Source organism: Natrinema sp. CRL1, assembly GCF_059162405.1.
This window is the reverse complement of the sequence record NZ_JBLVOY010000004.1, coordinates 1-222,771: the sequence shown is the minus strand read 5'-3', so window position 1 is coordinate 222,771 and position 222,771 is coordinate 1. Positions and strand designations below refer to the sequence as shown.

The window sequence follows — 222,771 nt, the reverse complement described above, 5'->3', positions numbered from 1 at the left end:
ACCGGTAGCCGAGAAATTCGTCACCAACCCGCGTTGGATCGTAGTTGTCGACGACCGCGACCCCGCCGTCGTCGGTGACGCGAGCGAACTCGTCGAGCAGGTCGCGGATACCGGCCAGCGACCGGCCGAGTCCCAGCTGGGTGCCGACGGCGTGGACGGCTCCAAACGCGCCCGTTTCGACTGGAAGCGCGAACATGTCGCCGACGAGAACGTCCTCGAGTCCGCGCTCCGCGGCTTTGCCGTCTTCTCGCGGGCTGGGGGACGGCGAAGTCGTCCCGTTCGAGGCGACTTCACCGCCTCGCAGCCCATTCGAACGGGACGTGGAGCGTTGCTCCACGCAACTTCGCCTCGAAGTCCTGCGGCCCTCACACCGCTCCCGGGCCGTCAGGACGGCGTTCGGGCTCACGTCGACGCCGATGGCTTCGACCCCGCGCTCGGCCCACCACAAGAGGTGCTTCCCCGCACCGCAGCCCACGTCGAGGATCGGGTCATGATCGCACAGGCGCTCGAGCCGGTCGACCGTCTCCGGCTCCCACGACTCGGGGCTCGAGAAGTAGAACTCGGCGACGGTGCCGTCCTGTGTCTCTGCCCCGTCACGATAGGTCAACCGTCCCGGATCGTCGCGCCAGTGTGCGAGCATCGCCCGTCCCAGCGGGTCCGCTCGAGTAGCCTGTCGGCTCGATTCTCCGGACGACTCGGTCCGATCCCGCGCCATGTTCGTGTCGAGACCGTCTCCGATAATAATTTTGTGCTGACAAATGATCCCGACTAACACGCCACACGCCCGACGACCGCTAACGATTTACCGCGATCGACCGAATCTCCGACCATGAAAGTCGAATTCGACGAGGACACCTGTATCGGGATGTTCCAGTGTGTCGCGGAGTGGGATGCCTTCGAGAAGGACAAGTCGAACGGAAAAGCGATCCTCGCCGACAGCGAGGAACTCGAGGAGGGGATGTTCGTCCGCGAAGTCCCCGACGACGCGGAACTCGACGCCAAGTTCGCCGCGCGATCCTGCCCCGTCGACGCGATTGCCATCTACGACGACGACGGCGAGCAACTGATTCCCTAGAGCGACTCGAGTAGCACGAAGACGGGCGAAAAACGCCCGCTGTCTCGGTTTCGGAACGCCGTCGCCTACGAAATTTTGTCGTACTGCTCGGAAAGCTTCTCGGCGGCCTCGCCGAGTTGGTTGCGCTCGAACTCGGTGAGGTCCCACTCCACGATCTCCTCGATGCCGTCGGAACCGAGCTTGACCGGCACGCCGAAGGCGGTGTCCTCGTGGCCGAACTCGCCCTCGAGTTTCACGCTGCCGGGGAGCACTTCGCCGGTGTCCCGGAGGATGGCCTCGACCATGTGACCGACGCCGGTCGCCGGGCCCCACTGGGTCGCGCCCTTCTTCTCGATGACGTTCATCGCCGAGGTCTGGAGCTCGGAGAGCAGTTCCTCGCGTTCGTCTTCGTCGAACTCGGGGTCTCGGCCGTTGACGCGGACCTTCGAGAAGACCGGAACCTGCGCGTCGCCGTGCTCGCCGAGGATCGTCGCGTCGACGTTCTGGACCGGCGCGTCGAAGCGCTTGGAGATCACGTAGCGAAAGCGGGCGGAGTCGAGCCGGCCGCCGAAGCCGATCACCTTCTCGCGGGCGCGGTCGCCCGTCTCGTAGAGGTGGCGGTTCAGCAGATCGACGGGGTTCGACGTGGTGACAGTGATGAAGTCGTCGTTGTGCTCGGCGATAGAGGAGCCGATGTCCTCCATGATCGGGGCGTTGTCGCCCGCCAGATCGATTCGGGTCTGGCCCGGCTGGCGCGGAATGCCGGCGGTGATGACGACGACGTCCGAGCCCTCGGTGGCCTCGTAGCCGCCCTGTCGGATCGTCGTGTTCGAGTCGTAGGCCGCGCCGTGGTTAGCGTCGGCGGCCTGCCCGATCGTGTCGTCTTCCTTGTCCGGAATGTCCACGAAGACGAGTTCGTCCGCGATGTCCCGAAGCGCGATGTTGTAGCCCGCGGCGGCCCCGACTGTTCCGGCCGCGCCGACCACGCTCACTTTCGTCATATCGCGTAATGCTTCCCCATCCCACACGTTAAATCCGTCGGAACCCGTCGCTTTGCCCGGCAGTGACGAGGACTTCTCGACGATTGTCGTACCGCCCGCCCGGTCCCTTTCTCGTCGCTCCGCGAGGTACGATCGGCTCGAGATCGAACCGAGGTGTCCGGCCCGCGCCTGCGGACCGAACCGATCATGTCCGCCGCCACCGAGGACTCGGACATGCGCGTCAGCGTCATCGGCGGCGGAACGATCACGGACGAACAGGCGGCCCGCGCGGAAACGGTGGGACGCGAACTCGCCGCTCGCGGCCACGCAGTCGTCTGTGGCGGCCGCGGCGGGACGATGACAGCGGTCTGTCGCGGCGCGAACGCCGAAGGCGGGACGACGATCGGGATTCTCCCCGGCGAGGATCGGGACGCGGCCAACGAGTACGTCGATGTCACCATTGCGACCGGGCTTGGCCACGCCCGGAACGCGCTCGTCCCGCTGAACGGCGACGCAGTGATCGCGCTCGCCGGCGGCGTCGGCACCCTCTCGGAGATCGGCTTCGCCGGCATCTACGACCGGCCCGTCGTCGGCCTCGAGACGCATACCGTCTCCGACCTCGACATCGACCTCGAGACGGTCGAAACGCCGGTTGAGGCCGTCGACGCCGTCGAAGCCGCGCTCGAGCCGTGACCGCACCCCCGATTCGGGGACCGTCGGGTGTCGCAGCTTTTTCGACGCTTCGAAACGTCTCGACGGACATGAGCGACTTCGACAAGGAAGCCGAGCGCGAGAAACTTCGCGAGAAATACGAGCAGGACAAGGCAGAGCGCGAGGCGACCCAGCGAATGAGCGACCTGCTGCTCAAGGGCGCGACGATGACCAACGCCCACTGTGGTACTTGCGGTGACCCGCTCTTTCAGGAGAACGGCACTACCTTCTGTCCCAGCTGTCACGGCAACCCCGACGCCGTTCAGGGCACCGACCTCGAGGCCCAGCCGGCCGAGGGCGAACAAGCGGGAGCGGCCGAGGAAGGTACTGACGCCGCCGCGACGGCCGCCGAGCAGGAGACACCGACCGATTCCGCGGTTGAGGTCGATACCGACTCCGGACCCCAGCCGGGCACTGCCGGCCGCACCGGTTCCAAACCCGACGCCGAGTCGGCGACCGACCCCACGTCGGCGACCCAGCCAACCGACGAGCGAACGCAGTCGACGCGAGCCGACACGGACGCCTCGAGAGCCGTGACTGACGACCGACAATCGCGCTCGACGGCCCGATCGAGCGCCTCGAATTCGGCCGATCCCGGGTCCACACGGACGGCCGGCCGCGCCCCCGCCGCGGCTCCGTCGTCGGTCGACGGCGACCTCGAGGCCGCTCGTGACGCGCTCGTCCAGTCTCTCGAGCAGTTCGCCGAAGCGGCCGCCGCGACGGACGACCCCCGCTACGCGCGGGAATGCCTCGAGGCGGCCCGCGAGGCCGGCGAGGCGCTATCGACGCTGCGCTGACTGGCAGTCGACGGGAGCCACCCGCTCGCTTTGTTCGTCGGGGACACAGTTGTCCGTTCCCCGTGTTCGCTCTCCGGTCTCCCAATCGTCGGAGCCGCCTTTCGAGATGAGCCGGGGTCGACTCGAGTGGAGAGACGGACCAATAGATATACATTAAATTAACCTACACGTATCGATAACGGACCATGCGGTGACGAGCCATCAAATAACGGGTACCGAATGAAACGACGCCGGTCCCGACGACGGCCGGGCCACTCGTCCAGTTCGTCTCGGAACGGCGCATCGCCCTCCTGCGATAGTCGGTGCCAGCAGCGTGCACGCCGTGGCTCGCGACCGCTTGCTACCTCACTCATGGAGGACGTATACTGATGGCACTGGGTTATGTCACGTTCATCACGGCGGCGATCGTCTGTATCGGCATCGGAGTCACCTGTACCGTCTGTGTGTCCCCCTCGGCGTTCCGACAAACGGCCGCGGATCTCGTGGGGCGTCTCCGCACTATCGCGCCCTACGTCGGAGTGACGATGCTGGTGTTGTTGCTCAAACGGTTCACGCACTATCAACGTCTGGAACTATCGTACGCACTCGACTGGGACATCACCGAGGAGATTTACGCCGTCGAAGGGCTGTTCGTCGCCCATCTACAGACGATCGTCCCCGACGCCCTGATCGGGTTTTTCTCCGCGATGTACATGTTCGGGTTCCCGTACCTGCTGGTGACCGCACTCGTTCTCTACTTCCTGTTGCCGACCCAACGGCGCTTCAAGGAACTCCTGATCGCGTACGCGCTCAACGCCGCGGTCGGCTCGCTCTTCTATACGCTGTTTATCGCCTACGGCCCGCGAAATCACCTGTCGGCCGTCAGCGGGTTGATGTACGAGTTCTACCCCCAAACCCAGGAACTCACGGCGGAGGTCTCGGCGAATACGAACGTGTTCCCGTCGCTGCACACCTCGCTCGTAGTCATCGTCGCGCTGTTCGCGTGGCGGTCGCGTCGGGTCTACCCGCGGTGGTTTTCGATCTCATCGGTCGTGGCGAGCCTCGTTGTTGTCTCCACGATGTATCTCGGCATCCACTGGTTGGTGGATGTCCTTGCGGGCGTCGTCCTCGGGATCTGGTGTGTCCTCGCCGCCGAACGGCTCGTCGCCCGCGCGGAAGGCGATATCGACCGCGTTCCCACCGGCGAGGAAAGCGAGGAGGGTATCGCGTCCGAAATCAGCGATTGACTGAGCCGACTCGAGCCGATCGCGATCGCCGACTACCCCGTATACTCGCTCCCGACGACCTCTCGAATCCGCTCGGCGGTCACCGCTCCGACGCCGTCGGCCGCTTGCAACTCGTCTTCGGTCGCGATCATCATCTCCTCGACGGTGCCGAACTCCTCGAGTAGCGAGCGCGCGGTGACGGGCCCGATCTCGGCGATCGAGGCGACGACGTACTCCTGTTGTTCGCTTAAGGTCTTGGTGCCTTTCTCGCCGTGGACCGACACCTCGCGATCAGCGGTCTCCTGTTCGCGCCCGCCGATTACCGCCAGCAGGTCGGTCGTATCGTCCTCGCTTTCGGTCCGCAGGACGCTCGCGCCGAAGTCGACGGCGAGACTCGAGAGCGCGCCCCGGACCGCGTTCGGGTGGATGTCCCGCTGTTCGTACAGCCCCTCGCCCTCGACGATCACGATCGGGCGCGAGTAGTGGCGGGCCATCGCGCCCACCTGCTCGAAGACCGACCGCTCACCTCCGACCAGCGAGTCGACGAAGTCCGCGACGGACTTGCGCTCGACGACGACGCGATCCGAGAGGACGTAGTCGCCCACGTCGAGCGTCTCGAGGCTCACCTCGATCTCCTCGCGCCTCGAGAGGTCCCGAGCGATGTTGGCGTCCATCTCGCGCTGGTCGGCGACGATTTCGACCGTGTCGCCCTCGGCGTGGGGTTCGTGGGTTTCGACCTCGTCGGTTCCATCGGCGTCCTCGGCGGTTGTCTCGTCGCTCGAGTCGTCGGGTCCGAACTCCTGTAGTCTGGGCCGATCTTCGACCCCCTCGCTTCCGCTGGAAGAATCGCCGACTGCGTCGCCTTCGCCGCCGTTCCCGTCCACTTTCACTCCGCTTTCCCCGTCGCCGAAATCGGTCAGCGACTGCTGGGAGTCGTCGAGTTCCTCGGCGAGCTCATCGGCCATCCCTTTCAGTTCTCGCAGTTCGTTTTCCATCTCCTTCTCGCGGCGGCGCGAGATCCAGAAGTAGGCCTCGTCGCGGGTGTCTTCGGCCATCAGGACGACCACGCGGCCCTCGGACTGGCGGCCGGTCCGGCCCTTCCGCTGGATCGACCGGATCGCGGTCGGCACCGGCTCGTAGAAGAGCACGAGATCGACCTCCGGCACGTCCAGTCCCTCCTCGGCGACCGAGGTGGAGACGAGCACCTCGAACTCGCCCGCGCGGAACTCGTCTAAGACCGCCTGTTGCTGTTTCTGGGTCATGCCATCCGACCCCTCGCGGTCGCCCTGCCCGACGAACCGCTTCGCGTCGAAGCTCTCCGAGAGGAAGTCAGTCAGCGCCTCGGCCGTGTCGCGGGACTCGGTGAAGACGATCACCCGATCGCCGCCCTCGAGTCCCAGCGTCTCGGCGAGCAGCATCCGGGCTTTGCTGTACTTCGGGTGGATCTCGTCGAAGCTCTCGGCTTTCCGCATGGCCTCGCGCACCCGCGGATCCGAGACCATCCGCTGACTCGCCTTCGACGCGCCCGACGATCGAGCCTGATTGCGCTGGCGCTCGAAGTAGCGACGCAGCGCCTCGACGCTCTGGGTTTCGACCAGGGTGACGGCTTGGCGCAGCTTCATCACTTCCGCGTGAATGGACATCCCCTCGAACCCTTCGGACTGGTCGTTGTTGATCAACTCCTGTAACTCGGCCCGCATCCGATTCAGGTCCTTCTGGGACTGATCGGGCTGGGTCGAACTCGCGACGCCCAGTTCCTTGAGTTTCTCGAGGCGCTCTTTGATGACCTCGTTTAACGCGTCTCGGATCTCGAGGACCTCCTCGGGGAGGTCGATCCGCTCCCACTCGACGTCGGTGTCGTGAGTGAACTCGTCGACGTCGGCGTCCTCCTCGGTCATCACTTCGACTTCGTCCAGGCCAAGGTTCTCACAGACCTCGAGAATGGCCTCCTCGTCGCCGCCGGGCGAGGCGCTCATCCCGGTGACGAGTGGCTGTTTGGCGTCGGCGTGGTAGCGTTCGGCGATGTAGTTGTAGGCGTAGTCGCCGGTCGCGCGGTGGCACTCGTCGAAGGTGATGTGGGTCACGTCGGCAAGCGAGATCCGACTGCCGACGAGGTCGTTCTCGATCACCTGCGGCGTCGCCATCACGACCGTTGCCGACTCCCACATCGCGGCGCGGTCGTCCGGACTCACGTCGCCCGTGAAGACGACGATCTCCTCGTCGGGGATCTGCAGGGCTTCGCGATAGAAATCCGCGTGCTGCTGGACGAGGGGCTTGGTGGGGGCGAGCATCAGGGACTTGCCGCCGACCTCCTCGAGTCGCCGCGCCGTGACGAGCAGGCTCACGGTCGTCTTCCCGAGCCCGGTGGGGAGACAGACGAGCGTGTGGTGGTTCGCCGCCGTGCCGGCGAGTTTCAGCTGGTAGAGTCGCCGCTCGAGAAAGTCGGGCTCGAGGAGGGGGTGCTCGATAGACGCGATTTCCTCGTCCGTCGTAGCCATTACCAGCCGTTCACTGCCGTCGCGAATAAGGGTTCCCGTACCGCGGTGAAAGTGGTCTCGCGCGCAGACGGGGTCGGCCGCGTCGGGAGGGGACTATACGTCCGTCGCCGACGTAGGTGACGTATGGAAACCCGATCGATCATCCATCGTCTCCCGGACCCCGGCTCGCTCCTCACTGCGGCCGGCTTCGTCCTGCTGGTCAACCTCGTCGGCGCAGCGCCGAGTGCCGTCTCCTCGCCCGACACGCCGTGGTTTCGCGCCCTCGAGAAGCCGTGGTTCTACCCGCCGACGATCGCGTTTCCGGTCGTCTGGACGCTGTTGTTCACCCTGCTGGGCGTCGCCCTCTGGCTCGTCTGGCGCAGCGACGCCGACGGCCGTCGCCTCGCGCTGGGGCTGTTCGTCGTGCAGATGGCGTTCAACGTCGCGTGGACGCCCGCCTTTTTCTCGCTCGAGACACCGCTTCTCGCGCTCGGGGTCATCGTCGCGCTCTGGGGGCTCGTCGTCGGCACGATCGCCGCGTTTCGACGGGTCGACACGCGCGCTGCAGCGTTGCTGGTCCCCTATCTCGCATGGATAACTTTCGCGGCAGTCCTCAATTTCGAACTCTGGCGGCTGAACGCCTGACCCTGTCGAAATAGTTCGACCCGACACCCGCCGTGGTTACTGCTCCGAGAGCGGCGGGAGCCACCACGTCAACGCCACCGCGACGGCGACGAATCCGGCCAGCACGAGGTACGCCTCGTCGAAGTAGCCCCGATCGGCGAGCGCGCCGAACAACACCGGGCTCATCGCTCCGACGGTCATGTAGACGGTCCGCAGGAAGCCGAGTCCGGTCCCCTGCATGTCCGCCGGGAACGCCGCGGTCATGTACGGCAGCGTGATCGTCCCGTAGCCGAGGATACTCGAGAGGAAGGCGGTCCCGACGACGAGGGGCCAAAAGCCCTCGAGGTAGGGAAGCGCGATCAGCGAGACGGCGGCGACGCCCAGTACGGGCGGTAGCGATTTCCGGATTCCGAACCGGTCGTATAGTCGCCCCGTCAGCGGCTGGACGAGGATGCCGGTCGCGAAGAAGGCGCTGAAGAGTCCGGTCGCGACCCCCTCCGAGAACCCCTTACTCTCGATCAGATAGGTCGGGTAGAAGCCCGTAAACGACTGCCAGACGCAGTAGGTCAGGATCTGGATCGCGGCGACGGTGACGATTTCGGGCCGGCGTAGCTGCGCGCCGACGTAGCGGACCGTCTCGAGGGAGACGCTGTCGACGGCGCTCTCCGCGCTCGAGGTGCGCCCGGGGACGGCGACTCGGAGTCCGATCGCCACGAGCGCGAAGGCCGGGACCGCGAGGCCGAAGCCGTACTGCCACGCGAACGCCGAGGCGATGCCGCCGGCGGCAAGCGGCAAGAGCGTGTTGCCGGCCTGTCCGGCCGCCATGGTCACGCCGATCGCGGTGCCGTCGTTGTCGGGGTAGACGTCCGAGAGCGTCGTGAATCGGGCGACGCCGTACAGCGCCGTTCCGAACCCGAACGCGCCCGTCGCGACGTACACCACGGGCGCGGAACCGGCGACGGCGACCAGCCCGAGCGTCACCGCGGAGACCGCCGTGCTCGCGACGAGGACGTTCCCCTCGCCGAACCGGTCGGCGAGCAGCCCGCCCGGAAGCTGTCCCAGCGCGTAGCAGAGCCAGAGGGCGGTCAGCAGGAAGCCGGCCGTCGTCAGGTCGAGCCCGTACGCCGTCCGAAGGTACGGCAACAAGACGGGATAGGCGAGTCGGACGCCGATCGAGAGAAACCAGCCGGCGGCGACGGCGACCAGAATGCCGCTGCGGCCGTCGGTCAGGACCGCTCGCACGGTCGCCAACCGGTTCCGCGTTCTCAGTAGAGACACGAGTGGATTCGCCTATTTGCCGGCGACGGCCTTGAGCCGCCCAGAACGGTACGGCCTTGCCGATATCGGAACCAGTCGGCTCCGCGGCAGCCACAGCTCGGTCCGTCTGCGCTTAGACCGGCGCGAACTCGAGGGCGAGAAACGCCAGACAGGCGGCGTAGATCGGGATCGTCAGGTTGTCGTCGATGATGTAGGTCCGGATCTCGAGGGTGACGCCGTCGGCCAGCGTCGCGCCGAGGGCGGCGACCAGCGCCGCGGCGATCGGCAGGAACGGGATCGCGATCACCGTCGAGACGAGGAACATCGTACCGAGTACCTTCGGCGGTTTGACTCGCTTGAGCGTGTTGTCCGAGACAGTGCCGCTGATCGGGTCACCCAGTGCGAGCATCAACATCGCGGGGAGAGCGATATCCGGCTCGAACACCACCACGACGGCGGCCATGCTGATCAGGTACAGCGCGTAGGCGGCGGGGTTGTCCTGCTCGTACTCGCGGGTGAGCACGTCGTAAAGCCGCCAGTCGAGCCCGACCCGGAGCCGCAGAAACTCGAGGACGAGCGCGCCGGTCGCAAGCGCGACCATGAGAACCTGAAACCGGGCCCACGTGAGCCCGAGTTCGAGATAGTTAGCGAGCAGATAGAGGGCGACCAGCCCCGAGCCGCTGGCGTGGACGAGTCGCCGCTTCAGTTCGTCGGCCATCATATCGTGCCTCGAGAGAGGTGACCTTCAGTCCGTCGATCAATTCCAACCTTTTACCCTGCGCTCCCTTCGGTCGCTCGGTAACAGGTTGATCAAAAGCCTCCTCCCTCCGTTTCGGGACGCTTCGCGTCCCTCCACATCGGTCGTCGGCCCGCTCGCTCACCCTTCGGGTTCGCTCGCGGGTGCAACGAGAAACGCGCCAGTCTCGACGACTCCCTACAACTCCTCGAACTCGAGGTCGCCGGCTCGGATCGCCGACAGCGTCTCGGGGAGGTCGTCGATCGACAGTCGTTTCTGGGCGGTCGAGTCGCGCTCGCGGACCGTGACGCCGCCCTCGTCCTGTTCGATGCTCTCGAAGTCGACTGTCACGCAAAACGGCGTCCCGACTTCGTCCTGTCGGCGGTAGCGCCGCCCGATGTTGCCCGAGTCGTCGTAGGTGACCGACAGCCCGGCTTCTCGCAGTTCCGTCGCGATTTCCCGCGCTTCGGCCTCGAGTTCGTCGTCGGTCTGGAGCGGGAAGACGCCGACGAAGGTGGGCGCGACCTCGGGCTCGAGCTCGAGGAAGGTTCGGTCTTCCCCGGCGACCTCGTCCTCGCGGTAGGCGTGATGGAGGACGGTGTAGACGAGTCGATCCACGCCGAAGGAGGGTTCGATGACGTGGGGCGTAACGTGCTCGCCGGCCTCGGTCTGTTCCTCGACCGCGAAGCCGGTCTTTTCGACGGGGATCTCGTGGCTCTCGCCTGCGAGGTCGATCTCGACGGTGTCGCCCTCGAAGGCCTCGCGGTCGCGCCCGGCGAGGGCCTCGAGTTCGTCGACCACGGCCTGGGCGTCGCCGCCGAACTCGGGGCCGAGATAGCTCATGTCGGGGTCGACGGTGGCGCGCTCGACGGTCTTGGGTTCGTCGTACTGCCGGAAGACGGTAAAGCGGTCGCCGGAGTGTTCGGCGTGTTTCGAGAGGTCGTAATCGCTCCGGTAGGCGAAGCCGGCCATCTCGATCCAGTTGCCGTCGATCTCGCTCTCGGCGTCCCAACAGTCCGCGGCGTAGTGGGCGCGCTCGCCCGAGAGGTGCTGGCGGAACCGGAACCGATCCATGTCCACGCCGACCGCCTCGTACCACGGCTTGGCGACGCCGAGGAAGTAGGCGACCCACGGGCTGGTGATGATCCCCGCTTCGACGGCCTCGCCGATCGTCGTCTTGATTTCCTCGCCGTCGTCAGCGTTCTGTTCGCTCGCGGGATAGAGCGTCACCTCGACGTCCGCGACCGACTCGAGGTCGGGGTCGTCTTCCTCGGGGTCGATGAAGTACTCGAGTTCGGCCTGCGTGAACTCTCGCGTGCGGATGATCGAGCGCCGGGGGCTGATCTCGTTGCGGTAAGCGCGGCCGACCTGGGTCACGCCGAAGGGGAGTTGGTTGCGCGCGTACTCCTTGAGCCGCGGGAACTCGACGAAGATGCCCTGTGCGGTCTCGGGGCGCATGTAGCCGGGGTCGGAGTCCCCGGGGCCGATGTTCGTCGCGAACATGAGGTTGAAGGTCTCGACGGCCTGGCCCGCAAGTCCCGCGCCGCAGTTCGGACAGACGAGTTCGTACTCGGCGATGACCTCCTCGACTTCGGGGATGGGGAGGCTCTCGGCGTCCTCGTACTCCGTGTTGTCCTCGACCACGTGATCCGCGCGGTGGCTCTCGCCGCAGTCGGGGCACTCGACGAGCATGTCGTCGAACCCGTCGAGGTGGCCCGAGGCTTCGAAGACGGGTTCGGGCATGATCGTCGGCGCGTCGATCTCCATGTTGCCCTCCGCGACCGCGAAGCGATCCCGCCACGCGTCCTCGACGTTGCCCTTCAGGGCCGCGCCCTGCGGGCCGAAGGTGTAGAAGCCGCCGACGCCGCCGTAGGCGCCGCTGGACTGGAAGAAGTAACCGCGGCGTTTGGCCAGTTCGACCAGTTTCTCGCTCGTCGGGTCCGCCTCGCTCGCGTCTGCTGCTTGGTCGTCACTCATACAGCGCCTCCAGCAGGTCCACGTCACAGACGATGCCGACCAGTTCCTCGCCCGTAATGAGCGGGATCTGTTCGATGTCGTTGCTGATCATGCGCTGTGCGGCCTCCTGGACCGTCGTGTCCGCCGCGACCGTCACCACGTCGTCGCTCATGAACTCCCGGACGGGCCCCGCCGGAATCTCGATGTCCCGCGTCGGGAGATAGCGGCTGCCGACGGCCTTGATCCCCTCCCACGACCACTCGTCGTCCTGATCGCCGAAGTTGTCGCCCGTCTCCTCTTCGCCCTCGACGATGCGGGCGACCTCGAGAACGTCGACCTCGGTGAGGACGCCGCTCATCCGGCCGTCGTCGTCCAGCGCGACGGTGTAGGGGACGTTGGCGTAGGAGAGTTCCCGCTCGGCGACGGGCAGCGGCGCGCCCTCGTAGGTCGTGTTGACGTTCTCGCTCGCGTAGGCGTCGACGGTGCCCTCGGTTTCCTGATCGCCGGCCGCGATTGCGTGGATCACGTCGGTCACCGTGATGATGCCCTCGAACTCCCCGTCGACGACCGGCACGCGGCGCGCCCCTTCCTCGACCATCGTCCGCGCGACGTCCTCGAGGGCGGTCCCGGCGGTCGTCGTCGGAACGTCCTCGTCCATCAGCATGACGAGCTGGTCCTCGTCGGGCTGGTCGATGAGCGTTTCCCGGGAGATCAGTCCCCGGTACTCAAGGCCGTCGTCGGTCGGTTTGACGACCGGAACGGACGAAAACGACTGTTCTTGGATGTACTCGAGGACGTCCGAGCGGGTCCCCGGCAGGTCGGCGGTCACCACGTCTTCGCGGGGCGTCATCGCGTCGGCTACGTTCATATCCCCACGGTACGGCGAAAATAAGTATAAACCCAGTGTTTCACACCCGGTATCGGTTCGATTTCCGATCGGTATCGCGGGCGGACAGTCAGATTCGATGCGTTTATATGTACGTGAGTGTCACTCTCTCACATGGCGACGAACTCCCACGCCATGACGTCCGACGACACGATCGTCGGTTCGATCGATTCGACGGCCGCGAGCGACGAGTACGTTATCGCGGATATCTCCGCGGACGGTGCGTGGATGTCTATGCAGGCAGACGACGCACCGACGCTTCCGGCCTGGCGATAACTGGGAGTGTGGGAAACGGGACTGTAGCAGCCACTGAAACGAGCTACATATTGATCGCCAGACGGCGTGGCGATCAGGTGCGCACTGACTGTCAGTGGCCACTATATTCTGCACTACGTCCGGTCGCGGCCGGCAACGGGACGCCGGCCGTCGCTGCTGCCGTCCCGTGCTATAGTAGCCACTGAAACGATTTACACACTGACCTCGACGTAGTCATGCGGTCAGGTGTGCAATGACTCTCAGTGGCTACTATATCCGCTACTCGGTCGTTCCGCGTCGACGAGACTCCGATCGAGAACGTACTGTCGTCCGTAAGTTCCGTTCGCCGACTCGAGTTTTACCCGGTGAGAAAGCCACCCGGCGGAATGCGTGTTGCGGGGCGGCCGTCCTCGTTCGTCGTCTGGTCGTCGCGCATCGACGGGGAGTGGGCGATCGTTCGTCGCGCCTTTGCGATTCGCTGCGTGCTTGCCATGACGGTGGCGAGAGTATTACTCATATACGAGTAAAGAGGAGCGACACGTACAAAAGTATTTCCGAGATGAATGATCGTGCTAGTTCGCACTGTCTCTCGTAGCCACTGTGAACTCCCCGCTCGCACTCGAGCAAGCGTGCACTGACTGACAGCGGCTACGAGAAACTCGCCGATGTCCACGAGAGAAATTTCCGTGTCAATCAGAACGCATTATATTCTGTGGAAGCGACACTTCCGTGGGACAATGTCGAGACATTGCTGTCAGAATAGCTAGCAGACTATCTTGGTCATATAACACAATAGCAACCGATACAAAGCTCCTTCCCGATGTTGAGATTTTTAGACGATATCGTGCCGATTCTACCGCTTTCGTTTCTGCAAAGAATAACCGAAAATACGATCCCTCCGAGGCCGTGTTTCTCGTCGATTGCGCCGAATATAGTAGCCACCGAAACGAGTTACATACTAATCCCGACGCAGTCGTGTGATCAGGTGTGTACTGACTTTCGGTGGCTACTATAGTTGACTGCTATCTCTCGAGTAGGGGTATACGGTCTCTTCGACTACGTCGATCGAAATGCCGTCGAGAAGTGATTTCACACCCTCAAAATGCGAGTCGATCGCGTTCGCAATTCGTGGGTTGACAGTCGTGTAAACGCCAGCAGATAATTGGATAGTATGTACACTACTATACACACAGAAATCGTATCGATCACTCAATGAACAGGTGTTAGTGATGGTGCTAACCCGGACTATGTCTATTTCAATACTATCTTTTGAATACATCCTAAAAAATTTATATATAGTGTCGAATACTCGTGCAACGCAGTTCACGAATGAGTATCGAAAGCCGATCTACGGCCAGCCGCTGATGCGAGTCCGGATCGCGTTGCACTCGAGGCGACCGTGAGCCGAACCAACGGTCACCAGTTTGGCTGTCTGCCACTGGGGAACTCGAGACGAACGAAACCTTTCCTGTGGGCCTCTTTGCGACACTTTAGCGGAATTCTCACATGAGTTCCCCGATAGTTTTCGCGAGTAACACGACAATCGAGCCCGCTGTGTATCTTGTAGACCACACCTACCAGCTGACGGTTGCATACAGCGAACTAGATTGTGGTCCCACCTATGCATCACGGAAATTGGAAATCTGTGTATGTCTACAGTACGATATATTCTCGGAATTGTTCAATTAGGAATATATTGGTCCTGCTGACTCGGCAACCGCCGAACCGGGTGACAACCGTTCGCCAGCTGATGGGCTCATAACGACCACTAAAATAAGTACATTCGTCGTGCGATTTGGCCGAATACATTTTGATTATATTTATAAACTGGTATAGATGCCACGAACTTGTGATCTCACAACTGATTATGTTCGTACTTGTATATTGGTATTACTGCACACACCCTGTTCGCTGCTATGAAACACACTCTCCTCGAGCGATGTTCCGTCTCGAGGACGGAACCGAACACCTCAACCGGTCTTAGAGGGCAAATTACCGCGTCTGAACACCTCAATCGAATTAATACGTCTCCCTGGTCAATCGACGTTTACATACATATGAATGTAAGTGATATAGAACTGTGACAGTCCCGTTCGTGCGGCGGGCGTCGATTTCACCGACCCTATACTTCGTTTCTTATCAGAGAACGATCGCGCTTTTTCACCGGCGGCCGTCTGATCACTATTGCGAATGTATTATATATGTGGGTTGATTCAAGGATACATATGCAAAGAGACGAAACAGATGGACGTTCAATCAAATCTGATGAGACACTGTTCGCCATCATCGAATCACTTGACGAGACCGGCGGCGCTGGCGTGACGGAACTCGCGAATCGACTCGACTTGGCCAAGAGCACCGTTCATAAGCACCTCGTCAGCCTCGAGCGAAGCCGGTACGTCGTCGCGGAAGACGGGCAGTATCGGCTCGGGCTCCAGTTTTTCAACCTCGCCGTCTCCGTTCGGAACGGGTACGACGTCTATCACGCGGCGAAGGATCGAATCGACCGGCTGGCCCAGGAGACCGACGAGGCCGTCTGGCTCATCGTCCACGAGAACGGGCTGGGGATGTTCATCTACGGCGTGCCCCGAAACGAGTCGTTTTCCTTCGATTCGACTATCGGCACGTGGGTCCCGCTACACGCGAACTCGGCCGGGAAGGCGATCCTGGCTCACCTCCCGGAGAGCGAGGTGGCGGCCATCCTCGACCGCCACGGGCTGCCGGCGCGGACGGAGAACACGATTACCGACCGGGAGACGCTGTTCGCGGAACTCGAGGGCGTACGCGAGCGCGGCTACGCGATGAACTTCCAGGAGGATCTGCGCGGGCTCCACGCGATCGCGACACCCGTTATCGGAGACGGGCGGCCCGTCGCTGCCGTGACGATTGCCGGTGCCGCGAACCGCGTCACGAGAGAACGGATCGAGAGCGAGCTGCACGAACCGCTGCTCGAGGCGGTCGACGATATCGAACTCCGCTTGGTGTACGGATAGCTTGCGGCTCGAACGCGGGTCGCGGTCGGATCAGAAGACCAGCCCGGGGCAGATCGCGAGGAACAGTGCGGCGGCAAAGAGGAACGTCGATCCGATACACAGGGTGGCGGTGCGGTCGGCTGTGACTCCACCGCCGACGCAGACGACCGCGGTACCGAGGGGGAAGACGCCGGCGAACGCGGCGCGAGGGGGGAGGAGTTCCAGTGCGCTCGAGAGGCCCAGCAGACAGACGGCCGCGAGGACAAAGGCCCAAGCGACGGGGCGGGCAGCGTCGGGACCGACGATGACGGGGATCGTCTGTTTCGGAACGCGCCGGTCGTGCTCGTAGTCGAGCAGGTCGAGTAAGACGTTGATTCCAGCGAGCAACACCAGGAAGACGGCGGCGATCGCGAGGATCGATGCCGACACCGAGCCGGTCTGGGCCGCGTAGCCGCCGGCCGTCGCGAGGGCAATTCCGAGCGGGTAGTCGAGGGTCCCGACGGCGGGGGCGGCGTCGAGGTGGGGCGCGTGCAACAGGCTGAGGGCGACGAGCGGCGCGGTGAGCGCGGCCGGGACGAGACCGACGGTCACCCAGAGGGACGCGACGCAGCCGACGAAGGCAGCGCTCGCGGCGACGATTGCGCCCCGGATTTCGGTTGGCGCGAGGGGGTTGTCGGCGTCCTCTCCCCTGACGTAGTAGTCGACGTAGCCGTCCTTGAGATGGGCGACGTAGACGGCCAGCCCGACCGCGAGCGAGTGGACGGCCGCCGTCGAGACTATCACGTCGCCGGCGAGGAGAGTGCCGAAGAACGACATTGCGACTCCCGGGAGGAGGAACACCGGCTGGATGTGGGCGGCAAGCCCTCGAGTCGTCCGGCGAAGCCGCGTTTGACGCGAGCCTTCGTGCACGCTCTCTCGGAGGGTATCGAGGGTTATAATCGGTCCCGTTCAGCGGTGCCTGGGCCCGGCTTCGACACTGGGAAACCGCCGGAGGTGCTACCCGTCAAACGACGGTTCATCATAATAATTAATACCCTCGGTAGCTGGTATCACACATAGGCGACCAGACCGATGAAGTACATTGATACGTTCGAGCGAACCGTCCGGTGTTACTCGTCGAAGACGGCGCTCGTGACCGACGACGGGCGGTCGATGACCTACGGCGAACTAGACGACCGAACGACTCGACTCGCGAACGCGCTGAACGAGCGCGTCCCGGATCGACGCATCGCGACGCTTACTCTCACGGGATCGACGGCGATCGAGGCGATGTTCGCGAGCCAGAAGCGGGGGCTCGCGAACGTGCAACTCCCGTTCCGCGACAGCCCTGGCACCCTCGCGGCGATGCTCGAGCCGACGGAGGCGGCAATCCTACTCTTTGACGACGCAAACGCCGAGAAGGCCCTCGAGGTGCTCGACCGGACGCCGATCGAGGCGGGGATCCACGCGGGAGACGAGACGATCGATCGCGAAGACGTCGAGGCCTACGAGGCCGTCCTCGCGGACGCGTCGACGGAGCCGGTCGAGCCGGATCCGGCGTACGAACACGGTATCTTCTATACGAGCGGAACCACGGGCACGCCGAAGGGGGTGCTGTTCGACCAGGAGCAGATGTGGTACGGCGCCGCGCAGGTCGTCATGGAGATGTCTATCGTAGAGACCGACACCGCGCTCGTCACGACGCCCTGGTACCACATGGTGACGACCGACGCGTGGATCCTCCCGCACGTCATGGCCGGCGCGACGATGGTCGTACAGTCCGACTTCGAACCGGACGAGGCGCTCCGCCTCGTTCAGGACCACGACGTGACGGGAATGCTCGCCGTCCCGACCCAGTTGCACGTACTGGCCGACGCGCAGGCCGAAACGGGGTACGACGTCGATACACTCTCCTATATCCGCACGGGCGGGTCGATCGTAACCGAGCGGCTCGTCGAGAAAGCCTCGGAACACCTCACCGAGAACGTGTACAACACCTACGGGCTGACCGAAGGCGGTCCGAACCTCGCCTTCGCTCATCCGTCGCTGCAGGACGAGCACACCGGGACGATCGGTACGGAGTCGTTCACGTGGGAGCTGCGGGTCGTGGCGGCCGCCGATCCCGACGAGGACCCCGATCCGACCGCGACTGTCGAACCGGGCGAGGTCGGCGAAATCCTCGCGCGCGGCCCGGGCATGAGCACCGGCTACCTGAACCACCCCGAGGAGAGTGAGCGAACCTACGTCGACGGCTGGCTCCGGACGGGCGACTGCGCAGAGGTCGACGAGGACGGCTATCTCTACGTCGTCGGTCGGGTCGACAACATGATCGTCAGCGGCGGCGAGAACGTCTACCCCGAGGAAGTCGAGGACATTCTCGAGTCCCACGGGGCGGTCGAGGAGGCGGTCGTGGTCGGCCTCGAGGACGAGCAGTGGGGTCACCGCGTCGCGTGTGTCGTCTGCACAAACGGATCCGACGACGTCGATGTCGAGGCGCTCGATCGGTTCTGCGAGGACCACGACGAACTGGCGAACTTCAAGCGACCGCGCGAGTACGCGATGACGGACAGCCCGCTCCCACGGACCGATACGGGAACGATCGAACGGGCGACGATCGGCGAGGAGTTCTTCGACGCGTAAGGGATCGAGGAGACGCTGGCTGCAAGCGCCCGTTCGTTGCTGTGGCCGTTTGCCGTCGCGAGGGCCGGATCGGTGGGAAAACGTTTTGAGCCGCTGATTCGACTGCACTGTATGGCCGTGACGAGCCTATTCGACCCGAGCGGAATCGCCGTGGTAGGGGCCTCAGCAACGCCCGGAAAGATCGGTTACGAAGCAATGCGCAACGCCGTCGAGTTCGACGGGCCGGTGTATCCGGTCAACCCGTCGGCGGAGGGCACCGTATTCGACCGGCAGTTCGTCTCTTCCGTAACCGACATCGACGACGCCGTCGACCTCGCGCTGCTGTGCGTACCGGCCCCGGTCGTCCCGGACGTCGTCGAGGAATGTGGTGAGGCGGGGATCGGCGGTGCGGTCATCTTCGCCGGCGGCTTCGCCGAGGCGGGCACGGAAGGCAAGCGGCTACAGCGGCGACTGATCGAGGCCGCGACCGACGGGGATGTCCACCTGCTCGGACCGAACACGAGCGGCTTCCTGCGCCCGTCCGAGAACCTATACGCGACCTTCGCGACCGATGTCGAGACGATCCCTGCGGGGAACATCGCCATCATCGCCCAGAGTGGCGGTCTCGCCTACGCCCTCGCCTTCCGCGCGGAAAACGAGGGGCTCGGCGTCTCCGCGATGGTCGGCCTCGGCAACCGCGCCAACGTCGGCTTCCAGGAAGCGATCGACCACTTCGACGCGGACGATCACACCGGCGCGATCCTCCTGCACGTCGAGGGGACGGACGACGCCCGCGGCCTCCTCGAGACCTGCCGCGCGGCCGAGACGCCGGTCGTCGCCTACAACGTCGGCGAGCAGGACGTGGGCGACTTCGCCGAATCCCACACCGGCGCGCTGACCGGGCGCTACGAGCTGTACGAGGCCGGCTTCGCCCAGTTCGGCGTCCCGACGGTCCGCTCGAGTCAGGAACTGCTCGACGCGGGGAAGGCGCTGTCGACCTGTCCGCGCCCCGACGGCCCGAGTGTCGGCGTCGTCACCGCGCAGGCGGGGCCCGGAATCGCCATCACCGACCGCCTGAAAGCCGCCGGAGCGGAGTTCCCGTCGCTCACAGACGAGACGCGGGAGACCGTCGAGGGGATCCTCCCCGGGATGACCTACTCCGCGAACCCCGTCGACACCGGGCGACCGATGCCCGAGTTCGGTGATGTCGTCGCGGCCGTCGCACGCGACGAGAACGTCGATATCGTCATGGTCTACGAACTGTTCGAGCGGTCGCTCGGGTACCCCACCGCGGCCCTCGAGGGGCTCGTAGACGAGGTCGGTAAACCGATCGTTTTCGCCACCGGGGGCCCCGACGCGGTGTTGGCCGACGAACTGCCCGGCCTCGAGGCGCTGGGTATCCCGGCCTACCGAACGCCCGAACGAGGTGCTGATGCGGTGGCGGCGCTAGTGCGCTACGCGAAACGAAACGCCGATCCGTCGACCGCCGCGATGGAGGAGGTGAGCCGATGACCGGAGCCGACGACCCGATCGAGGCGGCGCTCGCCGACGGCCGCTCCTCGCTGACCGAGTCCGAGGCCAAGCGGCTGGTCGCCGACCGCGGACTTGTGGCACCCGAAGGCGAGACGGTCGACTCGCCCGATGACGCCGTCGAAGCCGCCGAGCGGATCGGCTACCCGGTCGTCGCGAAGGTCGCCTCGCCGGCCGTCCAGCACAAGAGCGAGTGGGCCGACGGCACCGGCGTAGCCGTCGGCCTCGAGGACGCCGCGGCCGTTCGAACGGCCGCGAGTCGGATCCTCGACGCGGCCCACGAGCGCGATCTAGCGTCATCGGTCCTCGTCGAGGAGGGGGTCGACCTCGAGGCGGGACTCGAGGTGATCGTCGGCGGCACGTGTGACCCGTCGTTCGGGCCGACCGTCCTCGTCGGTCTGGGAGGGATCGCCGTCGAGGTGCTACAGGACGTCAGCCACCGGATAGCGCCAGTCTCGACCGCCGAGGCCGTCGAGATGACCCGGGAACTCGAGGCGTCGCCGCTGTTCGACGGCTACCGCAGCGCCCCGGCGGTCGACCGGACCGCGGTGGCAGAGGCGGTCGTCGCCGTCGGGGACCTGCTGGTCGAGCGCGAGGAGGTCCGCGAGGTTGAAGTCAATCCGCTGTTGGCACGGTCTCACGACGCGGTCGCGCTCGACGCGCTCGTCACGCTCGAGGCGGACGAGGAAGGGGCGGACGCGGAGAACTGACGGGACCGAAGCCGCTCCGAACCGGCTGCCGGCTATCTGTCGATCGTTCCGAGCTGCAGACCAAAAACGGCGGTCGTTAGTGTGTCGGTGCGACCGGATTCGGTCAGTCGCCCTGCTGGCTCTTCTCGACGGTGATGTCCTCGAACGCGAGGTCGCGATCGTCCACCTCGACCGTCATCGAGCCGACGTTCTCGATTTCGGCGTCGATCGTGTCGCCGCCGGTAATCGCACTAACGCCCTCGGGCGTTCCGGTCGTAATTACGTCGCCTGCTTCGATGGTCATCCCGATCGAAGCGTACTCGACGACGTCGGCGCAGCTGTAGATCATCCCGCCGGTGTTCTCCTGCTGGCGGGTCTCGCCGTTGAGCTGCAGTTCCATCTCGAGGTCGTGTGGGTCGCCGACTTCGTCGGGCGTCGCGACGCACGGGCCGATGATGGTGAACGTGTCGTAGGACTTGCGATTCGAACGATCCTGGTCGCCCCGAACGGAGACATCGAGCAGGATCGTGTAGCCCAGAATCGCGTCCCAGACATCGTCGCTGTCGATGTCCTTGACCGTCTCGCCCATGACGAAGCCGAGTTCGATCTCGTGGTCGACCCGCCGGTCGTTAAAGGGGAGTTCGATGCCGTCCTCCGGCCCGGCGACGCTCGAGGGTGCCTTGAGGAAGTAGCCCTTGTCCTCGATCGTGAACCACTCCTCGGTGACAATATCTTTGTCGGCGATTGCTTCCTCGACGTGGTTCTCGTAGTTCAGCGGTGCGGCGATCACCTTGCCGGGGCGGCGGACGGGCGACTCGATGCGTACGTCCGCGAGGTCGTGGTCTGCCGCCTCGTCCGCGTACTTGCCGGCGTCGAGATCCTCCGTCGCGTACTCCTTGAGCGGGTCGTTCGTCTCGAGGCCGAGCCGGTCGGTGATGTCGACGACGCCGTCGTCGTCCGTGAGCAAGCCCAGTCGGTCGTCGTTGAACCTGACGAATCGCATGGTAGACCCACTGTCATACGACCACATAAATAATCCCTTCTCGATCGGCGACGCGTTCGCACTCGGCGGGCACCAGTCGATTCGAACTGGAGACCGAACCGGTTCGCTCGTGGGCTCCAACACACTTATGGTATCGTTTGACAAAATTGCGAACATGGCACAGCAGGATCCAGAGGACCTCCTAGAACTGAGTTCCGATACGCGGAGCCTCCTCGAGCAGAACGATCTCCGCCCGCTCTGGGAAGTGGAAAACGACATGGGGGACCTCCTCGATGACCTCGAAGCGAACATCTGGAAGTGGGAGGACATCAAAGCCGCCATCGACGGCATCGAAGCGGACGTCCCGATCGCCGACCTCCCGCCGGGCTTCCAGCGGCGGGTCGCAGTCCCGATCAACGCGACGCACGCCATTTCGAACACGATCTACGTCGGCGTCCAGACGGTCTCGCCCGGTGAGACGGCGCCCGCCCACCGTCACGCGGCCAGCGCCCTCCGATTCACCATCGACGGGCATGAAGACATGAAGACGGTCGTCGCGGGCGAGGAGTTTCCGATGCGGGACAACGACCTCGTCACGACGCCCCAGTGGGAGTGGCACGACCACGTCAACGATTCCGACGAGACCGCCGCCTGGCTCGACGTGCTCGACCTCCCGTTGTTCCTCGATACGCTGAACAACTCCCACGTCTTCGAGAACCACGAACTCGAGCGCCAGCCGGTCACGAAGACCCAGGGCTACTGGGCCTCCCAGTACGGCCGAGGTCGCCCCGCACACGAGAAGACGGACGGCTCCATCCCCGGCCCGTTCCAGGGAACCAAGGAGCCGACGCCGCCGTACCGCTTTGGCTGGGACGAGATGCTCGAGTCGCTTCGCCAACGTGCCGACAACGACGACCCGGACCCGTACGACGGGTACAGCCTCGAGTATGCCAACCCGGCCACGGCGAAAGCGCCGCTGTTCCCGACCATGTCGTTTCGGGCGCAACTGCTCAACGAGGGTCCGACTGATGCCCACTTCCACAACTCCACGGAGGTCTACTTCGTCATCGACGGCGAGGGCGCGACCCACGTCGACGGCGAGGCCCTCGAGTGGGGCAAGTGGGACATCTTCGTCGTGCCGCCGGACAGCCGGCACCACCACGAACCCGACGACGAGGCAATCTTGCTCGGCATGACCGATCGACCGATCCTCGAGTCGATGAACTTCTACGCCGAGGCCGCGGTTTCGGAGTGAGTCGATCGGCCCCGCTCGAGTGGTACTGGCCGACTGGGCAACGCTCTTATAGATCGTCGCCATACCGTTCTCGTATGGCCGAGTTCGAAAACCCGTACGTCGATGAGGACCCGTTCGTCCGGGCGCACTTCGATTGTCTGAACTGTGGCGGGAAACTCTGGGAGTACGCGATCCAGCGACAGATGGTCTGCGAGGATTGTCGTGGTATCTTCCCATCGGAGGCGGTGTTCGAAGCCAGCGTCGAATCGACCGCCGACTGAACCGTCGGTCGTAGCGCGATTGTCCACTATCGGACTCGAGGCAGTCGAAAACGAAAATCGGGTCGATTGCCCGCTCAGAACGGGTAGTCGCGCGGTTCGCGCTGGATCGAGATCCACTTCGTCTCGGTCACCTCGCGGAGGAACTCATCGGTGTTGTAGCCGCCCATACCGGAGGCATCGGTGCCGCTGAACGGGACGTGGGCCTCGTCGTTGATTGGCTGGTCGCCGATGTGGACCATGCCCGTTTCCATGCGGTCGGCGATCGACCGCGCGGTCTCGAGGTCGCCCGCGTGCACCGACCCGGAGAGGCCGAATTCGGTATCGTTGGCGATCTCGATCGCCTCGTCGACGTCGGAGAAGGGGATGACCGGCGCGATGGGGCCGAAGTGCTCGTTGCACGCCGCGGCCATGTCGTTCGTCACGTCGGAGAGCACCGTCGGCTCGACGACGAGCGAGTCCTCGACGCCGTCGAGATCGACGATCCCGCCGCCGGTCTCGAGCGTCGCGCCCGCCTCGACGGTCTCCTCGACGTACTGGAGCATCTCGTCTCGCTGGGATTCGTCGATGACGGGGCCGAGGTGGACCTCGTCGTGGGCGCTGCCCGCGACGAGCGACTCCGCTCGGTCGACGAGGTGGGCGACGTAGTCGTCGTAGGCGTCCTCGTGGACGACGTGGCGGTTGATCGAGATACACACCTGTCCCTGGTGAATGAAGGATCCGAACACTGCGCCGTCGACGGCGCGCTCGAGGTCGGCGTCCGCGGTGACGACGTGGGCGTTGTTGCCGCCCAGTTCCATCGCGGGCGTCGCGAGGTTCTCGGCTGCCGTGGCGGCCACTCTACGACCGACCTCCGTCGAGCCGGTGAACGCCACCACGTTGCTCTCGGGGTGGCCGGCCACGCGGTCGCCGATGTCGGAGCCGCGGCCGGTAACCACGTTGAGGACGCCGTCGGGGAGGTCGGTCTCCTCGAACAGCTTCGCGAACAGCAGGCCGCCGGTGATCGGCGTGTTCGTCGCCGGTTTGAGCACGACGGCGTTGCCGGCGGCGATGGCGGGCACCACCGCCCGCGCCGAAAGGTTCAGCGGGAAGTTCCACGGCGAGATGACCGTGACGACACCCTTGGGCTCGCGCTTTACGAGGTGTTCCTTCCCGGGGATGTTCGACGGAGCGTGTTCGCCCTTCATCCGACGCGGGAGCGTCGCCGCCTCGGCCGCCTGGTCGGCTGTGAGGTGGTGAGACGTGTGGCCGTAGCCGGCCGTCCCGCCGGCCTCGTGGGTGAGCAGTTCGAGGATCTCCTCTTCGTATCCGTGCAGCGCCTCGATGAACTGCTGGATAACCTCTTGGCGGGCCGCCGGCGGTTGGTCCTTCCACTCGGCCTGTGCGGCGGCAGCCGCCTCGTAGGCCTCGTCGACGTCGGACTCGGCGGCCGCGGGAACCTCGGCGAACACCTCCCGCGTCGACGGGTTCTCGACGGGGATGGTGTCGCCGTCCTCGTCGACCCACTCGCCTCCGATGTACAGTGCGTTCCAATCCGCCGTCGGCGATATCGCATCTGGCATGGTCGCCTAATTGTTCGCGTTCCGCGTACAAAATCGTGTGGTAACGTGTGTGTCACTACCCGTCGGTCGACTCCATGCGATGGCCGCCCCGTCGATCGTCGCTGTGCTTCCAGTCGGAACTCGAGGCCGCGTTTGACCAGCCAGTCATCGATGAGACGTCCGTTTCGAGATCCGCTCCCCGACGCCGAGTGCATGATCCCGAACGCGTCTCCCGCGCCGACGCGGCGATCGGCGGCACGCGGATGAGATGGATTTACATGGTATCGACGACGAATGGGGACATGGCACTGGAAACCGACCTCGAAGCGGCCGCAGCGAAGCGTGAGGAGCTCCCGGACGCGACGGATGTCTACGACACGAACGAGGACATTCCGATCGCCGACGTGTTCGATGACGTCTTCGTGCGCGAACGCACCGAGTTCGCATCGTTCGACGAGATGGTCGCGGCGAGTCCCAGCAACGCCGACGCCGCCGCCGACCTCGAGACGGTTCCCCACGGCGAGTGGGACGCGTTCGTCGCCGAGACGACTGACTTCGCCGACGAGGAGGCGTTCGTGATGGCGGGCCGAGACCACTGGGTCGCGAAGCGCCTGGGCCTGCACTGACCGCGGAGCGTCGCTCTTCTCGCGTTTCGAGCCCCTCTCGACCGCCGACCGAGAGGGGTCCGTTTCGTCGGATATCGACGCCGGGGCCGTGGGCCATCGATCGCCGAACCGATCGGTCACCGGTCGACGAATCGAAGACGAACCGAAGCGGAACGAATCAAAAAGGTGCGCGCTCGCCCGATAGTTCAGTAGTTCCCAGTCGAGACGATCGGCGGGGCGCCGTGGGGGCCGTACGGCGCGTCGTCGAGCCACTCGCCCGCCGTCTCGAAGGAGTCGGCCATCTCGGCGGCGACCTCCTTTCGGAGAACCGTCACCGGATCTTCTCCCTGGAGGTACTCGAGGGCCTGCCCGGCCGCGCCGAGGTTGTACTCGGCGGCTTTCTCGCGGCGGGCCGCGTAGAGTTCTACCTCGTCGCGCGCGACCGCGTCCGTGCGGGCGCCGAGCGCCACGGCGATAGCCGAAGCGGCCTCGTCGGCGTCGGCGATACCGGAGTTCATCCCGCGGGCGCCGAAAGGCGCCAGCAGGTGGGCCGCCTCGCCGGCCAGCAGCACGCGTCGGTGGTCGTCGACGAACGTGTCCGCCATCACCTGGAGGAAGTAGTACGAGGAGACCCACTTCAGGCTGTCCTCGTACTCCTCGCCCATGACGTCGCGGACGAACTCCCGCATCCGCTCGTCGCTGCTGAGTTCCTCGGGGTCGTCGCCCTCGATACACTGGATGTCGAGGCGCCAGCCGCCCGTGAAGGGGACGAGCAACACGTTCCGCCCGTCGGCCTCTGGCGCGTCGTAGTGGAACAGCCGCTCGAGGTCTTCGTGGCCGTCCTCGATTTCCTCGTCCTCCACGTCGGCGATGATGAAGGCGTTCTCGGACTGATCTCCTTCGAAGTTCGCCCCGATCTCGTTGCGGACGGTCGAGCCGCCGCCGTCCGCGCCGACAAGGTACTCTGCCTCCCACTCGCGACCGTCGCCGGTCTCGACGCGGACACCGTCGGTCGAGGAGTCGACGGTGACTACCTCCGAGTTCCAGTGGATGTCGATCCCGAGCTCCTCGAGCGCGTCGAGCATGTACTGCTCGGTGACGACCTGGGGAACGCTCGTAAAGTGCGGAATGTCGCCGGACCCGCCGGGCGAGTCGTACGTTCGGTTGAACACCTCTTTCCCCTTGTACAGGGTCCGTCGGGTCGGCCAGACGAGTCCCTCCTCGACGAGGTCGGTTCCCAGACCCGGGTGAATCCGCTCGAGCGTGCGCAGCGTCGAGCCGTGGACGTAGATGGCGCGACTTCCCGAGCGGTCCCGGTCCTCGGGTTCGGCCTCGAGGATGGTGGTCTCCACTCCGCGGGCGTTCAGTGCTAGTGCTGCCGTCATGCCGACCGGGCCAGCGCCGGCTATCAGTACCGGTGCCTCCGTCGTTTCACCGCTCATAGGTATGACAATGCAGTACGTTCTCATAGTAGTTGTGATCCGCTGGAGGCCGATTTCGGCCCGGACATGTTCGCTTACCGGTCGTCGTCGCTCGGTCGGTCCGGCGGAGACCCTCGGGTCGAGGGTCGGCGTCGACGCTCTGGGACCCCGACGTCGCAGGCCGGGGGCACCTTTTTATCCCTGTACTGAGAGACTCACGGCACACAATGACACTGCTCGAAGTCGACTCGATAGACGTCGCGTACGGCAACGTTCAGGTGATCTGGGACGTGAGCTTCGACGTGGCGGAGGGGGAAACGGTCGCGCTGCTCGGTGCGAACGGCGCGGGAAAGACCACGATACTAAAGACGATCTGCGGCCCGCTGACGCCCCAGCAGGGCGAGGTACGCTACGATGGCGAGTCGATCGGCGATCTGGATCTGGAGGAGGTCGTCCCGAAGGGGGTCGTCCACGTTCCCGAGGGTCGCGAGATATTCACGGAGAGCACCGTCGAGGAGAACCTGCGCCTGGGCGCGTTTACAAATCTCGAGGGGAAAGACGAGCGCTTCTCGTTCGTCTACGACGTCTTCCCTCGACTCGAGGAACGAAAGGATCAGCCGGCGGGGACCCTCTCGGGCGGCGAGCAACAGATGCTAGCGATCGGTCGCGGTCTGATGAGCGATCCGGACCTGATCTTGCTCGACGAGGCGAGTCTCGGCCTCGCACCGGTGCTCGTCGACGACGTGTTCGAGGCGATCGAGACGATCACGGACCGTGGGACGACTGTCCTCATCGTCGAGCAGGACGTCAACAACGCGCTCCGAGTCGCCGACAGGGGGTACGTCCTCGAGTCGGGTCGAATCTCGATGTCGGGTGACAGCGACGAACTCGCGTCGAACGACGAGGTTACGGCGACGTACCTCGGCGGGTAATCGCCAGCGTCGGCACTGTTATCCTCGCATCGATCGCGCGTCGCTCCGGAAGCGTTTCGCTCCTCGTGTGGGACATCTCTCGAGGCGGATCGATCGGAAAAATGAGTCCCGGTTCGACGGGGCGAGCGTCAGTCGGTCGCCGACTCGTCGGGAGTCGAGACGGCCTCGCTTGGCGGCTCTTCCTCCGATGTATCGCTGGTTCGACTAGTGATGAGTCCGTAGATCCCCTGGGGCATGTAGATCATGAAGAGGATGATGAGGAGGCCTTCGATCGCCGTCGAATAGCCACTCGCTACCTCGCTGAGGATCCAGTCGAGTCCGACGAACAGCCCGGCACCCAGGATCGGTCCGGTGATCGTCCCCATTCCGCCGAGGACGACGACCACGAGCGCTTCGACCATCCAGTGGAGGCCGAGTACGTCCGCGGGATTGAGATATCCCGTGTACTGGGCGTAGAGTCCGCCCGCCATCCCGGCCATGCCCGATCCGATGCCGAACGCGATCAGTTTGTACTTGAGCGGATTGATCCCGAGACTGCTGGCCGCCGTCTCGTCGTCGTGGATCGCTCGCATCGCCAGGCCCCACCGGCTCGTGACGACGTAGTAGGAGACGATCACTGTAACGACTGTCATGGCCAGGGTCAGGATGAACAGCTGTTGGTACTCGGCGGAACCCGAATCGACGAAGTAGCCGCTCGATCCCCCGGAGACGCTGCGCTCGTTCGACAGGATCAGCTCGATGATCGCGGCGAGTGCGAGCGTCCCGATCGCGAAGTAGTGGCCTGACAGTCGGAAGATGATCGGTCCGATAACGAGCGCGAGGAGGCCCGCGACGAGGCCGCCGCCGAGAACGGCGACGATCACCGGTGACTGGATCGACTCGGGGAAGCCCGCTCGCGTTGGCGTCGTCAGCCAAGCGGAGACGTACGCGCCGAACCCGAAGAAGGCGACGTGACCCAGGGAGATCTGGCCGGCATAGCCGCCGATGATGTCCCAGGAGACGCCGAGGATCACGAAGACGAGCACGGTGAAGAAGACCTGGGTGAGCCACCGTTCGGTGACGAACGGTATTATCGCGAACGCCAGCACGGTGACGACCGCGATCGCCACTCGCCGGCGGTTACCGAGCATCCGCCGGATGAAGCTCTCGCGTTCGGTACCCACCATCACTCCCCACCTCCAGAGCTGCCGAACAGCCCCTGTGGTCGCACCAGGAGGACGAGGAGGAAGATGCTGAAGCTGATCAGGTCCCGGTAGCCGCCGCCGATGAAGAGCACGCCGACGTTCTCCGAGACGCCGAGGAGTAACCCGCCGACGAGCGTCCCGATGACGCTCCCCACGCCGCCAAGGACCACCACGGCGAACGCCTTCAGCAGGTACGACCAGCCCGCGTACGGCGTGAACGGAAAGAGAACCGACAGCAACGCGCCGGCCGCGCCCGCCAGTGCCGTCCCGAGGCCGAGCGTGATGATGTAGATCTTCCCGGTGTCGATGCCCATGTACCGGGCCGCGTCGGTGTTCTGTGCAGTCGCCCGGATCGCAAGGCCCGTCGTCGTATATTTGAGGAACGCCCAGACCGCGATGATCAGGGCGACCGAGACGATGAACGTGACGACCCGCGAGAACGACAGGACCGCGGGGCCGACGGGTATGCTCGAGCCCGGAATGCCGATGCTGGCTCGCTGTGGCTCGCTGCCGAGGACGATCCGGCCGACGCTCTCGAGGACGAGCGCGAGCCCGAAGAGGACGATGATTGGCTGTTCCATTCCCTTGTCGACGACGCGCTCTAACAGTACGCGCTGGAGGAACACCCCGAACCCGAACAGCAGGACGGCCGCGAGCAGCATGCCCACGAGCGGAGTGATCCCGGTGGCGGCAAACAGGAGGATGCCGACGTACGCGCCGACCATGAGCATGTGCCCGTGGGCGAGGTTGACGACGTCCATAATGCCGAACACGAGCGAGAGGCCGAGCGCGGCGACGGCGTAGATGCCTCCGATGAGGAGTCCGTTTAAGAGCGATTCGAACGCGAGTTCTGGTGAAACCATGTATAGTGGTGAACGTGAGTTGGAGGCCGCGTGTTATCGCTCGCTCCAGGACGGAATCGGGTACTGGAGGTCGGAGGCTCGATCGTCGTCGGTCTCCGGGTAGACGGTGTGCTGGTTGCCCTCCAGCCACTGGCCGGTCGGAGCCGTCAACTCACCTTCGGTAGGCAGACCGTTCTCCTCGAAGCTGAACGAGCCGATGACCGTCTCGAAGGTCTCCGACTGGAGCGCTCCCTGGACATCCGACGGGTCGGTCGAGCCCGCGGCGTCGATCGCCTGGGCGGTCACCTGCGCGACGTTGTACCCGCCGCCGACCGCCGTGCGGATGAACTGACCCTCCTCGAGTCCATACTCGTCGACGTACTCGTTCCACATCTCTTCGTTCCCGTTGCCCGTCATGCCGGGCACCCAGCCCGGACACATGCAGACGTACTCGCCGCTGTCGCCGAGCGCGTTCCACCAGTCTTGGGGGTCGGCGGCGCGGACGAACTTGGTAAGGGTCGGCGAGAAGTTGCGTTCCTCCATCTGCTCGATCATCGTGATTCCGTCCGGCGGCGTCGGCACCGAGAGGAGGATCTCGACGTTCTGGTTATCAGACTGGGAGATCATCGTCGAGAAGTCGCTCGCACCGTACTCGTATTGCTCCCTGAGGACGATATCGTAGCCCGCATTGCCGAGGGTCTCTTCCCAGGAGTCCGACTGCTCTTCGCCCCAGTCGGAGTTGGGCTCCCAGATGCCGACGTTGGTCGGCCGATCGCCCTCGGGGATGGTCTCCAAGAGGCCCTGCGTCGATCGTGCGACATCTCTCGACTTCGGGAACGCTGCGTAGGTCCACTCGTAGTTCTCGTTTCGGTGTGGTGCCTCCTGTGCGAAGTACGCGGCGACGAACGGGATCCCTTCGTCCTCCGCAACGCTGCTGCCCGCGGTTACGAGTTCGCTCGAGAAGCTCCCCCAGATCACGTCGGCGTCACTGGCCATCCTCCGGAGGTTCTCGATGACGACACTCGGCTCGCTCTCGTCGTTTTCGACCAGCAGCTCCACTTCCTGGTCGAGCGTCTCTTCGAGGTGCGCGACGCCGAGCTCGTATCCCTGCTCTATCTCCGTGGCCATCGAGGAGAACGCGCCCTCCTGCGGGATCGTCGTCGCGATCGTGAGGCCATCGCTGCTCTCGTCGCTACCCAACAGTGTACAGCCGGCCAACGTGGCCGCCCCTGCAATCGCACCGGTTGTTTTTAAATACGAACGCCTAGTCTGGCTGCTGTTAAGATTCCCCATGGCGTGGTTTGTCAAATGAAACACGATCATATTAAATGGTATGGTTTATATCTGACACCTGTCGACGGAGTGTCGGGTTCGCCGGACCGAGATCGGGCGGGAATCGTACCGACTCGGCGCGGAACTCGACGACTCGTCGGAAACGCTTTGTATTGTTAACCCTCGTTATAATAGCCACTGAAACGATTTACACACACTGATCGCACGACGAGCGCGGGTCGGAGAACCCATGCAAGAGCCGCGGGCTGTGCGATCGGTGTCTCAGTTATAGTATAGTAGCCACTGAAACGATGTACACACTGATCGCGACGCAGTCGTGCGATCAGGTGTGCACTGACTTTCAAGAGCTACTATAGATCTGATGTTCGTGTACTCGTGTCGACATGCGAGGGGGTAAGTTTATGCGAGTGGATAGTCAACCACTCGCAAGATGACGCTGCTCGAAGGAGCGAATCTGACGAAGAGTTTCGGGGGAGTCCTCGCCGTCGACGATGTCTCGTTCTCGATTGATCGGGGGGAGTCGGTCGGCCTCATCGGTCCGAACGGGGCCGGCAAGTCCACGCTGTTTCGCCTGATTACCGGCGTCCACGAACCAACGGAGGGCCACGTCTTCCTCGATGGCGACGAGATCACGGGCACGGATTCCCACGAGATCTGTCACCGGGGGCTCGTCAAGACCCACCAGATCGTTCGTCCGTTCGAACACATGACCCTGCTCGAGAACGCGACCGTCGGCGCCGAGTTCGGCGGTCGTGACGTTGACAATCCGCGAGAGATGGCCTACGAGTCCCTCGAGTTCGTCGGCCTCGACCACTTGGCGCACACGAAACCCGACGAACTGAGCGTCGGTGCGCTCAAGCGACTCGAAATCGCACGCGTGCTCGCGACGGATCCGGACGTGATGCTGTTCGACGAGGTCGCGGGCGGGCTAGACACCGACGAGACGGAAGCGATCGTCGACCTCATCGGCGACATCAAGGAGAGTGGCAAGACGATCTTCCTCATCGACCACGTGATGCGAGCACTGATGTCCGTCAGCGAGCGGGTGTTCGTACTCGACAACGGGCAACTCATCGCGCGGGGGACGCCGGAGGAGATCCAGAACGACCAGCGCGTCATCGAGGCCTACCTCGGGACGTCAGCCGGTCGGGACCACGACACGTCCGGCCCCGTCGCGGGCGACTGATCGACTCGCGCCCACGTCACCGGCCCGGTTCGCCGCGCGCCGCGACGTTTCTCACCCGTCGGTGCTCTCGAGGGCCGTTCTGAGGTCGTCGGGAACAGGAACGCTGCTGTCGCCGTCGACGGGGACACAGACTCGATACTCCGTCCCCTCGAAGACGACCTCCCCGTCGTGGGTCGCGACGTAGTCGAACTGAACACTCGACTCCCCGACCGCTGGTATCAGTTCGATCGCGACCTCGTCGCCGCCGCGGACCTGTCCAGTGAAGTCGAAGTCCATCGAAACGAGCGGTAGACCCAGACCGTGTTCCTCGGTCAACTCCCAGTAGGGAACGCCGATGTCTTCCATGAACACGTCCGAGGTCTCGTGGATCGCGTCGATCATACGGGGGTAGTGTGCGATACCGAACGGGTCGGTGTCGGAAAAGCGGACGGTCCACACGTGCGTGAAACTCATGTCTCGTCCCGTAGAAATCCGTCCAAGGATTATAAAAATCCCGGCGAACGACCGGGACGATTCCCTACGGGGACGCTCGGATACGAGGCCGAGCGAATCGAGACGGCGGGGAAGCGGTACTCGAGTACAGAGGGGTGTCCCTGTGACCCCACCGGGGTCGATCGACGCATTCGACCCCGAGAAACCCGCGGAATTTATGGTACAACGCGCGTGGTATCATGGTATGAGCCTATACGATCTCTTCGATCCGGACGGGATCGCCGTCATCGGCGCATCGGCGACGCCGGGAAAACTCGGGAACGACGCGATGTCCAACGTCGAGGCCTACGACGGCGAGATCTACCCTGTCAACCCCTCGAGTTCGGGGACCGTCCACGGCTACGAGTTCGTCGACTCGGTCGCCGAGACCGACGCCGATCTGGCGCTGTGTTGTGTCCCCCGCCACCTACAGCCGACGGTTCTCGAGGAATGTGGCGAGGCAGGCGTCGGCGCTGCGGTGATCTTCGCCGGCGGCTTCGCCGAGATGGGCGGCGAGGGTCGGGAACTTCAGGATGATATCGAACGAATCGCCGACGAATACGATATCGCCGTTCTCGGCCCGAACACGGCCGGGTACGCGATTCCCCACTCGGGCCTGTACGGGTCGTTCGTCCCTCGACTCCGCGAGGTCGGGACCGGGAACGTCGGCATCGTCGCTCAGAGCGCCGGCGTCGCGATCACCCTCTCGTTCCACCTGACGCGGGAGGGGTACGGCGTCTCGTCGATGTTCGGCCTCGGCAACCGGGTGAACACGGAGTTCGCGGACGTGATCCCCGTCCTCGACGAGGATCCACGTACCGAGTCCATCGTCCTCCACGTCGAGGGCACGGCGGACGTCGACAGACTTCTCGAGGTCTGTGCGGAGGCCGACACCCCGATCGTCGCGTACAAGGTGGGCGAACGGGCCGATCCGGACTTCGCGCAGGCCCACACCGCGGCCCCATCGCAAGACGACGCGATGTACCTGGAGGCGTTCGATCGGCCGGGCCTGACGACGGTCTCCTCGACGACCGAACTGCTCGACGCCGGCCGGGTGCTCGCGAACGCGCCGACGCCCGACGGCCCGAACGTCGGCGTCGTCACCGCACAGGCGGGACCGGGGATCATCGTCAACGACTACCTCGAGAGCGCGGGTGCCACGTTTCCGGACCTCACCGAGGAGACGCGAGAGCGGGTCGATAGCCTTCTCGAGGGGATCACGTACGCGGAGAACCCCGTGGACACGGGTCGACCGATGCCCGAGTTCGGGCAGGTCGTCGACGCCGTCGCGCGCGACGAGAACGTCGACATCGTGTTGGTCTACGAGATCTACGAGGATTCGCTTGGCTACCCGGTCGACGAACTCGAGGCGCTCTCCGAGGAGGTCGACAAGCCGATCCTCTTTACGGTGGCTGGGCCACACGAGGCTCTGCGGGGGGAGCGCGAGCAGATCGAGGCCCTCGGCGTTCCGACGTTCGAAACGCCCGAGCGGGGGGCGCAGGCCGTGGCGGCGCTGATCGAGTCGATCTCCGGGGCGGAGTAGCCGTCCGGGCTCGACACCCGTAGTAGTTTTACCGTTGTACTGAGAGGGATCTGTCAATGACCCGTTCGGACGCGATCGAGACGCTCAGATCGCCGCCGTTGGCGTTCTCCGCGGCGGCGATCGTCGGCCTTGCGACGTGGGTGCTCGGCACGGAGTCGACCGCGGCGTCGGTGGCGAACGCGCCCGCGACGGCCACCATCCTTGCGATCACGCTCTTCTGTATCGTCCTCTGGATTCTGACGCCGGTTCCACCCTCGTACACTGGGCTGATCGGCATCGGGCTGATCGCCGTTACGACCTCGACGGAGCTGGCGCTCTCGGGCTTCCAAAAGCCGGCGACGTGGCTCATCGGCTTCGGGTTGCTGATGGGAGAGGCGACCCGGCGCAGCGGGCTCGCGACGGCGGCGGGTCGATCGATCGCGGCCAGGAGCGTCTCGAAGGCGGTCCGCTCCGATACCGTTCGAACGTACCGCCGGTTGCTCATCGCCCTGTCGCTGAGCGCCCACGCCCTCGCGCTGTTCGTCCCCTCCGCACTCGTACGCATCCTCGTGGTGGCACCGATCCTCCGGGAGACCGGCTCGCTCTTCGAGTCACGGGAGGCCCGCGTCGGGATCTACCTCGGGCCGCTCTTCGCCACCTTCTACGGTTCAGCCGGCATCCTGACCGCCGACCTCCCGAACATCATCATCACCGGGTTCGGCCAGTCGCTGGCCGGGCACACCATCTCGTGGTCCGATTGGTGGCTCCACATGTACCCGATCATGGGAATCACTCGCGTCCTGCTCGTCGTCGCCGTCGTCTATTTCCTCTTTCGGCCGTCGCCCGACTCGAGCGTCGAACTGCCCGAGACGGAGGGTCTCGAGATCGGGAGCGTCGAGCGACGAATGCTGGCCTTTCTCGTCATCGGGGCGTTGATCTGGGCGACCGATTTCGTCCACGGCTTCCACCCGGTGATCGGTGCCGTCGCCGTGGTCGTCCTCGCGTTCCTGCCTGGAATCGGCGTCGTCGATTTCGACGAGATCGGAGACGAGGTCGATTTTTCCATCCTCTTTTTCATCGCAGCCGTGTTCGCGATCGGTGACGGGCTCACCGAGACCGGGTTCACGGACGAGGCGGCCACCTATCTTCTCGATTTCATCCCGACTGACGCGCCGCTCGCAGTGATCCTCGCGTGTGTCTTCTTCGTCACGTTCGCGCTGGCGTTCCTGATGGAGGGACTGGCCGTCGCGAGCGTCCTCACACCGATCCTGATTCCCTATGTAGAGGCGGCTGGCCTTCCGTTCACGCCGGTTTTGATGGCCGAGGCGATGGCCCTGAGTTCGTACTTCTTCCCCTACCAGTCGGCGGTACTCATCGTCATTCTCGCGGAGGGGGAAGTCGAGACCCGGGAGGTGATCCGGACGACGATCGCCTGCTCCGTCGCCACGATCGTCCTGTTGCTCCCCTTCCAGTTCGGCCTGTTCGATCTCCTCTACTGACCGCCGAGGAGCCGTCCTCGCACCTCGAGTGTACCGCGATCGCGCCTCGAGTCCCGATCCGACGCTTCTCCAAAGATATATAATATTCAATCACGCACAGGATCTTGATGGCAAATGACACTGTAGAGCGCGTAGCAGTGCTGGGTACTGGTAGCATGGGGCATGGTATTGCGGAACTTGCTGCGCTCGGCGGATACGACGTGACCATCCGGGACCTCGACGAGGAGATCGTAACCGAGGGCTACGAGAACATCGAGTGGAGTCTCGAGAAACTCGGGGAGAAGGGACGCATCGACGAGTCGAGTGACGCCGTGCTCTCACGTATCGACACGACGACCGACCTCGCCGAGGCCGTCGGTGATGCTGACCTCGTGATCGAGGCAGTTCCCGAGCGGATGGACGTCAAGCACGACACGTTCTCGTCGGTCGACGAGCACGCGCCGGAGCACGCGATTCTGGCGTCGAACACGTCGAGTCTCTCCATTTCGGAGATCGCCGAGGCGACGGATCGTCCCGATCGGGTCGTCGGCCTCCACTTCTTTAACCCGCCGGTGAAGATGGACCTCGTCGAAGTCACCTACGGCAACGAGACGAGCGACGAGACCGCCGAGAGCGCATACGAGTGGGTCGAATCGATCGACAAGACACCGATCTACGTCCGCAAGGACGTCCACGGCTTCGTGGTGAACACCGTCCTCGTTCCATATATGGAAGAGGCGGCGTGGATGCTGTCGAACGACGAGACGACGATCCAAGCGGCCGATGCCACGATGGTCTACGAGCGTGGCTTCCCGATGGGGCCGTTCGAACTCAACGACTTCGGCGGCATCGACATCGGCTATCACTTCCGCGCCGAGTCCGATCAACCGGTCCCGCCGGTGGTCGAGAAACTGGTCGACGAGGGTAACCTCGGCCAGAAGAGCGGCGCGGGGTTCTACGACTACGAAGACGGCGACGGCGTCGACTACGAACCGACGGACGCTGGCGGCTACGACGCCCTCCGAACGGAGGCCGTCATGATCAACAAGGCAGCGTGGCTCGTCGGCAACGACGTGGCGACGCCCGAGGAGATCGACATCGGCTGTCGCCTCGGCGGGAACTTCCCCGAAGGAATGTGCCGCCGCGGCGACCGCATCGGTCTGGACGTCGTCCTCGAGAAGCTCGAGGAACTCGCCGATGACTCCGACGCCGAGCGATACCAGCCCGCCGACTACCTCGTCGAACTCGTCGAAGACGGCTGGACCGGCGAAGACGCCGGGAAAGGGTTCTATGACTACCGGGTCGACCCGCCGTACTTCTACATCGATTGGGACCTCGACGACGACGGCGTCCTCGAGGTTACCCTGGATCGCCAAGAGCGCCTGAACTCGATGTCCGAGGACATGTTCATGGAGATCGATCGCCTCCTTACCGACATCGATGAGGACGAGGTTTCCTGTGTCGTCTTCACCGGTGCCGGCGACCGGGCGTTCAGCTCCGGCGCGGACATCACCGGCTTTACAGCCGGTGAACCGACCGACATCATGGACCCGGACGCCGTGTTCCAGACCGTTTCCGAGTTCGAGCGACCGACGGTCGCGAAGATCGACGGCTTCTGTCTCGGCGCGGGCATCGAACTCGCGCTGGCCTGTGACATCCGCGTCGCAACGGCGGACTCGACGATCGGCACGCCCGAGACGACCCTCGGCGTGATTCCCGGCGGCGGCGCGACCCAGCGCCTCGTCCGCCTGATCGGCGAGGCCAAAACCAAAGAGATGGTGTTTCGCGGCATGCAGATCGACGCCGCCCAAGCCGAGGAGTGGGGGATCCTCAACCACGCCGTTGCCGCGGACGAACTCGACGAGACCGTCGACGACATCGTCTCCGATCTCGTCTCTGGCCCGCCGATCGCGCTTAAAGCCGCCAAGGAAGTCATCAGCGACGGTCAGGAGGCGAGCCTCGAGACGGCACTCAAGATGGAAAAGCACGCGTTCGCGCTGCTGTCGACGACCGACGACATGCTCGAGGGCGTGACGGCGTTCAGGCAGAACCGAACGCCGCAGTTCGAGGGTGAGTGACCGTGAGTACGACCCGAAACGTAGCCGTCGTCGGCGGCGGACACGCGGAGTGGGGCGAGCGCGACGCCACTTGGAAGGACCTCGCTCAGGAGGGCGGGAAGGCGACGTTCGACGCCGTTCCTGACGTCGGCCCCGGAGATATCGAGGGGCTGTTCGTTGGCACGGTCCAGCCCGAGCGCTTGGCCTACCAGACTCACGTCGCGCCGATGGTAGCCGAACTGCTCGGTATCGACGTCGATGCGATGATCGCCCGAACCGAGTTAGCCTGCGCGAGCGGGCAAGCCGCGTTGCGGTACGCGTGGCTCGCCATCGCCGCCGGCCAACTCGATTGTGCGCTGGTACTCGGTGTCGAGAAGATGAACCTCGGACGCGAGCACATGCCCGAGATGCAGGGGTCGATGTCGAACGTCCTCGACCGCGAGTTCGACGGCGTCAACGGGCTCACGGCACCGCCCTTCTTCGCGTGGTACGCCCAGCGACACATGCACGAACACGGAACGACCCGTGAGCAACTCTCGCTCGTGGCGGCGAAGAACAAGAGCCACGCCGCGAAGACGGACTTCGCCCACTACAGGACGGAGATCGACCCCGCGGACGTCGAGGAGTCGCCCGAGATCGCTCCGCCGCTGCATCTCTACGACTGCAGCGGGATCACCGACGGCGCCGCCGGCGTGATCCTCATGAGCGAGGAGAAAGCGCGCGAGGTGACCGACACTCCGGCCTGGATCGTCGGCAGCGGCCAGTCCACGATGGCGGGCAACTCGATCAACAACCTCCCGTCGTTCAGCGGCTGGCCCCAGGCCCGGAAGGCCTCGCAGACCGCGTACGATCAGGCGGGCATCGAGGACCCGCTCGCGGAGATCGACGTCGCCGAGGTCCACGACTGTTTCTCGATCAGCGAGATCATCGAGTACGAGGAACTCGGCTTCGCCGAGCGCGGCGAGGGCGGCCAGTTCATCGAAGACGGCCGGAGCCACCTCGACGGCGACGTCGCCGTGAATCCGCGAGGGGGTCTGCTCGGCTGCGGGCACCCTCTCGGCGCGACGGGGGTCTCACAGGCCCTCGAGATCACCAACCAGTTCCAGGGAACCGTCGAACGCGACAGGCTCGTCGAGGGAGCCGAAACCGGCCTCATCCACAATCTGAGCGGAAGCGGTTCGGTCCACAGCGTAATGGTCTTCGACCGTGATCCGAAATGACTGATACGAACGACATCCACGAACCGAAGCGAGAGCGGGTCTCGGTCCCGACGGAGATCGAGCTCCCCCGACTGCTCGACTTCTACGAGCGACAGACCGACGACCACACCAAGATCCACGAGTTCTACGACAACCTGTGGGAGGGGCGACTAACGACGACCCGCTGTCACGACTGCGAGGAGGTACACTACCCGCCCCGGATCGTCTGTCCGGAGTGTACTGGCGACGACCTCGAGTACGTCGACCTCCCACACGAGGGCGAACTGTTCGCCTTCTCGGAGGTGCGTGGCGGCCTGCCGATCGGCCTGCGGGACCACGATGTCCCGTACGTCGTGGCCGTCGTCGACCTCGGGCCGGTGCGGCTGTCCGCCCGGGTCGACGGCGTAGCCTACGACGACCTCGAGATCGGTGATTCGGTCGAGCTGAAGATCGTCGAGATCGACGGCCCGACCGACGAGGAACGCGCGTTCTACCGGTTCGAACCGGTCAACGGAGGGGGTTCGGAATGAAAGAGTATCAACTCACGCTACAGGTACTGATCGAGCGGGCCACCGACCTGTTTGGTCACAAGGAGATCGTCTCGGAGTTGCCCGACGGAACCACTCACCGGTACACGTACGCCGACGCCTACGAGCGGATGGGGCGACTGGCGAACGCGCTCGACGACCTTGGGATCGACCCCGGGGCGCGTCTGTCGGTACTGGCGATCAACCACTACCGCCACTACGAACTGTACTTTGCGCTCCCGTGTAGCGGCCGAAGCATCCACATGACGAACCACATGCTTCCCGACGAGCACCTCGTCGAGATCGTCAACGAGGCCGAGGACGAGGTCGTGTTCGTCGACCCCGAGTTCGTCGAGACCGTCGAGAACGTCGCGGACCAGTTCGAGACCGTCGAACACTACGTGATCCTCGACGACGAGGTGCCTGAGACCGACCTCGAGCCGGTGTACGCCTACGAGGACCTGCTCGAGGGGCAGGATTCGGAGTACGACTGGCCGGAGATAGACGAGGACGACGAGGCGGGCATCTGCTACACCTCCGGAACGACGGGACTTCCCAAGGGTGCGGCCTACACCCACCGAAGCCTCTATCTCCACACGGTGACCCACAGCCACGTCGACGTCTTCGCGATCAGCGAGAACGACGCCGTAATGCCCGTCGTCCCGATGTACCACGTCAACGGGTGGGGACTGCCCTACACGGCGACGATGTGCGGTTCCAAGCTCGTTCTGCCGGGTCCGAAGACCGGTGCCGAGGAGATAACCGAACTCATCGAACGGGAGGACGTGACCGTCACTGCCGCGGTGACGACCGTGTGGCTCGAGGTTGCCTCGCTCTATGATGGGCGCGACGACATCGAACTCGAGAGTCTCGATCGCGTCCTCATCGGCGGCACGTCGCCGCCCGAGTGGCTCATGGAGAAATTCGACAAAGAGATCGGCGCGCCGATCCACCAGGGCTACGGGATGACCGAGGCGGCTCCGCACCTCGTCAATACGATGACGACCACCGAGGTCCAGGACCTGCCGGAGAGCGAGCGGTACCAGCAACAGATGAAACCCGGCATTCCGGCCCCCGGGGTCCGGATTCGGCTGCGAGACCCCGACGGGAACCCGGTCCCCCACGACGGGGAGTCGACCGGCGAGATTCAGGCCCGATCGCCGTGGCTCATCGACGAGTACTACGCTCGCCCCGAGGAGACCGAGGCTTCGTTCACGGAAGACGGCTGGTTCAAGTCCGGCGACGTCGGCGTGATCGACGAGTACGGCTACCTCGAGGTCGTCGACCGCCTCGACGACGTGATCAAGAGCGGCGGGGAGTGGATCTCCTCGCTCGAACTCGAGAACGAACTCATGGCCCACGACGCCGTCGAGGAGGCGACGGTGATCAGCGTCAACCATCCGAGTTGGGAGGAACGCCCGGTCGCCTACGTCGTGACCTCGGCTGCCGACGTCTCCGCGGATGATCTCCGCGAACACCTCCTCGAGCGATTCCCCAAGTGGTGGCTTCCCGACGAGATTTTCTTCTGCCAGTCGATCCCGAAGACCTCGACCGGAAAGTTCGACAAAAAGGTCCTACGCGACGAGTTCGTCGACGAGTACGGCTCGCTGCCACTCGAAGAGTAACTCCGAACCCACGATTTCGACCGCTGCTCTCGTTTTGCCGTGTTGTTCCCGATTCGCGCACGTCCTCGAGGGCGACCTCGAAGGCTTTCGTTCCCGTCTCGTCCACTATCTATGGACGAACCGATTCATTCCAGTCTCAGACAGGTCGAAGCAACTGGCGACTGTCGATCGAATCGAACTGGTTTACGGCCGTAATGGTGTAATTACCCGCTGGAAAGTGCCGGTATTCCGCTAATTTCGTCCATCACTAGTGGACGAAAATGGACGAGATCTCTACCACGTGCCCGTTCCGGATCGCGTTTCGGGTCGAGTAGGGCGCCGACGAGCGAATAACGTCCAACATAACCGAACGATTTATCGACGACCGGGCGGACGGATACATATGACTGAGGGAACGTCCACGATGTCGTCGGTGCTCAAGGCATTCACCGTCCTCGAGACCTTGTGGGAGGTCAACGGTGCGGGACCGTCCGAGGTCGCCACTCGGCTAGCCATCCCGAAGAGCACCGCACACGCGTACCTTCGCACGCTCGCGGAGACGGGGTACGTCATCAACGACGGCGGCGAGTATCGGCTCAGCTACCGGTTTCTCACGACCGGCTCCCGAATCAAGCACCGAAACGGCCTCTTCCAAGTGGCCGAGGGGTTCCTGAAGGACCTCGCCGACCAAACCGGCGAACTCGTGTCGCTGGTGGTCGAGCAATCGGGACAGGCGGTGATCCTGCACAAGACGTTCGGCGAACGCTCGCTCGAGTTAGGCATTTACTCCGGGATGACGATACCGCTGCACACGAACGCGACGGGGAAGGTAATTCTCGCGCACCTCCCGGACGAGCGAACCGACGAAATCATCGAAACGCGGGGGTTGGCACGGGTGACCGACGAAACGATCACCGACGAGGGCACGTTACGGGCAGAGTTAGACGGGATTCGAGAGCAAGGATACGCCGTGGACTGGGACCAACAGGTTACCGGAATGGGACTCGTCGCCGCACCCATCCTCGTCGACGGCCGATTGGACGGGGCCGTCGGCATCGTCAGCCCCACGGGACGGATCAAGGACGACCGCTACCAGCGGACGCTCCTCCAGAAGTTACAGGAGACGACCGATTCGATCACGATCAAGTATCGGTACGGAACGTGAGCGGCCGAACTCGACTGATTCGGGTCCCTCGCAAATTCCTTCAATCGTGTCTGATTCGGCTTCACGAGCGTTTTCGAGTTAGCTTGCCGTTTTTTCACTGTCGCTTCGATCTCTTCGGACGATTCACGACCGGTTTTATGTCTTTCCTCGAGAGTAGCAGCTCTGAGCTACGCTCATCGAGTATTTCAACTATCTGTTAGATTTATAATCTTCACCCTCAATTTACAGAAGGAACAGGCCGAGTCCCTTGGGTCGTACGGAAGGCTTTGGCTTCCGTAATTCCAAGCCGCTTTCGGCGTCTCGAACCACTTGGCCTCGAGAAGGTTCACAACAGATCGCATATAGTATTGTGGTAGTTGTGATATACTGGTGTGTGGGAGCCACTGACGGTCAATATACACCCTATCGCACAACGGGTACGGGCCGGAGAGCACCGTACGCGAGACCCGCGGACCGTCCGATCGGTGTGTCGCTCGATTCAGTTGACACTATCGTCGAACTGGTTCGAGAAGCGAACCGGTCAGAGAGACAGTCTGTCGATACTGCTCTTCGGTTCGCTTCGCGTGTGCTACGAGGGAGACTCTGACGGCTCGTCGGAGCGAAAGCGGGAGCACGGCGATCGTGTCAGTGTGTTCGTCGTTCACTCTAGGGGAACGATGTGCTCGTCTGATACAGCAGACTGCTTCGCGGTCGCCCAATAGCGAAGTCATCGTGGATCGCGTGAATCGCCTCGGGGTATTCGCCTTGTCCGCTGATAAATACAATCACTGCCACGACCGAGGGTAGATAGTATTGTACAAAAAACACAATATATAGTGGCTCAAAGCGTGACCGCTTTCCACTGTGACTGCTCGACTCGTAACTCCTTTCTCGAGTCGAAATCGAGTTCTCTCGAGCCCGGTACAGTCGAACTCTGCAAAAACTACCAGTATAGTACTATACTTTTCTAACTGTCATTTCTTTGCGTCGCTACGGGAGGAGAACTGACTGTCGTCCGGACCAGCCTTCTCTGACGGCTCACTATCCGACTTGGAAAATCCATAGAATTATGGCGCTAATTACGGTGCTTCTCTTCCTCTTTTGGGATTGAGAATCGAGACGCGAGTCGCTGCTATACTCGATTCACCGGTGCAGGTGACAGGCCGCGAAATGTTCTCTATTACCGTATTCCGTCTCGAGTTCGTAGGCCGGTCGCTCGCGCGCACAGACGCTTTGCTCGGCGAAGGACTCGAGTAGCAGGTCGGTCACCGCTTCCCAGCGCTCGGCTTCGTCGTCGGCCTCGTGACCGCCCCCGCCGTCGCTGGCGACGAGGTCGATCGCATCTTCGACGATCGATCCCGCTTCGCCCCCCGGCGGACGGCCGTCGAAGAACTCTCGTCGTAGCTCCGCAGCCGGCATCGGTTCGAACGACCGCCGTTTGACCGCTCGCATGAACGCCCGCGTCTGAGCCCACTCCCCGTCGCCCCAGTCGTACTCATCGGGTGCGATCAGGCGCGGACACCGCGTTCGGAACCGACAGCCCGACGGCGGCTCGACCGGGCTCGGTACCTCGCCCTCGAGTACGCCGCGCGCGCCGTTTTCCCGCGGGTCGGGGACGGGAATCGACTCGAGCAGGGCGCGGGTGTAAGGGTGTTGTGGGTTCTCGAATAACTCCTCTTTTGCGGCGAGTTCGACGATGTGGCCGAGATACATCACCGCGACGCGGTCGGAGATGTGGCGGATCACGGAGAGGTCGTGGGCGATGAAGAGGTAGGTCAGCCCGAACTCGTCTTGGAGTTCGTCCATCGTGTTCAGCACCTGCGCCTGAATGGAGACGTCCAGCGCGGAGACGGGCTCGTCGCAGACGACGAAATCGGGGTCGACCGACAGCGCTCGCGCGAGGTTGATCCGCTGGCGCTGCCCGCCGGAGAAGGAGTGGGGGTGGCGGTTGTAGTGGCGCGGATCGAGGCCGACCTTCTCGAGGAGAGTCTTTGCCCGCGCCTCCCGGCCCTCGTCGTCTAACATGTCGTGGGCCCGCATCGGCTCCTCGATGATCCGGCCGACCTTCATCCGCGGATCGAGCGAGGACTGGGGGTCTTGAAAGATCATCTGCATGTCCGAGCGGGTCCGCCGGAGTTCCTCGCCGCCGAGGTCGGCCAGATTCTCCCCCTTGAAGTAGATGTCCCCCTCGGTGGGCTCGAGCAGGCGCAGGATCGTCCGCCCGAGCGTGCTCTTGCCACAACCGGACTCGCCGACCAGCCCGAGCGTCTCCCCGGGCCGGATTTCGAGTGAGACGTCGTCGACCGCCTCGACGTGCTCTCGATCGACGCTGATCGGCGGGAACGCGTCCGGATCGAACTGCAGGCCCGCGAGCAGACCCGACTCCTGCGAGAAGTACTTCGTGACGCCCTCGAGTTCGAGCAGTGGCCCCTCCCGGTCGTAACTGCGCTCTTCGTCTAACCGAATGCTGCTACTCACGGCTCCCACCCCCGCTGTCGTCGGCGGTCGGATTGGCTGCGAGTTCCGACTCCGCGCCGGATTGGGACTCCGAGCCGCCGATCCCCTCGCCTCGCAGGGTCGACTCGCCGCCGGCGGCCCCCTCGAGCGGCGGGCTCTCGTCGTAGCCCGCGTCGAAGGCGTCGTGTTGGACGCAGGCCGCGCGGTGGGGCTCCCCGCCGGCGTCGTCGACCACCTTCGCTTCGGGATGGACTCGCTTGCAGACCTCCCGCGCGTCGGGACAGCGCGGGTGGAACCGACAGCCCGACGGCGGATTGATCGCCTCGGGCATGACTCCCTCGATGGCCTCGAGTTCCGTGACGGTTCGATCGGGGCGGGGAATCGAGTCCAGCAGGGCGTTCGTGTAGGGGTGTTTGGTGTCGTAGAACAGCTCGTCGACGGGCGCTTGCTCGACGATCTCGCCGAGGTACATCACGTTCACCCGGTCGCAGATCTCGGCGACGACGCCCAGATCGTGGGTGACCCAGACGAAGCTCGTCCCGTACTTCGCCTGGAGGTCGTCGACCAGTTCGAGGATCTGGCCCTCGACGGTGACATCGAGGGCCGTCGTCGGCTCGTCGGCGATGATGAGGCTGGGTTCGCAGGCCAGTGCCATCGCGATGAGTACGCGCTGGCGCATCCCGCCGGAGAACTGGTGGGGGTACTCCTCGTAGCGCTCCTCGGGATCGGGGATGCCGACTTCCCGGAGCATGTCGATCGCCTCTGCACGGGCCTCGTCTTCGGCCAGCCCGCGGTTGAGTTCGATGAACTCCCGCAGTTGGCCGCCGACGGTGAAGACAGGGTTGAGCGACTCCATCGGGTCCTGGAAGATCACCGCGATCTCGTTGCCCCGGATTCGGGTCCGGATCTCCTCGTCGGAGAGGGCGTCGTCTCGCTTTCGTAATTCGCCGTCGGGGCCCTCCTCGAGGCCGAAGATCGTCTCGCCTTTGTAGGTAATCTCGCCGGCGACGATCTCGCCGGGGGCCTCGACCAGCCCCATGATGCTCATCGAGGCGACCGACTTGCCGGCCCCGCTCTCGCCGACGAGACCGACGATTTCGCCCTCGCGGACGGTAAAGGAGATGCCGTCGACTGCGCGTACTGTACCGGCTTCGGTGAAGAACTGCGTCTTGAGGTTCTTGACGCGGAGTAGTGGTTCGGAACTCATTGTTAGTCGTCGATTCGGGGGTCGAGGGCATCCTGCAGGCCGTCGCCGAACAGGTTGAAGCCCATGATGGTGATCATGATCGCGATACCCGGCCAGATCGAGAGCCAGACGTTCGAGTGCATGTAGCCGTGTGAGACGTTGAGCATCTGACCCCAGTCCGGCGTCGGCGGCTGTGCGCCGTAGCCGAGGAAGGAGAGCCCGGCGACGATGAGGATCGTCACGCCGATCTGGAGCGTCGCGTACACCAGCACCGGCGCGAAGCTGTTCGGCACGACGTGTCGCATGATGATGTGGCGGTCTTTCACGCCGGCCGCCCGCGCCGCCTCGATGTAGTCCATCTCGCGGATGCTCAGGACCCGGCTCCGGATGATGCGGGCGAAGACCGGAATGAACGTAATCCCGACGCCGAGGACGGCATACCAGATGTTCGCCCCGCCGACGAAGACGGTGAAGACGATGATGAGGATCAGCGGTGGGATCGAGTAGACCGTCTCGACGGCCCGCATCAGGATATCGTCGGCCCGGCCGCCGTAGTAGCCGGCGACGGCACCGATGATCGTCCCGCCGGCGAGCCCGATGAACGTCGAGACGAGTCCGACGAACACCGACACCTGCGTGCCGTAGACGATCCGCGTGAAGTAGTCCCGCCCGGTGTGGTCCGTGCCGAGGGGATGCTCTATCGTGCCGCCCGCTGGCAGCGGGTTCCACGCCTGCTCGGCGAGCGGGAAGTACGGCGGCATGTGTTGAGTCCCCTCGCCCGGCGGCGGGATGTGGGTCGGGTGATCGAAGATCGGCAGCAGTCGCGCGAACGTGAAATCCGACAGGAGCCCGAACGTGAGCAGGGAGAGGTTGCTGTCGACCACGGCGTAGATCGCGACGAACAGCACGACCGTCACGACGTACAGCCCCCAGCGGGCCGTCGTATCCTGCTTGATCCGCGCGAGCGTGTAGCGCCAGCCGACGCGAGCTTCGACTTCCTCCTCGTCTTCGGACGCCGGTTCTCGGCCGCTCTCGAACTGTGATTCACTGACTGCCATGGTTACTCACGCTCACCGTAGGTGACTCGCGGGTCGACGTACGCGTAGGAGATGTCGGTGATGATGACACCGATCACGAACAGGAACCCGAGCAACATCGTGATCCCCATCACGAGTTGGTAGTCGTTCGTCGAGATCGCGTTGACGAACAGCCGTCCCATCCCGTTGATGTTGAACACCGTCTCGACCAGCACCGCGCCGCCGATCGCCGTCGACAGGTTCAGTCCGACGATGGTGATGATCGGCAGCTGGGCGACGTTGAACGCGTGCTTTCGCAGAATCGTCCGCTCGGGCACGCCGTACGCGCGAGCCAACTTCACGTACTCGCCCTGTAGCGACTCGATCATCTGGGTGCGCTCGACGCGCATGATCGTCGCCATCTGTAAGGTCCCCAGCGCGATCATCGGCAACAGGAGGTGTCTGGCCGACTGGTAGTACAGCTCGAGGTGACCGTCGATCCCCCGGTAGGCACTCGGCGGCCGCCAGGGGTAGATGAGCCCGCTCGAGGGGAGCCAGCCGAGTGTGACTGCGAAGAGCAGGATCAGGACGATACCGATCCAGAACGAGGGGGTGCTGACGCCGACGAGTGCGGCGATCCGCGAGACGTGATCGGTCGGCTCGTTTCGCCGGTTGGCGGCGATGATCCCGAGCGGAATCGCCGTCACCAGCGCGAACGCGTACGCCGACAGGACCAACAGGAGCGTCGGTCCGATTCGATTCACCATCAGCTCGGCGACCGGTCGCTGGTGGTGGATGCTCTGTCCCAGATCGCCCCGTAGCAGGCCGCCCATGTAGGTCAGGTACCGCTCGTGGAGCGGCCTGTCGAGTCCGTACCGCCGCTCGATCGTCCGGACCAGTTCCTCGCTGTGTTCCTGTCCCTGCAACATCAGACTGACCGGGTCGCCCGGCCCCAAGTTCGCGAGCAGGAACGTGATGACGGAGATCCCGATCAGGACGGGGATCGCCTGCAGGAGCCTGTATATCGTGTACTTGAGTAGTTTCATCGGTTCGCGAGTCGGGTTGTCGTCTCGTCGCTGTGCTCGGACCGCTCCGGACCGGCTGTCGGATCGAGCCGCCGACCGCCGCAGCCGACCCGACGACCGGTGTGTTCACTCCATCGACACGTTCGCGTGATCCGCGATGAGGTCCGGATTTCGCGTGACCTCCGAGTGCGCTTGCAGGTCTTGGACGTACTCTCTCGAGGCCATCGTGTTGTCCTGCGTGAACGCGGGAAGCGCCGGCAGTTCCTCGACGATTTCCCGGATGACGGGCTCGTAGAGGTCGTACCGCTCGTCCTGATCGGCCGAATTACGCGCCTGCGCGATGGTATCGTGGAAGCCGTCGCTGCCCTCGTAGAAGTGACCCTGATTGATCTCTTCCTGGCTCTCGTGGAAGAGCGAGTAGAGGTAGAAATCGGGGTCAGGGCCGCCGGTCCAGCCCAGCAGGTACATCTGGTAGTCGTCCGCGCTGCCGGTCGTGTAGGTGTCGACCAGCGTCGCAAAGTCGAGCACTTGGACGTCCGCCCCGTAGCCGATCTCGTCCAGCCGGGTGGCGATCCGCTCGGCGAGTTGCGCCCGGATCCCCTCCGGCGTGATGATCGTCGGCTCGAAGCCGTCGGGCGCGTGTTCGTCGAGCAGCGACTGGGCCTCGTCGGGATCGTACTCGGGGAGGAGGTCCTGATACTCGTCTTCGGGGAACCCCCAGACCTCGTTGACGACCGGCGGGATCGGGCTGTACATCGGCGAGGTCACGTTCGCGCCGTTGGACTCGATGAAGTCCTCCATCGAGAACGAGTGGGCGATCCCCCGCCGCACGTCGGCGTTTGCCGTCGGCCCCTCGTTGCAGTTAAACGCCATGTACATGAACGTCGGGCTCTCCGCGGAGTGGAGGTTCACACCGTCTTCGCCCTCGAGAACGTCCCAGTCGTCGTTTGGAATGCCCGCGATGGCATCGGTGTTCTCCGAGCGGATGTCGGAGACGCGACCAGCCTCGTCGTCGTGAGCCTCGAAGCGAACCCGCTCGAGGTTCGGGTCCAGGTCGCCCCAGTAGTCGTCCCAGCGCTCGATCTCGACGTACTCGTTTTCCTGCAGTTCGGCGAACGTGAACGGACCCGACCCCACGGGGTCCGTGTTGAACGCGTCGCGGTCGTCGGTCCGGACGGATTCGGGAACCACGGTCACGCCCATCGTCTGGAGTTCGAACGGGCCGTAGGGCTCCTCGCCGAGGTCGACTTGCAGCTGATAGTCGTCGACGACCTCGGTGCTTTCGATCATGTCGTACTCGGCGGCGTTTTCGGTCTCCTCCTCGACGGGCGCGGTAAACGAGTGGGCCACGTCGGCGGCGGTCACGTCGTCGCCGTTGTGGAACTCCGCGGCCTCCTCGATTTCGAAGATGTATCGGGTCCCGTCGCGCTCGACTGTCGGCTCGCCCGTCGCGAGCTTCGGCTGGAGCTCGAGACCCTCGTCGAACTCGTAGAGTCCGTCGAAGACGAGCTGTATTACCTGAAAGCTGTAGGCATCGTTCGAGATGACGGGGTCGAACTGCTCCTCACGGGACTGCTCTTGCGTGAAGTGGAAGGCGTCGCCGTCGCCGCTGCCACCCCCACCGATACACCCTGCGACCACTGCCGCGGAGACGGCGGCCCCTGAGGTGAGGAGTCGTCGTCGCGTCGTTGACTGATTTGGCACCATCCTGCTGTGTGGTAGCAACCCTCCTATTTTGGTATCAACAGGGTAACACGTGAAAATCGCTTTTTACTGCTCGATAATGGACTCGTACTCTCTCGTGTGAGTTCGATTTTTGTACATTACTGCGACACACTGTACATATCAGTCGGTTTTTCTCGCGGTTAGTCGACCATCGGCCGGTTACATACTCGAATAATTACTGTATCAGTGGGTATTAGTTGCAAGAGGGAGCTATCTCCCCGGGCAGCTGCTCCGAACTCGCGTCGCGCGCGGTCGGTCGCAAACGATGGGCGATCCGACAACGCCGCGGTCGCTCGCGCTGTACCCCGCCGCGGCGCGACCGGTGGGCTTTTTCTGCCGGCCGTCACAGTAAGTGCGTATGAACTACCGAGCCGTCGAAACCACGGACGAATACGTCGCCAGCCTCGAGCACGGTGCCGACTGGCGGGCCGAGATCGAGTCGCTCGCGGACGACGTCGAGGCCGACGCCGCATGGTTTACTGCGCTCGGCGCGGTCAAAGACGCCGAATGCTGGTTCTACGACCAAGACGAGTGTGAATACTACCCGATCGAGTTCGACGAGCCGCTGGAAGTCGCCAGTTGCGTCGGCAACGTCTCGTGGCTCGATAACGAGCGCTTCGCCCACACGCACGCCGTCCTCTCGGACGACGAGGGGACGACCTATTCCGGGCACCTGAACGCAGCCACGGTCTGGGCCGGCGAGGTCTACATGCGCGTCTTCGAAGAGCCCCTCGAGCGCGAGTACGACGAGACCACCGAACTCGACCTCTGGCTCTGACATGCGGCCGGAAGACGAACGGTACTTCGAGGGGCTCGAGGCGGAACTCGACGAGGCCCTCGACCTCGCCGAGCGGGCCAAGAAACGGGGCGGCGATCCAAAACCCGAGGTCGAGATTCCGGTCGCAAAGGACATGGCCGACCGCGTCGAGAACATTCTCGGAATCGAGGGCGTCGCCGAGCGGGTCCGCGAACTCGAGGGCCAGATGAGCCGCGAAGAGGCGGCGCTGGAACTCGCCGAGGACTTCGCCGAGGGCCGCGTCGGCGACTACGAGACGAAAGCCGGCAAGATCGAGGGAGCGGTCCGCACCGCGGTCGCGCTTCTGACCGAGGGCGTCGTCGCCGCGCCCATCGAGGGGATCGACCGGGTCGAGATCCTCGAGAACGACGACGGCACCGAGTTCGTCAACGTCTACTACGCCGGCCCGATCCGCTCGGCCGGCGGGACCGCACAAGCACTCTCGGTGCTCGTGGCCGACTACACGCGCGCATTAGTGGGCATCGAACAGTACAACATCCGCCAGGAGGAGGTCGAACGCTACGCCGAGGAGATCGCCCTCTACGACAAGGAGACGGGACTCCAGTACTGCCCGAAGGCCAAGGAGGCCAAATTCATCGCCAAACACCTCCCGATCATGCTCGACGGGGAGGCCACCGGCGACGAGGAGGTTTCGGGCTTCCGCGATCTCGAGCGGGTCGACACCAACAGCGCCCGCGGCGGGATGTGTCTCGTCCTCGGCGAGGGGATCGCGCTGAAAGCGCCGAAGATCCAGCGCTACACCCGCAATCTCGACGAGGTTGACTGGCCGTGGCTGCAGGACCTCATCGACGGCAACTACTCCGACGACGAGGACGAAGCTGCCGACGATTCCGACGACGCCGACGGTGACGGCGACGAGACGGACGAGGAGGCTGCGGAGAGCGACGAGGGCGAAGCCGTGGACGACGAATCCGACGATGGCGACGCGGACGAACCCGACGGACCGCCCCGCGTCGAGACATCCGAGAAGTTCCTCCGGGACTTGATCGCCGGCCGCCCGGTCTTCTCTCACCCCTGTGCGAGGGGCGGTTTCCGGCTCCGCTACGGCCGAGCGCGAAACCACGGCTTCGCGACCGCCGGCGTCCACCCCGCCGCGATGCATCTGGTCGACGACTTCCTCGCGACCGGCACGCAGATCAAAACCGAACGCCCCGGCAAAGCGGCGGGGGTCGTCCCCGTCGATTCGCTCGAAGGGCCGACGGTCAAACTGGCAAACGGCGACGTGCGACGGATCGACGACCCCGAGGACGCCCTCGAGATCAGAAACGGCGTCGAGGCCATCCTCGACCTCGGCGAGTATCTCGTCAACTACGGCGAGTTCGTCGAGAACAACCACCCGCTCGCGCCCGCCTCCTACACCTACGAGTGGTGGGCACAGGACCTCGAGGCCGCGGGCGCGGACGTCCAAGCGCTCGAGGACGACCCCCGTCTCGACCTCGAGTTCCCCGAGCCCGCGGAAGCCGTGGAGTGGGCCACCGAGTACGACACGCCGCTCCACCCCGAGTATACCTACCTCTGGCACGATATCTCCGTCGACGCGTTCCGCGCTCTCGCCGCGGCCGTCGCGGACGGTCGGATCGAGGGCGACTTCGACGGCGACTCGACGCTCGTACTCGACTATACGGAATCCGTCCGCGATGCCCTCGAGCGGATCGTCCTCGAGCATCGCCAGCGCCCGGACGAGGACCGCATCGAAATCGACGACTGGCGGCCCTTTGTCCGCACGGTCGGCTGCGAACCGCGACGCACCGCGGCCGACGGCGCGGCCCTCGAGCCTGAGGCCCAAGAGCCCGCCGTCGAACTCGAGCGCACGTGGGCAGACGCCGACCTCTCCGAGCGCGCCCGAACGTGGGGGACCGAGGCCGAGGGCGACAACGCCATCGAGGCGGCCAACGAGGTCGCGCCGTTTCGGGTCCGCGAACGCGCCCCGACCCGCGTCGGCAACCGGATGGGCCGGCCGGAGAAGTCCGAGAGCCGCGATCTGAGCCCGGCGGTCCACACGCTGTTCCCGATCGGCGAAGCCGGCGGCACGCAGCGCAACGTCGCCGACGCCGCCAAACACGCCGAGACGATGTCGGATACTCCCGGCGTCGTCGAACTGCAGATCGGTCGCCAGCGCTGTGAGTCCTGTGGCACCGAGACGTTCAAGAACCGCTGTCCGGACTGCAACACTCGGACGACGCCGGACTACCGCTGTCCCGACTGCGACCAGCGCCTCGAGCCCGACGAGGCCGGCCGCGTCGAGTGCGACCACTGCGAGCGCGAGGGCACCTGCGTCGAACCCCGCGAGATCGACGTCCACGAGGAGTACCGCGACGCCCTCGAGTCAGTCGGCGAGCGCGAGAACGCCTTCGAGATTCTGAAAGGGGTCAAGGGACTTACGTCGTCGACCAAGATCCCCGAACCCATCGAGAAGGGGATTCTCCGCGCGAAACACGACGTGTCCTCGTTCAAGGATGGCACCGTCCGCTACGACATGACCGACCTGCCGGTCACCTCCGTCCGCGCGAGCGAACTCGATATCGACGTCGGCCAACTCCAGGCGCTCGGCTACGAGGAGGACATCCACGGCGAACCGCTCACCCACGAGGACCAGCTCGTGGAGCTCAAGGTCCAAGACATCGTCCTCTCGGACGGCGCAGCCGAACACATGCTGCAGACGGCCGCCTTTATCGACGACCTCCTCGAGCAGTATTACGGCCTCGAGCCCTACTACGAGTTCGAGGACCGGCAGGATCTGGTCGGCGAACTCGTCTTCGGGATGGCACCGCACACGTCAGCGGCAACTGTCGGGAGAGTGATCGGCTTCACGAGCGCAGCGGTCGGATACGCGCACCCGTACTTTCACGCCGCAAAGCGCCGGAATTGCGATGGGGACGAAGATTGTGTGATGCTACTTCTCGACGGACTTCTCAACTTCAGTAAGTCTTTCCTGCCCGACCAGCGCGGGGGGAAGATGGACGCCCCCCTCGTCATGTCCTCCCGGATCGACCCCTCCGAGATCGACGACGAGGCCCACAACATGGACGTCGTCTCGCAGTACCCTCGCGAGTTCTACCTCGCGACCCGCGAGCAGGCCGACCCGGAGGACGTCGACGTCGAAATCGCCGAGGAGAACCTCGGCACCGACCTCGAGTACACCGGCTTCGAGCACACCCACGACACCACCGACATCGCGATGGGGCCCGACCTCTCGGCGTACAAGACGCTCGGCTCGATGATGGACAAGATGGACGCCCAACTCGAGCTCTCGCGCAAGCTCGCGGCCGTCGACGAAACGGACGTGGCCGAGCGGGTCATCGAGTACCACTTCCTGCCGGACCTGATCGGCAACTTGCGGGCCTTCTCCCGGCAGGAAACCCGCTGTCTCGACTGCGGCGAGAAGTTCCGGCGGATGCCCCTGACCGGCGACTGCCGCGAATGCGGCGGCCGGGTCAACCTCACCGTCCACAAGGGCTCTGTGAACAAGTACATGCAAACCGCGATTCAGGTCGCCGACGAGTACGACTGTCGCGACTACACGAAACAGCGGCTAGAAGTGCTCGAGCGCTCGCTCGAGAGCATCTTCGAGAATGACAAGAACAAGCAGAGCGGTATTGAAGACTTCATGTAAACCTAAATTTTACTCTGCGGTCCGCCTATGGCGGCCCTCGGCAAAATTTAGTATAAAAGCACTCCTCCTTCCGTTCGCTCGCGCTGCTCGCCCACATCAGTCGTCGGCCCGCTCGCTCCCTGCGGTCGCTCGCGGCGGACTTCGGTGAACTGCCTGCCCTTCCCCGGGTCACGCGGTTCGCCGCGAGTGCGGCGAACGCGCGTTCCCGGCCACGGACAACTCGATTAATCGCCGCTGGCTCGAGTCACGCCGGGCATTCCGTCTTTGGTGTACTGCGGCGTCGGCGACTCCTGGGGGTCGGGCAGCCAGTTTCGGAGATTCTCGTTGAACCGCTCGGGTTGCTCTCGAGGCGTCCAGTGGCCGCAGTCGTCGATCAGGTTCAGTTCGCCGTTCGGAATCTCCTCGGCTGCGCGGATCGACCACTCGACGGGGACCAGCGGGTCCTGTTTTCCGTGGACGAGCAGCGTCGGTACGGTGAGTGACTCGAGGTCGTCGACGAAGTTCGTCCTAACGCGGCCGCTGAAGGAGAGTTCGTTGTCCTGAAATGCCTTGAACGCCTGTATCGAGCCCGGTTCCATCAGCTTCCGTCTGGCGTCGTCGACGAAGCGGTCGGGCAATGCGTCGGCGTCGGCGACGAGCGAATCGAGGACCATGCGAACGCTTCGTGACGTAGTACTGGCGGCGATCTTCCCGAATTCAGTCATCCCGGGAACTCGCGCCAGGGCCTTCCACGCGAGGGCGCTGGGTAGCCGCCCCCCGAGCCCGTAGCTGTCGACGAGCGCGAGCCGTTCGACGCGGTCGGGGTGCTCGAGTGCGTAGCCGAGCGCGACGCCGCCGCCCATCGAGATGCCAGCGAGCGAGACGCGCTCGAAGGGCAGCGTCTCGAGGAACCCCTCGAGGACGTCGACGTAGGTCTCGACGGTGTGTGTGACGTCTCCCGTGCTGTTGCCGTACTCCGGCCAGTCGAGGGCGTAGACTCGATAGTCGTCGGCGAGGGCGTCGATAGTGTGTCGCCACGAGACGGTCGCGTCGTCGATACCGGCCCCGTGACAGAGGACGACGGGCGGACCGCTCGTCCCCGCGCGCCGATACGCAATCCGACAGTCGCCGACGGGTGCGATCCCGGTCCCGCTCATGATCGAATCACGTCGTCGTTTGCATGGGCCCCAGCCGTATGAGCACACGGATTGCGTCTGAGGGGTGCGATCGCCGAATCCCCCGACGGGATCACGGCTTCCGATCTCGATCGTCCCGAACTCCCGACGCCCGGTCTTCCGTTCCCGACCGCCGCCACCGTTCGATACGACTCGAGGGAGGACGCGCCGATCGACCGACGCTCGTCGAGCGCGCTGATATTGAGACGAACTATCATACCACGTGTCTCTCCGAGGGATGTATATTGTTTTCTATTACCGTGGGATGTATTGTCGCCCCACTGTGTTCTCGAACTGAGGCTGTACGTCACACGTACCGCTCACGACTGTTCCAACCGTAGTCTACTGACGCGAACCCCCTATCACACTCCTTGAGTCCTCGAGCAGCCGTTCGCACAATGCGCGCTGTGTCTTTATCGGCGTTGCCGGCGTGGACGTTTCCATGGTCGAGACTGGCGAGACACCGGCGAAAGAGGGCGACGAGGAGGCCATCGAGGCGATAGAACACCTCAATTTCGGACAGACGGTCTACGACGAGGACGGGAACGAGATCGGGCGCATTCGCGGGTTCGAGCAGAGCGGGTTCTTCGCCACCACCCGCGAGGGTGCCGAAGCGATGAGCGTCGAGCACGCCCGCTCGGGGCAGTCGTTCGGCGAGGCGGAACTCATGTGGCGCTGCATGGAGTGTGGCGAGATGGGCAATATCGAGGGAGGGCTCCCCGACGAGTGTCCGAACTGCGGCACCGAACGTGAGGATCTGATGTACTGGACCGAAGACTGACTCGCGCCAGCGTCGATCGATACCAGTGTACCGCTCCCCAATTCTGTATACCGTAATAGGATTTATCACTCACCATTGCGTAGGTTCGTGCGGGTTACTCACATGGGCCAAGAGCAGCGACAATTGGGATTCGGGACGACACTGTACACCGAAGACGGGACGGTGGTCGGCCGCGTTCGGGGGATCGACGAGAACGGACTCTATATCACGCTTCGAGACGGAATCGAAGGAATGAGCGTCGAACACGTCCGTTCGGGACAGCAATTCGGGGAGGCGGAACTCATGTGGCGCTGCTGGGAATGCGGCGAGTTAGGCCGGCTGGATCGGGACGTGCCCGACGAGTGTCCGTCCTGCGGTGCCGACCGCGAGGATTTGTACTACTGGACCGAGGACTAAGCGCCGCCCGGTTCAGACGACAACCGTTTTTACCCGCTCGTGCCACCTCGAGCCATGGACATCGTCGTGTTCGGTGCGGGGAGTCTCGGTAGTCTCGTCGGCGGACTGCTCGCTCGCGAACACGCGGTCACCCTCGTCGCTCGAGGGGCCCACGCCGACGCCGTTCGCGAGTCGGGACTGCGCCTCGAGGGGGTCGGAGACAGCCATCCCGATCGTGTGTTTCCGGGGGCGACGACCGACGGAACGGGTCTCGAGGCGGACCTCGCGATCGTCGCGGTCAAATCGTTCGATACCGCCGCGGCGGCGGACGCGCTCGCGACGGGCTCGTTCGACGCCGTCTGCTCGCTCCAGAACGGGATGGGAAACGAAGCAACGCTCGCAGCGCGGCTCGAGGCCCCAGTTCTCGCCGGCACGGCGACCTACGGTGCGGTCCTGCGGGAACCGGGCGTCGTCGACTGTACCGGCGTCGGTGAGGTCGTGCTGGGCGCTCGCGACGGCGGCCCCTCGACTATCGCGGATCGGATCGGTGAGGGATTTGTCGTCGCCGGCCTCGAGACGGTCGTCGCCGACGACATGCCCCGCCGCCTGTGGGAGAAACTCGCGGTCAACGCGGGGATCAACCCGGTGACGGCCCTGACTGCGACGGAAAACGGAGCCGTACTCGCGGAGTCGGCCGCCGACCTCGCGCGCAGCGCCGCTCGCGAGGCGGCACGCGTCGCCCGCGCCTGCGACATCTCCCTCTCCGATCGCGACGCGCTGGCCGCGCTGAAGGAAGTCGCCGAGGCGACGGCCACCAACACGTCCTCGATGCGCCAAGACGTACTGGCCGATCGTCGCACCGAAATCGACGCGATCAACGGGTACGTGGTCGATCGTGCGGTCGCTCACGGTCTCGAGGTGCCGACGAATCGGACGCTTACGGCGCTGGTTCGGACGTGGGAACGCGGTCGCAACGTGCGGTGAGCAGTCGCTGTCTCCTGTTGGTTCAATCGTATCGACCAGCTACTCTCTAATAGTAGCGGCGCTACGCTGGTGAAATAGCAAAAACGTCGGTTCGGAACCGCGCGGACGAGGCGTTAGAACGGTGCTTCCGGACCTTCGTCGGCTTCGCCGCCGTCGTCGTCGACGGTCTCGCCGGGGAAGGAGGGACTCATGCCGCCCATCTCCTCTTCGCCGCCGTCCATACCGGTGGAGGCGTTGACCTTCTCGACTTCGGGAATCTCTTTGACCATGCGGCTCTTGATCGCCTGAATCGTCATCGGCGAGATACCGCAACCGCTGCACGCGCCACCGAGGGCGATGCTGACTTCACCGGTCTCGCGATCGATGTCCTGAATCGCCGCGCTGCCGCCGTGCATCTGAATCTGCGGGAAGTTCCGTCGCAGGAAGTTCGTCACGCGGTCCTCGAGGTCGTCCCCGTCGTTCTGGGTCTCGGTGCTCATAGAAATCCATTGGGTATCAGCCCCCCTAAACCTTCCGTCCTCCATGTTCGGCTGCCGGCGGCCGCGATGCGCGGACGGCCGGAGTCCGGATTACTGAAACCCGAAGACACGCTGCAGTTCGGTCTCGATCTCTTCGATGTAGGTCTCGAGTACCGTTTCGAACCGGTCTTCCTCGACGAGGACGCCGTCGAGGCGGCCGTAGGGATCGTCGGGGAGCTCGATGCGGAACTCGCCGTCGTGTTCTCGCGGGCTCTGCCCGCTCGAATCGTCCGCGGAGCTTTGCTCCGCGCTCCCCTCGTAGAACGGTTCGCTCTCGTTGAGGACTTGTTGGTCGATCGCGTGGACGAGTTCGGAGTCGTAGCGGTCGTTCATGCGGTTGAACGCGTTCTTGTACGCCTGCTGCAGTTCGGGGAAGTAGTTGGCGTACTTGTCCTCGAACTGTTCGGGATCGAAGTCGGCCATACGTAGTCCAACGGCAGCGACACTAAAAGTCGGACGATTGCCCCCGCACGGCGGGGATTCGTTCGGACCGGCAAACTGCTGTTAGGATCGTATTGCGGTCGAAACCGATTCGAAGCGCGGAAACATGACACGCCGCTGATGCTGTAGGGGATGCCTATATAGGAGCGTGCGTTTGCAAGCGGAACGGACACTCACGCTCTGGGCGAAACCGACGCCATGGCTGCTGATCAGGACCCCATTCCGCGCGAGGCGTTACCGCCGAGATGGGGACTCGCCGAACTCCGAACCGATCGGTTCACCTACCGTCACAGCCGCCCGCCGATCGAACTGATCGCGGAGACGACCATCGCCGACCGCTCTCATCCGGGACTGGGTATCTGCCGGTGCTGGGAGCTTCGCTACCGGTACTTCCTTGCGGACCGAACGATCACTGAATCGATCGGCCGCGTCTCGACCCAGCGGGCCGCCGTCGACGGCTTGCTCGAGTGTATGCACCGCATTCACGATACCGTCTCCGGTGCCGACGACGCGATCGAGGTCAGCGAAGTGCTCGATACTGTCTCCCTCTCCGATTTCGTTCCAAACAGCCTGTCCCGGCCGAAATAGCTACCCCGTCTCGATTCTCGATATCCCGTTCACACCGAATCGCGTCACACGCGCCGTGCCAGGTGCGCTCGAACCGTTTCCTGACAGTCTCCACAGATCCCATACAGCCGCGTCGCACTCGAGAGGATCGGATAGCGGACCGAACACGCCGAGTAAAGCGATGCTACCACCGTCCGATACCGGGCTCCGCCCGGCCCGTAGCGATTCGTCGACCCGGTAAACTGTGCTTGCCGCGCTTCGGTCCGTGCCTCGAGTCGGTCCCGATAGGTTGCGAGCCGCTCGTGTTTCGCCCGCAGCGTCTCGAAGTCACACTGTAAGAGTGACTCGTCGGCCGTCGACTGCAGCCACGCGACGATCTCGTCGATTTCGTCGATCGCCGCCTCGAGCGTGTCCCGTTCGTTCTGCAGGGTGTCTTCGAGCGCCGTCACCTCTCGTTGTCTGTCCTCGATCTCCGCGAGAACGGCCCGCTTGAGCGGCGGCGTCCACCCGGTTTCGGTCGCGAGCGCGACGGCGATGTCTTCGGTCAACTCCGCTGCGATCGTCTCGGCGAGCGATTCCTCGTCCTCGAGGTCGGCGGTGCTGTGTGGCCGGACCGTTTCGGCGAACGCCTCTCGGACGGTGACACAGCGGTCGCCGGACACTTCAGGGGTCGATCCCTGTACGCTCGCCGTCGCCACCGGTGTCGCCGCGGTCGCCCGTTGGATCCCCGCCGACGCGGGGGTCTTCGCCGGCACCGCACGCACGCGCTCCGCGAAGGCCTCGAAGGCTTTTCCGCGCTCTGCAACGGCGTCTTCCTCCACCTCGAGGTGCTCGAGCGCCCGGTGGGCCGCCGTCGACCCGGTCATTGCTCTGCCTCCCGCGTACAGACGAGTCCGCCGGTTGCCTCCGCGTCGCTCGTCAGGACGAACTGCCAGTCGCCGTCGCCGAGCGCGGTGACATCGGTCACGCCGAGCGCCGCGGCCGACGCCGCCGACCGGCGGAGGATATCGATCCCGATTGGGAGCGTCGGAAACCGCCGTTCGCCACACTCGATGGCGTACCCCCGAAGGGAGACGGTCCAGACGTCATCGGTCGCGTCGACCGAATCGTGCGTGACACCGTACTCTCGAACTAACGACAGCGAATCGAGAAACGCGAGGCTCTCGTCGACCGGATCGTCCGCCGGCTCGACCGGCGAGAGGTTCGCCGCTGCCGCTTGCAGTACCTCGGTCCGCTCGGTCGCACTCAAATGAGCCTCGAGTTCCGACGCCATCGCCTCGAGGAGGACCAGACAGAGCGTATTCCGGTCGGTCGTCGCTTCGGCCGCGGCCATATACGTCTCCATGATCGCCCGCTCGGCGTCCTCGTGTTCCCGTGCCGAGAGCGACTCGAAGACGGCCCCCGAGACGTCGTGGCAGAAACTGATCATCGGGTCCTCTCTGCCCTGGTGCATTCCGTCGTTCGACGACTGCGCTTGGGGTTTCGGTCCTGCTCGAGCGCCAGTGTGGCGGCCGTCGTCTCTTTTCTCCTCTGCAGTTTCGGCTGCGCCAACTGGGCGCTCCTGACAGGCGACCGGATCGTAGTAGGGCAACTGCGGATCGTACCGTCTGAGCGCGGCGCGGTACTGTTCGGTGGCCTGTGCGGCGTCGGCCGCGTCGGTGCGGGTCGAAAATCGCTTGCCGGCGACCGGGACGGGCCGTTCGCCGGAGCGAGCGCAGACGACGTAATACGACCCGTCGTCGCTGGCCAGCCGTTCGATGTGATGGCGAATCTCTCTGAGTGTGGTTCCGACCATGGGTTCCTCCAGTCCGTTCCTCCGTCGCAGGTCCGCGCGGTCTGCCCTCGATGGGATGGCGTAGGACTCCCCTCGAGCGGTTCGTTCCGCGTACTCGCCGACGGAGCGGTTATTATTTAGGCCAACCTAAAGCATGATAAGTCCATCGAACTTTAGGCTGCCCTAACAATTCGCCATGGCAGCCTATAATTCTCCGTGAATAGGGGTTTGGTATATCGATATATGATTCATCTCCTGGTGTGCGTCGATTCGGCCGCAACTACCTCGTCCCCCAGATTCGGGTCGTAAACTGCGATCAGACTCCGATTTCTGGTTTTCACTTGAGCAAAGACTGGCATAATTCGGTGTCGTAACCGCTTGCGAACGTACTGGTCCTGCCCGAAGGCGACCATGTCGTCTCGCGGTTGGTACAACTGTGACTTAGCTGTCGAATTCTTGCCGACCCGCTCGAGCGAGGTCATCGTGTCACTGGAATCTCGCGGAACCGCGAGCCGGTCCTCGAACGCCGGGTAGTCGACGCGGTCGTCGGGAAACGAGTTTCTGGTGCGGTGCCGATACTATTCCAGCCACGAGCCGTCGAACTGACGACGACACTCATCGAGATCAGCGGGGTTTCGACCTGCTTCGCTCACTGCGCTCGCCCCTCTGTCCGCTGCTCGAGCCGTCCGTTTTTCCTGTGGTCATCGAAGCCGGGACGCACAGGGAGTATCAGCCTGCCAGGGGCAACCCCGTCTCTGGGGCAGAATTTGATTTCGATGGCGGTTTGGACCGCGTTCACTTCCGGACTCGAGAGCGGAGACACCGTTACCAACTCACGATCGACTACTGGTCGCCGGCCGCGACCACGTCAGCAGTGCTCCCGCGTCGTTCCGACGGCGGATCGATCGAGCGTTTCTTCGTTCCGGTGTCTCGCCGTGTGGCGCGTTCTGCTTCGGGTTCTCACGAGCGGCCGAGACAGGCATGAACCATATAATGATATATTGAACTTCGGGCCGCACGTTATTGCCGGTCAGCAGCACAGCGTTTATGCGCGACAACAAGCTATTGGTGGTAGCGACTTCCGCCGCACCTGATACCTGGCATCCCCATGACCACTCAGATTCCGTTCGCGATCGACTTTCACGTCCACTCCGACGACTCCTACGACGGACACGAACCGATCGAACTCATCCTCGAGCACGCCGCCGACATCGGACTCGACGGCGTCATTATCACCGACCACGACGAGATCGACGAATCGCTCCGCGCTGCCGACCTCGCGCCGGAATACGGGTTGATCGGCATCCCCGGTGTCGAGGTGTCGACCCAACAGGGGCACCTGCTGGCGATCGGGGTCGAAACGCGCCCCGAACCCGGCCGGCCGTTCATGGACACCGTCGAAACCGTCCGCGAACTCGGCGGCATCGCGATCGTTCCCCACCCTTTCCAACGAAGCCGCCACGGCGTCCGGAAACGCCATATCGACGACGCCGACGCCATCGAGACCTACAATTCCATGGTCTTTACCGGCTATCGAAACCGGCGCGCTCGCACGTTCGCGGCGCGTCGCGATTATCCCCAGATCGGGGCCAGCGACGCCCACTATCTGCCGAACGTGGGCCAAGCCTTCACCGAGGTTCTCGTCACTCCCGATACGGCGAACCCGACCAAGGCCGATATCGACGGCGACGACCTCGTCGATGCGATCCTCGAGGGTCGGACCCAGATCCACGGCAAGCGCACGCCGATCCGCAAGAGCGCGGTTCAGTACAGCAAAGGCGCGGTCCGGAAGACGGCGTACATGTTCACCTCGCGCGCGCCGCTGCTGCCGACGGTGCCGGCCTCGATGGATCGGTCAACGTAACCAGTTCTCGAGCCGACGACTCATCGAGTTCCGTTATGACGAGAGTTGCTCGCCGACGATTTCGTCGGCGCGCTCGACGAACGCTTCTTCCTCGCCGTTCGGAACTGTTGCCCCGGCTGCGACGTCGTGGCCGCCGCCGTCGCCGCCGACGGCCCGGGAGGCTTTCCCCATCACGGCCGAGAGGTCGAGTCCCTGCCGGACGAGCGAGTGGGTGCCCCGCGAAGAGACCTTGGTCTCCTCGTCGTTCTTTTTCGCAAAGGCGATGATCGGCTTCGAGCGGCTGATTCCCTGATTGCCCATCGCCATCCCCGCGACGATGCCGACGATGGTCTCGCGGATCTCGTCGCCCGCGTGGAACCACTGGACGTGGTCTTCTTGGGTCGTCCCCTCGCGGGTGACGAGGTCGATCCCGTTCGAGAGGTTCCGCCGGTGTTCGCACAGGAGTTGTCGCGCCCGCTCGAGCGCGCCGTCTCGGTCGCCGAGACAGACACCAAGCCCCACGTCGGCCCGCTCGTACCGTGCCGTCGCGTTCAGCAGCGTCGAGAACTCGCTTGCGTCCCGGAGTTCGGTGCCGACGGGTTCTTCGCTCAACACGTAGGCCGTACTCACGAGTTGGTCGATCTTCGTCGCGGGGACGCCGCTCGAGACGGCCCGGCGGACGAGCGCGCTGGCGACGGTCTGTTTCTCGCCGTTCGTCAGTCCGGCCCAGCGCCGCCACTCCCCGTCGCGTTTCAACTCGAGATCGAGCCCGTCGAGGAATCGCAGTGCGCCGTTCTCGTCGTTCGAGATCCCCGGGATGTGGACGTCGGTCGCGTACTCGAGCAGTTTCGGGAGCGGCCGGGTCTGTTTGCCGTAGAGTGCGAGGTCCTTGCCCGTCTCGAGGACGCCGGCGTCGACGCCCTCCTCGACGATGCCCGCGTTCGCGCCGTGGAGTTCGCCGCCGGACGCCTGCATGTCGCCGACCGCGCCGACGACTGCGAGGGCGGCGAGGTCGCGGTTGTCAGCGCGAGCGTTCGCGGCTCCCGACGCGGTGACAGTTCCACCGTCAGAGCGAAGCTCCGACGTGGTTCGCCTCGTTTGACTCGGCTCACCACCGTCCGCTGCGACTGAGGAATCCGGATCGGACACTTCCGCAAGCGCCCGCGCGAGGACGTAACTCGCCCCGGCTCCGGAAAGCTCCGAGGCCCCGTTGATCCCGAACAGCAGCGGGTTGAGGTGGAATTCCGTCTCACGGTCGGCGGGCTGGTGGTGGTCCGCGATGACGGGCGTGAAATCGCCCGCGTCCTCGTGGTCGCCGATGATACCGAGCTGGCCGCTCCCGAAGTCGGTAAAGAGCACAGTGTCGTAGTCGGTCGCCGCGATCGCGGCCACCGCGTCCTCGTCGAGTTGCTTCTCGAAGACCGTCTCGAACGGAATTCCTGCCCGCTCGAGGGCCTGCGCGGCGATCGCGGCGCTGGTGAGTCCGTCGGCGTCGATGTGCGAAGCGAGCAACACGCGATCGGCTGCACACAGCCGCTTTGCACACGCTACCGCGCGATCTTCGAGTTCGGGAACCGGCCCTGCCATCGGGGAACAGTGGGGCGGCTTCGCTCATAAACCCGCGGATCGGTCGCTGCGTCGCTCGAGCGACGGGCAAAGCGACGCGAAAACGCGGTCGTTACTCCTCCGGAACCGGCGTCGCCGCCATCGTCTCTCGTGCGAGCGCCTCGAAGGTCGCTTCCTCGGGCACTACGTCGATGTCGATCCCCTGTTCCGCCGCCGTTTCGGCCGTCGGCTCGCCGATGACGCCGACGGTCGCGTCCGCGAGTCCCGCGAGGGCGTCGTCGCGAATCCCTCGCTCGGCGGCGGCCTCGAGGAAGTGCTCGACGGTCAGCGACGAGGTGAAACAGGCCGCGTCGAGGTCGCCGGCGGCGGCCAGTTGCGCCGACTCGCCGCTTCCTTTCGGGCGGACCAACCGGTAGAGGATCGTCTCGTGGACGTACGCGCCGGCGTCCTCGAGTCCCTCGAGCAAGACCGGACTGCCGTGGTCGCTGCGGGCGACTTCGACGCGCCCGCCCTCTACTTCTCCTCGGAGCGCCGCGACGAGACCGCTCGAGGTGAACTCCTCGGGAACGAGATCGACCGCGTACCCCTCCTCGCGGAGCGCGTCGGCCGTCGCGGGGCCGATCGCACAGACGGTCTCGCCGTGCGGTTCCCAGCCCGCCGCGGAGACGAGTTCGGCCCCGGTCTTGCTCGTGAAGACGACGTAGTCGGCGTCGGTCCGGGGCGTCGCGTCGGTCGCCTCGACCGCGAGCATCGGATCCGGCACCGGCTCGGCACCAAGGTCTGCGAGCAACTCGCGGGCTCGCTCGAGGCGGTCGTCGTCGGGGCGGAAGACGGCGACGGTGGGCGTGGTACTCATGGTTACTCCTCGTCCTCGGCCGCGCCGTAGTCGTTTTGCAGAAAGTCGACCACTGACTCGCGGGTCCCCGCCACGTCGCCGATCACGGTCACTGCGGGCGGGGAGATCCCCGCCTCGTCGCGGGCGTCGACGATAGTCTCGAGGGTGCCCGTCGCGACTTGCTGGCCGGGCCAGGTGCCACGCTCGACGAGCGCGACCGGCGTTTCGGGAGCCATGCCGGCTTCACGCAGTGCGGTCGTATAATCCGGCAGGCGGCCGACGCCCATCAGGACGACGATGGTGCCGCCGGTCGCGGCCAGCGCGTCCCAGTCGACTGCGGACTCTTCTTTGGTGGGATCCTCGTGGCCCGTGACGAAGGAGACTGAGGAGGCGTGATCGCGGTGTGTCACCGGGATGCCGGCCACCGCTGGCGCGGCGATCGCCGAGGTGACGGCGGGGACGACCTCGAAGGGGACCTCGCGGGCCGCCAGATACTCCGCTTCCTCGCCGCCGCGGCCGAAGACGAAGGAGTCGCCGCCCTTGAGCCGGACGACGGACTTGCCCTCGCGGGCGAGTTCGACCAGTCGCGCGTTGATCTCGGACTGGGGCGTGCGCTCGCCGCCGGCACGCTTGCCGACATCTTCGCGGCGGTCCTCGGGGAGGGTCTCGATGATCTCCGGACCGGGAAGTTTGTCGTGGAGGACGACGTCTGCGGCCTCGAGTAGGCGCTTTGCCTTCACGGTCAGCAGATCGGGGTCGCCGGGGCCGCTGCCGACGAGGTAGACGGTTCCGGGCTCCGCGTCGATAGTGTCTCCTGACATTCGGTACTCGCTAGCTACTTCCCCTCGGGCTTATTTTCCTCGGAGACGCCCTCGTCGCCGTCGCCATCGGCGTCCTCCCGTGCCGCCGCGATCAGGTCCGCCGCGCCGCGGTCCGCGAGATCGCTCGCGAACTCGCGGGCGGCCTCCGCGTGGGTCTCGACGGGCAGGTCCCGGCTGCCGGTCACCGACTCCTCGCCGTCGCGGTCGAAGACGCTGACGGTCGTGTGGACATGCTCTCCCTGCAAGATCGCGTAGATGCCGACCGGAGCGATACAGCCGCCGCCGAGTTCCGCCAGCACCGTCCGTTCGACGGTGGTCTCGACGCGACTTCGCGGGTGGTCGATGGCGGTCTGGATGTCGCGGGCCGTCTCGCCGTCTCGGGCGGTCACCGCGAGCGCCCCCTGTCCCGGCGCGGGGACGAACGTCTCCGTCGGGAGTTCCTGATACTCGACGTAGTGGGCGAGCCCGCTGCGCTCGAGGCCCGCCTGTGCGAGGACGATGGCGTCGTACTCCGTTTCGACCTCGCGGCCGAGCGCGTTCTTCTCGAGTTCCGAGCGGTCGTCGAACCACTCGTCGGTGGTCTGGTCGTACTCGGGTTCGAAGTCCTCGTTTCCAGTATTTCCTTTCCGCTCTTTATCGGCTTCCGTCCGCTTCTGGTGCTCTGCCTGTAGCGCGGGTGCGAGCAGTTTTTCGATGCGCGTATCGACGTTCCCGCGCAGCGGCTCGACTGCGAGATCATCCCGTTCGGAAAGCAGTTGGGCGCGTCGCCGCAGACTCGAGGTGCCGACGGTCGCGCCGTCGGGCAGCTCCGAGAGCGTCGCCCCATCGGGCGTGATGAGGACGTCCCCCGGCCGTCCTCGCTCTGGCACCCCGGCAGTCACGAGTTCCTCGGGCTGTTCGGTTGGCATGTCCTTCATCGAGTGAATCGCGCCGTCGAGGTCGCCCTCGAGGACGCGCTCGTCGAGTTCGCGGACGAACGCACCTGTTTTCCCGAGCCGGTGAATCAGTTCGTCCCGGATCTGGTCCCCTGTCGTCTCCACGGTGACGAGTTCGACCTCGTACCGCCGTTCCTCCAAGGCCTCCTGTACCAGGGCGGCCTGTCGCCGGGCGAGTGCGGACCCCCTCGTCGCCAATCGCAGCGTCCCGCGCGTTCTCATAGACAGCAGTCGGAGCCTCGAGTATGAAAAGCGCACGCTTGTCCGACGGCGAGTGGGAGCTGCCCTCGTGGCACGCGAGTCGCCCGACTCGGGCGCGTCGTCTGCGCGACGGATAAACGGCCGGTCGTAGCCGAATCGGTTCGTCCCGATCTTTATCCGTCTCAGTTTAGTACACACGCCCGATGAGCGGAACCCTCTACGAACGACTCGGTGGCGAAGATGCGATCGCGGCCGTCGTCGACGAGTTCTACGACCGCGTCATGGCGGACGAACAGGTCGCAGGCTACTTCGACGACGTCGACATGCAAAAACAGCGCGCCCATCAGGCACAATTCATCAGTTCGGTCACCGGCGGCCCGGTCGAGTACTCCGGCGAGGAGATGGAGACCGTCCACGCTGACATGGGCATCACTCCCTCGGATTTCCAGGCGATCGCGACCCACCTCGACGAGGCGCTCGTAGCGTTCGATGTCGGCGAGGACGACCGCGAGGCCGTCCTCGAGGAGATCGCGAGCTATCAGGGCGATATCGTCACCGCGGCCGACTGAATCGCCCGATCGCGCCGGCCGATCGAATGGGACACGACAGTGCTTGGTACCGAGCGAGACAGCAGTTTTCCGGTCGAGACCGTACTGACGAGACGACTACGAACGTCCTGCCCCTAACTGCTGTCCCGAACTGGTTCGCACTTTTTTCCAGACTGTAGGAATTCACGGGCCGTTTGACGGGGCTTAGGGTTCGAGTTGGGACTGTCATGCAGATATCCAGAAAGCAACTCGCCGCGTTCCTCGCGACGATTTTCGTCGTGAATCTCATCGTCATGGGCGGCGGAGCGTGGCTTTCGTACGCAAACGAACCGGAAATCCCCGACACGATCGTCGGTCCGGACGGCGAAACGGTCGCGACGAGCGACGACGTCCAGTCCGGGAAGGCGGTCTTTCAGGAGAACGGCTTGATGAATCAGGGCTCGATACTCGGCCACGGCAGCTACTACGATACCGACTACACTGCCGACACGCTCGAGTTGAAAACCGAGCACATGCGCGAGTATTACGCTCAAGAGCGCCACGGCCAGGACTACTCGCAACTGAACGCGTCGGTCCAGGCCGGGATCGATCAGGAGGTCCGGCAGGAACTCCAGTCGAGTAGCTACGAGCCCGACCGAGTCGAGTACTCCGCCGCGGAAGTCTACGCCCACGAGCAGGTCCGCGAGGAGTACGTCGAGCGCTACCACGACGGCGACCGCGAGCGCGGGGTGCCCGAGGGACAGGTGCCGAGCGCTGAAGAGGCCGAGGAGTTCGCCGACTTCGCGCTGTGGACCGCGTGGATCTCTCACACCGATCGTCCCGGCTCGGAAGCGTCGTTCACCAACGACTGGCCGTACTCGCCCGACGCGGGCAACGAGGCCGGCGGCCCGGTGATGACCTGGAGCGTCATCGCGATGGTGTTGCTGGTCGCCGGGGCGGGGGCCGCGATCTGGCTCTATCAGAGCATCGAACTCCCCGAACCCGAAGCCGCCGGTGTCTCGATTCCCCACCCGCGGGATATCGATCTGACCCCGAGCCAGCTGTTGAGTACCCGATTCGTCCTCATCGGCGCGTTACTGTTCGCCGCACAGACCTTCCTCGGCGGCTTGCTCGCTCACTACTACGTCGAACGCGACGGCTTCTTCGGGCTCAACGAGTTGATCGGGTTCGACATCCTCCAGTGGCTCCCGTGGTCGATCGCCCGGACGTGGCACGTCGACCTCGGCATCCTCTGGATCGCCACGATGTGGCTCGGTGCCGGACTCTTCCTCGCACCGCTGCTGACCGGCCGTGAACCGCCGAAACAGGCCCGCTACGTCAAGGGACTGATCGGCGCGTTACTCGTCGTCGCGGTCGGCGGACTGGCCGGTATCTGGCTCGGCATCAACAACGTCTTCGACGGCCAACTGTGGTGGCTGCTCGGCAACGAGGGACTCGAGTACCTCGAGATCGGTCGCATCTGGCAGTTCGGCCTGCTGGTCGGCTTCCTCGGCTGGACCGCCCTCGTGGCTAGGGGCTTCAAGCCGCTGCTCGATCGCGAACCCCGCTACGGGCTGGCCCACATGATCGTCTACGCCGGCGGCTCGATCGGACTGCTGTTCATCGCCGGCTTCCTCTACACGCCCCAGACCAACATCGTCACGACCGAGTTCTGGCGCTGGTGGGTCGTCCACATGTGGGTCGAGGGCGTCTTCGAGTTCTTCATCGTCGTCGTCATCGCGCTGACGCTGGTCTCGATGAACCTCCTGACGAAGAAATCGGCCGAGAAGGCGGTCATCTTCCAGGCCGCGCTCGTCATGGGCAGTGGCATCATCGGCGTCTCCCACCACTACTGGTGGGTCGGCCTCCCCGAAGCGTGGCTGCCCATCGGCAGCGTCTTCTCGACCCTCGAGTTTATTCCCCTCCTCTTCATCCTCTACGAGGCCCTCGGCCAGTACCGCGCGATGGACACTGCGGGGACCGACTTCCCCTACCGGATGGCCTTCTACTTCATCGTCGCCTCGAGTATCTGGAACTTCTTCGGGGCCGGCGTGATCGGCTTCTTCATCAACCTCCCGCTGATCAGCTACTACCAGACCGGGACCTACCTCACCGTGGCCCACGCCCACGGCGCGATGTTCGGGGCCTTCGGCCTGCTCGCGATGGGGATGGCCGTCTACATCCTCCGGCTCACGACCCGCGATACCCACTGGACCAACCGGCGGCTGCGCTGGTCGTTCTGGCTCTGTAACGTCGGGCTGGCGGCGATGATCTTCCTCTCCTTGCTCCCCATCGGCTTCCTCCAGCTCGAGACGGCCTTCACGCAGGGGTACGCCGCCTCGCGCGGCCTCGAGTTCTACAACGGCGGGCTGGTCCAGACACTGTTCTGGCTGCGCATGCCCGGCGACACGCTCCTGATCTTGGGCGCGGTCGTCTTCGCGTGGGACGTCGCCGCGAAGCTGCTCTTCCAGCGGAAGGCGACCGCCGAGGAGACGACCAGTCACGTTATCGCGGACCGCATCTTCGGCGACCGCGACACCGTCGACACGGTCAGCGACGACGACTAAGTCGCGGTGCGCGTTCGCGGTTCGTTTTGCAGTTCTTTCGACGCTATGAGCCGCTCGAGACGGGACGAGGGCTGCGGTGGCCGGAACTGCTAACCGATTCGGTTGTGACTCACGGACTATGCAACGGTCAGAGACCGCCAGCCCCTCCTGTGCGGACCGGATTCCGACGTATTTGATCGGGTTCGGGCTCGGGCTAGCGTTCGTCGTCCTCTGTGAGATCGGTCTTCTCATCTCGAGCGACTCGACGTTTGTCACCAGCGGGGCGTTTTTGGTCGGGGCCGTCACGTCCGTTCCCTTTCTCGTTGGGATCACGTACGCCGGCTACTGGCTCCGTTCAGGCGCGCTCTCGTCGGATCGGTACCCGCGAATCGGATGGTGGTCTCTCGGCGGCCTCCTCACCTTTCTGTTCGTCAACCTCGCGCTCATCGCCGTCATGCAAACCGAATCGCGGGCACAGGTCTTCGCGTGGATCCGGTGGGCCGTGGCCTTCGGTGCCGGAACCGGGTTGCTCGTCGGCTGTATCGAAGGCCGCGCCATCGACCGCGCCCTAACCGCCGAACGCGTCGCGCTTCGCGCGGAACACGCAGAGGAACAGCGGGAATATCTCAGCTATCTCAACAGCATCCTTCGCCACGAGGTGTTAAACGCCGCGACGATCATCAACGGCTACGCGTCGCGGCTCCTCGCGGACGGCTCGCTCGAGGAGCGCGATCGGGAGTGGATCGAGATAATCATCGACGAATCGGAGGATATGTCGACGGTGATCGACGACGTTCGCGTGCTGTTGCAGACGACCGAGCGGAACTACCGACCCAAACCCGTCGACGTTTCGTACGTGTTGGCCGACGAAATCCGCAAACTCGAACTCAAGTGTGACTCGGTCGTCGTGGAAACGTCGATTCCGGATCGCGCGATCGTCCGCGCCGACGACCTGCTCGCCCGCGTCTTCGCGAACCTCCTCTCGAACGCGGTCGAACACAACGACGCCGCGACGCCGTGGGTTTCGGTTACGGTCGACCCCGGTCCCGACACCGTCCGCGTCGAAATCGCGGACAACGGCCCCGGCATTCCCGACGCGAAACTCGACTCCCTCTTCGATCGAGTTGAGAGCCGCGGGAGCACGCACGGGCTAGGGCTCTATCTGGTCCGCCGACTGACCGCCCGCTACGGCGGCACCGTCGCACTCGCCGACACCGGCCCGGACGGAAGCCGCTTTGTGGTCGAACTCCCGGCGGTCTCGAGCGATGGGGCCGACGACCCGCTCGAGGGCGAGAACGCGCCGGCGACTGCCCGCGCCGAGTCTTCATGGTCGCTGTGAACTGGCTATAGCGCTTCCTTGTAGGCCTCGAGAGTCCGCTCGACGTCTTCCTCGGTGTGGCCGTAGCTGACGAACTGGCACTCGAACTGGTTCTGCGAGAGGAACACGTCCTCGTCTTTCATCTGTCCCCAGAAGATGCGCCGCCAGCGCTCGGTTTCGGCGTTTTTCACGTCGCCGGCGTTTTTCGGACAGTAGTCGTAGCGCGGACAGGTCGGGTCCTGTCGACAGCCAGCCCCACACTGCTCCTCGAGCGAGTCCGGTCCCGGCCCCTCTCGCGTGAAGATGACTTTGAACATGCTGTCAGTGCCGGTGACGGTGTAGCTCGGTGCCTGATCGGCGACGATGTCGGTCAGCCCGCGGCGGAGCCGGTCGCCGAGCCCGTTGACGTGGTCATAGACGTCGTTTTCCGCGGCGAACTGCAGAGTCTCGAGGCCGGCGGCCATCGTGACGGGGTGGCCGGAGAAGGTGCCGGCCTGGAAGACGTCGCCGGAGGGGGTGAAGTGCTCGACGATCTCGGCGCGGCCGCCGATCGCGCCGACGGGGAACCCGCCGCCGATGATCTTTCCGAAGGTAGTCAGGTCAGGGGTGACGCCGAACTCGCTTTGGGCACAGCCGAGGCCGCCGACGCGGAAGCCGGTAATGACCTCGTCGAAGATCAGCAGCGAGCCGTGCTCGTCGGTGATCTCGCGGAGGAACTCGTGGTAGCCCTCCTCGGGATAGACGATGCCGTAGTTGCCGAGAATCGGCTCGGTGAGGACCGCGGCGATGTCGTCGCCGTGTTCCTCGAACACCTCGCGCATGGCGTCCTCGTCGTTGAACGGCACCGGGAGCGTGTGCTCGGAGAACGACTGCGGAATCCCCGCTGAGGACGGCTTCGGATCGTCGGCGTCGCCCTCGACCAGCGTCGACTCCTGTGCGCCGTGGTAGCCCCCCTGCATGACGACGATTTTGTTCCGGCCGGTATAGCCCCGTGCCAGCCGCACGGCGGAGGTGGTCGCCTCGGTGCCGGAGTTGACAAAGCGGATCTTCTCGACGCTCGGCACGTGGCGGACGACGAACTCCGCGAGGTCGACCTCGACCTCAGTCGGCGTGCCGTACATCGGCCCCTCGCTTGCCTTCCGCTGGATCCCCGCCTGTACGGGCTCGGGCAGATCGTGGCCCAGGAGCAGCGGGCCGAGCCCCATCACCCAGTCGACGTAGCGGTTGCCATCGGCGTCGATGACGTGGCCGCCCTCGCCTTTCTGGACGAAGAACGGATAGGGTTCGATCGCCGCGCGGACCGCCGAATTGACGCCGCCGGGCATCACCGACAGCGCCCGGTCGTACAGTTCGCGTGAGTTGTCCTCGGTCATGCGCGCCACTTCGGATTCGGGCGGCAAAGTAGTACCGAGGTCCGTCTCCGAACCGCTCGCTGCCCCCGAACGTGTACGCCTCGAGGAATCGGATAGAACGCGAGAAAAGCGACGCAATCACGTCGAATCCAGTACAGCGTCACACCATCGAACGCACGGGAACTGCACTGGGTGTCGGCCGCGAGCCGAGACGGCTCCGGCCGACGGTGACGCCCGGTCGGGCCGGGAGTCGATTCGCCGAAGAGCGGTTGCCAGCGGCCTCGAGAATGCGGGTCGCGTGAGTTATCACGTCGCGGCCCGTCGGCGGGCGGACCGCGATAGTCGACCGCGTGTCCCGGTCTTAGACGGCGTCGGGACCGGTCTTGCCGGTGCGGATCTGGGTCGCGCCCTCGACGGGCATGACGAAGATCTTGCCGTCACCGGGTTCGCCGGTTTCCGCGCCCTCGCGGATGGCGTCGACGACTTCTTGGGCGGGGATGTCGGCGACGACGCACTCGATTTTGACCTTCTGGTGGAGGTCGACCGTGTACTCCTCGCCGCGCCATTGGCCCTTCTTTGCGGGCTGGGAGCCGCGGCCGGAGACGTTGGTAACCGTCAGCGACGGTGCGCCGGCTTCCGCCAGCGACTGCTTGATTGCTCCGAGGCGGTCGGGACGGACGATGGCGGTGACCATCTTGATTTGGCCGTCGTTCGGCTCGCCGCCGTCGGCACGAATGATCTCGTCGCCGCCGTCGGTGGCGACGTCGGGCTGCCCGAACTCGGGGTAGGTGTCGACGCCGTGTTCGGAGACGTCGAGCCCGTCGCGCTCGTGTTCTGGCGAGACGCGGGCCTGTCCGGCGGCCTTGAACGCGTACCAGATGACGCCGGTCGCAACGACCGTCCAGACGGTGATGACGGCGACGCCGATGACTTGGGCGATGAACGCGTTTGCGATGCTATCGACGACACCCGGTGCGGCCACGAAGGGGAACAGCAGCGTTCCGAGGACGCCCGCGGAGCCGTGGACGGGGAAGACGGCACAGACGTCGTCGATCTTCAGGTACTGCTCGACGAACTCGAAGACGAGCGGCAGCTGGGCGCCGGCGAGACCGCCGACGACGAACGCGCCCCACCACGCGGTGGTGTCTGGGATCGCGGTGATCGCGGCCAGCCCGGCCAGTAGACCGTTCGCGACGTACAAGGTATCGACTTTGCCGGTCTTGAGCCACGCGATGAGGCCGGCCCCCATCGCACCGCAGGCCATCGCGACCGTCGTGGTCAGGGCGACGCGACCGAGTTGATCGCCGAGGAACGCGCCCTCGCCGATGATCGCCGAGGTACCGACGTTGAAGCCGTACCAGCCGAAGGCGAGGACTAGCGTTCCGAGCACGGCGAAGGTCAGCGAGTGCCCGGGAATGACGTTCGCGCTCCCGTCGCTGTTGTACCGGTCCATGCGCGGACCGAGGACCCACGCGGCGGTGAGGCCGGCAATGCCGCCCATCCCGTGGACGATCGTCCCGCCCGCGAAGTCGTGGAACAGGACGCCGCTGTACGCGAGGTGTTCGCCGGCCCACGTGAGGCCGGTGACGACCGGGTAGATGACCGCGGCCAGCAGGAAGGTGTAGGTGACGTACGCGCGGAGTTTCGCACGACCGGCGACGGCTCCCGAGACGATCGTCGCCGCGGTCATGGCGAAGACCGCACCGTACAGCCAGTCAATCCAGCCCGCGGCGTCGCCCTGGAAGGCGGGCGCGAAGCCGTCACCGGCGACGATACCCTCGACGCCAACGCCGATGAGGAAGAACACCGTTACGCCGACCGACCAGGTCAACAGGTTCTTCGTCAACTGGTTCGCGACGTTCTTCGAGCGCACCTGCCCCGCCTCGAGCATGGCGAAGCCGGCGTGCATGAAGAAGATCAGGAACGTAGCGACCAGGATCCACGTGTAGTTGATCGCCTCGGTCAGCATCTCGATGTCGGTCTGCAGAAGCGTCGGATCCATCAGACGCTCACCCCCGTGTTCCGCACAGCGCTGCATTCAGCGACCAAACGATCGTCTCTTTCCAGTGCAATTCCGTTCATGTTTGTCCTCCAAATCACGTTCGAGTCAGTTGTACTTGTATCATTTAAGGGTTAGCGTTGACAAGTCTGCAAAATAACGGCCGTAATAGGGTCATCCGACCAAAGCTAAATCAGATTTAATGTGTATAAGGGTATTGGAAATCACGTCTTTTTCGAGCGACGGTTATATTCTACGCGTTTGTCAACCCGAGATGAGCGGCCGACCCGTTCGGAATCGGGATGATTACCGGTCGATTGCCGTGTGAGCGGGGCATATCGGCGTTCCTCCGCTCGCGCGCGGCAGATATTGTCACCCCGGTTTGCGTGTCGGACTCGAGATTGACATTCGTCTAATCGACTGTGCGACGCGGCGTGAAATGGTCGCTTTCCGAGAGTGCGTCTCCGAACTGAATCCGGGGACGGGAGACTCGGCGCCCCTACAGCCGTTGTGCGACGTCTTCGGCGAAGTAGGTTAGAATCAGATCCGCACCGGCCCGCTTGATCGACAGCAGCGACTCGAGGCCGACCGCCTCGAGATCGAGCCACCCCTTCTCGGCGGCGGCGTGGAGCATGGCGTACTCGCCGGAGACGTTGTAGGCTGCGACGGGGTGGTCGAACTCCCGGCGGACGGCGCTGACGATGTCCAGATACGGCAGGGCAGGTTTGACCATCATCACGTCCGCGCCCTGCTCGGCGTCGAGTCGGACCTCCCGCATTGCTTCCCGCGAGTTTGCGGGGTCCATCTGGTAGTGTCGCCGGTTACCGAACGAGGGCGCGCCGTCGGCGGCGTCCCGGAAGGGACCGTAGAACGCGCTCTCGTACTTGGCCGCGTAGCTCATGATTGGGACGTGCTCGAACCCCGCCGCGTCCAGCGCCTCGCGAATGGCCGCGACCATCCCGTCCATCATCCCGCTCGGCGCAACCATGTCCGCGCCCGCACGAGCGTGGGACGTGACGATTTTCTCGAGGGCCTCGAGCGTCGCGTCGTTGTCGACGGTCATCGTCGGCTCGCAGGCGGGGCCGTCCGCGTCGACGATGTCCTCGCTCCGTAACTCCTCCTCGAGCGGGCCGCAGTGGCCGTGGTCGGTGTACTCACAGAGACAGACGTCGGTGATGACGTAGGCGTCGGTCTCGCTCGTTATCCGGCGCAGTGCCTCCTGAATGACGCCGTCTTCGGCCCACGCACGGCTCCCCTCGGGATCCTTCGACGCCGGAATACCGAACAGCATGATCGCCTCGACGCCCGTCTCGAGGACTTCCTCGACGCGGTCGACGATGCCGTCGATCGGTACGCGGTCGTGGCCGGGCATCGACTCGATCGGCCGGCGTTCGTCGGTCGTCGCGTCGACGAAGACGGGGGCGATCAGGTCGGCGGGCTCGAGGCTCGTCTCGCTGACGAGGCCGCGAACGCGGTCCTGTCGGAGTCGTCGGGGGCGGTGAGTGAGATCCATAGCCGTGTATTCGACGGGAGTCGCAAAAGCGATGCGCTCGATGCGCCGCGGGTCGCGGCCGACCTGACGGACACTGTGAGTGTGTGGCGTCCCGCCGACGCTCGGCGGTCGTCTTGCCCCATCGAACTGCGATCCAGCACCGCCTGCCGAGAACAATACCCTCATCCGTCGGAATCGATGACTCTCGAGTGACTGTCGCTCTCCGAGGCGTGATAATTTCGATGACAGGACTACTCGAGGTCGACTGATGCGCTGGCGATACAAGGAAACCGTCCTCGCGATGTGTACGCTCGCCTTTCTGGCGACGATGGCCGGCAGACTGGTGATCAGTCCGGTTGTGCCACGGATCACCGCGGAGTTTAACATCTCGAACTCGGTGATCGGACTCGCGCTGACGGGGATGTGGATGGCGTACTTCTGCTCGCAGTTTCCGAGCGGCGTCTTCGCGGACAAGTACGGCGAACGGCGGATCATTCTGGTCGCCGTCGGCGGGACGGCTCTCGCGAGTGCCTTCCTCGCGGTCGCGCCGCTGTTTCCGGTCTTCGTCGTCGGAACCGTCGCGCTCGGGGCCGTCGCCGGCCTCCACTACAGCGTCGCGACGTCGCTGCTGACCCGCACCTACGACGAAATCGGGGTCGCGATCGGCGTCCACAACAGCGGCGGTCCGATTGCGGGGCTCGTCACACCACCCATCGCCGCGTGGGTCGCCGTTCGGTACGGCTGGCGCGCCGCGATCGCGGTCGGTACCGTCGTCGCCGTGCCGATCTTCGTCTTGTTCGCCCGCTCGGTGCGGCCGACCGCGCCCCAGCGGCCCGACCAGTCGATGGCCTCCCGGTTCGAACTCGCGCCGCTCGTCGAACTGCTCTCCCGGCCGAAAATTGCGTTCACTTGCGTCCTCGCGATTCTGGGCGATTTCGTCTGGCAGGCGACCTCCTCGTTCTTGCCGACCTTCCTCGTCGCCTATCGCGGCCAGTCCGCGACGACGGCGAGTCTCGTCTTCGGCGGCTACTTCGTCGTCCAGGGGATCACGCAGGTCGGCGTGGGGGCGGCTTCCGATCGGTACGGCCGGGAGAGTTCCACGGCGGCCTGTATGGTTCTCTCGGTCGCCGGCTTCCTCCTGTATATCGTCGTTCCGGGGATCGTCTCCGTCGTTGCGGGAACCGTCCTCCTCGGGATCGGTCTCGGCTGGGGTGCGGCACTCCTGCCCCGGTTCATGGACGAACTCTCCGCGGCCGAACGCAGCGCGGGGTTCGGACTCGTTCGAACCGTCTACGGCTTCGTTGGCGCGCTGGGGTCGGTGATGACCGGCACGCTGGCGGATCTGTTCGGGTGGGGCGTCTCCTTCGGCTTTCTCGCCGCGTTACTCGCCGTCGTCTTCGTCGCACTGGCGGCTAACTGGGCGTTCTCGCTCGGCTATTGATTCCGGCTCGAGGTCCGCCCGGTCGTTGTTACGGCAGGAATAGGCGACCTCTAACTCCCGGTGAACTCGTCGGCCACTTATGTATCGTGCGGGCGAAACACGCGCTATGGAAGCCCAGTCGCGGCGGAAGGGCGCGGCACGATGTACGGACTGCGGCAGGGCGCTTGCTGTCTGGCTCTCGCCAAACGAGGTTCGGCCGATCGGGAGCGCGGACGGCTGTCCCTGCGGCAACACCTCCTTCGACGTGTTCTCGTGAGCGGTGATAACGGGGCGGCGCTCGAAAGCCGCGTTCTTTCCTCCGTTCTGGTCCTGTTTCCACCGTGCCAAACGCCGAGGAAGCGGTCACGACCCTCGAGGAACTGGGGCTGACGGAGTACGAGTCCCGGTGTTTCGTGGCGCTCGTCCGCCTCTCGACGGGGACCGCCAAGGAAATCAGCCAGGTCGCGGACATCCCTCGCTCGCGGGTGTACGACACCATCGAGCGCCTCGAGCGGAAGGGGCTGGTCTCCGTCCAGCAGACCGAACCGCGCCAGTACAAGGCCGTCCCGGTCGACACGGCGTGTCGACGAATCCGCGAGGACTACGACTCTCGTATCAATGCCGCCGAGAACGCGCTCGGCCAGCTCGAGGAGCCGGATTCAAAGGAGGACGAGGGGATGTGGGCGATCACCCGGAAAGAACACATCACCGACCGCGTCGTGATGTTCCTCGAGGAAGCCGAGGAGACGGTTCACTACCTCGTTCCGGCGACGGAAGTCGTCGACCAGCAGATCTACACCGAGCTTCGGGCGGCCGCCGAACGCGGTGTCAGCGTGTCCATCGAGGTCGCGACGGACGACGACCGCGAGGCGTTCGCCGACGCGGTTCCGGGCGCGGATATCGAGGAGACCTCCGCTCTCCAATCGACGAACGAGATCTACGACGAGTGGCCAGCGCAGTTACTCATGGTCGACCAGCAAGCGATCGTCGCTGCGGGTATCAAGGAGAGTAACCTTCCAGACGTGGTCAACGAGATGGCGGTCTGGACCTACGGCCGCGATCACGGCTTTGCGGTCTGGATACGCGAACTGCTCGACGATCGGTTCGCGGAACACGACGACGACCGAACGACGGACAACTGAGGGTTTTCGGTCTCGCATGCTGATTGTCCGACCGAAGCCGCTTCCTCGGTCTGTTGGAACCCGAACGCCGGCGAGTACGCACTTTTAAGTACGCGACCCACTTTTAATCTGCTAGCAATGGCCATAGACCCACAGTTCCACGAGAACCGCGATCAGGTCGACGAACACGAGGGACACTCGGTCTGGGGGCCCGTCGACGAGCCCGAGGAACTCGGGATCCACGGCACGCACGTCGCCGTCGACTTCGACATCTGTCTCGCCGATGGGGCCTGCGTCGAGGACTGTCCAGTCGACGTTTTCGAGTGGATCGACACGCCGGGTCACCCAGAAAGCGAAGAGAAGGCAGACCCCGCGAACGAAGTGCAGTGTATCGATTGTATGCTCTGTGTCGACGTCTGTCCGGTCGACGCCATCGACGTCGACGCCGGACGATCGGCCTAACTGATCTTATTCGGCGCGATCGACATCGACTTTCTCCTTCAGGCTCTCGAGCCCATCTGCCTCCGCGAGTTCTTGGAGCCGCTCGCGGAAGTGCTCCTCACAGAGGCCAACTTTGAGTCCGTCGGACTCCGCGGCGAAGGCAGCCTCGCGGTCGCAATAGTGGCAGTTCATACACCGTCGTATGGCCCACGATGCATTGAACCCTCCGCTAGCGGCCATGATTTGGGTTAATCGGCTGTCAGCTCGAGTCGGTCGAACGCCTCGCGAGAGAGCCCGTCGACGCCGAGTCGTTCGTCGTGGGCGTCGCTGCCGCCGGTCGCGAGCAGGCCGTGGCGTTCGATCGCTCGCTCGACGGGTGCGCGGTCGACCTCGCGGCCGTAGGGGTACTGCAGTTCGACGGCGTCGAGTTCTGCGGCCAGCGCGAGCGCGCTCTCGGGATCGCGGTATCGCAGCGGGTGGGCCAGCGAGACGAGCCGACACGACTCGGACAGCGCCGCCTGTCCGCGCTCGAACGAGGGAACCGCTCTGGGGACATAACACGGACAATCGGAGCCGATGACGTGATCGAACGCGCCCTGATAGTCGTAGTCGGTTCCGGAATGGGCCTCGATCGCCCGCGCGATGTGTGGCCGCCCGAACCCGCCGTCGATCGTCACGTCGAGGTCGATGCCGAGTCGCGACTCCACGCAGTCGACGATCGCCCGGCCGCGCTCGATGCGATTCTCCTGAATCTTTCCCAGGATCGCCTCGAGTTCCGTGCTCGGCTCGAGGCCGTAGCCGAGCAGGTCGATCCGTTGTCCCCCCGGCGTTTCGACTCGCAACTCGATCCCGTGGAGCAGCGTCACGCCGTCGCGCTCGACGACCGGCCCGTCGAACGGCTGTACCCGATCGTGATCCGTCACTGCGACGACGTCAACGCCGCCGCGCCGGGCGGCCTCGGGGACGGCCTCGAGCTCGAGGCTCCCGTCCGAGCGCGTCGTATGGACGTGTAAATCCGCATACGGCATACGGTACCCGAACGGGCCCGCTCGTAAAGGCGTTACTCCACTTTGCACCCGCCGTCCTCTATCTCTAGGGGACTATTAGGTGTATAAGGTATCCAGTGCTACTAGGAAACATAGATGGACAATGTTTATAATTATCGTTCACAGAGGATAGGGTGTAATGCTGCTCAACGGCACCGGCGACGTCATCGACGACCACGAGTACCCCGCCACGACCGAGGAACTGATCGAGGAGTACGGCGACCGGACCCTCGAACTCCCGAACGGTAGCGAGACGGTCGCCGATGTACTCGCCCGCCTCGAGTCCGAAACCTTCGACAATTCCGAGGACGCGCGCTTTGCCGTCTACTCCGCCGTCAGCGACAAGGCCATCGGCCGCGTCGGCTACAGCGACCGCGACCCGACCCCGGTCGGCAGCCCGTATTCGCCTGACCCTGTCTCATTCTAGCCAAACTTTTGACGCGGGGTCTTCCCTCACTGCGCTCGGTCGAACCCCGCGCAAAAACTTTGATGAAAAAGGCCGAGCGCGCCAGCGGCGCGCTCGGTACGACTGCTTGCGCTCAACAGTGCGGAGGGGTCACCGTTAGTATCCGCGAGCGAAGCCGTCGGCTGAGCGAGCGGGCCGACGACTGACCCGGAATGAACGCAGTGAATGGAGGGGAGGGAGGAGTGCTTTTATACTAAATTTTGCCGAGGGCGCGGCGAAGCCGCACTCGCAGAGTAAAATTTAGGTTCTAGAAATCGTCGATGACGGGAATCCCGACCGTTTCGAAGTCGGTCATCGACGCGAGTTTGTCGCTGACATCCTCGAGGCCGATCGTCTCGGAGACGACGGCTTCGGGCTCGAGTTTGCCGGTCGCGACCATGCGGAAGATTTCGTCATAGCGGGTCGGGGGCATGCCCAGCGAGCCGATGAACTCGATTTCGCTCATGACCATCGCGTCCGTCGGCAAGGTGATCATCCCTTGCTCGTCCTGTGTGGTGAGTCCGACCTGGATGTGCTGGCCGCGGGTGCCGAGGCTCATCACGGAGTTCTGGCTGGTCGTTTCGATTCCGAGTGCGTCCATCGCGACGCCGGCCCCGCCGTCGGTGATCGACGTGACCTCGCCGGGCACGTCCTCGACGTCTTCGGCGTTGACCGTTTCGACGGCCCCGAGCTCCTCGGCTTTCTCGAGTTTCTCGTCTTTCAGGTCGACCGCGACGACGTTGCCGCCCAGCGCGTCGGCGATGTGGACCGCAGAGAGGCCGACGCCCCCGCAGCCGTGGATCGCGACCCAGTCGCCGGCACCGATATCGGCGCGGTGGGCCAGCGCGTGGAAGGAGGTCATAAAGCGACAGCCGAGCCCGGCCATGTCGACCGAGGAGACGCCGTCGGGGAGTTTCACGAGGTTGTGGTCGGCGACGGGGACGTGGAGTTGCTCGGCGAAGGCACCCGGTGCCTCCTCGATGAAGCCAAGCGGCATCACGTTCTCGCAGGTATTCGAGTGGCCCCGCTGGCACTGCGGGCAGACGCCGTCGCCGAGGTTGAACGGAACCGCGACGTGGTCACCTTCGGATACCTGTTCGACGTCGTCGCCGACGGCGATGACCCGGCCGGCGGGCTCGTGGCCGAGGATCTGGCCGGGCTGGGTCTCGAGTCCGAGCCATCCCCAGTCGCCCTGCCAGCCGTGCCAGTCGCTCCGGCAGACGCCGCAGGCTTCGACGTCGACGACCGCGCCGTTGGGTGCCGGCTCCGGCGCGTCGACCTCTTCGATCGATAGCGGTTCCGCGTGCTCCTCGAGGACTGCTGCGCGCATGTGTATGATTAACTATTGCATAGTACAAATAGACCCCACTCCGTTGCAGAGAGTGATAGGACTCCAAAGCCAACAGTGTCGAGCGCGGTAGCGATCGACTCAGTCCAGAAATTCCATCGCGTCGCCCAACTCGAGGGGAACAGCGCCTTTCCGATACCCTTCGACGTGGCCGTTCGGCCGGACGCGGTAGACGACCGCGGGGCGGTGGCGCACGTCGGGTTGTTCGCCGCGGACCGCGCTCCACGAATCATCTCGGAAACTCGAGCAGTCGACGAACAGTACCGCGCCGCCGCCGTGTTCGGCCAGTTGGCCGTTGGTCTTGGTCTCGGCGGTGTCGCGGACGGCAGCCACGGGGCCCGAGGCCGCGCGGTTGCCCGGCGGTTGCGGGCGAGTGACTTCGACGAGGACGTTGGTATCACCGTTTTCGGCCCGGAAGTCCAGCGAGTGCCCGGTCGTGACTTCGATCTCCGGAACGACGCCGTAGCCCGCGTCGGTAAGGATCTTCGCGGCGATGAATTCGGCCATCGCGGCGCTCATCCGGACGCGGTCGACGTGGTCGCTGGTTCCGAGCTTGCCCGACATGACGTGTCGGTACTCGTCGAGAACGCCGGTCTGGAGGAACTCTTCGAAGAAACGAGTGGTTTCTCGCCGGCCGGCATCGGGAAAGCCGGCGGCGTGTTCGCGGAAGAACGCTCGAGTCGAGTGACGGCCGTCTTTGGACATGAAAACCGGCAGGAAAAACCACGAGAGGTGCGGGTAGTCGGCGAGCCACGGGTCCTCTTCGTGGAGCGTCGCGGTCAGCTCCCGTTGGGCCCACCGCGAGACGTGATAGGGGACGTCCCGCCAGCCGAACTTATCGGTCTTCCAGAGCGCGGAGGGCGTTTCGGTGTTGCCCATCCAGTAGGCCTCCGAGTCGGTGCGTGCAAAGAGGGCGATGTCGCCGTTTTGCATCTCGAAGCGGTGTGTCTGCCAGTTGCCGCCGATCTTGAACCACGGCGAGACGGCTTGGGCACCGATGTTCGATTGGAGCGACTGGAGAATGTCGTGTCGTACTCGCCCGTCGCTCCACGACTGGGGCGAATAGCGAAAGCGAAGCGGCCGTGCCACGGGCGGAATTACGCCGCGGGGATGCATATATCGTTCGTTGTCACCTGTCGCAGGAATCGTGCGATTCGTCGCCAAATTCGTGTAATCGGTCCGGAAGCCGCGATACGTTTTACCCGATCAGCGGATGTGATGGACCGTTACATTAATAGTCGCGACGCCCCTATCATGTTCATACTTACCATGTCAATGGGTGCCTATGACGAGGACGAACACGAGCGCCGCGAACAACAAGCCTCGAAGGTCGACACCGATTTCGACGACGAGCGGACGATTTACCGCGGCGAGGTCGAGTACGATTCCGGCGACTCCACCGAGGAACTGCTCGACCGGTTCGAACAGATGAAGTCGGACTAGGGCCGACCGACGGTGGGTTTCTCCTCCTCTTTTCGTCGGGGTTTCCGCTGGGTGAGTGTCCAGTTCAGTCGTTCCGAGTTCGAACTGCCCTCGAGTACGTCCGCCGTCGAATGCCGACGAACTCAAACGAACTCGAGCCGAACGGGTCACTCGAGGGCGTCCCAGCCCGGCGTTTCGGGTGCGCCGCGGGCCGTCTCGACAGCGTCGGCGACGGTCGGTGACGGAACGGCCTCGCCGGCTGCCCGGTAGCGCCGGTTCCAGTCACGGATCGCCGGGCCGACCCACGACAGCTCCTCTGCGGCGGTCGATTCGTCGCTCCCGTTCCCGCTCTCGAGTACCTGCTCTTTCGCCCGCTCGTAGTGCTGGTCGGAGATCGCCAGCGTACCGGGGCTCGAGGCGGCGGCGACCGCGATTGCCTCGGCTCGATCCGCCCGCGTGAGGTCGCCGCTCGCGGCTCGGTCGATGAGTCCCTCGAGGGCGGCCGGCTCCGGATGGCAGAACAGTTTCGCGCCGATCGCCTGCAAGCCGAGTAACAATCCGTCCGGGTCGCCGTGATCAGCCTCGAGCAGCCGGTCGCCGCCGAACGTCGCCTCGACGCGTTCGCACTCGGTCTCCTGCTCGAGCGCGAGGTTGTGTTCGGGGTAGGCCCCGCACTCGTCGGGATAGCGGTCGCTCCCGTGAATCCGACACTGCAGCGTCGTCGGATCGAGAAAGACGCAGGTCGGGAGCCACGTCGGCTCCTCGCGCCCGAACGGGGCCACCGGCTTCGGCGGCTTTCGGAGGCCGACGAAGAAGACCGGCCGGCCCGCGACGGCGGCGACGGTGTGGCCGTCGATGTCGACACCCTCGCCGTCGCCCTCGGTCTCTCCGGGGGACGCGTCGCCCGAGCGTTCGTCGCGAGCGTCCCAGAACCGCGGCGTCAGCGCGTCGGCCATCCCCGCCTCGAGGAACGCGCGCACCTCGTCGCGGGTCAACGGGACGAAGTTCGTGTCGTCGTCGAGCGGCTCGCGAGCCGATTCTCGTTCGGCGTCGCGCTCGCCGAACGGATTGCGATGTCGCTTGCGTCGGTAACTGGCCTCGCTGTTACCCTCGGTTTCGGCGTCGGTACCTCGAGTTGCGGCCGTCGCGTCGGCCCCGCCGTCGAGCAGCGGTCGCCAGTCCATGCAACAGCCCGCACAGCCCTCGCAGTTCACCTCCATAGGCGGCGGTACACCGCTGTGGCCTATAACCGCTGTGCGGGCTCGCGCCACCGTGGGGCTCGAATGCCCGATCGATTTCGACGGGAGAACGACTTTCACCGTCGGGCACCCACGCCACCGTATGTCGAAGGATTCCTGTGACGGCTGCGGCCGGACGGTCACGGTGTCGGGCGGGATCGCCAACCTCTGGTCGTTCGGCACCGACGCCGGCACCGTCGGGACCGCGATCACGCTCGAACTCGAGGACGGGTCGTCGCACCTGCTGTGTTATCCGTGTGTCGAGGCGTTGCCGGACTATCCGACCGTCGAGGACATCGAGCGGTTAGAGCAGGTCGACGAGGAGACCTCGCAACTCGGCGTGCTGTGACATCCTCCTCGCCGTAAACGGCGAGGCTTCCCACGCATGGGGAATACTAGTCAGTCGTCGTCACCAGAACCCGAGGTTCTGGTTGGCTCACGAGACGTGGTCTCGTGAACGCTAGCAGAGGGTTTCGACTCTTCGTAGGACGTGAGCGTCATCTGGTGTGGTGAGCTCTTCTCACAGTGAGTCGTGGCGGTGTCACAACCGCTCCCATCCCGAGGCGAGTCATTGCGCTCCGCCTTGTCAAGCGGGACGCTCTCTCCCCACGGGTCAACCCGTCGTGCAATATTCGCGGAAGCGTTGATGTCGGCCTGAAACGTCGAAACGTGGCAGTCGTCGTTCGGACACTGGAACTCAGCCTGCGAGTCACGCCGACCGATACGGTGGCACGAGTGGCACGTCTGTGAGGTGTACGCCGGATTCACGTACTCAACCGGGATGCCTGCTTCCATCGCCTTATCCTCAATGCGTCCTTGGAGTCGGGCGAACGCCCACGAGTGAAGCCGACGGTTCATGTACTTCCCGTAGTCGAGACGCTCACGGATGTACGTCAAGTCCTCCATCACCAACACCGGGTTCTCGTACTGCTTTGCGTACTCGACGGCTTGCCGAGACGCTTTCTCCACGATGTTGGTGAGCGTGTTCTGGTAGTGCGTGAAGCGGTCTTCAATCCGCCACTTGGATGCGTCACGCTCTTGGAATCGTTTCAGGGTTGTGTGCATCTCTTTTCGGAGATGCTTCGCTCTGCTTCCGCTACACACGAACGGGTCAGTCGGAGAACCGTCCTTGAGGGCACAGCCTGTGATGAGGGCGGTTTCTCCGATGTCTAAGCCGATGTGCGTGGCGTCACCGTCCGTCGCTGGTTCTTCGACTGGGTACTCGACGGTGACGTGCAGTACCCAGTTCTTCCGATGCTTCTGAAGCCGTATCTCACCGGCCTTCGCGTCCTCCGATACGAGGTCGTGCCAGAGGTCTTCCTGTTCGGGGTTGATGCGGAGCGGTATCCAGAAATTCGTTCCCCGACCTGGGCGGGGAACCCATCACGTAAACTCGTAGTCGCGTTCTTCGGAGTGGTCGAACTTTGCAGCCTGATTCGTGAGCCGTATCGGGTGGCCGTCGTCCAACTCCTTCGCGTTGTACGTCTTGCGGAGTTTCGGGACGTAGTTGCAGATGGCAGCCTTCGCCTGATACGGGAGGTCGTAGGGCGTCACGATGTCACTCACCGCTGACATGGTACTCGCCTCGGTGTCGAACGCCTCTTGCAGACCGTCACGGTACGTTTCGAGCAGGTCGTTGAGTTTCGACTGCTTGTGCGCGGTGGGTGGGGCGAACGTCGCTTGAAGAGTCTTAGTTATCGTTGTCACTGGCGTCTAATCCTTTCTCGATTAATTCAGCGTAGGCACGAGGATGTCGGATGCCATTGTCGCGAGCGTAGTCCTTCACCCGTTCATGGAGGTCGCTCCCTCGCTCTATATCGATTTCAGTTCGCACAATTCTTTGTACGTTTTCTTGGAACTAATAGGTTTTGTTTGGTATTCAGACTGCTGTAGCCTGTGGGTTGCGTAGTTGAGTGACGCGATTCACGCCCGTCCTAAAGGGGGGGAGGGGATTCTCTCGCTGTTTAAAGATAGCGTCGATCTTGGCGACTCGGCCGCAGTTGTCGGCCGCAAAAAATGTCGGATCGAGGTGGAGGCGAGTGTGACGGTCACGGCGCACTGCGCCGCGGCGACGTGAGCACGACGGCCCGTAGCCGTCCACGGCATGCCGTAACCGTGAGCGGAAGGGGTGGGATTTGAACGCCACGGGGCGAAATGCCGCCGCGGAACCAGGTGGCACCGCGGTGCTCTACCGCTGAGCGACCCTTCCACATCTCGATTCGACGGCGGATTTCGTCTTTGTAATCGGCCGTCTACCCGTTCGCAGACAGCCGGCGGTCTCCGGTAGGTGGGTGATACCCGACGGTAGCCGGCGGTTTCGACGCTGCTGGGGCGTCTCTCTCTGGACCACCGCAGCGGGCGCAACGGTCCGCAGCATTTAGGACGCGGCCGCCCCGTGAGTCCAACGGTGAATCCCGAGCGGATCTTCGAGGAGTTTCCCGCGCCGAGTTACCGCGGGACCCAACAGCAGGCCCTCCGCGACATTCGCGACGCGTTCGCGGCCGGAAACGACGTCGTGCTCGTTCGCGCGCCGACGGGCAGCGGCAAGTCCTTACTCGCCCGCGCCGTCGCCGGCTGTGCCCGCCGTGCGGACGAGGGCGACCCCAGCGACGCCACCGGGGCCTACTACACGACCCCGCAGGTCTCCCAGTTGGACGACGTGGCGGCCGACGACTTACTGGCCGATCTCAACGTCATCCGCGGGAAGTCGAACTACACCTGCATCCTGCCGGAGGAACGCGACACGCCGGTCAATCAGGCCCCCTGCGTGCGAGAGCGGGGCTACGACTGTTCGGTCAAACACCGCTGTCCGTACTTCTCCGACCGGGCGATCGCGTCGAACCGCGAAATCGCGGCGATGACGCTGGCCTATTTCATGCAGACCGCCGGGAGCGAAGTCTTCCGCAAACGCGACGTCGTCGTCGTCGACGAGGCCCACGGCCTCGCCGAGTGGGCCGAGATGTACGCGACTATCCAGCTCGGCCCGCGAACCGTCCCCTTCTGGGACGACCTCCGTGTCCCCGAAATCGACGGCATCGAGCGCGCCGTCCGCTACGCCGAGAGCCTCGCCAGTACCTGCGAGCGCCGCAAGGACGACCTGCTCGCACAGGACTCGCTGTCCCCCGGCGAGGTGCGCGAACGCGACCGCTTACAGGAACTCATCGGCGAACTCGAGTGGTTCGTCTCCGATTACCGCGATCCCCAGAGTCCGACGACGTGGCTGGTCGATCAGTCAGAACTGGGGTCGGGCACACGCAATGCCAACGATGAGAGCGACGAACCCGCCGGCGGCCCGCTGACGATCAAGCCGATGAACCCCGAGAAGTACCTCCAGCACACCGTCTGGGACCGGGGCAACAAGTTCGCGCTGCTCTCGGCGACGATCCTCAACAAGGCCGCGTTCTGCCGGCAGGTCGGGCTCGACCCCGACGACGTCGCGTTGGTCGACGTCGAGCACACCTTCCCCGTCGAGAACCGGCCGCTGTACGACGTGACACAGGGGAAGATGACCTACGAGGAACGCGACGAAACGACGCCCAAAATCGCCCGCACCATCGTCCGCCTCATGCAACACCATCCCGAGGAAAAGGGGCTGGTCCACGCCCACTCCTACGACATTCAGGAGCGACTCGCCGACCTCCTTCGGGACTTCGGCGTCGGCGACCGGATTCGAATCCACGACCGCGACGGCCGCGACGCCGCCCTCGAGGAGTGGAAGGCGAGCGACGACCCCGACGTCTTCCTCTCGGTAAAGATGGAGGAAGCGCTGGATCTCAAGGGCGACCTCTGTCGCTGGCAGGTTCTCTGTAAAGCCCCCTTCCTCAACACCGGCGACTCGCGGGTGGCCCACCGACTCGAGGAGGGACAGTGGGCGTGGTACTACCGCACGGCGCTCAGAACCGTCATTCAGGGCTGTGGCCGGGTCGTCCGCGCGCCCGACGACTACGGGGCGACCTATCTCGCGGACTCGAGTCTGGTAGATCTGTTCGACCGCGCGAAGACGGACATGCCGGACTGGTTCGAGGCGCAGGTCGACCGCATGGAACGGCCGGACCTGCCGGCGTTCGAGCCGCGGTCGGCGCTCGACGGGAGGGCGTCGGGAACCGGCGGCCGATCCGGTTCGGGCTCCGGAACTGGAACTGCGAGTCGGGGGCAGGCCTCCGGTGCTGATTCAAACAGCGGCCGGAACGGCCGATCGTCGTCGCGCTCGAGTCGGTCGGGATCGGGCCGGTCCTCCCGCTCGAGTCCGCTGGCGGACGTTTGGGACACGGACGAATAGCGGCCGACTGGCGGGCCGATTCTATCGCTCGAGTTCCCGTTTCGCCTGCCGGATCTCGTCGTATTTCTCGTCCGCGCCGTCGACGCGAGCGAGGCCCTCCGCGGCCTCGAGGGTGCGAACGCCGTTGTCGAGGAAGGAGAGCACGTCACCCGAATAGGCATACACCATGTAGTCGTCGGTCATCACGTCGACGATCGCGTCGGGGCCGAGCCCCTGTGCGCGCAACTCGAGTAAGTACTTGATGAACTTCCGCTCCGGGCAGCCACAGTAGGGATTGTTGTCACAGCCACAATCGAGGAAGTCCTGCGTGAAATCGAGCACCCGATCGCGGGTCGCGTCGTCGAGTTTCTCGAGGCCGTCACCCTGGAAGAGCATGTCGAGTGTCGCGCCCTTGAACGCTCCCTTGGGGATGTTCGTCTCGAGCTGGGAGCTGAGCTGCCGGTGGTTCTTGATGTAGATCTTGTCGGTGATAGCCACGCGTTGGCGGTCCTAGGGGCTGTGGGTCGAAAAACGTCTCGGTCGCGAGCGCGACTCGAGTGCGACGAGAGCTCGGCCCGTACGCGGCAGCCGGAATCGCGCGGTATGGCTCCCCACACCGCATCGGAGAGTCGTAACGTATTTGAGTCCAACCGGCCGTAGGATAATCTGTACGCGTGTCCGGGTTGGGGTAGTGGTTATCCTTCAGCCTTGTGGAGGCTGAGACGCGGGTTCGATTCTCGCACCCGGACTTTTTCGCGACGAGTAACACGAGGAGCGGAAAAGCCGGAAGGCGAAATCGAACCAGACGAGTCGCGCGAAGCGAGGCGAGCACGTCTCGCCGTGGTTCGATTCTCGTACCCGGCCCGGTTCGATTCTCGCACCCAGACCGGCTTGATTCCGGAGACGTTCAGACTCGCTGAAGCGCAGCTTTTTGTGTGTCGTTCCGTCAGTAGCAGACGTGACTCGCGGATTAGAGCCCACGGAGGAGTACGACGGTTCCATCGTCGTTCGGCTGTTAGACGACCAGACGGGAACCGAGCGGGTTCGCTGTCCGTCGTACGAGGACGCGATCGCCGTCGTCAAGGAACACCACCGCTCGGTCACGGTCGCGAAGATAATCGATCGGGATGGCGAGGTCGTCTTTACCTCCGCCGGGATGGACATCGACGACTGGGCGACGGAGTGGGAACACGCGAAACGTCGCCTCTCCGTCGACGTCGAAGAGTACGATTGCCCGTACGACAACATCGCCTGTGTCGCCGACGACCACTGCATCCAGTGTCAGATCGACGCGGTACAGGACCAGTACTGAACTCGAGTGCGACCGCCACCTCAAGGACGGCTCGGGTACTCCACAGAGATGACTCGTTCACGTTGCATCCTCGAGAAAGCTGGTCAATCGTTCGACGAAGTAGTCGGGTCGTTCCTCCGGGATCCAGTGGCCGGCGCGCTCGATGACCTCGCCGTCGACATCGGTCGCGACCCGTTCCATGTCCCTGATCGGGAGCTCGCGAAAAGAGGCCTCGCCACCGAGCGCGAGAACGGGAATCTCGAGGGGGTTTTCGGCGTGGTTCCGATTGTGCTCGGCGTCGGTCTCGTACGCGCGGTAGTACTCGAAACCGCCCCGCAGGCCGCCGGCCTGTGAGTAACAGCGAACGTACTCGTCGCGGGCGTCGTCGTCGATCGCAGACGGGTCGTACGCCCCTTCCCCGTAGAACCAGTCGAGATAGAGCCGTTCCCGGCCAGCAACCAGCCGTTCCGGGAGGTCACGGACGCTATGAAAGCGGGTGTGCCAGAGCTTGCGTTTCCCGTCCTCGTTGATACCGGGAAGGCCCGCCTCGAGGACACAGAGTGCGCGGACCTCGTCGCGGTACTGGGCGGCGTACGCGTAGGCCGTCGGCATCCCCCAGTCGTGCCCGACGAGCGCGATCGGTTGGTCGTCGAACTCGAGGTGGGAAACCAGTTCGCGGACGTCAGTTGCGACGGTCTCTTTGTCGTACCCCGAAACGGGCGTCTCGGAGTCGCCCAGCCCGCGGAGGTCCGGTGCGATGACGGTGTAGTTCTCGGCTAAGGCGGGGATAACGTCTCGCCACTCGTACCACGTCTGTGGCCAGCCATGGAGCAACACCAGCGGCGGGCCCGTGCCGGCAGTCACGTAGTGCAGTTTCGTTCCGTTGACGCGGGCCTGACCGTGCCCAATGTTGTCACATGAACCCATACGACAATATTACGAGGCCGATGTATCAGTGTTCGGCCGAGACTCTCTCGGACCCGCGACTGACGCACCCTCAGACCGATATCCACCCACGTCCACCGACCGATCGAGAACGGACATGGACGACACTGCCGAGTGTCTCCTGTGGCGGAATCGTCCTCTTCGATGGAGCCTGTCGGACAAAAACGATGGGCGGGCGGTTGGCCCGTTCGGCGGCTTTGTCATGCGCCCGCGTTTAGGAGCGCCGGCCCGTACCGCGTGTATGGCGGATACCCAGCACGGCGGCATGTTCGGCAACGCGCAGCAGAACGCGGCGCTTGCCTGGGTACTCACGGTCGCGCTCGTCGTGCTCGCGCTCAATCACGGCCTCGAGGACTCGTACCGCTGGCTTGCCTTTACCGGCTTTGCGGTTGCGATCGTCTTGCTCCCGGCCGTCGCGTTTCGGGATCCGCTCGTGATGCCGCCCTGGGAATTGCTTGTCCTCGTCTTGCTCCCCGTCGTCGACGCGACGGTCCTCGGTGAGACGGTCCTGACGTCGATCGCGATCTACGTCGCCGTCGCCGCGATCGCGCTCGTCGCCACCGTCGAGATCGATCGGTTCACCGCGGTTCGGATGAACCACGCGTTCGCGGTCGTGCTGGTCGTACTCACGACGCTTGCCGTCGCCGGTGCGTGGCACGTCGCTCAATGGCTCGCCGACGTGACCTTCAGGACGAACTACATTCTCGACGGCCGGTCACAGGACGCGGCCAATCACGACCTGATGGTCAACTTCGCGTACGCGGCGATCGCCGGCCTGTTCGCGGGCGTGGTCTTCGGCCGGTACTTCGGATCCTACGGCGACGATATCGAGACTCAGCGGACGCCGACGCCACAGGAGACGTCCCCGGATTCCGAACCGAATCCCGTTCCGACCCTGATCCGCGATCAGCTAGATGCCCCGGAGTCGACGGTGCGGCGACTCTCTCGAGTCATGCAGGTGGCCCTCGGCGTCCTCCTGCTGTACGGGTTCGTCACCCTCGATCTGACGACGGTCTCGAACGCCGCCATCGCGCTCGGAATCACCTTCCTTCCCGCCCTCCTCGAGCGGGACTACCGACTCACGCTCGAGCCGGGGCTCGTGTTCTGGCTCACTGCAGCGGTATTTCTCCACGCACTCGGCTCGGCCGGACTGTACGCGCTCATCAGCTCGTGGGATAGTCTGACGCATACGATTTCGGCGTCGATCGTCGCCGCGGCGGGGTATGCCGTCGTTCGGGCGATCGACCTCCACACCGACGAGATCTATTTCCCGCCGGCGATGCTGTTCGCGTTCATCCTCGTTTTCGTCCTCGCCTTCGGCGTCGTCTGGGAGCTTCTAGAGTTTACCCTCGACTGGAGCGCACAGCAACTCGGCATCGGAGCCGTCGTCGCCCAACACGGGCTGAGCGATACGATCGTCGACCTCGTCTACGACGTCGTCGGGGCCGTCGTCGCCGCGATCTGGGGCTCGTTCTATCTCACCGCGCTCTCCCAGCGCATCGCCGCCCAACTCGACGGCTAACGACTTCGCCCGGCTCGAGTCGATCCGGCCGACTCGGCGACTCGGCAGAAATCGAAAACAGCGGGCTCAGTCCGCCGCTTCGGTCAGTCGCTGTACCTCGTCTTCGGCGAGCGAGAGCTGCGAGGCGGCGACGTTCGACTCGAGGTGGTCCGGGTCCGACGTGCCCGGAATCGGGAGGATGACCTCGGAGCGCTCGAGCAGCCACGCGAGTCCGACCTGTCGGCGCGTCGCGTCGTGTTCCTCGGCGATTTCGTCTAAGAGGTCGCCGTGTTCGTCCAGGTCGTCGCCGTTGATCGGAGCCCACGGGATGAAGCCGATGCCCTCGTCGTCACAGATCTCGAGGACCTCTTGACTCCCGCGGTCGTTCAGGTTGTATCGGTTCTGGACGGTCGCGATCTCGACCTGTTCGCGGGCTCGATCGAGGAGTTCGGCGGAGACGTTGCTGACGCCGACCTCGTTGACGACGCCCTCGTCTTTGAGTTCCGCGAAGGCCGCGACGGAGTCCTCGAAGGGGGTGTCCTCGTCGTCGGGCCGGTGGAACTGGTAGAGGTCGATGGTGTCGGTCTGGAGCCGATCGAGCGACGTGAGCGCCTGATTCCGGATGTAGTCCGGATCGCCGTGGGCAATCCAGTCGCCGTCGCGGTTGCGCAGGAGCCCGGCCTTGGTCGCGACCAGTACGTTCTCGGGGTCGCCGATCGCCTCACCAATGAGTCGCTCGCTGGCAGCGGGGCCATAGGAGTCGGCCGTGTCGATGAGATCGACGCCGCAGTCGACGGCGTGTCGAACGACCTCGCGTGCGAGCTCCTCGTCGTCGGGTGCACCGATGATGTCCTCGCCGGTGAGCCGCATCGCGCCGAACCCCAGCCGGTGGACGGTCGAATCGCCGATTTCGAACGTGTCGCTCTCGTTTGTGATCGAGTTGCTGCTCACGGGCGTACCGACAGCCTCGCGCCCCTTGAGGGGCAGGCTACCCCGAACGGAATGCCGGTTATTCTCGGCCGGCGCGCTCGAGGCCGTCGTCGACACGGATTCGGGATGAGAATATCCGGCTCGCTGCTCCTGTTTATCCGGCGTGATTCCGCTCTGTGAATGTGAACTCCAGCGGGTCAGTTGGGGTCTCAGAAGATCGCCGTCGCGCCCCACGCCACCATCGAGGAGACCATGAGTACCGCGAAGACGAGCGCGATGAGCTGATTCTTGTCCATAGATAACGGGATTCGCTCCGCGTGTATCAATCCCACGACCGCCGCCGCGAGCCAGTCGCGGGCCGCTTGCGACTCGCTACGCGAACCGCGCGTCGACGACGACGTGTGCGACGCCCGCGCTGTGGCTCTTTACGCGGCGTTTCTCGAGTACCTCGAGTTCGCGCCCGGCGGCGGTGCCGGCGGCCTCGAGTCGCTCGAGCGGGCGGTCCCAGAGCCGCGACTCGGGGGTCGCCTCGTGGTAGTGGACGACGCCGCCGGGGACGAGCGCCGCGAGGGCGTCTGCGAGGAAGTCGTGTGCTTCGTCCGTTCGCGCGCTCTCGTCTGGACTCTCGTTCTCGGCGCTCGAGCCGTCCGAACTGCCGTAGTAGCCCATGACGATCCGATCGGCCTCGATCTCCCCGGCGAGGTCCCGACAGTCGGTCATGTAGGCGTCGACCCGGTCGTCGACGTCGTTGAGCACGGCGTTCTCGAGCAGGTAGCGGAAGGCGGTCGGGTTGATTTCAGTCGCGGTCACTCTCGCGCCGGCCCGGGCCATCGGGAGCGTGAAGTAGCCGATGCCGGCGAACATGTCGAAGACGTGCTCGTCGTCGCTCCCGATGTCGCCCATTCGGGCGCGCTCAGCCTGATTGCCCGGCGAGAACATCACCGTCGCGGGGTCGAGTCCGTACCGCGTTCCGTGTTCGGTGTGGATCGTCTCCGTGTCCCCTTGGCCCGCGATGAGCCGGGTGCGGGGCTCGCGGTAGGTCCCCGCCGGCCCGTCGTTCGCGATCCCCTCGTCGGCCAGCACGCTGTCGGCCTCGCCGTGGAGTTCGAGCAGCGCCTCGCCCAGTTCGGCCTCGTCGGGACAGCCCTCGGGCACTGTCACGAGGATCACCGAGCCGATCACCGCCCACGAGCCCGGCACCGACTCGAGGTCGGCCTCACTCCAGCCCCGATCGGCAAGCAGGGCTTCCAGATCCGGATTCCGTGGCTCGGGCTCGAGTTGCCGGACGACCTCGAGCACGTCGGTTTCGGCTGGCGGCTCGGTGACCGGGAGCGCGACCCTGTCTGGGCCGTCCTCGCGGACGCGCCGCGTCTCGTCGTACACCCCCTCGGCGCGCAGCGACTCGGTAGCCGTCTCCGCTCGAGGTTTCTCGACGACCGCGGCCAGCGGGCCGTCGGATATCGCTCGCTCGAGGACGTCGTCGGCCGCGGGCTCGAGGGCCTCGTCCGTCGACGGCTCCGCTGCGTCCTCGTCAGTCATCTCTCGTCGTCCTCGTCGGGCAGAACGTGCAGTCCGGCGCGGCTCTTCAGGACGGGCACGGTCTCGGCCTCGGGATCGAAGTAGTCCGGCCGCGAGACGGTCTTGGCCTGAAACGTCTCGGGGTCGAGTACCTGCACCGCGTTGTCGTCCTCGACGGTGACGACCGTCGCTTCGGCCGCATCCTCGAGATCGCCGAGTTTGCGCGCGTCGGGGGAGTTGCCCTCCTCGTAGCTCGCCTCGTAGCGCTCGCCAGTCGTCACGCGGACGCCCTTGAGGTTGCCGCGGGCGCTGCGGACGAGAACTGGGCCGCCGTCGTCGTCGGCGAGATCGATGATATTGCCGGGAGTGTAGGGCGGCAGGCGGACGGCGAACGTAACTCGATAGACCTCGTTGCCGTCCTCGTCTTCCGTGACGAGGGTCTCGGCGTCGTTGACGGTGCCGCCGAACTCCTCGATCATCTTGTTCGAGATCTTCTTGCCGATCTTGTTGGTCGAGACCTTGACGTTCAGTCCGTCGTCAGTTTCGCCGATCTCGGTGACGAAGGCGTTGCGGTCGCCCGTCGCCTCCATATCGGCGACGATTTGGTTCGCGATTTCTTTCGCTCGATCGGTCTCCTCGGTCGTTGGGGTTCGATCCTCGGCGCGGATCTGGACGATGCTGGCGTAGTAGTCGCCGGCGATCCGTCCACACCGGGTACAGGTCTGGCGGGCGATCTTGACCGGTACCGTCACCTGCTCCTCGACCGGCGTTCCCCGCACCACGCCCGTGAAGTAACAGTGCATCCGGATCGTGTTCTGGTCGACCTGCTCGGGGTCGATCTGCCACGCGACGTCCTCGACGTCGACGTGGACGGCCAGCGCCTCGCTGACTTCCTCGATCGCAATGTCGGTGTAATCTTCCGCACCGACGTCGACCCACCGGTTGCCCCGGTAGACCGCACCGCAGCGGGAACAGACGCGAACGTCGATCCGGTCCGGAGCGTCCACGAAGTCGAAGTCCTCGAAGTAACAGGCATCACAGAGTTCGACCTCCGCACCGGGTCGCAACGGATCGTTCGCGTCGCTCGCCGACCGCTCGGGAACTGGGTCCCCACATCGGGGACAGAACGCACGCGATTCACTCATTGGCCCCGTTTGGGGTCTCACGGAGTTAAGGAACCCGTTCTCCCGACTCGAGATAATCGCCCGTACGGACATCGTGTCCGCAATCGCAAGCCACATATCACGTCCGGGGAGTATCACGCCGCGTAATGCAGGACGCGATTGTCGCCCGATCGATGGCTTGCTCGAGTCGACCAGCTCGCCGCGGGGGCGAGCGTTGATCGATGGCGGACCTCGTCGCGATCTTCGGCTCCGCGATCGGTCCGATCGTCGCCATCGCGGCCGTCGGTTACGTGCTGGCCACGGTCAAGGAGATCAACCCGGAGCCGCTGAACACGGCCGTAGTCTACGTGCTGGCACCCGCGCTGGTCTTTCACAGCCTCGCCGTTACGGAACTCGCGGCGTCGACGCTCCTGCGGGTGACGATCGGTATCGGGGCTTTCACCGCGGCTATGTGGGGAATCGCCGAGGCCGTCGGCCGCGCTACTGGCGAGCGAGAGCCGGCGTTGAGCGGGCTCGTCCTCGTCGCGATCTTCTGTAACTCGGGGAACCTCGGCATTCCCGTCTCCGACTTCGCGTTCGGCGAGGTCGGCCGCCAGACCGCGGTCCTCTTCCTCTCGGTCCAGTCCGTGCTGATGTACACCGTCGGCGTCTACGTCGCCTCCCGGAGCAGCGGTTCGGCCGGTCTCGAGGGCGTCCGTCGGGTGTTCTACATCCCGCTCGTCTACGCTGTTATCGCGGCACTGGTCGCACGAGCGCTGGATCTGGTCCCGCCCGCGGACGCGGCGGCGATGGAAACGCTCCAACTCGTCGGGGACTCTTCGATCCCGCTCATGTTGCTCATTCTCGGCATTCAACTCGCCCGGGCCGACACCGCCTCGGCGGTCTCGCGTGCGTGGCCCGCGACGGCCCTCAAGATGGGCGTCGCACCCGTCGTCGGGCTCGGCGTCGCGCTCCTCATCGGCTTCGACAACCCGACCGTCGCGCGCGTGTTCGTGCTCGAGACGGCAATGCCCGCCGCCGTGACGCCGCTGATTCTGGCCATCGAGTTCGCCGGCAGCGCCCGCACTGACGGGGTGCTCGTCTCCGAGTACGTCTCGACGTGTGTCTTCCTCACGACGCTGTTGGCGATCCCGGTGTTGACCGTGCTGATCGCGATTCTCCAGTCCGGCGTCGTCATCTGAGCCGGGGAGCCGACGACCGGCCTCGCGGCGTCACTCAGTCGGTCCGTCGTCGCTGATCGGGAGCCGGATGGTCCGGTCGGTGGCGAAGAGCACGAACAGCGCAAAGAGGCCGTACAGCGCTGGCTCGTTCGTCCAGACGCCGATAATTCCGAAAATTCCCAGAACGCCGAGTCGATTCACTGGAACGCGCATACTGAGAACTAGCTGACAAGTACTGAAGTCTCTTCGGCTGCTTCCAGCGGCGCAAAAATCGTGTCCGAAACTGAAACCGATGCGACGCGGCCGTTGGTCGACCGTTAGTGACCGTCGTCGTGCGGGTTCAGCGTGGTCCCGTAGTTCTCGGCGTGGTCGGTGTACTCGATAAAGCGCGGCGCGTCGGGGTCGAAGGGACGCTCGAGGCTCTCGAAGGCCTTCTTTTTGTCCCAACCCTGGAGCTTGCCGACCGCGGACTTGTCCTCGAGGTCGTGGTAGTCCAGATTCGGCTCGGTCAGCTCCCACGCGTCCATCCCCGTCTCGGTTCGGATGATGACGCTCGAGTACTCGTCGGAACTCCCGACGGAACCGACGGTGATGTCCGAACAGAAGCCGGTGAAGTCGGCACACTCGTCACAGCCCTTGAGCGCGGCGTCGTGGAAGTTCTCGATGTCTTCCTCGACGATCATCTCGCCCTCGTGGTCGTAGACCATCATCTTGCCGTTGAGGACGTCCATCTTGCCGATTTCCGACGGCGAGATGCCGCGTTGCTCCTCTAACTGCTCGCCCATGAGGCTGTGGTAGTTGAAGTTCTTCGTACACATCAGCGCGATCGTGTAGTCGACCGCGCGGATGCCCTCCTCGTGGCCCTGATAGTCCCACTCGAAGTCCTGCAGGGCGCGGATGCCCTCGATCTCACACGGCGTGCCGACGATCGCGATGCTGAGTTCGTCCCAGGACTTGTCGGGGAGCTTGTGCTCCCACTGGCCGAGGTCGAGGTTGCCAAGCGCCATCGTCTGGTTGTAGACGGTGCCGGCGTTTGCGATGAGTTCCTCGGTCGTCGTCGCGAGATAGCTCTCGGCTTTCCACTCTTCTTCCTCGCTCTCGGTCGCGACGAGCGCGCCGTCGATCTCGCCCTCCTCGAGCAGCGTCGAGAGGATGCCGGTGACGACGCCGCCGTCCTGGGCCTGGTCGGTCCAGTCGTCCTCGACCTTCGCGGAGAACTCCGTGATCGGGTCGCCCGCGCCCTTGACGTTGTCCTCGCCGCCGGTGATCTTCCACTGGCGCTCGTAGCGCAGGCCGCCGCGGGGACAGAAGTCCCAACACATCGAACAGCCGGTACACATCTTGACCAGTTCCGGGTGGCCGTCGTCGCCGATCCCGATCGAATCCGACGGGCAGGCGGCGACACAGGTCCCACACTGGATACACCGGCCCTCGTCGATGACGGCCTCGTCCAGTTCCATGAACCACGTCTTCTCGTCCGGCGTCTCGATGTCGTTCATCCGCGACCGGATCGAGTACTCCGGCGTGTCCAGATCGACGCCCTCCGGAATCCCGACGCGGGTGTCCGGCGAGTCGTCGTAGACGTCCTGACTGACGTTCTCGGCGGGCTCGGTGAACTCGAGGTCGCCGAGTTCGCCCATCTCGTCGACGTTGGCGACGCCCGCGCCGTCGGTGGCGACGGGCTTGTCGCCGGTCGATTCGGCCGCCGGTTCAGCGGTCTTCTCGCCGCAGGTACAGGTGTTCGGCGAGCAGCTCTCGCCGTCGGCACCGCCGTCCGTCGCGATTGCGCCCTCTCGAGCGTGGTCGGTTCCCTCTCGAGAGCGAGACTCACCGCTGCCGGCTTCGGGGACCATGACGGCGTCGTCATCGTCCTCTGAATCAGGAACGCGGGGGAAGCGGCGTTCGTCTTCGCCGTTAGTCCCCATGGGCAACACCTCGTGCAACCGGCGCGTCCGCGTCTTGCATGATCGACCGAAGCTGCCCGTTGTCGACGCCGCGACACCACTCGTAGAACTTCTCGCCCTCGTCGCGGTCCGCCGAGTAGGCATCGAACAGTTGCTCGAGTGCCGGAATCACGGAATCGGCGGGGACGGCGTTCTCGACCCAGTCGAGGAACTCGTTGTCGGCACCGAGCGAACCACCGAGGCCGAAGTCCATCCCTTCGACGATGTTGTCGCCCTCGGCGTTGGTGGAGTTCTCGTCCTCGAGTTTGACGGTCTCGCCGCGGAAGCCGATGTCGGCGATCTGGGGCTGGGCACAGGAGGCCGAGCAGCCGGACATGTGCATCCGGATGGCCTCGATGTCGTCGGGCACGTCGATGCGGTCGTCGAGCTCGCGGGCCCAGCGCTTGGTGCGCTTTTTCGTCTCGATGATGGCGTAGTTACAGAACTCGTTGCCCGTACAGCCGACCGCGCCGCGGGAGAACGGCCCCGGATCGGGGCTGTACTCCTGTGCGAACGGCTCAGCCAGCAGGTCGTCGACGTTCTCGTCGGGAATGTGGGTGATCAGGAAGTTCTGATCGGTCGCCAGACGCACGGACGCGTCCTCGGTGCCGTATTTCTCGGCGGCGCGGGCCGCAGCGGCGAACTCGTCGCCGCCCATGCGGCCGGCGATGACGTTGAAGCCGACGTAGTTGAGCCCGTCCTGTTTCTGCTCGTGGACGCCGACGTGGTCGCCCTGATAGCCGACGGTCAGGTTCTCGCCGCCGGTCGGCAGGTCGAGCGTACAGCGATCGCGGATGGCTTCCTCGAACTTCTCGGGGCCCATCTGCTCGACGAGGTAGCGCATGCGGCAGACGCCGCGGTTGTTGCGGTCGCCGAGTTCCTTGAACGTCTGGGCGACGGCGCGACAGAACTCGACGGTGTCTTCGGGTCGGATGAAGACGTCGAGTTCGGAGCCCATTCGCGGGCCGTCGGAGAGGCCGCCGCCGACGCGGGCGTGGAAGCCGTAGAGGTACTCGCCGTCGATCTCCTTTTTCGCGGGAACGAGCCCCACGTCGTTGATCTGGGACTGGGCGCAGTCGTGGGCACAGCCGGTGATCGTGATCTTGAACTTCCGCGGGAGGTTGGCGTACTCGCGGTTCTCGGTGAAGAAGTCCGAGACGGCCTCGATGACCGGCTGTGCGTTGAAACACTCGTGGTCGTCGAGTCCGGCCGCGGGGCAGCCCAGCACGTTCCGGGCCGAGTCACCACAGCCCTGAACGGTCGTCAGGCCGACCTCGTCGTAGCGCTCCCACATCTCGGGGACGTCCTCGACGCGGATCCAGTGTTTCTGGATGTCCTGTCGGGTCGTGATGTCGAGGTAGGCGTCGCCCCAGAGTTCGTTCTGCTCTGCCCCACCGTACTCCTCGGGGGCGACCGCGAGGTCGTCGGTGACCTCGCCGATCACTTCGGCCTGCTCCGGCGTGAGTTTCCCGCCGGGGACCTTCGTCCGGATCATGAAGTATCCCTCTTGCTTCTGGGCGTACATGCCGGCCCACTTCAGCCGCTCCCACTCGCCGCCGCCGGCGCGTTCCTCGATCTCCTCGAAGGAAAGCTCGTCGTCGGCGTAGTCGTAGACGTCGTCGATAACGTCGAGCGGGTGCTTGTTCTGTTTGTATTGTTCCGTCGTATTCACGCGAACCACCTCGTGGTTCGTGCGAAGTCAGAAATACCTACGCTTTCGGCGTTCTGACTGCTCTTTTGAAGGACCATTGTTTAGCGGGTAATACCACCCCACACCTATACACCCCCGTAACTCGGCGAATCATGACGTTGGTCGTTTTCATCGGAAAATATTACCACCTTATTCGGCTATCGACGACGGAGCCGGCGAAAAACCGCCGGCAGACGTGGGGACGCGCCCTCGAGAGCCACTGCCGGTGATATATGCGTCGGTGATCCCGGCAACAATCACCTGTAGCGATGGACCACAGTGAATGCGGAAATCTCAGTCGAAACACGCGACGAGGTCGCCGTGCGTTCGCGGGTCGGGATCGATCGCGAGTCCCTCGGTAACGCCGTTGTACCGCGCTCGGAGCAGCAGCCGCTCGTCGAGATAGTAGGTAACTCGGACGTCCCACTCGTCACGCGGGGTGACGGCGTTCGGTTGCGTCCCCATCGTCACGTCGTACCGGAGCGCGACCAATACGGCTTCTCGGCTTGCCTCCGATCCGATCGGGACCGTTCGATACGCCGTTCGCTGCAGGTCGAAAGTCCGCGTTGCGGACTGATACCGGTCTAGAAACGCGTTCCGTCGATACGCCCGTTCGAACGACGCCACGTACCGGCTCGCACCGTACACCAGCGACGACGCACTCTCCGGCGACTCGCCGTCCTTACCGGCACTCGTCTCCGACGGCGGCCACGGGTACGTTCGGGGCTCGAGTGCGTCCGCGTCGGTCGTCGGGTCGGGTTCGGGGCGATCGACGTCGCTACACTCGTATTGGTCCGCGGGGACGATTCCGTCCTCGAGAGCCGTCCCGGACACGCCACTCGAGTCGTACTCGAACCCGCCCGTCCCGACCGCTGCGGTCGTCGCTATCGACGCGAGCAGCGTTCGCCGAGAGCGAGGGCGGTTCATACACTAACTTCTCAAACCGATAATAAGTGTCTTCTGAAATCACGAACCGTTGACGAGACGTGCTAATCCTCGTCGGCCAGCAACCGGTCGATCATCTCGTCGGGGTCGAACCGCTCTAAGTCGTCGTACCCCTGCCCAATGCCGAGGAACAGGATCGGTTTCCCGGTGACGTGGGCGACCGAGATGGCCGCACCGCCGTTGGAGTCGGCGTCGGCCTTCGTCAGGATCGCACCGTCGATTTCGGCGGCCTCGTTGAACTCGCGAGCGCGATTGACTGCGTCCTGTCCGGCGACGGCCTCGTCGACGAACAGCGTCATATCAGGGTCGACGACGCGGCCGATCTTCTCGAGTTGGTCCATCAGGCCCTCGTCGGTGTGGAGCCGACCCGCCGTGTCGCCGAGGACGACATCGATGTCGTTTGCCTCGGCGTACTCGACGGCGTCGTACAGCACCGCCGCCGGGTCACCGCCCTGCTCGTGGCTAATGCACTTCGTGTCAAGCGCGTCGGCGTGCTCTTGGATCTGCTCGTTGGCCCCGGCACGGTAGGTGTCGCCGTTGGCCATCACCGTCGAGTAACCTCGTTCCTCGAAGTAGCGGCTCATCTTGGCGATCGAGGTGGTCTTCCCGACGCCGTTGACGCCGGTGAAGATGATGGTGACGGGCTTGTCCTCGATGGCGATGCGCTCGTCAAAGTCGAACTGGCCGACGCTGATCACGTCGTAGATCGCGTTGTGCAGCGCCTCCTCGACGACCTCGCCGGTCGAGGTCGTAAACGTCCGCGTCTCGCCGACCAGTTCGTCGCGGATGTTGTCGAGGATCTCCTCGGCGACGCCCATCTCGACATCGCTCGAGAGCAGCGCCATCTCGAGTTCGTGCAGCGGCCCCTCGAGGTCCTCTTCTTCGATGACGAACTTCCCCTTGACGAGAGACTTGGCCTTGGCACCGAAGCCGGTGCTGCCGTCGTCGGCTTCCTCGGTCGCGTCGTCGGCCGCGGTCTCGGATGACACCTCCTCGTCGGCCGCGATGTCGGCGGTTTCTCCGTCGCCAGTCGCCGTCTCGACTGCCCCCATCTCGGAGGGCTCCGTTCCAGCCGACGCGTCGTCCGCGGTCGCTGTATCGGCGGCCGCCTCGTCGACGGCGGGCGTCTCGGCCGGCTCCTCGTCGGGAGCCGTCTCGTCCGTGTCCGGCTCTGTGTCGTCCGACGAGCCCGAAAAGAGAGACCGCGCTCGAGCACCAAGCCCGGTCCGTTCGCCGTCATCGGCGTCGTCCTCGGCCTCGTCGACGGATTCGTCGTCGGAAACAGTCTCCTCGTCGTCGGATTCGTCGGATGCCGCTTCATCCGTCGCTGGCTCGGATTCGTCGGACTCGAGAGACCCGTGGTCGGACTCGGCCGTCGGCTCCTGCCCAGCAGATTCGGCCGCATCCGCGGTCGCAGACTCGGTCGTCGTTCCCGCCTCCGATTCCGGTTCGGGCTCCGACTCTACCTCCGCCTCCGGCTCGCTGTCGGCTGTCGGGGCCGCCGAGTCGGCGGTTTCGGCCGCTGCCGGGTCGGCGGTAGTATCGGTCGCTTCCGCGTCCGCCGAGGCCGCCGCTGTGTCCGGCTCGACCGCCTCGAGCTCTTCGTCCTCGAGGTCGTCCTCGTCGACTTCCTCGACGTTCTCCTCGGCGGCTTCTTCCGCGTCGTCGCGGAAGCTACCGAGTTTATCCTTCAGGTTGTCGAACATGGGTATCGATGGGGGTCCCTACGCCGCGTTATTCGTCGGGCTGGCCCTGGCCCATGCCCTGCATCTGCTGTTGCATCGCCTGCTGTTGGAGCTGCTGGGCCTGCTGCTCGAGTTCGCTGCTCTCGGTCTCGAGTTCGGCGATCTCCTCGTTGAGTTCGTCGATCTGCTCGTCGAGGTGTTCTTTCTTGTTTTCGAGGGCGTCGACGGCGTCGTCTTCCTCGAACTCCGCGGCGTAATCGGCACCGAGATCGACGATGACCTCGTCGATGTTCTCGATCGTGGTTCGGAGGTACGCGCCGCCGCCGAGGGGCATCTGCACCGTCGAGCCGGTCTCGAGCGAGCCGAGCGCTTCGATGGCCTCGTCGACTTCGGTCTTCTCCTGCTGGACGGCCTCGACGTTCGTCTGGAGGCCTTCGATCTGTTCTTCGATCTCCTGAAGCTCCTGGGACAGTTGCTGCAGTTGCTGCTGACTCATTGTTGGGTTACCTCCTCGAGTTCGATTTCGGTACGCTTGAGCCCGTGCTGGCTGCCGAGCTGGGTGTAGGTGTGTTCGCGGGCGACGTTCTCGTTTTCGGCGTCGATCGACGTCTCGAACTCCGCGAAGCCGTCGCGGCTCTTGAACCGACCACTGACCGTAAATTGACTCATGTCTGTCCTTCCGGCAGGCAGTCGGAAGAATCTTCCCTTCCCATTCGGAGGGCCGTATCCCCCACGGGATGTCGAGAGACCTGCCCTGCTCGCCGGTTTCCCGACGAGCGGAGGGTCAACGATTTTACCGCGCCGGGTCGAAGCCGGGATCATGAGCGAACTCGACCCAGGCGAGTTGTTGCCGAGCGATCGAATGCAGGGGCAGGTCCTCGAGGGCGACGTCACACAGATCCACCGCGGCCACCAGTACGCCGAGGAAGGAGATACGTTCGCGATCGACGGGACGACCTTCGAAGTGACCGATATTCGCGAGCGCACGCTCGGGGATCTGACCGACGAGGACGCACGGGCCGAAGGGATGGAGAATCTGGAGGCCTACGAGCGACTGCTCGAGCGCGCCCACGAGGACTTCGAGTGGGATGACGACAGCGATGTCGTCTTACATCGGTTCGAGCGGCGATAAGGAGGGTGAAATCGAGAGCAAGCGAATTGGGATCGATCCCCAAAACGGGAGCTGGCGTGGGCGTCGCCGCCTGCGGCGAGCGATGCCGCTCGAGTCGGCGTACAGAGCGCGACGAGAAACGGACGACGCTACCGAGAAATCGATCGGCAGCGACTCAGTCGAGATAGCCCAGCGCGTCTTCGATCCGGCCCAGTTCTGGTCCGGTCGTGTCCTCGCCGACCACGTAGCCGGCCTCGTTGGCGATCAGCCCGGAGCCGACCAGCGGCGCGCCGTAGTTGACGGTGCCGACATCCGCTCTGACGTCCAGTGCCGCTTCGAGGACGTCGAGTTCTTCGTCGGTCGCTTTCGGGTGACAGAGCACGCCGGTGTTCGTCGCCACCGCGGCGGTACCGACGGTCCTGACCCCGGCGAGGTCGCCGCGTTCGATCGGCACCTCGAGCGTGTCTTTGACGATCTGGGTCGCCTCGCGGGGCAGGTCTGGGTGGACGTACGCCCCGTAGTCGTTCGCGAGCACGACGTTGCCGGCGGCGTTGATGTTGCCCGGCAACTCGTTGACGGGTACGTCGACCGCGTCCTCGAGGGCCTCGCGTTCGTACTCGAGGACCCGAGAGCTGACGAGCAGCCCGTTTTCGTTGCCCGTGGCTAGCGCGCCGACCGTCGAGGAGCCGCCGACGGTCGTCTGGATGGCGGGCACCTCGAGTTCGTCGGACAGGTCGGCGGCAACGTCGTCGTCGACGTCGTGGCGAACGAGTACGCACGAGTCGGTCGCACGGGCGAAGACGCCGACGTAGGCCGACCCGGCGAATGCGAGGCGCTGCAAGTTTAGTCTGCGACCTCGGCCTCGACGACGGCTTCACCCTCTTCGTCGAAGCGAGCCGCGCGGACGCGCAGCTTTCGCGGCGGGTTGGAGCGCCCGTTCGACCAGACTTCCTCGTTGATCGAGGGGTCCAGGCGGATGGCGTCCTCGTCGACCGCGAAGTGTTTCGCGAGGTGCTCGCGGACCAGGCGCATCGCGTAGTCGGCGGCCTCGTGGTTGGCTCCCTTCTTGACGTCTCGCAGCGGAACGGTAACGACGCGTTCCTCGAAATCACTTGCACTCATCGTTACTCGTCGGTGTCGTTACGCCGCCAGTTGCGTCGCTTCGGGTTCCGCTGGACTTCCATGTCCGTCTTCATCATAACCCAAGCCGGCACGCGGCTGTTCTGGTTCTCGAGTTTGGCAAGTCGCTTCTTCTTGCCCTTCGATTTCTTACCCATAGTAGCCCGACGTAGCCCGTGCTGGCTTAAAATCTTGTCCATCTTACCGGGAGACCACTTCTGATACTCTCCCGCGAAATGGCTGTCTTCTACGGACTAGCTGACAGCTGTAGAGAAATCTATTGTACGAGGTGTCTGATCACATTTGTCAGTAGCATCAGTCCCTATCGGCGAGGCGTCCATCACCGATATAAAAAAGTAGTGTCAATTTATTCTCGTAACTAATGGGCAGTTCGATAAAACGATCACTCATTTTGCGAATGATCCTCTCGTTGATGCTGTTGCTCGCAGCAACTATCGCGTTCGTCGCTGCTATCTGGGGAGTCTTCGTCGGTATTCTCCTGTTCTTTCGCGTCTCCTTCTCGACTGCGACGCTCCTTTCGATTGTTCCAACGTGTGTATTACTTCTCGGAATTATAGTCCTCGAGTATCGCGGCCCAACCACAATCGAACGAGCTACAACTGCAACACCGGTGTCAGTTGAAGAATACCCTGAACTTCACGCAACGGTGAATCGAGTTGCTTCGATGCTTGGCATCCCGGTCCCGACTGTCGCGGTTTCGGACAGCCCTGTCCCTGAGGCAATGGTCGTCGGCGTTCGGCCAACGGCAACCCGGCTTATTCTTTCGACTGGAACGCTCGAGGCACTCAGTGAGAACGAACTCGAGGCTGTTATCGCTCACGAACTCGCACACGTGAAGAATCGCGACGCCATAGTAATGACCGTCATATCGGTCCCAACAGTACTGGCAGCTGGGCTTGTCGCTCGGTTCCCGGAGCTGTCAGACCGTGATTTGACTACTGCCATCCTTCTCACGATCGTCGGTCTCATAGGGATGCTGATCACACAGGGGATCGTTGCCGTTTGCTCCCGAACTCGAGAGCTCGCCGCGGATCGGGCTGCTGTTGAAGTTACCGGCTCAGCTGGACCACTGGCAAGTGCTCTCCAGACGTTGGATCGGCGGATCGAGACGATGCCGACGGAGGATCTTCGATCTGTCCACTCAGTGTCGTCGCTATCGATTCTCCCCTTCGAGTCGCGGACCGATGACGAGGAACCGTTTACCTACTGGGATGAAGACAACAGCGATCCTTCTCCGTGGTCGCTTCAAAAATCGTCTCCGCTACTCCGCTTCCAGTTCTTTCGAACGCATCCATCCACTGAAAAGAGACTTGAGTTGATCTCTGACTACGAGATATAATGGATCGGTAAAGCGGCAGTCAAACGCGGGGTGATTGTGGACATTTTGAAAACACTGATCTTTGCTACGATGTTGCGAATCGCCGCTCGAGAAAGCGCGTTACCCCCTCGCACGTGGCGTCGCTGAGTTCGGTCGTGTAGGTCCAGTTTTCGATGCCTTCGTTGCTGTCGTGGCGAACGAACCGACTCCGATCGCAGCAGCCGGTGCCGTGAAAGCGGGTGCCGCCACCGATCCGGTCCGGACCGGCGTAGGCTGTTGCGATCGGCGACACCTCCAGCGTGTCCGCGTCGGTTCGCACTGCCGTCCCGAGTTCGTGATCGCAGTAGGCTTCGCCGATCGACTCGACGATATCGTCCGGGAGAAACGTATGCATCGTCTCGTGGATCGCCATATTTCGGGTCACCGCTCGAGAGTCCCAGACCTCGGTCGCGCCGACGTTGGCGACCGTCTGTGCGTCGCCGCCCGCCGATTCGTCATCGTTGCCGTCGGCGGCTACGCCAGTAAGAGAGTTCGGCGACAGCGTCCCGCCGTATCCGACCCGGTAATTCAGCGGCGACCAGCACAGGAGGACGTGACAGGCCCGGCCGGTGAGCGCGTCGCGTTTCCGCAATCGATTCCGAAATCGGTCGAGCAGCCCCTCGAGCGAGGGTATCACGGCGTCGGTTGACAGCGGCATCTCCGAGGGCGGAAACCAGATCGGGTCGCCGCGCTCGACGCTGATCTCGAGGGACTCGAGGCGTGCGCGCTCGCCGGCGTACGCGAGCACCTGCTCGAAGGCGGCGTCGATGGCCCCAACGGCGTCGCGGAGCGGGGTCGGCCACTCGCGACGCAGTTCGCCGAGGCCGTAGCGCAGCCGGGCCTGCAGCGGCACGTCGCCGGGATAAACCCGGACGCGAACGGGTGCGTCGCCGCGGTCGGTCGCCGTCTTCGACGTGCCGACCGACGAGGCGAGCGCCGCGCCCCCGACCGCGGCGAGGGCCTCCCGCCGAGTGACCCGCCACCGACCGCCCGCACGCTCGGTCGGTCCATCCTCGAGTCCGGTGCCCATGGTACCGGATTCGCTACGCCGAACGCCGCCTTGATACCCCGTTCTGTATTTCCTGACTATCGCCCGGAACGGCAGGCTAATCCTCACCTTCGGGAGACTGTCGCTCTGCTAGAAACAGACGGGTGGAAGGAAGCTGCCGTCACTCGAGCGGGAACGATTCGACCGTCGAGTAGACCGGCCCCTCGTCGGTGAGCGTGCTCTCGGTCAGGCGGATCGCCTCGACTTGCGTCTCGCCGACCGTCGGATCGCGCTCACTAACGAGTTCCTGGACCAGTTCTTTCCCTCCGGCGTGTTCCATCCGCGCGAGCGTGACGTGAGGGGTGAAGTTGTGGTCCTCGGCGTCGAACCCCATCGCCGTCGTCCGATTCTCGACGGCCTCGTGGAGTCGCGTGAGTTCCTCGCCGCCGTCCTCGACGCCCAGCCAGACGACGCTGATGTAGTCGAGACTCGGAAAGACGCCCAGCCCGCCGTAGCGGACGGAAAAGGGGTTGATGTCCGCATCCTCGATGGCCGCGGCGAGTTCCCGCTCGAGGTCGGGCAGTCGGTTCTCGTCTACAGTACCGAGAAATTTCATCGTGATGTGGGCCTGCTCGGGATCGGTGAAAGTGAGCCCGCCGGCGTCGGCGAACTCGTCTTGCAGGTCGGCGACCGGTTCCGCGAGGTCGTCGGGGAGGTCGACGCTGACGAACAGTCGCATACGGGAGTGCTCGAGAGCGGTGCACTCAAGGGTAACGGGAGTCGGGGAGCGGACGGCAGGTTGGGGCTCGATTCGTGGTTAGGGACGCCCGTTATTTCTGTCGCGCGCTGAGAGAGGTCAATGACAGACGTTGTCGTCCTCGGCGGCGGGATCGGTGGCCTCTCCGCGGCCCACGAACTCGCCGAGCGCGGGTTCGCGGTGACCGTCTTCGAGGCGAACGACCGCTTCGGCGGGAAGGCCCGATCGATGCCGATCGCGGACGAGCCGACCGCCTTACACGGCGAACACGGCTTCCGGTTCTTCCCGGCCTTTTACCGGCACGTCATCGACACGATGGAGCGGATTCCGGACGGGACTGGGACTGTCGCGGACAACCTCGTCGAAACCGAGGCGACCCTGATCGCGAGTTCGACGGGGCCGAGCCGGATCGCCGAGACGCGCACGCCCGACACGGTGCGGGGCTGGCTCGAGGCGCTTCGACCCGCGTTCGCCGAGGACCTGCCCCGGGCGGACGTTCGCTTCCTGCTCGAGCGACTCCTCTACCTGCTGACCGCCTGCGATGATCGCCGGGAGGGCGAACTCGATGATATCTCGTGGTGGGAGTTCATCGACGCCGAGTACCGGTCGCAGGCGTTCCGCGACCGGCTCGCCTACGCCACGCAGGCGCTGGTCGCGCTCCGGCCGCAGGTCGGCAGCGCCCGCACGGTCGGGACGATCTACCTGCAGTTGCTGTTCGGCCAACTCGATCCGAGCTCGCCGACCGAGCGCGTCTTGAACGCGCCGACGACCGAGGCGTGGATCGAGCCGTGGGTCGACTACCTCGAGCGCCTCGGCGTCGAGTTCCGGCCGAATACCCCCGCACGGGGGCTCGAGTTCGACGGCCGGCGGATTACCGGAGCGACGCTGGCCGACGGGCGGACGGTGACCGCGGACGACTACGTCCTCGCGGTGCCGGTCGAGGTCGCCCCCGAGTTCGTCACGCCGGAACTCGGCCGGGCCGCGCCCGAACTGGCCCGGATCGAGCGGCTCGAGACGGCGTGGATGAACGGGATCCAGTTCTATCTCACCGACGACATCGAACTGACCCGCGGCCATCAGGTCTACACCGACTCCCCGTGGGCGCTGACCTCGATCTCACAGCGGCAGTTCTGGACGGGCGTCGACCTCGAGCATCGCGGTCCCGACGAAGTGAGGGGAGTCCTCTCGGTCATCGCCTCGGATTGGGACACACCGGGAATTCGCCACGAGAAGCCGGCGCGCGAGTGTACGCGCGAGGAGATCGCCGAGGAGATCTGGGCGCAACTGAAAGCCCACCTGAACGGGCCCGACGACCGCTTGCGCGACGAGATGCTCGTCGAGTGGTTCCTCGATCCGTCGATCGTCGAAACGGAGACCGGCGTCGAAAACCGCTCGCCGCTGCTGATCAACACCGTGGGTTCGTTGCGCAACCGGCCGCCGGCCAACGTCGGCGTGGGGAACCTCGCGCTGGCGAGTGACTACGTGCGAACGAACTCGGATCTTGCCTCGATGGAGTCGGCCACCGAGGCCGGCCGGCGCGCGGCGAACGCTATCTTCGAGCGCCGCGGGATTCGGGACCGGGCGGCGATCTGGGACCTCGAGGAACCCGCGGTGTTCGAGCCGCTCAAACGGCAAGATCAACTCCGCTATCGGCTCGGGCTTCCCCACCCGGCGGAAGTAACGCAGTCGCTGCGGGGCGTCACCAGACGCCTCGGTGGACGGGTGTAAGTCCTAGCGGCCGCCGATCCGAACGCCGACACAACGCGGTGCTACCCGGGTCGCAGGCCTTAACAGTCGTCACCGCCACATTCGGATAATGACCGACCGAGACGACGACAGCGATCATCACTTCTCCGAAGGAGAGGGATTCGGCGATCCGTACGACGAGTTCGATCTGGATCCGCCGGAACTCGGCGTCGATCCGTCGAAGGTCGACCCCGTCGACTCCCGCGTCGTCACCGACACGCTCGACCAGCACAACATCGATCAGGACGAGGTCGACGCCAGCGAACTGCTCGATGTCGGGCTGAACTACATGCAGATCAACCGCTACGAGCAGGCCACCGACGCCTTCGAGCGGACCGCCCGCTACGCCGAGGACGACAAGCTCGAGCAAGAGGCGTGGGTCAACAAGGGCGTCGCCCACGGCGAACTCGAGGAGTGGGACGAGGCGATCGGTGCCCATCGCGAGGCCCTGCAGATCGACGACTCGAGCGAGCACGCCGCGACCGCCGAGACGAACCTCGCCTACGCCCTCTGGGAGTTCGGCGAGACGACCGAGGCCCTAGAACACGCCGAGAAGGCCATCGAGATCGACGAGCGCTTCGCCGCGGGCTGGTTCAACCGCGCCTTCTTCCTCTCGGAGCGGGGCCTCTCCGAGGAGGCGCTGAACTGCGTCGACAACGCGATCCGGCTGGGGCTGCGCAACGCCAAGGTCCTCGAGACGAAAGCCGAGATCCTCGAGGAACTCGGCGAGTTCGACGAGGCCGAAGAGATCGCCGAGGAGGCAAACGAGATGCGCGAACAGGCCGAACAGGAGATGATCGACGACCGCGAGGAGATGATGGGCCAGGGCGCTGGGGGTGCCGGGGCCGGCCGCGGTGCTGGCGCTGGACGCGGCGGTGCCGGAGCGGGTCGCGGTGGTGCTGGTACCGGAGCCGGTCGCGGCGGCCGCGGCGCGGGCCGCCAGCCGCCTCGCGGGGGCGACATCGGCTTGGACGACCTCGGTGTCGCCGACCTTGGCATCGAATCCGCCGACGACGAGGAGAGCGAGCGGGAACGCGAGTAATCGGATGATCGTCAACGAACGCGAGACCGAGGAGGGGCTGCTGGTCGCCGTCTGCGACGAGGACGTCCTCGGCGAGACCTTCGAGGAGGGCGACCTCTCCCTGACCGTCACCGAGGAGTTCTACGGCGGCGAGACGGTCGACGAGAACGCGGTGGTCGAGAGCCTCGCCCGCGCAGCGGTCGCCAATATCGTCGGCACTCGTGCCGTCGAACTCGCCGTCGAGGAGGGGTTCGTCGACGAGGCGAACGTCCTCGAGGTTGGCCAGACGTTGCACGCGCAGTTGCTTTGGATGTCCTAAGCGGTCGCCCATACCGCAAGCGTCGGCGATCGATTTTTGCCCTCGGCTCGAGATGTCTACAGGTCCGCCCGCTGGAACCGATAGTAGCCGATCGCAACGGGGACGACGAGCCAGAACAGCAAGACGACGAGGCCGAACCAGTCTTGCAGGTAAAACGGCGCGTCGCCCGGATAGCGCTCGGCGGGGGTCAGCCCGTAGGCCTCCGTCGACTGGAGACCGTACTGGAACTGGAAGGGGAAAATCGAGCCCTCGACGATGGTGTTCGCCAGATTGGTGTAGGCGAAGATCGGGTTGAACTGGTCGAGGACCAGATACCACGTCTCGGGTTCGACCGGCGGTCCCTCGTCGTAGATGAGGTAATACGGCCCGGCGGTGAGCAGTTCCCAGAGGGCGATGAACACCATGTACAGGCCGACGACGACCGCCATCGACTTGCCCCGCGTGGCGACGCCGGCGGAGACGCCGACCGCGAGTCCGACGAACGTCGTTCCGAACAGCAGCGACACCGCGGCGAAGCCGAGCCAGTCGAGGAACGGGACCGAGCCGAAGAGGGCGGCCCCGAGGACGAGCGAGACGAGGAAGGCGAGGCCGACGGCGAGCCCGACGACGGCCGTGCGGCCGAGCAGTTTGCCGAAGACGATGTCGGTCCGGTTCGGCGGGAGCCCCAACAGGAGCTTGATGCTCCCCGAGCGCCGCTCCCCGACGACGGCCATGTAGCCCGCGATCAGCGCCGCGATGGGAATGATCACCTGCAACGGCGTCCCGACGAAGCTGAGCACCTCGGCCGCGGTCACGTCGTCGACCGTGTACCAGATCGCGGTGTAGCCGATCACGACGAGGCCGACGAGCAGCCCGATCAGCGACCAGAGGAGCTTCGACCGGCCGGCGTCGTCGAACTCCTTGCGGGCGACGGTCGGAATATGCGATGTCATCGCGCCACCTCCGTTTCCGTCTCCGACCCGCCGGCACCGAGCGCCTCGGCATCGCCTGCCGGCTCGGCTTCGTCGCCGTTGGTCAGTGCGGTGAACAGCGATTCGAGGGAGACCTCCTCGATCCGCACGTCTTGAATCGTCGCCCCAGCGCCTGCGAGCGCGGTCACGACCTCGGCTTTCGCCGTCGGATCGGTGATCGTACACTCGAGGGTGCGCCCGGACGCGGTGAGTTCGGTGACCCCCGGAACGGAGCCGGCGACCTCTCGTGCCTCTGCCGTCCCATCTGCGAGCGTCAGCGTCATCGTCGCGCCGCCGCCGATCTCTTCGCGGAGACCTTCGATCGTGTCGACCGCGACGAGTCGCCCCTCGTTCAAGACGCCGACGCGGTCACAGACCGCCTCGACGTGCTCTAAGATGTGACTCGAGAAGAAGACGGTCGTCCCGCGCTCGGCCTCGCTTCGCACGAGGTCTTGCATCTCGCGGATGCCGTGGGGATCGAGCCCGGTCGAGGGCTCGTCCATGATGAGCAGGTCGGGGTCACCGACCAGCGCCATGCCGGTCGCGAGCCGCTGGCGCATCCCCTTGGAGTAGTCGCCGGCGGGGCGGTCGGCGTCGTCGGCCGAGAGCCCGACCCGGCGCAGGATCGTCTCGGGATCGTCGTCAGCGGCTTTCGTCTTGGCCGCGAACTCGATGTGGCGTCGACCCGACAGCCGCGGGTAGATGTCGAATCCTTCCGGGAGCACGCCCACGCGAGGACTGATCGCGTCCGATTCCGCCTGCGCGTCGTAGCCGAGCACCGTCGCCGACCCCGCCGTCGGACGGGTAAAATCCAGCAGCATGTTGATCGTCGTCGACTTCCCCGCGCCGTTCGGGCCGAGAAAGCCGAACACCTCGCCGTCGTCGACGGTGAGATCGAGGTCGTCGACGGCCGTGAGGTCGCCGTACTCCTTTGTCAAGCCGGATATATCGATCGCGGACATCTCGAGACCTGCTACATCAGCCCGGTGTATAATCCACGGGCCACGATTTCACCGCGGGAAATTGTGGGGTCTTTTATATTGTCCTGTCATACGAACGACGCAATGCCAGACGATGAGGACCGAGAAGTGCTCGCCTTGCTCGAAGACGAGTACGCGCGTCGCATCCTCATCGCCGCCAGCGAGGAACCGATGTCCGTCGACCGACTCACCGACCGCTGTGACGCGTCGCCGCCGACGGTCTACCGGCGGATCGAGCGGCTCGCGGACCAGGGGTTCCTCGAGGAGTACCAAGAGCTCGATCCCGATGGACACCACTACAAGACCTACAGCACGCGACTCGAGCACGTGGCGATCGAGATCGCCGAGGGCTCGATGGAGATGGACGTGTACCGCCGCGACGAAGATCCGGCTGACCGGTTTACCCGGCTGTTCGAGGATCTGTGATCGCCATGTTCGGACCCCTACTGCAGACGGTCGAGAGCGAGGGCGGATCGATAGCGATCGCCGTCGCCGTCTTCCTCGGCCAGGCTGCCGCGTTCGTGATCGCCTGCTGGATCGCAAAGCGGTCCTACGATGGCTACCGGGACGTCCGCCGGCTCTCGTTGCTTTGGCTCGCGCTCGGCATCTCGCTGCTCGCCGCGGTGCCGACGGTCCTTCGGTTCCTGTTGCCGACACTGTTCGGTGCGTCGTCGGTGACGACGACCGTCCTCGCGAGCAGCAGCGAGATCGCCGGCCTCGTGGCGATCCTCTATACCGTCTACGGCCGGCCGTGACATCGAGGTGCGGCCCTATGATATCGAGGTGCGACCGGTCGACCACGGCGCACCCGACGCACTCGAGGTGGGTCCGATGAGTGCGAGTATCGACGGATTCGGCGGTACCACGACCGCCGTTCTCGGAGACCAAACCGCCGTCCTCGAGCTGCCGCTGTCGACGGTGCTCGGTCTCGACGAGGCGACGACGATCTTCTTTGCGGGCCTGGCCAGTGCCGCGCTCGGCACTGTCGTGGCCTGGACGGCCTACCGGGGCTATGCCCGCAATAACAGCCGGCCGATGCTGTTTCTGGCCGTCGGCGTCGCCTTCCTCACTGTCGTCCCGTTCGCGCTCTCCCATGCGTTCGACCGGGCAACTGACGCGACCGATGCGTCGGTGTTGCTCGTCGTCACCGTCTGTCACCTGCTCGGACTGCTCGCCATCGTTCGCTCGTTCAGGAGGCCTGATTCGACATGAAATCGACACCGACATCATCGTCACTCGACGTAGTCGGAACCGTCTTCGACCGCCTTCGGGCGTGGAGCCGCTGGTTTTTCGGCGTCGTCGCCCGCAAGCAGACTTACGCGAACATCGCGTACCTGTTGTTGTCGTTCCCGCTCGGGATCGGCTACTTCACCGTCCTCGTGACCGGCGCGGCGATCCCGATCGGACTCGGGTTCGCGCTCGTCGATATGGCTGCCTCGGAGCCGCTTGCGCTGCTGATCGCCGGGATCCCACTGTTGCTGGTCTTGCTCTGTATCGGCGGCCCGCTCGTCGCTATCGTCCTGTTGGCTTCGATCGAACTGACCGCCCTCGAGCGGGTCCTCGCCGATCGGTTGCTCGCGCTCGAGATTCCGCTGTCCGAGCCGGCTACGAGCATCCGCGAGCGGGCTCGCCGACTCGTCTTCGACCGCGGAACGTGGAAGGGAGTCGGATACCTGTGCAGTAAATTCGTGCTCGGAACCGCCTCGTTCGTTTTGCTCGTCCTCGGGGGGACGTTCACGTACGCACTGGTCGCCGCGCCACTGCACTACCGGAATCAGTTGGTCGGTATCCACATCGGCGACCCGATCGAGTTCGTCCCGGAACTCACGTACCAACACGACGGCTGGATCATCGATGTTGCCCCGGTCACGCTCTCGGTCGCCGACGGCGAACTGATCTCGCTGTACGTCGACTCCCTCGGGGCAGCACTGGCCGTCTCGGCAGTCGGCGTCCTCGTCGGTCTCGTCGTCCTTCACCTGTTCAACGCCGTCGCGTGGCTGTACGCGCGGTACACGGCACTCCTGCTTCGGAACACACAGCCATCGCTCGTTACCGATCCGCCGACGTAGCGGTCCAGTGAATCCCACGGGTCAGGGCTCGAGCCGAGTCACGGCCAGTAGCTACTTACTGTCCGACTGGCGGATACCAAACTTGTTTGGAGATACCGGTTTCCCCGACGCTCTCCAAATAGCTACTGCGGCAGGGCACCCACCAGGGTACCCCCACCACTCCCCCTGCCGTTGACCTCCCATCCCCATCCTCCCCTCCCCACTCCACCCCCCCCCCCTTCCGTTTTCGCGCTCGAGTAGCAACCGCTCCGTTCCGCCCGGCTCCGCTCGCAGAGGCAAGCGAATCCGGTTCGACGCGATTCCGGAAAAATCGGCCACGTTCGGACCGAAGGAGTGTTTTGTGTGCGGTCCGTGGTAGTCACCAATGAGCCAACAGAACCTCGAGTCGCTCGACGTCGGGGCGATCCGAGACGAGTTCCCGATCCTCCAGCGGGAGTTCAACGGCGAGCAACTCGTCTATCTCGACAACGCGGCGACGACGCAGACGCCCGATCCGGTCGTCGACGCGATGAGCGACTACTACCGCGAGTCCAACGCCAACGTTCACCGCGGCATTCACCACCTGAGCCAGGAAGCCTCGATCGCCTACGAAGAGGCCCACGACCGCGTTGCCGAGTTCATCGGCGCGAGCGGCGGTCGTGAGGAGGTCATCTTCACCAAGAACACGACCGAGGCGGAGAACCTGGTCGCGTACTCGTGGGGGTTGAACGAACTCGGTCCCGGTGACGAGGTCGTCCTCACCGAAATGGAACACCACGCCTCGCTGGTCACGTGGCAACAGATCGGCAAGCGCACCGGGGCTGAGGTCAAGTACATCCGCGTCGACGAGGATGGCCGCCTCGATATGGACCACGCCCGCGAGTGCATCACCGACGACACCGCGATGCTCTCGGCGGTCCACATCTCGAACACGCTCGGCACCGTCAACCCCGTTGCCGAACTGGTCGACATCGCCCACGACCACGACGCGCTGGCGTTTATCGACGGCGCACAGGCCGTTCCCAACCGGCCCGTCGACGTCGAGGCCATCGACGCCGACTTCTATGCGTTCTCCGGGCACAAGATGGCCGGCCCGACCGGCATCGGTGCACTCTACGGCAAGCAGGAGATCCTCGAGGCAATGGAACCCTACCTCTACGGCGGCGGCATGATCCGCAAGGTCACCTTCGAGGACTCGTCGTGGGACGACCTCCCGTGGAAGTTCGAGCCCGGAACCCCCCAGATCGCCGAAGCCGTCGGCCTCGTCGCCGCGATCGACTGGCTCGAGGAGATCGGTATGGAACGCATTCGGGCCCACGAGGAGGAGATCGCCCGCTACGCCTACGAACAACTGACCGCGGAACCGGACGTCGAGGTCTACGGCCCCGAGCCGGGGCCGGAACGCGGTGGCCTCGTCGGCTTCAATCTCGAGAGCGTCCACGCCCACGACCTCGCCTCGATCATGAACGACCACGCGGTCGCGATCCGCGCGGGCGACCACTGTACCCAGCCGCTCCACGACAAGCTCGGGGTCGCCGCGTCGGCTCGAGCGTCCTTCTACGTCTACAATACGAAGGCGGAAGTCGACAAGTTGGTCGACGCCATCGACGACGCGCGTCAGCTGTTTAGCTGACGCGCGAGGGACGTCTTGGCGAGCAACGCGAGCCAAGGCTCGAAGCGGCGAAGCCGCTTCGTAGACGCGCGTCAGCTGTTCGCGTAGGCGAACGGTAGCGAACTTCCCTGACAGACACGCTCGCTCGTAATTTCGAGAAAACCGACTGTTCACTGGGGATTACCTCGGTGTTTTACCCGCGGATACGATATGTGGTGCAGATGACTACGGAAGACGAACAGGTGGACGAACCGATCGATATCCTCTTGGTCGAGCCGAACCCCGGCGACAGTCGGCTCTTCGAAGAGAAGTTCACGGACGCGAAGCTCCTGAATACCATCCATACCGTCTCCGACGGGCAGTCCGCGCTCGATTTCGTCCGCCAGCGAAACGAGTACGCAGCCGAACCGCGTCCGGATATCATCCTCCTCGAGCCACAGCTCCCCGGCAAGAGCGGCATCGACGTCCTCTCGGAACTGAAAAACGAGTCAGCGCTCGACGAGATCCCGGTCGTCGTGCTCACGAGTTCGGACGCCGGCGAGAAGGTCGTCCAATCTCACGGCCTCGAGGCGGACACCTACATGCAGAAGCCGGTCGAACCCGAGGACTTCGTCGAGTTCGTACAGTCAGTCGAGGAGTTCTGGTTCGCGATCGTACAGAAGACAGCGTAGTGAGCCGCCGACCTGCGAGTTCGCGACCGAACGCCGGCGACGAACTCGTCGCGGGCGATGATTGATCGCTGCCGCTCGTCTTCCGTGCCGCAGGGTGCTCGCAGATCGCACGTTTCTGTCTCCCGGTGAGCTCGTTTGCCGGTGCTCGAGGCAGTTCACTCTGTGTTCGGCCTCTTTCGACGACGCGCCGCCGGCCCCTGATCCGGGTCGACACCGAAGTCACAGAACGCTCCCGTGACCGCCCGTGTCGCCCCCCGGAACCCTTTTACAACTCACTCACCTATCCGTTTCTAACGATGGGACTGGGCTCCGATATGTACCGACAGCAGATCCTCGACCACTACAAGAACCCCCGTAACTACGGGGAGCTCGAGGATCCCACGTTCACCCACGTCGGCGAGAACCCGATGTGTGGCGACGAAATTCGCATGGATGTCGTGCTCGCCGACGACGAGGTGACGATCGAGCGGGTCGCGTTCCAAGGCGACGGCTGTGCGATCAGTCAGGCCTCCGCCAGCATGCTCTCGGGGAAACTCGCCGGCAAGACCCTCGAGGAACTCCACGAGATGGACCGCGAGGACGTAATCGACATGCTCGGCGTCGACATCTCGCCGATGCGGGTCAAATGTGCGGTGCTGGCCGAGAAGGTGGCACAGGACGGCGCGGAGATCTATCAGGGCGACCTCGACGTAGAGAAGACGACGACCGAAGACGACTGACGCCGCTCCGTTTCCGGCGGACCCCGAACATCGAGCGTCGCGTTCTTTTCCCGATCGTCGCTACTGATTCTCGGAGCGCGTTGCTGGTTGCGTCACCGCTCAGGGCCGACCTCGTACGTGTTCGTTTACCTAAGCAGAAGCGCGAGCGGTGTCGAATCGGGGCGATATGTGCCTATATCCACACCTCTCACTCGCGGGAAGTACTTTCTCGAGTCGAAAAACGAAATCGGGAATCCGTCGCGACCGGTCGCTCTATTCGGGCTTCAGGCCTTCGTCCTGGACGCGCATGACGGCCTCGCCGTCGGCGAGGTTCGGCGCGTCGACCAGTCGGACGATCCGCTTGTCGCCTTTGGACTTGCGCAGGTAGATCCGGAAGGTGGACTTGTGGCCGAGGATGTTGCCACCGATCGGCTGGGTCGGGTCGCCGAAGTAGGAGTCGGGGTTCGAGGCGACCTGGTTGGTGACGATGACGGCCGCATTGTAGAGGTTGCCGACCTTGTCGAGGTCGTGGAGGTGCTTGTTGAGCTTCTGCTGTCGATCCGCGAGTTCGCCACGACCGACGTACTCCGCGCGGAAGTGGGCGGTCAGCGAGTCGACACAGAGCAGCCGAACGGGGTACTCCGAGTCCTCGTGTTCGCCCGCGAGTTCCTTTGCCTTCTCGGCGAGCAGCATCTGGTGGTTGGAGTTGAACGCCTTCGCGACGTGAATCTTCTCGAGAACGTCCTCGACGAGTGCGTCGACGGCGTCCTCGTCGTCGGCCGAACCCTCGATCTCCCGGTCCTCGAGCGTCGCGTTGATAGCGTCGTCGGGCAGTCCGCGGACCATGTCGTCGATCCGCTCGGGCCGGAAGGTGTCCTCGCTGTCCATGAAGATGGCGCTGCCGTGGAGCCCGCCGACCTCCTGTGGGAGCTGGACGTTGACGGCCATCTGGTGGGTGACCTGGGACTTGCCGGCACCGAACTCGCCGTAGACTTCGGTGATTGACTGCGTTTCGATGCCGCCGCCGAGCAGGTCGTCGACCTCGTCGATGTGCCAGCTCAGCTTGCCGATTTCGTTCCGTCGCTCGAGTACTGTCGAGCCGGTTTCGAAGCCGCCGATGTCGGCGGCACCGCGGGCGGCGCGGACGATGTCCGCGGCCGTGGACTCGCCGACGTCGGCCGTGTTCGACAGTTCCGATGGGGCGGCGACAGCGAGGCTCTGATAGGAGTCAAAGCCTGCGTCGTGAAGTTTGTCTGCGGTCGCCGGTCCGACGCCGGGGAGTTCCTCGAGATCTGATTCGGGCATACTCCCTGCTTGTGCCGGACCCCCCATAAACCCTCGTTAACAGGGAAGTGAAAGTGAAAGTGCCGGCAAGCAGCGGGATGAATGGAAACGCCAGCAGTGGGTTTAGGAAGGAAGGCGCGTCGGACCGCGTATCGCGGACGCTCAGTGGAGCGACTCGCCAGCGTCCCACTCGAGACAGTAGAGCCGTTCGTCGTCGCTGCCGACGTAGAGTCGTTCCGGTGCGATCGCCGGCGTTCCCCGGATGGCGTCGTCGGCGGCGACGTGCCAGTAGGGCTCGGGATCGGTGGCATCGATGCCGTAGAGTGACCCGCTCGTATCGCCGATACAGAGCACGTCGCCCGCGACGACGGGACAGGAACTGGCCGGCCCGTCGAGTTCGATTCCTTTCCGCGAGAACAGCCAACCGCGCAGTTTGCGCCGGCCGACGGTCGTATCGGTGACGTGGCAGTAGCCGTCTGCGGCCCCGATAAAGCTCGTCTCCGCGGCCGGGAGCACGGTCGCCGAGGTGGTAAAGCCGTCGCGGATCTCGTAGGTGAACCACGTCTGGCCCGTGGCGGCGTCTAGCGCGACCATCGTGCCCTCGTCGTCGCCGACGTAGACCCGCCCGTCGGCGATCGTCGGCCCGGCCACGACGGTGCCGCCAACGGGTGCCGTCCAGACTTCTTCCCCGGTTTCTGCCTCGAGCGACACCACTGTCCCGTCTGCGGTCCCGATGAAGGCTCGCTCTTCCGTCGTTGCCCACCGCCGATCCGGTTCCTGCTCGCGTTCCGCCGCGAGCAGGTCCGAATCCATCGACTCGAGCGCCTTGTCGTCGGGCTTCCCTTCCAGTGCCGACCGGCGCTGCTCTCCCTCCCGTCCGTCGGCGATCGCGGGCGAACCGACGACGGCTGACTCGGTCTCGTGGGTCCACAGTTCAGTTCCGGTCCCGGCCTCGAGCGCGGAGAGACCGGCCGCGTGGCCGGCATAGAGCCGCCCCTCCGAGAGCGCGAGCGGGGCCTCGAGGGCCCCCGGAAGCTCTGCTTGCCACTCCGCCTTGCCGGTACTGATATCGAGCGCGCGGACGGTGCCGTCCGCCGTCCCCAGATACAGCCGATCGCGGTCGACGACCGGTGCCGCGTCGGTCGCACTCTGCGTCTCGAACACCCACCGACGGCGACCGGTCTCCCGCTCGAGGGCGTAGCAGTTCCCGCGGTTCGTCCCGACGTAGACGGTGTCGCGGTCGAGGACCGGTGAGCCGACCGGTCCGACGAGGTCGGCCGTCCACGCCCGCTCGACTCGGGCGGGTCCCTCGATGTCGCGCCGGAGCCCCGAGTTTCGCGAATCGCCTTTGTACTGGTTCCACTCCGTCACTGGCCGGAAGTACCGAACGAACCGGTATAATGGATGTGGAACAGCGACCCGACTGCCGATCGGACGGGTGGCCGATCGAGTCGGGAGCCGAATCGAAGACGTCAGGCGGCGCGCACAGTCGAGTCGGCCGCCTCGACGCCGGAGAACTCGAAGCGGGCACCGCCGTCGCGGTTCTCGCCGACCGAAACGTCCCACCCGTGGGCGTCGGCGATGCTTCGGACGATGTTGAGCCCGAACCCGGTTCCGTCGGCGTTCGTCGTGTACCCCATCTCGAACACCGTCTGGCGCTCCTCGGGCGGGATTCCGGACCCGTCGTCTTCGACGACGAACCCGTCGTCCGTTCGCCGAACGGTGACGGTCACGTCCGGCCCGGCGTGTTCGATACTGTTGCGAAACAGGTTCTCGAGCAGTTGTCGCAGCCGTTTTCGGTCGCAGGATATCGTCCCGAGATCGCCGTCGATGCGAAGCCTCGCCTCGGACGCTTCGATCGTCGACCACGCCCTGTCGACGGTGGGCTGAAGCGTGATGGGACGGCATTCGTCGACCGTTTTTCCCCGTCGCGAGAGCGTTAGCAGGTCCTGAATGAGGTCTTCCATACGGTCTAACGCCTCCGCGACCCGGGCCAGGTTCCCGTCTACTCCCTCCCCATCCCCGTTTCCATCGCCGTCTCGCTGTTCGCGCGCGAGCTCGAGATGTCCCGTCGCAACGTTCAGCGGGTTTCGGAGGTCGTGGGAGACGACGCCGGCGAACGCATCCAACTGCTCGTTCTGTCTGGCGAGTTCGCGCTCGTGGGCTGCCAGCCGCTGTCTGGCTTCGATCGACGCGACGGCGTGACCGATCGTCTCGCCGAGTTCCGTGAGCACCTCCTGTTCGTATTCGTCAAAGACGTTCTGCCGGTCCGCGTAGATACTGAAGAAGCCGTAGACGGTCTCGTCGTGGACGATCGGCACGACGGCCAACGACTGCATACCGCGGCTCTCGAGTAAGTCCCACCACGGCTCCATCGTCGGGTCGGCAAAGACGTCCGGGACACACTGTATCTTTCCCGTCTCGATGGCGCGACCCCCGGCACCCTCGCCAGTCGGGCTGTCGTCGACGGTGACGGTGATCGACTCGACGTATTCGTCGTCCAAGCCGGCCCACGCGGCGGGACGAACGCGCTCTGTGCCGTCTTCGTACCGCCCGATCCAGACGCCCTCGTAGGGTTCCGACTCGCTCAACCGATCACAGACGGCCTGCTCGAGGTCGGCCCGGTCGGTCTCGCTCACTACTTCTTGGGTCGCGATTCGGATCGTGTCGTTGATGCGATTCAGCCGCTCGATGGACTGCTGTCGCTCGAGTCCCCGAACGTCGTAGACGCCGACCAGCAAGCCGACGAGGGAACCGAACGTCCCGACGTTGAGCATCGGAACGAACGGATCGACCAGCGGGATCCCGATAATGACGGCCGACCCGAGCAGCCATGCGCCCAGCGTCGAGACCGCTAGCACGCCGGCACCCGCCCACGCTAGCAGCCGGCCGACGAACTGATTCGGGACCAGTCGGTCTCGAGCGAGCAACGCGCCAGCGATCGCCACGACTATCGAGAGGAGGACCGGGGCACCGTTGATGAGCACCTGCGCGGGCGTCGTCTCGAACCTGATGACGTTGACGAGATGAAGGATGGTGAGGAGGCCGCCGATCACGGTGATCAGCCGGCCGACAAACCGATTTGAAGTGACCTTCATCGAACCCCTCAGAAGTTAATCGGATATATAGAGCCGCGAATATAGGCTCACTGGCTTGATGTAAGATAAGGGACAATACACTCGACGCTCTCTGCGGTGGACTCGGGCGACTCTGTCCGAGTCCGAGACTGGTCGGAATCGAGAGAGCGGCAGGAAAAGGGAGCAACTGGTGTATGGCGCAGTTGTGATGATGTGGATTTGATGTGGCTTCCTGCCGCGTACGTCTCCGTATGCGCGGGTCCGCAATACCGGTGACTCCTACACGATTTGGGGGTCCGTCGACCGAGCGGACGAAACCGAGTGACGGGACACCGATCGCGTCAAGTCCGACTCTCCATTCCGGAATCGCGAGCCATCACTCCCAGGGATGGGTCCCGCCCTCGCTGGGCCAGAGCGGGTACCAGTACTCCTTCTCGCGCTCGATCTCGAGTTCGCCGTCCAAGGCCGACTCGAGGGTAAACTCCGCGCTCGAGTCCCGCTCCCGGCCGGATTTCGGGACGAAGGGGTAGAAGCGCCCGCGGCGGAACGAATAGATCCAGTACGCCGGTTCGCCCGCGCCGGCGGATTCCCCGCCGTCTCGAGTACCCAACGCGCCGCCGCGCTTTTCGTACGCGAAGACGGCCGCCAGCAGCCGCGAGCCGTAGCCGTGTTCGATGAACGTGTCCGCCGCGAAGTGCATGCTCGTGATCAGGTCCTCCGGGTCGTCGTCCGCGAGGACGACCCAGTGGTAGCCGTGGTCGTCGCTCGTGACCGAAAACTCCGTCCCCGTCTCCTCCCGGCCGGCCTCGAGGATCGCTTCGACCTCGTCGACGGCGTTCCGGAAATCGGTCGAGTCGACGCCGGAAAAGCAGAGCGCGCCGACATCGAGCGACTCGTAGCCCAGATCGGCCGCCATCGTGAGGTAGGCGGTGCTCATCCCGAAGAGGTCGTCGGGGTCGGCGTCGCGTCCGGCGTCGGTCTCGGCGCGCGACCCGAGGATAGCGCGGAGTCCGTCCAGTAGTCCCATGTCTCGAGTAGTGAGGGCCACCCCTTAGAAGGTCTGCATTTCGCGCTCGAGGCTCCGGAGCTGTTCGACGCGTTTCTCCGTCGGCGGGTGGGTCGAGAACAGGCGGGCGACGACGCCGGACTTGATCGGGATGATAAAGAAGGCGTTCATCTCGGCTTCCTCGCGCATGTCGTCTTTGGGGACCTTATCCATCTCGCCCGAAATCTTCAGGAGTGCGGAGGCGAGCGCGGACGGATTGCCGGTGATCGCGGCCGCGCCCCGGTCGGCGGCGTACTCGCGGTACCGCGAGAGCGCCCGGATGAGCAGGTAGCTGATGATCCAGACGACCAGCGAGACGAGGATTGCAACGATGATGCCGCCGCCTCCACCTTCCCGCCCGCGGCCGTGACCGCCGCCGAAGAACGCGCCCCAGCGGACCATCATGAACGCGATGGTCGAGAGGAACGAGGCGATGGTCATCACCATCATATCGCGGTTCTTGACGTGGGCCAGTTCGTGAGCGAGGACGCCGTCGAGTTCGTCCTGCTCGAGCGTCCGCATGATCCCCGTCGTCACGCAGACGGCCGCGTTTTTCTGGTTGCGCCCGGTCGCAAAGGCGTTCGGTACCTTGGAGTCGACGACCGCGACCTTCGGTTTCGGGAGGTCGGCCTGCTGTGAGAGCCGTTCAATCGACGCGTGCAGTTCTGGATACTCGTCGGCCGAGACCGTCTTCGCGCCCATGCTTCGGAGGGTGAGCGTGTCGCTGAAGTAGTACTGGACGAGCGAGAACCCGCCGAAGAACAGCCCGAAGAGCAACAGCCCGCCGCCGACGTAGGCCGTGATCACGCCGGCGAAGACGATGTACAGCGCGAACAGCAGAAACATCGTCACGAACATTCGAAGTCGCAATCCCCAGTCCGCCTGCCAGTTCATATTCGCACCTACGGGACGCGACGGAATAAGTATCACCGATACCACAGCACGCAATATGTATCCTCACATACATTCGCTGCTGTCGACGAGTACAACCCCTTCGTTTCGCATGGAGACCGTGTGACGGAGTCCCGTCTGACGGGAACGAAACGTCCTCTGTCTGACGGTCGTCTGAGTGTTTCAAACCCCGTCTCTGGTTCGCGTCGCAAAATCCGGTCGTTACGAAGCGGCCGGCACAGACTCGACCGCAGGTGTCCCGTTTCGAATCGCCTCGAGTCTCATCGCACTCGCGCCCACCCTCGAGGGCGTCACTCGAGCGGGCTTCAGCGAACTTATTTTCCGCCCGTGGGAATCCCAGCCCATGGAGTCCGACACGCGAATTCGCGTCGCGACCGCGGCGGACGCGGCCGCCGTCCGAGACATCTACGCCCCGTTCTGTGAATCCACGGCGGTCACCTTCGAGGAGACGCCGCCCGGCGAGGCGGAACTGGCCGATCGAATCGAGTCGACCCTCGAGGAGCACCCGTGGCTGGTCTTCGAGATCGACGGCGATGTCGTCGGCTACGCCTACGCAGGACCGCTGCGCAAGCGCCGCGCCTACCAGTGGGTCGTCGAGCTGTCGGTTTACGTCGCCGAGTCGGCTCGCCAGTCCGGGGTGGGTCGCGCGCTCTATGAATCTCTGTTTGCCGTCCTCGAGCGGCAGGGAATCCGGGACGCCTACGCCGTGACGACGGTTCCGAACCCCGAAACCGAGCGGTTCCACGAGCGGCTGGGATTCGAGCGACTGGTCGATTTCCCGCGAATCGGCTATACGCAAGACGACTGGCAGGACGTTGCGTGGTGGCGACGGCCCCTCGCCGAGAAGTCCGACACGCCGGACCAACCGCGGCCGTTTCCGGCGGTCCGCGAGGACGAGGATTGGGAGTCGCTTGTGCGGACAGGGATGGAGTCGCTCGAGCCGTCGCGGTCGTAGCGCGACACTCGCGTGCGGACCTATTTCACCACACTCAGCACAACCGGTCCGCCAGTTCCGCGAGCCCCTCGGTTATCAGATCCGGTTCGCTGCCGAAGGGGTCCCACGGGTTCCCCTTCCGATCGAGCCAGACGCCCTGCATCCCTGCGTGAATCGCGCCCTGCACGTCGAACCAGAGCGCCGAAACGTGGACGAGCTCGTCGATCGGCGTTCCCGTCCGCCCGGCGGCGTGGCGGTAGAGAGCCGGGTCTGGTTTGAACGTCTCGAGTTCGTCGGCACTGATCGTATCCGCCACGAGGTCGTCGATTCCGGCGTGGTCGACCATCGAATCGAGCATTTCCGGATTCCCGTTCGAGAGGACGTACGTGTCGTAGCCGGCCTCGTGCAACCGCTCGATGCTCTCGCGAACGTCGTCGAAGACCTCGAGTTCGTGGTAGACTGAGAGGATTTCCTCGCGCTCGTCGGCAGTCACGTCGATCCCGTGTGCCTCGAGGGCGTACGCGAGCGCGTCGCGATTGATCTCGTAGAACGTCTCGTACTCCTCGAGGTGGTTCGCGACGAGCGTATACTGCATCGACCGCTCTCGCCACGTCTGCGAGACGGCGGCCGGATCGTCGACGGCGGTGTGCTCCGTGAGTGCGGCCGCGGTCGCGTCGACGTCGACGAGCGTGCTGTAGGAATCGAACGTCACTGTCGTGATGCGGTCGGTATCGAACGCCATAGCAGATAGACGGCCCGGAGGACTAAGAACGTCGGCCGATTGGGTCGCTGCGCTGGAGTCGCTCGCCGACGTGCATGCTCGACCGAAGCCGCTTAGTGTGACCACCGACTGGTATCTTCCGTGAATCCCTCGAACTGGCGGACCTATCTCGTGACGCAGGCGTCGCTGTCGGCTGACTGGTCGACGCCCGACGTCGTCCGCGCGGCGATCGACGGCGGTATCGACGTCGTCCAACTGCGCGAGAAGGAGACGAGCGCCCGATCGCGGTACGAACTCGGCCTCGAGTTGCGCGAGCTCACGGCCGCGGCGGGCGTCGAGCTGATCGTCAACGACCGCGTCGACATCGCGCGGGCGATCGACGCCGACGGGGTCCACGTCGGCCAGTCCGACCTGTCGGTCGCGGTTGCCCGCGATCTGCTGGGACCGGACGCGATTGTCGGCTGTTCGGCGTCGACGGTCGCGGACGCCCGGAATGCGGAAGCCGAGGGGGCGGACTACCTCGGCGTCGGCGCGGTCTATGGAACGTCCTCGAAGGACGTCGAGCCGGACGAGGACGGGATCGGGGTGGAACGGGTCGCCGACATCGCCGACGCGGTCTCGATCCCGATCGTCGGGATCGGCGGGATCACGGTTGACAACGCCGCCCCGGTCGTCGACGCGGGTGCCGCGGGCGTCGCCGTCATCTCCGAGATCACGGCAGCCCCGGATCCGAAAGGTGCGACCGAAGCGCTTGCTCGCGCCGCCGAAACGACGAAGGCAGTCGACGTCGGAGGTAACGGACAATGAGCGTGACAGACACGGCCGCCGCCGACCTCGCGGACTCGGTCCGCGCGGTTCGGGAGACGGAGCCGCTCGTCCAGCACCTGACCAACACGGTGACGATCAACGACGTGGCGAACCTGACGCTGCACTGGGGCGGGCTGCCGGTGATGGCCGACTCCTTCGGGGACGCCGGCGAGATGGCCGAACTCGCGCGCGCGATCACGATCAACATCGGACAGGTTCCCGACGCCCGCGTCGAGGCCATGCACGAGGCCGCCCGGAAAGCGAACGAGCGCGGAATCCCGGTCGTCCTCGACCCCGTCGGCGTCGGTTCGACGCCCTCGCGCGAGGCGGTCGCCGAGAGTCTTCTCTCGGCGATCGACTTCGCCGTCATCAAGGGTAACTACGGTGAAATCAGCGCGCTCGCCGGTGTCGAAGCCGACGTGAAAGGCGTCGAATCCGTCGGCGATTACGACGAGATCGAGAAGACTGCCCAATCTCTCGCCGAATCGACCGGCGCGGTCGTCGTCGCCTCGGGCGTCGCTGACGTCGTCGCGGACGCCGACGGCGCGGTTCGAGTCGCTGCCGGTCACGAGATGCTCGGCGAGGTCGTCGGCACCGGCTGCATGCTCGGCGCGACCGTCGCGACCTTCTGTGGCGCGCTCGAGGATGACCGTGAGGCCGCCGTCCACGCTACGCTCGCCTTTGGCATCGCCGGCGAGCGCGCGGCCGAGATGGACCACGCGGGGCCGGGCAGCTACCGGACGAACTTCCGCGACGCCGTCGCGGGCGTCACCGGCGAGGTCGTTTCGGACATCGACCTCGAGGAGCGGATCGAACGGGTCCTCTGAGTCGGTCCGAGGGGACGATCTCTGCCGCCGGAACTTCCAGTTCTCGGGATCGTACTGAAACCGTTTTAATACCACCGCGTGAACTGTCGACTATGGCTCGAGATGACCTCGAGAATGCGGCCGAGTCGATCGAGGAGGCGGCGACGGCCGCGTCCGACGACGAGGCACGGGACCGACTTCAGAACCAAGCGGCGAAGTTCGAAGACTACGCCACGGCCGACAACGGTCCGGACCACGGCCAACTCGCGCGCCACGAACACATCCTGAAAGACATCGCCGACGACGAGGGCGGCGACGTTGCGGCGTCGATCGACGACGCGCTCGAGGCGATTACCGAGCACCGGTCGACGCTCGAAGGCGTCTGAGGGCTCGAGAACGGTCGTTTTTTCGCGGATCGAGAGAGCAGGTGCCGAGCGAGGAATCGGACTCTTCGATCCGCGACGTTGCTATTCGAATAGAGGTGGCTGCGCTGAACCGCCTTCGATAGCCGAGAGCGGCCCGCTCTCGGAACGGAACTGCGATGCCGCTCGCGTTAGCAAACCGGCTTCGGGTTCGCGCCCATCCCCTCGAGCGTCTCGACGTACTCGTCGTAGGCGGCCTGAATCGCCCCCGTCGCGGCCTCCCGTGCGCGTTCCCAGTCCTCGTCGTCTTCGCAGACCGCCTCGAGAAGGTCGGTCGCGCGCTCGAGTTGGTCGTCTAAATCCTCGCCGAAGCCCCGAAACAGGCTGGCGGTCTGGGGGTCGGCGTCGCCGACGAAGTAGCCGACGACCTGGTCTTTCGAGCGCTGGCTCGCGAGGATGCGGCCGACGAGTGCGCCGGTGCGGGAGACGGTGTCATCCTGCTCGCGGAGATACTCGTGGAGTTGCGGGGTATCGGTCGGCTCGTACTCGTCATCGTCGAGTTTCCCGTCGACGGTCTCGTAGTGGTCTTGCTCCTCGTCGGCCGTGGCTTCGAAGGCTTCGCGGGCCTCGTCGTTGGCCTCGTCGTCGGCCCACGCGAGGAACGTCTGCCAAGCTGCGTATTCGGCGTCGGCGGTCGCCTCGAGGACGGGTTCGGTGTCGATCTCGCCGCCGGTGTCGGCGTACAGCGACTTCGAGGATCCGAGCCGCGAGAGCGCGGTCTGGTTGTCTTCGCTGACGGTCTCGACGAACGTGTCCGAATCGGTCATAGGGTGGGCTTCGGGCGGCCGCGGGTTAGGTTTATCGTGACGGGTCCACGAGTCCGACCGTCGTCCCCGCCCCCGACATCGATATGGGACGGTTACTGTTCGTCCGTTGAACTCCAACGTCAGCATAACAATTACCGTACTCGGAGTTTCCTCGAGCGGAATGAAACGACGAGCGTATCTCGTGACGGCCGCCGCGGCGACCCTCGGTGGCTGTTCCGCCCTGAGCGATTCGGAAGCATCCGACGACTCCGACGATGAGAACGAGACCGATTCCTCGGATTCGTCGGACACGATCGACGAGGAACCCGGCTCGTTCGATCAGTTCGACGACCTCTCGATGTGGGAGGTGATGGAAGGCTCGCTGGAACTCGACGAGGAGCGGGCGTACGTCGGCGATCAGTCCGGCCGCATGACGGCCGCCGAGTCCGAAGCGCGGGTCATGATCAAACGGCGGTTCGATTCCCCGCGGGACCTCTCCGACGAGTTCCCCGCGCTGGCGTTTGCAACCGAGGACGACGTCGATCCGGTCGTCCAACTCTCCGATACCGACGGGAACCGGCTGCTCCTCCAGTGCAACGTCGAACCCGGACTCCCGTTCGCACATCACGATCTCGGGATTATCGACACCGTCGGCGATCCCGACCTCAGTTCGATCAAGCACATCAAGATCTCCGTGTGGACGAGCGACGACCGGTCGGCCACGCTCTGGGTCGACGACCTCCGGTTCGTCTCCCGACCGGAGACGGGGAAAGTCCTCATCCAGTTCGACAACGGGACCGAAACGGCCTACACGCAGGCCCGCTCGACCCTCTCGGAGTACGACTACCCCGCGACGGCGTTCGTCCCCACCGACCGCGTGGGGGGAAGCGGCTACCTCGATCAGGACCAGCTCGAGACCCTCCAGAGCGACGGCTGGACGATCGGCAGCCAGGCGACGACCGGCAGCGGGCTCGCCGGCGACAGCGAGTCCGCCCAGCGCGACCAGATCGAGGGTGCCGTCGAGTGGCTCGAGGACAACGGCTTCGAAGACGGTGCCAGTTACTTTTCGTACCCGCTCAACCGCTACGACGAGACGACGATGGGCATCGTCGAGGAGACCCACGACGTCGGTTTCGTCGGCGGCTACGCCGGCCACGGCAGCCTGTTGAACCCGACGCTCGCGCCGCGAACGGTCGATCCGTCCGCCGACGAGGCCCAGCAACTCCTCGAGTGGACGGCCCAGTTCCGGACGATCACGACGCTCACCTACACGGATCTCTCCGGCGACTCGGCGGCCGCGTTCGAAGGAATGGTGTCGGCGCTCGACGACCTCGAGTCGGCCGGCGACCTCGAGGTCATTACGCCGGACGACCTCGCCTCGGATTATATTCAAGCAGAGTAGTCAGTCGAGCGGCGGTCTCGGCTGAGAACGCGATCCGGTTCGGACTGACCGACCCACTCTTTTGCGTAGAGCCCGGAACCGGCAACCAGCGCGCAGTGTTCGATTGTCGTCTCTCCGTCACCACTGTGGCGGAGACGGCTCTCTGCGTTCTCTCCGCTCGAGTGCAGCAGAAACCGGAATCGGCGCTGCCCCGGATAGCGGTTCCGACGCATCGCGTCGATGCTCTCTCGAAGCCGATTCCGTTGTTTCGCCCGTCCTGCGGTTCGTCTGACGGCGCTACGCTTACTCGCCCGTCTCGATCGGCGCGTTGACGAGGTTGCCCCACTCGGTCCAGGACCCGTCGTAGTTGACGGTGTCCTCGTAGCCGAGCAGTTCGTGCAGCGCGAACCACGCAACGGAGGATCGCTCGCCGATGCGGCAGTAGGCGACGGTCGTCTCGTCGCCGTCGATGTCTTCCTCGGCGTAGAGCTCCTCGAGCTCGTCGTAGTCCTTGAAGGTGCCGTCGTCGTTGGTCACGGCGGCCCACGAGATGTTCTTCGCGCCGGGGATGTGGCCGCCGCGCTGGGCGGTCTCCTGCAGTCCGGAGGGCGCGAGAATCTCGCCGGAGAACTCCTCGGGCGAGCGAACGTCGACCAGTGGGACGCCGCGCTCGATCGCGTTTTCGACGTCCTCTCGGTACGCGCGGATGCTTTCGCGCGGGCCGGCGGCGTCGTACTCGGTTGCCGAGAAGTCGGGCTCCTCGTCCGTGGTCGGGTAGTCGTTCTCGAGCCAGTATTCGCGGCCGCCGTCGAGCAGATAGACCTCGTCGTGGCCGTAGTACTTGAACTGCCAATAGGTGTAGGCAGCGAACCAGTTGGAGTTGTCACCGTAGAGGACGACCGTGTCGTCCTCGCTGATGCCGTGGCTCCCGAGGAGGTCCTCGAAGTCTTCCTTGTCGAGGATGTCTCGCTGGGTCTGGTCCTGAAGCTGGGTTTCCCAGTTGAATCCGATTGCGCCGGGTGCGTGTTCGTCCTCGTAGGCTTCCGTGTCGACGTCGACCTCGACCAGTCGGTGGTCGGAATCGTCGTCCTGGAAGTCCTCGAGTCGGTCGGCGACCCAATCGGCCGTGACGAGTACGTCGTTGGCGTAGTCGTTTGCCATACCAACCCCTTCGATGGCGACACACAAAGGGACTACTTAACCGGTCAATTCGGACACCGATCGACTCTGGCGGAAACAATTGCCGCATTCACCGAAACCGATCGCAATCACCGTTCGTACAGGCGCTGTATTCGTCGGATTCGCGCGGTATTTAATATATAGGCGTCTACACAGGTCAGATCCCCCACCAAAAACAAGCAAGAGTTGCCACTGTCCCGGTATCCGAAACGCGACGGAAATCGGTGCGTACTCGAGTCTCCGTTCCGAACGACGGCCTAATGGACGACTCCGTCGTCGTTTCCCCCGACTGGCTCGCATCGCGTCTGGACGATCCGCAGGTCCGCGTCGTCGACGTCAGAGACGCCTGGGAGTTCGACGGGATCGGGCACGTACCCGGCGCGGTGAACATCCCGTTCGACAGCTACCGCGACGAGAGCGACGTCGACCGCGGGACGTTGCCCGGTGCGAACGCCTTCGCGGATCTCCTCGGCGACGCGGGAATCAGCCCCGAGGACACGATCGTCGCCTACGACGACACCCACGGCGTCTTCGCCGCCCGGTTCGTGCTCACCGCCCTCGAGTACGGCCACGACGACGTGCGCCTGTTAGACGGCGACTACAGCGCGTGGAATCAGGACCACGAGACGACCAGCGAGACGCCCGACATCGAGCCGGTCGCATACGAAGCCGACCCGCGCTCCCCGGAGGAGAGTCCGCTGGTCGGCTACGACGCCGTCGCGGACGCCCTCGAGCGCGACGCCGTCTTCGTGGACACCCGCGAGCAGGAGGAGTTCGAGGAAGCCCGCCTGCCGGGCGCAGTATTGTTCGACTGGCGCGAGGTCATCGACGACGAGACGCGGCGGCTGAAACCCGAGGCCGAACTCGAGGCGCTACTGGCCGACCACGGGATCACGCCGGATCGCGAGATCGTGCTCTACTGCAACACCGCACGCCGCATCAGCCACACCTACGTCGTGCTCAAGGCGCTTGGCTACGAGACCGTCCACTTCTACGAGGGGAGCCTCACGGAGTGGCTCGCCAACGACGGCGAGACCGAGAGCGGTCCCGTCGACGCATAGCGCACGCCAGCGGCCGGCGCGTCGGCGGCCGGCGAGCGAGTCATCGATCCGTCGCTCTTCCATACGTTGATGAGCATCGATACGAATCCTGTGCCATGAACGCGGTCGTCGGCCGACGCCGGTTTCTCCTCACAGCCGCCGGCGCGAGCGCGCTTGCAGGCTGTTCGTCCTCGAGCCCCGACGAGTCGCCCTCGAACGAGACCGGCGAGACGCAGACCTCGAGTGCGGCGGCGCTCGAGGGGCTTTCGGCCATGCGCCAGTACGTTCGTCCGGCGACCGAGAAACGACGGCCCGAGGTCCTCGCGACCGCGGGGAGCCAGTACGTCGTCGCCGCGTTCGATGCAGCGACGGTCGACGTGAGCGACGTTGCGCTTCGGCTGGACGGGACCGAATACGCCGGTACGTTCACGGCAACGGCAGACGGCCGACTCGAGGTCGGATTCGAGGTCCCGCGAGCAGTGGCGGCCGAGAGTGGAGTCGTGCTGATTGGCGGCGAATCGACGCCGGTCTACCGGGACGTCCTCGATCGGCTGGCGAACCCACCCCGATTTACTGACGTTTCGTTCGACGCTCGAGCGGAGAGTCGGCCCGGCGCGATCGCGGGGCTCGACGTTCGGGTCTGGAACAAGGGTGGCCCGGGTCTGTTCAAGGGCGTCTTCGACGTTCCGGGCGCATCGCCGAACGTGTTCTCGGAACAGATCGACGGCGGCACGCTCTACGGCCACACGACGCACGTGACGATACGCGACGACGCGAAGCCACGGGACGAGACGGCCGTCTTCGATACCGGGTTCGAGCAGTACAGGGTCCCGTTTTCGATCGTCTCACCGGACGAGACGTAACGTCGAAGTTTTGAATCCCCGAGTCCGCCGGGTCCGTTCGCTCCGATAGCAGGAATCCGTGCGGGTGATCGGAAGATCCATCTGCCGGTATCGAGTACGTCGCACCCATGGCCCGCGATTCCTTGCCGAGCATCGGCCTCGGCACCTATTCCGAGGACGACCGCGAGCAGTGGCGCGACACCGTCGAGACGGCGCTGGATGTCGGCTACCGCCACGTCGATACGGCGCAGGTGTACGAGAACGAGCGGTACGTCGGCAAAGCGCTCCGATCCGCGTCCGTCGATCGCGAGGACGTCTTCCTTTCGACGAAGACGGTCCACCACGACGTCCCGCCCGAACCCGACGCCGTTCCCGACGCGATCGACGGCTGCCTCGAGCGCCTCGGCGTCGAGACCGTCGATCTCCTGTACGTGCACTGGCCTTCTGGCATCTACGACCACGAGACGGTTCTGTCCGCCTACGACGAGGCCTATCAGGCGGGGAAGACTCGCCGCGTCGGGCTCTCGAACTTCACGCCCGACCTGCTCGATGAGGCCCTCGAGGTCCTCGACGCCCCGCTGTTCGCCCATCAGGCCGAGATGCATCCCCTGCTGCCACAGGAGGAACTGGTCGCTCACGCACAGGACCACGGCTACCAGTTCGTCGCCTACTCGCCGCTGGCAAACGGCGAGATAGTCGACGTGCCCGAAATTCAGCGGGTCGCCGAGAGACACGACGCGACGCCGGCGCAAGTCTCTCTCGCGTGGCTCCTCGAGCACGACAACGTCGCCGTGATCCCGAAAGCAAGCAGTCGCGAGCACCTCGAGCAAAACCTGGCGGCGCGGGCGCTCGAACTCGACGATGACGACATCGAACTGATCGACTCGATCGATCGTCAGCAACGTATGATCGACCCCGATCACGGGCCGTGGAACTGGTAGGCGTGGCGCGTCCGAGAGACGGAGCCGTCGGTAGCCGCCCTCGCTCTCTGCCGGGACGATCACGAAACGTCTCGCCAGTCCGGTGCCGTCGAGTATGCCGCATCCGAGAGGTTGTCGAACGCCGCGTAGACCACCTCGTTCAGCGCGGGATGGACGTGGACCGGCCCGGCCACGTCGTCGACGGTGCCGCCGCCGTCTATCGCGACGACCACCTCGTGGAGTAACGTGGCGGCCTGCGGCCCGACGATGTGACAGCCCAGAATCTCGCTCTCTGGTCCGGCGATGGCCTTGACGAACCCCTCGTCTGCCTCGAGGATCATCCCCATCGGTGCAGTGCCGTAGGGAACCGTTACGGCGTCGTAGTCGCGACCTTCGGCCTCGAGTTCGCCTTCTGTTCGGCCCACGCTGGCGACCCGTGGATCGGTGAAAATGGCGTGGGGCATCGCCTCGTAGTCGACCGTTTTTCCGGCGTCGTCGAGGACGTTTGCCGCGACGACCTTTGTCTCGTAGTCTGCCGCGTGTTTGTACGGCTGTTCGCCGAGTACATCGCCCAGCGCCCAGACGCCGTCGGCGGTCGTCGCGAGGGTTTCGTCGGTCTTTACGTGTCCCTCGTCGTCGGCCTCGACGCCCCCGGCCTCGAGGTCGAGCGTATCGGTGTTGGGTCGCCGGCCGGTCGCGAGCAGGAGTTCGTCGGCGGTGAGTTCGACCGTCTCGCCGCCATCCTCGTTTCCGTCACCGCCGTCACCGGTATCACCGTCGCCGCTATCGCTCGGTTCCGCGGTCACGACAACTCTGTCGCCACTCTCTTCGACCGCAGCTGCCTCGAAGCCGGTGTAGACGTCGCAGTCGCTCTCGAGGGACTCGGTCACGGCCGCGCTGACGTCGTCGTCTTCCCGCGGCACGAGCCGGTCGCTGCGGCCGACGATCGACACGTCAGTTCCGAGCGCACCGAAGAAGTAGCCCAGTTCGGCACCGATGTAGCCGCCGCCGACGATCACGAGGTCGTCGGGTCGCTCTTCGAGAAAGAGCGCGTCGTCGCTCGTCCGGAAATCCACGTCCTCGAGGCCGTCGATCGGCGGCACCATCGGCCGGCCGCCGACGGCGATGACGACGGCGTCGCCGCGGATTCGGTCGTCCGCTCCGTCGCCGTTTCCCGCCTCGATCGCGATCGTTCGGTCGTCGACGAACCGGCCCTCGCCGCGGTAGAGAGCGACGTTTTCGCTGTCCCGTAAGCCCGATTCTTGGTTATCCGCCTTTTCGTAGACGGTGTCGTGGATCGAGGCCGTGATCTCGCCGTACTCGAGGTCGTGCAACTCGGCGGGGATGCCGAACTCCTCGGCCTCTCGGATCTCCCCTACGATATCCGCGCGGTGGATGAGCGCCTTCGAGGGGACACAGCCGCGAGTGATACAGGCACCGCCGAGCGGTCCGGGCTCGACCACGGCCGCCTCGAGACCCTGTTCTGCCGCCGCGGTCGCGACCTGACTGCCCGAGCCGCCGCCGAGCACGACGATATCGTACGCGTCCATACCGTTCCCGACCACGGGCGGCCGCCTAAAACGAGCGCCTGCGACGGGAATGCGATGGAACGGTGCGTCCCTCACCGCCCGCCGCCCGCCGGCTCCCTTAGAGCCAGTCGTCTCCGGTGTCGCCGTCCGTCGCTTCCGTGTACGTCTCGACCGCGGCAGCGAGGTTCTCGAGGGCCTCTTCGGGCGTCTGGCCCTGACTCGAGACACCGGTGACCTCGTCGTCGGCGATGTGGAGGCCGTGGTCGTTTTGCCGCATGGTCACGTCCGCATCGGCGAGGGCCTCGTACTCCGAGGGGTCGACGTCTGCGTCGGAACTCATACGCGAGCGTTGTCGTGCTCGAGTAAAATACGCATCGACGCTGTTCTCCGTTGAGCATATATTTGTGAGACCAATACATATATTGCTCGAAGGCCCGTCTCTACAGCTATGACTGATTTCGAGCCGGTCCCGGACTCGGTGGCCATCGACGAGGTGCGCCAGCGGTGGCGCGAGACGACCGATACCTTCGGCCGAGTCTACGACACCGTGCTCGGAACGACGGAGCCGACGCCGTACACCGAGATCGCATCAACCGCGGACTGCTCGCCGAACGCGGCGAAGAAACATCTCGACCGGCTCGCCGAGATGGGGATCGTTCGAGCCGATCGTGACGCCAAACCCGCCCGATACGAACGCAACGACGGCTATCTCGAGTGGCAAGAGGCCAGCCGGATCGCTCGAGAGCGGTCAGTCGACGAGATCATCGAGCGCGTTCGGCAGTTAGAGAAGCGTCGTGACGAATTCGTCGACCAGTTCGGAACGACCGATCCGTCATCGGTGTCGGTCTTCGATCACGACGACCACGAGGCGATTCACACGACGATGGAACGGATCACCGATTGGCAGGCCATCGAACGTGATATCCGCCTCTACGAACTCGCACGCCGACTGGCACAAAACGACGGACGTCTCATCCCGGCGTAGATGAGTCCAGCACCGGACGACGGATCCGGGACCGATCCGTCGACGGGACCACCCGACCGTCAGACACTTCGGCTGCTCGAGCGCCGGCTCGCCGACGATCCGCTCGTCACTGGAACCGCGTTCAATCCTGATAGCGACGATCCGCGGGTCCTTCAGGCACGGATCGATATCGATCGTTTTCCACCGTCGACTGCGACTGCCCGGCTCGATATTCGGTGGTTTACGACCGCTGATTTTTCGTTTCACTACGTCGAGTCCGGAACCGATAGCGAACGGTGGGAATGTCGATGGGACCGACATCCGAACTCACACAACGCACGGCTTCATTTTCACCGCCCGCCGAACGGAACCGAGACGACGGATCTCGAACTCTCGTCAGTGCATCCGTTAGATGTCCTCGCGACGGTTCTCGCTGCTGTCGAGAATCGGATCGAACGGGCGTGGGAGGAAGACGCCTGACGGCATCCGGTCGCCCGTATCCGATCATGCCGGGTCTCGGATCGATACGACTCGAGCGCGCGAACCGGCCCGTTCGTGTCGGTCGTAGAAAAAGCCTTTAACGCCATCGCCACGTATAACGAGCAAATGGTACTCGACGATCTCGGGAGTTCTCTGCGGGGCACCCTCGACAAGCTCCGCGGGAAGTCGCGACTCAGCGAAGAAGACATCGAGGAGATCGTCAAGGAGATCCAGCGATCGCTGCTCTCCGCCGACGTCGACGTCTCGCTCGTCATGGAGCTGTCGGACAACATCAAGGAGCGCGCCTTAGAGGAAGAACCGCCGGCCGGCACCCCCGCGCGGGACTTCGTGCTCCGCATCGTCTACGAGGAACTGGTCGATCTCATCGGCGACTCGACCGAGTTACCCCTCGAGGAACAGACCATTCTCCTCGCGGGGCTGCAGGGGTCGGGGAAGACGACCTCCGCCGCCAAGATGGCGTGGTGGTTCTCGACCAAGGGACTGCGCCCGGCGGTCATCCAGACGGACACCTTTCGACCCGGTGCATACGATCAGGCCGCGGAGATGGCCGAGCGCGCCGAGGTCGATTTCTACGGGAACCCGGACAACGACGATCCGGTCGACATCGCCCGGAAGGGACTCGAGGAGACGAGCGACGCCGACGTCCACATCGTGGACACGGCCGGTCGCCACGCGCTCGAGGACGACCTGATCGCCGAGATCGAGGAGATCGAGGGGGTCGTCGACCCCGATACCTCGCTGCTCGTCCTCGACGCGGCGATCGGGCAGGGCGCGAAGGATCAGGCCCAGCAGTTCGACGAGTCGATCGGCATCGACGGCGTCGTCATCACGAAGTTAGACGGGACGGCGAAGGGTGGCGGCGCGCTGACCGCCGTCGACCAGACCGATTCCTCGATCGCCTTCCTCGGGACCGGCGAGGAGGTCCAAGACGTCGAACGCTTCGAGCCCGACGGCTTCATCTCGCGGCTGCTCGGCATGGGTGACCTCAGCCAGCTCGCCGAGCGCGTCGAGCGCGCGATGGAGCAGACGGATATGGAGGAAGAGGACTGGGACCCCGAGGACATGCTGCAGGGCCAGTTCACCTTAAACGACATGCAAAAGCAGATGGAGGCGATGAACAACATGGGGCCGCTCGATCAGGTCATGGACATGATCCCCGGAATCGGCGGCGGGATCAAAGACCAGCTTCCCGAGGACGCCATGGACGTCACCCAAGAGCGGATGCAGACGTTTACGGTGATCATGGACTCGATGACCGAGGCCGAAAAGGAGTATCCGAAGGCCATCGGCGCGAGCCAGATCCAACGCATCGCCCGCGGTTCCGGGACCGAGGAAGAACAGGTCCGCCAACTGCTCCAGCAGTACAAGATGATGGAGCGCACCATGAAGCAGTTCCAGGGCATGGGCTCCGAACAGGAGATGCAACGCATGATGCAACAGATGCAACAGGGCGGCGGTGGCGGAGGCGGCGGCATGGGTGGGATGGGACCGTTCGGGTGAGCTAACGGCTCCTTTCGACTCGAGGATCGTCCCCCTATTTCGTCTCGAGCCCGCAGTACGTTCACGTCGATTGACAGTCACTGTGCCACTACGTTAATGCACTTCTAGACGTACCCTCGAGTACGAATGAACCGCCGACAGTATCTCGCTCGGACCGGTGCGGCCGGTACGGGTGTCGGAATGCTTGCGGGACTCGCCGGCTGTCTGGACGACCTCAGCGGGTCGTCCGAGACGAACGACGCCGGGGACGGCGACGCCGGCAGCCGGACCGGCGAACGCGCGCTCGACCGCGCCGCCGGCAGGCTAAACGAGGCCGCCCAGCCGCTGGACGAACTCGGAAATCTCGAGGAACCCGATACCGTCGAGTTCGATCCCGAAGAGCCGCGAGCCGGAATCGCCGACGCCAGAGGCCACCTCGAGACCGCCGAGTCCGAACTGGGCGACGACCGGCAGGCCGACATCGACACGCTCCGGGCGTATGCGGACGCCCTCGAGGGGCTGGTCGCCGTCACCGCGACGATCGCCGACGAGGGGATCACGGAGGACATCGACGAGGTCACCGCGGCGATCGAAGAGGAAGGCGATATCGAAGGGGCGAGCGAGACTGCCGGCGAACGCCACACCGAGATCGCCGACGCTCACGAGCGTTGGGACGAAGCGAACACGACGATTCAGAACCTCGACGGCGACAGGCTCGACGAGCTGGCCGGCATCGATATCGCCGACTTGGAGGACGGAGCCGCCACTCTCGGCAACGTCGTCGCCTCGCTCGAGACGCTCGCTGGGGCCTACGACGCGACGCTCGACCCCGACGAGGGGTACGGCGCGCTCGAGCAGGGTCGGGACGACTTCGAAAACGGCGCGTACGAGGACGCACAGGCGGCGTTCGAGACCGCCGAATCGACGTTCTCGACGGCGCGCCAGCAACTCGAGGAGGGTATGGAAGAGACTTCCGACGGACTCACGGGGCACTTCGAGACGGCGGAGTGTCAGACTCGACATCTGCGGGACGCGGCGTCGGCCTTCGCCGAATCGGCCGGGGCCGCAGCGGACGGCGACGCGGTCACCGCGAAACGCCGACAAGACGACGGCGAAGCCGCCCTCGACGATGTCGGAAACTGTACGAGTTAACGGCGGGGCTGACTAACGGCTACTCTACTCCGACTGGCTCGCCGCTGGGTCGGGCTCCTCGGCGGCCATCGGCGGCAGGTCATCGATGAGCACGACCGCATCTCCCTCGAGAACGACAGCGTCGTCGCCGTCTAGCACGGTCGTCTCGATGCGGTACTTCGCCCGGCCGAGGTCCTCGACGACCTCGCAGACGGCGGTGACTCGGTCGCCAATTGGGATCGGCGCGCGGAAGCTACTCTCCTGTGAGAGGTAGATCGTCAGCCCCGGCAGCCGGGCTAGCGCCGCGCTGATGACGCCGTTCGCGAGGACGCCGTGGACGATCCGCTCGCCGAAGCGGGTCTCGGCGGCGTACGCCGCGTCGAGGTGGAGCCGGTTGGTGTCGCCGGTCACGTCCGCGAAGGCCTCGACGTCGTCCTCGGCGATCGGCTTCGAGAACCGGGCGACGTCGCCGACCGAGACGGTCGAGTCGTCCGCGCCGCGGTACTCGAACTCCCAGTCGTCGCGCTCGTACTGCGTGTCGGTCCGCACCCGTCTGCGAGGCCGTTGCTCGTGCGATTCCGCGGCCCCGCGGACGAGTTGGGGCACGTAGTAGGAGAGTTCGATCGTCGTGACGATCCCCACGAGCGCGGCGGTGTCGCCAGTCCCGTCACTCGAGACGACCGGTAGGTGTTCGATATCCGCCGATCGGCACAGTTCGACGGCGTCGACGATCGACGCGCTGGCCTCGATGGTCGTCACCGGACCCGACATGATCTCGCGCACCTCGAGGTGGCCGAGATCGCTCCGGTCACAGAGGTGCGCGACGAAGTCGCCCTCGGTGACGATCCCGACCGGTTCGCCGTCCCGGACGACGACCACCGAACTGACGCGCTCGTCGCGCAGCAGCGTCGCCGCCTCGGTCGCGGTCGCGTCGGGCGACAGGGTGACGACGTCCTCGAGCATGATCTCGGAAACGGGTATCGTGTCGTGCATCTGACTCCCCTACGCGGCCGACCCCTTTCAGTAGTTGGTCCCCCACGGCCGAGCTCAGTGCAGGGAGTCCGTCTCACTTCGACCCGACCAACCACTGTGTGCGATGGCGCGTGCTGAGCGACGGGTTGCCATCGAAACCCGGCCGCTCGAACACACGCGAGGGATGAGTGAGTGACTGAAAGGAACGAGCGTTAGCGCGGGACCGACGGTCCCGCGAACCATCCAAACGGGTGCATCGCACCCGTGAGGAGAAATCGGCTGGGGAGGGCGTAGCCATTCCCTGCCGCCACGGTAGCAGGACACTCGTCTCCGCGGTCTGTTCCCCGATGAATCCGTCCGTTCCATTCGCTACCGATACTCCGCAGTATCGTCTCCAGTCGACGCTCGAGCTTAACTGAAACCCAGCACACCGATTCGAGAGTGCCAGCGAGAAACACGACACTACGCGACCGCACAACCCGACCGATTCAGGCGTCGACTGGTCGCCCGTCTTCCGTCGGCGGCGCGATGTGATCGACGTACTCCTCGAGCGTGGGCTCCTCGACGCGGACTCGAACGGCGATCTCGCCGAGCTCGTCCGGTTTCCCCACCGAGAAGTTGACGTACTCCTCGAAGGCCGCCTGCTTTTTCAGCGCGAAGGTGAACGTATCGCCATCGCGGTTGGCGAAGAACTCGCCGCGGGCGGTGTCGAGGATCTCCTGTTTGTGAAGCAGTTCCGAGAAGTGATCGAGCGTGTGGGTTTCGCCTCGAACTTCGCCGAACTCCTCCTCGAGGTCGGCGTTGGGGAAGACGTTCGCCACGGCGTCGATCACGCGGTTCGTGACCTCGGTGTCGTAGACCGGGGCCGTGATTTCGACGTCGACGCGGTAGATTTCGCTCATGAGTCAGCATCCGCTTCGGCGGGTTTCCGTCCATCGGTTCCGTTCCGAACGATCGAGCGGATTCGCTCGTGGAAGGCCGCGAGCGTGTCCGTGTTCTCGACGACGACATCGGCCCGATCCATCGCGTCATCCATCCCGAAGCCGCGTTCGCGCTCGTCGCGAGCGGCCAGTCCCTCGCCGCCGTCGGCCTCGCTCGCGTCCCGGCCGCGTTCGTCGATCCGCTCGGCTCGGACCTCGAAGGGGGCCTCGATACTGACCAGCGTGAACGCGTCGCCGAACCGTTCTTCGAAGACGTCGACCTCGTCGCCCGAGCGAATGCCGTCCACGAGGACGGTCTCGTGGCCCTCGAGGCGGTCCTCGATCATCGGCAGCGACCGCTCGGCGATCGCCGTCGGGCCGTTTTCCTCGCGCAGGGCCTGCGCGACCGTCCCGTGGTCTTTCGCGGGGTCGAGCCCGCGGTCGGCCGTCTCCTGGCGGACGACGTCGCCCATCGTCACCACCGGGATCCCGTCCTCGCGTGCGACGGTGGCGGCCTCGCCCTTGCCGCTCCCGGGGAGTCCCACCGTTCCGATGACGTGCATCGACTCCACGTACCGGCGAGACGTGCATAAACGCTGTGCTCGCCGGTCACCGCTTTCCGAGCGAGGTAGTGGTGATCGCCTCTCCGAATCTCGAGCACTGCCCCCGACGCGCTCGTCTTCCCTCCCCGTTGTCTCGCTGCAACGGTTTCGAGACGATTGCTGTGCGTCGTATTTCGGGTCGAACCGCCGCTCGAGACGGGACCAGCGGGGACGGAGCCTGTTTTGGGCTCGCTCGAGGCGGCTCGCCTTACCTGTCGGCTATCGGTCGATGGGCCGATCGATTTCGCGTGCCAAAACGGTGGTTGTGTCGGCAACGATGCGTGCAGACGTTGGAACTCGAGCCAATCCGAGTGAATTCGAACTGATCGCTGAAACGGACTCTCGGCGTTATGTGGCAGTCCGTTGCAGAGACAGGTGTCGCATCATGACAGACACGACCCTCAACAGGCGTCGATTCGCGGCCGGACTCGGTGCGGGACTGGTCGCTGCGGTTGCGGGCTGTATGGACCAAGGAAGCGACGAGGAGTCGGCAGAGAACGCCGACGACGGAAGCGGCGGCGATCTCGGCTCCGATGGCGGTGGCGAGTCCGACGGTAGCACAGGCGGTGACACCGACGGCGGAACCGGCAACGAGACGGACACCGAGTCTGACGGAACGGACGACGCGGGTAACGAATCCGACGATGGCATGGGTGGGACGGACAACGAGTCCGACAGCGAGACCGGCGATGACACGGACAACGAATCGGACAGCACTGAAAACACCAGTAGCGATGAGGATTCGACCGTCGAGTTCTGACGGTCGTTAGTGACGGTCGCTCAGGGGCACTTTCTTTTTTCAGCGCGTCTCGGGCAGGGTGATTGTACTGACGGATCGGCGCTCGAGTCGGGCCTGCAACCCGGTCGAACCGTGACCGGAAATCCCAACCGCTTATGCCGTTCCGTCGTGGATTCCGACTCGAGGGCACGTAGCTCAGTCCGGAAAGAGCGTCGGACTTCTAATCCGACGGTCGTGGGTTCAAATCCCATCGTGCCCGTTATCTGCGAACAACGTGAGCAGTAACGGCACCGGGGATTTGAACGAGACCGAGGTTCTGTGCGAAGCGCAGGTTCTCGGGCGTAGTTCACAATCCCATCGTGCCCGCTCGCTGTCGTGAACAATCCGTGAGCGACAGCAGTACAACGAGGTGGGATTTGATGAAACCTAGGTTGTAGCTGGTCTCTCGAGGGCGGGGTCGGCGGCACGATCGTGCCGCGACGGTTGCAGGTCAGTTGTCACGCTCGTCGACGCGATCGACGACCAATCGAAGCCACCGAAACAGGGTGTTTGAGTTCACCAATGAACGAGATCCCAGATCAATAGAAGCTATGAGTAGCTAGTCTGAACAATATCTTTCCTCAGTTCATCAATTCTCTCATTTATTCCTTCCAAATGCGATAGATCATTATCATATCCGTCATAGTACACTAGATTTTTGTGGATAAAGAGGCCGATCTCGTTGGCATCGTCTAAATCATTTAGATTGGATTTTACGGAACGTGAGAGCATCATATTTTCTATTAATCTAATAGAGATATTATCTAAAGTTGACTCAAGTTTTTCTAGTATCTCCGGATCAAACTCAGAGAGAAGGCCATCATAATCGTCTTTGATTTCTTCTATGTGATCATAAATACGACTTATTTACTCTATATGATATAAAGCTGATCCCTCATTTGGTATGATAATCTCTTCATTTTCTACTATTTCAATATCTACATGGGAATAAAGATTAGATTTAATCTCGTTAACTGCATCCTCAACACTTTGAAACTCTTCTACACCGTCATTCCATTTGTATATATGTATCTGGTAAGATGGTTCGTCATTTGTTTTGTGATGATGGGCAACGGATTCTGTCCCTATGGTACGCATACAAGGATGAAAGTCAACATTTTCCTCTGGAGATTCCCTGAATGATCGGACTCTATCTATACCGTTATTTATTCTCTGCAGAATATCTGCTAACTCATTGAGATCTTCTTTCTTCTCCATCTGTTCTTGCACTTTCCTTGAACGGAGGATAGAAATCACACCTACGACAACGCCTCCGATTCCAAACAGTACACCAAGGAGTGAAAGAAGAGTATTCAAATCCATATTGTCTAACGAGTAATTCGCACCTCTAAATGGTTACTTCTCTTTGAGATCATCAGCGCTGATTTCACTTTTAAGGTAGGAACGATCACAATCCGTAATTCGATAAATTCCTTCATCAACACGCTCGCCGAGTCCAGCATCACGGAGCTTACCGAGTCGGGTACTCAGGTAGTGGCAGGAATAATCTATATTTGCAGATAATACCCGAGGGGATAGAATCAGATTACTCTCGCCGAGGGTCTCAAGAATCCGATCGTCTGCCTGTGTCATCCACGGTACTCTCGGTCGTTGTATACCTCTACGTACAGTACCTGCATTTTAGCGATACTGGTCGAACAATATCGAGTACAGTACGTTATTCTGTGTATCACGATGCGATGCGCGACGAGCACACGGATTCAACTCGAAGGACCGCTCGCTTGAGGCCGATACAATACCCACAGTAACACGGCCGAAAATGTCTACGATTTCAACAGTTCCGATACACTAATGACGGCCACTAACGTTAAATAGAATGTCGGCAGAGCCGACCGATGGCATCACAGGGGATATGGGGGACACGGATCATCGCCATACGACGATCACTCCCTGCTGCCGACGTGTACACCCTTTCGATACCCGACACCTGCCCGTGAGTGACTGCTGTCGCCCTCGAGTCACTCCCCACCATCCCCTCTAACAAACCCCGTCACCACTGACCGCCGGACGACACATTCAGGCCGTCGATACAACCCACCGCATCCCCTTGTGCCCGTATGGACGATACGGACCTCGAGTCGACCGTCTACACCGGCCCGGACGCGACGGCCGAACCGGACACGTACGCCGAGCAGGCGCGCCGGCGCGCCGAGACCGAACGCGAGGCCGTCGAGTGGGCCGTCGCCGAACTCGAGTCGCTGATCGCCGAGGCCGATATCGACCTCGAGCCGCTGCTCGAGTATTCCCGGCGGAGTCGGGAGAGCCTTCCCGACCGGCATCTGCGGGCCTACGAGGCGATGGCCGAGACCCTCGATGTCGAGCCGGACGTCTACGAGGTCTATGCGCTGGCGTACAGCGACCTCTGTGACGAACTGGCCGACGAGCCGGCCGCCGACCCCTCGCGGGGATGTACGAACGCGCTCGTCTCGTCGCCGCGGACCGGCTGGGACGGCCCGCTCGTGTGCAAGAACCGCGACATCGCGGGGCGGGGTGCCCGGCCCAAATCGATCGTCGAACAGCCGCCGATCGACGACTACCACGGCTTTCTCACGGTCGATACCTGCGGCACGGTGATGCTCTACAAGGGCGTTAACGACCGGGGATTGGTTGCGGCGAACACCTACATCGACGCGAACCGGGACGATATTGACCCCGAGGACCAGTACCGAAACGGCACCGTCGTCCGGCGCGTGCTCGAGGAGTGTGCCACCGTCGCGGACGTCCGTGAACTCCTCGAGTCGCTCCCGACACGACAGTTGATGGCCCAGACGCTGTTTCTGGCCGACGAAACCGACGCCGTCTTGCTCGAGGTGAATCCCCTCGAAGAGCAGATCGTGGTCGACGACGGAGACGCCGTCACCCGGACGAATCATTTCGTCCGGTCGCGCTCTGACGACACCGAGAGTTCGCGCCGTCGCCGCCAGCGTGCGGTCGACCTACTCGCGGAGGCCGGCGACGAGATCGATCGCGACTTCCTCTGGCGGCTCGCGGCGGATCACGCGAACGGGCCGGGCGACGACTCGATCTGCCGGCATCCGGAGCCGGGAACGGACGAGTACGCCTTCGGCCAGCTCACGACCGCGAGCGCGGCGGTTTTCGAGGGCGGGTCGCCGACGGTCGAAGTCGCGATTGGCAACCCCTGTGAAACCGAAACGACGCGGTGTTCGTTCGGCGACGACGTTCCGACGGCGCTGCGGACCGGCGATCGGTGGCTCGAGCGGCTGCGATCGGACCGCGGGGCCTCGTCGGATCGCTGATCGCCCATGTCTTTCTCTCGGCGCTGTCTCGGACGAACTGACCGCTATCGCTCATAGAAATCTGAGAGTTCCGCCCGAGGATCAGGCCCGGACCCGGCGCTGCTCGAGGTCGGCCTCGAGCCGATCGGCGGCCCGAAGTCGCAGTCGCTTCGCGCGTCGTTCCGAGAGCCGATCGGCGGGCATGCGGTCGACCAGCGGGTCGTACGCCGCGGGCCGAAAGCCGAGTCCACGGAGGTAGTCTCGGACCGCGGGGCTCTCGAGCCCATTGCGGATGGCCGCGTCGGTAACCGACTCGACGGTCTCGAATTCGGGGAGGGAAAGCGGCTCGCCGGCCGCGTTCGAATCGATGATCGCGTTCGACCTGCTGGGCGAGTCCGAATCGCCGATGACCGTCCCGCAGTCGTCCGCGCGGATGACGATCGAACGGACTGCGTCTGCCAACTGGAGCACCTGACTCGGCAGGGCCGCGTCGGGCGAGCGCCACTCGACCGTCGGCATCGCCTTCCGCAGCCGGACCGGGTTCCACGCGGCCTCGTAGTGACCGAATTCGTCTTCGACGGTCTCCGGGTCGACGCCGCGCTCGAGTGCGCGCTCGCGAAACGAGTCGTAATCGTCCTCGAGTCGCTGCTCCCACTCGGCGACGCTGTCGACGTAGGGCTGGAGCTGGCCCTGTTCGGGACAGGCCGCGTAACACGAGCGCCGGTAGAGGTACGGGCGGGCACACTCGAGGATGCGTTCGCCGCGGTAGTGGGCGGCGCTGGTGACCAGCGAGAAGGCCGGGTCGATCGCGGTCAGGGCGTTGAGCTGATCGGCGACGTTCGACTGTTCGAAATGAACGTGGGTCCCCGCACAGACCCGCGCGTCGTCGAAGGCCGGCCCGACGATCCGTCGCTGGAGGTCGGTGCTCTCTTTCTCGCGGTAAGGGATGTCGTCGGGCGACGCGTACAGCGGCGTCGCCAGCGGGACGAGTCGCTTGTCCTGCTCGCGTGCCGCGTCGACGACGCGACTGATCCGACCGCGGAACTCCTCGCGGAGGTCGGCCATCGACCGGCAGGGGGTTGTCTTGATCTCGAGCATCGGCTCGACGAACTCGGGATCGACTTGGTCCGAAACGTCGAGCAGTGAGTCGGGCGGGACCAGATCGCCGTCGGTATCGACGACCCAGTACTCCACCTCGAGGCTTGTGTTCATGGATGTCTCTCTGCTGCGTACCGAACGGCCATCGAGCGAGCCGTCATCGGGCCGCCCGCTGGCAGTTCCAGCGTTGGATCCGTTCGTAGGGGCGACTCGAGCCAATGCGTTGAGCCTGCGTACGCAGGTCCTGAGACCCGGTCACAGCCCGACTGCGCCCGCTTGGATCCCGGTGTATTCAGGGCCACTAACACTGATGTCACCCGGTTGCTCGAGGGTTGCTACTAGATTGATACAGCTGCGGTAACATCGTGTAACTACATGAGCGACGAGACGACTGCGGACGATGCGTCAGTGATTGTTGTCGGCGGCGGCCCCGCCGGACTGAGTGCGGCCCTCTTCGCCCGAAAGAACGGGCTCGAGACGACCGTCTTCGACACGGACGAGACGTGGATGCACAAAGCCCACCTGTTCAACTACCTCGGTCTCGGCTCGGTCGGCGGCAGCGAGTTCATGGCGACGGCCCGCCAGCAGGTCGACGACTTCGGCGTCGACCGCCGACAGGGCGAGCCCGTGACCGCCGTCAGCGAGGCCGGCGACGGCTTCACGGTCGAAACTGAGGAAGACCAGTACGAGGCTGACTTCGTCGTCCTCGCGACGGGCGCAAACCGCGACCTCGCGGAGGACCTCGGCTGTGACCTCACCGACGAGGGCACCGTCGACGTCGGCGTCGAGATGGAGACCAGCGTCGAGGGCACGTACGCGACCGGCGCGATGGTCCGCGCCGAGGAGTGGCAGGCCGCGATCGCCGTCGGCGACGGTGCCGCCGCAGCACTCAACATCCTCTCGGACATTAAGGGCGAACACTACCACGACTTCGACGTTCCAGCCGACGCCGAGCGCGTCTTCGGCGAACACATCGCGGAGTAATCGCGGCGAGCCCGCGATCGATCAGCGCCGACCGACAACCGATTCCATTCACCATGTCTAACGAACCCACCAACCCAGTCACGCCTGAACTGCCCGATAGCCCCGTCCACACCAGAGGGACCGACCACATCACCATCTGGGGGAGCAACGAAGCGGACACGATCGAGTTCTACCAGGACATCCTCGGGATGCCGCTGGTCCTTCGCCAGCCGAACCTCGACGACCCCTCGCAGACCCACCTCTTCTTCGACACGGGCGACGGCCGCATCCTGACGTTTTTCGTCAGCGACGACCGGCCGTCGAACCGCCGCGGCCAGCGCGGCGGCACCGGTGCCGTCCACCACCTCTGTTTCAGCATCGATCCCGACGAGTACGAGGACACGATGGACGCACTCGAGGAGGCGGGCCACCAGTACAACGTCTTCGATCGGGGCATCTTCCACTCGATCTACACCACGGACAACAACGGCCTCGTCATCGAACTCTCGACGGACAAGTACGAGTTCCCCGACGAGCGCCGCGGCGAAGTGCTGGCCAAAGCACAGGAACTCCGCGAGGCAGACGGGGCCGACTACGCCAAGGACGAACACCTCCGCGGCGCGATCGAGGCACTCGGCATCGAACTCGTCGAACACGACCTCCCCGAGGCCAGCACCGGCGTCGGTGGTGTCGAATGAGCGACGACCGCGTCGACGGCCCTCACCAGAACCAGCAACTCGTCACGGGCGGCACCGACCTCGCGGACGCCGAGGCGGCGCTCGTGCTCACCCACGGCCGCGGCGCGACCGCCCGCGGGATGATCCAACTAGCCGACGAGATCCACCGGGACGGCGTCGCCTTCCTCGCCCCGCAGGCGGCTCGACAGACCTGGTATCCGAACTCGTTTCTCGCACCCGTCGAGCGCAACGAGCCCGGCCGGTCGTCGGGCCTGCAGGCGATCAGTGACGCCATTGACGAGGCTAACGACGCCGGGATTCCGACCGATCGCATCATGCTGGTCGGCTTCTCGCAAGGTGGCTGTCTCGCCAGCGAGTACCTCGCGCGCAACCCGCGGCGCTACGGCGGCCTCGCCGCCTTCTCCGGCGGGCTCATCGGAGAGGATCTCGACGACGAGTACCCCGGCGACCTCGAGAACACGCCGGTCTTTCTCGGCTGTAGCGACGTCGACCCGCACATCCCCGAAGAGCGGGTCCACGACACGGCCGATGTCCTCGAGTCGATGAACGCCGACGTGACCAAGCGACTGTACGAGGGGATGGGCCACGGCATCAACGAAGACGAGATGGAGTATGCCGCCGGGATGGTTGCCGAACTGGTGGACTGACCGCGCCGACTCCGACTCAGCGCATCACCGTGACCGGGACGGGCGAGCGACGGACGATCGTTTCGGCGACGCTGCCGAGCAAGACACGTGAGAGTCCCGATCGGCCGTGGCTCCCGATGATGATGTGATCGATGTCATTGTCTTCCGCGAAGCGAACGACTTCGCGCGCGGGCTTCCCGACCGCGGTCTCGGTCCGAAAGTCCCGATCGGAATCGCTGACGATCGCCGCGATTTCCTCGGGCAGTTCCGTCGACACCGTCTCCTCGCGGTCCCGGAACCACTCCTGTGCGGCCATGATCCCGGCTCCCGTCGAGCCGTCCGCGGCCTCGATGACGCGCAACAACACGATCTCGTCGTCGGGATACATCGCAAACGCGTGTTCGACCGCCTTCTGTGCGGGTGCGGAGCCGTCGTAGGCGACGAGGATTGCCATACGTATAACTGGAATTTCACAAGTATAAATCCGACCGTAGTGAGCGACCACTCACGCAAAAACGTCTGCAGAATCGGAGATTCTGCTGGGCCCGCGAGAGCGCCGCTCTCGCGGACTTCGATGAAAAATACCGGAAGAGCTCCGCTCTTCCGAACCCTCGCTCGCTTCGCTCGCGAGGAAGCCCGCGACTCACCTCGTTCGTCGTGAGTCTATTCCTCGAAGCCGTCTTCGAATCGGAAGGTTCCGTTGCGCTGGACGACCTCGCCGTCGACTTCGATGAAGGAATCCTCGCTCATGTCGACGATCATGTCGACGTGGACCGCCGAATCGTTGCCCTCGTTGCCCTCGCCGACGGTGTCGTCGTAGGCGCGGCCGACGGCCATGTGGACGGTATCGCCCATCTTCTCGTCGAAGAGCATGTTGTAGGTGAACCGGTCGATATCGCGGTTCATCCCGATGCCCAGTTCGCCGAGCCGGCGCGCGCCGTCGTCGGTGTTGAGGACTTCCGTGAGGACGTCCTCGTTTTTCGCCGCCGAGTGGGAGACGACCTTGCCACCTTCGAACTCGAGATACACATCCGTAATTTCCCGGCCCTGATGGTACAGCGGCATGTCGAACAGTACCTCGCCCTCGACGCTGTCGGGCTGGGGTGCGGTAAAGACCTCGCCGCCGGGGAGGTTGTGTTCACCGTGGTCGTTCAGCGTCGGGTTGTTCTCGACGGACATCGTCACGTCCGTGGTGTCGCCGCTGACGATGCGGACCTCCTCGGCGGGGTCCATGATCTCGACCATGTTCTCCTGGTGGTCGCGCTGGGCGTCCCAGTCCTTGTTGACGGCGTCCCAGACGAAGTTCTCGTAGCCCTCGGTGCTCATCTCGGCGAGCTGGGCGTTTGCCGGCGCGGGGAACTGCGTGAGACACCAGCGCTTCGAGAGCCGTTCCTCGAGGATCGGGCGCTGGGCCTGCTGGTAGGCCGCGCTGGTTTCGGGGTCGACGTCGCTGGTCTGGGTGGCGTTGTCCGTCGCCCGAATGGCGATGTAGACGTCCGTGTTCTGAATGAGCGCGAGTTCGTGTTCGGGGGTCTCGAACTCGGCACTCGCGGCTTCACCGCTCGTTTCGTCCGAGCCACGTTGGGCCTCGCTCCCGCCGGACGAGCGGAGGTACGCACGTTGGCTTCGCTTTCCAGTCCGCTGGCTCGTGGTGACGGGATTCGCGCCGTGTTCGCCGATTACCTCGTGGAGCGCGACGACCAGATCCTCGGCGACCGGATGGGCGTCGACGACGACGTTGTCGCCTTCCTCCAAGTCGACCGAGTGGTTGGCGATGACCTGGGCGTGCTCGCGGATTCGCGGGTCCATGCCCCGGTATTGTGCGGGGGAGGAAAAAACGGTTCGTGATCAGGAACCCGCCGACCGAGACGGTCGATGCTCGTCCGGACCGTTAGTCGTCGGCCCATCCGTAGTCGTCGGGCTCGGGTCCCGAACTGTCGCTCGAGAACCCGTCGGTCGACGCCGCCTCCTCGTCGGTGATGTCTTCCCGGAAGAACGAGACCGTCGCGGCCGTCAGGACGAGTCCCAGCGGGGCCGAGACACACAGTGCGAGCAGGAAGCCCACGCCGCCGGCGCTCACGAGCAGGGAGAGCACCAGCGAGGCGACGACCGCCGCGAGGAGGTGCCAGAGCCCGAAGCTGAGGACCTTCCCGCCCGCCGTCGTAAGCTCGAGCGATCGGCGAACGGCCTCGAGCAGCGACGCGTCGGCCGTGACGAACAGGAACGGGACGGGATAGAAGACGTAGCCGAGGGCGACGATCACCGGAATTGCGAGCAGGATGAGCGGCGGCGCGAGCACGAACAGCGGGAAGACGAGCAGAACGGCGCCGGCGACGACGAGGTTGTATAGGATGTATCGGGGCGCATAGGTCGCGACGCACGCGCCGACGGCGACCGGCTCGCCGCGCAGGCGCCGGTCGATCCCGCCGACGTACGCCGCCAGCAGGATTCCCGAGAACGTTACGTATACGAGGGCCGCGAGCCCGATCCAACCCAGCGTTTCCACGCTGAGGGCCTCGAGGGGCAGTTCGACGCTTCCGACGGCCGTCTCGATCGTCACGTCGGTGTCGAGGGAGCCGGTCGACCCGACCGAGCCGGTCGAGCCACCGGTCGGTTCCGGTTCGCCGGGTGCCCCACCGAAGGGGTCCCCGTACCCGGTTCGCGAAGTCACTGCGGGTGGTTCCGGCGGGTCGGCCAACCGCCACAGCGTCACGAGCGGGGACGGAAAGGCGAACTCGAGGTTGATCGCGAACCCGCGCCCGGTGGACCCGAGCGCCCGTCGTACCTTCTCGAACTCGAGTAGCGCGGCGAACAGGGGGACCAAGGCGAACGGCCAGAGGTCGTCGAAGCGGTCGACGACGCGGGAAACGTGGTGCACGAACGGAGTCGAACGCTCGGCACCAGTGCCGTCGGCTGCCGGCGGTTGGTTGTCGTCCGGAGGCGATCCGAAACCGGGATCGGGAACCATACGTCGCCGTACTCATGACGGTCTATTGAACGTTTTCGTCACAGAAAGTGTCGTCGCTCGAGGGCGGCGGTACAACTGTTCGGCGAGACGCTGATCGGGTCCGATGACAGTCCGGCTCTGTACGCACCGCGATATCGCTCGCGAGGATATCAATGCGGCACTCGAGTGACTCGACGCAGCGTTCGATCGACCGCCGGTCCGCTCTCAGCGGTCGCCGCGCATTCCGTCGCGGAACTCGAGGACCGTCCGGCGCACGAGGAGATAGCCGAAGAAGACGAGCGACAGCAGGATCACGACGACCGCGATGATGACGGGGTCGTCGGGGATGAGACCGGTGATGGGATCCAGCATGTGCCGCGGCTACACTATCAGTGTGGTTAACCGTTTCGACCTCGCTTGGTTGCTTCCGTGCCGGTCTCCCGCTACTGAAACCGTAACTAAAAGCGGTCTTTCAGCTTGCGCTGGCTATAACGTCGCCCGGCGTCTCGATTGCAATAGGCCTCGATCCCCTCCCGCCACCGATTCGAGAATTGCCCCTCGAGATCGAGGCCACCGTCCCCGACGATCACCCCTCCCTTCCGATCGCGCGGTCGCCCGTGTCAGTCCCCGTCTGACAGCCCGGATCGATACGGGCGGCCGGCACCGATCGATACCGATCGCGGCTCACCGGTCCCCGCTGGCGCTATCGCTGGTTCTATCGCTCTCGTCCCCCACCGAACTGCCCGCCCCGCAGTCACGGCGAGCTACGCCGTCGGCACGTCGAACGTCTCGAGCACTGTTCCGTCGGGGTCTCGAATCTCGCCCTCGAGGCCGCCGTCGCTATCCTCGCCGTCTTCACGCTCTTCGAGCACGGCAAAGCCCGGCCGATTCCCGCGCGGGTCGGCGTGGCTGCCGGGATTGAGCAGGACAGCCTCGTTGGTCTCGACGACGGTGGGCCGGTGGGTGTGTCCGGAGACGACGATGTCGGCCCCTCGCGAGCGGCCGAACATCGCGAGGCCCGTTTCGCCGCCGTCCAGTCGGTGCGTGACGGCGAACCTGACACCGCCCGCCTCCACGACGCGAGCCGTCGGCAGGCGGTCCCGAACCGCCGCGCTGTCGGCGTTTCCGTGGACGGCCAAGAGCCGGTCACACTCCGTCTGAAACGCCTCGAGCGCGGCCTCGCTCGTGAAATCGCCGGCGTGGATGACGGTCTCCGCTTCGCGGGCCGCGGCCAGCGCCCCGCCTGCGAGTTCGTGTCCCCGGTCGCTGTGCGTGTCGGAGAAAATCGCGATCATAGTCGCCGTTTGCCCGCCACTGACAGGTTCCTTTCGGATGCGGTCGCCGCCGGCGTCCGGATCGGGGTCGGGAATGGAGCTGATCGGCCCCGAACCGGAACCGAACCGGCTCTAGAACGGCTTACATTTTAGGCCCGCCCGTTCGTAGCCCCCGTCGATGGCCAGTAGTACCTCCGTCGTTCTCGCCGCGTTGTTCGCGAACGGCGCGATTGCGATTCTGAAATTCGGCGGGTTTATGCTCACCGGAAGCCCCGCCATGCTGTCGGAGACGTATCACTCGATCTCGGATACGGGCAATCAGATCTTCCTGCTGGTCGGGATCAAATACGGCGCACAGGAAGCGACTCGGTCTCACCCATTCGGTCACGGGAAGGCGCAGTTCTTCTACAGCCTGCTCGTCAGCGTCATGCTCTTTGGCATCGCCGGCTGGGAGAGCGCTCGCCACGGCTACGACGCGCTGACTCACGGCGGGGTCCACCGCGCTGCCGAAGATGTCACGCTGCTCGGACGGACGTTCGATCCGATCCTCGTCAACTATGCCGTGCTGATCGGTGCGATCCTCTTCGAATCCTACGCCCTCTGGAAGGCCTATCAGGGGATCAGCCGCCAGATGGACGAGCACGGGTGGACGAGCCTCCGCGAGGCGTTTAGCAAGACCAGCGACGTGACGACGCTGACCGCGCTGACCGAGGACTCCATCGCGCTGGCGGGCGCGGGGATCGCGCTCCTCGGCGTCTACCTCACCCGGACCACCGGAAACCCGATGTACGACGCCGGCTCCGCGCTGGTCATCGGGCTCATGCTCATGGGATTCGCCGTCGCGCTCGCGTGGGAGAACAAGCGACTCATCCTCGGCGAGAGCCTCTCGAAAGCGGCGGAAGACGAACTGCGACGGATCCTTTCCGACTCGGACGGCGTGGCCGAACTCGTCGACTTCCGGACCGTCTACTTCGGGGCCGAGGAACTGCTCGTCACCGCCGACGTGGCCTTCGAGCCCGGACTCGACACGGCGACGATCGACGACCGGATCAGCGAGATCGAACGCGCGCTGCAAGCCCACGACGATCAGGTCCAGAAGGTCTATATCGAGCCCGAGACCTAATCGGCCGGATTCGTTCTCGTATCGCTACGTCGCCGAATCACCGCTCTCCTCGTCCGTGTCGTCGTACCCCGCGACGACCGTCGTTCCCGGCGGCCGGTCGTTCAAGACCGCCGCCACCGTCGTCTCCGCCAAGTCCACCGTCGACTCGAGGGGCTCCCAGCCGTCCTCGGCATCGACGGCGACCGCGACGTCCGTCGGGCTCGCGCCCGCGGGAAGACGGGACGGGTCGTAGACGAGTGCGATCCGGACGGCTTCGACCGCCTTCAGCTCCTCGCAGGCGACGAGGTCGACGGGATCGCCGAGCGCGTCGACCGGCGGTTCGCGGCCGCTCTTTGCGAGCCCGAACGCGTCGGGAACGACGCCCGCCACGAGTTCGACGCGGGCCCCCGCCTGCTCGAGCGTGTATTCGGCGACGCTGCTGGAATCGTATCCCGGAATGGCCATACCGAGGCCAAGCACTCGAGACACATGTCCCTGTACCGCGCGTTCGCCGGCCGGCGGGCCCCGCCGTCGCCGGTCGATTTTTAAGGGCGGATCGAATCGAGACGAATCCTTTTATCGCAGCGCGAACCTATCATACGCTGTGTCCGAGACAGCCGGGTACATGCGCTTTTTCCCGTACGACCAGCCGTACGAGAACCAGCGCGAGGCGATGGACCGCATCCACAACTCGCTGACCCGCGGGCAGAACGTCCTCTTCGAGGGTGCCTGCGGGACCGGTAAGACCCTCTCGTCGCTGGTGCCCGCCCTCGAGGTGGCTCGCGAACAGGACAAGACGGTCGTCATTACGACCAACGTCCACCAGCAGATGCGCCAGTTCGTCGCTGAGGCCCGCGCGATCACCCGCGAGGAGTCCATCCGCGCGGTCGTTTTCAAAGGCAAGTCCTCGATGTGTCACATCGACGTCGGCTACGAGGAGTGTCAGGCCCTGCGGGACAACACCCGTGCCGTCGTCGACGCCGAGCAGGACCGCGAGCAACTCGAGGCCCGTCAGCGCGAACTGCTGGCCGAGAGCCAGGACGGCGACGGCGCGGCGGCCGACGCCCGCTCGGCGGTGATGGACGAACTCGCAGACATCGAGGAGCGACTCGAGGAGTTAGCAGAGCAGAACGTCTGTGACTACTACCGCAATAATCTCACGCAGGATACGGACGACTTCTTCGGCTGGCTTTTCGAGGACGTCCGTACGCCCGACGAGATTTACGACTACGCCGAACAGCAGGAATTCTGCGGGTACGAACTCTTAAAAGAGGGGATCGAGGGCGTCGATCTGGTCGTCTGTAACTACCACCACCTGCTGGATTCGACGATTCGAGAGCAGTTCTTCCGGTGGCTCGGCCGCGATCCCGAGGACGTGATCGCCGTCTTCGACGAGGCCCACAACGTCGAAGACGCTGCCCGCGAACACGCGACCCGAACCTGTTCCGAGCGGACCTTCGATTCCGCGCTCGACGAGTTGGCCGACAGCGACGACCCGCGCTCTGAGGACGCCGCGAACGTCCTCTCGGCGTTTCATCGCGCGCTCGTCGAAACCTACGAAGACTCCTTTGGATTTGGTGACCGCGAGTCGATCGCCGAAAACTGGGAAGACGTCCCCATCGCCAACGAGGACCGCAAGGACGACCTCACGCTCGAGTTCCTGCAGCGGTACTCCGGTAGCGGGATCGACGACGACCTCGAGGCCGCGATGACGCTGGGCCAGGAGTTAGACGAGCAGTACGAGGAGGCCTACCGCGAGGGGGAGACAGCCACGCGGACTGAGTGTCAGACCCTGCAGGCGGCCGGCTTCCTCAGCGCGTGGATGGCCGAGGGATCGGCGGAGGGGCTCTACCCGGTCGTCTCCGTCACTCGGGACGCCGGCACCGACGAGGTCTACGGCCGCGCGGAGCTGTACTCCTGTCTCCCGCGGCAGGTGACCGGCCGGCTGTTCGACGAAATCTACGCAACCGTCCTCATGAGCGCGACCATCCAGCCGTTCGAGGTCACCGAAAACGTCCTGGGACTCGAGGACGCGGTGTCGATGGCCTACGGGCTCCAGTTCCCTGAGGCGAACCGCCGGACATACGCCGTCGAGACGCCGCCGCTCTTTTCCTCGGATCGGGACGACCCCGCGGTTCAGGAAACCGTGACCGAGACGATCCACGACGCCGTCCGGATGACTCCCGGCAACACGCTCGCCTTTTTCCCCAACTACGGCGAGGCGAGCCGGTACGCCGATCGGGTCGCGAGCCGAAGCGATCGGACGGTGTACGTAGACGAACCGGGCCAGTCCGTCGAGGAGCTGCGAAAACAGTTCGTCGCGGACGACGGCGCAGTGCTGTGTACCTCGCTGTGGGGCACTCTCGCGGAGGGGGTAAGCTTCGATGGCGACGACGCCCACACGGTGCTGGTCGTCGGCGTTCCCTACCCGCATCTCGACGACCGCGCCGAGGCGGTCCAGGAGGCCTACGACGCGGCCTTCGACGGCACCGATACCGGCTGGCGCTACGCCGTCGAGATCCCGACGATCCGCAAGACCAGACAGGCTCTAGGACGAGTCATTCGGTCGCCGGAAGAGGTCGGGGTTCGCGCCCTGCTCGACCGGCGGTACTCGCGGCAGGCGAAGCCGGATCTGGGCAAGTACAGCGTCAACGGCATCTTCCCCCACGAGGAACGCGAGGAACTGATCGATATCGACCCGGGAAAACTCAAGTTCGCGATGCGCAACTTCTACGGCGACCACGACGGGTACGACGGCGAGCCGCCGGCACCGTAGCGGCTTCGTTCGAATTCAGTCGTCGGCCGACGCTTCCGGCTGCTCCCACGCGTCGTAGCCGCCGGCCATGCTCGCGACCCGCTCGGCGTCGCCGTACTCCTCGATGAGCCGGGCGGCCTGGACCGAGGTCTGGCCAATGTAACAGTAGACGACGACGTCGTCGGCCCAGTCCCGGTCGACGACGGTCTCCTCGAGTTCGTCGACGGTGACGTGCTCGGCTTCGGGGAGGTGGCCCTCGGCGTAGTCCTCGTCGTCGCGGATGTCGATGAGGTCGAACTCCGCGCCGCTCTCGATGCGTTCGCGGACCGTCTCGGGGGCGAATTCCTCGACCATTATCGTTTCCGGAGGTAGATGCGGTAGACCGCGTCGCCGCTGCGCCAGACCCGCGCGTCGGCGTCGTCGCCGACGGCTCGCGGCACGTTCTCGGTACAGGGGACGTGGTCGGTCTCTTGGACGAGCAGGTCGCCCGACTCAATCTGCTGGAGCCCCTTCTTGGCCTCGACCTGCGGGTACGGGCAGACCTCGCCCATCATGTCCTGGACGAGGTCGGCCTCCTCGAGGAGTTCGTCGGCTCGGTCGTCGCTCAGTTCGTCCGGCGCGTCGGTAACGTCGTCGATGGATGGCATTGTTTCGTGTCTCTGTTGTCGCGGTTTGTAGTTGGCGAACGATTCGATCAGATCGCACAGCCGACTTCGCGGTAGATCCAGTGGGTCATCACGTAGACGCCGGCGACGATGCCGATCGCCGCGATGAAGGAGTGGATCGAGAGCTCCGCGATGCCGGAGTAGATGTTTCCGATGTTGCAGCCGGGAGCGAGTCGCGACCCGGCTCCCATCATCAGGCCGCCGACGACGGCGTTCGGCAGCCGTCGTCGCTTCGGGACCCGCACCGAGAAGTCGCCGCTCCAGAGGGCGGCGAGGAACGCGCCGACGATGACGAACCCGATCATCACCATGTCGACGGTCATCCCGACGCCTTGGCCCTGAAACAGGACCGAGCCCCAGTAGTCGAACGATTCCGCGTCGACGCCGACCTGCGAGAGGAGGTAGCCGGTCCAGCGGGCTTCCGGACCCGTGACGCCGACGATCGAGACCTGACTGAACCACAGCACCGCCGCCGCGGTGATCCCGAGCGCGGCGGTTCGGGGATCCCACGGCTGCTTGCTCGAGGCGATAGGATGACGCCACGCCCGGGCGAGACCGCGGAAGTAGGCCACCGTTCCGCGGACGAATCCGCGGAGGCCGACGACGGGCGCGAGCAGCGCGGTCGGGGTGAGCTGTGCCGCGTCCGCGCGCTCGCCGAAGGCGGCGGCCGTCGATGCGCGGCCGGTCAGCGTCGCGTAGACGAGGACGGCGGCGACCGCGACCCCGAGCGCGAGGAGACTCCCCGGGATCGACGTGAGTTCGAACAGGGTCGCACCCGTCCCGAACGTGAGCGCCTCGAAGTACGTGCTCTCGAGCGTCGGGAAGGCGACGGTAAAGCCGGCGTAGCCGACGCCCATGAACAACAGCGTGAGCCAGAACTGCAGGTAGCCCTCGCCGGCGCGGTAGAGCGTACCGCTGGCGCAGCCGCCGGCGTAGGTCATCCCGACCCCGAAGATGAAGCCGCCGACGAGGCCGGTCAGTCCCCAGTCCGGCGTCCATAATCCCTGATAGTAGCCGAATTGGTAGGCGATACCCCAGAAGACCATCGTCAGAAGTGTCGCAGCGAGGACGCCCTTCGTGACCCGGGAGTCCTTGTAGGCGAAGAAGTCCCGGAAGGCGTTGACGAAACAGAACCGCCCCTTCTGGAGAAAGGCTCCGAGGGCGATTCCGACGATCGCTGCGACGAGTAGCGTTGAGACCACACCGATGCCAAGGGACTCGAGGACTTAACCCGCGGCCACCCGGACGACGCTACCCCGACCGTTGACGCGCTCGAGCCCCGACGACAGCGGATCCGTCGACAGAGCGAGCCGCTATTGCGGAACGATCGCTGTCGTCGGTAGCGGAGATAGCAGCGGTATTTGCAGCCGCCGAAACCGGAGACGGGGCGAATCTTTCGCCGCGCTGTCAGTCTCCACGGGACTGGCACTAGGCCGGCAGCGAAACGCGACTCACCGGCAGCTTGTACGTGCCGTCCCAGAACTCGAGTTCGCTGACCGTCCACCGGATCGGCTCGATCTCGCGGTCGGCCAGTCGCGTTGCGGTCTCGAGATCGCCGCCGCGGGCGAGGGTCACGTGCGGGACGTAGTCGCTGCCCTCGAGTCCCTCGACGGTCTCGAAGGCTTCGGTGAGATCGTCGTGAATCCCCTCGAGTCCGGGGCTCTCGACGGCGAGGTAGACGACCGGTGCCGAACCGAGCGGCGGGTCCTCGAAGTAGTCGATGCCCGTAATTTCGGCTTCGACGGCGGGGGCTCCCTCGAGCGCGCGGTGGGCGCGGTGTTGAAGCTGTGCGACGTGGTCGGCCTCGCCGAGTCGCTTGAGCAGACAGGAGTGGTCCTCGCGGACGGTCTCGAACCCGATGAGGTCGGGGTGGAGCCGGTTCGCGAGCTGGCGAACGCGACCGGGGACCGGGACGTTGACGCTGTACACTTCGATCGATATCGGAAGCGTATCGGTATCAGTCTGCTGGTCTCGGGAGTCGAACGGCCGCTGTCGACCGAGTTAGAGCTGGTCGAGCAACCAGAGGATGATCAGGACGCCGATCGCGAGTTGGATGATGGGGACGAACAGGCCGAACACGCTCGCGAGCGTGCCGAGTATCGCCTCGAGCACCTCGATGACGAGCAATACGGCGATCAGTCCGAGGACGACTTTCAGGAGGGTTTCGACCTCGAGTTTACCGCGGATATCGAGCATATGTTCACGTTCGGCTGACCGTTTGAAAAACACGTCGCTACCGCGGTCGGAAAGACCTATTTAGACGGCTACGGCATGTCATGATAATGGACGTGAGGGGGTTGCGGGCCCTGATCTGCGTGCTCGTGGTGGTTGGGTGTTCGTTCGCGGTCGTCCCGGCCGCAACCGTCGGCACGACGGACACCGGTGTCCAGCGAGCGGTGCTACAGGCCGATTCGGGTGGCGAAGAGACCGATTCGACTGCCGGTCCGCAACTCGAGGACGCCGACGAGATCCATATCGACGTGTTCATCTCCGAGAACGGGTCGGCGCGGGTGACTGTCGACTACCAGTTCCATCTCTACGGCGAGAACAGTTCCGAGGAGCAGTGGGAGCCGTTGGCGGAGAACATCTCCGACGACCCGGACCGGTACGTCGCCGCGGAGCGGACGAAATGGAACGACACCCTCACCGACGGCGTCAACGAGACCAGTCGGGAGATGGAACTCTCGAACATGTCGATCACGACGGAGCGGGCCACCGCGCCGCGGGAGGTCGGCCACGCGGTCGTCACCTTCGACTGGTCCGACTTCGCGCTGGTCGAACTGAACCGAATCGAGGCCGGGGCCGCGCTGTCCGGACTCACGTTGGAGGAGGGGACCTCGCTGCAGTTCCGCTGGCCCGAGGGGTACGCCATCCACGAGAGCGAGGGGACACCGCAGGTACAGCCCTCGCCCGATGACCAATCCAACAACTCGGTCACGTGGACGGACGAATTGAATACGCCCGAGGGCGGGCCACAGCTCGTCTTGATCAAAAGCGATGCCGCCAACGCCGACGCGGGCGGGACCGAGGAGGGACCGACGATGCCGTGGGTGTTCGTCGTCTTGGCCCTCGCACTGCTCGCGACGGTCGGCGTCGCCGGCTGGTTGCTCGGCCGGGATCACTCCGACGGTGAGACTGACGACACCGAGCCACAGACCGTCCGTCGGACCGACGGCTCGCCCGAACCCGAGTCGAACGCGGCTAACGGCCCGCCGACGGAACTGCTGAGCAACGAAGAGCGGGTCCTGCGCCTGCTCGAGGAGCGCGGCGGCCGGATCAAACAACAGGCCGTCGTCTCGGAGCTCGGGTGGACCGAGGCAAAGACGAGTCAGGTGGTCGGTGAACTACGCGAAAACGACGAGATCGACGTGTTCCGGATCGGCCGGGAGAACGTGCTGTCGTTGCCCGACGAGGAGTAGGCTACTTCTGGGTACCTCGCCGTTTCGTCCCGACTCTCGAGTTTCGTCTCCCGAACCCGACCGAACGCCCCGCTGACGACGGGAGCGCGCGATGTAGCAGGATTTAATACTGTGGCTTTGTACGCTTCTAACAATGAGTCAGTCCGTCGGCACCGCGTTCGCGGTTCCCGGTACCGACGGGTCCGTCGCTCGGCGGCGACCGCGACGATTCCGACCGGGCCTTTGAGCCCGCACTATACTACTCCCCCCCAGTTCCGGTTCGTTCCAACGTTCCCGAAATACCAGTATTTTCGGCTAGCAACCGCTCTATCCTTAATTTACGATATTGAAACCAATGAGCTTAAGTCCCTCCTTTGGCTTCACTCGAGTACGACATGACACGCGTTGCACTCGCGTTCTCGGGCGGGCTCGACACGACGGTTTGTGTCCCGCTACTCGAGGAGGAATACGGATATGACGACGTAATCGGCGTTACGGTCGACGTCGGCCAGCCGGCCGCAGAGTTCGACGAAGCCGAAGAAACCGCCGACGCGCTCGGTCTCGAGCACTACGTCGTCGACGCGCGAGAGGAATTCGCGCAACTTTGTCTCGAGAGCGTTCGCGCGAACGCGACCTATCAGGGCTACCCGCTCGGCACGGCGCTTGCCCGTCCCGTGATCGCGGAAGCGATCCTCGAGGTCGCCGAGGAACAGGACTGTACCGGCATCGCCCACGGCTGTACGGGCAAGGGTAACGACCAACTGCGCTTCGAGGCCGTCTGGCGCAGTTCGGATCTGGAAGTCATCGCCCCCGTGCGCGAACTCGGCCTGACCCGCGAGTGGGAACAGGAGTACGCCGCCGAGCGCGACCTGCCCGTCGAGGGCGGCAGCGGCGGTGACTGGTCGATCGACACCAACATCTGGAGCCGCTCGGTCGAGGGCGACGACCTCGAGGACCCGAACTACGTCCCGCCGACGGAGATCTACGAGTGGACCGACAACCCCTCGGACGAGACCGAGGAGATCGAGATCACCTTCGAGAACGGCTACCCCGTCGCCGTCGACGGCGAGGAGTACGAGCCGGTCGCACTCATCGAGCACCTCAACGAACTCGCCGGCAGCTACGGCGTGGGCCGCACCGACATGATGGAAGACCGCATGCTCGGCCTGAAGGTCCGCGAGAACTACGAGCACCCCGGCGCGACGACGCTGCTGAACGCTCACGAGTCCCTCGAGGGGCTCGTCCTCACCCAGGAGGAGCGTCAGTTCAAACAACAGATCGACCAGCAGTGGTCCCAGAAGGGCTACGAGGGTCTGATCGACGCCCCGCTCGTCAGCGCGCTCGAGGGCTTCATCGACGAGACCCAAACGCGCGTGACCGGGACCGTCACGATCCGCTTCGAGGGCGGCCAGGCCCGTCCGGTTGCCCGCGACAGCACGTTCGCGGCCTACTCGGCCGAACACGCCTCCTTCGACACGGAGACGGTCGGGAAGATCAAACAGGAAGACGCCACCGGCGTCGCGAAGTACCACGGCTTCCAGCGCCGCCTCGCGAACGAGGCGATCGCCGCTAACGCCGACGAGGCGGAAGCCGAACTCGCGACCGACGGCAGCGGAGACGACGAGGACTAACGATGACAGAGGAGAGCGCTCGCGACGGGCCCGTGTTCGAGTCGGTGGCCGCCGCGGACGGCGGAACCGACCCCGACGAAGGCGTCGTCCGCCGGGACCGCTTCAGCGGCGGCCCCGCCCGGAGCTTCCTCTCCTCGCTCGCAGCGGACGAACGGATCTTCGAGGCCGACCTCGAGGTCGACCGTGCACACACGGTCATGCTCGCCGAGCAGGGCATCATCGCGGACGACGTCGCGGGGCAGATTCTGACCGCCATCGACGCGATCGAGGTCGACGGCCACGACTCCCTGCCTGACGGCGAGGACGTCCACGAGGCCATCGAGACGGCCGTCATCGAGCGCATCGGTGCCGACGGCGGGAAGATGCACACCGCCCGCTCGCGCAACGATGAGGTCGCGGCCTGTATCCGCTACCGGCTGCGTGAGGACCTCCTCGAGGCGATCGAGACGACGCTCGCGCTGCGCGAGTCGCTGGCGGCCGTCGCCGACGACCACCGGGACACGATCATGCCCGGCTACACCCACCTCCAGCCCGCCCAACCGACCACCGTGGCCCACTGGGCGCTGGCCTACGAGGGAGCCGTTCGCCGCGACACCGAGCGCCTGCTCGCGGCCTACGACCGGGTCAACGAGTCGCCGCTCGGCGGCGCGGCCTTCGCCGGCACGACGTTCGATATCGACCGCGAGCACACCGCGGAACTGCTCGGCTTCGAGGGCGTCGTCGAAAATTCGATGGACGCCGCCTCGAGCCGCGATTTCCTGCTCGAGACGGTCCAGGTGCTGTCGACCCACGCGACGACGTTGTCGGGGCTGGCCGAAGACGTGATCATCTTCGCGAACCGCGGGTTCGTCGATCTGGCGGACGATTACTCCTCGACGTCGTCGATCATGCCCCAGAAGAAGAATCCCGACACGCTGGAACTCGTCCGCGCGGTCGCGGGCGACGCGGCCGGTGGGGTCCAGGGGCTGACGACGACGCTCAAGGGGCTGCCGCGCGCGTACAACCGCGACTTACAGCGGGCGACGACCCACGCGTGGGAGACCGTCGACGCCGTGACCGAGGCCAGCGAGGTCGCGGCGGGCGCGGTCGCGACGGCCGACTGGAACGAGGCGACGCTGGCCGCGGAGGCCGGCGAGGGCTTCTCGACGGCGACCGGCGTCGCGGACCTGCTTGCGGCCAGCGGCCTCCCCTTCAGGACGGCCCACGAACTGGTCGCGATCGCCGCCGAAAACGGGGCAGACTACGACGCACTCGAGTCTGCCGCACAGGAGGTCCTCGGCGAATCGCTCGAAGCCCACGTCGACCCCGCGGCCGTCGAGGACGCGCTCGATCCTGCAAAAAGCGTCGCGAGCCGCGACTCCCAAGGCGGTCCCGCACCCGAAGCGGTCGCCGCCCAACTCGAGTCGGCCCGCGAGGCGCTCGCGACCGACGAGGAGACGCTCGCGAACACGGCCGACGCGCTCGAGGCGGCCCACGACCGGCTCCGCGCGGAGGTGAACGGCTATGTCTGAGCCACTGGCTCGAGCGGTCCGGCGATCCCCGCGAGGGGATAATATACTGATTTCATGATATGTCGAACTGATACAGCGGGACAGTAGGGTTCTCGGTCCGTTAGAGCGTAGTGCGGAAGTATAATTTTGCTGTTAAGTTCGAAGGCTTTAAGGGATCCCGGCCCCCACGTGCGAGTACAATGACCGAATGCGTCGAGTGTGGGGCTGAGGTATCCCTGCACGACGATCTGGAAGTCGGAGAGATCATCGACTGTACGACCTGCGGTGCCGAGCTCGAAGTCGTCGATACCGAGCCGCCGGTCCTCGAGCAGGCCCCCGAGCTTGAAGAGGACTGGGGTGAGTGACCTTGCAGACGGCTGGGATACTGCCGTCCCCCGCCGCGACGCTCCGCGGAGCGCGTAGCTCCGGGGGCCCCAATCAGAGGTGGCTCGCGTGAACGTCGGCATACTCTACTCACGGATTCGCAAGGATGAGAAGCTCCTACTCAACGAGCTTCGCGAGCGCGATCACGAGATCACGAAGATCGACGTTCGAAAGCAGACCTTCGACATCAGCGAGGTCCCCGAGGAGTTCGCGGACCTCGACATCGTCGTCGACCGCTGTCTCGCCACGAGCCGGAGCCTGTACGCCACGCAGTTTTTCGAGGCCTACGGCATCCCCGTGGTCAACAGCCACGAGACCGCGGACATCTGCGCGGACAAGGTGAAAAACAGCCTCGCGCTCGAGAAGGCTGGTGTTCCCACCCCCGCGACGAAGGTCGCCTTCACGAAGGAGACGGCCATGGAGGCCATCGAGGACTTCGGCTACCCCTGTGTCCTCAAACCCGTCGTGGGTTCGTGGGGTCGCCTGATGGCCAAGATCGACTCCGAGTCGGCCGCCGAGGCCATCTTGGAGCACAAGGCGACGCTTGGCCACTACGAGCACAAGGTGTTCTACATCCAGGAGTTCGTCGAGAAACCGGGCCGCGACATTCGCGTGCTCGCGGTCGACGGCGAGCCCATCGCCGCGATGGTCCGTTCTTCGGACCACTGGATCACCAACGCCGCCAAGGGTGCGGAGACCGATGTCTTCGACCTCGACGACGAGGCGCTCGAACTGGTCCAGAAAGCCAGCGACGCCGTCAGTGGCGGCCTGCTTGGCGTCGACCTCATGGAAACCGACGACTCCTATACGGTCCACGAGGTCAACCACACCGTCGAGTTCAAAGCCCTCGACGAGGCCGTCGAGACCGACGTCGCCGGCACCGTCGTCGACTGGCTCGAGGCGAAAGCCAAAGCCGCGGATCCGGACCTCGAGGTGACCGCTTGATGGCGATCAGTACCGAGACCGGCGCGGACGAAAACGCCGAGACGGTCACCGCGAGCGTCATCGGCGGGAGCGGCTTTACCGGCGGCGAGTTGCTGCGATTGCTCGCCGGCCATCCCAACTTCGCGATCACGGAGGTCACCAGCCGGTCGAAAGCCGGCAAGAGCGTCGGCTCCGTCCACCCGCCGCTTCGCGGGTCGGACCTGCGCTTTACCGAACCTGACGACCTCGAGCACGTCGACGTGCTGTTCGCGGCGACGCCCCACGGCGTCTCGATGGGCCAGATAGACGACTTCTTCTCCATCGCGGACACGGTCGTCGACCTCTCGGCGGACTTCCGCCTCGAGAGCGAAGCGCAGTACGAGGAGTGGTACGACGGCCACGAGGCGCCGGAGTACCTCGAGAAGGCTGAATACGCCCTTCCCGAGATCAATCGCGAGAATCTCGAGGGTGCCGAACTCATCGCGGGCGGCGGCTGTAACGCCACGGCGACGATTCTGGGCCTTTACCCGCTGTTCGAGCACGACATCCTCGAGGGCGGCGAGCAAATCGTCGTCGACGTGAAGGTCGGCTCCTCCGAAGGGGGAGCCGGCGGCGGCGAGGCCTCGAGCCACCCCGAGCGCTCGGGCGTCGTGCGCCCCTACGCGCCGACGGGACACCGCCACGAGGCCGAGATCGAGCAGTTCCTCGATACCTCGGTGGCGTTTACCTGCCACGCCGTGGACATGATCCGCGGTGCCAGCGCGACGAACCACGTCTTCCCGTCGGGACCGGTCTCGAAGGGCGACCTCTGGCAGGCCTACCGCGGCTGTTACGAGGACGAACCGTTCGTCCGGATGGCCGCCGGCGGCTCCGGGGTCTACCGCTACCCCGAACCGAAGGCGGTCGCCGGCACGAACCTCGCCGAGGTCGGCTTCGAACTCGACCCGTCGAACAAGCGCATCGTCGTCTTCTCGGCGATCGACAACATGATGAAAGGCTCCGCGGGGCAGGCGATTCACGCCGCCAACGTCGCGCTGGGGCTCGAGGAGACGGCCGGACTCGAGTTCACGGGGCTCCACCCCGTGGGGGCGCCCTGAGATGACCGTGGTTGTCAAAATCGGCGGTGCACGCGCCGTCGATCCGGAAGGCGCGCTCGCCGACGTGGCCTCGCTCGTCGCGGACGGCGAGGACGTCGTGTTGACCCACGGCGGCTCGACCGCCGTCGACGAGACGCTCGAGGACCTCGGGAAAGAGCCGACTTACGTCGAGACCCCCGGCGGCGTCGTCGGGCGCTTCACCGACGAGGAGACGATGGACGTCTTCAAGATGGTGATGCCCGGCAAGCTCAACACCGATCTGGTCGAGAGCTTACAGAACGAGGGCGTCGACGCGGTCGGCCTCTCGGGCACGGACGGCAAACTCCTCGAGGGCAAGCGCAAGTCCGCCGTCCGCGTCAAAGAGGACGGCAAGAAGAAGATCAAGCGCGGCGACCACTCGGGCACGATCGAGTCGGTCAACGCCGACCTGCTCGAGACGGTCCTCGCGGGCGGCTACACGCCCGTCGTCTCCGTTCCGGTTCTCGGCAAAGAGAAGTCGGGCGGCTACACGGCAGTCAATGCCGACGCCGACCGCGCGGCCGCAGCCATTGCGGGTGCGCTCGAGGCCGATCTCGTCGTCCTCACGGATGTCTCGGGCATCTACGAGGACCCCGACGACGAGTCGACCAAGATCGACTCGGCTGCGACGCCCGACGAGTTCGAGGCCGTCAAGGCGGCCGCGGAAGGCTTCATGACGAAGAAAGTCATGGCCGCCGAGGAAGCACTCGAGGGCGGCGCATCGTCGGTTATCGTCACGACCGCCAACGCCGACAACCCGATCACGAGCGCACTCGCGGGCGAGGGCACGACCCTCGAGCCCGGCGCGCTGGGAGACGAGATCGACGAGGAAACCACACAGGAGGCTACAAAATGAGCGATTTGGACTTCGTTTCCGGTAGCAAGCCGATCGGACTCGAGCGTGGTGAAGGTCCGTATCTCTATACTGACGACGGCACGGAATACCTCGACGCGGGCGCGAGCTACGCCTGTACGCCGCTCGGCCACAGCCATCCGGCCGTCGTCGACGCGGTCCAGGAACAGGTCGGCGAGTTGACCTTCGTCGATTCCTCGTATCCCGTCCAGTCGCGCGAGGACGCCTACGCCGCGCTCGTCGCGTCCACACCCGACGGACTCGAGAGCGCGTGGTTCTGTAACTCCGGGACCGAGGCCAACGAGGCCGCACTGAAGTTCGCCCGCTCGGCGACCGGCGACTCGAAGATTGTCGCGGCGACCCGGTCGTTCCATGGACGAACGATGGGAGCGCTCGCGGCCACGTGGAAGGATAAGTACAAGGAGCCCTACGAGCCGCTGGCGGGCGACATGGAGTTCGTCCCCTACGGCGACGGCGAGGAACTCGCGGCCGCCGTGGACGACGAAACTGCGGCCGTCATCCTCGAGCCGATTCAGGGCGAAGGCGGGATCAACGTTCCGCCAGCGGGCTACCTCAAAACTGCCCGCGAGGTTACCGAGGCGGCCGGCGCGGCGCTCGTTCTCGACGAGGTCCAGACCGGCATGGGCCGCACCGGCCAGATGTGGGCCTGCCAGAATGCGGGTGTCACGCCCGACGTGCTGACGACGGCGAAGGGCCTTGGCAACGGCCTGCCCGTCGGCGCGGTCGCAGTACAGGACTGGATCGCCGACGGCGCGGCTTCCCACAACGCCACGTTCAGCGGCGGCCCGGTCGTCGGCGCAGCGGTCCACGCCACCGTCTCGACGCTGGTCGAGGAAGAGTGGCCCGCCCACGCCGCCGAAATCGGCGACTATCTCGTCACCGAACTCGAGGCGGCGCTCGGCGACGAAGTGCGCGAGGTCCGCGGTCAAGGGCTTCTCGTGGGCATCGAGTTGAAACGCGGCGCGAACCGGGTCGCTCGCGATCTGGCGATCGAGCAGCAGGTACTGGCGCTGCCCGCGGGTCGGACCGTCCTGCGACTGCTTCCGCCGCTCGTGATCGACGAGTCGGAGGCGGACCAACTCGTAGAGGCGCTGACCGCGGTCGTCGCACCCGACACAGACTCATAATCATGAACGCGAGCTCGAGCGAACCGATGGACGTAACGGCGGCGGACGCCCGGGAACTGTTGATCGATCTCGTCTCGATCCCCTCGCCGACCCGGGAGGAACGCGAGGCGGCCAAACGCCTCGTGGACTTCTTCGAAGCCCACGACCGAGAGGTCTGGATCGACGCGGTCGGGAACGTCCGCGCGCCGGCGGACGACGCCGTGTTGCTGACTTCCCATATCGACACCGTTCCAGGGGACATCCCCGTCGAGGTCGAGGAGACCGGCGACGACGAAATCCTCTGGGGCCGCGGCAGCGTCGACGCGACGGGGCCGCTGGCCGCGATGGCAGCCGCCGCCGTCCGCACCGGCGTCTCCTTCGTCGGCGTCGTCGGCGAGGAGATTGACTCCAAGGGGTCGCGCTATCTGGTCGACGACCGCGAGGCGTCACCGGACGCCGTCGTCAACGGCGAGCCCTCCGGTGCAGACGGGATCACGCTCGGGTATCGCGGCCTGATCGCCGGCACCTACGTCGCGACCAGCGAGTCCGGCCACACGTCCCGGCCAGACCCGAACGCGATCCAACACGCCGTCCGCTGGTGGTCGGCCGTCGAGGCGTACTTCGAGGGTGACGAGTACGAACCGGTCTTCGAGCAGGTGACGACCAAGCCGGTCGACATCGAAGGCGGCGTCAGCGACGACGGCCTCTCCGTCGAGGCGACGATGGACGTCCAGTTGCGCGTGCCGCCGGCCCTCGACGTCGGAACCGTCCGCGAAGCCGCGGAAGCCAAACTCGAGGTCGGGACCGTAACCTGGAAGGACAAGGTCCCGCCGGTGATGATGAGCTCGCGAACGGAGGTCGCACGGGCGTTTCGCGTCGCCATCCGGAAGGAGGGCAGTGATCCCCGCCTCGTGCGAAAGACGGGGACGAGCGACATGAACATCTACGCTGGGGCCTGGAACTGTCCGATGGTCACCTACGGACCGGGCAACTCGGACCTCGATCACGCGCCCGACGAACGACTGTCGCTGTCGGAGTTCGACCAGTCGGTATCGGTCCTCGAGCGCGTTGCGCGGACACTCAGCGAGCAATAGGATTTTCAGACGAGCTATCAGACTATGACAACAGCAACGAACGAGACGGAGCCGAGACATTTCCTCGACGTCGATGACCTCTCCGAGGAGGAACTGTTCGCAGTGCTGGACAGAGCCGACGAGTACAAACGCGCCGTCGACGCCGGCGAGGACCACGCCGACCTGTCCGGGCAGACGCTGGGAATGCTCTTCCAGAAGGCGAGCACCCGGACCCGAGTGTCCTTCGAGACGGGGATGACCCAACTCGGCGGACACGCGATTTTCCTCGGGGAAGACGACATCCAGCTCGGCCGGGGCGAACCGCTAAAAGACACCTCGCGTGCCCTCTCGCGGTACGTCGATGCCGTGATGGCCCGCGTTTTCAAACACGAGAACGTCGAGGTACTCGCGGAGTACTCCTCGGTGCCGATCGTCAACGGGCTCACCGACGACGCCCACCCCTGCCAGACGCTCGCGGACCTGCTGACGATCCGCGAACACGAGGGCGGCTTCGAGGACGTCTCCGGGAGTGAAGCGACCGGCGGCTCGTCGAACGGCGGATTCGATGGTGTGTCGGCGGTCTGGATCGGCGACGGGAACAACGTCGCCCAGTCCTTTGCGCTCGGCTGTGCGCTGACCGATATCGACCTGACGATCGCGACGCCGGAGGGGTACGAGGTCGACGACGAAGTCCTCGAGCGCGCCCGCGAACTGGGCGGCGATCCGACGGTCACGACGGACCCTGTCGAAGCAGTCACCGACGCCGATATCATCTACACGGACGTCTGGATCTCGATGGGCCAGGAAGACGAACGCGATGTCCGCATGAACGACTTCGAGGGCTTCCAGGTCAACGCGGACCTGCTCGAGCACGCCCCCGAGGCCTCGGTCATGCACTGTCTGCCCGCCCACCGTGGCGAGGAGATCACCGACGACGTCATCGAGGGCGAGCGCTCGATCGTCTTCGATCAGGCGGAAAACCGACTCCACGCCCAGAAGGCGCTGTTGAGTTGGCTGCTCGAGTGAGAGCGCGGCGGACGACGACATCGCGAACGCCGACCCTATTTTCCATCGGCGCGACCTCGACGGCCGCTCACTCGAGCGCCGCGTACGCCGCGCCCAAGAGCAGGCCGTACGCGGCGTGACCGATCAGGCTCTCGACGGCGACGTTCGGGACGGTAGGCGCCATCCCGAACCCGACCGCCGAGAGCCAGAGCGGCATGACGACCACGGCGAGGACCGCCCAGACGGCCAGACCGTAGATGAGGCCCGCGGCGACGCCCGATCCCGCCGTGAGGTGGGCTCGGCCCGCAGCGACCAGCAGCGCTGCGAAGACGACGCCGAGGACGGCCCCGTGGGTGACGTGAAGTATCATTCCCGCAAGCCCGCCCTCGAGGCCGTACATGGCCGGGATCGCGGCCTCGAGGACGCCGGGCGTCTGCATCGCCATCATCGCCCCGAAGACGAGAGCGCCGACGATGCCGCCGACGGTTCCCGCCTGCCAGGGTTCGAGCGCGGTTCCGGTTCGGTCTTCGGTTGCGGTCGCCGTTTGTTGACTCATATCACTCTCTTCGACGCGGGTGTGTGTATCGCTACCTCGGTCGTGCAGCGAGCGTGCATAGCCGCCGGACACGTTTTCGCGAGGCTGTCGGAAGCAAAGCCTCTTCAGGGCGGTCCGTGCAGTGTCGAGCGATGGCCGACCCGCTACGGATCGAGGCCGGCGACCGCACGGCCGACGAGATCATCGACGCGATCGAAAGCGGCCGGTGGGTCGTGGTGACGACGACGAACCTCGGCGACGACCACGAGGTGACGCTGCGCTACGACGGCTCGATCTACTACTGCGACACGCCGACGCGGCTCCACCGCCACGAGAGCGAAGCCGAGATGCGGACCTGCATCCGGAAGATGGGGTACGGGGATGCCGACGGTGACGGCGACGACGAGTGACCGCGCGAGACGACGAGCGTTTGTCGCTCGCCGTCGTAGGGCGGCCATGGCCGACGCCCCCAAACACCGCCTCGGGGAACTGATGGAGGAGTCGAATCCGGCGTTCGAGGAGGTGATGAGCTGCGTGTTCGGGATCGAAGACCACGAGACGCGTACGTATCTCGTGCTCTGCGAGCGGCCGGGCAGCACGATCGAGGAACTGGCCGCGGCGCTCGACCGCGACCGGAGCACGGTCACCCGATCGCTGTCGACGCTGCGCGACCGCGGACTCGTGGGCCGGGATCGACGCCTGCTGGACGGCGGCGGTTATGTCTACCAGTACACCGGCCTCGAACTCCCGGCGGCCAAGGAGCGCCTCCACGAAGCCTTGGACGCGTGGACGGCGATCGTCCACGACGTGATCGACGAGTTCGACGACGCGGAGCAGTGACCGTCGTTCGCTTCGCAGGGCCGACTGCCGAATCCACTCACTTTTTCCCACTCGCCACCCTCTCGACCGACAATGAGTCTCAGTCTCTCGGCCGACCAGCCGGAAGCGCCCGCCAACGCCGACGACGGTGTCTGGCTCGAGTGCATCGACTGTGGCGAGACGTTCGCACCGTTCGACGACGTCCGCTACACCTGTGACGAGTGCGATAGCCTGCTCGAGGTTCGCTACGCCGATCTGCCCACCTTCGATGACTTCGAGGGACAGGGCGTCTGGCGGTACGCCGACGCACTTCCCTTCGAGGCCGGCGTCTCCATTCAGGAGGGTGCGACGCCGCTGTACGAGGTCCCCTCCCTCGAGGACGAAATCGGCGTCGAAGCCCTGCGGATCAAACACGAGGGGATGAACCCGACGGGCTCGTTCAAAGACCGCGGGATGACCGTTGGCGTGCGGGTCGCGAAAGAACTCGGCGTCGGCCGACTCGCCTGTGCGTCGACCGGAAACACCAGCGCTGCACTCGCCGCCTACGGCTCCCGCGGCGGCATGCAGACGCTCGTGCTCCTCCCCGCCGGCAAGGTCGCCGCAGGGAAGATCGCCCAGGCGAGCCTCCACGGGGCACACATCTTGGAGGTCGACGGCAACTTCGACGCCTGTCTCGACATCGTCCAGGAACTCGCGGCGAAGGGCGAAGCCTACCTACTGAACTCGCTGAACCCGTTCCGGCTCGAGGGCCAGAAGACGATCGGCCTCGAGATCCTCGAGGGCTTTCTCGCGGACTACGACACCGTGCCGGACCGGATCGTGCTCCCGGTCGGCAACGCGGGCAACACGTCGGCGCTGTACAAGGCCTTCCGCGAACTCGTCCAGGCCGGCGCGCTCGACGAAGAAGACGTGCCGAAATTGACCGGCGTCCAAGCCGAGGGGGCCGCGCCGATGGTCGAAGCCATCGAGAACGGAGCCGATGAGGTCCGCCGTTGGGAAGAGGTCGAGACCCGAGCGACCGCGATCCGGATCGGCAACCCGGTCAACGCGCCGAAGGCGCTGCCGGGTATCCGCGAAACCGGCGGAACCGCCGTCGCGGTCTCGGACGCGGAGATCACCGAAGCCCAACGCGACATCGCGGCCGAAGGGATCGGCGTCGAGCCCGCATCCGCCGCCTCGATCGCCGGGCTGCGGAAACTTCGCGACGAAGGAATCGTCGCTGACGACGAGCGCGTCGCCTGTCTCACGACTGGCCACCTGCTCAAGGATCCCGACGCCGCCGCTGCAGCGGGAAGCGAACCCGAACCCGTGCCGGCCGATACCGAGGGCGTCCTCGAACACCTGCAGGAATAACGTCAGTCGGGCCGACGACCGCCGTCTGACGCGTCTGACGCCCGACTGACTGACCTTTTTCCGGTCCAGCGTAGTACTCGGTATCGAGCCATGTCCGCCGAGCAACGAGGCCCCACACCCACCCGCTCCGCCGACGATTGGATCCAGACTATCCCGCACCGACCTACCGGCTCGGACGACCGAACCGCCAGTTCGCTGCAACGATCCTCCACCGACTCGGACCGACGGGATTCACCGCTTTCCTACCGGATCGAACGCACGCGGCTCCGCACCCGGATCGCCGCACTCGAGTGTGCGTTAGCGACGAGCGAGCACCGCCGACAGGCCGTCATCGATCGATACGAACGCCTTCTCGCCGACCGGGACGACCCGGACGAGTCGTCGTCCGAACTGCCGGAGCCGCAGTCCCGATCCCTACTGGGTCGGTTGATCGATCGATAACGCCCGCCGGTCGTCCGCCTTCCCATTCCTTCACGACTTCCAACAGTTTATATACTAAGGAAAGCCAATTGAATATATAGACTAATAGCCAATGGCAGATACTGATTCGTCTGCGATCTGCCCCGAGTGTGACGGCAGATTACGGAGGAGGGGTACTGAAATCGTCTGTGAGAAATGCGGGCTGATATCCGCCGAAGATGCGATCGATCGCGGTCCCGAGTGGCGGTCGTTCGAGGACGACGATACCGACCGGCGACGAACCGGCGCGCCGCTGACTCGCTCGAGACACGACCGAGGGCTCTCGACGGAAATCGGCTACGGCACCGGATCCGACTCGAGTTACAGCTCGCGGCTTACCGGTCGGAAACGCCGCCAAATCGCCCGGTTGCGCCGGGAGCACAACCGCGCTCGAATCTCGTCGAAAGCCGAACGGAATCAGGTCTACGGCTTCGCCGAAATCAGGCGGATCACTGCGTTGCTCTCTTTGCCGGACTCCGCCAGAGAGCAGGCCTGTGCCCTCTTCGAATCCGCCCAGTCCGAAGGGCTCTTTCAGGGCCGTTCACTCGAAGGGTTCGCCGCTGCCGCAATCTACGCGATCTGTCGAACGCGATCAGTCGCCCGCACGAGCGAGGAAATCGCCGGCGTCGCGCGCGCCGATGCCGATGAACTCGGCGTCGCCTACGACGCCTTGAACCGCGATCTCGGCCTCCCGACGGGGCCGATCGATCCCACGCAGTACCTGCCGCGATACGCCTCGAAACTCGAGGTCGGCACCGACGTCGAACGCCGCGCTCGCGAACACGTCACCGATCTACTCGAGGCGGGGAAAATCGTCGGCCGCAATCCCAGCGGCGTCGCCGCAGCCTGTCTCTACAAGGCCGCCGGCGAGCGCGAGGAGTGGCCGACGGTAACCCAAGCAAGAGCCGCCGATGTCGCCGACGTGGCAGCGGTGACGATTCGGTCGACCGTTACGGCCCTCGAGGACCGCTGAGAAGCGGGTCTCAACCGACTGTTCTCGGCGACGAAAACTCGTACACGACAGTGTGGGGTCCGATGTCCGCTATGTCGTCCGTAGCGTGTCCGTACTCGGCTCGTAGACCTCGCCTTTCTGTTTGAGTTTATCGATCTCGTGTTCGGCCTTGGAGTGGTCCATTCCGATCTCCTCGGCTCGCTCCATGACGATGTCGACCGGCGCGCCGTCGTCGTATTCCTCTTCGATGTCGCCGATCAATTGTTTGAGGTTCTTGATCCGATCGCGCTGGGATTTCGAGGTCCCGGCTTCGACGATGTCCGCGTCGAACTCGCCGGTCTCGGGATCGACCCCGACGTCTTGCAGACACGAACGGACGATCTCGATGACCCGCTCGGCGTCGCTCTGTTCGACCGTATCCGACAGCCGAACGCGGGCGCTCGCCTCCGAGAGTCGAACCAGCGCCTCGAGTTTTCGGGCCGTCACCGGGACCGCCGCGTCCTCGTCGGTCCCCTTCGACCGCAGATCGACGTAGAAATCTCGGATCGCGTTGCGGGCCTCCTCGGTCATCCGCGGGTGACAGTTCTGTTTCGAGTACGCGATGTACTTGCGCAGGAGTTCCGCGTCGATCTCCGGATCGACCTGATCGGTCATCTCGTCGATCTCGCCCTGACTGACCTCGAGTTGGTTCATCTCCTCGCGTTGGGTGGTTAACTCGCCGGCGTAGTTGGTCGTGATGATGTGTTCCGCGAGGTTGCGGTCTTTCTCCTCGTCGGGCGTGTCCGTCACCGTAAAGATCAGATCGAACCGCGAGATCAGCGCCGGCTCGAGGTCGATCTGCTCGCTGATCGGCTCGTACTGGTCGAAGCGGCCGTACTTGGGGTTTGCCGCGCCGAGCAGCGAACACCGGGACTTGAGTGTGGCGTTGATGCCGGCCTTCGAGACGGAGATCTTCTGTTGCTCTAAGGCCTCGTGCATGGCACTCCGATCCTCGCTTCTCATTTTATCGAGTTCGTCAATAGCTGCGATCCCCTGATCTGCGAGGACGAGGGCGCCGGCCTCGAGACTCCACTGCTGGCCGTCGCCGAAGTCGTCGCGAACCGCTGCGGCGGTAAGCCCCGCCGAAGACGACCCTTTCCCGGAGGTGTAGACGGAGCGGGGCGCGATGTTCTCGATGTATCCCAGCATCTGGGAGTTGTGAGAGATGACGCCGTTCGAGATGTAGTTGTGCGTCCCTTCGATCTCGAGGTCGTACACCCAGTCGTATTCGGGCTCCAGTACCTCGATTGAGACGATTCGGTCCGTCTCAACGGTACTGTCGGCAGCCGTTATTCCGCCATCAGCCAGCACCTCTTTTTCTGCCGACTGACCGACTGCCTCTGGGTTCATCTCCGTTATAGCGATAGCGTCGCCGACCGAGAGCTCGTCGGCTCGGATCGGCCGAAAGATGGTCGCAGTGGGAACGAATAACGGATGCGAGGGCGTTACCTCGAGTTCCCGTCCACTCGAGGTCCGAATCCGATACATCTGTTCGGGTGCTTCTCGTTTCCAGACTTTCGTCGCACGTTGGTTGCCGATCGAGCCGTCGTCCCGTAGCGACGGAACTGCGATATCGATCTCATCGTACCACCCGTCGTCGATCGGTTTCGGATCATCAAGGTTGGATTCGACGAGTTCCCGAATCGGTTTTTCCTGTCCGTTCGCGAGTGTGACTTTCGTATCTCCACGGACGCATTTCCCGGTACCGGGGTCCCCGATCAGGAGCATGTGCAGGTCGCCACGGATCCGCGAGCCGTCGGGCAACTGTTTCGTCACGCCGGAGAACAGTTGAAGGATCATCGCGAGTTTCTCCTGATCGTAGCCGTAGATCGACGGTGCGATGGAGGCGACCATCTCCTCGTAGACGCTGTCGCGGTTCGAAATTTCGTAGATCGCTTTCTTGTCCTCCTCGGTGATGTCCATGTCCTCGAACTGCTCTTCGTCGATCTCGACGGACATCCCCTCCATGTAGAAGTCGAAGACGGGCGACTTCTCCTGTTGGTCGCCCTGTTGCTCGAGTCGGAGGACGCCGGTCGCGGAGACGTGGTCGCCGGGGGTGACTTCGCCGGTGATGTCGTCTTCGATGTTGATGTCCAGTGCTTGGGGGGTCTCGCCGCCGCGGAGTCCTTCGGGGCTTTCCTGAATACGGAGTTTCTGTGAGTCGACGAACTCGGATTGGTCGAAGTTGACCCGGAAGGGGCCTTGCCGTTCACAGCCCTGACACTCGTGGGGCTCCTGAAAGTCGCCGCTCGATTGGGGGACGCGGCTGAGGGTGCCACAGAGCTGGCATTCGAAGGCCGCTTCTTCGATTTTCGGGCGGACGTCGGTGGCCTTGCGGACGATGCCGTGGACCTGCACGAGGGAGTTCATGTCCCGGGCACGGATCTCCCGGATCTCGGGGGATTCCGTTTCGGGGAGGTTTCGGACCCGGACGTGGGCCTGCCCGAGGCTCACGTCGATCGGGAGGTCGTACAGCCGCAGCGCCTCCTCGGCGTAGCGCTGGAGCTGTTCGGGCTGGTTGATGAAGTCGTCGGCGAGGTCGGGATCGAACCGGTAGAGGTCTTGCCAATCGATATGCAGCGAGCGCTGCTCGTTGGGATACTGCTGGGCAAGCTGCTTGATCTCGTTGTCGTAATAGTTGCGGAAGAACTGCTCGAAAGAGTCGACGAGTTCGGAATTTCCCGCTTGCGCCATTGCACTCCCCTAGGACCGCCACCGGGTATAAATGGTCGTATACCGGGGCGAAACTGGTCCGTGTCGGGCGTTCGAACGGCAGCGAGACGTACTCACAGTCGGGTACTCTTCACCCTCGAGTTTCATGGTCGCGGTTGCCAGCTACAGTTGCTGCTCGAGCAGTCGGGCACAATACACGGACTGTCGTGACTACGCGGGCAGTCCCAGCAAGAAACCGGTCGATTTCGGGCCGCATCGACCCGATCCCTGTCCGTCGGGTCGCTGCGGAGTCCGACACGCCGTGTCCTGTCTTCCAGTCGGCCGATTACGTCTCCACACACGTACGTTTCGTTCCGACGTAATGTAGTCACGGCCAATCTGTTTTGGTGGGTGCCTCGAACGGAAGCGATTGGACCGGTCTCGTTCAGCGATCGCTGTACTCGCCGTCGCCCAGACTGTCGGCCGCGACGCCGAGCGTCGCGATCGATCGGAACGCCTCCTCAACGGTGAGATCGACTTCGTGGACCTTCTCGGTGGGTATGTGCATCACGTAGCCGTTCGTGGCCGGGTTCGGTGCCAGCGGCACCATGATCGTCACCATCTCGTCTTCGCCCGCACTGGCTTTCACGACTGGGGGCGTTTCCGCGGTGAGAAACCCGAGCATGTACGCTCCCTCGTGGGGAAACTCGACGAGTTTCACGTCTTGGAACTGATCGGTCTCATCCTCGAGCAGGAGTTTGCTGGCCCGCCGAACGCTCTCGTAAACGGTGCTGACGCCGGGAATCGTCTCCATCGTCCCGTGGATGCGTCCGGAAATGTACGTTCCGGGGGTGTGATCCGCAATGATGCCAATCACGAGGAAAAACCCGATCACGGACAGCAGCGTCACGAGTTGGACAACTGGAACCGGCGGCTCGTCGGGCCAGACGTACGTCACGCCGGTGACAATCGGCGAGAGCACGCCGAGGATGAAATCGAGGACGACGAGCACGACGAGCAGCGTCGCGACGAGCGGAATCGTGATCACGATCCCGTTGATGAGCCACCGCTGCACTCTCGAGGTGGAGTCGACCATGTGTTCTGACAATCGGGATGAGTCCGAAACCGTTGGGCTTGCGGGCGGAATAGCCACCGACTTATCGCGGGGACGGCGTGTTCGGTAGTGCCACAATGGCTCTTCATCTCGGAGTCCTGTCTCTGCTCTCGACGACAGGTACCTCGAGTAGTCACAGCGAGAGATAGTTCCGGGTCACGTCTCGCATCGGGGTTCGGTTCAGTAGATCCAGCAGATGGCGTTACGGCGGACACCTTCACACTTTGGAGCGACAGTGATGACCGCGTAGGCGCATCATTTAGATCCCATGTCGACCCAATCCGATCAGACGCGAGCCGCCGTCCGATGTCAGAGTTGTGGCGCAATTCTCGTCGCCGAGGTCACACCGGACGGCTCCGTCCGCCCCCTCGGAACGAGCGAAGACTGCGTCTGCGGTGACGGCGCGTTCACGCGACTCGAGCAGCCCGCTGTGACCGCCCGGTAATCACCGGTTCAGCTCTCGAGCTCCACACGTGGGTTCGTCGATGCTTTCCATTTGCAGGTCTCCGTCGAAACTACCGATCGCTGTGTCCCTCGAGTGGTGAATAATATAATAGACGTTAGAAATAGTTACTCATTTTTGGCACAGATATTCGATCAATAGCTGTATCAATCGCTGTTGTGAGGTCGTTGAGTGAGTCAAAGAAGCGGTTACTGAGTGCCGCTTGGAGTTGTCTCCAGCATTCTTCGACGGGGTTTAGCTCTGGCGAATACGACGGTAACGTGACGAAGGCGAGGTCGTCACGGGCCGCTAGGTCCGTGACGGCCGACGCCCGGAAATACGGCGCTCCATCCAACACAATAATCAAGTCGTCTTCGAACTCTTTGCATAACGCGAGAATGAAATGTTTTGCGTGATCAGCCGTTACATACTCTTCGAATCGAGAGAAAAAGCAATCACCGTCCTCGGTGATCGCACCTAAGAGACACGTCCAGTCGCGTTGTCCGGACAATTCAACAGACGGTCGCGTGCCACGAGGAAACCACGCGGCACGCGGCTCGACTTGGACGGATTTCTTGGTTTGATCGATACAGACTACTGTGGCGTCCATTTCCCGCCGCTTTTTTTGAGTTCCTCACGGAACGCCTCTTGTTCCTCAGCCTCAGATTCGGCGGCTGTACGGCGTGGTTTTTGATAGCTCAATCCCGCTTCTTTGAGCAACCGCCGACAGCTCGGGATTGAGTACTCGACATCGTACGTCTCGTCGAGATACTGCTGGACAAGCGCCGGCGTCCACGCCGGCGCGTCGAACCCAACTTCCTCGGGAGATTCATGGACTGTTTCCTCGAACTCTTTTTGCTCTTTACCTGAGAATTTTCGCTTTCTCCCAGATCGATGAGCATCAGTAACAGCATGCTCAAGCGACTCGTCAGTGTCGAGTCGCTTAAGCCAGCTATAGATTGTCCGTCGCTGAACGTCGTACCACTTGGCTAGCTCAGTCTGCGTGAGACCATTTTTGTACGCTATTGCCGCTAAGAGCCGTTGTGTCGGCTTCTTTCCTTCCACATTGTCGAGGGCATCTTGTAATTCCTCGACAGAGATCTCGTCGAGATGATCCACTACTTACTCCCACACTATCTGAGTAAAAAGTTCTAACGGTTACTATAGCTTCCCACAAACCAATCGGCGTCTCGATTCGTTAGAACTGCTTTTCAAACATAATTCGGGTTTTGAGTACATATGTTTTGCATCCTTCCGAATAGCGCGTCTATTGTGCCATCAGTAACCTTTATTATTGGACATCCACTACCGAGTAATGAGGTGATGACAACGGATACCAATCCCATCCCGATCACTAGCAATCCACTGTGGCTATTGTGACCACACATCTGTGCGACCCCTGCCATGGCGCACATCGGCCGATTGCTGTTCCCGCCACCGAATCCGCGATTCTCGGCTTTCGTTTTCACGCATTCACTGCTGCATAGCGCTTACTACTGGATCGACGAAATCCGGTCACCCGTGCAATGACTTTCAGTAGCTACTATAGCCCTGCAGATAGTCATTTGCCGACTTCTGGCTCGAGATGAGGTCGGTTTGGGCGGGCTCAAGGGGGTAGCGGACTTCTGATTCGTATATTCGCACACACGAGGTCTAGAACCCGTTTTCGACTTTTGAACGGTCCATTCCGGCCAGAACTGGCGGCCCCGGTCTACGAACTAGAAACGGGGCACCACCCACCCGTAGTAGTCGGTAACAACATCTACCGCCCCGACCGCTACCGCCAAGCCCATCGCTGCACAAACGACGAGGAATATCACCACGAGAGAGACGATATACGTGAGCGTTTCAGAGTCCATACTACCCGATCAGCGGCTCTGTGATAAAAACGTGTGGCAATCCATCGCTGGAATACCTCCCGTTTCATCCGGGCCAACTGGAACTCAGCGGAGAGAGGTGTGACGCTGTACTTTTTCTGCCCTGTCGTTTTGGGACTCCTGTGGGAATCCCAGCCCGATCTCTCGTCTCCTGTCACGGTGCTACGGCTCGAGGTTCGACACCTGTACTCGTCAGATAGCCGCTGCTCGCGGATTTGCTCGCGACAGAAGTGAGTGGGATCGCCCGGATTTGAACCGGGGTCACGGGCACCCAAGGCCCGAAGTATACCAAGCTAACCCACGATCCCGTACCTACCCTACCGTGCGCACATCATAAAGGGTTTCGTTACGAACCGAACGGTTTTCCGCGATGCTGTGGTAGCGGCGGCTATGTCCGGCCTCGAGATTCTGCTGTTAGTCATCGTACTGGTGTCCGTTCTCGCCGCGGCACAGGTCGTCCGGGCGATCAGCCCTTTCATCATCAACGCGGTGGTCGGGCTGGTCGTGTTGTACGTCGCGCAGGTCGTCTTCGGGCTCGGGATCGTCGTGACGCCGATCGTGATCGCAATCGTCGCGATCGGCGGCGTTCCGGGCTCGGTACTCGTCCTCGCGCTGTCGCTGTTCGGTGTTGCCTTCGTGCCGTGACCACCGACTCACTTCCCGAGTGTCTGTGCGATGTCCTCGTCGGTCGCTTCGGAGATCGGGTCCGGATCGGATTCGAATTCGGACTCGAGTGCGATCGCCGATTCCTCGTCCCACTCGGCCAGCAGCGCGGCGACTTCCTCGTCGGTCGCTTCCGGGAGCGAGTCGTCGTCGTCGTCGGCGACGACCGCGTCGAAGATCGTGCCGAACGTAGAGACGACCCGATCCTCGTAGCGCGTCGGATCGAAGTGAAAGTGCGCGTAGGCGTCGACGCTCGAGAGCCGGTTCGTCAGCACGTGTGCGAACTGGAAGACGTCTTTCGGCGAGGTGTGCCGAAGGAGGGAGTCGAGGGAGTCGAAACAGACTGTGATCTCCGCGTCGGCGTCGGCCCAGTGTTTGCAAAAGCGGCTCACGGCGACGCCGATCGCCGAGAGATCGGTCGGGTCGGTGACCGAGTCGGTGACGACCGGTCCGGTGAAATCCGGCACCGATTCGCCGCCGTCGGTGAGGACGTTCCCGACGGTGAGCAGCCCGCATTTCCCGTCGATCGACTCCTCGTCCGGGCACTCCGATTCCTCGTCAGCGAAGGTTACCGTCAGATGAGCCGCGTCGTCGTGACCCAACTGTTCGCAGGCAGCCGACTCGTCACAGCTCGGATGGACGAACAAGACGTTCGCCGGCGGATCGATCGCGGCTGGCGTGCTCGATTCCATAGTGACAGTCTCGGGGCCGTCCCCGCGTTGGACACCGATTCGTCCCTCCGGCTCTTTACCGTTCCGGCCGCCGACAGGTCAATAAAAATGGTTGTGGCCGCGACGCGGTGTATCCAAACCGTTCCGATTCGATCTGCACCGAATCCTATAGGTCGGTATCGCGAAGCTCGAGGTCCGCGACGAGCTCGTAGGGGTGGGCGTCCTTTCGGATGGCGTCGAGGATCATGAAGGCCTGTCCGGGCTCCAAGAAGTGTTCGGTGACGACCTGTCCCAGCGGCGTGGGCTCGAAGCCGTCGATAAAGTCGTACTCGAGGAGTTTCCCGATGGCGTGTTTCGTGGGCACTTCGCCGAGCATGCGGTCGTTGAGCGCCTTCGTGGCCTTGCCGCCGACCGTGACGTTTGCCAGCGTCTCCTCGACGGCGGCGGCCTCGTCGTAGTGGGTCATGACCGACTCCATCTCGCCTTTGAGCAGCTTGAATGCGACCTCGTCTTCAGTCATCTCCATCGAGTTGTGATAGGCCGTATCGGGCTCGACGAGGACGTACACCGTCCCCTTGTCGTGGTAGTCGGGCCGGCCCGCGCGGCCGAGCATCTGGTGGAATTCTTGGACCGAGAGCCACTCGATCCCCATCGCCAGCGAGTCGAAGATCACCTGCGAGGCGGGGAAGTCGACCCCTGCCGCGAGCGCCGCGGTCGTGACGACCGCGGACAGCTCCTGCTCGCCGAACTTCCGTTCGACCTCTTTGCGGCGCTTGTAGTCAAGACCGGCGTGGTAGGGCGCGGCCGAGTAATCGAGTTTGCGCGAAATCTCGTGACACCGGCGCCGCGAGTTGGTGAAGATGATCGTCTGCCCGCGATACCCCTTCGAGGATTCGCTGTCGAACTCGCGGCGCACGAGTTTGTTCTCGACGCGGACTTTCTCCTGGCCGTCCGCGAAGGTGACGTGGCGCTCGATGGGAACCGGTCGCTCCTCGAACTCGATAAGCGTCGCCTCGAGGGCCTCGGTGAGCTGTTCGGGGTTGCCGACGGTCGCAGAGAGGTAGACCCACTGTGCGCCGCCGTAGTCGTCGCGGCGTTTCGCCCGCTGTTCGCAGGTGTACTTGAGCCGGGAGATCAGGCCGTCGAGCCGGTGGCCTCGGTCGTCTTCCTTGAGCGTGTGGACCTCGTCGATGACGACGGTCCCGATGTCGCCCATCTCCTTGCCCGTCCGCAGGGCGTGGTCGATCCCCTCGTAGGTGCCGACGATGACGTCGGCGTTGGGGTCGAACCGCTCGCCCTCGTCGGCCACCCGGCTCGCACCCACGCGGATGGAGACGTCGACGAGGTGGCCGTACTCGTCTTGAAAGTCCTCGTACTTCTGGTTTGCAAGCGCCACGAGGGGGACGAGAAAGAGCATGGTCCCTTTGTTGTTCAGCACGCGATTGATCCCGGCCAGTTCGCCGACGAGGGTCTTCCCGGTCGCCGTCGCGGAGACGACCAACTGGTCGTCCCCGTCGAAGAGACCGTGCTCGACGGAGAGACTTTGGACCGGCAGCAGGGTATCGAACCGATCTTCGAGTAAGTTCTGGAGCCCCGGATGCAGGTTCAACGAGTCGGTGCGAACGGGGTCGACCTCGTCGGTCGTCGCCGAGATGGTATCGAACTTCGTCAGATCGGGATCGAGCTGGCCTTTGAGCAAATTGACGATCCGCTCGAGATCCTGGACCTCCATCATGAGATCCTCGAGTCGTTCCTTTGCGGCACCCGAGACCGCGCCGCCGCCGGAAAAGGACAGTTGGCGCTCGAGTTCCTGTCGAGCGCAATCCCGACAGATCCAGTCGTTGTCGTCCTTGACGGCGGTCTCGGTCGTGATCGGCGAGTAACGGCCCGCGGAGGCACAGTAGCGACAGGTCCTGACGGTCTTTGCCTTGTCCTCGAGCTGGTAACCCGCGAACATCTCCCGTAGCTCGCGTCGCCCCTCGGCGGAGGTCTGTTCGGAGATGCGAAGCCGTTTCGCTCGGCGAGCGAGTTCGACGAACTCGTCGGGCTGGCGCGGCTCCTCGCTCGAGCCTTGCTTCAGTCGGAACTTGGCCGGACGGGGGCCGGCCGACGTTTCGGAGAGGCCGAGTTTCGCGCGGAACAGCCGTTTGCCGTCACGCTCGACGACGACGAGGTAGTCGTCGCCCGTTTGGTGACAGAATATCGTTTCGACCTGCTGGACCTGCTTCGACACGATCCCTATTAGAGCGTGGCAGTATTTCAGCGGTTCGGACTGCGTCGATTCTCCGACCGATCGAGGATCGGATCGATATCTAGTCACAGTGGTATCGAGCGATAATTGCGTTCTATAGCCGTATATATCGCTCTTAGCGACTTACATACGAGGCTGGTCGAATTTCCAATGCGATGGGTCCGAATCCGTGGGAGGGAATTCCGGGTGTTCGTCGCAGCTACGCGTTACGATTTCTCGCTGCGCTCGTCGTCATCGTCCTCATCGTGGGGCTGTTCGGCGGCAGTATTTACGCACACACCGGCAACGAACTGCAGTCCGATGTCGAATCGCAACTCGTCACCGATGCGGAACAGGATGCAAACCGGCTCGATATCTGGTTCACATCGACCGAACGGTATCTGGGGTCGCTTCCCCGCTCGACAGCGTTTCGCAACGACCAGCGGGTCGCAATCGCCAACTCCTTACACCGGGTGACCGACCGGACCGCGTTCGAGGGGGCATACTACGTCGACACTGAGACGGGGGCCGTTCACGCCAATTCCGGCGCGAACGAAATCATCGACGACGACGATACTGTCAGCGCCACGGTCGGCGAACGCTTCTCGGCCGCGACGGCCGACGACTCACAGGTCGTCTTCTCCGAGTCGTTCGAGACCGAGGACGGCCGCCCCGCGATGCTCGCCGTCAGTACAGTCCCGGGCGAGTCCGACCACGCCGTTGTCGGGTTGATCGACCTCGAGTCGCTGTCCCGGTACATGATCGGTAGCGACGAGACGGACGACGTCATCGTCGCCGACGGGAACGGGCGGGTCGTCCTCGCCGAGGACCCCTCGCTGTTGCTCCAAGACGATGTCCTCGAGTCGGGTGCAACCGCGGGCGACGCCGGGACGACCTCGCTCGAGGGCGACGACGGGGAGACCGTCGTCGGCTACGCACCCGTCGGGAGCGAAGGCTGGACGCTGACGACCCGCGTCCCGGCCTCTGAGGCCTACGCACTCCAGTCGAGCATCTCGAACTGGATCCTCGGGATGCTCGCGGTCACGTTCGGCGGCATGCTCGTCCTCGGCCTGACGATCGGCCGGAACACCGCGGGCGAGTTGCGGTCGCTTTCCGCCCGCGCCGCCGCGATCGAGGACGGCGAACTCGAGGACCCCGTCGAGTCGGAACGTCACGACGAACTCGGGGATCTCCACCGGTCGATCGACCGGATGCGGCGGTCGCTGCGTGATCGCCTCGCGGAGGCCGAGCGGGCCCGCACCGAGGCCGAACAGGCTCGATCCGAGTCCGAGCAGTTCTCCCGCCACCTCGAGCGAACGGCCGATGAGTACGGCGAGACGATGCGAGCCTGTGCCGCGGGCGATCTCACGCGGCGACTCGATCCCGACGCCGAGAGCGAGGCCATGGAGACCGTTGCCGCCGAGTTCAACGGGATGATGGACGACATCGAGGCGACAGTGGCCGCGGCGCGGGCCTTCGCCGACGTGGTCGACGAGACGGCCGACTCGACGGCCGACGGCGTCGCCGAGGTGCGGTCGGCCTCCGAACAGGTGACCACGTCCATCCAGCAGATCGCCGACGGCGCGGAGCGCCAGAGCGACCAGTTCGCCGCGATCAGCACCGAGATCGACGACCTCTCGACGACGACCGAACAGATTGCCGCGACCGCCTCGCAGGTCGCGACTCTCGCGGAGCGGACCGCCACCACGAGCGCGGACGCCCGCGAGTCCGCCCGCCGTGCGATCGACGGCATGAATGCCATCGAGGACGAGGCCGACGAGGCCGTCGCGGAAGTAACGCGCCTCGAGGACGAGATCGAGGCGATCGACGACCTCCTCGAGTTCATCGGCGACGTGACCGAGCAGACGAACATGCTCGCGCTCAACGCGAGCATCGAGGCCGCGCGCTCGAGTTCGGGGGACGCGGAGTTCACCGCGGTCGCCGATCAGGTCAAGTCACTCGCCGAGGACACCCAAGAGGCGGCCACGACCATCGAGGAGCGCCTCGAGCGGGTCAGTACCCGAACGGAGCAGGTCGCAACCGTCGTCCGCGAGACGGACGACCGAATCGCGGACCACCGCAGCGCGGTCGAATCCTCGGTCGCGGCCCTCGAGGAAATCTCGTCCTTCGCCGAGGAGACCAACGATGGCGTTCAGGAGATTTCGGCGGCGACCCAACAACAGGCCGGCGCGACCCAGGAGGTCGTGACCATGACCGAGGACGTGACGGCAATCAGCGAGGAGACCAGCGCCGAGGCGGAGACGGTCGCGGCGGCCGCCGAAGAACAGACCTCGTCGCTCACCGAGGTATCTCACACCGCTACGTCGCTATCCGACCGCGCACGGGACCTCTCCGACGCGCTATCGTCGTTCGAGGTCTCGAGTGAGCCGTCCCAGCCGGTCGACCCTGCAGTGGGCGAGGCCGAGGGCGATCTCTTCGCTGCGGCCGACGGTATGGATGGCGATACCGACGACTCCTTCGGCACAGCGGACGGTGACACCGGTTTCGTCGCCGCAATCGGCGGTAACGAGGAGGATGACGACGAAAACGAGCACGCCGACTCGCCGGCTCCGAGCAGCGGCTCCGACTGAGCCGACGGCGGTTTCTCGGTATTCGGACGGTTATTTTCGGGGAAAACTGTACTCGGCCGCTCGAGTGATGATCGCTACTCGAGTGCGAGCGGCAGACGTTAGAACTCGCCGTTGACGATGTCGCTGACTTCTTGCGGATCGTACAGGTTCTCGTCGATGCCGTAGAGTTGTTCGGCCAACTGCTGGGTGACGGCGAGGTTGATGATCGGCCCCTGATAGAGCGGGCCGGCCCGGTAGACGTCGTCGTTCTGGACGGCCGTGAGTTGCTGTGCGACGTCGTGGTTTTTCATCGGCTCGACGACTTCCTGTACGAAATCCTCTCGGGGCTGGTATCGCTCGCTGCGCAGCAGGAGGTTCTCGGGGTCGACGTCGAGGAGGGTCTCGTAATCGATCGCTCCGCGTTCGCTGTGGAAGTCCTTGACACCGGTGTTCGCGAGCGCGTCCTCGACGCCGAGCTCCCGTAGGTGTTTGAAACTCGTCCCGTCCTCGATGACGTAGGGGAGGAACGAGTCGCCGTCCTGTGGCCAGACGACGGCGACCGACGCCGGATCGTCCGAGGGAACGACGTCCTCGAGGGTCGACTGGAACTCGTTGTGCAGCGAATCGAACGCCTCGTATCGGTCTTCTTCCTGAAACACTTCGGCGAGTTTCCCGAACGCCTCGTACAGTGACAGGTAGTCGTAGTCCTCGTGCCAGCCGTAGCCCTGCGAGAAGATGCTGTTCCCGAAGAACGGCGTTCCGGTATTTGCGACCTGCTCGATGTCGTCGTCGCTCCAGTCTGCCCGTCCCTTGAGGAAGTTCGGGTCCATGACGAAGAGGTCCACGGAGTCGGACAGTTCGATGAACTCCTCGCGGGTCAGCTCGTCGCTCCAGAGCGAGTCGATCTCGTCCGGATTCACACTCACGTCGGGAATGTCGTCGTAATACGCCGTGTGATATCGCCGTGTGAGATAGACGGCCTCGGGGGGCTCCTGTCCCAGCGCGACGCCCATATCGGCCCAACTCCCGTTGTTGGCGGCCCACGCCTCGGGGATCGATTCGAACTCGACATCGCCGACCGGCTGCATCGAGACCGTGTACGGATCGACGCTGTTGCCATCGTTCTCGTTGTCCGATCCATCACCGCTGATACAGCCGGCCAGTGCACTCAAACCCGCAACGGTCCCACCTGTTCGAAGCACGTTGCGCCGCGTCCACAGCTGTTTGCTACTCATTGCCTTTAGGTCAGCCTAAAACAATAAAAGTATTCCGCATCCGACCGCGGCGGCGCTAGGGCCGACTTTCCGGCAGTGCTCGCTTGGGTAGCACCTGCAGTTCGGGTTCGTACGTGACCGTCGCCTCGACGCCGAAGACATCGGCGAGTAACTGCTCTGTGACGACCTCCTCGGGCGGCCCCCAGTCGTAGAGTTCGCCGTCACGCATCGCGACCAGATAGTCCGCAAAGCGGGCCGCCTGCGAGATATCGTGGAGGATAACGGCGACGGTAACGCCTTTCTCCTCGTTGAGTTGCCGGATCGTCTCGAGGACCCGGAACTGGTGGTGAACGTCGAGGAACGTGGTCGGCTCGTCGAGCAACAGAACGTCGGTGTCCTGTGCCAGCACCATCGCGATCCAGGCCAACTGTTTTTGCCCGCCGCTCAGTTGCCCGAGTTCGGTGTCCCGGAGTTCTTCGATCCCCGCCAGGTCGATCGCGCGCTCGACCGCTTGATGGTCCGCTTCGCTGACGCCCTCGAAGAAGCCGCGATGCGGGTAGCGGCCGTGATAGACGAGGTCTTCGACCGAAATGGAACTGAGCGAGTCGTTCTCCTGGGAGAGAACGCCCAGTTCGCGCGCCAGTTCCTTCTGGTCGAAGGTGTCGAGATCCTCGCCGTGGATCTGTACCGAGCCCGTATCCGGCGTGAGGTGATTCGAGAGCGCTTTGAGAAGCGTACTCTTGCCGCTGCCGTTCGGGCCGACGAGTGCGGTCACCGCCTCCTCGGGAATGTCGAGGCGTGCACAGTCGACGATCGTCTCCTCGCTCGTCGGGTAGCTCAACTCGAGGTCGTCGCCGACCAGTGCGCTGTCGATCGCGACGCCGTTGTCGTCGGTGATTCGCTCCCGTTCTCGGTTCATGTCCTGCTGTGTGCGTGCCATTATAGCTCACCCATCGATTGTTGCTTCCGCATCAGGTAGAGGAAATACGGGCCGCCGATCAGCCCGGTGACGACGCCAACCGGCATCTGGGTCCCGCCGAGTGCGAGCCGTGCGCCCACGTCGGCGGTCACCATCAGTGCGGGGCCGGCGAAGAGACAGCCGACCATCAGTCGTCGGTAGTCCCCACCCACCGTGTTCCGGACGATGTGGGGAACCACGAGGCCGAAGAAGCTCACGACGCCGGCGACGGCGATCGCGACGCTGGCGGCCAAGATGGCGACAGCAGAGAGGAAGAATCGAACGCGCTCGACGCGCATGCCGAGTGATCGCGCGGTGCTCTCACCGAGCATGAGGACGTTCAACTGTCGTGCACCGGCGAGTGCGATCACGATCGCGACGGCCGCCGGCAGGACCGCGATTCGGACCTCTCCCCAGCCGGTGCCAGTAAGCGAGCCCGTGATCCACGCGATCGCCGTCTGGACGACGCCCAGATCGTCCGCGAAGAAGAACAGGCCCTGCTGGAGCGACTGGAAGACCATGTTGACGATCACGCCGGCGAGCACGAGCCGCACGGGGTTCGTGCCGCCTTTCCACGCGATCGTGTAGACGATCACGAACGCGATCGTCCCGCCCGCCGCGGCGATCAGTGGGAGGAACGGTGCGAGACCGCTGAAGACGACGAGTGTCGCCAGCACGGCGAATCCGGCCCCGGAGCTAACCCCCAGGACGAACGGACTCGCCAGTTCGTTTCTCGTCACGGCCTGAAAGATCGCGCCGGAGACCGCGAGCGTCGCACCGGTGATGATCCCGACGAACACCCGCGGCAGCCGGAGGTTCCAGATGACGATGCTGCCGGTGCTCATCTCCGGCAGTTCGGTCCCGAACAGGAACGCCGACCACGCGTTGAGGTTGAAGACCACCGCCGGGTTGAATACCGCTTTCCAGGCCTCGAAGAACGTCATCGAGTACTCGCCGAAACTCACCTGTATCAGTCCGGCGACGACGGTGACAATCGTACTCCCAAGACAGAAGAGCACGAGCGTCCCCGTGACCCATCCCTCTCGCTCCCGGGCGGACCCGTGCCCATTGACCGACTGCGCTTCTCCCATCGTCATTTAGGTAGCCCTAAAAAGCGTATAGTAGTTGCGGTTGCGAGACGATATGGCAACGAGCGACGTGGCGGCGGCGGCGATACGCCGAGACTGCCCCAGCGGGCACTTCCAGCCGTCTATCGTTCGAACGGCGTCACTCGAGCAGTTCGATTTCGTCGTCGCCGTTGGGGACCGCACAGATGAATGCGCCCGGCTCGTCGCTTTCGTTGCGGTACCAGTGGACCGTCCCGGCGGGAATCAGCAGCGAGTCGCCGATTCCGACCTCGTACTCCTCGTCCTCGAGCCCAACCGTGTACTCGCCCGCGAGGACGTACTGTTCGTGTTCGACGTTGTTCGTGTGTTTCGGGACTTCTGCACCGGATTCGAGGACGAACCGCCGGATCGCGAAGTTCGGCGCGCCGTGGTCGTCGTTGAGCAGTACGGCCTTCTCGAGGCCGTCGGCCGCCTCGACGGTCTCGTACTCGAGGTCCTCGCCGCGACGGAGCAGTGGCTCGGTCATACTGCACGTCGGTGTCCGAGCCAGAAAACCGTCCGGGTTCGCCGAACGCTGAGCCCGCTGGGGGGTGTCCTCCCTCGAGCGCAGTCGAATCAGGGCCGTCGAACGGCCAGCGCGAGGAACGCGATGCCGAAACAACCCGCTAGCAAAGCAGCGTACGAGAGAATCACGAGCGCGTCGCTACCCTGCTCGAGGCCGAGGAACACAGCGCCGACCGCACCGGCGAGCGCGCCGACGCCGAAGACTGCGAGGAGGACGCGTTCGGCCCGGCTCTGCTGATTCGTCGATTCCGTCTCGCGCGTCGCGGCATCGAACAGCGGTTTCGCGTTCTCGTATACCTCACGGGGCAACATGACCGAGGACGGTGCCGTCACGCCTCTCGTCTTGGTGGCGTACGACGGGCGGAGAACGACGGTTTCGACGGCCGGGACGTGAAAGGCGCGAACGGCCGCGAGCTCCTCGAGCGTGAACGACCGGCCGTTTACGCGGACCGTTCCCGTCTCCGGATCGATCCGTCCGCGGGACGTGAGCAGCCACGTCACGGTTCCGGTTCCGGCCGGAACCGCCACGAACGCCGCCAGCAGCACCGTCGGAACCGTCACGACCGTTCCGCCGATCACGACAGCCCCGACGAGGACGCTCGTCGCCAATCGGGGCCCGCTCAGCTGATCGTACCCCGCACGTTCTAGCCAGTCACGAACCGCGGATCGCGCCGTTCGGTCCTCGAGCAACGGGAGGAGATAGAGCAGCGAGAACGGGCCGCCGATCAACAGAAGGAGGGCGAACACCGCGAGCCGTCCGAAAGCCCCGTTCGCGACGGAGAGGGCGACGGCAATAATACAAAAGACGCCGATCAGGACCGCCAACCCACCGAAAAATCCCGCCTGTACGTACCGACAGAGAGGGCCGGCTCTCGAGGCCGCCGCGTTGCGCGACCACGTAACTGCACTGGAGTGATCCGCCACGTACCGCTTTTCGTGTCACTGGGGTATAAAATCACGCTCGAGGACGAACCGTCGGTCGCGACGGTCGGCGCGCCGTGGTCGGCGACGAGGGCTGAGATCGGCTCATAGCGCGCGCCGGAGTTTGGTTGCCAGATACCAGAGCCCGCCGATGGCACCGGCGACGAGTGCGAGGTTGAAGGCGATGATGAGCAGTTCGGGCGGACCGATGGAGAGGACTGGCATATACGATCGTTTGCACCAATCGCTATTACCTTCTTGCCATCATGTCGCCGTTCTCCTGATGCGGTCGTAGTGGCCGAGTCGACCGGTCACCGTCAGTCACGACGGCGCTGTCGCTCAGGGGTGGTAAAATACTGCAGTCAAGTGCCGATACCGTTACGAATTCCGCCTTACAGGCGCTCGACGTTCGTCGCGCGCGGGCCCTTGGGGGCCTGTTCGATATCGAACTCGAGTTCCTGTCCTTCTTCTAGGTCCGGGCCGCCGATGTCTTCCATGTGGAAGAACACGTCGTCGTCCGCGTCCTCAGTCTCGATGAATCCGTAGCCGCCAGTGTCGTTGAAGAAATCAACGGTTCCTTTCGCCATTGCTTCTAAAGGGAAGCGCCGAAAAGTCATAAAGCCTCCGACTCTGCGTTACCCCCGGTACTGGGCCGCTCGTGCGGTCTCGAGGTGGCGATATCGTCTCAAATACTGTCGCCGTCTTCCAGCCGCTGGATCGAGATCGCGATGAAGTAGACGAGCATGAACAGGAAGAACCCGCCCGAGAGCCCGACGAGTTCGACGGTCCCGACGCCTCCGGGGTTGAACACGGCGAAGGCCGCCATTCCGACGACGAATACCGCGATGATGAAGCCGCCGACGGCGTAGTAGAAGGCGATATCCGATTCGAGGCGTTCGCGCATGTGTCTCCCTTTCGGCTCCCCGTATAAGTATTCGAAGTCTCATAGGGAGTATCGTAGAAGTTCATACATTCGGAATACAAGACTGAGAGACACAACCCAGTCGAGAATCACGCAACACCCGGGTGGGTACGATACTCCCTATCGGGAGCCGAAGTATCTTATAGCTGCCACGGCCAACGGGAGCGTATGGCGGACTACGACCTCGACGCGGTCGACCGGGAGATCCTCTATGCCCTCCAGGAGGAGGCGCGGAACCTCTCCTCGAGCGAGATCGCCGACCGGACCGACGCCTCCTCGAGTACGGTCCGCAAGCGCATCCAGCGCCTGGAGTCGGAGGGCGTCATCAAGGGGTACAGCGCGAACATCGATTACACGAAATCCGGCTATCCGATCCGGATGCTACTGTTCTGTACCGCGCCGATCCCCGAGCGAGGGGAGTACATCGACGACCTACTCGAGATTTCGGGGGTCGTCTCAGTCCAGGAACTGATCACGGGCGAACAGAACCTCCTCGTGACGGTCGTGGTCGAAAACGACAGGGACGTTACCCCGATCGCACAGCAGCTCGCGGACATGGGACTGACGATCACGGACGAAGTCCTCGTTCGGAGCCACCAGTCGACCTCGTTCGACGAGTTTTCCTCCCGCTGATATCGCGGCCGACAGTCTCCCGGCACCGCGTCGCTGCCGGCGCGAAGCGACCGATCGTTTTCACGTTCGTCGGATACAGCCGTTCTACCACGTCTCGAGCGGTATGCAATGATCTACCGTGTTACTCTAGGTACCGAAATACGAACGAATTGTTCGAACCAAAGGTTATAATAACCACTCTGTTCACATATGGAGTAGAGACGACCAGTTGAGCAAGTGTTGCCGCGAACGACACGTCATGCCGGAAACCGGTTGCGGGCTGGTCGCCGATACGACACATGACCGAGGACACAGCAACGACCGACGACGACATCGCACCGCGCCCCGAACCGACGCCGCCGAGTTCGGCCGTGCCGCGAGCGTCGACTTGGACGGTTTGGACGCTCTTCATAGCCAGTCTCGGGGTCCTCGCGTTGGCGATCCGGGGCGGCGCTGGCTGGGAGTTCTCGACGCTCCTGCGGATCGACGGCCTGACCGCGGTCATGTGGGTCGTAGTCACGTTCTTCAGCGGGATCGTCCACAGCTACTCGCGGCGCTACATGGCCGGCGACCGCGACATAGAGCGGTTCTTCGGCCGCGTGTTCGGCTTTACCCTCGCCGTCATGACGATGACCGCGGCGAACCACGTCGCGCTGTTCGTGGCCGCGTGGCTGGCGATGGGCCTGCTGATGGCCGGGCTCATCGGTCACGTTCGCGACTGGCCGCAGGCCCGCGCCGCCGGTCACATCGCCCGCCGCTACTTCCTCGCCAGCACCGCGTTACTTGCCGGCTCCGTGGCGCTGCTCGTCTGGGCGACCGGCGCGACGACGCTCACAGGCGTCCACGGGGGTCTCGAGGGCGTCTCGCCGATGGTCGGGCTCGTCGCCGCCGCGGGGATCGTCCTCGCGGCGATCATCCAGTCGGCGCTCCTGCCGTTCCACGGCTGGCTGCTGTCGTCGATGACCGCGCCGACGCCGGCGTCGGCCCTGATGCACGCCGGGTTCGTTAACGCGGGCGGGATCCTGTTGACGCGGTTCGCGCCGTTGATCGGGGACCAACTCGTCGTGATGTCGGCGATCGTCCTCGTCGGCGCGGTCAGCGCCCTGCTCGGGCAAGCGATGATCCTCGTTCAGACGGACGTCAAGCGCAAGCTCGGCAGTTCGACGATCGCCCAGATGGGCTTTATGATACTCCAGTGTGGGCTCGGCTTTTTCGCCGCCGCGATTGCCCACCTCATCCTGCACGGCTTCTACAAGGCGTATCTCTTCCTCTCCTCGGGCGCGGGCGTCGAGCGCGCGGCCCCCAAGGAGGCGGCCCACACCGAACTGGGTTTTTCGGGGGTCGCCGTCAGCCTCCTGACGGCCGTCGGCGGTGGCGTGCTGTTCGGTTTCCTCACCGGGAAGGCAACGAGCCTGACGCTGAACAGCGGCACCATCCTGACGCTGGTCGTGGTCCTGACGACGCTGACCGCGGCTCGAGACATCCTCCAGCGCTCGACCCTGCCAACGGCGGTCCGGTTCGTCAGCGTCCCGGTGATCGTCCTGACCGCGATCGGCGGCTACGCCGTCGCGTTCAACGCCGTCTCGAGGATGCTCTCGGGGGTTCCGATGGCCCACGTTTCGACCGAGATGACTCCCGTCCACTACCTCGTCGTCGCCCTGTTCGTCGGGGCGTATCTCGTCGCGGAACTCGGCTGGTACCGCTCGAGCGAACGTCTCTACGTTGCCCTGCTGAACGTTTCCCAACCCGATTCGGCGACCGTCCTCACCAGTACGGAGGAATACAATGACGCGTAAGGAATCCGACGATCACCGTCGCATCGAGGAGAGCATCGACAGCGCGGCCGAACGCATCGGCTCGGTCTGGCCGCTGCACTCGTTCGTCACAGCAAACCCCCTCTCGGGGTTCGAAGACGAGCCGTTCCACCGGGCCGTCGCCGAGGCCGAGGACCTGTTCGGCGGTCGGGGCTACCCCCACCCGTCGGTCTTCCGCCGCGCGTGGGAATCGGGCCGAATCGACTCAGATACGCTCCGTGCCGAACTCGAGGCCCACGGGATCGACCGCGATCCCGAGACGCTTCTCGAGGAGATGGCCGAGGCCGAAGCGGCCCGCGACGCGGCCGATCCCGACGGCGCGACCGAGGCCGTCGATCGGGTCCTCTCGAAGTGGCTCGCGGCCTTCCTCGACGAGGGGCAGGCCAAGTGGCCGATGCCAAACCGCGAGGACGGGTTCTATCAGGCGTGGCGCACGATGGCTCCCCACGACGGAGATGTTCCGGGCTGTGACGATGCCGACGACCTCTCCGAAACGGCAATCGCGGCGCTCGAGTCGGCGCTCGGCGACTACCCCGAAGGGCGCTGGGTGGAGATCCTCGAGGCCCACCTCGCCGCCCTCCCGGGCTGGAGCGCGTTCGTCAGCCAACGGACCGACGACGACGTCGACCCGTGGCAGGAGTCGTACCCGATCACGCTGGCCCAGTACCTCGCGGTGCGGCTCACGCTCGCGGACCTGCTGGACGCGCCGATAGATCTCGCCGAGGCCTCCGGGACCGCCGACCCGGACGCGGACGGCAACGACGTTCCCCTGCCCGAGATCTGGCTGACCGCGTGGGAGCAGAGCTACCGCGAGCGGCTCCTCGAGGGGATCGACGACTCGGTGTCCGAGTCCGGCGACGCTGCCGACCGGCCGGCCGCCCAGCTCGTGTTCTGTATCGATACTCGCTCCGAGGTGATCCGCCGCCATATCGAGGCCCAAGGCCCCTACGAGACCCACGGCTACGCGGGCTTTTTCGGCGTCCCGATGCGCCACCGGGGCCACGAGGCGGCCGCCGACACCGACGCCTGTCCGCCGATCGTCGACCCGGAACACCGGATCGTCGACCGGCCCGACGACGCCGAGGCGGCCGCCGATCGCAACCGCTGGACCGGGCTCGCCACGGCCGCCCGCAACCACTTCACGACGCTCAAATCGAACCTCGTCGCCGCCTTTACCTTCGTCGAGGGGGCCGGCAGCGCCTACGGCTCGGCGATGACCGCCCGGACGCTGTCGCCATCGACCATCGCGACACTCGAGTCCGCCCTCGAGGACCGCGTCCCGAGCGTTCCCGAGGTCGCTTCGCCCGCCGTCGACTACGAGGAGTACGACGACCACGACCACACCGGTCACGACCTCCCGCAGGGACTGAGCCACGAGGAGAAGGTCGAGTACGCCCAGACCGCGTTCGAACTCATGGGCTGGACGGAGTTCGCCCGACTGGTCGTCTTCGCGGGCCACGCCAGCGAGACGACGAACAACCCTTTCGACTCGAGTCTCGACTGCGGGGCCTGCGCCGGCAACCCCGGTGGTCCCAACGCCCGCGTGCTCGCGACGATCTGTAACGACGCAGACGTTCAGGCGGCGCTCCGCGAGCGCGGAATCGACATCCCCGACGACACCGTCTTCCTCGCGGCCGAACACAACACGACGACCGACGAGATCACGCTCTTCGACGGTCCGGTGCCCGAGAGCCACCGCGAGGATCTCGCGTCCCTGCGCGCCGATCTCGAGCGCGCTCAGGCCGGTGCCGCGGCCGAGCGCACCGCATCCGTCGAGGGCGAGGCAGCCGTCGACGAGGTCGAGCGCAAGGCGGCCGACTGGGCCGAAACCCGCCCCGAGTGGGGGCTGGCCGGCAACGCTTCTTTCGTCATCGGCCCGCGCGAACTGACCGCCGACCGGAACCTCGACGGGCGCGCGTTCCTCCACTCCTACGACTGGTCCGTCGATCCAGACGGCGACGCCCTCGAGGCCATTTTCACGGGCCCGCTCGTGGTCACGCAGTGGATCAACAACCAGTACTACTTCGCGACGGTCGACAATGCCGCCTACGGCAGCGGCTCGAAGGTCACCCAGAACCCGGTTGGCAACGTCGGCGTCGTCCAGGGCAACGGCGGCGACCTGATGACCGGGCTCCCGCTGCAGTCGCTCAATATCGACGACGAACGCCCCTTCCACCAGCCGCTGCGCCTGACCGCCGTGGTCCACGCGCCGGTCGAGCGCGTGACCGAAATCCTCCGCGAGCACGAGGACGTGCGCGAACTGCTCGAGAACGGCTGGATCGGCGATCTGACCGTCGTCGACCCCGAACAGGACAACGAGGCGTTCCACTACGCGGGCGACCTCGAGTGGGCGAGCGAGACGGCAACGGCGACGATCCCGGAGCCGACGACGCCGGTCGCGGAGTCGACGGCCGACGACTGATACGGATTGCTGTACCGATGTACCGGCGCAACCGCCGCCGAATCGCGGTTGCCCGGAAATGACGTACAGTAAACCGTATGAGCCAGCGGCCAGTCAGTCAGCCGATTCTTTGCCGGACAGTAGGCTCTTGATCGTCGACTCGTAGCCGTCCGGTACCAGATCCACGAGCACGTCGGGGTCCGTTTCCCCGTCGACGGTAACGAGATAGGTGCGGCCGGGTCGATCGCCGTAGACGCCCTGAAAGTCGTAGACGAAGCCGTAGACGGAGACGGCGTCGCGGATTTCGGCGGCGGCACACAGCGAGCGCACCTGATAGTCGACGTTGTACTCGACAAGTTGGTTGATAACGGCGTCATCGTTGGCGTCACGGTCGATCAGGTGGCTCTCGAGTCCCTCCTCGACGACCGGAACGAGTTGGTCGACCCACTTGTCGACGCCGCGCGGCCCGGGCGGGTCCGCGCCGGTCGCGACGTGATAGGCGGCGGTGACCGCGCCACAGCCGGTATGGCCCACGACGGCCACGGCGTCGGTGCCGGTGTGATGGATCGGATAGAGGACGCCGCCGTCGATGATCCGGTCACCGTCGTCCTCGTCCCAGACCTGATTGCCGATGTTGCTGGGCGTGAAAATCGTACCCGGCCGATCGACGCCCCACATCCCCTCGTGAGAGACCCGCGAGTCCGAACAACAGACCGCGACGACGGTCGGGTGCTGGCCCGTCTGGACGTCCGCGAAGTACCCGTCGGGCAGCGACTCGACGTGGCGGCGGTTCCCGGCGAGGAGTCGCTCGAGGGTGTCGCGATCGGAGCCCATACCCGACCTACACGAACGGCGAAGAAAAAGGTTCGAGCCCGTGGGTCCGTCGAGACGGGAACGATGGCTGTGCCGCGACCCCGGGTTCCGCGAAGCAAATCTTCACCTGTGGGCGTGCCCATGGACGTATATGGCAGAAACCAGACAGTGGCGACTCGCCAGCCGCCCCGTCGGCGAACCGACGATGGAAAACTTCGAACTCGTCACCGTCGACCGTCCCGAACCGGACAACGGCGAAGTCCTCGTAAAAACGCTGTACCAGTCCGTCGATCCGTACATGCGCGGACGCATGCGCGATGCGGAATCGTATGCCGAACCCTGGGACGTCGGCGATCCCATGCAGGCCAGCGTCGTCGGCGAAGTCCTCGAGTCGAACAGCGGCCGGTTCTCCGAGGGCGATATCGTCACCGGCGACCTCCTGTGGGCGGAACACGCGGTCGCGGACGCGAACGAACTCCAGCGGGTCAATCCGGACCACGGCCCGATCTCGACGGCGCTCGGCGTCCTCGGGATGCCCGGCGTCACCGCTTACTGGGGCCTGAACGATGTCGGCGACCCGAAACCCGGCGACACCGTCGTCGTCTCGGCGGCCGCCGGCGCGGTCGGCTCCGTCGTCGGCCAACTCGCTCGCCTCTCGGGGGCTCGAGTGGTCGGCACCGCCGGCAGCGAGGCGAAAACGACGTGGCTCACCGAGGACCTCGGCTTCGACGCCGCGATCAACTACAAGGAAACCGACGACCTCTCGGCCGCGGTCGAGGACGCCTGTCCTGACGGCGTCGACGTCTACTTCGACAACGTCGGCGGCCCGATCACGGACGCCGTCTGGCCCCGGTTGAACGTCGACGCACGCGTCGCGGTCTGTGGCCAGATCTCGCTCTACAACGAGACCGACGTGCCGACCGGGCCGCGAAAGCTCGCAAAACTCATCGAGAGCCGCGCGACAGTCGAGGGCCTCCTCGTCAGCGACTACCAGCCCCGATGGGGCGAGGCACTCGAGCGGCTCTCGAAATTCGTCCAGAACGGCGATGTCGAGTACCGCGAAAACGTCGTCGAGGGATTCGAGAACGCCCCCGACGCGTTCCTCGGGCTGTTCGAAGGCGAGAACATCGGCAAGCAACTCGTCAGAGTCGCCGAGCGCGGCGACTGACTGCTCGACCTCGAGCGCTACCGGTTCGATTTTCCGCTCGAGTTGTTCACGCTCATTGTTCGCCGAGCCGACGCGTTACCCTCTCAAAAGCCAGAAACAGTTAACTCGAACCGCTGCTCACTGACGGGCGCAGTTGCATGGGGGATACAAACACACCACGCCGGGCGGCAGCGATCTGTGAAAACTGCGGTTCCGCCCGTTCGGTTCGCATCGGCCCGGAGGGAGATGTTCGACCGATCGGAACCGGACTGGGCACCGATTGCACGTGCGAGGACGGCGAGTTCCGCGTTCTCAGCGACGATCCCGAGGTACCCACGGATATCGAATCGAACAGGCCAACGGGGGAGCCGTGAGTGCATGAGTGTCGGCGCTCGAGCGCGCCTCAATCGGTCAGCCCGTAGCCCGTTTTGAACAGGTAGACGTCGATTCCCAGCACGAGGAGCGTACACGCCGTCAGCACCGCAAGCGAGGCAAGCGGCGCGAAGTCGGCGTAGGGTTCGGGGAGGATACCGACCGAGATCAGGTCCGAATAGCCAAGCAGGCCGAATCGGACGCTGTCGACCATGTAGACCATCGGGTTGAGCAAGGAGAGGTTCACCTGCCACGCCTGCTCGAACGTCTCGAGGGAGTAGAAGACCGCGCCGAAGAACACCAGCGGGCGGAGGATGAACTGGTTCATCACGGTCAGATCGTCGAAGTCTCGAGCGACGAGTCCGCCGATGATCCCGAATCCGGCAAATAGCGACGTGATGACGACCATCGTGGCGACGAGATAGAGCCCGTGCTCGATGCTGATCGGCACGAACAGTCGGCCGACGACGGCGATGATGACGCCGACGATGAGTCCCCGGACCGCGCTGGCACCGACGTAGGCGACGACCATCTCGACGTACGACAGCGGCGAGGTCAACGTCTCGTGGATGTACTCGTTCCACCTGCCATGGAAAATCGAGAACGAGGCGTTCTCGAAGGCATTGGAGATCGCGCCGAGCACGATTAGCCCGGGCACGATGAAGAGGATGTAGTCGAAACCGGCGATCTGGTCGATCCGGCCGCCGAGGATCAGCCCGAAGACGGCGAAGTAGAGCACGTTCGTGATCGCCGGTGGCATGAACGTATTCTTCGGGCGACGGACGAACCGCAGTATCTCCCGCCGGAAGAGCGCGCGGAAGCCGACCGACAGCATCAGGCGACCCCCTCCTGTTCGCGCTCGGCTTCGCGTCCGTCGGTCGCGCTCTCGCCGTCGTCTGCTCTCTCGGCCGACGACCGCGTCACCGTCCGATCCTCGCTGCGGGTCAGATCCACGAAGATCTCCTCGAGTGACGTTCTGGTGATCTCGAGGTCGGCGATCTCGTGGCCCATCGCCTCGAGGTCGTTGAGCAACCGCGGCGCAGTCGAGCCGCCGTCGTCGACGCGCACCTCGAGTCGCTCCCCGGAGACCGTCGTTTCGTGTGCGTAGGCTCCGAGTTCGGGCGTATCGGCGGGTGCCGACTCGAGGCGCACGGCGATGGTGTCGGTGCCGCGGCCCTTCAGTTCGTCCGGGGTCGCGACGGTCACTTTCCGGCCCTCGTTCATGATCGCCACGCGGTCACAGAGGCGTTCGGCTTCCTCGATGTAGTGGGTCGTGAGGAGAATCGTCGTCCCTTCCTCGTTGAGTTCGGTCACGAGTTCCCAGAGGTCGTGGCGCAGTTGGACGTCGACGCCGGCGGTCGGCTCGTCCAAGATGAGCAGATCCGGCTCGGTGACGAGGGCTCGAGCGAGCAGCAGCCGGCGTTTCATCCCGCCGGAGAGCCAGTCGAAGCGCTCGTCGCGCTTGTCGTAGATGCCGACCCGTTTGAGCACCTCGTCGGCCCGTTCGGCGGCTTCGCTTTCGGGCACGCCGTGATAACCAGCCTTGTGTTTCAGTACTTCTCGAATGGTAAAGAACCTGTCAACATTGAACTCCTGGGGCGCGAGACCGATCGCGTCGCGGGCCTGCTGGTAGTCGTCCTCGACGTCGTAGCCGAAAACCCGCGCGTCGCCGCCGGTCTTGCGGACCAGGCCGACCAGCGTGTTGATAAAGGTCGTCTTCCCCGCCCCGTTAGGGCCGAGCAGGCCGAAGAACTCGCCCTCCTCGACGGTCAGCGACAGCTCTTGGAGGGCGCGAAGATCACCGTACTCCTTGACGAGGTCGACGGTCTCGATGGCCGGTGGCATCGCCGAATCGTCGGCCCCGGCCGCGGTTAAGAATGTTGGTCTCGGCACTCGAGCCGGCCGTTACTGCCGGTATCGATTCTTACACTGGACCGCTTGCATTGGTACTCCGACGGTCACGGTCCGGTAATCTGGGGCTCAGTCCGCGGTTCGCGGTTGGCCCGACGGCGCGATCGCGCCGCTTTGCTGGACGATGTCGAAGGCAGTCATCACGTCGGTCCGCGAGATCAGCCCGACGAGATCGTCGTCGTCTTCGCGCGGCGTCTCGCCGCGCGAACGGTCAGCGGAACGATGTTCCGCGCTATCGACGACGAGTAGCCGACCGATATCGTGCTCTCGCATCCGCTCGATCGCGGTCATGGCGTCCGAATCCGGCGAAATCGTCTGCAGGTCCCGCGTCATCACGTCTTCGACGGTGTAGGCGTCCCGTTCGACCGGCTCGATCTCGCGGGCGTCGCTCAGCGTCACGAGCCCGACGAGGCGCTCGCCCTCGAACGCGTTCGTGTCGATAACCGGATAGCCAGTGTGGCGCTCCCTGAACATCCGCTGGATCAACGTCGAGACCGTCGTGTCGGGTTCGACGGTGTGGAGTTCACTCGCCGGCGTCATGATGTCGCCGACGGTGACGTCCTGAAAGGCCGCCTTCATCGTCACCTGCTGGGCCTCGCTCGAGGCGGCGATGTAGACGAAGAAGGCGACGCCGATCAGGAGCGGGTTGAACGTAACGAACAGTCCGAACAGCCCCATGCCGACCGCGAAGAGTTTGCCGATGCTTGCGGCTTGTTGCGTCGCCCGCGCGTACGGTTGGCTGCGGGCCAGCAGCGCTCGCAGCACTCGTCCGCCGTCCATCGGGAACGCGGGCACCATGTTGAAGATGGCGAGGGCGACGTTCAACACGGCCAGGTAGCCGAGGACGAACCGCGCGCCGTTGAGACTCGCAGGGGTGACGGCGAAAAGCAGGTACGATCCGACGCCGACCAGCACGCTGACGATCGGGCCGGCGACGGCGATGTTGAGTTCCTGTCGCCAATCTTCAGGCATCTCCGAGAACGCGGCGATCCCGCCGAACAGCCAGAGCGTGATCGATTCGATCGGAAACCCGTACCGCTGGGCGGTCAGCGAGTGGCCGAGTTCGTGGAGCACGACGCCGACGAACAGGCCGACCGCGGCGGCTAACCCGAGCAACCACGGTGTCACGCCGCTGGTGATCGCGCCGACATCGATTCCGGCCGACAATCCATCGTTCAGTATCGTCGCGACGCCCTCGATCTGGGCCCCGATGAGATACGCGAACAGCGGGAGCACTAGCAGGAACGTCAGGTCCAGTTTGATCGGGATCCCGAACAGGGAGCCGATCCGAAAACTCCTCATGGGAACCTGTTTCGGCGGCGGAACCTTAAACACGCCGCCGAGGGGCGGGCTCGACCGCGAATACGTGTGCCCGAATCGTGCTCGCCGTCGCTGCCGCCGTTCGTCTGTGGCATATATACACAATAATATCTACTAGCGTATATATACCCACTCGACCATAGACTTATACACGAGTTCGTGGTCGCTGTTCGTATGATGCTCCAAGACGCGCACCCGACCGACCGACTCAACCAGTTGCCGACCGAACTCGACTCCGCCCAGAGCAAGCTCGTCTACCTCACCCTCGAGGCGACTGGCGGCGCGACGACCGCGGACTTGAGCCGGCTGCTGAACATGCAGAAACTCACGATTCTGAGCGTGCTCTCCTCGCTCGAGAGCGAGGCGCTGATCGAACAGTCCGGCTCCGAATACGTCCCCGCGAACTGAGTGCCGGGTGCGGTCAGTCACCAACCGCCCGCGGAACCGACTCGACGCGGCGCTTCGAAGCCTTTATCCGCTCGGTGGGCTTCCGTTTTCGTAAGTAACCACCATGTCCGACAAACCTGCCTCCATGTACCGGGAGATCAGTAAGCCGGCCTACACGCGCCGCGAGTACATTACTGGCATCCCCGGATCGAAGATCGCACAGCACGATATGGGCGACGCTCAGGCGGACGCCGAGGACTACCCCGTCCAGATCAGCCTGATCACCGAAGAAGAGGTCCAGATCCGTCACGGAAGCCTCGAGGCCTCGCGCCTCTCGGCGAACCGTCACATGCTGAAAAACGCCGGCGAGAACAACTACAAGATGGTCCTGCGAAAGTTCCCCCACCAGGTCATTCGGGAGAACAAGCAGGCGACGGGTGCGGGTGCAGACCGTGTCTCCGACGGGATGCGACAGGCCTTCGGGAAGATCGTCGGCACCGCCGCACGTATCGACGCTGGCGAGCGCATCTTCACCATCTGGTGTGACGTCGACGACGCCGAGTTCGCCAAGGACGCGCTTCGACGCTCCTACAACAAGATCTCGCCGCCGTGTCGCGTCGTCGTCGAGCGTGGCGAAGAACAGCTGATTGCATAAAACGAAGATTTTGCGCTGCGGGTGCGCCCACGGCGCACCCTCGGCAAAAATTCGATTAAAAGCACCGGAAGACGCTTCGCGTCTTCCGAGCCTTCGTTCGCTTCGCTCACGAAGACACTCCTCCCTCCGTTCACTCGCTTCTGAGCGGCGCTTCGCGCCGCTCAATCACTCGTTCACATCAGTCGCCGGCCCGCTCGTTCGTGCCTTCGGCACTCACTCGCGGTCAGTAACGGGGTGACGGCCTGCCCTCCCCCGGGTCGCGGGCACCTCGCAGCGCTCGGTACCCGCACCCGGCCACTCCGTCTCGAGTTTAGATTGCTGTCTCGAGCACCTTTTTGCCCATCTATTCCCGAGTACCGGTATGATCGATCTCGCGGTCGCAAACGACCAGGAGACCTTCGAGCGGATGGGGGAGCCGCTGGCCGAGCGGGGGATACAGGTTCATCATGTGCCCGTGCGCGAGCGCACGGTTGCGCTCGAGGAGCCGCCGTGGGAGCCCGACGAGTACGATGTTGGCTTCGTTTACCCGGGCCGGCTCATGGAGGGCGGGGTCGCTGACGCCTTGCTTGCGGTGCCGTGGCTCAACGACCACGAGACGGTGCTGACCTCGCGGAACAAGGCCGAGGTGCTGGCGCGACTCGGACGGGCCGAGCTGCCGGTGCCGAAATCGGTCTATGTCTCTAACGACGTCGGAGAGGCCGAATTGGCTGCCGTCTTCGAGCGGTTCGAGCCACCGGTCGTCGTCAAACCGAACTCGACGACGCGGGGTGTCGGCGTCGCGAAGGCCCACGATCTGGACTCGTTTCTGGGTATTTGTGACTACCTCGCGCTGGTCCACGACTACCGAGCGACGGGAGATCAGTCGTTTCTCGTCCAAGAGTACCTCCCGAACGCGACCGACTACCGGGTGATGGTTCTCGAGGGAGAGTACGTCGGCGCGGTCGAGCGCCGGCTACCCGACGCGGCGGTGAGCGAGGGCCAGTGGAAGCACAACGTCCACCGCGGGGCGGAGGCGACGGGCGTCGAGTTGCCCGAGGAGTACCGCGAGTTGGCCGAGCGAGTCGCAACGGAACTCGAGATCCCGTTCCTCGGCGTCGACTTACTCGAGACTGACGATCGACTGGTGGTCAACGAGACGAACGCGCGGCCGACGATCGACGAGGAGACGAAGTACGAATCGGACTTCTACGAGCGGCTGGCGGCCGCGATACGTACAGCTGCGGGAAACGCGTAGTCGGGAAAACGACGACCGCGACGGCCCGATTATTCGAGGCTGATGTCCGAGGATTGTTCGGCGCGATCGAAGACGACTTCGAGGACGCCGTTGTTGTAGGTCGCGGCCGCGGTGTGTTCGTTGACGCGGGTCGGCAGGGAGACACGCTCGTCGTACTGGCGGTGTTCGCTTTCGGCGGAGATAGTTAGGGTCTTGCCGTCGCACTCGAGTTCGATGTTGTCCTTCTCGACGCCGGGGAGGTCCGCGACCACGCGGACCTCGTCGTCGGTCTCGTGGATGTCGACGTGGGTGTCCATCCCGAAGCCGTTGTCGACGTTGCTCGAGGAGTCGAAATTGACGTTGCCGTCCGCGCCGTTCATCATCTCGTTCATCATTCGTTCGATTTCGCGGAACAGATCGTCGAAGGGTTCGTCGCGGTCGTCTCGGCGCATGGGGGTGTCTAGGATATCGCGTGGCAAAAACTTTCTGTCGTTGCTATAGGATCCGAGAACCGTCGTTGCGGTCCGTGACGTTCGGACGAGGCGTTTTCCCGTCTCTCGGCTCGAGCGACCGAAAACGTGCCCAGAAGATCGAGTCGAACGGGGACGGGAACGAGGCTACGAAGATCGCTCGAGTCCGGTTCTACAGCCCGATGCCGAGCGAGTCGTTGGTCGTCTCGATGCTCTCTTCGGCGTCTGCACTACCGGTCACGGCACGGATAGCGTCGACGTTCTCCGGCACCACGTCGCTCTCTTGGTGGATGCCCTGGAACAGGTAGAAGTCCCGCCCTTCCGTCGAGATAGACTCCTCCCAGATACAGTTCTCCCAGATGTCGCCCCGCGGCCGACCCGCGTCGAGGGCGTACTCCTTGAGTTTGCCGCTGCCGTCGATGTCCATCCGTTCGGGGATCAGGAACAGCCGCGATTCGTCGGCGAACAGGTCGCGGACCGCGGCGGCGTCGACCTCCTCCTCGAGCGTGACGTTGAGGCTGTGCATGTGCATCAGCGTCGCGGGCACCTTCATCCCGAGCGTGTCGATGTCCAGATCCGGGAAGATGGTCTCGACGTCCGGACCGTGGTGGGACGGGATGGTCACTGGGTTCGGCAGAATGTCGTTGATCGGGCCGCGGTCGGTCTGTCCGGGGTCGCCGCCGCGCCGGACCAGCGTCGCGCGGACCTTCTCGACGCCGTACTCCTCGCGTAGCGGCGCAATAACTCGGGAGAGGCCGGTCGTGTTACAGGAGACGACGCGCACGTGGTCGGCGTCGACGGCGTTCTCGAAGTTCGAGCGCGCGTTGAAACTCACATCGACGAGGTCGGCGTCCTCGCCGCCCTGATAGAGCGCGGGCGTGTCGTACTCCTCGTAGAGTTCCTTGTTCTTGGCCCCGATGCCGGACGGTGTGGCGTCGACGACAACGTCGGCGTCGGCCACGAGGTCGTCGACCGGCCCGGCGATCTCGAGGCCGGCTTCGGCGAACAGTTCCTCGCGTTCCTCGACGGCCGCGTAGAGGGGGAACCCCTTGTCGACGGCCGTCTCGGCCTCGAAATTCGGGCGCGTCTTCGCGACGCCCAGCACCTCCATGTCGGGCTGCTGTCGGACGGCGTCCGCGACGCGCTTGCCGATCGTGCCGTAGCCGTTGATGGCGACCTGTTGCATATACCCGGGAGTGACTCACCGAGCGGGATAATCGTTTCGAGGCCTCTCAGCCGATATTCACTCGAATCGAAGTTCTCAATCGATCTCGAGGCCGATCTCGGGACGCAGTCACACGGGCCTCGCGCCGACGACTCGAGTCGCGAGCCGCCGGCCCCACCCGTCGTTGCCGGCGAAACCGCCAGACCGCCCCCGATCGCGACCGAGGGCAAGACATATCGGCCCGCTGGCCGCAGACGCACGTATGACAGCACTTCGAGCCGCGGCGGAGACGGCGGTCCGCCAGTGTCTGAATCTTGAGACAAGGGAGTCGTGTGCGGTCGTGACGGATGACAAACGCGAACCGATCGGCGAGGCGATCTACGAGGTTGCGAGCGAGATCACCGACGACGCTGTGATCGTTCGCTACCCGCCGGGCGAGACCCACGGTAGCGAGCCGCCGGCACCCGTCGCGGCCGCGATGGCCGGTGCCGACGTGGTGCTCGCGCCGACGACCAAGAGCCTGAGCCATACTCGCGCCCGGACCGAGGCCAACGAGGCCGGTGCGCGAGTCGCGACGCTACCGGGGATCACCGAAGACGTCTTTACGACCGGGCTGGCGGCGGATTACGAGTCGATCGCGGCCCACTGTGAGGCGGTCCGCGAGCAGGTCGACGACGCCGACGAGATCCGCGTGACGACCGACGCCGGAACCGACATCACGTTCGGCGTCGGGGGTCGCGAGTGGCTCTCCGATACCGGCATCGTCCACGAGCCCGGAGAGATGTCGAACCTCCCCGCTGGCGAGGTCTTCATCAGCCCGGAAACCGCCGACGGCACCTTCGTCGTCGACGGGACGATGCGGCCCCACGGGCTGCTCGCGGACGGCCACCGGCTCACCTTCGAGGTCGAGGACGGCCTCGTCACGCACATTTCGGACGACGAGATTCGCGAGACGGTTGAGAACGCGACCGAAGACGTGGGCGACGCCGCGTACAATCTCGCGGAACTCGGCATCGGCACGAACGTCGCCGTCACCGAACTCGTCGGCTCGGTCCTGTTAGACGAGAAGGCGGCCGGCACCGTCCACATCGCCATCGGTGACAACGCGGGGATCGGCGGCGAGACGGAAGCGCCGATCCACCTCGACGGTATCCTCCGTGAGCCGACGGTCTTCGCCGACGGAAGCCCGATCGAACTGCCGACGCCGGACTCGGACTGATCGGAACGCGTTCTCTCTCCTTTCCTGTTTCTCCCGTGTTTTGCCGGTCTCGAGCCGGAAGTCCCCGTCTGGGCTCGAATAACACGTCAGTATTCCTGTCTAAACCTAGTGGATTCAAGTACGGTTACTGTCTGCGTAAGAACGATGAGCGACACTCGAGCGTACGATATCGAGGGTATCGAACTCACGGACGATCGCTACACGGTCGAACAGGGCTTTATTCGGAACAAGTACCGAGCGCTCGATCCCGACGGCAACGTCGTGCTCCGTGGGAAACAGAAGATGTTGAAGATGAAAGAGGAGTTCCCCTTCGTGGACGCCGACGGCGAGGAAGTGTTCACGGTCAAAGCCGGTGGCATCATCGACGTGGCGGGGAACTACGTCCTCACGGACGCCCGAACTGGCGAGGATCTGATCATTCTGGACAACGACTACTCGCTGCTCCAGGACACGTGGAAGATCCGCGACGCGACCACCGAGGAGAAACTGGCCGAGATCAACTCCCGTGGCACGATGGTGACGCTGGCCAGGAATATCGTTCCGTTCGGGGGCTGGATTCCCCACAAGTACGAGATCACGGATCAGACGGGCGATCACGTCGGTTCGATCGACGGCCAGTTCTCACTGCGGGATCGCTACGAAATCGTCATCGACGACGCCAGTTCCGTCCCGAAAGAGCCCATCGTCGCCGCGGCGATGGTTATCGACGCGATTCAGGGGAATTAACGTCGGTTCACGCCGTATTCACCTCGAACCCGGTGCAGTCGGCCGGTTCGATCCAGCGGCGGGAAACGGGTGCGGCGACGACGGCTTCAATCGGCTTTTAGGTACGTAGCCGCTACGTGGGCTATGAGCGAAATCCCGGATCGGGTTCCGACGCCCTGTCCTTCGTGCTCGCCGGACCTCGAGACGGTCCACGAGGTACTCACGGAAGGCGGCGGTACCCTCACCGTTCGGTGTAGCGAGTGTAGTCACGTCCACAAAGTCCAGCCCGACCGCGAGAGCGAAGTCACCCTCGACGTCGTCGTCTCGCAGGGCGGCGAGTCCTTTACGGCGAACGTCACCACGCCCGAAGGCGAGACGATCGAAGTCGGCGACGAGTTCATCCTCGAGACGGAAGAAGTGCTCTCGACGGTTCGCGTAACGAGCGTCGAACTCGACGGCCAGAAGCGAGTCGAGGAGGCTCCCGTCGGCGAGATCGAAACCGTCTGGACCCGCGAGGTCGACAACGTCGGCGTCAACGTTACCGTCCATCCCCAAGACGGCTCGAAAGACGACAGCCGGAGCATCACCGTCCACGTCCCCGGCGACTACGAGTTCGAGGTCGGCGCGGTCGAATCCTTCGGCGACGACGAGTTCGAGATCGATGCCTTCGTCGTCCGCGGCGACGCCGAGGGCTACCGCCGAGACCGCTTCGACGTGGAGGGCGATACCGCCTTCGCGAAGGACGTCAAGCGCGTCTACGCCTACGACGAGCAGAGCAGCGCCTGGTCGGCGTGGTAAGCGGTTCCGCTGGTTTCTGACCGCACCCGTATTTGCCACCCGACACCATACGGTTCTCGAGCGCGTACTCCATCCCCATGTTCGACAGTTCCGACAGCGACGAGGCCCCACGCCAGCGGATGGTCGAGACCGTCGCGCCGCGTGTCGACGACGACCGCGTCCTCGCGGCACTCGAGGCGGTCCCGCGCCACGAGTTCGTTCCGCCCGATCGCCGGGACAGGGCTTACGCCGACCGGCCGCTGCCGATCGGCGACGGCCAGACGATCAGCGCGCCGCACATGGTTGCGATCATGGCCGATCTGCTCGCGGTCGCTCCCGGCGACGACGTCCTCGAGATCGGGACCGGCTGTGGCTATCACGCCGCGGTCACGGCGGAACTGGTCGGCGACGAGGGGGTCTACACCGTCGAGTACAGCGACGAACTGGCCCAGCGAGCCCGCGACCGGCTCGCGGACCTCGGCTACGACGGCGTCTCGGTCCGCGCCGGCGACGGCCGCGAGGGCTGGCCCGACCACGCGCCCTACGACGCGGCATACTTCACCTGTGCGACGTCTTCTTTTCCCGATCCCGTCGTCGAGCAGGTGGGAACCGGCGGCCAGCTGCTCGCGCCGATCGAGCGCGGGATCGGTAGTCAGAGACTCGTCAGCGCCACGAAGCGGGCGGACGGCTCCCTCGAGCGGACCGAACACGGCGGCGTTCGGTTCGTGGAGATGCGGGGATAGTCGGCGTTGCGAGGCTGCCGACTCGAGGCCCACTGTGGGTGACCGCGCAAGCGCGTCATTCATAACAGCCGCCCGGATAGCTGAGGTATGGACCCCGCGGTACTGCGAGAGGACATGGTCGACGGCCTCGAGTCCCCGCCGAGGGACATCCTCGCGGACGAGGACCTCGCCGTTGCAATGCGCGATGTGCCCCGCCACGCGTTCGTCGACGACGAGCGGACGGCCTACGCGGACCGCGACCACGAGGCCCTCGGCACCCGCGTCCTCGCGCCGCGGACGGTGGCGCGACTGCTGCAGGCGCTTGCCCTCGAGGACGACAACTCGGTGCTGATCGTCGGCGTCGGCGTCGGTTATACTGCCGCCGTGGCCGCCGAAATCGTCGGCGAGACCAACGTCCATGCCGTCGACATCTCCCGGCCGCTCGTCGTCGAAGCGCGGGGCAACCTCGCCGAAGCGGGCTACGATGGCGTCCTCGTCGACCGTCGCGACGGTGCCGACGGCCTGCCAGAATACGCGCCGTTCGATCGCATCCTCCTTGAGGCCGCCGCCGTCGATCCGCCCCGCGCACTGCTCGAGCAGTTGACCGACGGGGGACGACTGGTCTTTCCGCGCGGCACCCACCAACAGCGACTCGAGGCGGTCTCGGCCGACGGTGAGACTGACCACTTCGACGCCGTCTCGCTCGAGCCGCTGTTAGTCGAGGGCGAACAGTCGGGTGCCGTCGAGCGCAATCGGACGGCTCGAGAGGACCGCGAGCGGGCACAGCGACGCGCCGAGTCCCGCCGCGGCTGGGAACAGGACTGGATCGAGTGGGACGACGCGACCGACCAGCAGTCCCGGCGGAGCCGATCGCGGTAGCACGGCCGCTCTTCGACCACCGCAGGCCGCAACGACTGGCACTCGAGAGACACGAGTCTCGTCGAACGGATTTTCTCGAGAGCGGAGCACCCGCTCGTCTCGATAGTACTCGCCGCGGAGCGATGTGACTCGACGATATCGGTGCGTCGGAAGTGGGGGTGGGGGAAAGGGGGGTGGCGACAGTCTGTCTCAGATCGCCAGTTACGGGTACACACCGATGGGGGTTAAACGTAATTTCTAATCTTTTAGTGTCCATTGCAAGTAGATACTAATTACTTAGAGCCACCCGACTACGCTGCACCGGACCCGCGATCCGGTAGCTCTTCGGCTCCTGGGTGAGGGTGAGAGACATCGACGGGGTGCTCGAGAAACACCGCCGCAACCGTACGCCCTCGAAACGATGAAAGCGCTGCTTCTCGATTCGCCGGCACCTGTTCCCGGACTATTCAGTCGGACCGGCCGTCGAAGGCGACCGTCACCAGCTTCCGCTCGGCCGCCCGAAGGTGGTAGTGATACGTCGGCGGCGACACGCCGAGCGCCTCCGCGAGGTCCTCGCCGGTGCTCTCGCGGGGCCACTCGAAGAAGCCGCTGTAGTGAGCGGCCTGTAACGCCTCGAACTGTTTGTCGGTGAGCAGGTCCGCAAGATGGGTATCGAGCCGCCGTGCCGACCGCGTGTGCGTCGTCTCCCGTTTCGCCACGAGTTCCGTCTCGGGATACGCTTCCTCGATGGCCTCGACCAGCGACCGCGTCTCGACGCCCTGTGGCACCTCGAGGACCACCGTCGAGACGCCGTCTTCGGCCGTCGCCAGCCGCACCTGCACGTCGTAGGTCCGCAACACGTCGAGAAACGGCGTCGACGCGACCGTGAGTTCGTACAGCGTCTGTTCGTCACCCTCGGACACCACCGACAGCGTCTCGATCGACGCCCACGCCGACTCGAGGACGGCGACCGACGCAGTCGCCGGCGCGCTGACGAACAGCACGATTCCGTCCTCGCCGCGGTCGATGACGCCCTCGAGTGCGATCGGGTCCGACGTCTCGATGTGTGCCGACAGCCGGTTGAGCAGCAGCCGCGAGTCGCCGACGGCGAGTTCGAGTTCGAGCCGGCTGTCGGTCACCATCGCGCGCGTCCGCTCGACCGACCGGATCGCGTGCCCGATCGTCTCCCCGAGTTCAGTAAGCACCGCCCGCTCGCTCTCGCCGACCGAATCGGCCCCCGAGACGTGGACCACCAGCGCGCCGTACCGGCGGTCGTCGGCGAGCAGCGGCACCGCGAGAACCGTCTGATAGCCGTAGGTCAGCGCCGCTTTGCGCCGGGACTGCCAGTGGTCGGCCTCGAGGACGTCACGTACCAGCTGTCCCTGTCCTGTCTCGAGGGTCTCGCGAGCCAGCGCAACCTCGGGTGCACGATCGGCGTCGTCGCGGATCCGGTCGATGTAGGCCGCGTCGACCCCAGACCACGCGGTCGGCGCGGGCGGGTCGTCGTCGCTTGCGGCGATCCAGGCGAAGCGATACCGGTCCGTCTCGGCGAGGCGATTACATACGGTCTCCTCGATTTCCGCGCGCGTCGACGCCTGCGCGACCCCGTGGTTGATCTCCCGGACGATCTCGTTGGTGTGGTTGAGACGCGTCAGCTCCTCGTTTTTCTCGGTGAGCGTGCGGTCGTGATCCCGAAGCAACTGCTCACGTTCGGCCCGATCCAGCGCGGCCTCGGTGTTCGCCGCCAGAATGTGCAACAGTTCGATCATCGTCTCGTCGAACCCGTCGACCGCCGCACGGCCCGCAACCAGCACGCCGTGGGTCCCGAGCGGGACGATCAGTTCGCTCCGGTTCGGCGTCTCGGCGGACTCGAGGCCGTCCCCTCGAGGCACCGACGCCCCCGCGCGCTCCTCGCAGTGGACGTTCTCGTAGTAGGCGCTTTCGCCCTCCGAAAACACCGCCCAGACCAAGCCGTCGCCCCGATCGAAGGTCTGCTTCGGATCGCCCAACTCGGGGGACCGCGCCGTCGACGCCGCGTGCTCGAGGCGGCCGTCCGTCGGCTCGAACGCATAGGTCGCGGCGACCGCCACGTCGAGGAGTTCCGCCGCCGTCTCGACCGCCGACCGGTAGATTTCGTCTTTGGTTTCCGCCCGCATCAGGTCCCGCGTCGTCTCGTGTAACGCCGTCAGCGTCCGCTCGTAGCGGCGCTCGCTCTCGCGGAGTTCCGTCTCTGTCCGATACTGCGCGACCGCGTTCGTGATTTGGTTCGCCAGCAACGCGTACTGCTTTTTGCCCGACTCCTTCTGCAGGTACTGGGTCACACCCGCCGCGATCGCCTCGCTGGCGATTTCTTCCGATCCCCGTCCCGTAAACAGGATGAAGGGCAGATCAGGGTCGTCCTCGCGAACCCGCCCTAGCAACTCGAGGCCGGTCAGCTCCGGCATCTCGTAATCGCTGACGATACAGTCGATGTCGCGACGTTCAACCGCGGCGAGTGCTGCCGCGCCGTCGGTCGCCGTCTCAGCGACGATCGACTCGCGCTCGCGCTCGAGCATCTCTCCGGCGAGATCTGCGAAGCCGGGTTCATTGTCGACGACGAGTACGGTGATCCGTTCCGTCATTGTCTAAATACCCACGCTACCGTTTCCTGACGCACTGATGAGGAACAACTAAACAATTAGCATTCGACTGTTGCTCGTTCGAATTACCTAGCGGTCTTATTTGAACTGGATTCGGAAGAGCACGGAATGCAGCCGTTGAATTCGTAGTCCGACGCCCAGTTTATCGATGGATGGTCTATTTCGGACTCGAACCGAAGTTCCATCCTCTGTTCCGTTGCGTCGGCTGCACGGATCCAGTAAAACTGCTCGTTTTTGGGATAATAGATCAGAAACCCGTCGATCGATCCGTGATAGGTCTCCTCGTGGTAGGTTCCGTCTTTCGTCGTCTGTGAGTGCGTGTTGAATCGGAGCGTTTCCGGTTTATTCGACCACCCTGTTTTGCACTGAATCCGATAGAGTTCGGTTCCATCGTCGACGGTTAGGTCGTATTTGTCGTTATCGCCGAACGGAATCGAGACGCTGTAACCAGCTGCGATGAGTTCGGAAATCGCTCTCGCTTCGGTTTCGTCGCCAACCGCTTTCGAATTTCGCATACCGTGAGGAGCCGCGTGATCCGGTAAGAACAATTGGGTGAGGAGACTGTCGTAGTGCCATTCCCTTGGATGCGTTTTTTGTTGAAAGCAACAGCCTGCTTCGCTTCCGGGCCTGTTTCCGTCTTCGTACCGACATACGCAGTACTCGCCGACTTGGTCTTCGGGGCCGTGGTGAATCGCCAGACGGTGCTTGATTTCACTGGTTCACGGCCTGCGTGATGTTGTAAACTGCACACATCAAGACGAGTTCTCGAAATTCGCCGTACCAGGTTCGCGCACGCACGGCGTCGCCGAGCGTGCGCTTGATCGTCGAGAAGACGGTCTCACACAGCGCTCGTTGACGGTATTGAGGCCCATCGATCCGCGCGTTATGCGCGTGATCGATGGGCCGGAACTCGCGGTGTTTAATCAGCGGTCTTACGCCCTCTTCGCGGAGTTTCTCGCGCAAATCCATCCAGTCGTACCCTTTGTCGGCGGCGAGGCTGGCAAGGTCGCCCGCGTTGCGGAGGGCGACCTGCCAGCCGAGCTGCGTATCGTGCGTTTTCTCGGTCGTACAGTGAACGTCCAGAATCGCGTGACTCTCTGTGTCCACGAGAGCGGTTGTTTTGAGCGTCTTAACCCGGTAATTCGTCCGCCGACAGTAGTGTTTGCTGGCGTTTTCGCGGTCGAAGAACGTCGCGTCGATAGCAGCGTGTTCGCTCGGGTCGTGCAGCTGCGCCGACAGGCGCAGCAGCACTCGCCAGAGAGCTGTCTTGATCCTGTCAAACCACTTCACTAGCGTCGAGTGATGTGGGAGATCGGCCGCATCGAGGCCGATCTCCCCGAGAATATGTGGCATCTCGCTCAGCAAATCAAGTGCTTCTCGGTAGGATTTTTCCAGGTAAACCCGCAGACAGTGCAGCGACACAACCGCATATTCGGCGAAGCCGCCACCCCCTTCGGGGGCGGCGACTTCGCCTCGGTCACCAACAGCATTTTTAGCTAACTGAACGACTTTGCTCGTGAAGCGGGAAATTTTCGACATGGACATCGACGGTTTCCCGCTTCATCTTTCTAGTTCTGACGGTTGAAGCCGACGCCGTACAGCGATTCACCAGAGCCGATAATTGGGATGTCCAAAGACGAGCGGATACGTTTAGTATCGCCGGTAGATCCTCAAACCACGCTTCCGGCCACTCTGATTAAGCTCTCGGCCGCCATCCACGCAAGTAAGCAACACTGATTCCACCAGCAATCCCACTAAACGGAAGGGCAAGTGTCCGAACGACGAGGACCGCTGCCGTCGCCGCCGTATTGGGAATGCCTGCGACGACGACGAGCGCCCCGGCGAGCAGCAGATCATACGCGCCAACGCTGCCTGGAATCGGAACCACACTGGCAACCTGTGGGAGGGGAATGATGACGAGAATTGGGAGGAAGACGGTGTTGACACCGAGGCCGGCAAGGGCGACCCAGAGCATAGCTGCAGTCAAGAACTGTTCAATAAGGCCTCCGACCGCGATGAGAGCAAGCAGACTAGGCGTCTCCTGAAAGCCAACGATTCGTTGCCAATACTGGTCAACACCAGCCGCGACAAACGCTCGGTCATGTGGTTGTTCTCGATAGAGCCCCGATATCCGAGAGACAACTGGCGTAAGCATACTACGACGCTCTTCGAGAGATGATTTCGGGTCCGGAGAATCACACCGCCAAACAAGATGAGACCAGCAATAGTAAGACCGAACGTTACCAGGATGGGAGTCGCATCGGGCGTTCCAATAAGAATGAATAGCCCGAGTCCAGCAGAAAAAACGACCTGTGTACCTGCTTTCACGTATTTTGCGGTTGAGCGGACACCGAGTGCCTCGGAATAACCCGTGTCCGTGGCAACGCTGAAAAACCGAGCCATGATCGGTTCCGAACTGACCGGACCCGCCGGGCTGAGTGTATCAAAAAAGTCACCGGCAAGTGCGAATTGGACGCTTTTACCGGGCGAGATGCCATCTCCGAGCGGAGCGATCGATGCCCAGACCCCGATTGCATCCGATAAGCCCTCCAGAACGACGAGAAGAATGATTATTCCGAGGGCCCACGGTGCAACAGCGATCGCCCGGTTGAGAACCGTCTCGGCACCGACTGTATAAAGATACCCAGCTAAGAGCACACCACCTGCACCAACACCAATGAGGAATCGAAGTCCTCGTCGCACAGTTTAGAGCCTCGCTGTTCCGGGGCGGCATAGTGGTAAGACGGACTCTGTGTGAGCTACTGCTCGAAACCAAGGGTCATGAGTACTGTTGATATTCAGACGATTGGAATCAACAGACTTGAACGGTTCCATCGAAAGGTGACTGTCGTTCCGTCAATCAGCGATTGATTTTCTCAAGCGCGACCAGTTTGGCTGTACGCGAATCCCTGCGAAAACCACACCCTCATTCAAGCATCGAACGAAAGCCAAGAATGTGTCCGTTCGACCAGTAACCGTCTCGCCGTCGTGGCCGTCGTGACTGACGCCCACGGATGGGAGGTCGAGATTTGTGACGTGCACGGTGGCGGTGTTCGATTCGAGTTTACCGGCATCGAAGCTCCATAAGAGGTCCTCCGTGGCATGGAGCAAAACGACGCCGCAACGCCCAGCAAAGATATACGCCTCACACTCGTACTCCATGTGAGAACTAAATGGATAGGATGGGTGCAGCCGTTCGTTCTGAAGAATTCTACCAGACGCTCGTCGAAAACGCAGCGGAGGGGATGCTGACGATCGACGAGAACAGCGACATCGTCTACGCGAATCCGGCCGTCGAAGACATTCTGGGCTACTCACAGGAGGAACTGATCGGGAGTTCGAAGATGAAGATCATCCCCGAACGGCTCCAGCCAGTGCATGCGGCTGCGCTCGATTCCTACGTCGAATCCGGCGACAAGAACATCGACTGGGACGGGATGGAGCTGCCCGCCCTCCACAAAGACGGCCACGAGGTCCCGACGCTGATCAGCCTACGAGAACACGAACACGATGGCGAGCGGTACTTCACGGGCATCATCCGCGACATCACCGAACGTCGAGAACGAGAAGAGCGCCTCCGCGACCAGAAGGATCGGCTCGACGAGTTCTCGGAGATCCTCACGCACGACATTCGGAATCCGCTATCCGTGGCGCGCGGCCATGCTGAACTCGCCCAGGAGCAACACGACATCCCGGAGATCGACCGGATCGCGGAGTCGCTCGAACGCATCGACGCACTCGTTGACGACGTGGCCGAGCTGACGAAAGACGGCGAAGCGATCGGCAGCACTGAACTGGTCGATGTCGAGACGGTCGTCAGGGAGGCGTGGCGAAACGTCTCCACTGGCGATGCCGAGCTCTGTATCGGCACTGAAGTCGGGTCGATCGAGGCCGACGAAAGTCGCCTACACGGACTATTCGAGAATCTGTTCAACAACGCTATCGAGCACGTCGGTGAGGACGTAACCCTGCGCGTCGGTCGCTTCTCCGATGCAGACGGTCTCTACGTCGAAGACAACGGGCCAGGCATTCCAGAGGCGATTCGGGACGACATCTTCGAGTACGGCTACTCGACGAGTGAGGACGGAACCGGGTACGGGCTCTCCATCGTGAAGCAGATCGTTGACGGCCACGGGTGGGACATCTCTATCACCGAGAGCGATGCCGGCGGAGCACGATTCGAGATCACCGGCATCGAGTTTCAATAGAATCGGAAGACCAGTAGCACGACATTCATCCGTTTACTGGCACCACTGGTACTTGGAATGGTTCCCGCATCTTCATTCTATTTTTGGAACCAAACTGCAGGAATCCAATCGACATTTCATAGTTTGGAAGATTTGCAGTAGTTTCACGCCATTCAACTTGACTCGGCAACAGGATTCATATACCGAGGCTAACCACTGGTGAACATGTTCGAATCAGGAGAAATACGAGAGTTTGACGATCTCAGTTTCTCTCCACGGGCGGATTCTATCCATGCGTTGCACGTGGACGACGACGGTTCGTTCGTCGAGTTGGTTGCTACCTTCCTCGAACGAGAACGGGACGACATTCAGATTTCGACTGAAACGAGCGTCGATGACGGAATGCAGGTTTTGGAGTGCAACGAGATCGACTGTGTCATCAGCGACTACGAGATGCCCGAACAGGACGGACTGGACTTTCTCGAACGCGTCAGAGGTGACTATCCGGATCTCCCGTTCATTCTCTTCACTGGCAAAGGAGACGAGGAGATCGCAAGCGAAGCGATCACCGCCGGCGTGACTGACTATCTGCAGAAGGGAACAGGAACGGATCAGTACACTGTCCTGGCAAACCGCGTCGAAAACCTGGTCGAGAAGTACAGAGCGGAACAGGAGGTCTTTCGTGGATTTCAGGCGCTAGAATCGGCCCAGGAGGGAATCGGAATCCTCGACGAGAACGGTGAATACGTCTATCTGAATCAGGCCTACGCCGACGTGTACTGTACCGAACGCGAAGACATCCTCGGGGCACACTGGGAGTCGCTGTACCCCGACGAAGAGGCCGCTCGCTTCCGTGACGAAATTCTTCCAGCGCTCGAATCCGAGGGATCGTGGAACGGCCAGTCGGTCGGTATCACGGCCGATGACGAGCGCGTGGTCGAGGAACTCAGCCTCACGCAATTGGGCGACGGTGGCCACGTCTGCGTCGTCCGTGATATCACGGATCGGCAGGCCCGCGAGAAGGCACTTCGGCGCGAGCAACGTTTTCTGGAAACCGCGCTCAACTCCCTCGACGACCTGTTCTATGTCTTCGACGACGATCTGAATTACGTTCGGTGGAACGACGAGTTCGAGGATGTCATTGGATATACGCCCGAAGAAATTCGAGAGTTATCGCCGATGGACTTGTTCGAGGGGGACACGAAGGCCGCGATCGAAGCCGAAATCGATCGGATTCTCAACGACGGCGAGCGAGTAGTGGTTGAAGGCGACCTTCTGACGAAGGAAGGCAAAACACTCCCCTACGAGTTCACCGGCATCCCCGTAGAGGACGATGGTGCGGTCATCGGTGTTGTCGGACTCGGCCGGAAGAATTCGTGACCGGCATGCATCGTCCGCACTGACTGCCTCGCATTGAGACACTCGGTACTGACTGACGCTGCCCTATTCCTCGAAGGCTGTTTGGTGGTTCAGTTCGCCGTTTGGGGGATAATCTCTATAATGTTGCTTCGACAAACAGTCACTGTGACGGGCTCTATTTCGGTACTTCACGTTGATGACGAGCCTGGCTTTGCGGAACTCACGGCAGAGTTCTTGGAGAAGGAAAGCGAGTCCCTCTCCGTCAACACCGAAACGAGTGCTGCGGATGCACTATGTAGTATCCTTCCTTCTCACTGGAATGGACATATTCATAGAGGACAGCCATAGCTTCAGAGACTCAAATTTAACTTATCAACACTTCGAATTACCGTTTCCTGCTCCCCGGTGAGATGGCATTACGCACGCGCTCTTGGAACACGATGGGTTTTGATTAGGTGTCCCGAATGTACTGCTCAAACCAAGATAAGAGCAGATATGCCGCCTGCTGTCCCGCTTCGATCTGCTCCCGTTGCTCTTGCGGTGTCACCGTTTCCGAGATCGGTGGGACATCGATCCGGATCGACATCGATTGTCCGGTGGGAACGATGTCCATCTCGTCTTCTACCGACGGCTCGTACCGTTCCACGAATGCATCCGCCTGATCTGCGGTGCCCGAAAACTGGAGGTCAACGTCACCTCGTCCCATCTTGTGGATAAGCTTGACATCGGTCGGAAGAGTTGACGGATCAAAGCGGACCCAGAGGTTCCCACCTGGTACGCCATCAGGGCGATCCATCCCCAGTTCGGGGTAGCGATCACGCGCGAGTTCCCAGTAGTAGCGGTGGAGCGACGTCACGTCTTCGTCCGGTTCCCGCGTGTAGCCGCGGCGGTTCTGCTCGATTGCCTCGTTCACCATCTCGGCTTTGAAGTCTGCACGGCGGGAGCCCCTATTCCAGAACCAGTCACGTACGGCTTCATAGGTCACAGTCGCGTCGACGACATCGGTCCTGTCCGTCCCAGCGACGTACGACTTGGGGGCGACTAATCCCGTGATGAACACATCCCACTCGTCCGCTGTTGCTTTCTTTCCTCGCTGTCGATACCGTTCGAGCTGCTCGTCCTGGAACGTCGCATTGATCTTATTCTCGATCAGAACGAGGTGTCGCGTCTCGTCGTGGTGCACTACGCCAAACTCGATGTCTGATTCGCCTAACTCTGAATCGGAAACTGAGTGCCAGACGCCGACAAAATCCTCGATCAGATCAGGAGATTGTCCAAGTTCCCGAAGCAACCATGTTCGGAACTCTGGGGTGGCGGCTAACTCTTCCACGAGTAGGAGGTCAATATCACGTTCTCGGACCGCTTTGAGCGACTGTGAATCGGCGCGCATGATCAAGCCATCACATGAATTGACCTTATTTCTATTCGCGTCAAAACGGGCAGTCACTGGTTCATTCGACAATCGAACGAAAGTAGAGAAGATGGTCGTTCGACCAACAATCGCCACGCTGTCGGTCGATTATTGCGCGTCAAATGGCTCTGGTGAATCGCCAGACAGCACGGACTTCGACCGTTAAATCTAGGAAGGTGAAGCGGGAAACCGCGGATGCTCTATGTCCAAAATCTCCCGCTTCACCGGGAAGGTCGTGACGTTGGCTAAAA

Annotated in this window: 217 protein-coding genes, 4 tRNA genes and 1 pseudogene (1 of these 222 only partly in view); 108 read left to right on the top strand and 114 right to left on the bottom strand. The window is 64.2% G+C overall.

Features of this window, described 5'->3' with window-relative positions:
- Nucleotides 1-715 carry the 5' portion of a class I SAM-dependent methyltransferase gene (locus tag ACJYUO_RS15215; RefSeq protein WP_494346197.1) on the bottom strand. It extends 245 nt beyond the left edge of the window, so 715 of the gene's 960 nt are visible here — the first part of the coding sequence; it begins with the start codon at nt 713-715; its stop codon lies off the left edge, out of view.
- A 114-nt stretch (nt 716-829) separates the two neighbouring features.
- Between ACJYUO_RS15215 and ACJYUO_RS15210 the strand changes: the two genes are divergently transcribed.
- Nucleotides 830-1,075, top strand: coding sequence for a ferredoxin (locus ACJYUO_RS15210; protein WP_494346196.1), 246 nt, complete (start codon nt 830-832; stop codon nt 1,073-1,075).
- Between the two features lie 65 nt (nt 1,076-1,140).
- Here the strand turns inward: ACJYUO_RS15210 and mdh are convergent, their stop codons facing one another.
- Nucleotides 1,141-2,055 (bottom strand): malate dehydrogenase, encoded by a 915-nt coding sequence (gene mdh / locus ACJYUO_RS15205; protein WP_494346195.1) that lies wholly within the window; start codon nt 2,053-2,055, stop codon nt 1,141-1,143.
- Between the two features lie 213 nt (nt 2,056-2,268).
- On the opposite strand from mdh, the gene ACJYUO_RS15200 reads away from it, so the two are divergent.
- From ACJYUO_RS15200 to ACJYUO_RS15190, 3 genes are all read left to right on the top strand, one after another.
- A complete protein-coding gene (locus ACJYUO_RS15200) occupies nt 2,269-2,727 on the top strand; it encodes a TIGR00725 family protein (protein WP_494346472.1) in 459 nt (152 codons plus the stop codon).
- A gap of 68 nt (nt 2,728-2,795) precedes the next feature.
- Entirely contained in the window at nt 2,796-3,542 is a 747-nt protein-coding gene (locus ACJYUO_RS15195) for an Sjogren's syndrome/scleroderma autoantigen 1 family protein (protein WP_494346194.1), read from the top strand.
- A gap of 368 nt (nt 3,543-3,910) precedes the next feature.
- Nucleotides 3,911-4,768, top strand: a complete 858-nt coding sequence (locus ACJYUO_RS15190) for a phosphatase PAP2 family protein (protein WP_494346193.1) — start codon at nt 3,911-3,913, stop codon at nt 4,766-4,768.
- Nucleotides 4,769-4,800: 32 nt separating this feature from the next.
- On the opposite strand, the gene ACJYUO_RS15185 is transcribed toward ACJYUO_RS15190, so the two are convergent.
- Nucleotides 4,801-7,245: a DEAD/DEAH box helicase gene (locus ACJYUO_RS15185; protein ID WP_494346192.1), complete on the bottom strand. Its 2,445-nt coding sequence runs from the start codon at nt 7,243-7,245 to the stop codon at nt 4,801-4,803.
- Nucleotides 7,246-7,368: 123 nt separating this feature from the next.
- Between ACJYUO_RS15185 and ACJYUO_RS15180 the strand changes: the two genes are divergently transcribed.
- Complete coding sequence (locus ACJYUO_RS15180) at nt 7,369-7,869, top strand: TspO/MBR family protein (RefSeq protein WP_494346191.1); 501 nt, start codon at nt 7,369-7,371, stop codon at nt 7,867-7,869.
- A 36-nt stretch (nt 7,870-7,905) separates the two neighbouring features.
- On the opposite strand, the gene ACJYUO_RS15175 is transcribed toward ACJYUO_RS15180, so the two are convergent.
- The 4 genes from ACJYUO_RS15175 to ACJYUO_RS15160 form a co-directional block, all read right to left on the bottom strand.
- Nucleotides 7,906-9,126: an MFS transporter gene (locus ACJYUO_RS15175; RefSeq protein ID WP_494346190.1), complete on the bottom strand. Its 1,221-nt coding sequence runs from the start codon at nt 9,124-9,126 to the stop codon at nt 7,906-7,908.
- 112 nt (nt 9,127-9,238) lie between these two features.
- Nucleotides 9,239-9,823 (bottom strand): dolichol kinase, encoded by a 585-nt coding sequence (locus ACJYUO_RS15170; RefSeq protein ID WP_494346189.1) that lies wholly within the window; start codon nt 9,821-9,823, stop codon nt 9,239-9,241.
- Between the two features lie 216 nt (nt 9,824-10,039).
- Nucleotides 10,040-11,818 carry a glycine--tRNA ligase gene (gene glyS / locus ACJYUO_RS15165; RefSeq protein ID WP_494346188.1) on the bottom strand — a complete coding sequence of 593 codons (1,779 nt, stop codon included), beginning with the start codon at nt 11,816-11,818 and terminating at the stop codon, nt 10,040-10,042.
- Nucleotides 11,811-12,665 carry a CBS domain-containing protein gene (locus tag ACJYUO_RS15160; RefSeq protein WP_494346187.1) on the bottom strand — a complete coding sequence of 285 codons (855 nt, stop codon included), beginning with the start codon at nt 12,663-12,665 and terminating at the stop codon, nt 11,811-11,813. Before ACJYUO_RS15160 ends, glyS begins: the two co-directional genes overlap by 8 nt.
- 132 nt (nt 12,666-12,797) lie before the next feature.
- On the opposite strand from ACJYUO_RS15160, the gene ACJYUO_RS15155 reads away from it, so the two are divergent.
- The gene (locus ACJYUO_RS15155; protein WP_006432095.1) at nt 12,798-12,959 is read left to right on the top strand and encodes a DUF7556 family protein; all 162 of its coding nucleotides are present in this window, start codon (nt 12,798-12,800) and stop codon (nt 12,957-12,959) included.
- Nucleotides 12,960-13,296: 337 nt separating this feature from the next.
- Here the strand turns inward: ACJYUO_RS15155 and ACJYUO_RS15150 are convergent, their stop codons facing one another.
- Complete coding sequence (locus ACJYUO_RS15150; RefSeq protein ID WP_494346186.1) at nt 13,297-13,455, bottom strand: hypothetical protein; 159 nt, start codon at nt 13,453-13,455, stop codon at nt 13,297-13,299.
- 1,708 nt (nt 13,456-15,163) lie between these two features.
- Between ACJYUO_RS15150 and ACJYUO_RS15145 the strand changes: the two genes are divergently transcribed.
- Nucleotides 15,164-15,931 carry an IclR family transcriptional regulator gene (locus ACJYUO_RS15145; RefSeq protein ID WP_494346185.1) on the top strand — a complete coding sequence of 256 codons (768 nt, stop codon included), beginning with the start codon at nt 15,164-15,166 and terminating at the stop codon, nt 15,929-15,931.
- A gap of 30 nt (nt 15,932-15,961) precedes the next feature.
- Here ACJYUO_RS15145 and ACJYUO_RS15140 read toward each other — a convergent pair whose 3' ends face one another.
- Nucleotides 15,962-16,819, bottom strand: a complete 858-nt coding sequence (locus ACJYUO_RS15140; RefSeq protein ID WP_494346184.1) for a UbiA family prenyltransferase — start codon at nt 16,817-16,819, stop codon at nt 15,962-15,964.
- Between the two features lie 162 nt (nt 16,820-16,981).
- On the opposite strand from ACJYUO_RS15140, the gene ACJYUO_RS15135 reads away from it, so the two are divergent.
- The 3 genes from ACJYUO_RS15135 to ACJYUO_RS15125 all read left to right on the top strand — a co-directional run bounded on the left by ACJYUO_RS15135 (nt 16,982) and on the right by ACJYUO_RS15125 (nt 20,748).
- Nucleotides 16,982-18,529: a class I adenylate-forming enzyme family protein gene (locus ACJYUO_RS15135; protein WP_494346183.1), complete on the top strand. Its 1,548-nt coding sequence runs from the start codon at nt 16,982-16,984 to the stop codon at nt 18,527-18,529.
- Nucleotides 18,530-18,640: 111 nt separating this feature from the next.
- Nucleotides 18,641-20,020, top strand: a complete 1,380-nt coding sequence (locus ACJYUO_RS15130) for a CoA-binding protein (RefSeq protein ID WP_494346182.1) — start codon at nt 18,641-18,643, stop codon at nt 20,018-20,020.
- The gene (locus ACJYUO_RS15125) at nt 20,017-20,748 is read left to right on the top strand and encodes an acetate--CoA ligase family protein (protein ID WP_494346181.1); all 732 of its coding nucleotides are present in this window, start codon (nt 20,017-20,019) and stop codon (nt 20,746-20,748) included. Before ACJYUO_RS15130 ends, ACJYUO_RS15125 begins: the two co-directional genes overlap by 4 nt.
- A gap of 103 nt (nt 20,749-20,851) precedes the next feature.
- Here ACJYUO_RS15125 and ACJYUO_RS15120 read toward each other — a convergent pair whose 3' ends face one another.
- Nucleotides 20,852-21,730 carry a fumarylacetoacetate hydrolase family protein gene (locus ACJYUO_RS15120; protein ID WP_494346180.1) on the bottom strand — a complete coding sequence of 293 codons (879 nt, stop codon included), beginning with the start codon at nt 21,728-21,730 and terminating at the stop codon, nt 20,852-20,854.
- Nucleotides 21,731-21,884: 154 nt separating this feature from the next.
- Here ACJYUO_RS15120 and ACJYUO_RS15115 point away from each other — a divergent pair, with 154 nt between their 5' ends.
- Nucleotides 21,885-22,964 carry a cupin domain-containing protein gene (locus ACJYUO_RS15115; protein WP_494346179.1) on the top strand — a complete coding sequence of 360 codons (1,080 nt, stop codon included), beginning with the start codon at nt 21,885-21,887 and terminating at the stop codon, nt 22,962-22,964.
- Nucleotides 22,965-23,038: 74 nt separating this feature from the next.
- Nucleotides 23,039-23,224 carry a hypothetical protein gene (locus tag ACJYUO_RS15110; protein ID WP_494346178.1) on the top strand — a complete coding sequence of 62 codons (186 nt, stop codon included), beginning with the start codon at nt 23,039-23,041 and terminating at the stop codon, nt 23,222-23,224.
- A 74-nt stretch (nt 23,225-23,298) separates the two neighbouring features.
- On the opposite strand, the gene ACJYUO_RS15105 is transcribed toward ACJYUO_RS15110, so the two are convergent.
- Nucleotides 23,299-24,783 carry an aldehyde dehydrogenase family protein gene (locus tag ACJYUO_RS15105; protein ID WP_494346177.1) on the bottom strand — a complete coding sequence of 495 codons (1,485 nt, stop codon included), beginning with the start codon at nt 24,781-24,783 and terminating at the stop codon, nt 23,299-23,301.
- A gap of 281 nt (nt 24,784-25,064) precedes the next feature.
- Here ACJYUO_RS15105 and ACJYUO_RS15100 point away from each other — a divergent pair, with 281 nt between their 5' ends.
- The gene (locus tag ACJYUO_RS15100; protein ID WP_494346176.1) at nt 25,065-25,388 is read left to right on the top strand and encodes a hypothetical protein; all 324 of its coding nucleotides are present in this window, start codon (nt 25,065-25,067) and stop codon (nt 25,386-25,388) included.
- A gap of 185 nt (nt 25,389-25,573) precedes the next feature.
- Here the strand turns inward: ACJYUO_RS15100 and ACJYUO_RS15095 are convergent, their stop codons facing one another.
- Nucleotides 25,574-26,809, bottom strand: coding sequence for an FAD-dependent monooxygenase (locus ACJYUO_RS15095; protein ID WP_494346175.1), 1,236 nt, complete (start codon nt 26,807-26,809; stop codon nt 25,574-25,576).
- Nucleotides 26,810-27,021: 212 nt separating this feature from the next.
- Between ACJYUO_RS15095 and ACJYUO_RS15090 the strand changes: the two genes are divergently transcribed.
- A complete protein-coding gene (locus tag ACJYUO_RS15090) occupies nt 27,022-27,720 on the top strand; it encodes an ABC transporter ATP-binding protein (protein ID WP_494346471.1) in 699 nt (232 codons plus the stop codon).
- A gap of 128 nt (nt 27,721-27,848) precedes the next feature.
- On the opposite strand, the gene ACJYUO_RS15085 is transcribed toward ACJYUO_RS15090, so the two are convergent.
- From ACJYUO_RS15085 to ACJYUO_RS15075, 3 genes are read right to left on the bottom strand one after another with little or no spacing between them, the layout of a single operon-like run.
- Nucleotides 27,849-28,886 (bottom strand): branched-chain amino acid ABC transporter permease, encoded by a 1,038-nt coding sequence (locus tag ACJYUO_RS15085; protein ID WP_494346174.1) that lies wholly within the window; start codon nt 28,884-28,886, stop codon nt 27,849-27,851.
- The gene (locus ACJYUO_RS15080) at nt 28,886-29,767 is read right to left on the bottom strand and encodes a branched-chain amino acid ABC transporter permease (protein WP_494346173.1); all 882 of its coding nucleotides are present in this window, start codon (nt 29,765-29,767) and stop codon (nt 28,886-28,888) included. The genes ACJYUO_RS15085 and ACJYUO_RS15080 overlap by 1 nt, the downstream gene beginning before the upstream one ends.
- Before the next feature lie 33 nt (nt 29,768-29,800).
- Nucleotides 29,801-30,964: an ABC transporter substrate-binding protein gene (locus ACJYUO_RS15075; protein ID WP_494346172.1), complete on the bottom strand. Its 1,164-nt coding sequence runs from the start codon at nt 30,962-30,964 to the stop codon at nt 29,801-29,803.
- Nucleotides 30,965-31,469: 505 nt separating this feature from the next.
- Here ACJYUO_RS15075 and ACJYUO_RS15070 point away from each other — a divergent pair.
- On the top strand, nt 31,470-32,225 hold the full coding sequence (locus tag ACJYUO_RS15070; RefSeq protein ID WP_494346171.1) for an ABC transporter ATP-binding protein: 756 nt from the start codon (nt 31,470-31,472) through the stop codon (nt 32,223-32,225).
- A gap of 51 nt (nt 32,226-32,276) precedes the next feature.
- On the opposite strand, the gene ACJYUO_RS15065 is transcribed toward ACJYUO_RS15070, so the two are convergent.
- Nucleotides 32,277-32,678: an acyl-CoA thioesterase gene (locus ACJYUO_RS15065; protein ID WP_494346170.1), complete on the bottom strand. Its 402-nt coding sequence runs from the start codon at nt 32,676-32,678 to the stop codon at nt 32,277-32,279.
- 223 nt (nt 32,679-32,901) lie between these two features.
- Between ACJYUO_RS15065 and ACJYUO_RS15060 the strand changes: the two genes are divergently transcribed.
- The 7 genes from ACJYUO_RS15060 (at nt 32,902) to ACJYUO_RS15030 (ending at nt 42,248) form a co-directional block, all read left to right on the top strand.
- Complete coding sequence (locus tag ACJYUO_RS15060; RefSeq protein WP_494346169.1) at nt 32,902-34,239, top strand: CoA-binding protein; 1,338 nt, start codon at nt 32,902-32,904, stop codon at nt 34,237-34,239.
- A gap of 56 nt (nt 34,240-34,295) precedes the next feature.
- Nucleotides 34,296-35,717, top strand: coding sequence for an SLC13 family permease (locus ACJYUO_RS15055; RefSeq protein WP_494346168.1), 1,422 nt, complete (start codon nt 34,296-34,298; stop codon nt 35,715-35,717).
- Between the two features lie 107 nt (nt 35,718-35,824).
- Nucleotides 35,825-37,774, top strand: a complete 1,950-nt coding sequence (locus ACJYUO_RS15050) for a 3-hydroxyacyl-CoA dehydrogenase/enoyl-CoA hydratase family protein (RefSeq protein ID WP_494346167.1) — start codon at nt 35,825-35,827, stop codon at nt 37,772-37,774.
- A gap of 2 nt (nt 37,775-37,776) precedes the next feature.
- Nucleotides 37,777-38,973 (top strand): thiolase C-terminal domain-containing protein, encoded by a 1,197-nt coding sequence (locus tag ACJYUO_RS15045; RefSeq protein WP_494346166.1) that lies wholly within the window; start codon nt 37,777-37,779, stop codon nt 38,971-38,973.
- On the top strand, nt 38,970-39,482 hold the full coding sequence (locus tag ACJYUO_RS15040) for a Zn-ribbon domain-containing OB-fold protein (protein WP_494346165.1): 513 nt from the start codon (nt 38,970-38,972) through the stop codon (nt 39,480-39,482). Before ACJYUO_RS15045 ends, ACJYUO_RS15040 begins: the two co-directional genes overlap by 4 nt.
- Entirely contained in the window at nt 39,479-41,104 is a 1,626-nt protein-coding gene (locus ACJYUO_RS15035) for a long-chain fatty acid--CoA ligase (RefSeq protein WP_494346164.1), read from the top strand. Before ACJYUO_RS15040 ends, ACJYUO_RS15035 begins: the two co-directional genes overlap by 4 nt.
- Nucleotides 41,105-41,486: 382 nt before the next feature.
- Nucleotides 41,487-42,248, top strand: a complete 762-nt coding sequence (locus ACJYUO_RS15030; RefSeq protein ID WP_494346163.1) for an IclR family transcriptional regulator — start codon at nt 41,487-41,489, stop codon at nt 42,246-42,248.
- A 1,122-nt stretch (nt 42,249-43,370) separates the two neighbouring features.
- On the opposite strand, the gene ACJYUO_RS15025 is transcribed toward ACJYUO_RS15030, so the two are convergent.
- From ACJYUO_RS15025 to ACJYUO_RS15005, 5 genes are all read right to left on the bottom strand, one after another.
- Nucleotides 43,371-44,705, bottom strand: a complete 1,335-nt coding sequence (locus tag ACJYUO_RS15025) for an ABC transporter ATP-binding protein (protein WP_494346162.1) — start codon at nt 44,703-44,705, stop codon at nt 43,371-43,373.
- Complete coding sequence (locus tag ACJYUO_RS15020) at nt 44,698-45,891, bottom strand: ABC transporter ATP-binding protein (protein ID WP_494346161.1); 1,194 nt, start codon at nt 45,889-45,891, stop codon at nt 44,698-44,700. Before ACJYUO_RS15020 ends, ACJYUO_RS15025 begins: the two co-directional genes overlap by 8 nt.
- Before the next feature lie 2 nt (nt 45,892-45,893).
- The gene (locus ACJYUO_RS15015; protein ID WP_494346160.1) at nt 45,894-46,928 is read right to left on the bottom strand and encodes an ABC transporter permease; all 1,035 of its coding nucleotides are present in this window, start codon (nt 46,926-46,928) and stop codon (nt 45,894-45,896) included.
- A 2-nt stretch (nt 46,929-46,930) separates the two neighbouring features.
- Complete coding sequence (locus tag ACJYUO_RS15010; protein WP_494346159.1) at nt 46,931-47,932, bottom strand: ABC transporter permease; 1,002 nt, start codon at nt 47,930-47,932, stop codon at nt 46,931-46,933.
- Nucleotides 47,933-48,037: 105 nt separating this feature from the next.
- A complete protein-coding gene (locus ACJYUO_RS15005) occupies nt 48,038-49,618 on the bottom strand; it encodes an ABC transporter substrate-binding protein (RefSeq protein WP_494346158.1) in 1,581 nt (526 codons plus the stop codon).
- A 376-nt stretch (nt 49,619-49,994) separates the two neighbouring features.
- Between ACJYUO_RS15005 and ACJYUO_RS15000 the strand changes: the two genes are divergently transcribed.
- The gene (locus ACJYUO_RS15000) at nt 49,995-50,414 is read left to right on the top strand and encodes a PPC domain-containing DNA-binding protein (protein WP_494346157.1); all 420 of its coding nucleotides are present in this window, start codon (nt 49,995-49,997) and stop codon (nt 50,412-50,414) included.
- A 1-nt stretch (nt 50,415) separates the two neighbouring features.
- Nucleotides 50,416-54,066 carry a DNA polymerase II large subunit gene (locus ACJYUO_RS14995; protein ID WP_494346156.1) on the top strand — a complete coding sequence of 1,217 codons (3,651 nt, stop codon included), beginning with the start codon at nt 50,416-50,418 and terminating at the stop codon, nt 54,064-54,066.
- 224 nt (nt 54,067-54,290) lie between these two features.
- On the opposite strand, the gene ACJYUO_RS14990 is transcribed toward ACJYUO_RS14995, so the two are convergent.
- Nucleotides 54,291-55,202, bottom strand: coding sequence for an alpha/beta fold hydrolase (locus tag ACJYUO_RS14990; protein WP_494346155.1), 912 nt, complete (start codon nt 55,200-55,202; stop codon nt 54,291-54,293).
- A gap of 460 nt (nt 55,203-55,662) precedes the next feature.
- Here ACJYUO_RS14990 and ACJYUO_RS14985 point away from each other — a divergent pair, with 460 nt between their 5' ends.
- The 3 genes from ACJYUO_RS14985 to ACJYUO_RS14975 all read left to right on the top strand — a co-directional run bounded on the left by ACJYUO_RS14985 (nt 55,663) and on the right by ACJYUO_RS14975 (nt 57,360).
- Complete coding sequence (locus tag ACJYUO_RS14985; protein WP_494346154.1) at nt 55,663-56,001, top strand: DUF7130 family rubredoxin-like protein; 339 nt, start codon at nt 55,663-55,665, stop codon at nt 55,999-56,001.
- A 102-nt stretch (nt 56,002-56,103) separates the two neighbouring features.
- Nucleotides 56,104-56,397, top strand: a complete 294-nt coding sequence (locus tag ACJYUO_RS14980; protein WP_494346153.1) for a DUF7130 family rubredoxin-like protein — start codon at nt 56,104-56,106, stop codon at nt 56,395-56,397.
- 54 nt (nt 56,398-56,451) lie between these two features.
- A complete protein-coding gene (locus ACJYUO_RS14975) occupies nt 56,452-57,360 on the top strand; it encodes a ketopantoate reductase family protein (protein WP_494346152.1) in 909 nt (302 codons plus the stop codon).
- A gap of 113 nt (nt 57,361-57,473) precedes the next feature.
- On the opposite strand, the gene ACJYUO_RS14970 is transcribed toward ACJYUO_RS14975, so the two are convergent.
- Together ACJYUO_RS14970 and ACJYUO_RS14965 are read right to left on the bottom strand one after the other, a co-directional pair.
- Nucleotides 57,474-57,839 carry a NifU family protein gene (locus ACJYUO_RS14970; RefSeq protein WP_006432108.1) on the bottom strand — a complete coding sequence of 122 codons (366 nt, stop codon included), beginning with the start codon at nt 57,837-57,839 and terminating at the stop codon, nt 57,474-57,476.
- 90 nt (nt 57,840-57,929) lie between these two features.
- On the bottom strand, nt 57,930-58,301 hold the full coding sequence (locus ACJYUO_RS14965; RefSeq protein WP_494346151.1) for a DUF5783 family protein: 372 nt from the start codon (nt 58,299-58,301) through the stop codon (nt 57,930-57,932).
- Nucleotides 58,302-58,517: 216 nt separating this feature from the next.
- Between ACJYUO_RS14965 and ACJYUO_RS14960 the strand changes: the two genes are divergently transcribed.
- Nucleotides 58,518-58,907: a hypothetical protein gene (locus ACJYUO_RS14960; RefSeq protein WP_494346150.1), complete on the top strand. Its 390-nt coding sequence runs from the start codon at nt 58,518-58,520 to the stop codon at nt 58,905-58,907.
- A 44-nt stretch (nt 58,908-58,951) separates the two neighbouring features.
- On the opposite strand, the gene ACJYUO_RS14955 is transcribed toward ACJYUO_RS14960, so the two are convergent.
- Both ACJYUO_RS14955 and ACJYUO_RS14950 read right to left on the bottom strand, forming a co-directional pair.
- Nucleotides 58,952-59,752, bottom strand: a complete 801-nt coding sequence (locus ACJYUO_RS14955; protein ID WP_494346149.1) for a DUF7260 family protein — start codon at nt 59,750-59,752, stop codon at nt 58,952-58,954.
- Nucleotides 59,749-60,681, bottom strand: a complete 933-nt coding sequence (locus tag ACJYUO_RS14950; protein ID WP_494346148.1) for a DUF7551 domain-containing protein — start codon at nt 60,679-60,681, stop codon at nt 59,749-59,751. Before ACJYUO_RS14950 ends, ACJYUO_RS14955 begins: the two co-directional genes overlap by 4 nt.
- A 1,087-nt stretch (nt 60,682-61,768) precedes the next feature.
- On the opposite strand from ACJYUO_RS14950, the gene ACJYUO_RS14945 reads away from it, so the two are divergent.
- The gene (locus tag ACJYUO_RS14945; protein WP_494346147.1) at nt 61,769-62,524 is read left to right on the top strand and encodes a PHP-associated domain-containing protein; all 756 of its coding nucleotides are present in this window, start codon (nt 61,769-61,771) and stop codon (nt 62,522-62,524) included.
- Between the two features lie 33 nt (nt 62,525-62,557).
- On the opposite strand, the gene recJ is transcribed toward ACJYUO_RS14945, so the two are convergent.
- The 4 genes from recJ to hemC all read right to left on the bottom strand — a co-directional run bounded on the left by recJ (nt 62,558) and on the right by hemC (nt 66,882).
- Nucleotides 62,558-64,090, bottom strand: a complete 1,533-nt coding sequence (gene recJ / locus ACJYUO_RS14940) for a RecJ family nuclease (RefSeq protein WP_494346146.1) — start codon at nt 64,088-64,090, stop codon at nt 62,558-62,560.
- 91 nt (nt 64,091-64,181) lie between these two features.
- Complete coding sequence (locus tag ACJYUO_RS14935) at nt 64,182-64,925, bottom strand: uroporphyrinogen-III synthase (protein ID WP_494346145.1); 744 nt, start codon at nt 64,923-64,925, stop codon at nt 64,182-64,184.
- A gap of 2 nt (nt 64,926-64,927) precedes the next feature.
- Nucleotides 64,928-65,725, bottom strand: a complete 798-nt coding sequence (gene cobA / locus ACJYUO_RS14930) for a uroporphyrinogen-III C-methyltransferase (RefSeq protein ID WP_494346144.1) — start codon at nt 65,723-65,725, stop codon at nt 64,928-64,930.
- A 14-nt stretch (nt 65,726-65,739) separates the two neighbouring features.
- Entirely contained in the window at nt 65,740-66,882 is a 1,143-nt protein-coding gene (hemC, locus tag ACJYUO_RS14925) for a hydroxymethylbilane synthase (protein ID WP_494346143.1), read from the bottom strand.
- Between the two features lie 182 nt (nt 66,883-67,064).
- On the opposite strand from hemC, the gene ACJYUO_RS14920 reads away from it, so the two are divergent.
- From ACJYUO_RS14920 to ACJYUO_RS14910, 3 genes are all read left to right on the top strand, one after another.
- Nucleotides 67,065-67,430: a group I truncated hemoglobin gene (locus ACJYUO_RS14920; RefSeq protein WP_494346142.1), complete on the top strand. Its 366-nt coding sequence runs from the start codon at nt 67,065-67,067 to the stop codon at nt 67,428-67,430.
- A gap of 206 nt (nt 67,431-67,636) precedes the next feature.
- Nucleotides 67,637-69,955 carry a nitric-oxide reductase large subunit gene (locus ACJYUO_RS14915; RefSeq protein ID WP_494346141.1) on the top strand — a complete coding sequence of 773 codons (2,319 nt, stop codon included), beginning with the start codon at nt 67,637-67,639 and terminating at the stop codon, nt 69,953-69,955.
- A 118-nt stretch (nt 69,956-70,073) separates the two neighbouring features.
- Nucleotides 70,074-71,273, top strand: coding sequence for an ATP-binding protein (locus ACJYUO_RS14910; protein ID WP_494346140.1), 1,200 nt, complete (start codon nt 70,074-70,076; stop codon nt 71,271-71,273).
- Nucleotides 71,274-71,278: 5 nt separating this feature from the next.
- Here the strand turns inward: ACJYUO_RS14910 and hemL are convergent, their stop codons facing one another.
- The 3 genes from hemL to hemB form a co-directional block, all read right to left on the bottom strand.
- On the bottom strand, nt 71,279-72,625 hold the full coding sequence (hemL, locus tag ACJYUO_RS14905) for a glutamate-1-semialdehyde 2,1-aminomutase (protein ID WP_494346139.1): 1,347 nt from the start codon (nt 72,623-72,625) through the stop codon (nt 71,279-71,281).
- Between the two features lie 340 nt (nt 72,626-72,965).
- Entirely contained in the window at nt 72,966-74,606 is a 1,641-nt protein-coding gene (locus tag ACJYUO_RS14900; RefSeq protein WP_494346138.1) for an ammonium transporter, read from the bottom strand.
- Between the two features lie 496 nt (nt 74,607-75,102).
- Nucleotides 75,103-76,116 carry a porphobilinogen synthase gene (hemB, locus tag ACJYUO_RS14895; protein WP_494346137.1) on the bottom strand — a complete coding sequence of 338 codons (1,014 nt, stop codon included), beginning with the start codon at nt 76,114-76,116 and terminating at the stop codon, nt 75,103-75,105.
- A gap of 247 nt (nt 76,117-76,363) precedes the next feature.
- Between hemB and ACJYUO_RS14890 the strand changes: the two genes are divergently transcribed.
- From ACJYUO_RS14890 to ACJYUO_RS14875, 4 genes are all read left to right on the top strand, one after another.
- Nucleotides 76,364-77,536, top strand: a complete 1,173-nt coding sequence (locus tag ACJYUO_RS14890) for an MFS transporter (RefSeq protein ID WP_494346136.1) — start codon at nt 76,364-76,366, stop codon at nt 77,534-77,536.
- 106 nt (nt 77,537-77,642) lie between these two features.
- The gene (locus ACJYUO_RS14885; protein ID WP_494346135.1) at nt 77,643-77,792 is read left to right on the top strand and encodes a hypothetical protein; all 150 of its coding nucleotides are present in this window, start codon (nt 77,643-77,645) and stop codon (nt 77,790-77,792) included.
- Nucleotides 77,793-77,856: 64 nt separating this feature from the next.
- Nucleotides 77,857-78,657: a TrmB family transcriptional regulator gene (locus tag ACJYUO_RS14880; protein WP_494346134.1), complete on the top strand. Its 801-nt coding sequence runs from the start codon at nt 77,857-77,859 to the stop codon at nt 78,655-78,657.
- Nucleotides 78,658-78,774: 117 nt separating this feature from the next.
- Nucleotides 78,775-79,098, top strand: coding sequence for a 4Fe-4S dicluster domain-containing protein (locus tag ACJYUO_RS14875; protein ID WP_494346133.1), 324 nt, complete (start codon nt 78,775-78,777; stop codon nt 79,096-79,098).
- 6 nt (nt 79,099-79,104) lie between these two features.
- On the opposite strand, the gene ACJYUO_RS14870 is transcribed toward ACJYUO_RS14875, so the two are convergent.
- Together ACJYUO_RS14870 and ACJYUO_RS14865 are read right to left on the bottom strand one after the other, a co-directional pair.
- On the bottom strand, nt 79,105-79,269 hold the full coding sequence (locus ACJYUO_RS14870; protein ID WP_006183007.1) for a DUF6757 family protein: 165 nt from the start codon (nt 79,267-79,269) through the stop codon (nt 79,105-79,107).
- Nucleotides 79,270-79,325: 56 nt separating this feature from the next.
- Nucleotides 79,326-80,105, bottom strand: a complete 780-nt coding sequence (locus ACJYUO_RS14865) for a PHP domain-containing protein (protein WP_494346132.1) — start codon at nt 80,103-80,105, stop codon at nt 79,326-79,328.
- A gap of 157 nt (nt 80,106-80,262) precedes the next feature.
- On the opposite strand from ACJYUO_RS14865, the gene ACJYUO_RS14860 reads away from it, so the two are divergent.
- Entirely contained in the window at nt 80,263-80,550 is a 288-nt protein-coding gene (locus ACJYUO_RS14860) for a DUF5789 family protein (protein ID WP_494346131.1), read from the top strand.
- A gap of 286 nt (nt 80,551-80,836) precedes the next feature.
- Here ACJYUO_RS14860 and ACJYUO_RS14855 read toward each other — a convergent pair whose 3' ends face one another.
- Nucleotides 80,837-81,898, bottom strand: a complete 1,062-nt coding sequence (locus ACJYUO_RS14855) for a zinc-dependent alcohol dehydrogenase family protein (protein ID WP_494346130.1) — start codon at nt 81,896-81,898, stop codon at nt 80,837-80,839.
- 99 nt (nt 81,899-81,997) lie between these two features.
- Nucleotides 81,998-83,005, bottom strand: coding sequence for a DUF5784 family protein (locus tag ACJYUO_RS14850; RefSeq protein ID WP_494346129.1), 1,008 nt, complete (start codon nt 83,003-83,005; stop codon nt 81,998-82,000).
- A gap of 180 nt (nt 83,006-83,185) precedes the next feature.
- Between ACJYUO_RS14850 and ACJYUO_RS14845 the strand changes: the two genes are divergently transcribed.
- Nucleotides 83,186-83,359, top strand: coding sequence for a DUF5786 family protein (locus ACJYUO_RS14845; RefSeq protein WP_229504785.1), 174 nt, complete (start codon nt 83,186-83,188; stop codon nt 83,357-83,359).
- Nucleotides 83,360-83,505: 146 nt separating this feature from the next.
- On the opposite strand, the gene ACJYUO_RS14840 is transcribed toward ACJYUO_RS14845, so the two are convergent.
- Nucleotides 83,506-84,558: a YkgJ family cysteine cluster protein gene (locus ACJYUO_RS14840; protein WP_494346128.1), complete on the bottom strand. Its 1,053-nt coding sequence runs from the start codon at nt 84,556-84,558 to the stop codon at nt 83,506-83,508.
- A 121-nt stretch (nt 84,559-84,679) separates the two neighbouring features.
- On the opposite strand from ACJYUO_RS14840, the gene ACJYUO_RS14835 reads away from it, so the two are divergent.
- Nucleotides 84,680-84,925, top strand: a complete 246-nt coding sequence (locus ACJYUO_RS14835) for a DUF7561 family protein (protein WP_494346127.1) — start codon at nt 84,680-84,682, stop codon at nt 84,923-84,925.
- A 50-nt stretch (nt 84,926-84,975) separates the two neighbouring features.
- Here ACJYUO_RS14835 and ACJYUO_RS14830 read toward each other — a convergent pair.
- Both ACJYUO_RS14830 and ACJYUO_RS14825 read right to left on the bottom strand, forming a co-directional pair.
- Nucleotides 84,976-86,283: pseudogene (locus ACJYUO_RS14830) on the bottom strand (RNA-guided endonuclease TnpB family protein).
- A 413-nt stretch (nt 86,284-86,696) separates the two neighbouring features.
- Nucleotides 86,697-86,785 (bottom strand) — tRNA-Gly (locus ACJYUO_RS14825).
- A 198-nt stretch (nt 86,786-86,983) separates the two neighbouring features.
- Between ACJYUO_RS14825 and ACJYUO_RS14820 the strand changes: the two genes are divergently transcribed.
- Nucleotides 86,984-88,855 (top strand): helicase C-terminal domain-containing protein, encoded by a 1,872-nt coding sequence (locus tag ACJYUO_RS14820; protein WP_494346470.1) that lies wholly within the window; start codon nt 86,984-86,986, stop codon nt 88,853-88,855.
- A gap of 21 nt (nt 88,856-88,876) precedes the next feature.
- On the opposite strand, the gene ACJYUO_RS14815 is transcribed toward ACJYUO_RS14820, so the two are convergent.
- Nucleotides 88,877-89,332 carry a DUF5814 domain-containing protein gene (locus ACJYUO_RS14815; RefSeq protein WP_444719909.1) on the bottom strand — a complete coding sequence of 152 codons (456 nt, stop codon included), beginning with the start codon at nt 89,330-89,332 and terminating at the stop codon, nt 88,877-88,879.
- 179 nt (nt 89,333-89,511) lie between these two features.
- Here ACJYUO_RS14815 and ACJYUO_RS14810 point away from each other — a divergent pair.
- A tRNA-His gene (locus ACJYUO_RS14810) sits at nt 89,512-89,583 on the top strand.
- A gap of 209 nt (nt 89,584-89,792) precedes the next feature.
- A complete protein-coding gene (locus ACJYUO_RS14805; RefSeq protein WP_494346126.1) occupies nt 89,793-90,146 on the top strand; it encodes a hypothetical protein in 354 nt (117 codons plus the stop codon).
- A gap of 57 nt (nt 90,147-90,203) precedes the next feature.
- Here the strand turns inward: ACJYUO_RS14805 and ACJYUO_RS14800 are convergent, their stop codons facing one another.
- A complete protein-coding gene (locus ACJYUO_RS14800) occupies nt 90,204-91,052 on the bottom strand; it encodes an alpha/beta fold hydrolase (protein WP_494346125.1) in 849 nt (282 codons plus the stop codon).
- A 259-nt stretch (nt 91,053-91,311) separates the two neighbouring features.
- On the opposite strand from ACJYUO_RS14800, the gene ACJYUO_RS14795 reads away from it, so the two are divergent.
- Nucleotides 91,312-92,592 carry a DUF2238 domain-containing protein gene (locus tag ACJYUO_RS14795; protein WP_494346124.1) on the top strand — a complete coding sequence of 427 codons (1,281 nt, stop codon included), beginning with the start codon at nt 91,312-91,314 and terminating at the stop codon, nt 92,590-92,592.
- A 66-nt stretch (nt 92,593-92,658) separates the two neighbouring features.
- Here the strand turns inward: ACJYUO_RS14795 and ACJYUO_RS14790 are convergent, their stop codons facing one another.
- The 4 genes from ACJYUO_RS14790 to ACJYUO_RS14775 all read right to left on the bottom strand — a co-directional run bounded on the left by ACJYUO_RS14790 (nt 92,659) and on the right by ACJYUO_RS14775 (nt 96,164).
- The gene (locus tag ACJYUO_RS14790; protein WP_494346123.1) at nt 92,659-93,522 is read right to left on the bottom strand and encodes an aldo/keto reductase; all 864 of its coding nucleotides are present in this window, start codon (nt 93,520-93,522) and stop codon (nt 92,659-92,661) included.
- Nucleotides 93,523-93,710: 188 nt separating this feature from the next.
- Nucleotides 93,711-93,833, bottom strand: a complete 123-nt coding sequence (locus ACJYUO_RS14785) for a hypothetical protein (RefSeq protein WP_494346122.1) — start codon at nt 93,831-93,833, stop codon at nt 93,711-93,713.
- 40 nt (nt 93,834-93,873) lie between these two features.
- Entirely contained in the window at nt 93,874-95,040 is a 1,167-nt protein-coding gene (locus ACJYUO_RS14780) for a class I SAM-dependent methyltransferase (protein ID WP_494346121.1), read from the bottom strand.
- On the bottom strand, nt 95,037-96,164 hold the full coding sequence (locus tag ACJYUO_RS14775) for a 60S ribosomal export protein NMD3 (RefSeq protein ID WP_494346120.1): 1,128 nt from the start codon (nt 96,162-96,164) through the stop codon (nt 95,037-95,039). The genes ACJYUO_RS14780 and ACJYUO_RS14775 overlap by 4 nt, the downstream gene beginning before the upstream one ends.
- Nucleotides 96,165-96,364: 200 nt before the next feature.
- On the opposite strand from ACJYUO_RS14775, the gene ACJYUO_RS14770 reads away from it, so the two are divergent.
- A complete protein-coding gene (locus ACJYUO_RS14770; RefSeq protein WP_494346119.1) occupies nt 96,365-97,324 on the top strand; it encodes an AEC family transporter in 960 nt (319 codons plus the stop codon).
- A gap of 30 nt (nt 97,325-97,354) precedes the next feature.
- Here the strand turns inward: ACJYUO_RS14770 and ACJYUO_RS14765 are convergent, their stop codons facing one another.
- The 7 genes from ACJYUO_RS14765 to rpl18a all read right to left on the bottom strand — a co-directional run bounded on the left by ACJYUO_RS14765 (nt 97,355) and on the right by rpl18a (nt 104,235).
- Nucleotides 97,355-97,516, bottom strand: a complete 162-nt coding sequence (locus tag ACJYUO_RS14765) for a hypothetical protein (RefSeq protein ID WP_494346118.1) — start codon at nt 97,514-97,516, stop codon at nt 97,355-97,357.
- A gap of 104 nt (nt 97,517-97,620) precedes the next feature.
- Nucleotides 97,621-99,228, bottom strand: a complete 1,608-nt coding sequence (locus tag ACJYUO_RS14760; RefSeq protein ID WP_494346117.1) for a Coenzyme F420 hydrogenase/dehydrogenase, beta subunit C-terminal domain — start codon at nt 99,226-99,228, stop codon at nt 97,621-97,623.
- Nucleotides 99,218-100,918 carry a nitrite/sulfite reductase gene (locus ACJYUO_RS14755; protein WP_494346116.1) on the bottom strand — a complete coding sequence of 567 codons (1,701 nt, stop codon included), beginning with the start codon at nt 100,916-100,918 and terminating at the stop codon, nt 99,218-99,220. The genes ACJYUO_RS14760 and ACJYUO_RS14755 overlap by 11 nt, the downstream gene beginning before the upstream one ends.
- Nucleotides 100,919-101,230: 312 nt before the next feature.
- Complete coding sequence (locus ACJYUO_RS14750; RefSeq protein WP_494346115.1) at nt 101,231-101,863, bottom strand: hypothetical protein; 633 nt, start codon at nt 101,861-101,863, stop codon at nt 101,231-101,233.
- Nucleotides 101,864-101,925: 62 nt separating this feature from the next.
- Nucleotides 101,926-103,587 (bottom strand): signal recognition particle-docking protein FtsY, encoded by a 1,662-nt coding sequence (ftsY, locus tag ACJYUO_RS14745; RefSeq protein ID WP_494346114.1) that lies wholly within the window; start codon nt 103,585-103,587, stop codon nt 101,926-101,928.
- Between the two features lie 28 nt (nt 103,588-103,615).
- On the bottom strand, nt 103,616-104,062 hold the full coding sequence (gene pfdA / locus ACJYUO_RS14740) for a prefoldin subunit alpha (protein ID WP_494346113.1): 447 nt from the start codon (nt 104,060-104,062) through the stop codon (nt 103,616-103,618).
- The gene (rpl18a, locus tag ACJYUO_RS14735; protein WP_006432150.1) at nt 104,059-104,235 is read right to left on the bottom strand and encodes a 50S ribosomal protein L18Ae; all 177 of its coding nucleotides are present in this window, start codon (nt 104,233-104,235) and stop codon (nt 104,059-104,061) included. The genes pfdA and rpl18a overlap by 4 nt, the downstream gene beginning before the upstream one ends.
- 151 nt (nt 104,236-104,386) lie before the next feature.
- Here rpl18a and ACJYUO_RS14730 point away from each other — a divergent pair, with 151 nt between their 5' ends.
- Nucleotides 104,387-104,698 (top strand): ASCH domain-containing protein, encoded by a 312-nt coding sequence (locus tag ACJYUO_RS14730; RefSeq protein WP_494346112.1) that lies wholly within the window; start codon nt 104,387-104,389, stop codon nt 104,696-104,698.
- Nucleotides 104,699-104,852: 154 nt separating this feature from the next.
- Here the strand turns inward: ACJYUO_RS14730 and ACJYUO_RS14725 are convergent, their stop codons facing one another.
- From ACJYUO_RS14725 to ACJYUO_RS14715, 3 genes are read right to left on the bottom strand one after another with little or no spacing between them, the layout of a single operon-like run.
- A complete protein-coding gene (locus ACJYUO_RS14725; RefSeq protein ID WP_494346111.1) occupies nt 104,853-105,518 on the bottom strand; it encodes a translation initiation factor IF-6 in 666 nt (221 codons plus the stop codon).
- Between the two features lie 2 nt (nt 105,519-105,520).
- Nucleotides 105,521-105,799, bottom strand: a complete 279-nt coding sequence (locus tag ACJYUO_RS14720) for a 50S ribosomal protein L31e (RefSeq protein ID WP_006184873.1) — start codon at nt 105,797-105,799, stop codon at nt 105,521-105,523.
- A gap of 2 nt (nt 105,800-105,801) precedes the next feature.
- Nucleotides 105,802-105,954 (bottom strand): 50S ribosomal protein L39e, encoded by a 153-nt coding sequence (locus ACJYUO_RS14715; RefSeq protein WP_004267621.1) that lies wholly within the window; start codon nt 105,952-105,954, stop codon nt 105,802-105,804.
- Nucleotides 105,955-106,229: 275 nt separating this feature from the next.
- Between ACJYUO_RS14715 and ACJYUO_RS14710 the strand changes: the two genes are divergently transcribed.
- Complete coding sequence (locus ACJYUO_RS14710; protein WP_494346110.1) at nt 106,230-107,156, top strand: M48 family metallopeptidase; 927 nt, start codon at nt 106,230-106,232, stop codon at nt 107,154-107,156.
- A 64-nt stretch (nt 107,157-107,220) separates the two neighbouring features.
- On the opposite strand, the gene ACJYUO_RS14705 is transcribed toward ACJYUO_RS14710, so the two are convergent.
- Both ACJYUO_RS14705 and thpR read right to left on the bottom strand, forming a co-directional pair.
- Nucleotides 107,221-108,204 (bottom strand): hypothetical protein, encoded by a 984-nt coding sequence (locus ACJYUO_RS14705; RefSeq protein ID WP_494346109.1) that lies wholly within the window; start codon nt 108,202-108,204, stop codon nt 107,221-107,223.
- A gap of 139 nt (nt 108,205-108,343) precedes the next feature.
- On the bottom strand, nt 108,344-108,901 hold the full coding sequence (thpR, locus tag ACJYUO_RS14700; protein ID WP_494346108.1) for an RNA 2',3'-cyclic phosphodiesterase: 558 nt from the start codon (nt 108,899-108,901) through the stop codon (nt 108,344-108,346).
- A 120-nt stretch (nt 108,902-109,021) separates the two neighbouring features.
- Between thpR and ACJYUO_RS14695 the strand changes: the two genes are divergently transcribed.
- The 3 genes from ACJYUO_RS14695 (at nt 109,022) to ACJYUO_RS14685 (ending at nt 112,005) form a co-directional block, all read left to right on the top strand.
- Nucleotides 109,022-110,647 carry a hydroxysqualene dehydroxylase gene (locus ACJYUO_RS14695; protein WP_494346107.1) on the top strand — a complete coding sequence of 542 codons (1,626 nt, stop codon included), beginning with the start codon at nt 109,022-109,024 and terminating at the stop codon, nt 110,645-110,647.
- Between the two features lie 88 nt (nt 110,648-110,735).
- Nucleotides 110,736-111,707, top strand: coding sequence for a tetratricopeptide repeat protein (locus tag ACJYUO_RS14690; protein WP_494346106.1), 972 nt, complete (start codon nt 110,736-110,738; stop codon nt 111,705-111,707).
- A 4-nt stretch (nt 111,708-111,711) separates the two neighbouring features.
- A complete protein-coding gene (locus ACJYUO_RS14685) occupies nt 111,712-112,005 on the top strand; it encodes a DUF424 domain-containing protein (RefSeq protein WP_494346105.1) in 294 nt (97 codons plus the stop codon).
- A gap of 56 nt (nt 112,006-112,061) precedes the next feature.
- Here ACJYUO_RS14685 and ACJYUO_RS14680 read toward each other — a convergent pair whose 3' ends face one another.
- Entirely contained in the window at nt 112,062-112,937 is an 876-nt protein-coding gene (locus ACJYUO_RS14680) for an ABC transporter permease subunit (protein ID WP_494346104.1), read from the bottom strand.
- Entirely contained in the window at nt 112,934-113,917 is a 984-nt protein-coding gene (locus ACJYUO_RS14675; protein WP_494346103.1) for an ABC transporter ATP-binding protein, read from the bottom strand. The genes ACJYUO_RS14680 and ACJYUO_RS14675 overlap by 4 nt, the downstream gene beginning before the upstream one ends.
- Before the next feature lie 102 nt (nt 113,918-114,019).
- Here ACJYUO_RS14675 and ACJYUO_RS14670 point away from each other — a divergent pair, with 102 nt between their 5' ends.
- From ACJYUO_RS14670 to sufU, 7 genes are all read left to right on the top strand, one after another.
- Nucleotides 114,020-114,361 carry an ArsR/SmtB family transcription factor gene (locus tag ACJYUO_RS14670; protein ID WP_494346102.1) on the top strand — a complete coding sequence of 114 codons (342 nt, stop codon included), beginning with the start codon at nt 114,020-114,022 and terminating at the stop codon, nt 114,359-114,361.
- 5 nt (nt 114,362-114,366) lie between these two features.
- Nucleotides 114,367-114,690 carry a DUF7521 family protein gene (locus ACJYUO_RS14665; protein WP_494346101.1) on the top strand — a complete coding sequence of 108 codons (324 nt, stop codon included), beginning with the start codon at nt 114,367-114,369 and terminating at the stop codon, nt 114,688-114,690.
- Nucleotides 114,691-114,766: 76 nt separating this feature from the next.
- A complete protein-coding gene (locus tag ACJYUO_RS14660) occupies nt 114,767-115,147 on the top strand; it encodes a DUF7521 family protein (protein WP_494346100.1) in 381 nt (126 codons plus the stop codon).
- Nucleotides 115,144-116,004, top strand: coding sequence for a sensor domain-containing protein (locus ACJYUO_RS14655; RefSeq protein WP_494346099.1), 861 nt, complete (start codon nt 115,144-115,146; stop codon nt 116,002-116,004). Before ACJYUO_RS14660 ends, ACJYUO_RS14655 begins: the two co-directional genes overlap by 4 nt.
- 364 nt (nt 116,005-116,368) lie before the next feature.
- Complete coding sequence (locus ACJYUO_RS14650; protein WP_494346098.1) at nt 116,369-117,616, top strand: aminotransferase class V-fold PLP-dependent enzyme; 1,248 nt, start codon at nt 116,369-116,371, stop codon at nt 117,614-117,616.
- A 200-nt stretch (nt 117,617-117,816) separates the two neighbouring features.
- Nucleotides 117,817-118,266: a response regulator gene (locus ACJYUO_RS14645; protein ID WP_494346097.1), complete on the top strand. Its 450-nt coding sequence runs from the start codon at nt 117,817-117,819 to the stop codon at nt 118,264-118,266.
- 296 nt (nt 118,267-118,562) lie between these two features.
- A complete protein-coding gene (gene sufU, locus ACJYUO_RS14640; RefSeq protein ID WP_494346096.1) occupies nt 118,563-118,985 on the top strand; it encodes a Fe-S cluster assembly sulfur transfer protein SufU in 423 nt (140 codons plus the stop codon).
- 252 nt (nt 118,986-119,237) lie between these two features.
- Here the strand turns inward: sufU and radA are convergent, their stop codons facing one another.
- The 5 genes from radA to htpX all read right to left on the bottom strand — a co-directional run bounded on the left by radA (nt 119,238) and on the right by htpX (nt 125,264).
- The gene (gene radA / locus ACJYUO_RS14635; protein WP_494346095.1) at nt 119,238-120,269 is read right to left on the bottom strand and encodes a DNA repair and recombination protein RadA; all 1,032 of its coding nucleotides are present in this window, start codon (nt 120,267-120,269) and stop codon (nt 119,238-119,240) included.
- 141 nt (nt 120,270-120,410) lie between these two features.
- Nucleotides 120,411-121,619, bottom strand: a complete 1,209-nt coding sequence (locus tag ACJYUO_RS14630; RefSeq protein WP_494346094.1) for an outer membrane protein assembly factor BamB family protein — start codon at nt 121,617-121,619, stop codon at nt 120,411-120,413.
- A gap of 101 nt (nt 121,620-121,720) precedes the next feature.
- Nucleotides 121,721-123,346 (bottom strand): sensor histidine kinase, encoded by a 1,626-nt coding sequence (locus ACJYUO_RS14625; RefSeq protein ID WP_494346093.1) that lies wholly within the window; start codon nt 123,344-123,346, stop codon nt 121,721-121,723.
- A gap of 355 nt (nt 123,347-123,701) precedes the next feature.
- Nucleotides 123,702-124,352 (bottom strand): PspA-associated protein PspAB, encoded by a 651-nt coding sequence (gene pspAB, locus ACJYUO_RS14620; protein ID WP_494346092.1) that lies wholly within the window; start codon nt 124,350-124,352, stop codon nt 123,702-123,704.
- 24 nt (nt 124,353-124,376) lie between these two features.
- A complete protein-coding gene (gene htpX / locus ACJYUO_RS14615) occupies nt 124,377-125,264 on the bottom strand; it encodes a zinc metalloprotease HtpX (protein WP_494346091.1) in 888 nt (295 codons plus the stop codon).
- A 361-nt stretch (nt 125,265-125,625) separates the two neighbouring features.
- On the opposite strand from htpX, the gene ACJYUO_RS14610 reads away from it, so the two are divergent.
- A complete protein-coding gene (locus ACJYUO_RS14610; RefSeq protein WP_494346090.1) occupies nt 125,626-126,237 on the top strand; it encodes a GNAT family N-acetyltransferase in 612 nt (203 codons plus the stop codon).
- 34 nt (nt 126,238-126,271) lie between these two features.
- On the opposite strand, the gene ACJYUO_RS14605 is transcribed toward ACJYUO_RS14610, so the two are convergent.
- Complete coding sequence (locus ACJYUO_RS14605; protein WP_494346089.1) at nt 126,272-126,958, bottom strand: haloacid dehalogenase type II; 687 nt, start codon at nt 126,956-126,958, stop codon at nt 126,272-126,274.
- 120 nt (nt 126,959-127,078) lie between these two features.
- Between ACJYUO_RS14605 and thiE the strand changes: the two genes are divergently transcribed.
- The 3 genes from thiE (at nt 127,079) to ACJYUO_RS14590 (ending at nt 128,936) form a co-directional block, all read left to right on the top strand.
- The gene (gene thiE / locus ACJYUO_RS14600) at nt 127,079-127,744 is read left to right on the top strand and encodes a thiamine phosphate synthase (RefSeq protein ID WP_494346088.1); all 666 of its coding nucleotides are present in this window, start codon (nt 127,079-127,081) and stop codon (nt 127,742-127,744) included.
- Nucleotides 127,741-128,571, top strand: a complete 831-nt coding sequence (gene thiM, locus ACJYUO_RS14595; protein WP_494346087.1) for a hydroxyethylthiazole kinase — start codon at nt 127,741-127,743, stop codon at nt 128,569-128,571. The genes thiE and thiM overlap by 4 nt, the downstream gene beginning before the upstream one ends.
- Before the next feature lie 92 nt (nt 128,572-128,663).
- Nucleotides 128,664-128,936 (top strand): DUF7553 family protein, encoded by a 273-nt coding sequence (locus ACJYUO_RS14590; RefSeq protein ID WP_494346086.1) that lies wholly within the window; start codon nt 128,664-128,666, stop codon nt 128,934-128,936.
- 167 nt (nt 128,937-129,103) lie between these two features.
- On the opposite strand, the gene ACJYUO_RS14585 is transcribed toward ACJYUO_RS14590, so the two are convergent.
- Nucleotides 129,104-129,739: a rubrerythrin family protein gene (locus ACJYUO_RS14585; RefSeq protein ID WP_494346085.1), complete on the bottom strand. Its 636-nt coding sequence runs from the start codon at nt 129,737-129,739 to the stop codon at nt 129,104-129,106.
- Between the two features lie 160 nt (nt 129,740-129,899).
- On the opposite strand from ACJYUO_RS14585, the gene ACJYUO_RS14580 reads away from it, so the two are divergent.
- The gene (locus ACJYUO_RS14580; RefSeq protein WP_494346084.1) at nt 129,900-131,120 is read left to right on the top strand and encodes a polysaccharide deacetylase family protein; all 1,221 of its coding nucleotides are present in this window, start codon (nt 129,900-129,902) and stop codon (nt 131,118-131,120) included.
- 282 nt (nt 131,121-131,402) lie between these two features.
- On the opposite strand, the gene ACJYUO_RS14575 is transcribed toward ACJYUO_RS14580, so the two are convergent.
- Entirely contained in the window at nt 131,403-132,260 is an 858-nt protein-coding gene (locus ACJYUO_RS14575) for a sulfurtransferase (RefSeq protein WP_494346083.1), read from the bottom strand.
- A gap of 278 nt (nt 132,261-132,538) precedes the next feature.
- Between ACJYUO_RS14575 and ACJYUO_RS14570 the strand changes: the two genes are divergently transcribed.
- From ACJYUO_RS14570 to ACJYUO_RS14560, 3 genes are all read left to right on the top strand, one after another.
- Nucleotides 132,539-133,339: a sulfurtransferase gene (locus ACJYUO_RS14570; protein ID WP_494346082.1), complete on the top strand. Its 801-nt coding sequence runs from the start codon at nt 132,539-132,541 to the stop codon at nt 133,337-133,339.
- Nucleotides 133,340-133,434: 95 nt separating this feature from the next.
- Nucleotides 133,435-134,181, top strand: a complete 747-nt coding sequence (locus ACJYUO_RS14565) for a hypothetical protein (protein ID WP_494346081.1) — start codon at nt 133,435-133,437, stop codon at nt 134,179-134,181.
- 107 nt (nt 134,182-134,288) lie between these two features.
- Complete coding sequence (locus ACJYUO_RS14560) at nt 134,289-135,101, top strand: aldo/keto reductase (RefSeq protein WP_494346080.1); 813 nt, start codon at nt 134,289-134,291, stop codon at nt 135,099-135,101.
- A 59-nt stretch (nt 135,102-135,160) separates the two neighbouring features.
- Here the strand turns inward: ACJYUO_RS14560 and ACJYUO_RS14555 are convergent, their stop codons facing one another.
- Both ACJYUO_RS14555 and ACJYUO_RS14550 read right to left on the bottom strand, forming a co-directional pair.
- Nucleotides 135,161-136,630, bottom strand: coding sequence for a dihydrolipoyl dehydrogenase (locus ACJYUO_RS14555; RefSeq protein ID WP_494346079.1), 1,470 nt, complete (start codon nt 136,628-136,630; stop codon nt 135,161-135,163).
- Nucleotides 136,631-136,727: 97 nt separating this feature from the next.
- The gene (locus ACJYUO_RS14550; RefSeq protein WP_494346078.1) at nt 136,728-136,949 is read right to left on the bottom strand and encodes a type II toxin-antitoxin system HicB family antitoxin; all 222 of its coding nucleotides are present in this window, start codon (nt 136,947-136,949) and stop codon (nt 136,728-136,730) included.
- Nucleotides 136,950-137,057: 108 nt separating this feature from the next.
- Between ACJYUO_RS14550 and ACJYUO_RS14545 the strand changes: the two genes are divergently transcribed.
- The 4 genes from ACJYUO_RS14545 to ACJYUO_RS14530 all read left to right on the top strand — a co-directional run bounded on the left by ACJYUO_RS14545 (nt 137,058) and on the right by ACJYUO_RS14530 (nt 140,705).
- On the top strand, nt 137,058-137,594 hold the full coding sequence (locus ACJYUO_RS14545; RefSeq protein WP_494346077.1) for a winged helix-turn-helix domain-containing protein: 537 nt from the start codon (nt 137,058-137,060) through the stop codon (nt 137,592-137,594).
- The gene (locus tag ACJYUO_RS14540; protein ID WP_494346076.1) at nt 137,595-138,053 is read left to right on the top strand and encodes a toxin-antitoxin system TumE family protein; all 459 of its coding nucleotides are present in this window, start codon (nt 137,595-137,597) and stop codon (nt 138,051-138,053) included.
- Between the two features lie 126 nt (nt 138,054-138,179).
- Nucleotides 138,180-139,574: a signal recognition particle protein Srp54 gene (locus tag ACJYUO_RS14535; RefSeq protein WP_494346075.1), complete on the top strand. Its 1,395-nt coding sequence runs from the start codon at nt 138,180-138,182 to the stop codon at nt 139,572-139,574.
- 126 nt (nt 139,575-139,700) lie between these two features.
- Nucleotides 139,701-140,705 (top strand): hypothetical protein, encoded by a 1,005-nt coding sequence (locus ACJYUO_RS14530; protein ID WP_494346074.1) that lies wholly within the window; start codon nt 139,701-139,703, stop codon nt 140,703-140,705.
- Nucleotides 140,706-140,729: 24 nt separating this feature from the next.
- Here ACJYUO_RS14530 and ACJYUO_RS14525 read toward each other — a convergent pair whose 3' ends face one another.
- The 3 genes from ACJYUO_RS14525 to ACJYUO_RS14515 all read right to left on the bottom strand — a co-directional run bounded on the left by ACJYUO_RS14525 (nt 140,730) and on the right by ACJYUO_RS14515 (nt 143,139).
- Nucleotides 140,730-141,677 carry a CBS domain-containing protein gene (locus ACJYUO_RS14525; RefSeq protein ID WP_494346073.1) on the bottom strand — a complete coding sequence of 316 codons (948 nt, stop codon included), beginning with the start codon at nt 141,675-141,677 and terminating at the stop codon, nt 140,730-140,732.
- Between the two features lie 467 nt (nt 141,678-142,144).
- Nucleotides 142,145-142,558: an RNA-binding domain-containing protein gene (locus tag ACJYUO_RS14520; protein ID WP_494346072.1), complete on the bottom strand. Its 414-nt coding sequence runs from the start codon at nt 142,556-142,558 to the stop codon at nt 142,145-142,147.
- Nucleotides 142,555-143,139, bottom strand: coding sequence for an AAA family ATPase (locus tag ACJYUO_RS14515; protein WP_494346071.1), 585 nt, complete (start codon nt 143,137-143,139; stop codon nt 142,555-142,557). Before ACJYUO_RS14515 ends, ACJYUO_RS14520 begins: the two co-directional genes overlap by 4 nt.
- A gap of 424 nt (nt 143,140-143,563) precedes the next feature.
- On the opposite strand from ACJYUO_RS14515, the gene ACJYUO_RS14510 reads away from it, so the two are divergent.
- Complete coding sequence (locus ACJYUO_RS14510) at nt 143,564-143,938, top strand: hypothetical protein (RefSeq protein ID WP_494346070.1); 375 nt, start codon at nt 143,564-143,566, stop codon at nt 143,936-143,938.
- Between the two features lie 163 nt (nt 143,939-144,101).
- Nucleotides 144,102-144,176 (top strand) — tRNA-Arg (locus tag ACJYUO_RS14505).
- Nucleotides 144,177-144,823: 647 nt separating this feature from the next.
- On the opposite strand, the gene ACJYUO_RS14500 is transcribed toward ACJYUO_RS14505, so the two are convergent.
- Entirely contained in the window at nt 144,824-145,279 is a 456-nt protein-coding gene (locus ACJYUO_RS14500) for a hypothetical protein (RefSeq protein ID WP_494346069.1), read from the bottom strand.
- A gap of 33 nt (nt 145,280-145,312) precedes the next feature.
- Nucleotides 145,313-145,573: a winged helix-turn-helix domain-containing protein gene (locus ACJYUO_RS14495; protein ID WP_494346469.1), complete on the bottom strand. Its 261-nt coding sequence runs from the start codon at nt 145,571-145,573 to the stop codon at nt 145,313-145,315.
- A gap of 461 nt (nt 145,574-146,034) precedes the next feature.
- Between ACJYUO_RS14495 and ACJYUO_RS14490 the strand changes: the two genes are divergently transcribed.
- On the top strand, nt 146,035-147,234 hold the full coding sequence (locus tag ACJYUO_RS14490; RefSeq protein WP_494346068.1) for a C45 family autoproteolytic acyltransferase/hydrolase: 1,200 nt from the start codon (nt 146,035-146,037) through the stop codon (nt 147,232-147,234).
- Nucleotides 147,235-147,315: 81 nt separating this feature from the next.
- On the opposite strand, the gene ACJYUO_RS14485 is transcribed toward ACJYUO_RS14490, so the two are convergent.
- The gene (locus ACJYUO_RS14485; RefSeq protein ID WP_494346067.1) at nt 147,316-148,425 is read right to left on the bottom strand and encodes a glutamate--cysteine ligase family protein; all 1,110 of its coding nucleotides are present in this window, start codon (nt 148,423-148,425) and stop codon (nt 147,316-147,318) included.
- Nucleotides 148,426-148,686: 261 nt separating this feature from the next.
- On the opposite strand from ACJYUO_RS14485, the gene ACJYUO_RS14480 reads away from it, so the two are divergent.
- Genes ACJYUO_RS14480 through ACJYUO_RS14470 form a run of 3 tightly spaced genes read left to right on the top strand, consistent with a single transcriptional unit; the run spans nt 148,687 to nt 150,619 of the window.
- Nucleotides 148,687-149,295 carry an NAD(P)/FAD-dependent oxidoreductase gene (locus tag ACJYUO_RS14480; RefSeq protein ID WP_494346066.1) on the top strand — a complete coding sequence of 203 codons (609 nt, stop codon included), beginning with the start codon at nt 148,687-148,689 and terminating at the stop codon, nt 149,293-149,295.
- A gap of 53 nt (nt 149,296-149,348) precedes the next feature.
- Nucleotides 149,349-149,972, top strand: coding sequence for a VOC family protein (locus tag ACJYUO_RS14475; RefSeq protein WP_494346065.1), 624 nt, complete (start codon nt 149,349-149,351; stop codon nt 149,970-149,972).
- A complete protein-coding gene (locus ACJYUO_RS14470; protein ID WP_494346064.1) occupies nt 149,969-150,619 on the top strand; it encodes an alpha/beta hydrolase in 651 nt (216 codons plus the stop codon). Before ACJYUO_RS14475 ends, ACJYUO_RS14470 begins: the two co-directional genes overlap by 4 nt.
- A gap of 16 nt (nt 150,620-150,635) precedes the next feature.
- Here the strand turns inward: ACJYUO_RS14470 and ACJYUO_RS14465 are convergent, their stop codons facing one another.
- The 5 genes from ACJYUO_RS14465 to ACJYUO_RS14445 form a co-directional block, all read right to left on the bottom strand.
- Nucleotides 150,636-151,052: a universal stress protein gene (locus ACJYUO_RS14465; protein ID WP_494346063.1), complete on the bottom strand. Its 417-nt coding sequence runs from the start codon at nt 151,050-151,052 to the stop codon at nt 150,636-150,638.
- Nucleotides 151,053-151,261: 209 nt separating this feature from the next.
- A complete protein-coding gene (locus tag ACJYUO_RS14460; protein WP_494346062.1) occupies nt 151,262-152,407 on the bottom strand; it encodes an aminopeptidase in 1,146 nt (381 codons plus the stop codon).
- Nucleotides 152,408-152,489: 82 nt separating this feature from the next.
- The gene (locus ACJYUO_RS14455) at nt 152,490-153,566 is read right to left on the bottom strand and encodes a hypothetical protein (RefSeq protein WP_494346061.1); all 1,077 of its coding nucleotides are present in this window, start codon (nt 153,564-153,566) and stop codon (nt 152,490-152,492) included.
- Between the two features lie 204 nt (nt 153,567-153,770).
- Complete coding sequence (locus ACJYUO_RS14450) at nt 153,771-153,917, bottom strand: DUF7859 family protein (RefSeq protein WP_006432213.1); 147 nt, start codon at nt 153,915-153,917, stop codon at nt 153,771-153,773.
- A 392-nt stretch (nt 153,918-154,309) separates the two neighbouring features.
- Nucleotides 154,310-154,840 carry a metallophosphoesterase gene (locus ACJYUO_RS14445; RefSeq protein WP_494346060.1) on the bottom strand — a complete coding sequence of 177 codons (531 nt, stop codon included), beginning with the start codon at nt 154,838-154,840 and terminating at the stop codon, nt 154,310-154,312.
- A 157-nt stretch (nt 154,841-154,997) separates the two neighbouring features.
- Between ACJYUO_RS14445 and ACJYUO_RS14440 the strand changes: the two genes are divergently transcribed.
- On the top strand, nt 154,998-155,942 hold the full coding sequence (locus tag ACJYUO_RS14440) for a cation diffusion facilitator family transporter (RefSeq protein WP_494346059.1): 945 nt from the start codon (nt 154,998-155,000) through the stop codon (nt 155,940-155,942).
- Nucleotides 155,943-155,966: 24 nt separating this feature from the next.
- Here ACJYUO_RS14440 and ACJYUO_RS14435 read toward each other — a convergent pair whose 3' ends face one another.
- Nucleotides 155,967-156,386, bottom strand: a complete 420-nt coding sequence (locus tag ACJYUO_RS14435) for a hypothetical protein (protein ID WP_494346058.1) — start codon at nt 156,384-156,386, stop codon at nt 155,967-155,969.
- 160 nt (nt 156,387-156,546) lie between these two features.
- Between ACJYUO_RS14435 and ACJYUO_RS14430 the strand changes: the two genes are divergently transcribed.
- Nucleotides 156,547-158,697, top strand: a complete 2,151-nt coding sequence (locus tag ACJYUO_RS14430) for an ATP-dependent DNA helicase (RefSeq protein ID WP_494346468.1) — start codon at nt 156,547-156,549, stop codon at nt 158,695-158,697.
- A 15-nt stretch (nt 158,698-158,712) separates the two neighbouring features.
- Here the strand turns inward: ACJYUO_RS14430 and ACJYUO_RS14425 are convergent, their stop codons facing one another.
- The 5 genes from ACJYUO_RS14425 to ACJYUO_RS14405 form a co-directional block, all read right to left on the bottom strand.
- Nucleotides 158,713-159,030, bottom strand: a complete 318-nt coding sequence (locus ACJYUO_RS14425; protein ID WP_494346057.1) for a rhodanese-like domain-containing protein — start codon at nt 159,028-159,030, stop codon at nt 158,713-158,715.
- Nucleotides 159,030-159,323, bottom strand: coding sequence for a sulfurtransferase TusA family protein (locus ACJYUO_RS14420; protein ID WP_494346056.1), 294 nt, complete (start codon nt 159,321-159,323; stop codon nt 159,030-159,032). Before ACJYUO_RS14420 ends, ACJYUO_RS14425 begins: the two co-directional genes overlap by 1 nt.
- A gap of 47 nt (nt 159,324-159,370) precedes the next feature.
- Nucleotides 159,371-160,543 (bottom strand): YeeE/YedE family protein, encoded by a 1,173-nt coding sequence (locus ACJYUO_RS14415; RefSeq protein WP_494346055.1) that lies wholly within the window; start codon nt 160,541-160,543, stop codon nt 159,371-159,373.
- A gap of 226 nt (nt 160,544-160,769) precedes the next feature.
- Complete coding sequence (locus ACJYUO_RS14410; protein ID WP_494346054.1) at nt 160,770-161,270, bottom strand: 2'-5' RNA ligase family protein; 501 nt, start codon at nt 161,268-161,270, stop codon at nt 160,770-160,772.
- A gap of 72 nt (nt 161,271-161,342) precedes the next feature.
- Entirely contained in the window at nt 161,343-161,537 is a 195-nt protein-coding gene (locus tag ACJYUO_RS14405) for a DUF7554 family protein (protein WP_494346053.1), read from the bottom strand.
- 86 nt (nt 161,538-161,623) lie between these two features.
- Between ACJYUO_RS14405 and ACJYUO_RS14400 the strand changes: the two genes are divergently transcribed.
- From ACJYUO_RS14400 to argF, 10 genes are all read left to right on the top strand, one after another.
- A complete protein-coding gene (locus ACJYUO_RS14400) occupies nt 161,624-162,760 on the top strand; it encodes a helix-turn-helix transcriptional regulator (RefSeq protein ID WP_494346052.1) in 1,137 nt (378 codons plus the stop codon).
- A gap of 374 nt (nt 162,761-163,134) precedes the next feature.
- A complete protein-coding gene (locus tag ACJYUO_RS14395) occupies nt 163,135-164,370 on the top strand; it encodes an argininosuccinate synthase (RefSeq protein ID WP_494346051.1) in 1,236 nt (411 codons plus the stop codon).
- A 2-nt stretch (nt 164,371-164,372) separates the two neighbouring features.
- Nucleotides 164,373-165,881 carry an argininosuccinate lyase gene (argH, locus tag ACJYUO_RS14390; RefSeq protein WP_494346050.1) on the top strand — a complete coding sequence of 503 codons (1,509 nt, stop codon included), beginning with the start codon at nt 164,373-164,375 and terminating at the stop codon, nt 165,879-165,881.
- Between the two features lie 179 nt (nt 165,882-166,060).
- Nucleotides 166,061-166,225, top strand: coding sequence for a lysine biosynthesis protein LysW (lysW, locus tag ACJYUO_RS14385; RefSeq protein WP_006432226.1), 165 nt, complete (start codon nt 166,061-166,063; stop codon nt 166,223-166,225).
- An 88-nt stretch (nt 166,226-166,313) separates the two neighbouring features.
- Nucleotides 166,314-167,189: a lysine biosynthesis protein LysX gene (lysX, locus tag ACJYUO_RS14380; protein ID WP_494346049.1), complete on the top strand. Its 876-nt coding sequence runs from the start codon at nt 166,314-166,316 to the stop codon at nt 167,187-167,189.
- Nucleotides 167,189-168,265 carry an N-acetyl-gamma-glutamyl-phosphate reductase gene (argC, locus tag ACJYUO_RS14375; RefSeq protein WP_494346048.1) on the top strand — a complete coding sequence of 359 codons (1,077 nt, stop codon included), beginning with the start codon at nt 167,189-167,191 and terminating at the stop codon, nt 168,263-168,265. Before lysX ends, argC begins: the two co-directional genes overlap by 1 nt.
- 1 nt (nt 168,266) lies before the next feature.
- Nucleotides 168,267-169,139, top strand: coding sequence for an acetylglutamate/acetylaminoadipate kinase (locus ACJYUO_RS14370; protein ID WP_494346047.1), 873 nt, complete (start codon nt 168,267-168,269; stop codon nt 169,137-169,139).
- Nucleotides 169,136-170,284 carry an aspartate aminotransferase family protein gene (locus ACJYUO_RS14365; protein ID WP_494346046.1) on the top strand — a complete coding sequence of 383 codons (1,149 nt, stop codon included), beginning with the start codon at nt 169,136-169,138 and terminating at the stop codon, nt 170,282-170,284. The genes ACJYUO_RS14370 and ACJYUO_RS14365 overlap by 4 nt, the downstream gene beginning before the upstream one ends.
- 2 nt (nt 170,285-170,286) lie before the next feature.
- Nucleotides 170,287-171,357, top strand: a complete 1,071-nt coding sequence (locus ACJYUO_RS14360; protein WP_494346045.1) for a [LysW]-lysine hydrolase — start codon at nt 170,287-170,289, stop codon at nt 171,355-171,357.
- Nucleotides 171,358-171,381: 24 nt separating this feature from the next.
- Nucleotides 171,382-172,362: an ornithine carbamoyltransferase gene (argF, locus tag ACJYUO_RS14355; protein WP_494346044.1), complete on the top strand. Its 981-nt coding sequence runs from the start codon at nt 171,382-171,384 to the stop codon at nt 172,360-172,362.
- Nucleotides 172,363-172,429: 67 nt separating this feature from the next.
- On the opposite strand, the gene ACJYUO_RS14350 is transcribed toward argF, so the two are convergent.
- Nucleotides 172,430-172,897: a histidine kinase gene (locus ACJYUO_RS14350; RefSeq protein WP_494346043.1), complete on the bottom strand. Its 468-nt coding sequence runs from the start codon at nt 172,895-172,897 to the stop codon at nt 172,430-172,432.
- A 131-nt stretch (nt 172,898-173,028) separates the two neighbouring features.
- Between ACJYUO_RS14350 and ACJYUO_RS14345 the strand changes: the two genes are divergently transcribed.
- The 5 genes from ACJYUO_RS14345 (at nt 173,029) to ACJYUO_RS14325 (ending at nt 176,480) form a co-directional block, all read left to right on the top strand.
- Nucleotides 173,029-173,286, top strand: a complete 258-nt coding sequence (locus ACJYUO_RS14345) for a DUF8001 family protein (protein WP_494346042.1) — start codon at nt 173,029-173,031, stop codon at nt 173,284-173,286.
- Between the two features lie 46 nt (nt 173,287-173,332).
- Nucleotides 173,333-173,716 carry a helix-turn-helix domain-containing protein gene (locus ACJYUO_RS14340; protein WP_494346041.1) on the top strand — a complete coding sequence of 128 codons (384 nt, stop codon included), beginning with the start codon at nt 173,333-173,335 and terminating at the stop codon, nt 173,714-173,716.
- Nucleotides 173,717-173,788: 72 nt separating this feature from the next.
- Nucleotides 173,789-175,048: a threonine synthase gene (gene thrC, locus ACJYUO_RS14335; RefSeq protein ID WP_494346040.1), complete on the top strand. Its 1,260-nt coding sequence runs from the start codon at nt 173,789-173,791 to the stop codon at nt 175,046-175,048.
- 90 nt (nt 175,049-175,138) lie between these two features.
- The gene (locus ACJYUO_RS14330) at nt 175,139-175,489 is read left to right on the top strand and encodes a hypothetical protein (protein ID WP_494346039.1); all 351 of its coding nucleotides are present in this window, start codon (nt 175,139-175,141) and stop codon (nt 175,487-175,489) included.
- Nucleotides 175,490-175,580: 91 nt separating this feature from the next.
- Complete coding sequence (locus tag ACJYUO_RS14325) at nt 175,581-176,480, top strand: transcription initiation factor IIB (RefSeq protein WP_494346038.1); 900 nt, start codon at nt 175,581-175,583, stop codon at nt 176,478-176,480.
- Between the two features lie 69 nt (nt 176,481-176,549).
- Here ACJYUO_RS14325 and ACJYUO_RS14320 read toward each other — a convergent pair whose 3' ends face one another.
- Both ACJYUO_RS14320 and ACJYUO_RS14315 read right to left on the bottom strand, forming a co-directional pair.
- Nucleotides 176,550-179,192 (bottom strand): ATP-binding protein, encoded by a 2,643-nt coding sequence (locus ACJYUO_RS14320; RefSeq protein WP_494346037.1) that lies wholly within the window; start codon nt 179,190-179,192, stop codon nt 176,550-176,552.
- Between the two features lie 403 nt (nt 179,193-179,595).
- Nucleotides 179,596-180,246 (bottom strand): DUF502 domain-containing protein, encoded by a 651-nt coding sequence (locus tag ACJYUO_RS14315; protein WP_494346036.1) that lies wholly within the window; start codon nt 180,244-180,246, stop codon nt 179,596-179,598.
- Between the two features lie 286 nt (nt 180,247-180,532).
- On the opposite strand from ACJYUO_RS14315, the gene ACJYUO_RS14310 reads away from it, so the two are divergent.
- Entirely contained in the window at nt 180,533-180,709 is a 177-nt protein-coding gene (locus ACJYUO_RS14310; protein ID WP_494346035.1) for a hypothetical protein, read from the top strand.
- A gap of 115 nt (nt 180,710-180,824) precedes the next feature.
- On the opposite strand, the gene ACJYUO_RS14305 is transcribed toward ACJYUO_RS14310, so the two are convergent.
- The 3 genes from ACJYUO_RS14305 to ACJYUO_RS14295 all read right to left on the bottom strand — a co-directional run bounded on the left by ACJYUO_RS14305 (nt 180,825) and on the right by ACJYUO_RS14295 (nt 182,891).
- Nucleotides 180,825-181,825 (bottom strand): IS630 family transposase gene (locus ACJYUO_RS14305; protein ID WP_494346034.1). Its coding sequence is split into 2 segments (ribosomal slippage): nt 180,825-181,333 and nt 181,333-181,825, totalling 1,002 coding nucleotides; the frame shifts between segments, so codons are not numbered across the junction.
- A 599-nt stretch (nt 181,826-182,424) separates the two neighbouring features.
- Complete coding sequence (locus tag ACJYUO_RS14300; protein ID WP_494346033.1) at nt 182,425-182,565, bottom strand: hypothetical protein; 141 nt, start codon at nt 182,563-182,565, stop codon at nt 182,425-182,427.
- Between the two features lie 253 nt (nt 182,566-182,818).
- Nucleotides 182,819-182,891, bottom strand: a tRNA-Pro gene (locus ACJYUO_RS14295).
- Nucleotides 182,892-182,973: 82 nt separating this feature from the next.
- Between ACJYUO_RS14295 and ACJYUO_RS14290 the strand changes: the two genes are divergently transcribed.
- The gene (locus ACJYUO_RS14290) at nt 182,974-183,228 is read left to right on the top strand and encodes a pro-sigmaK processing inhibitor BofA family protein (RefSeq protein ID WP_494346032.1); all 255 of its coding nucleotides are present in this window, start codon (nt 182,974-182,976) and stop codon (nt 183,226-183,228) included.
- 8 nt (nt 183,229-183,236) lie between these two features.
- Here ACJYUO_RS14290 and ACJYUO_RS14285 read toward each other — a convergent pair whose 3' ends face one another.
- Both ACJYUO_RS14285 and ACJYUO_RS14280 read right to left on the bottom strand, forming a co-directional pair.
- Nucleotides 183,237-183,938 carry a DUF7504 family protein gene (locus ACJYUO_RS14285; RefSeq protein WP_494346031.1) on the bottom strand — a complete coding sequence of 234 codons (702 nt, stop codon included), beginning with the start codon at nt 183,936-183,938 and terminating at the stop codon, nt 183,237-183,239.
- Between the two features lie 145 nt (nt 183,939-184,083).
- Nucleotides 184,084-186,150 carry a DEAD/DEAH box helicase gene (locus ACJYUO_RS14280; protein ID WP_494346030.1) on the bottom strand — a complete coding sequence of 689 codons (2,067 nt, stop codon included), beginning with the start codon at nt 186,148-186,150 and terminating at the stop codon, nt 184,084-184,086.
- Between the two features lie 173 nt (nt 186,151-186,323).
- On the opposite strand from ACJYUO_RS14280, the gene ACJYUO_RS14275 reads away from it, so the two are divergent.
- Nucleotides 186,324-188,738, top strand: coding sequence for a methyl-accepting chemotaxis protein (locus ACJYUO_RS14275; RefSeq protein WP_494346029.1), 2,415 nt, complete (start codon nt 186,324-186,326; stop codon nt 188,736-188,738).
- A gap of 98 nt (nt 188,739-188,836) precedes the next feature.
- Here ACJYUO_RS14275 and ACJYUO_RS14270 read toward each other — a convergent pair whose 3' ends face one another.
- The 7 genes from ACJYUO_RS14270 to ACJYUO_RS14240 form a co-directional block, all read right to left on the bottom strand.
- Entirely contained in the window at nt 188,837-189,952 is a 1,116-nt protein-coding gene (locus ACJYUO_RS14270; protein ID WP_494346028.1) for an ABC transporter substrate-binding protein, read from the bottom strand.
- A 55-nt stretch (nt 189,953-190,007) separates the two neighbouring features.
- Entirely contained in the window at nt 190,008-190,871 is an 864-nt protein-coding gene (locus tag ACJYUO_RS14265) for an ABC transporter ATP-binding protein (RefSeq protein ID WP_494346027.1), read from the bottom strand.
- On the bottom strand, nt 190,871-191,980 hold the full coding sequence (locus ACJYUO_RS14260) for a FecCD family ABC transporter permease (protein WP_494346026.1): 1,110 nt from the start codon (nt 191,978-191,980) through the stop codon (nt 190,871-190,873). The genes ACJYUO_RS14265 and ACJYUO_RS14260 overlap by 1 nt, the downstream gene beginning before the upstream one ends.
- A gap of 136 nt (nt 191,981-192,116) precedes the next feature.
- Nucleotides 192,117-192,482 carry a cupin domain-containing protein gene (locus ACJYUO_RS14255; protein ID WP_494346025.1) on the bottom strand — a complete coding sequence of 122 codons (366 nt, stop codon included), beginning with the start codon at nt 192,480-192,482 and terminating at the stop codon, nt 192,117-192,119.
- Between the two features lie 89 nt (nt 192,483-192,571).
- Nucleotides 192,572-193,444 carry a hypothetical protein gene (locus ACJYUO_RS14250; RefSeq protein WP_494346024.1) on the bottom strand — a complete coding sequence of 291 codons (873 nt, stop codon included), beginning with the start codon at nt 193,442-193,444 and terminating at the stop codon, nt 192,572-192,574.
- A gap of 389 nt (nt 193,445-193,833) precedes the next feature.
- Nucleotides 193,834-194,028, bottom strand: a complete 195-nt coding sequence (locus tag ACJYUO_RS14245) for a cold-shock protein (RefSeq protein ID WP_005554588.1) — start codon at nt 194,026-194,028, stop codon at nt 193,834-193,836.
- A gap of 98 nt (nt 194,029-194,126) precedes the next feature.
- Nucleotides 194,127-194,345 carry a hypothetical protein gene (locus tag ACJYUO_RS14240; protein WP_494346023.1) on the bottom strand — a complete coding sequence of 73 codons (219 nt, stop codon included), beginning with the start codon at nt 194,343-194,345 and terminating at the stop codon, nt 194,127-194,129.
- A gap of 186 nt (nt 194,346-194,531) precedes the next feature.
- Here ACJYUO_RS14240 and ACJYUO_RS14235 point away from each other — a divergent pair, with 186 nt between their 5' ends.
- The 3 genes from ACJYUO_RS14235 to ACJYUO_RS14225 all read left to right on the top strand — a co-directional run bounded on the left by ACJYUO_RS14235 (nt 194,532) and on the right by ACJYUO_RS14225 (nt 199,211).
- Nucleotides 194,532-194,996, top strand: a complete 465-nt coding sequence (locus ACJYUO_RS14235; protein WP_006432260.1) for an Lrp/AsnC family transcriptional regulator — start codon at nt 194,532-194,534, stop codon at nt 194,994-194,996.
- Nucleotides 194,997-195,274: 278 nt separating this feature from the next.
- Nucleotides 195,275-196,771: a proton-conducting transporter transmembrane domain-containing protein gene (locus ACJYUO_RS14230; RefSeq protein WP_494346022.1), complete on the top strand. Its 1,497-nt coding sequence runs from the start codon at nt 195,275-195,277 to the stop codon at nt 196,769-196,771.
- Nucleotides 196,761-199,211 carry a DUF2309 domain-containing protein gene (locus ACJYUO_RS14225; protein WP_494346021.1) on the top strand — a complete coding sequence of 817 codons (2,451 nt, stop codon included), beginning with the start codon at nt 196,761-196,763 and terminating at the stop codon, nt 199,209-199,211. The genes ACJYUO_RS14230 and ACJYUO_RS14225 overlap by 11 nt, the downstream gene beginning before the upstream one ends.
- A gap of 93 nt (nt 199,212-199,304) precedes the next feature.
- Here ACJYUO_RS14225 and ACJYUO_RS14220 read toward each other — a convergent pair whose 3' ends face one another.
- Entirely contained in the window at nt 199,305-200,024 is a 720-nt protein-coding gene (locus ACJYUO_RS14220; RefSeq protein ID WP_494346020.1) for a carbonic anhydrase, read from the bottom strand.
- Between the two features lie 130 nt (nt 200,025-200,154).
- Between ACJYUO_RS14220 and ACJYUO_RS14215 the strand changes: the two genes are divergently transcribed.
- Nucleotides 200,155-201,171 carry an NADP-dependent oxidoreductase gene (locus ACJYUO_RS14215; protein ID WP_494346019.1) on the top strand — a complete coding sequence of 339 codons (1,017 nt, stop codon included), beginning with the start codon at nt 200,155-200,157 and terminating at the stop codon, nt 201,169-201,171.
- A 382-nt stretch (nt 201,172-201,553) separates the two neighbouring features.
- Here ACJYUO_RS14215 and ACJYUO_RS14210 read toward each other — a convergent pair whose 3' ends face one another.
- The 3 genes from ACJYUO_RS14210 to ACJYUO_RS14200 form a co-directional block, all read right to left on the bottom strand.
- Nucleotides 201,554-202,357 (bottom strand): ABC transporter permease, encoded by an 804-nt coding sequence (locus tag ACJYUO_RS14210; RefSeq protein ID WP_494346018.1) that lies wholly within the window; start codon nt 202,355-202,357, stop codon nt 201,554-201,556.
- Nucleotides 202,357-203,367 carry an ABC transporter ATP-binding protein gene (locus ACJYUO_RS14205; RefSeq protein ID WP_494346017.1) on the bottom strand — a complete coding sequence of 337 codons (1,011 nt, stop codon included), beginning with the start codon at nt 203,365-203,367 and terminating at the stop codon, nt 202,357-202,359. The genes ACJYUO_RS14210 and ACJYUO_RS14205 overlap by 1 nt, the downstream gene beginning before the upstream one ends.
- 135 nt (nt 203,368-203,502) lie before the next feature.
- The gene (locus ACJYUO_RS14200) at nt 203,503-204,735 is read right to left on the bottom strand and encodes a site-2 protease family protein (RefSeq protein WP_494346016.1); all 1,233 of its coding nucleotides are present in this window, start codon (nt 204,733-204,735) and stop codon (nt 203,503-203,505) included.
- A 192-nt stretch (nt 204,736-204,927) separates the two neighbouring features.
- Between ACJYUO_RS14200 and ACJYUO_RS14195 the strand changes: the two genes are divergently transcribed.
- The 3 genes from ACJYUO_RS14195 (at nt 204,928) to ACJYUO_RS14185 (ending at nt 207,029) form a co-directional block, all read left to right on the top strand.
- On the top strand, nt 204,928-205,161 hold the full coding sequence (locus ACJYUO_RS14195; RefSeq protein WP_494346015.1) for a MarR family transcriptional regulator: 234 nt from the start codon (nt 204,928-204,930) through the stop codon (nt 205,159-205,161).
- Nucleotides 205,162-205,264: 103 nt separating this feature from the next.
- Nucleotides 205,265-205,795, top strand: a complete 531-nt coding sequence (locus ACJYUO_RS14190; RefSeq protein ID WP_494346014.1) for a 50S ribosomal protein L16 — start codon at nt 205,265-205,267, stop codon at nt 205,793-205,795.
- 361 nt (nt 205,796-206,156) lie between these two features.
- The gene (locus ACJYUO_RS14185) at nt 206,157-207,029 is read left to right on the top strand and encodes an ATP-grasp domain-containing protein (RefSeq protein WP_494346013.1); all 873 of its coding nucleotides are present in this window, start codon (nt 206,157-206,159) and stop codon (nt 207,027-207,029) included.
- 29 nt (nt 207,030-207,058) lie between these two features.
- Here the strand turns inward: ACJYUO_RS14185 and ACJYUO_RS14180 are convergent, their stop codons facing one another.
- Nucleotides 207,059-207,460: an Hsp20/alpha crystallin family protein gene (locus tag ACJYUO_RS14180; RefSeq protein WP_494346012.1), complete on the bottom strand. Its 402-nt coding sequence runs from the start codon at nt 207,458-207,460 to the stop codon at nt 207,059-207,061.
- A gap of 190 nt (nt 207,461-207,650) precedes the next feature.
- Complete coding sequence (locus ACJYUO_RS14175) at nt 207,651-208,664, bottom strand: type II glyceraldehyde-3-phosphate dehydrogenase (protein ID WP_494346011.1); 1,014 nt, start codon at nt 208,662-208,664, stop codon at nt 207,651-207,653.
- Between the two features lie 241 nt (nt 208,665-208,905).
- Here ACJYUO_RS14175 and ACJYUO_RS14170 point away from each other — a divergent pair, with 241 nt between their 5' ends.
- From ACJYUO_RS14170 to ACJYUO_RS14150, 5 genes are all read left to right on the top strand, one after another.
- A complete protein-coding gene (locus ACJYUO_RS14170) occupies nt 208,906-209,862 on the top strand; it encodes an aminopeptidase (protein WP_494346010.1) in 957 nt (318 codons plus the stop codon).
- A 144-nt stretch (nt 209,863-210,006) separates the two neighbouring features.
- Nucleotides 210,007-210,588 (top strand): LURP-one-related/scramblase family protein, encoded by a 582-nt coding sequence (locus ACJYUO_RS14165; protein WP_494346009.1) that lies wholly within the window; start codon nt 210,007-210,009, stop codon nt 210,586-210,588.
- 123 nt (nt 210,589-210,711) lie between these two features.
- Nucleotides 210,712-211,365, top strand: coding sequence for an HVO_0476 family zinc finger protein (locus tag ACJYUO_RS14160; RefSeq protein ID WP_494346008.1), 654 nt, complete (start codon nt 210,712-210,714; stop codon nt 211,363-211,365).
- Between the two features lie 77 nt (nt 211,366-211,442).
- Entirely contained in the window at nt 211,443-212,087 is a 645-nt protein-coding gene (locus ACJYUO_RS14155) for a protein-L-isoaspartate(D-aspartate) O-methyltransferase (protein ID WP_494346007.1), read from the top strand.
- Nucleotides 212,088-212,174: 87 nt separating this feature from the next.
- The gene (locus tag ACJYUO_RS14150) at nt 212,175-212,945 is read left to right on the top strand and encodes a protein-L-isoaspartate O-methyltransferase family protein (RefSeq protein WP_494346006.1); all 771 of its coding nucleotides are present in this window, start codon (nt 212,175-212,177) and stop codon (nt 212,943-212,945) included.
- Nucleotides 212,946-213,391: 446 nt separating this feature from the next.
- Here ACJYUO_RS14150 and ACJYUO_RS14145 read toward each other — a convergent pair whose 3' ends face one another.
- The 5 genes from ACJYUO_RS14145 to ACJYUO_RS14125 form a co-directional block, all read right to left on the bottom strand.
- Complete coding sequence (locus ACJYUO_RS14145) at nt 213,392-215,545, bottom strand: bacterio-opsin activator domain-containing protein (RefSeq protein WP_494346005.1); 2,154 nt, start codon at nt 215,543-215,545, stop codon at nt 213,392-213,394.
- An 83-nt stretch (nt 215,546-215,628) separates the two neighbouring features.
- Nucleotides 215,629-216,078: a group I intron-associated PD-(D/E)XK endonuclease gene (locus ACJYUO_RS14140; RefSeq protein WP_494346004.1), complete on the bottom strand. Its 450-nt coding sequence runs from the start codon at nt 216,076-216,078 to the stop codon at nt 215,629-215,631.
- Nucleotides 216,079-216,274: 196 nt separating this feature from the next.
- Complete coding sequence (locus ACJYUO_RS14135; protein ID WP_494346467.1) at nt 216,275-217,102, bottom strand: IS5 family transposase; 828 nt, start codon at nt 217,100-217,102, stop codon at nt 216,275-216,277.
- Nucleotides 217,103-217,259: 157 nt separating this feature from the next.
- Nucleotides 217,260-217,562 carry a hypothetical protein gene (locus ACJYUO_RS14130; RefSeq protein ID WP_494346466.1) on the bottom strand — a complete coding sequence of 101 codons (303 nt, stop codon included), beginning with the start codon at nt 217,560-217,562 and terminating at the stop codon, nt 217,260-217,262.
- Nucleotides 217,547-218,266, bottom strand: coding sequence for a lysylphosphatidylglycerol synthase domain-containing protein (locus tag ACJYUO_RS14125; protein WP_494346003.1), 720 nt, complete (start codon nt 218,264-218,266; stop codon nt 217,547-217,549). The genes ACJYUO_RS14130 and ACJYUO_RS14125 overlap by 16 nt, the downstream gene beginning before the upstream one ends.
- Before the next feature lie 470 nt (nt 218,267-218,736).
- Between ACJYUO_RS14125 and ACJYUO_RS14120 the strand changes: the two genes are divergently transcribed.
- Both ACJYUO_RS14120 and ACJYUO_RS14115 read left to right on the top strand, forming a co-directional pair.
- Nucleotides 218,737-219,771 (top strand): two-component system sensor histidine kinase NtrB, encoded by a 1,035-nt coding sequence (locus ACJYUO_RS14120; protein ID WP_494346002.1) that lies wholly within the window; start codon nt 218,737-218,739, stop codon nt 219,769-219,771.
- Nucleotides 219,772-220,053: 282 nt separating this feature from the next.
- Nucleotides 220,054-221,130 carry a PAS domain-containing protein gene (locus ACJYUO_RS14115; RefSeq protein WP_494346001.1) on the top strand — a complete coding sequence of 359 codons (1,077 nt, stop codon included), beginning with the start codon at nt 220,054-220,056 and terminating at the stop codon, nt 221,128-221,130.
- A 430-nt stretch (nt 221,131-221,560) separates the two neighbouring features.
- On the opposite strand, the gene ACJYUO_RS14110 is transcribed toward ACJYUO_RS14115, so the two are convergent.
- Nucleotides 221,561-222,499: a PD-(D/E)XK nuclease family protein gene (locus ACJYUO_RS14110; protein ID WP_494346000.1), complete on the bottom strand. Its 939-nt coding sequence runs from the start codon at nt 222,497-222,499 to the stop codon at nt 221,561-221,563.
- Nucleotides 222,500-222,771: the final 272 nt, after the last annotated feature.

What these genes read in the sequence shown, in the direction of transcription:
- ACJYUO_RS14535 (WP_494346075.1), top strand. Translation starts at nt 138,180, where the DNA reads ATGGTACTCGACGATCTCGGGAGTTCTCTGCGGGGCACCCTCGACAAG.
- hemB (WP_494346137.1), bottom strand. Translation starts at nt 76,116, where the DNA reads ATGGATCTCACTCACCGCCCCCGACGACTCCGACAGGACCGCGTTCGC.
- ACJYUO_RS15000 (WP_494346157.1), top strand. Translation starts at nt 49,995, where the DNA reads ATGAACTACCGAGCCGTCGAAACCACGGACGAATACGTCGCCAGCCTC.
- ACJYUO_RS14455 (WP_494346061.1), bottom strand. Translation starts at nt 153,566, where the DNA reads ATGGTTCCCGATCCCGGTTTCGGATCGCCTCCGGACGACAACCAACCG.
- ACJYUO_RS14990 (WP_494346155.1), bottom strand. Translation starts at nt 55,202, where the DNA reads ATGAGCGGGACCGGGATCGCACCCGTCGGCGACTGTCGGATTGCGTAT.
- ACJYUO_RS14485 (WP_494346067.1), bottom strand. Translation starts at nt 148,425, where the DNA reads ATGAACACAAGCCTCGAGGTGGAGTACTGGGTCGTCGATACCGACGGC.
- ACJYUO_RS14950 (WP_494346148.1), bottom strand. Translation starts at nt 60,681, where the DNA reads ATGGTCGGAACCACACTCAGAGAGATTCGCCATCACATCGAACGGCTG.
- ACJYUO_RS15085 (WP_494346174.1), bottom strand. Translation starts at nt 28,886, where the DNA reads ATGGTGGGTACCGAACGCGAGAGCTTCATCCGGCGGATGCTCGGTAAC.
- ACJYUO_RS14490 (WP_494346068.1), top strand. Translation starts at nt 146,035, where the DNA reads ATGGACGATACGGACCTCGAGTCGACCGTCTACACCGGCCCGGACGCG.
- argF (WP_494346044.1), top strand. Translation starts at nt 171,382, where the DNA reads ATGACAACAGCAACGAACGAGACGGAGCCGAGACATTTCCTCGACGTC.
- ACJYUO_RS14270 (WP_494346028.1), bottom strand. Translation starts at nt 189,952, where the DNA reads ATGAGTAGCAAACAGCTGTGGACGCGGCGCAACGTGCTTCGAACAGGT.
- ACJYUO_RS14340 (WP_494346041.1), top strand. Translation starts at nt 173,333, where the DNA reads ATGGCCGACGCCCCCAAACACCGCCTCGGGGAACTGATGGAGGAGTCG.
- ACJYUO_RS14645 (WP_494346097.1), top strand. Translation starts at nt 117,817, where the DNA reads ATGACTACGGAAGACGAACAGGTGGACGAACCGATCGATATCCTCTTG.
- ACJYUO_RS14400 (WP_494346052.1), top strand. Translation starts at nt 161,624, where the DNA reads ATGGACGTGAGGGGGTTGCGGGCCCTGATCTGCGTGCTCGTGGTGGTT.
- ACJYUO_RS14875 (WP_494346133.1), top strand. Translation starts at nt 78,775, where the DNA reads ATGGCCATAGACCCACAGTTCCACGAGAACCGCGATCAGGTCGACGAA.
- ACJYUO_RS14475 (WP_494346065.1), top strand. Translation starts at nt 149,349, where the DNA reads ATGTCTAACGAACCCACCAACCCAGTCACGCCTGAACTGCCCGATAGC.
- glyS (WP_494346188.1), bottom strand. Translation starts at nt 11,818, where the DNA reads ATGAGTGACGACCAAGCAGCAGACGCGAGCGAGGCGGACCCGACGAGC.
- ACJYUO_RS15125 (WP_494346181.1), top strand. Translation starts at nt 20,017, where the DNA reads ATGACCGGAGCCGACGACCCGATCGAGGCGGCGCTCGCCGACGGCCGC.
- ACJYUO_RS14360 (WP_494346045.1), top strand. Translation starts at nt 170,287, where the DNA reads ATGAACGCGAGCTCGAGCGAACCGATGGACGTAACGGCGGCGGACGCC.
- htpX (WP_494346091.1), bottom strand. Translation starts at nt 125,264, where the DNA reads ATGAACTGGCAGGCGGACTGGGGATTGCGACTTCGAATGTTCGTGACG.
- thiM (WP_494346087.1), top strand. Translation starts at nt 127,741, where the DNA reads ATGAGCGTGACAGACACGGCCGCCGCCGACCTCGCGGACTCGGTCCGC.
- ACJYUO_RS14300 (WP_494346033.1), bottom strand. Translation starts at nt 182,565, where the DNA reads ATGGACTCTGAAACGCTCACGTATATCGTCTCTCTCGTGGTGATATTC.
- ACJYUO_RS14800 (WP_494346125.1), bottom strand. Translation starts at nt 91,052, where the DNA reads ATGGGTTCATGTGACAACATTGGGCACGGTCAGGCCCGCGTCAACGGA.
- ACJYUO_RS14835 (WP_494346127.1), top strand. Translation starts at nt 84,680, where the DNA reads ATGTCGAAGGATTCCTGTGACGGCTGCGGCCGGACGGTCACGGTGTCG.
- ACJYUO_RS14520 (WP_494346072.1), bottom strand. Translation starts at nt 142,558, where the DNA reads ATGAGCGAAATCTACCGCGTCGACGTCGAAATCACGGCCCCGGTCTAC.
- ACJYUO_RS14935 (WP_494346145.1), bottom strand. Translation starts at nt 64,925, where the DNA reads ATGAGTACCACGCCCACCGTCGCCGTCTTCCGCCCCGACGACGACCGC.
- ACJYUO_RS15020 (WP_494346161.1), bottom strand. Translation starts at nt 45,891, where the DNA reads ATGAGTTCCGAACCACTACTCCGCGTCAAGAACCTCAAGACGCAGTTC.
- ACJYUO_RS14530 (WP_494346074.1), top strand. Translation starts at nt 139,701, where the DNA reads ATGAACCGCCGACAGTATCTCGCTCGGACCGGTGCGGCCGGTACGGGT.
- ACJYUO_RS14150 (WP_494346006.1), top strand. Translation starts at nt 212,175, where the DNA reads ATGGACCCCGCGGTACTGCGAGAGGACATGGTCGACGGCCTCGAGTCC.
- ACJYUO_RS14205 (WP_494346017.1), bottom strand. Translation starts at nt 203,367, where the DNA reads ATGCCACCGGCCATCGAGACCGTCGACCTCGTCAAGGAGTACGGTGAT.
- ACJYUO_RS14955 (WP_494346149.1), bottom strand. Translation starts at nt 59,752, where the DNA reads ATGACCGGGTCGACGGCGGCCCACCGGGCGCTCGAGCACCTCGAGGTG.
- ACJYUO_RS15155 (WP_006432095.1), top strand. Translation starts at nt 12,798, where the DNA reads ATGGCGACGAACTCCCACGCCATGACGTCCGACGACACGATCGTCGGT.
- ACJYUO_RS14945 (WP_494346147.1), top strand. Translation starts at nt 61,769, where the DNA reads ATGACCACTCAGATTCCGTTCGCGATCGACTTTCACGTCCACTCCGAC.
- ACJYUO_RS14175 (WP_494346011.1), bottom strand. Translation starts at nt 208,664, where the DNA reads ATGCAACAGGTCGCCATCAACGGCTACGGCACGATCGGCAAGCGCGTC.
- ACJYUO_RS15010 (WP_494346159.1), bottom strand. Translation starts at nt 47,932, where the DNA reads ATGAAACTACTCAAGTACACGATATACAGGCTCCTGCAGGCGATCCCC.
- ACJYUO_RS14470 (WP_494346064.1), top strand. Translation starts at nt 149,969, where the DNA reads ATGAGCGACGACCGCGTCGACGGCCCTCACCAGAACCAGCAACTCGTC.
- ACJYUO_RS14570 (WP_494346082.1), top strand. Translation starts at nt 132,539, where the DNA reads ATGGACGACTCCGTCGTCGTTTCCCCCGACTGGCTCGCATCGCGTCTG.
- ACJYUO_RS14915 (WP_494346141.1), top strand. Translation starts at nt 67,637, where the DNA reads ATGCAGATATCCAGAAAGCAACTCGCCGCGTTCCTCGCGACGATTTTC.
- ACJYUO_RS14210 (WP_494346018.1), bottom strand. Translation starts at nt 202,357, where the DNA reads ATGCTGTCGGTCGGCTTCCGCGCGCTCTTCCGGCGGGAGATACTGCGG.
- ACJYUO_RS14110 (WP_494346000.1), bottom strand. Translation starts at nt 222,499, where the DNA reads ATGCGCGCCGATTCACAGTCGCTCAAAGCGGTCCGAGAACGTGATATT.
- ACJYUO_RS15145 (WP_494346185.1), top strand. Translation starts at nt 15,164, where the DNA reads ATGCAAAGAGACGAAACAGATGGACGTTCAATCAAATCTGATGAGACA.
- ACJYUO_RS14710 (WP_494346110.1), top strand. Translation starts at nt 106,230, where the DNA reads ATGCTGTTGCTCGCAGCAACTATCGCGTTCGTCGCTGCTATCTGGGGA.
- ACJYUO_RS14290 (WP_494346032.1), top strand. Translation starts at nt 182,974, where the DNA reads ATGTCCGGCCTCGAGATTCTGCTGTTAGTCATCGTACTGGTGTCCGTT.
- ACJYUO_RS14240 (WP_494346023.1), bottom strand. Translation starts at nt 194,345, where the DNA reads ATGCGCGAACGCCTCGAATCGGATATCGCCTTCTACTACGCCGTCGGC.
- sufU (WP_494346096.1), top strand. Translation starts at nt 118,563, where the DNA reads ATGGGACTGGGCTCCGATATGTACCGACAGCAGATCCTCGACCACTAC.
- ACJYUO_RS14315 (WP_494346036.1), bottom strand. Translation starts at nt 180,246, where the DNA reads ATGGTCGACTCCACCTCGAGAGTGCAGCGGTGGCTCATCAACGGGATC.
- ACJYUO_RS14135 (WP_494346467.1), bottom strand. Translation starts at nt 217,102, where the DNA reads ATGTCGAAAATTTCCCGCTTCACGAGCAAAGTCGTTCAGTTAGCTAAA.
- ACJYUO_RS14215 (WP_494346019.1), top strand. Translation starts at nt 200,155, where the DNA reads ATGGCAGAAACCAGACAGTGGCGACTCGCCAGCCGCCCCGTCGGCGAA.
- hemL (WP_494346139.1), bottom strand. Translation starts at nt 72,625, where the DNA reads ATGACCGAGGACAACTCACGCGAACTGTACGACCGGGCGCTGTCGGTG.
- pspAB (WP_494346092.1), bottom strand. Translation starts at nt 124,352, where the DNA reads ATGGGACTACTGGACGGACTCCGCGCTATCCTCGGGTCGCGCGCCGAG.
- thrC (WP_494346040.1), top strand. Translation starts at nt 173,789, where the DNA reads ATGAGTCTCAGTCTCTCGGCCGACCAGCCGGAAGCGCCCGCCAACGCC.
- ACJYUO_RS14900 (WP_494346138.1), bottom strand. Translation starts at nt 74,606, where the DNA reads ATGGATCCGACGCTTCTGCAGACCGACATCGAGATGCTGACCGAGGCG.
- ACJYUO_RS14220 (WP_494346020.1), bottom strand. Translation starts at nt 200,024, where the DNA reads ATGGGCTCCGATCGCGACACCCTCGAGCGACTCCTCGCCGGGAACCGC.
- ACJYUO_RS14910 (WP_494346140.1), top strand. Translation starts at nt 70,074, where the DNA reads ATGCAACGGTCAGAGACCGCCAGCCCCTCCTGTGCGGACCGGATTCCG.
- ACJYUO_RS15080 (WP_494346173.1), bottom strand. Translation starts at nt 29,767, where the DNA reads ATGGTTTCACCAGAACTCGCGTTCGAATCGCTCTTAAACGGACTCCTC.
- ACJYUO_RS14610 (WP_494346090.1), top strand. Translation starts at nt 125,626, where the DNA reads ATGGAGTCCGACACGCGAATTCGCGTCGCGACCGCGGCGGACGCGGCC.
- ACJYUO_RS14255 (WP_494346025.1), bottom strand. Translation starts at nt 192,482, where the DNA reads ATGACCGAGCCACTGCTCCGTCGCGGCGAGGACCTCGAGTACGAGACC.
- ACJYUO_RS14715 (WP_004267621.1), bottom strand. Translation starts at nt 105,954, where the DNA reads ATGGGTAAGAAATCGAAGGGCAAGAAGAAGCGACTTGCCAAACTCGAG.
- ftsY (WP_494346114.1), bottom strand. Translation starts at nt 103,587, where the DNA reads ATGTTCGACAACCTGAAGGATAAACTCGGTAGCTTCCGCGACGACGCG.
- ACJYUO_RS14690 (WP_494346106.1), top strand. Translation starts at nt 110,736, where the DNA reads ATGACCGACCGAGACGACGACAGCGATCATCACTTCTCCGAAGGAGAG.
- ACJYUO_RS14225 (WP_494346021.1), top strand. Translation starts at nt 196,761, where the DNA reads ATGACGCGTAAGGAATCCGACGATCACCGTCGCATCGAGGAGAGCATC.
- ACJYUO_RS14350 (WP_494346043.1), bottom strand. Translation starts at nt 172,897, where the DNA reads ATGAGTCAACAAACGGCGACCGCAACCGAAGACCGAACCGGAACCGCG.
- ACJYUO_RS14590 (WP_494346086.1), top strand. Translation starts at nt 128,664, where the DNA reads ATGGCTCGAGATGACCTCGAGAATGCGGCCGAGTCGATCGAGGAGGCG.
- ACJYUO_RS14285 (WP_494346031.1), bottom strand. Translation starts at nt 183,938, where the DNA reads ATGGAATCGAGCACGCCAGCCGCGATCGATCCGCCGGCGAACGTCTTG.
- ACJYUO_RS14655 (WP_494346099.1), top strand. Translation starts at nt 115,144, where the DNA reads ATGAAATCGACACCGACATCATCGTCACTCGACGTAGTCGGAACCGTC.
- ACJYUO_RS14775 (WP_494346120.1), bottom strand. Translation starts at nt 96,164, where the DNA reads ATGAGTGAATCGCGTGCGTTCTGTCCCCGATGTGGGGACCCAGTTCCC.
- ACJYUO_RS14365 (WP_494346046.1), top strand. Translation starts at nt 169,136, where the DNA reads ATGAGCGATTTGGACTTCGTTTCCGGTAGCAAGCCGATCGGACTCGAG.
- ACJYUO_RS14960 (WP_494346150.1), top strand. Translation starts at nt 58,518, where the DNA reads ATGGCTGCTGATCAGGACCCCATTCCGCGCGAGGCGTTACCGCCGAGA.
- ACJYUO_RS15210 (WP_494346196.1), top strand. Translation starts at nt 830, where the DNA reads ATGAAAGTCGAATTCGACGAGGACACCTGTATCGGGATGTTCCAGTGT.
- ACJYUO_RS14560 (WP_494346080.1), top strand. Translation starts at nt 134,289, where the DNA reads ATGGCCCGCGATTCCTTGCCGAGCATCGGCCTCGGCACCTATTCCGAG.
- ACJYUO_RS15100 (WP_494346176.1), top strand. Translation starts at nt 25,065, where the DNA reads ATGGCACTGGAAACCGACCTCGAAGCGGCCGCAGCGAAGCGTGAGGAG.
- ACJYUO_RS14195 (WP_494346015.1), top strand. Translation starts at nt 204,928, where the DNA reads ATGATGCTCCAAGACGCGCACCCGACCGACCGACTCAACCAGTTGCCG.
- ACJYUO_RS15065 (WP_494346170.1), bottom strand. Translation starts at nt 32,678, where the DNA reads ATGAGTTTCACGCACGTGTGGACCGTCCGCTTTTCCGACACCGACCCG.
- ACJYUO_RS14235 (WP_006432260.1), top strand. Translation starts at nt 194,532, where the DNA reads ATGGCGGACTACGACCTCGACGCGGTCGACCGGGAGATCCTCTATGCC.
- ACJYUO_RS15170 (WP_494346189.1), bottom strand. Translation starts at nt 9,823, where the DNA reads ATGGCCGACGAACTGAAGCGGCGACTCGTCCACGCCAGCGGCTCGGGG.
- ACJYUO_RS14865 (WP_494346132.1), bottom strand. Translation starts at nt 80,105, where the DNA reads ATGCCGTATGCGGATTTACACGTCCATACGACGCGCTCGGACGGGAGC.
- ACJYUO_RS14760 (WP_494346117.1), bottom strand. Translation starts at nt 99,228, where the DNA reads ATGGGGACTAACGGCGAAGACGAACGCCGCTTCCCCCGCGTTCCTGAT.
- pfdA (WP_494346113.1), bottom strand. Translation starts at nt 104,062, where the DNA reads ATGAGTCAGCAGCAACTGCAGCAACTGTCCCAGGAGCTTCAGGAGATC.
- ACJYUO_RS14885 (WP_494346135.1), top strand. Translation starts at nt 77,643, where the DNA reads ATGGAAGCCCAGTCGCGGCGGAAGGGCGCGGCACGATGTACGGACTGC.
- ACJYUO_RS14500 (WP_494346069.1), bottom strand. Translation starts at nt 145,279, where the DNA reads ATGGATTTGAATACTCTTCTTTCACTCCTTGGTGTACTGTTTGGAATC.
- ACJYUO_RS14650 (WP_494346098.1), top strand. Translation starts at nt 116,369, where the DNA reads ATGAGCCAACAGAACCTCGAGTCGCTCGACGTCGGGGCGATCCGAGAC.
- ACJYUO_RS14275 (WP_494346029.1), top strand. Translation starts at nt 186,324, where the DNA reads ATGGGTCCGAATCCGTGGGAGGGAATTCCGGGTGTTCGTCGCAGCTAC.
- ACJYUO_RS14525 (WP_494346073.1), bottom strand. Translation starts at nt 141,677, where the DNA reads ATGCACGACACGATACCCGTTTCCGAGATCATGCTCGAGGACGTCGTC.
- ACJYUO_RS14440 (WP_494346059.1), top strand. Translation starts at nt 154,998, where the DNA reads ATGGCCAGTAGTACCTCCGTCGTTCTCGCCGCGTTGTTCGCGAACGGC.
- ACJYUO_RS15030 (WP_494346163.1), top strand. Translation starts at nt 41,487, where the DNA reads ATGACTGAGGGAACGTCCACGATGTCGTCGGTGCTCAAGGCATTCACC.
- ACJYUO_RS14585 (WP_494346085.1), bottom strand. Translation starts at nt 129,739, where the DNA reads ATGACCGATTCGGACACGTTCGTCGAGACCGTCAGCGAAGACAACCAG.
- ACJYUO_RS15050 (WP_494346167.1), top strand. Translation starts at nt 35,825, where the DNA reads ATGGCAAATGACACTGTAGAGCGCGTAGCAGTGCTGGGTACTGGTAGC.
- ACJYUO_RS14310 (WP_494346035.1), top strand. Translation starts at nt 180,533, where the DNA reads ATGTCGACCCAATCCGATCAGACGCGAGCCGCCGTCCGATGTCAGAGT.
- ACJYUO_RS14730 (WP_494346112.1), top strand. Translation starts at nt 104,387, where the DNA reads ATGAGCGAACTCGACCCAGGCGAGTTGTTGCCGAGCGATCGAATGCAG.
- ACJYUO_RS14845 (WP_229504785.1), top strand. Translation starts at nt 83,186, where the DNA reads ATGTCAATGGGTGCCTATGACGAGGACGAACACGAGCGCCGCGAACAA.
- thpR (WP_494346108.1), bottom strand. Translation starts at nt 108,901, where the DNA reads ATGCGACTGTTCGTCAGCGTCGACCTCCCCGACGACCTCGCGGAACCG.
- ACJYUO_RS14435 (WP_494346058.1), bottom strand. Translation starts at nt 156,386, where the DNA reads ATGGCCATTCCGGGATACGATTCCAGCAGCGTCGCCGAATACACGCTC.
- ACJYUO_RS14185 (WP_494346013.1), top strand. Translation starts at nt 206,157, where the DNA reads ATGATCGATCTCGCGGTCGCAAACGACCAGGAGACCTTCGAGCGGATG.
- ACJYUO_RS14445 (WP_494346060.1), bottom strand. Translation starts at nt 154,840, where the DNA reads ATGATCGCGATTTTCTCCGACACGCACAGCGACCGGGGACACGAACTC.
- ACJYUO_RS14330 (WP_494346039.1), top strand. Translation starts at nt 175,139, where the DNA reads ATGTCCGCCGAGCAACGAGGCCCCACACCCACCCGCTCCGCCGACGAT.
- ACJYUO_RS15135 (WP_494346183.1), top strand. Translation starts at nt 16,982, where the DNA reads ATGAAGTACATTGATACGTTCGAGCGAACCGTCCGGTGTTACTCGTCG.
- ACJYUO_RS14985 (WP_494346154.1), top strand. Translation starts at nt 55,663, where the DNA reads ATGGTCGAGACTGGCGAGACACCGGCGAAAGAGGGCGACGAGGAGGCC.
- ACJYUO_RS15160 (WP_494346187.1), bottom strand. Translation starts at nt 12,665, where the DNA reads ATGAACGTAGCCGACGCGATGACGCCCCGCGAAGACGTGGTGACCGCC.
- ACJYUO_RS14770 (WP_494346119.1), top strand. Translation starts at nt 96,365, where the DNA reads ATGGCGGACCTCGTCGCGATCTTCGGCTCCGCGATCGGTCCGATCGTC.
- ACJYUO_RS14920 (WP_494346142.1), top strand. Translation starts at nt 67,065, where the DNA reads ATGAGCGGAACCCTCTACGAACGACTCGGTGGCGAAGATGCGATCGCG.
- ACJYUO_RS15195 (WP_494346194.1), top strand. Translation starts at nt 2,796, where the DNA reads ATGAGCGACTTCGACAAGGAAGCCGAGCGCGAGAAACTTCGCGAGAAA.
- ACJYUO_RS14155 (WP_494346007.1), top strand. Translation starts at nt 211,443, where the DNA reads ATGTTCGACAGTTCCGACAGCGACGAGGCCCCACGCCAGCGGATGGTC.
- ACJYUO_RS14565 (WP_494346081.1), top strand. Translation starts at nt 133,435, where the DNA reads ATGAACGCGGTCGTCGGCCGACGCCGGTTTCTCCTCACAGCCGCCGGC.
- ACJYUO_RS14705 (WP_494346109.1), bottom strand. Translation starts at nt 108,204, where the DNA reads ATGGGCACCGGACTCGAGGATGGACCGACCGAGCGTGCGGGCGGTCGG.
- ACJYUO_RS14550 (WP_494346078.1), bottom strand. Translation starts at nt 136,949, where the DNA reads ATGAGTTCCGACGCAGACGTCGACCCCTCGGAGTACGAGGCCCTCGCC.
- ACJYUO_RS14480 (WP_494346066.1), top strand. Translation starts at nt 148,687, where the DNA reads ATGAGCGACGAGACGACTGCGGACGATGCGTCAGTGATTGTTGTCGGC.
- ACJYUO_RS14160 (WP_494346008.1), top strand. Translation starts at nt 210,712, where the DNA reads ATGAGCGAAATCCCGGATCGGGTTCCGACGCCCTGTCCTTCGTGCTCG.
- ACJYUO_RS15115 (WP_494346179.1), top strand. Translation starts at nt 21,885, where the DNA reads ATGGCACAGCAGGATCCAGAGGACCTCCTAGAACTGAGTTCCGATACG.
- ACJYUO_RS14765 (WP_494346118.1), bottom strand. Translation starts at nt 97,516, where the DNA reads ATGCGCGTTCCAGTGAATCGACTCGGCGTTCTGGGAATTTTCGGAATT.
- ACJYUO_RS14695 (WP_494346107.1), top strand. Translation starts at nt 109,022, where the DNA reads ATGACAGACGTTGTCGTCCTCGGCGGCGGGATCGGTGGCCTCTCCGCG.
- ACJYUO_RS14575 (WP_494346083.1), bottom strand. Translation starts at nt 132,260, where the DNA reads ATGGCAAACGACTACGCCAACGACGTACTCGTCACGGCCGATTGGGTC.
- ACJYUO_RS14265 (WP_494346027.1), bottom strand. Translation starts at nt 190,871, where the DNA reads ATGGCACGCACACAGCAGGACATGAACCGAGAACGGGAGCGAATCACC.
- ACJYUO_RS14370 (WP_494346047.1), top strand. Translation starts at nt 168,267, where the DNA reads ATGACCGTGGTTGTCAAAATCGGCGGTGCACGCGCCGTCGATCCGGAA.
- recJ (WP_494346146.1), bottom strand. Translation starts at nt 64,090, where the DNA reads ATGGCAGGGCCGGTTCCCGAACTCGAAGATCGCGCGGTAGCGTGTGCA.
- ACJYUO_RS14970 (WP_006432108.1), bottom strand. Translation starts at nt 57,839, where the DNA reads ATGAGCACCGAGACCCAGAACGACGGGGACGACCTCGAGGACCGCGTG.
- ACJYUO_RS15060 (WP_494346169.1), top strand. Translation starts at nt 32,902, where the DNA reads ATGAGCCTATACGATCTCTTCGATCCGGACGGGATCGCCGTCATCGGC.
- ACJYUO_RS14890 (WP_494346136.1), top strand. Translation starts at nt 76,364, where the DNA reads ATGCGCTGGCGATACAAGGAAACCGTCCTCGCGATGTGTACGCTCGCC.
- ACJYUO_RS14665 (WP_494346101.1), top strand. Translation starts at nt 114,367, where the DNA reads ATGTTCGGACCCCTACTGCAGACGGTCGAGAGCGAGGGCGGATCGATA.
- ACJYUO_RS14395 (WP_494346051.1), top strand. Translation starts at nt 163,135, where the DNA reads ATGACACGCGTTGCACTCGCGTTCTCGGGCGGGCTCGACACGACGGTT.
- ACJYUO_RS14245 (WP_005554588.1), bottom strand. Translation starts at nt 194,028, where the DNA reads ATGGCGAAAGGAACCGTTGATTTCTTCAACGACACTGGCGGCTACGGA.
- ACJYUO_RS14670 (WP_494346102.1), top strand. Translation starts at nt 114,020, where the DNA reads ATGCCAGACGATGAGGACCGAGAAGTGCTCGCCTTGCTCGAAGACGAG.
- ACJYUO_RS14420 (WP_494346056.1), bottom strand. Translation starts at nt 159,323, where the DNA reads ATGCCATCCATCGACGACGTTACCGACGCGCCGGACGAACTGAGCGAC.
- ACJYUO_RS14120 (WP_494346002.1), top strand. Translation starts at nt 218,737, where the DNA reads ATGGATAGGATGGGTGCAGCCGTTCGTTCTGAAGAATTCTACCAGACG.
- ACJYUO_RS14780 (WP_494346121.1), bottom strand. Translation starts at nt 95,040, where the DNA reads ATGACTGACGAGGACGCAGCGGAGCCGTCGACGGACGAGGCCCTCGAG.
- ACJYUO_RS14510 (WP_494346070.1), top strand. Translation starts at nt 143,564, where the DNA reads ATGACAGACACGACCCTCAACAGGCGTCGATTCGCGGCCGGACTCGGT.
- ACJYUO_RS14260 (WP_494346026.1), bottom strand. Translation starts at nt 191,980, where the DNA reads ATGGGAGAAGCGCAGTCGGTCAATGGGCACGGGTCCGCCCGGGAGCGA.
- ACJYUO_RS14460 (WP_494346062.1), bottom strand. Translation starts at nt 152,407, where the DNA reads ATGGACCCGCGAATCCGCGAGCACGCCCAGGTCATCGCCAACCACTCG.
- rpl18a (WP_006432150.1), bottom strand. Translation starts at nt 104,235, where the DNA reads ATGAGTCAATTTACGGTCAGTGGTCGGTTCAAGAGCCGCGACGGCTTC.
- ACJYUO_RS14515 (WP_494346071.1), bottom strand. Translation starts at nt 143,139, where the DNA reads ATGCACGTCATCGGAACGGTGGGACTCCCCGGGAGCGGCAAGGGCGAG.
- ACJYUO_RS14545 (WP_494346077.1), top strand. Translation starts at nt 137,058, where the DNA reads ATGACTGATTTCGAGCCGGTCCCGGACTCGGTGGCCATCGACGAGGTG.
- ACJYUO_RS14720 (WP_006184873.1), bottom strand. Translation starts at nt 105,799, where the DNA reads ATGAGTGCAAGTGATTTCGAGGAACGCGTCGTTACCGTTCCGCTGCGA.
- ACJYUO_RS14965 (WP_494346151.1), bottom strand. Translation starts at nt 58,301, where the DNA reads ATGGCCGACTTCGATCCCGAACAGTTCGAGGACAAGTACGCCAACTAC.
- ACJYUO_RS14180 (WP_494346012.1), bottom strand. Translation starts at nt 207,460, where the DNA reads ATGCGCCGAGACGACCGCGACGAACCCTTCGACGATCTGTTCCGCGAA.
- ACJYUO_RS14190 (WP_494346014.1), top strand. Translation starts at nt 205,265, where the DNA reads ATGTCCGACAAACCTGCCTCCATGTACCGGGAGATCAGTAAGCCGGCC.
- ACJYUO_RS15035 (WP_494346164.1), top strand. Translation starts at nt 39,479, where the DNA reads ATGAAAGAGTATCAACTCACGCTACAGGTACTGATCGAGCGGGCCACC.
- ACJYUO_RS14750 (WP_494346115.1), bottom strand. Translation starts at nt 101,863, where the DNA reads ATGAACCGCCCTCGCTCTCGGCGAACGCTGCTCGCGTCGATAGCGACG.
- ACJYUO_RS14795 (WP_494346124.1), top strand. Translation starts at nt 91,312, where the DNA reads ATGGCGGATACCCAGCACGGCGGCATGTTCGGCAACGCGCAGCAGAAC.
- ACJYUO_RS15040 (WP_494346165.1), top strand. Translation starts at nt 38,970, where the DNA reads ATGACTGATACGAACGACATCCACGAACCGAAGCGAGAGCGGGTCTCG.
- ACJYUO_RS14840 (WP_494346128.1), bottom strand. Translation starts at nt 84,558, where the DNA reads ATGGAGGTGAACTGCGAGGGCTGTGCGGGCTGTTGCATGGACTGGCGA.
- ACJYUO_RS15130 (WP_494346182.1), top strand. Translation starts at nt 18,641, where the DNA reads ATGGCCGTGACGAGCCTATTCGACCCGAGCGGAATCGCCGTGGTAGGG.
- ACJYUO_RS15120 (WP_494346180.1), bottom strand. Translation starts at nt 21,730, where the DNA reads ATGCGATTCGTCAGGTTCAACGACGACCGACTGGGCTTGCTCACGGAC.
- ACJYUO_RS14980 (WP_494346153.1), top strand. Translation starts at nt 56,104, where the DNA reads ATGGGCCAAGAGCAGCGACAATTGGGATTCGGGACGACACTGTACACC.
- ACJYUO_RS15095 (WP_494346175.1), bottom strand. Translation starts at nt 26,809, where the DNA reads ATGAGCGGTGAAACGACGGAGGCACCGGTACTGATAGCCGGCGCTGGC.
- ACJYUO_RS15110 (WP_494346178.1), top strand. Translation starts at nt 23,039, where the DNA reads ATGGCCGAGTTCGAAAACCCGTACGTCGATGAGGACCCGTTCGTCCGG.
- ACJYUO_RS15055 (WP_494346168.1), top strand. Translation starts at nt 34,296, where the DNA reads ATGACCCGTTCGGACGCGATCGAGACGCTCAGATCGCCGCCGTTGGCG.
- ACJYUO_RS15005 (WP_494346158.1), bottom strand. Translation starts at nt 49,618, where the DNA reads ATGGTGCCAAATCAGTCAACGACGCGACGACGACTCCTCACCTCAGGG.
- argH (WP_494346050.1), top strand. Translation starts at nt 164,373, where the DNA reads ATGACAGAGGAGAGCGCTCGCGACGGGCCCGTGTTCGAGTCGGTGGCC.
- cobA (WP_494346144.1), bottom strand. Translation starts at nt 65,725, where the DNA reads ATGTCAGGAGACACTATCGACGCGGAGCCCGGAACCGTCTACCTCGTC.
- ACJYUO_RS14975 (WP_494346152.1), top strand. Translation starts at nt 56,452, where the DNA reads ATGGACATCGTCGTGTTCGGTGCGGGGAGTCTCGGTAGTCTCGTCGGC.
- ACJYUO_RS15070 (WP_494346171.1), top strand. Translation starts at nt 31,470, where the DNA reads ATGACGCTGCTCGAAGGAGCGAATCTGACGAAGAGTTTCGGGGGAGTC.
- ACJYUO_RS14170 (WP_494346010.1), top strand. Translation starts at nt 208,906, where the DNA reads ATGACAGCACTTCGAGCCGCGGCGGAGACGGCGGTCCGCCAGTGTCTG.
- radA (WP_494346095.1), bottom strand. Translation starts at nt 120,269, where the DNA reads ATGCCCGAATCAGATCTCGAGGAACTCCCCGGCGTCGGACCGGCGACC.
- ACJYUO_RS14405 (WP_494346053.1), bottom strand. Translation starts at nt 161,537, where the DNA reads ATGCTCGATATCCGCGGTAAACTCGAGGTCGAAACCCTCCTGAAAGTC.
- lysW (WP_006432226.1), top strand. Translation starts at nt 166,061, where the DNA reads ATGACCGAATGCGTCGAGTGTGGGGCTGAGGTATCCCTGCACGACGAT.
- ACJYUO_RS15015 (WP_494346160.1), bottom strand. Translation starts at nt 46,928, where the DNA reads ATGGCAGTCAGTGAATCACAGTTCGAGAGCGGCCGAGAACCGGCGTCC.
- ACJYUO_RS14625 (WP_494346093.1), bottom strand. Translation starts at nt 123,346, where the DNA reads ATGAAGGTCACTTCAAATCGGTTTGTCGGCCGGCTGATCACCGTGATC.
- mdh (WP_494346195.1), bottom strand. Translation starts at nt 2,055, where the DNA reads ATGACGAAAGTGAGCGTGGTCGGCGCGGCCGGAACAGTCGGGGCCGCC.
- ACJYUO_RS14430 (WP_494346468.1), top strand. Translation starts at nt 156,547, where the DNA reads ATGCGCTTTTTCCCGTACGACCAGCCGTACGAGAACCAGCGCGAGGCG.
- argC (WP_494346048.1), top strand. Translation starts at nt 167,189, where the DNA reads ATGGCGATCAGTACCGAGACCGGCGCGGACGAAAACGCCGAGACGGTC.
- ACJYUO_RS14555 (WP_494346079.1), bottom strand. Translation starts at nt 136,630, where the DNA reads ATGGACGCGTACGATATCGTCGTGCTCGGCGGCGGCTCGGGCAGTCAG.
- ACJYUO_RS14230 (WP_494346022.1), top strand. Translation starts at nt 195,275, where the DNA reads ATGACCGAGGACACAGCAACGACCGACGACGACATCGCACCGCGCCCC.
- ACJYUO_RS14605 (WP_494346089.1), bottom strand. Translation starts at nt 126,958, where the DNA reads ATGGCGTTCGATACCGACCGCATCACGACAGTGACGTTCGATTCCTAC.
- ACJYUO_RS14675 (WP_494346103.1), bottom strand. Translation starts at nt 113,917, where the DNA reads ATGTCCGCGATCGATATATCCGGCTTGACAAAGGAGTACGGCGACCTC.
- ACJYUO_RS15190 (WP_494346193.1), top strand. Translation starts at nt 3,911, where the DNA reads ATGGCACTGGGTTATGTCACGTTCATCACGGCGGCGATCGTCTGTATC.
- ACJYUO_RS14995 (WP_494346156.1), top strand. Translation starts at nt 50,416, where the DNA reads ATGCGGCCGGAAGACGAACGGTACTTCGAGGGGCTCGAGGCGGAACTC.
- ACJYUO_RS15200 (WP_494346472.1), top strand. Translation starts at nt 2,269, where the DNA reads ATGCGCGTCAGCGTCATCGGCGGCGGAACGATCACGGACGAACAGGCG.
- ACJYUO_RS14325 (WP_494346038.1), top strand. Translation starts at nt 175,581, where the DNA reads ATGGCAGATACTGATTCGTCTGCGATCTGCCCCGAGTGTGACGGCAGA.
- ACJYUO_RS14320 (WP_494346037.1), bottom strand. Translation starts at nt 179,192, where the DNA reads ATGGCGCAAGCGGGAAATTCCGAACTCGTCGACTCTTTCGAGCAGTTC.
- ACJYUO_RS14580 (WP_494346084.1), top strand. Translation starts at nt 129,900, where the DNA reads ATGAAACGACGAGCGTATCTCGTGACGGCCGCCGCGGCGACCCTCGGT.
- ACJYUO_RS15105 (WP_494346177.1), bottom strand. Translation starts at nt 24,783, where the DNA reads ATGCCAGATGCGATATCGCCGACGGCGGATTGGAACGCACTGTACATC.
- ACJYUO_RS14165 (WP_494346009.1), top strand. Translation starts at nt 210,007, where the DNA reads ATGAGCGACACTCGAGCGTACGATATCGAGGGTATCGAACTCACGGAC.
- ACJYUO_RS15185 (WP_494346192.1), bottom strand. Translation starts at nt 7,245, where the DNA reads ATGGCTACGACGGACGAGGAAATCGCGTCTATCGAGCACCCCCTCCTC.
- ACJYUO_RS14870 (WP_006183007.1), bottom strand. Translation starts at nt 79,269, where the DNA reads ATGAACTGCCACTATTGCGACCGCGAGGCTGCCTTCGCCGCGGAGTCC.
- ACJYUO_RS14140 (WP_494346004.1), bottom strand. Translation starts at nt 216,078, where the DNA reads ATGCGAAATTCGAAAGCGGTTGGCGACGAAACCGAAGCGAGAGCGATT.
- ACJYUO_RS14660 (WP_494346100.1), top strand. Translation starts at nt 114,767, where the DNA reads ATGAGTGCGAGTATCGACGGATTCGGCGGTACCACGACCGCCGTTCTC.
- ACJYUO_RS14200 (WP_494346016.1), bottom strand. Translation starts at nt 204,735, where the DNA reads ATGAGGAGTTTTCGGATCGGCTCCCTGTTCGGGATCCCGATCAAACTG.
- ACJYUO_RS14860 (WP_494346131.1), top strand. Translation starts at nt 80,263, where the DNA reads ATGCTGCTCAACGGCACCGGCGACGTCATCGACGACCACGAGTACCCC.
- ACJYUO_RS14680 (WP_494346104.1), bottom strand. Translation starts at nt 112,937, where the DNA reads ATGACATCGCATATTCCGACCGTCGCCCGCAAGGAGTTCGACGACGCC.
- ACJYUO_RS15150 (WP_494346186.1), bottom strand. Translation starts at nt 13,455, where the DNA reads ATGAGTAATACTCTCGCCACCGTCATGGCAAGCACGCAGCGAATCGCA.
- ACJYUO_RS14685 (WP_494346105.1), top strand. Translation starts at nt 111,712, where the DNA reads ATGATCGTCAACGAACGCGAGACCGAGGAGGGGCTGCTGGTCGCCGTC.
- ACJYUO_RS14465 (WP_494346063.1), bottom strand. Translation starts at nt 151,052, where the DNA reads ATGGCAATCCTCGTCGCCTACGACGGCTCCGCACCCGCACAGAAGGCG.
- ACJYUO_RS14540 (WP_494346076.1), top strand. Translation starts at nt 137,595, where the DNA reads ATGAGTCCAGCACCGGACGACGGATCCGGGACCGATCCGTCGACGGGA.
- ACJYUO_RS14345 (WP_494346042.1), top strand. Translation starts at nt 173,029, where the DNA reads ATGGCCGACCCGCTACGGATCGAGGCCGGCGACCGCACGGCCGACGAG.
- ACJYUO_RS14425 (WP_494346057.1), bottom strand. Translation starts at nt 159,030, where the DNA reads ATGGTCGAGGAATTCGCCCCCGAGACGGTCCGCGAACGCATCGAGAGC.
- ACJYUO_RS14855 (WP_494346130.1), bottom strand. Translation starts at nt 81,898, where the DNA reads ATGCGCGCAGCAGTCCTCGAGGAGCACGCGGAACCGCTATCGATCGAA.
- ACJYUO_RS15180 (WP_494346191.1), top strand. Translation starts at nt 7,369, where the DNA reads ATGGAAACCCGATCGATCATCCATCGTCTCCCGGACCCCGGCTCGCTC.
- hemC (WP_494346143.1), bottom strand. Translation starts at nt 66,882, where the DNA reads ATGAGAACGCGCGGGACGCTGCGATTGGCGACGAGGGGGTCCGCACTC.
- ACJYUO_RS14450 (WP_006432213.1), bottom strand. Translation starts at nt 153,917, where the DNA reads ATGCTGGATCCCATCACCGGTCTCATCCCCGACGACCCCGTCATCATC.
- ACJYUO_RS14145 (WP_494346005.1), bottom strand. Translation starts at nt 215,545, where the DNA reads ATGACGGAACGGATCACCGTACTCGTCGTCGACAATGAACCCGGCTTC.